The 227,174-nt window shown below is 49.8% G+C and carries 243 protein-coding genes, 2 tRNA genes and 4 pseudogenes (2 of these 249 only partly in view); 162 read left to right on the top strand and 87 right to left on the bottom strand.

Going from position 1 to position 227,174, the window contains the following annotated elements; translation table 11 throughout:
- Positions 1-1,300, bottom strand: partial view of a transcription-repair coupling factor gene (gene mfd, locus AAZR23_RS08490; protein ID WP_434692430.1) — the beginning only. The gene continues 2,141 nt to the left of window position 1, outside the view; only the first 1,300 of its 3,441 coding nucleotides appear in the window; its start codon is at positions 1,298-1,300; its stop codon lies beyond the left edge, outside the window.
- Between the two features lie 239 nt (positions 1,301-1,539).
- Between mfd and lolC the strand changes: the two genes are divergently transcribed.
- The 9 genes from lolC (at position 1,540) to AAZR23_RS08445 (ending at position 11,949) form a co-directional block, all read left to right on the top strand.
- Complete coding sequence (lolC, locus tag AAZR23_RS08485; RefSeq protein ID WP_046894944.1) at positions 1,540-2,742, top strand: lipoprotein-releasing ABC transporter permease subunit LolC; 1,203 nt, start codon at positions 1,540-1,542, stop codon at positions 2,740-2,742.
- The gene (gene lolD / locus AAZR23_RS08480; protein WP_214095856.1) at positions 2,735-3,430 is read left to right on the top strand and encodes a lipoprotein-releasing ABC transporter ATP-binding protein LolD; all 696 of its coding nucleotides are present in this window, start codon (positions 2,735-2,737) and stop codon (positions 3,428-3,430) included. Before lolC ends, lolD begins: the two co-directional genes overlap by 8 nt.
- Positions 3,427-4,674, top strand: coding sequence for a lipoprotein-releasing ABC transporter permease subunit LolE (gene lolE, locus AAZR23_RS08475; RefSeq protein ID WP_434691872.1), 1,248 nt, complete (start codon positions 3,427-3,429; stop codon positions 4,672-4,674). The genes lolD and lolE overlap by 4 nt, the downstream gene beginning before the upstream one ends.
- Positions 4,675-4,788: 114 nt before the next feature.
- On the top strand, positions 4,789-5,637 hold the full coding sequence (cobB, locus tag AAZR23_RS08470) for a Sir2 family NAD+-dependent deacetylase (protein ID WP_052925968.1): 849 nt from the start codon (positions 4,789-4,791) through the stop codon (positions 5,635-5,637).
- Between the two features lie 51 nt (positions 5,638-5,688).
- Positions 5,689-6,921 (top strand): peptidase T, encoded by a 1,233-nt coding sequence (gene pepT, locus AAZR23_RS08465; protein WP_182107949.1) that lies wholly within the window; start codon positions 5,689-5,691, stop codon positions 6,919-6,921.
- Positions 6,922-7,185: 264 nt separating this feature from the next.
- Positions 7,186-7,758 carry a fimbrial protein gene (locus AAZR23_RS08460; protein WP_434691870.1) on the top strand — a complete coding sequence of 191 codons (573 nt, stop codon included), beginning with the start codon at positions 7,186-7,188 and terminating at the stop codon, positions 7,756-7,758.
- A 40-nt stretch (positions 7,759-7,798) separates the two neighbouring features.
- Positions 7,799-8,476 carry a fimbrial biogenesis chaperone gene (locus tag AAZR23_RS08455; protein ID WP_434691867.1) on the top strand — a complete coding sequence of 226 codons (678 nt, stop codon included), beginning with the start codon at positions 7,799-7,801 and terminating at the stop codon, positions 8,474-8,476.
- Positions 8,477-8,483: 7 nt separating this feature from the next.
- Positions 8,484-10,886 carry a fimbria/pilus outer membrane usher protein gene (locus AAZR23_RS08450; RefSeq protein ID WP_434691864.1) on the top strand — a complete coding sequence of 801 codons (2,403 nt, stop codon included), beginning with the start codon at positions 8,484-8,486 and terminating at the stop codon, positions 10,884-10,886.
- Positions 10,887-10,893: 7 nt separating this feature from the next.
- Positions 10,894-11,949 (top strand): fimbrial protein, encoded by a 1,056-nt coding sequence (locus AAZR23_RS08445; RefSeq protein ID WP_434691862.1) that lies wholly within the window; start codon positions 10,894-10,896, stop codon positions 11,947-11,949.
- A 67-nt stretch (positions 11,950-12,016) separates the two neighbouring features.
- On the opposite strand, the gene AAZR23_RS08440 is transcribed toward AAZR23_RS08445, so the two are convergent.
- The 8 genes from AAZR23_RS08440 to rluE form a co-directional block, all read right to left on the bottom strand.
- On the bottom strand, positions 12,017-13,138 hold the full coding sequence (locus tag AAZR23_RS08440) for a cupin domain-containing protein (protein ID WP_218426352.1): 1,122 nt from the start codon (positions 13,136-13,138) through the stop codon (positions 12,017-12,019).
- 111 nt (positions 13,139-13,249) lie between these two features.
- Positions 13,250-14,719, bottom strand: a complete 1,470-nt coding sequence (gene phoQ, locus AAZR23_RS08435) for a two-component system sensor histidine kinase PhoQ (protein ID WP_046894952.1) — start codon at positions 14,717-14,719, stop codon at positions 13,250-13,252.
- A gap of 32 nt (positions 14,720-14,751) precedes the next feature.
- Positions 14,752-15,426 carry a two-component system response regulator PhoP gene (gene phoP, locus AAZR23_RS08430; protein ID WP_046894953.1) on the bottom strand — a complete coding sequence of 225 codons (675 nt, stop codon included), beginning with the start codon at positions 15,424-15,426 and terminating at the stop codon, positions 14,752-14,754.
- A gap of 173 nt (positions 15,427-15,599) precedes the next feature.
- The gene (purB, locus tag AAZR23_RS08425; RefSeq protein ID WP_218454264.1) at positions 15,600-16,967 is read right to left on the bottom strand and encodes an adenylosuccinate lyase; all 1,368 of its coding nucleotides are present in this window, start codon (positions 16,965-16,967) and stop codon (positions 15,600-15,602) included.
- Positions 16,968-16,988: 21 nt separating this feature from the next.
- Positions 16,989-17,618 carry a high frequency lysogenization protein HflD gene (gene hflD, locus AAZR23_RS08420; RefSeq protein ID WP_434691857.1) on the bottom strand — a complete coding sequence of 210 codons (630 nt, stop codon included), beginning with the start codon at positions 17,616-17,618 and terminating at the stop codon, positions 16,989-16,991.
- Between the two features lie 2 nt (positions 17,619-17,620).
- Positions 17,621-18,724 (bottom strand): tRNA 2-thiouridine(34) synthase MnmA, encoded by a 1,104-nt coding sequence (gene mnmA, locus AAZR23_RS08415; protein WP_004238115.1) that lies wholly within the window; start codon positions 18,722-18,724, stop codon positions 17,621-17,623.
- Positions 18,725-18,922: 198 nt separating this feature from the next.
- Entirely contained in the window at positions 18,923-19,390 is a 468-nt protein-coding gene (locus AAZR23_RS08410) for an NUDIX domain-containing protein (RefSeq protein ID WP_046894956.1), read from the bottom strand.
- Positions 19,380-20,021, bottom strand: a complete 642-nt coding sequence (rluE, locus tag AAZR23_RS08405) for a 23S rRNA pseudouridine(2457) synthase RluE (RefSeq protein WP_434691852.1) — start codon at positions 20,019-20,021, stop codon at positions 19,380-19,382. Before rluE ends, AAZR23_RS08410 begins: the two co-directional genes overlap by 11 nt.
- A gap of 144 nt (positions 20,022-20,165) precedes the next feature.
- Between rluE and icd the strand changes: the two genes are divergently transcribed.
- Positions 20,166-21,419: an NADP-dependent isocitrate dehydrogenase gene (gene icd / locus AAZR23_RS08400; protein WP_046894958.1), complete on the top strand. Its 1,254-nt coding sequence runs from the start codon at positions 20,166-20,168 to the stop codon at positions 21,417-21,419.
- Between the two features lie 289 nt (positions 21,420-21,708).
- Here icd and AAZR23_RS08395 read toward each other — a convergent pair whose 3' ends face one another.
- The 3 genes and pseudogenes from AAZR23_RS08395 to AAZR23_RS08385 form a co-directional block, all read right to left on the bottom strand.
- The gene (locus AAZR23_RS08395; RefSeq protein ID WP_434691850.1) at positions 21,709-22,431 is read right to left on the bottom strand and encodes a hypothetical protein; all 723 of its coding nucleotides are present in this window, start codon (positions 22,429-22,431) and stop codon (positions 21,709-21,711) included.
- A 298-nt stretch (positions 22,432-22,729) separates the two neighbouring features.
- A complete protein-coding gene (locus AAZR23_RS08390) occupies positions 22,730-23,608 on the bottom strand; it encodes a hypothetical protein (protein ID WP_434691847.1) in 879 nt (292 codons plus the stop codon).
- 343 nt (positions 23,609-23,951) lie between these two features.
- Positions 23,952-24,549 (bottom strand): annotated as a pseudogene (locus tag AAZR23_RS08385) (tyrosine-type recombinase/integrase); the annotation flags it as partial.
- Between the two features lie 122 nt (positions 24,550-24,671).
- On the opposite strand from AAZR23_RS08385, the gene AAZR23_RS08380 reads away from it, so the two are divergent.
- Positions 24,672-25,028, top strand: a complete 357-nt coding sequence (locus tag AAZR23_RS08380) for an MmcQ/YjbR family DNA-binding protein (protein WP_054425848.1) — start codon at positions 24,672-24,674, stop codon at positions 25,026-25,028.
- Positions 25,029-25,241: 213 nt separating this feature from the next.
- Positions 25,242-25,700: an Hsp20 family protein gene (locus AAZR23_RS08375; protein ID WP_218426296.1), complete on the top strand. Its 459-nt coding sequence runs from the start codon at positions 25,242-25,244 to the stop codon at positions 25,698-25,700.
- Between the two features lie 392 nt (positions 25,701-26,092).
- Here the strand turns inward: AAZR23_RS08375 and AAZR23_RS08370 are convergent, their stop codons facing one another.
- Both AAZR23_RS08370 and AAZR23_RS08365 read right to left on the bottom strand, forming a co-directional pair.
- Entirely contained in the window at positions 26,093-26,299 is a 207-nt protein-coding gene (locus tag AAZR23_RS08370) for a thiamine biosynthesis protein ApbE (protein WP_166708145.1), read from the bottom strand.
- Positions 26,300-26,544: 245 nt separating this feature from the next.
- The gene (locus AAZR23_RS08365; protein ID WP_046893963.1) at positions 26,545-26,925 is read right to left on the bottom strand and encodes a winged helix-turn-helix transcriptional regulator; all 381 of its coding nucleotides are present in this window, start codon (positions 26,923-26,925) and stop codon (positions 26,545-26,547) included.
- Between the two features lie 89 nt (positions 26,926-27,014).
- Between AAZR23_RS08365 and AAZR23_RS08360 the strand changes: the two genes are divergently transcribed.
- From AAZR23_RS08360 to AAZR23_RS08335, 6 genes are all read left to right on the top strand, one after another.
- On the top strand, positions 27,015-27,863 hold the full coding sequence (locus AAZR23_RS08360; protein WP_434691842.1) for an SDR family oxidoreductase: 849 nt from the start codon (positions 27,015-27,017) through the stop codon (positions 27,861-27,863).
- Between the two features lie 417 nt (positions 27,864-28,280).
- Complete coding sequence (locus tag AAZR23_RS08355; RefSeq protein WP_434691840.1) at positions 28,281-28,559, top strand: helix-turn-helix domain-containing protein; 279 nt, start codon at positions 28,281-28,283, stop codon at positions 28,557-28,559.
- A gap of 497 nt (positions 28,560-29,056) precedes the next feature.
- A complete protein-coding gene (locus AAZR23_RS08350) occupies positions 29,057-30,103 on the top strand; it encodes an ABC transporter substrate-binding protein (protein WP_434691839.1) in 1,047 nt (348 codons plus the stop codon).
- Positions 30,103-30,816, top strand: coding sequence for a substrate-binding domain-containing protein (locus AAZR23_RS08345; RefSeq protein WP_434691836.1), 714 nt, complete (start codon positions 30,103-30,105; stop codon positions 30,814-30,816). Before AAZR23_RS08350 ends, AAZR23_RS08345 begins: the two co-directional genes overlap by 1 nt.
- A 102-nt stretch (positions 30,817-30,918) precedes the next feature.
- A complete protein-coding gene (locus tag AAZR23_RS08340) occupies positions 30,919-31,482 on the top strand; it encodes an RBBP9/YdeN family alpha/beta hydrolase (RefSeq protein ID WP_434691833.1) in 564 nt (187 codons plus the stop codon).
- A gap of 34 nt (positions 31,483-31,516) precedes the next feature.
- Positions 31,517-31,975, top strand: a complete 459-nt coding sequence (locus tag AAZR23_RS08335) for an NUDIX hydrolase (RefSeq protein WP_434691831.1) — start codon at positions 31,517-31,519, stop codon at positions 31,973-31,975.
- A 97-nt stretch (positions 31,976-32,072) separates the two neighbouring features.
- Here AAZR23_RS08335 and AAZR23_RS08330 read toward each other — a convergent pair whose 3' ends face one another.
- The gene (locus AAZR23_RS08330) at positions 32,073-32,372 is read right to left on the bottom strand and encodes a hypothetical protein (RefSeq protein WP_434691829.1); all 300 of its coding nucleotides are present in this window, start codon (positions 32,370-32,372) and stop codon (positions 32,073-32,075) included.
- A gap of 283 nt (positions 32,373-32,655) precedes the next feature.
- Between AAZR23_RS08330 and AAZR23_RS08325 the strand changes: the two genes are divergently transcribed.
- The 7 genes from AAZR23_RS08325 to AAZR23_RS08295 all read left to right on the top strand — a co-directional run bounded on the left by AAZR23_RS08325 (position 32,656) and on the right by AAZR23_RS08295 (position 37,236).
- Positions 32,656-32,991, top strand: a complete 336-nt coding sequence (locus AAZR23_RS08325; protein ID WP_072056878.1) for a metalloregulator ArsR/SmtB family transcription factor — start codon at positions 32,656-32,658, stop codon at positions 32,989-32,991.
- Positions 32,992-33,099: 108 nt separating this feature from the next.
- Positions 33,100-34,389 carry an arsenic transporter gene (locus tag AAZR23_RS08320; protein ID WP_434691826.1) on the top strand — a complete coding sequence of 430 codons (1,290 nt, stop codon included), beginning with the start codon at positions 33,100-33,102 and terminating at the stop codon, positions 34,387-34,389.
- Positions 34,390-34,602: 213 nt separating this feature from the next.
- Positions 34,603-34,998, top strand: coding sequence for a hypothetical protein (locus tag AAZR23_RS08315; protein WP_434691824.1), 396 nt, complete (start codon positions 34,603-34,605; stop codon positions 34,996-34,998).
- A gap of 166 nt (positions 34,999-35,164) precedes the next feature.
- Entirely contained in the window at positions 35,165-35,386 is a 222-nt protein-coding gene (locus AAZR23_RS08310; protein WP_046893968.1) for a YdcH family protein, read from the top strand.
- A gap of 70 nt (positions 35,387-35,456) precedes the next feature.
- Positions 35,457-35,945: a GNAT family N-acetyltransferase gene (locus tag AAZR23_RS08305; RefSeq protein ID WP_264997850.1), complete on the top strand. Its 489-nt coding sequence runs from the start codon at positions 35,457-35,459 to the stop codon at positions 35,943-35,945.
- Positions 35,946-36,065: 120 nt separating this feature from the next.
- Positions 36,066-36,257, top strand: coding sequence for a YegP family protein (locus AAZR23_RS08300; RefSeq protein WP_046893969.1), 192 nt, complete (start codon positions 36,066-36,068; stop codon positions 36,255-36,257).
- A gap of 172 nt (positions 36,258-36,429) precedes the next feature.
- Complete coding sequence (locus AAZR23_RS08295; protein WP_434691819.1) at positions 36,430-37,236, top strand: sulfite exporter TauE/SafE family protein; 807 nt, start codon at positions 36,430-36,432, stop codon at positions 37,234-37,236.
- A 362-nt stretch (positions 37,237-37,598) separates the two neighbouring features.
- Here the strand turns inward: AAZR23_RS08295 and AAZR23_RS08290 are convergent, their stop codons facing one another.
- The 3 genes from AAZR23_RS08290 to AAZR23_RS08280 form a co-directional block, all read right to left on the bottom strand.
- The gene (locus AAZR23_RS08290) at positions 37,599-37,817 is read right to left on the bottom strand and encodes a hypothetical protein (protein WP_434691817.1); all 219 of its coding nucleotides are present in this window, start codon (positions 37,815-37,817) and stop codon (positions 37,599-37,601) included.
- Positions 37,818-38,062: 245 nt separating this feature from the next.
- Entirely contained in the window at positions 38,063-38,233 is a 171-nt protein-coding gene (locus tag AAZR23_RS08285) for a hypothetical protein (protein WP_434691815.1), read from the bottom strand.
- A gap of 173 nt (positions 38,234-38,406) precedes the next feature.
- Positions 38,407-38,841, bottom strand: a complete 435-nt coding sequence (locus AAZR23_RS08280) for a hypothetical protein (protein WP_218426285.1) — start codon at positions 38,839-38,841, stop codon at positions 38,407-38,409.
- Between the two features lie 164 nt (positions 38,842-39,005).
- Between AAZR23_RS08280 and AAZR23_RS08275 the strand changes: the two genes are divergently transcribed.
- Both AAZR23_RS08275 and AAZR23_RS08270 read left to right on the top strand, forming a co-directional pair.
- Positions 39,006-40,277 carry a M24 family metallopeptidase gene (locus AAZR23_RS08275; protein ID WP_112549531.1) on the top strand — a complete coding sequence of 424 codons (1,272 nt, stop codon included), beginning with the start codon at positions 39,006-39,008 and terminating at the stop codon, positions 40,275-40,277.
- Between the two features lie 33 nt (positions 40,278-40,310).
- The gene (locus tag AAZR23_RS08270) at positions 40,311-40,973 is read left to right on the top strand and encodes a CerR family C-terminal domain-containing protein (RefSeq protein WP_434691811.1); all 663 of its coding nucleotides are present in this window, start codon (positions 40,311-40,313) and stop codon (positions 40,971-40,973) included.
- 44 nt (positions 40,974-41,017) lie between these two features.
- Here the strand turns inward: AAZR23_RS08270 and nlpA are convergent, their stop codons facing one another.
- Positions 41,018-41,833: a lipoprotein NlpA gene (nlpA, locus tag AAZR23_RS08265; RefSeq protein WP_107678919.1), complete on the bottom strand. Its 816-nt coding sequence runs from the start codon at positions 41,831-41,833 to the stop codon at positions 41,018-41,020.
- A gap of 466 nt (positions 41,834-42,299) precedes the next feature.
- Between nlpA and AAZR23_RS08260 the strand changes: the two genes are divergently transcribed.
- Positions 42,300-42,515, top strand: coding sequence for a hypothetical protein (locus AAZR23_RS08260; RefSeq protein ID WP_247717238.1), 216 nt, complete (start codon positions 42,300-42,302; stop codon positions 42,513-42,515).
- Between the two features lie 41 nt (positions 42,516-42,556).
- Here the strand turns inward: AAZR23_RS08260 and AAZR23_RS08255 are convergent, their stop codons facing one another.
- Positions 42,557-42,904 (bottom strand): hypothetical protein, encoded by a 348-nt coding sequence (locus tag AAZR23_RS08255; protein WP_434691808.1) that lies wholly within the window; start codon positions 42,902-42,904, stop codon positions 42,557-42,559.
- Positions 42,905-43,047: 143 nt separating this feature from the next.
- Positions 43,048-43,755 (bottom strand): LexA family protein, encoded by a 708-nt coding sequence (locus AAZR23_RS08250; protein ID WP_046893976.1) that lies wholly within the window; start codon positions 43,753-43,755, stop codon positions 43,048-43,050.
- Positions 43,756-44,633: 878 nt separating this feature from the next.
- Here AAZR23_RS08250 and AAZR23_RS08245 point away from each other — a divergent pair.
- The 5 genes from AAZR23_RS08245 to lysC (AAZR23_RS08225) are packed head-to-tail and all read left to right on the top strand — an operon-like array spanning position 44,634 to position 45,971.
- The gene (locus AAZR23_RS08245) at positions 44,634-44,825 is read left to right on the top strand and encodes a phage holin family protein (protein ID WP_046893979.1); all 192 of its coding nucleotides are present in this window, start codon (positions 44,634-44,636) and stop codon (positions 44,823-44,825) included.
- Positions 44,818-45,294 carry a lysozyme gene (locus tag AAZR23_RS08240; protein WP_434691805.1) on the top strand — a complete coding sequence of 159 codons (477 nt, stop codon included), beginning with the start codon at positions 44,818-44,820 and terminating at the stop codon, positions 45,292-45,294. Before AAZR23_RS08245 ends, AAZR23_RS08240 begins: the two co-directional genes overlap by 8 nt.
- Positions 45,276-45,434, top strand: a complete 159-nt coding sequence (locus tag AAZR23_RS08235) for a hypothetical protein (protein WP_166708131.1) — start codon at positions 45,276-45,278, stop codon at positions 45,432-45,434. The genes AAZR23_RS08240 and AAZR23_RS08235 overlap by 19 nt, the downstream gene beginning before the upstream one ends.
- The gene (locus AAZR23_RS08230; protein ID WP_434691802.1) at positions 45,431-45,808 is read left to right on the top strand and encodes a hypothetical protein; all 378 of its coding nucleotides are present in this window, start codon (positions 45,431-45,433) and stop codon (positions 45,806-45,808) included. Before AAZR23_RS08235 ends, AAZR23_RS08230 begins: the two co-directional genes overlap by 4 nt.
- Positions 45,771-45,971, top strand: a complete 201-nt coding sequence (gene lysC / locus AAZR23_RS08225; RefSeq protein ID WP_218426283.1) for an Rz1-like lysis system protein LysC — start codon at positions 45,771-45,773, stop codon at positions 45,969-45,971. Before AAZR23_RS08230 ends, lysC (AAZR23_RS08225) begins: the two co-directional genes overlap by 38 nt.
- Before the next feature lie 35 nt (positions 45,972-46,006).
- Here lysC (AAZR23_RS08225) and AAZR23_RS08220 read toward each other — a convergent pair.
- Positions 46,007-46,351, bottom strand: a pseudogene (locus tag AAZR23_RS08220) (hypothetical protein); the annotation flags it as partial.
- Between the two features lie 14 nt (positions 46,352-46,365).
- On the opposite strand from AAZR23_RS08220, the pseudogene AAZR23_RS08215 reads away from it, so the two are divergent.
- Positions 46,366-46,503 (top strand): annotated as a pseudogene (locus AAZR23_RS08215) (hypothetical protein); the annotation flags it as partial.
- A gap of 465 nt (positions 46,504-46,968) precedes the next feature.
- Here AAZR23_RS08215 and AAZR23_RS08210 read toward each other — a convergent pair.
- The 14 genes from AAZR23_RS08210 to AAZR23_RS08145 all read right to left on the bottom strand — a co-directional run bounded on the left by AAZR23_RS08210 (position 46,969) and on the right by AAZR23_RS08145 (position 52,936).
- Positions 46,969-47,157: a helix-turn-helix transcriptional regulator gene (locus tag AAZR23_RS08210; protein ID WP_025155030.1), complete on the bottom strand. Its 189-nt coding sequence runs from the start codon at positions 47,155-47,157 to the stop codon at positions 46,969-46,971.
- A gap of 381 nt (positions 47,158-47,538) precedes the next feature.
- The gene (locus AAZR23_RS08205) at positions 47,539-47,865 is read right to left on the bottom strand and encodes a phage protein NinX family protein (protein ID WP_434691797.1); all 327 of its coding nucleotides are present in this window, start codon (positions 47,863-47,865) and stop codon (positions 47,539-47,541) included.
- Positions 47,849-48,016, bottom strand: coding sequence for a hypothetical protein (locus AAZR23_RS08200; protein WP_434691794.1), 168 nt, complete (start codon positions 48,014-48,016; stop codon positions 47,849-47,851). The genes AAZR23_RS08205 and AAZR23_RS08200 overlap by 17 nt, the downstream gene beginning before the upstream one ends.
- A 163-nt stretch (positions 48,017-48,179) precedes the next feature.
- Positions 48,180-48,533, bottom strand: a complete 354-nt coding sequence (locus tag AAZR23_RS08195) for a hypothetical protein (protein WP_434691791.1) — start codon at positions 48,531-48,533, stop codon at positions 48,180-48,182.
- Positions 48,533-49,045: an ASCH domain-containing protein gene (locus AAZR23_RS08190; protein ID WP_349419458.1), complete on the bottom strand. Its 513-nt coding sequence runs from the start codon at positions 49,043-49,045 to the stop codon at positions 48,533-48,535. Before AAZR23_RS08190 ends, AAZR23_RS08195 begins: the two co-directional genes overlap by 1 nt.
- Before the next feature lie 2 nt (positions 49,046-49,047).
- On the bottom strand, positions 49,048-49,839 hold the full coding sequence (locus AAZR23_RS08185; protein ID WP_434691789.1) for a DNA cytosine methyltransferase: 792 nt from the start codon (positions 49,837-49,839) through the stop codon (positions 49,048-49,050).
- Positions 49,840-49,870: 31 nt separating this feature from the next.
- Positions 49,871-50,116 carry a hypothetical protein gene (locus AAZR23_RS08180; RefSeq protein ID WP_148098342.1) on the bottom strand — a complete coding sequence of 82 codons (246 nt, stop codon included), beginning with the start codon at positions 50,114-50,116 and terminating at the stop codon, positions 49,871-49,873.
- A gap of 42 nt (positions 50,117-50,158) precedes the next feature.
- Positions 50,159-50,419 (bottom strand): hypothetical protein, encoded by a 261-nt coding sequence (locus AAZR23_RS08175; RefSeq protein ID WP_112548101.1) that lies wholly within the window; start codon positions 50,417-50,419, stop codon positions 50,159-50,161.
- A 14-nt stretch (positions 50,420-50,433) separates the two neighbouring features.
- On the bottom strand, positions 50,434-51,030 hold the full coding sequence (locus AAZR23_RS08170) for a lambda exonuclease family protein (protein WP_434691786.1): 597 nt from the start codon (positions 51,028-51,030) through the stop codon (positions 50,434-50,436).
- Positions 51,011-51,748, bottom strand: a complete 738-nt coding sequence (gene bet / locus AAZR23_RS08165; RefSeq protein ID WP_434691783.1) for a phage recombination protein Bet — start codon at positions 51,746-51,748, stop codon at positions 51,011-51,013. Before bet ends, AAZR23_RS08170 begins: the two co-directional genes overlap by 20 nt.
- The gene (locus tag AAZR23_RS08160) at positions 51,745-51,954 is read right to left on the bottom strand and encodes a hypothetical protein (RefSeq protein WP_036412794.1); all 210 of its coding nucleotides are present in this window, start codon (positions 51,952-51,954) and stop codon (positions 51,745-51,747) included. The genes bet and AAZR23_RS08160 overlap by 4 nt, the downstream gene beginning before the upstream one ends.
- The gene (locus tag AAZR23_RS08155; protein WP_350384511.1) at positions 51,951-52,214 is read right to left on the bottom strand and encodes a hypothetical protein; all 264 of its coding nucleotides are present in this window, start codon (positions 52,212-52,214) and stop codon (positions 51,951-51,953) included. Before AAZR23_RS08155 ends, AAZR23_RS08160 begins: the two co-directional genes overlap by 4 nt.
- A 9-nt stretch (positions 52,215-52,223) precedes the next feature.
- Positions 52,224-52,355 carry a hypothetical protein gene (locus AAZR23_RS08150; protein WP_256389734.1) on the bottom strand — a complete coding sequence of 44 codons (132 nt, stop codon included), beginning with the start codon at positions 52,353-52,355 and terminating at the stop codon, positions 52,224-52,226.
- Positions 52,356-52,567: 212 nt separating this feature from the next.
- A complete protein-coding gene (locus tag AAZR23_RS08145) occupies positions 52,568-52,936 on the bottom strand; it encodes a hypothetical protein (RefSeq protein WP_434691779.1) in 369 nt (122 codons plus the stop codon).
- Between the two features lie 130 nt (positions 52,937-53,066).
- On the opposite strand from AAZR23_RS08145, the gene AAZR23_RS08140 reads away from it, so the two are divergent.
- Positions 53,067-53,450, top strand: coding sequence for a hypothetical protein (locus AAZR23_RS08140; RefSeq protein WP_434691776.1), 384 nt, complete (start codon positions 53,067-53,069; stop codon positions 53,448-53,450).
- Positions 53,451-53,666: 216 nt separating this feature from the next.
- On the opposite strand, the gene AAZR23_RS08135 is transcribed toward AAZR23_RS08140, so the two are convergent.
- Together AAZR23_RS08135 and AAZR23_RS08130 are read right to left on the bottom strand one after the other, a co-directional pair.
- The gene (locus tag AAZR23_RS08135; protein ID WP_434691773.1) at positions 53,667-53,951 is read right to left on the bottom strand and encodes a hypothetical protein; all 285 of its coding nucleotides are present in this window, start codon (positions 53,949-53,951) and stop codon (positions 53,667-53,669) included.
- Between the two features lie 465 nt (positions 53,952-54,416).
- Complete coding sequence (locus AAZR23_RS08130; RefSeq protein ID WP_434691771.1) at positions 54,417-55,049, bottom strand: LexA family protein; 633 nt, start codon at positions 55,047-55,049, stop codon at positions 54,417-54,419.
- A 110-nt stretch (positions 55,050-55,159) separates the two neighbouring features.
- Between AAZR23_RS08130 and AAZR23_RS08125 the strand changes: the two genes are divergently transcribed.
- The 39 genes from AAZR23_RS08125 (at position 55,160) to AAZR23_RS07935 (ending at position 76,166) form a co-directional block, all read left to right on the top strand.
- Positions 55,160-55,360 (top strand): helix-turn-helix domain-containing protein, encoded by a 201-nt coding sequence (locus tag AAZR23_RS08125; protein WP_036412780.1) that lies wholly within the window; start codon positions 55,160-55,162, stop codon positions 55,358-55,360.
- 122 nt (positions 55,361-55,482) lie between these two features.
- Entirely contained in the window at positions 55,483-55,809 is a 327-nt protein-coding gene (locus AAZR23_RS08120; RefSeq protein WP_025154244.1) for a hypothetical protein, read from the top strand.
- A 186-nt stretch (positions 55,810-55,995) separates the two neighbouring features.
- Positions 55,996-56,907 (top strand): DNA replication protein, encoded by a 912-nt coding sequence (locus AAZR23_RS08115; protein ID WP_112544323.1) that lies wholly within the window; start codon positions 55,996-55,998, stop codon positions 56,905-56,907.
- On the top strand, positions 56,894-58,291 hold the full coding sequence (locus tag AAZR23_RS08110) for a replicative DNA helicase (protein ID WP_434691767.1): 1,398 nt from the start codon (positions 56,894-56,896) through the stop codon (positions 58,289-58,291). Before AAZR23_RS08115 ends, AAZR23_RS08110 begins: the two co-directional genes overlap by 14 nt.
- 1 nt (position 58,292) lies before the next feature.
- A complete protein-coding gene (locus AAZR23_RS08105) occupies positions 58,293-58,544 on the top strand; it encodes a hypothetical protein (RefSeq protein WP_434691764.1) in 252 nt (83 codons plus the stop codon).
- 12 nt (positions 58,545-58,556) lie between these two features.
- The gene (locus AAZR23_RS08100; protein WP_434691758.1) at positions 58,557-58,775 is read left to right on the top strand and encodes a hypothetical protein; all 219 of its coding nucleotides are present in this window, start codon (positions 58,557-58,559) and stop codon (positions 58,773-58,775) included.
- Positions 58,753-59,016: a hypothetical protein gene (locus tag AAZR23_RS08095; RefSeq protein WP_036423508.1), complete on the top strand. Its 264-nt coding sequence runs from the start codon at positions 58,753-58,755 to the stop codon at positions 59,014-59,016. Before AAZR23_RS08100 ends, AAZR23_RS08095 begins: the two co-directional genes overlap by 23 nt.
- The gene (locus tag AAZR23_RS08090) at positions 59,003-59,209 is read left to right on the top strand and encodes a DUF551 domain-containing protein (RefSeq protein ID WP_434691755.1); all 207 of its coding nucleotides are present in this window, start codon (positions 59,003-59,005) and stop codon (positions 59,207-59,209) included. Before AAZR23_RS08095 ends, AAZR23_RS08090 begins: the two co-directional genes overlap by 14 nt.
- Positions 59,209-59,502 (top strand): hypothetical protein, encoded by a 294-nt coding sequence (locus AAZR23_RS08085; RefSeq protein ID WP_434691753.1) that lies wholly within the window; start codon positions 59,209-59,211, stop codon positions 59,500-59,502. Before AAZR23_RS08090 ends, AAZR23_RS08085 begins: the two co-directional genes overlap by 1 nt.
- Positions 59,499-59,732, top strand: coding sequence for a Lar family restriction alleviation protein (locus tag AAZR23_RS08080; protein WP_434691750.1), 234 nt, complete (start codon positions 59,499-59,501; stop codon positions 59,730-59,732). Before AAZR23_RS08085 ends, AAZR23_RS08080 begins: the two co-directional genes overlap by 4 nt.
- Positions 59,733-60,176 (top strand): YbcN family protein, encoded by a 444-nt coding sequence (locus tag AAZR23_RS08075; RefSeq protein WP_434691747.1) that lies wholly within the window; start codon positions 59,733-59,735, stop codon positions 60,174-60,176.
- Positions 60,173-60,511 (top strand): hypothetical protein, encoded by a 339-nt coding sequence (locus tag AAZR23_RS08070; RefSeq protein ID WP_166707565.1) that lies wholly within the window; start codon positions 60,173-60,175, stop codon positions 60,509-60,511. Before AAZR23_RS08075 ends, AAZR23_RS08070 begins: the two co-directional genes overlap by 4 nt.
- A 92-nt stretch (positions 60,512-60,603) precedes the next feature.
- Positions 60,604-60,771, top strand: a complete 168-nt coding sequence (locus AAZR23_RS08065) for a hypothetical protein (protein WP_214178773.1) — start codon at positions 60,604-60,606, stop codon at positions 60,769-60,771.
- Positions 60,772-60,779: 8 nt separating this feature from the next.
- The gene (locus tag AAZR23_RS08060; RefSeq protein WP_071823277.1) at positions 60,780-61,070 is read left to right on the top strand and encodes a DUF1364 domain-containing protein; all 291 of its coding nucleotides are present in this window, start codon (positions 60,780-60,782) and stop codon (positions 61,068-61,070) included.
- Positions 61,067-61,432, top strand: coding sequence for a crossover junction endodeoxyribonuclease RusA (rusA, locus tag AAZR23_RS08055; protein ID WP_186850219.1), 366 nt, complete (start codon positions 61,067-61,069; stop codon positions 61,430-61,432). Before AAZR23_RS08060 ends, rusA begins: the two co-directional genes overlap by 4 nt.
- A complete protein-coding gene (locus AAZR23_RS08050) occupies positions 61,422-61,622 on the top strand; it encodes a NinH (RefSeq protein WP_434691743.1) in 201 nt (66 codons plus the stop codon). Before rusA ends, AAZR23_RS08050 begins: the two co-directional genes overlap by 11 nt.
- The gene (locus AAZR23_RS08045; protein ID WP_434691740.1) at positions 61,619-62,203 is read left to right on the top strand and encodes a hypothetical protein; all 585 of its coding nucleotides are present in this window, start codon (positions 61,619-61,621) and stop codon (positions 62,201-62,203) included. The genes AAZR23_RS08050 and AAZR23_RS08045 overlap by 4 nt, the downstream gene beginning before the upstream one ends.
- Positions 62,204-62,927: 724 nt before the next feature.
- Positions 62,928-63,003, top strand: a tRNA-Ile gene (locus tag AAZR23_RS08040).
- A gap of 95 nt (positions 63,004-63,098) precedes the next feature.
- Positions 63,099-63,407 (top strand): phage holin family protein, encoded by a 309-nt coding sequence (locus AAZR23_RS08035; protein WP_015422877.1) that lies wholly within the window; start codon positions 63,099-63,101, stop codon positions 63,405-63,407.
- On the top strand, positions 63,404-63,736 hold the full coding sequence (locus tag AAZR23_RS08030; RefSeq protein WP_434691736.1) for a M15 family metallopeptidase: 333 nt from the start codon (positions 63,404-63,406) through the stop codon (positions 63,734-63,736). The genes AAZR23_RS08035 and AAZR23_RS08030 overlap by 4 nt, the downstream gene beginning before the upstream one ends.
- A 1-nt stretch (position 63,737) precedes the next feature.
- Positions 63,738-64,115 carry a hypothetical protein gene (locus AAZR23_RS08025; RefSeq protein WP_434691733.1) on the top strand — a complete coding sequence of 126 codons (378 nt, stop codon included), beginning with the start codon at positions 63,738-63,740 and terminating at the stop codon, positions 64,113-64,115.
- Positions 64,033-64,257 (top strand): Rz1-like lysis system protein LysC, encoded by a 225-nt coding sequence (gene lysC, locus AAZR23_RS08020; protein ID WP_434691730.1) that lies wholly within the window; start codon positions 64,033-64,035, stop codon positions 64,255-64,257. The genes AAZR23_RS08025 and lysC (AAZR23_RS08020) overlap by 83 nt, the downstream gene beginning before the upstream one ends.
- A gap of 337 nt (positions 64,258-64,594) precedes the next feature.
- On the top strand, positions 64,595-64,816 hold the full coding sequence (locus AAZR23_RS08015; protein WP_434691727.1) for a hypothetical protein: 222 nt from the start codon (positions 64,595-64,597) through the stop codon (positions 64,814-64,816).
- 187 nt (positions 64,817-65,003) lie between these two features.
- Positions 65,004-65,531 carry a terminase small subunit gene (locus tag AAZR23_RS08010; RefSeq protein ID WP_434691724.1) on the top strand — a complete coding sequence of 176 codons (528 nt, stop codon included), beginning with the start codon at positions 65,004-65,006 and terminating at the stop codon, positions 65,529-65,531.
- Position 65,532: 1 nt separating this feature from the next.
- Positions 65,533-67,014 (top strand): terminase, encoded by a 1,482-nt coding sequence (locus AAZR23_RS08005; RefSeq protein WP_434691721.1) that lies wholly within the window; start codon positions 65,533-65,535, stop codon positions 67,012-67,014.
- 80 nt (positions 67,015-67,094) lie between these two features.
- The gene (locus AAZR23_RS08000; RefSeq protein WP_434691718.1) at positions 67,095-68,471 is read left to right on the top strand and encodes an anti-CBASS protein Acb1 family protein; all 1,377 of its coding nucleotides are present in this window, start codon (positions 67,095-67,097) and stop codon (positions 68,469-68,471) included.
- Positions 68,425-69,423: a phage minor head protein gene (locus AAZR23_RS07995; RefSeq protein ID WP_434691716.1), complete on the top strand. Its 999-nt coding sequence runs from the start codon at positions 68,425-68,427 to the stop codon at positions 69,421-69,423. The genes AAZR23_RS08000 and AAZR23_RS07995 overlap by 47 nt, the downstream gene beginning before the upstream one ends.
- Positions 69,423-69,674, top strand: coding sequence for a hypothetical protein (locus AAZR23_RS07990; protein WP_434691713.1), 252 nt, complete (start codon positions 69,423-69,425; stop codon positions 69,672-69,674). The genes AAZR23_RS07995 and AAZR23_RS07990 overlap by 1 nt, the downstream gene beginning before the upstream one ends.
- A gap of 17 nt (positions 69,675-69,691) precedes the next feature.
- Positions 69,692-71,092, top strand: a complete 1,401-nt coding sequence (locus AAZR23_RS07985) for a DUF2213 domain-containing protein (RefSeq protein ID WP_434691710.1) — start codon at positions 69,692-69,694, stop codon at positions 71,090-71,092.
- A 6-nt stretch (positions 71,093-71,098) separates the two neighbouring features.
- Complete coding sequence (locus AAZR23_RS07980; protein ID WP_046024086.1) at positions 71,099-71,536, top strand: hypothetical protein; 438 nt, start codon at positions 71,099-71,101, stop codon at positions 71,534-71,536.
- Between the two features lie 10 nt (positions 71,537-71,546).
- Complete coding sequence (locus tag AAZR23_RS07975) at positions 71,547-72,623, top strand: major capsid protein (RefSeq protein WP_434691706.1); 1,077 nt, start codon at positions 71,547-71,549, stop codon at positions 72,621-72,623.
- A 9-nt stretch (positions 72,624-72,632) separates the two neighbouring features.
- Positions 72,633-72,848: a hypothetical protein gene (locus tag AAZR23_RS07970; protein ID WP_434691704.1), complete on the top strand. Its 216-nt coding sequence runs from the start codon at positions 72,633-72,635 to the stop codon at positions 72,846-72,848.
- Positions 72,848-73,219 (top strand): DUF7370 family protein, encoded by a 372-nt coding sequence (locus tag AAZR23_RS07965; protein WP_434691701.1) that lies wholly within the window; start codon positions 72,848-72,850, stop codon positions 73,217-73,219. The genes AAZR23_RS07970 and AAZR23_RS07965 overlap by 1 nt, the downstream gene beginning before the upstream one ends.
- Positions 73,216-73,557: a hypothetical protein gene (locus AAZR23_RS07960; protein WP_434691698.1), complete on the top strand. Its 342-nt coding sequence runs from the start codon at positions 73,216-73,218 to the stop codon at positions 73,555-73,557. The genes AAZR23_RS07965 and AAZR23_RS07960 overlap by 4 nt, the downstream gene beginning before the upstream one ends.
- A gap of 1 nt (position 73,558) precedes the next feature.
- Positions 73,559-73,927, top strand: coding sequence for a hypothetical protein (locus AAZR23_RS07955; RefSeq protein ID WP_101924184.1), 369 nt, complete (start codon positions 73,559-73,561; stop codon positions 73,925-73,927).
- Positions 73,924-74,292, top strand: a complete 369-nt coding sequence (locus tag AAZR23_RS07950; RefSeq protein WP_214232581.1) for a phage tail termination protein — start codon at positions 73,924-73,926, stop codon at positions 74,290-74,292. The genes AAZR23_RS07955 and AAZR23_RS07950 overlap by 4 nt, the downstream gene beginning before the upstream one ends.
- A 64-nt stretch (positions 74,293-74,356) precedes the next feature.
- Positions 74,357-75,112 carry an Ig-like domain-containing protein gene (locus tag AAZR23_RS07945; RefSeq protein ID WP_434691694.1) on the top strand — a complete coding sequence of 252 codons (756 nt, stop codon included), beginning with the start codon at positions 74,357-74,359 and terminating at the stop codon, positions 75,110-75,112.
- A 50-nt stretch (positions 75,113-75,162) separates the two neighbouring features.
- Positions 75,163-75,855: a DUF6246 family protein gene (locus AAZR23_RS07940; protein ID WP_434691692.1), complete on the top strand. Its 693-nt coding sequence runs from the start codon at positions 75,163-75,165 to the stop codon at positions 75,853-75,855.
- 41 nt (positions 75,856-75,896) lie between these two features.
- Entirely contained in the window at positions 75,897-76,166 is a 270-nt protein-coding gene (locus AAZR23_RS07935; protein WP_434691689.1) for a hypothetical protein, read from the top strand.
- Between the two features lie 142 nt (positions 76,167-76,308).
- Here AAZR23_RS07935 and AAZR23_RS07930 read toward each other — a convergent pair.
- Positions 76,309-76,450: pseudogene (locus AAZR23_RS07930) on the bottom strand (Arc family DNA-binding protein); the annotation flags it as partial.
- 122 nt (positions 76,451-76,572) lie between these two features.
- Between AAZR23_RS07930 and AAZR23_RS07925 the strand changes: the two are divergent.
- The 12 genes from AAZR23_RS07925 (at position 76,573) to AAZR23_RS07870 (ending at position 90,078) form a co-directional block, all read left to right on the top strand.
- Entirely contained in the window at positions 76,573-76,743 is a 171-nt protein-coding gene (locus tag AAZR23_RS07925; RefSeq protein ID WP_024473531.1) for an Arc family DNA-binding protein, read from the top strand.
- Complete coding sequence (locus AAZR23_RS07920; RefSeq protein WP_434691686.1) at positions 76,736-77,587, top strand: phage antirepressor KilAC domain-containing protein; 852 nt, start codon at positions 76,736-76,738, stop codon at positions 77,585-77,587. Before AAZR23_RS07925 ends, AAZR23_RS07920 begins: the two co-directional genes overlap by 8 nt.
- Positions 77,584-78,510, top strand: coding sequence for a KilA-N domain-containing protein (locus AAZR23_RS07915; protein ID WP_434691684.1), 927 nt, complete (start codon positions 77,584-77,586; stop codon positions 78,508-78,510). Before AAZR23_RS07920 ends, AAZR23_RS07915 begins: the two co-directional genes overlap by 4 nt.
- Before the next feature lie 78 nt (positions 78,511-78,588).
- The gene (locus AAZR23_RS07910; protein ID WP_434691681.1) at positions 78,589-78,750 is read left to right on the top strand and encodes a hypothetical protein; all 162 of its coding nucleotides are present in this window, start codon (positions 78,589-78,591) and stop codon (positions 78,748-78,750) included.
- 45 nt (positions 78,751-78,795) lie between these two features.
- Positions 78,796-79,353, top strand: coding sequence for a hypothetical protein (locus AAZR23_RS07905; RefSeq protein WP_434691678.1), 558 nt, complete (start codon positions 78,796-78,798; stop codon positions 79,351-79,353).
- Between the two features lie 69 nt (positions 79,354-79,422).
- Positions 79,423-80,157, top strand: a complete 735-nt coding sequence (locus tag AAZR23_RS07900) for a hypothetical protein (protein ID WP_434691676.1) — start codon at positions 79,423-79,425, stop codon at positions 80,155-80,157.
- 61 nt (positions 80,158-80,218) lie between these two features.
- Positions 80,219-83,725 carry a tape measure protein gene (locus tag AAZR23_RS07895; protein WP_434691675.1) on the top strand — a complete coding sequence of 1,169 codons (3,507 nt, stop codon included), beginning with the start codon at positions 80,219-80,221 and terminating at the stop codon, positions 83,723-83,725.
- Positions 83,722-84,198: a hypothetical protein gene (locus tag AAZR23_RS07890; protein ID WP_434691672.1), complete on the top strand. Its 477-nt coding sequence runs from the start codon at positions 83,722-83,724 to the stop codon at positions 84,196-84,198. Before AAZR23_RS07895 ends, AAZR23_RS07890 begins: the two co-directional genes overlap by 4 nt.
- Entirely contained in the window at positions 84,198-84,668 is a 471-nt protein-coding gene (locus AAZR23_RS07885) for a DUF1833 family protein (protein ID WP_096862212.1), read from the top strand. The genes AAZR23_RS07890 and AAZR23_RS07885 overlap by 1 nt, the downstream gene beginning before the upstream one ends.
- Entirely contained in the window at positions 84,665-85,057 is a 393-nt protein-coding gene (locus AAZR23_RS07880; protein WP_434691669.1) for an NlpC/P60 family protein, read from the top strand. Before AAZR23_RS07885 ends, AAZR23_RS07880 begins: the two co-directional genes overlap by 4 nt.
- Positions 85,044-87,515 carry a host specificity factor TipJ family phage tail protein gene (locus AAZR23_RS07875; protein ID WP_434691666.1) on the top strand — a complete coding sequence of 824 codons (2,472 nt, stop codon included), beginning with the start codon at positions 85,044-85,046 and terminating at the stop codon, positions 87,513-87,515. The genes AAZR23_RS07880 and AAZR23_RS07875 overlap by 14 nt, the downstream gene beginning before the upstream one ends.
- 61 nt (positions 87,516-87,576) lie before the next feature.
- Positions 87,577-90,078, top strand: coding sequence for a hypothetical protein (locus AAZR23_RS07870; protein WP_434691663.1), 2,502 nt, complete (start codon positions 87,577-87,579; stop codon positions 90,076-90,078).
- Position 90,079: 1 nt separating this feature from the next.
- On the opposite strand, the gene AAZR23_RS07865 is transcribed toward AAZR23_RS07870, so the two are convergent.
- From AAZR23_RS07865 to dsdC, 4 genes are all read right to left on the bottom strand, one after another.
- Complete coding sequence (locus tag AAZR23_RS07865; protein ID WP_434691660.1) at positions 90,080-90,304, bottom strand: DNA polymerase III subunit theta; 225 nt, start codon at positions 90,302-90,304, stop codon at positions 90,080-90,082.
- 12 nt (positions 90,305-90,316) lie between these two features.
- A complete protein-coding gene (locus AAZR23_RS07860) occupies positions 90,317-91,480 on the bottom strand; it encodes a tyrosine-type recombinase/integrase (RefSeq protein WP_434691659.1) in 1,164 nt (387 codons plus the stop codon).
- 164 nt (positions 91,481-91,644) lie between these two features.
- Positions 91,645-91,719: transfer RNA gene (locus tag AAZR23_RS07855), tRNA-Arg, on the bottom strand.
- A gap of 197 nt (positions 91,720-91,916) precedes the next feature.
- On the bottom strand, positions 91,917-92,876 hold the full coding sequence (gene dsdC / locus AAZR23_RS07850; protein WP_434691656.1) for a DNA-binding transcriptional regulator DsdC: 960 nt from the start codon (positions 92,874-92,876) through the stop codon (positions 91,917-91,919).
- Between the two features lie 218 nt (positions 92,877-93,094).
- Between dsdC and dsdX the strand changes: the two genes are divergently transcribed.
- Together dsdX and AAZR23_RS07840 are read left to right on the top strand one after the other, a co-directional pair.
- Positions 93,095-94,432 carry a D-serine transporter DsdX gene (gene dsdX / locus AAZR23_RS07845; RefSeq protein WP_046893983.1) on the top strand — a complete coding sequence of 446 codons (1,338 nt, stop codon included), beginning with the start codon at positions 93,095-93,097 and terminating at the stop codon, positions 94,430-94,432.
- A gap of 12 nt (positions 94,433-94,444) precedes the next feature.
- Positions 94,445-95,779 carry a D-serine ammonia-lyase gene (locus AAZR23_RS07840; RefSeq protein ID WP_434692428.1) on the top strand — a complete coding sequence of 445 codons (1,335 nt, stop codon included), beginning with the start codon at positions 94,445-94,447 and terminating at the stop codon, positions 95,777-95,779.
- A gap of 65 nt (positions 95,780-95,844) precedes the next feature.
- On the opposite strand, the gene proC is transcribed toward AAZR23_RS07840, so the two are convergent.
- On the bottom strand, positions 95,845-96,654 hold the full coding sequence (gene proC / locus AAZR23_RS07835; RefSeq protein WP_434691653.1) for a pyrroline-5-carboxylate reductase: 810 nt from the start codon (positions 96,652-96,654) through the stop codon (positions 95,845-95,847).
- A gap of 182 nt (positions 96,655-96,836) precedes the next feature.
- Here proC and mlaA point away from each other — a divergent pair, with 182 nt between their 5' ends.
- Positions 96,837-97,595, top strand: a complete 759-nt coding sequence (gene mlaA / locus AAZR23_RS07830; RefSeq protein WP_434691650.1) for a phospholipid-binding lipoprotein MlaA — start codon at positions 96,837-96,839, stop codon at positions 97,593-97,595.
- 84 nt (positions 97,596-97,679) lie between these two features.
- Here mlaA and fadL read toward each other — a convergent pair whose 3' ends face one another.
- A complete protein-coding gene (gene fadL, locus AAZR23_RS07825) occupies positions 97,680-99,005 on the bottom strand; it encodes a long-chain fatty acid transporter FadL (protein ID WP_434691647.1) in 1,326 nt (441 codons plus the stop codon).
- A 338-nt stretch (positions 99,006-99,343) separates the two neighbouring features.
- Between fadL and AAZR23_RS07820 the strand changes: the two genes are divergently transcribed.
- The 4 genes from AAZR23_RS07820 to sixA all read left to right on the top strand — a co-directional run bounded on the left by AAZR23_RS07820 (position 99,344) and on the right by sixA (position 104,016).
- Entirely contained in the window at positions 99,344-99,640 is a 297-nt protein-coding gene (locus tag AAZR23_RS07820; protein ID WP_046893988.1) for a YfcZ/YiiS family protein, read from the top strand.
- A gap of 211 nt (positions 99,641-99,851) precedes the next feature.
- The gene (gene fadI, locus AAZR23_RS07815; RefSeq protein ID WP_166708124.1) at positions 99,852-101,144 is read left to right on the top strand and encodes an acetyl-CoA C-acyltransferase FadI; all 1,293 of its coding nucleotides are present in this window, start codon (positions 99,852-99,854) and stop codon (positions 101,142-101,144) included.
- A 12-nt stretch (positions 101,145-101,156) separates the two neighbouring features.
- Positions 101,157-103,310: a fatty acid oxidation complex subunit alpha FadJ gene (fadJ, locus tag AAZR23_RS07810; RefSeq protein ID WP_434691642.1), complete on the top strand. Its 2,154-nt coding sequence runs from the start codon at positions 101,157-101,159 to the stop codon at positions 103,308-103,310.
- 235 nt (positions 103,311-103,545) lie between these two features.
- Positions 103,546-104,016: a phosphohistidine phosphatase SixA gene (sixA, locus tag AAZR23_RS07805; protein ID WP_046893991.1), complete on the top strand. Its 471-nt coding sequence runs from the start codon at positions 103,546-103,548 to the stop codon at positions 104,014-104,016.
- Here sixA and smrB read toward each other — a convergent pair whose 3' ends face one another.
- Positions 104,017-104,562, bottom strand: coding sequence for an endonuclease SmrB (gene smrB / locus AAZR23_RS07800; protein WP_025154914.1), 546 nt, complete (start codon positions 104,560-104,562; stop codon positions 104,017-104,019).
- 194 nt (positions 104,563-104,756) lie between these two features.
- Here smrB and prmB point away from each other — a divergent pair, with 194 nt between their 5' ends.
- The 7 genes from prmB to AAZR23_RS07765 all read left to right on the top strand — a co-directional run bounded on the left by prmB (position 104,757) and on the right by AAZR23_RS07765 (position 109,781).
- Positions 104,757-105,686, top strand: a complete 930-nt coding sequence (prmB, locus tag AAZR23_RS07795; protein ID WP_046893992.1) for a 50S ribosomal protein L3 N(5)-glutamine methyltransferase — start codon at positions 104,757-104,759, stop codon at positions 105,684-105,686.
- A 79-nt stretch (positions 105,687-105,765) separates the two neighbouring features.
- A complete protein-coding gene (gene aroC, locus AAZR23_RS07790) occupies positions 105,766-106,854 on the top strand; it encodes a chorismate synthase (protein ID WP_371004468.1) in 1,089 nt (362 codons plus the stop codon).
- A gap of 52 nt (positions 106,855-106,906) precedes the next feature.
- Positions 106,907-107,707 (top strand): sulfite exporter TauE/SafE family protein, encoded by an 801-nt coding sequence (locus AAZR23_RS07785; RefSeq protein WP_046893994.1) that lies wholly within the window; start codon positions 106,907-106,909, stop codon positions 107,705-107,707.
- Positions 107,708-107,732: 25 nt separating this feature from the next.
- Positions 107,733-108,284, top strand: coding sequence for an elongation factor P hydroxylase (locus AAZR23_RS07780; RefSeq protein ID WP_046893995.1), 552 nt, complete (start codon positions 107,733-107,735; stop codon positions 108,282-108,284).
- A 36-nt stretch (positions 108,285-108,320) separates the two neighbouring features.
- Positions 108,321-108,602, top strand: a complete 282-nt coding sequence (locus AAZR23_RS07775) for a YfcL family protein (RefSeq protein ID WP_046893996.1) — start codon at positions 108,321-108,323, stop codon at positions 108,600-108,602.
- A complete protein-coding gene (locus AAZR23_RS07770) occupies positions 108,599-109,126 on the top strand; it encodes a GNAT family N-acetyltransferase (protein WP_218426276.1) in 528 nt (175 codons plus the stop codon). Before AAZR23_RS07775 ends, AAZR23_RS07770 begins: the two co-directional genes overlap by 4 nt.
- A gap of 391 nt (positions 109,127-109,517) precedes the next feature.
- Positions 109,518-109,781, top strand: a complete 264-nt coding sequence (locus AAZR23_RS07765; RefSeq protein WP_046893998.1) for a hypothetical protein — start codon at positions 109,518-109,520, stop codon at positions 109,779-109,781.
- Positions 109,782-109,877: 96 nt separating this feature from the next.
- Here the strand turns inward: AAZR23_RS07765 and glsA are convergent, their stop codons facing one another.
- Together glsA and mnmC are read right to left on the bottom strand one after the other, a co-directional pair.
- Positions 109,878-110,915, bottom strand: a complete 1,038-nt coding sequence (gene glsA, locus AAZR23_RS07760; RefSeq protein ID WP_434691635.1) for a glutaminase A — start codon at positions 110,913-110,915, stop codon at positions 109,878-109,880.
- Positions 110,916-111,159: 244 nt separating this feature from the next.
- The gene (gene mnmC / locus AAZR23_RS07755; RefSeq protein ID WP_434691633.1) at positions 111,160-113,187 is read right to left on the bottom strand and encodes a bifunctional tRNA (5-methylaminomethyl-2-thiouridine)(34)-methyltransferase MnmD/FAD-dependent 5-carboxymethylaminomethyl-2-thiouridine(34) oxidoreductase MnmC; all 2,028 of its coding nucleotides are present in this window, start codon (positions 113,185-113,187) and stop codon (positions 111,160-111,162) included.
- A gap of 195 nt (positions 113,188-113,382) precedes the next feature.
- On the opposite strand from mnmC, the gene fabB reads away from it, so the two are divergent.
- Entirely contained in the window at positions 113,383-114,597 is a 1,215-nt protein-coding gene (fabB, locus tag AAZR23_RS07750; protein WP_107678898.1) for a beta-ketoacyl-ACP synthase I, read from the top strand.
- A gap of 118 nt (positions 114,598-114,715) precedes the next feature.
- On the top strand, positions 114,716-114,985 hold the full coding sequence (locus AAZR23_RS07745) for a DUF3811 domain-containing protein (protein WP_045138115.1): 270 nt from the start codon (positions 114,716-114,718) through the stop codon (positions 114,983-114,985).
- Between the two features lie 791 nt (positions 114,986-115,776).
- On the opposite strand, the gene AAZR23_RS07740 is transcribed toward AAZR23_RS07745, so the two are convergent.
- A complete protein-coding gene (locus AAZR23_RS07740) occupies positions 115,777-116,706 on the bottom strand; it encodes a DMT family transporter (protein ID WP_052927022.1) in 930 nt (309 codons plus the stop codon).
- Between the two features lie 101 nt (positions 116,707-116,807).
- Between AAZR23_RS07740 and AAZR23_RS07735 the strand changes: the two genes are divergently transcribed.
- From AAZR23_RS07735 to AAZR23_RS07685, 11 genes are all read left to right on the top strand, one after another.
- On the top strand, positions 116,808-117,584 hold the full coding sequence (locus AAZR23_RS07735; protein ID WP_434691629.1) for an AraC family transcriptional regulator: 777 nt from the start codon (positions 116,808-116,810) through the stop codon (positions 117,582-117,584).
- Positions 117,585-117,729: 145 nt separating this feature from the next.
- On the top strand, positions 117,730-118,860 hold the full coding sequence (pdxB, locus tag AAZR23_RS07730; protein ID WP_166708116.1) for a 4-phosphoerythronate dehydrogenase PdxB: 1,131 nt from the start codon (positions 117,730-117,732) through the stop codon (positions 118,858-118,860).
- Positions 118,861-118,940: 80 nt separating this feature from the next.
- On the top strand, positions 118,941-119,951 hold the full coding sequence (locus AAZR23_RS07725; RefSeq protein ID WP_434691626.1) for an aspartate-semialdehyde dehydrogenase: 1,011 nt from the start codon (positions 118,941-118,943) through the stop codon (positions 119,949-119,951).
- Entirely contained in the window at positions 119,951-120,772 is an 822-nt protein-coding gene (gene truA / locus AAZR23_RS07720) for a tRNA pseudouridine(38-40) synthase TruA (RefSeq protein ID WP_432692763.1), read from the top strand. Before AAZR23_RS07725 ends, truA begins: the two co-directional genes overlap by 1 nt.
- A 45-nt stretch (positions 120,773-120,817) precedes the next feature.
- Positions 120,818-121,489, top strand: a complete 672-nt coding sequence (locus tag AAZR23_RS07715) for a DedA family protein (protein WP_004235117.1) — start codon at positions 120,818-120,820, stop codon at positions 121,487-121,489.
- A gap of 101 nt (positions 121,490-121,590) precedes the next feature.
- On the top strand, positions 121,591-122,541 hold the full coding sequence (gene accD / locus AAZR23_RS07710) for an acetyl-CoA carboxylase, carboxyltransferase subunit beta (RefSeq protein WP_046893328.1): 951 nt from the start codon (positions 121,591-121,593) through the stop codon (positions 122,539-122,541).
- Positions 122,534-123,832: a bifunctional tetrahydrofolate synthase/dihydrofolate synthase gene (folC, locus tag AAZR23_RS07705; protein WP_046893346.1), complete on the top strand. Its 1,299-nt coding sequence runs from the start codon at positions 122,534-122,536 to the stop codon at positions 123,830-123,832. The genes accD and folC overlap by 8 nt, the downstream gene beginning before the upstream one ends.
- Positions 123,822-124,496 carry a cell division protein DedD gene (gene dedD, locus AAZR23_RS07700; RefSeq protein WP_166708112.1) on the top strand — a complete coding sequence of 225 codons (675 nt, stop codon included), beginning with the start codon at positions 123,822-123,824 and terminating at the stop codon, positions 124,494-124,496. The genes folC and dedD overlap by 11 nt, the downstream gene beginning before the upstream one ends.
- Before the next feature lie 179 nt (positions 124,497-124,675).
- Positions 124,676-125,182, top strand: coding sequence for a colicin V production protein (gene cvpA, locus AAZR23_RS07695; protein WP_004235126.1), 507 nt, complete (start codon positions 124,676-124,678; stop codon positions 125,180-125,182).
- A 15-nt stretch (positions 125,183-125,197) separates the two neighbouring features.
- Positions 125,198-126,715 (top strand): amidophosphoribosyltransferase, encoded by a 1,518-nt coding sequence (purF, locus tag AAZR23_RS07690; protein WP_046893326.1) that lies wholly within the window; start codon positions 125,198-125,200, stop codon positions 126,713-126,715.
- 23 nt (positions 126,716-126,738) lie between these two features.
- A complete protein-coding gene (locus AAZR23_RS07685; protein WP_052927029.1) occupies positions 126,739-127,332 on the top strand; it encodes a UbiX family flavin prenyltransferase in 594 nt (197 codons plus the stop codon).
- Between the two features lie 40 nt (positions 127,333-127,372).
- On the opposite strand, the gene AAZR23_RS07680 is transcribed toward AAZR23_RS07685, so the two are convergent.
- Positions 127,373-128,284 (bottom strand): TIGR01777 family oxidoreductase, encoded by a 912-nt coding sequence (locus AAZR23_RS07680; protein WP_046893324.1) that lies wholly within the window; start codon positions 128,282-128,284, stop codon positions 127,373-127,375.
- Positions 128,285-128,543: 259 nt separating this feature from the next.
- On the opposite strand from AAZR23_RS07680, the gene yfcD reads away from it, so the two are divergent.
- The 6 genes from yfcD to AAZR23_RS07650 all read left to right on the top strand — a co-directional run bounded on the left by yfcD (position 128,544) and on the right by AAZR23_RS07650 (position 134,646).
- A complete protein-coding gene (gene yfcD, locus AAZR23_RS07675; protein ID WP_166708110.1) occupies positions 128,544-129,119 on the top strand; it encodes an NUDIX hydrolase YfcD in 576 nt (191 codons plus the stop codon).
- Positions 129,120-129,522: 403 nt separating this feature from the next.
- Positions 129,523-131,604: a M48 family metalloprotease gene (locus tag AAZR23_RS07670; RefSeq protein WP_218426266.1), complete on the top strand. Its 2,082-nt coding sequence runs from the start codon at positions 129,523-129,525 to the stop codon at positions 131,602-131,604.
- 119 nt (positions 131,605-131,723) lie between these two features.
- On the top strand, positions 131,724-132,419 hold the full coding sequence (locus AAZR23_RS07665; protein ID WP_434691619.1) for an RraA family protein: 696 nt from the start codon (positions 131,724-131,726) through the stop codon (positions 132,417-132,419).
- A gap of 19 nt (positions 132,420-132,438) precedes the next feature.
- The gene (locus AAZR23_RS07660) at positions 132,439-132,963 is read left to right on the top strand and encodes a hypothetical protein (RefSeq protein ID WP_218426264.1); all 525 of its coding nucleotides are present in this window, start codon (positions 132,439-132,441) and stop codon (positions 132,961-132,963) included.
- 24 nt (positions 132,964-132,987) lie between these two features.
- A complete protein-coding gene (locus AAZR23_RS07655; protein ID WP_166708107.1) occupies positions 132,988-133,386 on the top strand; it encodes a cupin domain-containing protein in 399 nt (132 codons plus the stop codon).
- 21 nt (positions 133,387-133,407) lie between these two features.
- Positions 133,408-134,646: a 3-deoxy-7-phosphoheptulonate synthase gene (locus AAZR23_RS07650; RefSeq protein ID WP_434691615.1), complete on the top strand. Its 1,239-nt coding sequence runs from the start codon at positions 133,408-133,410 to the stop codon at positions 134,644-134,646.
- Between the two features lie 61 nt (positions 134,647-134,707).
- Here AAZR23_RS07650 and pta read toward each other — a convergent pair whose 3' ends face one another.
- Entirely contained in the window at positions 134,708-136,855 is a 2,148-nt protein-coding gene (gene pta / locus AAZR23_RS07645; RefSeq protein WP_182106726.1) for a phosphate acetyltransferase, read from the bottom strand.
- Positions 136,856-136,927: 72 nt separating this feature from the next.
- A complete protein-coding gene (locus AAZR23_RS07640; protein WP_046893317.1) occupies positions 136,928-138,130 on the bottom strand; it encodes an acetate kinase in 1,203 nt (400 codons plus the stop codon).
- 367 nt (positions 138,131-138,497) lie between these two features.
- Between AAZR23_RS07640 and yfbV the strand changes: the two genes are divergently transcribed.
- The 4 genes from yfbV to AAZR23_RS07620 all read left to right on the top strand — a co-directional run bounded on the left by yfbV (position 138,498) and on the right by AAZR23_RS07620 (position 142,309).
- Entirely contained in the window at positions 138,498-138,953 is a 456-nt protein-coding gene (yfbV, locus tag AAZR23_RS07635) for a terminus macrodomain insulation protein YfbV (RefSeq protein WP_004239859.1), read from the top strand.
- 214 nt (positions 138,954-139,167) lie between these two features.
- Positions 139,168-139,662 (top strand): YfbU family protein, encoded by a 495-nt coding sequence (locus AAZR23_RS07630; RefSeq protein ID WP_046893316.1) that lies wholly within the window; start codon positions 139,168-139,170, stop codon positions 139,660-139,662.
- Between the two features lie 29 nt (positions 139,663-139,691).
- The gene (locus AAZR23_RS07625) at positions 139,692-140,360 is read left to right on the top strand and encodes a sugar phosphatase (protein ID WP_434691610.1); all 669 of its coding nucleotides are present in this window, start codon (positions 139,692-139,694) and stop codon (positions 140,358-140,360) included.
- Positions 140,361-140,479: 119 nt separating this feature from the next.
- Positions 140,480-142,309, top strand: coding sequence for an SLC13 family permease (locus AAZR23_RS07620; RefSeq protein ID WP_349416737.1), 1,830 nt, complete (start codon positions 140,480-140,482; stop codon positions 142,307-142,309).
- On the opposite strand, the gene AAZR23_RS07615 is transcribed toward AAZR23_RS07620, so the two are convergent.
- The 3 genes from AAZR23_RS07615 to AAZR23_RS07605 form a co-directional block, all read right to left on the bottom strand.
- Positions 142,292-142,675, bottom strand: coding sequence for a DUF4440 domain-containing protein (locus AAZR23_RS07615; RefSeq protein WP_166708103.1), 384 nt, complete (start codon positions 142,673-142,675; stop codon positions 142,292-142,294). The two genes, AAZR23_RS07620 and AAZR23_RS07615, sit on opposite strands and share 18 nt — an antisense overlap.
- A gap of 18 nt (positions 142,676-142,693) precedes the next feature.
- Entirely contained in the window at positions 142,694-143,275 is a 582-nt protein-coding gene (yfbR, locus tag AAZR23_RS07610; protein ID WP_004235147.1) for a 5'-deoxynucleotidase, read from the bottom strand.
- A 114-nt stretch (positions 143,276-143,389) separates the two neighbouring features.
- Positions 143,390-144,604, bottom strand: coding sequence for a pyridoxal phosphate-dependent aminotransferase (locus AAZR23_RS07605; protein WP_046893313.1), 1,215 nt, complete (start codon positions 144,602-144,604; stop codon positions 143,390-143,392).
- Between the two features lie 739 nt (positions 144,605-145,343).
- Here AAZR23_RS07605 and hexA point away from each other — a divergent pair.
- The 14 genes from hexA (at position 145,344) to nuoN (ending at position 161,852) form a co-directional block, all read left to right on the top strand.
- A complete protein-coding gene (gene hexA, locus AAZR23_RS07600) occupies positions 145,344-146,255 on the top strand; it encodes a transcriptional regulator HexA (protein WP_046893312.1) in 912 nt (303 codons plus the stop codon).
- 677 nt (positions 146,256-146,932) lie between these two features.
- A complete protein-coding gene (locus AAZR23_RS07595; protein WP_349416734.1) occupies positions 146,933-147,379 on the top strand; it encodes an NADH-quinone oxidoreductase subunit A in 447 nt (148 codons plus the stop codon).
- A gap of 18 nt (positions 147,380-147,397) precedes the next feature.
- Complete coding sequence (locus AAZR23_RS07590; RefSeq protein ID WP_046893310.1) at positions 147,398-148,072, top strand: NuoB/complex I 20 kDa subunit family protein; 675 nt, start codon at positions 147,398-147,400, stop codon at positions 148,070-148,072.
- Between the two features lie 78 nt (positions 148,073-148,150).
- The gene (nuoC, locus tag AAZR23_RS07585) at positions 148,151-149,947 is read left to right on the top strand and encodes an NADH-quinone oxidoreductase subunit C/D (protein ID WP_107678949.1); all 1,797 of its coding nucleotides are present in this window, start codon (positions 148,151-148,153) and stop codon (positions 149,945-149,947) included.
- A 2-nt stretch (positions 149,948-149,949) separates the two neighbouring features.
- Complete coding sequence (gene nuoE, locus AAZR23_RS07580; protein ID WP_434691606.1) at positions 149,950-150,498, top strand: NADH-quinone oxidoreductase subunit NuoE; 549 nt, start codon at positions 149,950-149,952, stop codon at positions 150,496-150,498.
- Positions 150,495-151,847 carry an NADH-quinone oxidoreductase subunit NuoF gene (gene nuoF / locus AAZR23_RS07575; RefSeq protein ID WP_046893309.1) on the top strand — a complete coding sequence of 451 codons (1,353 nt, stop codon included), beginning with the start codon at positions 150,495-150,497 and terminating at the stop codon, positions 151,845-151,847. The genes nuoE and nuoF overlap by 4 nt, the downstream gene beginning before the upstream one ends.
- Positions 151,848-151,897: 50 nt before the next feature.
- Positions 151,898-154,630: an NADH-quinone oxidoreductase subunit NuoG gene (gene nuoG, locus AAZR23_RS07570; protein WP_317419365.1), complete on the top strand. Its 2,733-nt coding sequence runs from the start codon at positions 151,898-151,900 to the stop codon at positions 154,628-154,630.
- Complete coding sequence (gene nuoH / locus AAZR23_RS07565; RefSeq protein ID WP_107678884.1) at positions 154,627-155,604, top strand: NADH-quinone oxidoreductase subunit NuoH; 978 nt, start codon at positions 154,627-154,629, stop codon at positions 155,602-155,604. Before nuoG ends, nuoH begins: the two co-directional genes overlap by 4 nt.
- A gap of 14 nt (positions 155,605-155,618) precedes the next feature.
- Positions 155,619-156,161, top strand: a complete 543-nt coding sequence (gene nuoI / locus AAZR23_RS07560) for an NADH-quinone oxidoreductase subunit NuoI (RefSeq protein WP_046893306.1) — start codon at positions 155,619-155,621, stop codon at positions 156,159-156,161.
- A gap of 13 nt (positions 156,162-156,174) precedes the next feature.
- Positions 156,175-156,711: an NADH-quinone oxidoreductase subunit J gene (gene nuoJ, locus AAZR23_RS07555; RefSeq protein WP_166708101.1), complete on the top strand. Its 537-nt coding sequence runs from the start codon at positions 156,175-156,177 to the stop codon at positions 156,709-156,711.
- Entirely contained in the window at positions 156,708-157,010 is a 303-nt protein-coding gene (nuoK, locus tag AAZR23_RS07550) for an NADH-quinone oxidoreductase subunit NuoK (protein ID WP_004235168.1), read from the top strand. The genes nuoJ and nuoK overlap by 4 nt, the downstream gene beginning before the upstream one ends.
- Complete coding sequence (nuoL, locus tag AAZR23_RS07545; protein WP_182106736.1) at positions 157,007-158,848, top strand: NADH-quinone oxidoreductase subunit L; 1,842 nt, start codon at positions 157,007-157,009, stop codon at positions 158,846-158,848. Before nuoK ends, nuoL begins: the two co-directional genes overlap by 4 nt.
- Positions 158,849-158,867: 19 nt before the next feature.
- A complete protein-coding gene (gene nuoM, locus AAZR23_RS07540; RefSeq protein ID WP_218426257.1) occupies positions 158,868-160,388 on the top strand; it encodes an NADH-quinone oxidoreductase subunit M in 1,521 nt (506 codons plus the stop codon).
- A gap of 6 nt (positions 160,389-160,394) precedes the next feature.
- On the top strand, positions 160,395-161,852 hold the full coding sequence (nuoN, locus tag AAZR23_RS07535) for an NADH-quinone oxidoreductase subunit NuoN (RefSeq protein WP_046893302.1): 1,458 nt from the start codon (positions 160,395-160,397) through the stop codon (positions 161,850-161,852).
- 93 nt (positions 161,853-161,945) lie between these two features.
- Here nuoN and AAZR23_RS07530 read toward each other — a convergent pair whose 3' ends face one another.
- Complete coding sequence (locus tag AAZR23_RS07530; protein WP_434691598.1) at positions 161,946-162,932, bottom strand: alpha-xenorhabdolysin family binary toxin subunit B; 987 nt, start codon at positions 162,930-162,932, stop codon at positions 161,946-161,948.
- Between the two features lie 13 nt (positions 162,933-162,945).
- Positions 162,946-164,145 carry an alpha-xenorhabdolysin family binary toxin subunit A gene (locus AAZR23_RS07525; protein ID WP_434691596.1) on the bottom strand — a complete coding sequence of 400 codons (1,200 nt, stop codon included), beginning with the start codon at positions 164,143-164,145 and terminating at the stop codon, positions 162,946-162,948.
- Positions 164,146-164,329: 184 nt separating this feature from the next.
- Here AAZR23_RS07525 and AAZR23_RS07520 point away from each other — a divergent pair, with 184 nt between their 5' ends.
- The 6 genes from AAZR23_RS07520 (at position 164,330) to menE (ending at position 171,461) form a co-directional block, all read left to right on the top strand.
- Positions 164,330-165,661, top strand: a complete 1,332-nt coding sequence (locus tag AAZR23_RS07520; protein WP_434691594.1) for an isochorismate synthase — start codon at positions 164,330-164,332, stop codon at positions 165,659-165,661.
- 126 nt (positions 165,662-165,787) lie between these two features.
- Entirely contained in the window at positions 165,788-167,458 is a 1,671-nt protein-coding gene (menD, locus tag AAZR23_RS07515) for a 2-succinyl-5-enolpyruvyl-6-hydroxy-3-cyclohexene-1-carboxylic-acid synthase (protein ID WP_218426253.1), read from the top strand.
- Positions 167,455-168,228: a 2-succinyl-6-hydroxy-2,4-cyclohexadiene-1-carboxylate synthase gene (menH, locus tag AAZR23_RS07510; protein ID WP_434691593.1), complete on the top strand. Its 774-nt coding sequence runs from the start codon at positions 167,455-167,457 to the stop codon at positions 168,226-168,228. The genes menD and menH overlap by 4 nt, the downstream gene beginning before the upstream one ends.
- 13 nt (positions 168,229-168,241) lie before the next feature.
- Positions 168,242-169,099: a 1,4-dihydroxy-2-naphthoyl-CoA synthase gene (gene menB, locus AAZR23_RS07505; RefSeq protein WP_434691591.1), complete on the top strand. Its 858-nt coding sequence runs from the start codon at positions 168,242-168,244 to the stop codon at positions 169,097-169,099.
- On the top strand, positions 169,099-170,070 hold the full coding sequence (menC, locus tag AAZR23_RS07500; protein WP_434691589.1) for an o-succinylbenzoate synthase: 972 nt from the start codon (positions 169,099-169,101) through the stop codon (positions 170,068-170,070). The genes menB and menC overlap by 1 nt, the downstream gene beginning before the upstream one ends.
- Entirely contained in the window at positions 170,070-171,461 is a 1,392-nt protein-coding gene (menE, locus tag AAZR23_RS07495; RefSeq protein WP_434691587.1) for an o-succinylbenzoate--CoA ligase, read from the top strand. Before menC ends, menE begins: the two co-directional genes overlap by 1 nt.
- A gap of 61 nt (positions 171,462-171,522) precedes the next feature.
- Here menE and AAZR23_RS07490 read toward each other — a convergent pair whose 3' ends face one another.
- Positions 171,523-172,965, bottom strand: coding sequence for a catalase (locus tag AAZR23_RS07490; RefSeq protein ID WP_046893295.1), 1,443 nt, complete (start codon positions 172,963-172,965; stop codon positions 171,523-171,525).
- A 297-nt stretch (positions 172,966-173,262) separates the two neighbouring features.
- Here AAZR23_RS07490 and AAZR23_RS07485 point away from each other — a divergent pair, with 297 nt between their 5' ends.
- Positions 173,263-173,802, top strand: coding sequence for a YfaZ family outer membrane protein (locus AAZR23_RS07485; RefSeq protein ID WP_046893342.1), 540 nt, complete (start codon positions 173,263-173,265; stop codon positions 173,800-173,802).
- 227 nt (positions 173,803-174,029) lie between these two features.
- Here AAZR23_RS07485 and satP read toward each other — a convergent pair whose 3' ends face one another.
- Positions 174,030-174,599, bottom strand: a complete 570-nt coding sequence (gene satP / locus AAZR23_RS07480) for an acetate uptake transporter (protein ID WP_046893294.1) — start codon at positions 174,597-174,599, stop codon at positions 174,030-174,032.
- A 913-nt stretch (positions 174,600-175,512) separates the two neighbouring features.
- On the opposite strand from satP, the gene AAZR23_RS07475 reads away from it, so the two are divergent.
- A complete protein-coding gene (locus tag AAZR23_RS07475) occupies positions 175,513-175,713 on the top strand; it encodes a hypothetical protein (RefSeq protein WP_004235196.1) in 201 nt (66 codons plus the stop codon).
- A gap of 152 nt (positions 175,714-175,865) precedes the next feature.
- Positions 175,866-176,054, top strand: a complete 189-nt coding sequence (locus AAZR23_RS07470; protein ID WP_166708090.1) for a hypothetical protein — start codon at positions 175,866-175,868, stop codon at positions 176,052-176,054.
- Positions 176,055-176,060: 6 nt separating this feature from the next.
- Here AAZR23_RS07470 and AAZR23_RS07465 read toward each other — a convergent pair whose 3' ends face one another.
- Entirely contained in the window at positions 176,061-176,237 is a 177-nt protein-coding gene (locus tag AAZR23_RS07465) for a GhoT/OrtT family toxin (RefSeq protein WP_071243230.1), read from the bottom strand.
- A gap of 1,070 nt (positions 176,238-177,307) precedes the next feature.
- Between AAZR23_RS07465 and AAZR23_RS07460 the strand changes: the two genes are divergently transcribed.
- From AAZR23_RS07460 to AAZR23_RS07445, 4 genes are all read left to right on the top strand, one after another.
- A complete protein-coding gene (locus tag AAZR23_RS07460) occupies positions 177,308-178,762 on the top strand; it encodes an alanine/glycine:cation symporter family protein (RefSeq protein ID WP_046893292.1) in 1,455 nt (484 codons plus the stop codon).
- A 163-nt stretch (positions 178,763-178,925) separates the two neighbouring features.
- Positions 178,926-179,576: a CatB-related O-acetyltransferase gene (locus tag AAZR23_RS07455; RefSeq protein ID WP_046893291.1), complete on the top strand. Its 651-nt coding sequence runs from the start codon at positions 178,926-178,928 to the stop codon at positions 179,574-179,576.
- Positions 179,577-179,767: 191 nt separating this feature from the next.
- Positions 179,768-180,601: an N-acetylmuramoyl-L-alanine amidase gene (locus AAZR23_RS07450; RefSeq protein ID WP_218426247.1), complete on the top strand. Its 834-nt coding sequence runs from the start codon at positions 179,768-179,770 to the stop codon at positions 180,599-180,601.
- 82 nt (positions 180,602-180,683) lie between these two features.
- Positions 180,684-181,370: an ankyrin repeat domain-containing protein gene (locus AAZR23_RS07445; protein WP_434691583.1), complete on the top strand. Its 687-nt coding sequence runs from the start codon at positions 180,684-180,686 to the stop codon at positions 181,368-181,370.
- 72 nt (positions 181,371-181,442) lie between these two features.
- Here AAZR23_RS07445 and brnQ read toward each other — a convergent pair whose 3' ends face one another.
- The 3 genes from brnQ to AAZR23_RS07430 all read right to left on the bottom strand — a co-directional run bounded on the left by brnQ (position 181,443) and on the right by AAZR23_RS07430 (position 184,247).
- A complete protein-coding gene (gene brnQ / locus AAZR23_RS07440; protein WP_218426245.1) occupies positions 181,443-182,765 on the bottom strand; it encodes a branched-chain amino acid transport system II carrier protein in 1,323 nt (440 codons plus the stop codon).
- Between the two features lie 157 nt (positions 182,766-182,922).
- Positions 182,923-183,729: a sugar-phosphatase gene (yidA, locus tag AAZR23_RS07435; RefSeq protein ID WP_218426244.1), complete on the bottom strand. Its 807-nt coding sequence runs from the start codon at positions 183,727-183,729 to the stop codon at positions 182,923-182,925.
- Between the two features lie 134 nt (positions 183,730-183,863).
- Positions 183,864-184,247 (bottom strand): helix-turn-helix domain-containing protein, encoded by a 384-nt coding sequence (locus AAZR23_RS07430; RefSeq protein WP_046893286.1) that lies wholly within the window; start codon positions 184,245-184,247, stop codon positions 183,864-183,866.
- 206 nt (positions 184,248-184,453) lie between these two features.
- On the opposite strand from AAZR23_RS07430, the gene AAZR23_RS07425 reads away from it, so the two are divergent.
- Together AAZR23_RS07425 and AAZR23_RS07420 are read left to right on the top strand one after the other, a co-directional pair.
- Entirely contained in the window at positions 184,454-184,600 is a 147-nt protein-coding gene (locus AAZR23_RS07425; RefSeq protein ID WP_025154858.1) for a PhoP/PhoQ regulator MgrB, read from the top strand.
- Positions 184,601-184,739: 139 nt separating this feature from the next.
- Positions 184,740-186,140, top strand: coding sequence for an amino acid permease (locus AAZR23_RS07420; RefSeq protein WP_107678867.1), 1,401 nt, complete (start codon positions 184,740-184,742; stop codon positions 186,138-186,140).
- Between the two features lie 62 nt (positions 186,141-186,202).
- On the opposite strand, the gene pagP is transcribed toward AAZR23_RS07420, so the two are convergent.
- Entirely contained in the window at positions 186,203-186,808 is a 606-nt protein-coding gene (gene pagP / locus AAZR23_RS07415) for a lipid IV(A) palmitoyltransferase PagP (RefSeq protein ID WP_046893284.1), read from the bottom strand.
- A gap of 479 nt (positions 186,809-187,287) precedes the next feature.
- On the opposite strand from pagP, the gene cspE reads away from it, so the two are divergent.
- The 3 genes from cspE to rluF all read left to right on the top strand — a co-directional run bounded on the left by cspE (position 187,288) and on the right by rluF (position 189,460).
- Entirely contained in the window at positions 187,288-187,497 is a 210-nt protein-coding gene (gene cspE / locus AAZR23_RS07410; RefSeq protein ID WP_004239901.1) for a transcription antiterminator/RNA stability regulator CspE, read from the top strand.
- A 220-nt stretch (positions 187,498-187,717) separates the two neighbouring features.
- Entirely contained in the window at positions 187,718-188,515 is a 798-nt protein-coding gene (gene thiD / locus AAZR23_RS07405) for a bifunctional hydroxymethylpyrimidine kinase/phosphomethylpyrimidine kinase (protein ID WP_434691579.1), read from the top strand.
- Positions 188,516-188,563: 48 nt separating this feature from the next.
- Positions 188,564-189,460 carry a 23S rRNA pseudouridine(2604) synthase RluF gene (gene rluF, locus AAZR23_RS07400; RefSeq protein ID WP_054425886.1) on the top strand — a complete coding sequence of 299 codons (897 nt, stop codon included), beginning with the start codon at positions 188,564-188,566 and terminating at the stop codon, positions 189,458-189,460.
- A gap of 154 nt (positions 189,461-189,614) precedes the next feature.
- On the opposite strand, the gene fbaB is transcribed toward rluF, so the two are convergent.
- The 3 genes from fbaB to yegQ form a co-directional block, all read right to left on the bottom strand.
- Positions 189,615-190,664, bottom strand: coding sequence for a class I fructose-bisphosphate aldolase (gene fbaB / locus AAZR23_RS07395; protein ID WP_434691577.1), 1,050 nt, complete (start codon positions 190,662-190,664; stop codon positions 189,615-189,617).
- Positions 190,665-190,727: 63 nt separating this feature from the next.
- Positions 190,728-191,621 carry a lipid kinase YegS gene (yegS, locus tag AAZR23_RS07390; RefSeq protein ID WP_230061138.1) on the bottom strand — a complete coding sequence of 298 codons (894 nt, stop codon included), beginning with the start codon at positions 191,619-191,621 and terminating at the stop codon, positions 190,728-190,730.
- A gap of 249 nt (positions 191,622-191,870) precedes the next feature.
- The gene (gene yegQ, locus AAZR23_RS07385) at positions 191,871-193,256 is read right to left on the bottom strand and encodes a tRNA 5-hydroxyuridine modification protein YegQ (protein WP_046893279.1); all 1,386 of its coding nucleotides are present in this window, start codon (positions 193,254-193,256) and stop codon (positions 191,871-191,873) included.
- 218 nt (positions 193,257-193,474) lie between these two features.
- On the opposite strand from yegQ, the gene AAZR23_RS07380 reads away from it, so the two are divergent.
- Positions 193,475-194,236, top strand: coding sequence for a hypothetical protein (locus AAZR23_RS07380; protein ID WP_166708082.1), 762 nt, complete (start codon positions 193,475-193,477; stop codon positions 194,234-194,236).
- Positions 194,237-194,459: 223 nt separating this feature from the next.
- Here the strand turns inward: AAZR23_RS07380 and baeR are convergent, their stop codons facing one another.
- Genes baeR through AAZR23_RS07355 form a run of 5 tightly spaced genes read right to left on the bottom strand, consistent with a single transcriptional unit; the run spans position 194,460 to position 203,998 of the window.
- Positions 194,460-195,179 carry a two-component system response regulator BaeR gene (gene baeR / locus AAZR23_RS07375; RefSeq protein WP_218426242.1) on the bottom strand — a complete coding sequence of 240 codons (720 nt, stop codon included), beginning with the start codon at positions 195,177-195,179 and terminating at the stop codon, positions 194,460-194,462.
- Between the two features lie 14 nt (positions 195,180-195,193).
- Entirely contained in the window at positions 195,194-196,555 is a 1,362-nt protein-coding gene (gene baeS / locus AAZR23_RS07370; RefSeq protein ID WP_218426241.1) for a two-component system sensor histidine kinase BaeS, read from the bottom strand.
- Complete coding sequence (gene mdtC / locus AAZR23_RS07365) at positions 196,552-199,644, bottom strand: multidrug efflux RND transporter permease subunit MdtC (protein WP_434691573.1); 3,093 nt, start codon at positions 199,642-199,644, stop codon at positions 196,552-196,554. The genes baeS and mdtC overlap by 4 nt, the downstream gene beginning before the upstream one ends.
- A complete protein-coding gene (locus AAZR23_RS07360) occupies positions 199,641-202,781 on the bottom strand; it encodes an MdtB/MuxB family multidrug efflux RND transporter permease subunit (RefSeq protein WP_434691571.1) in 3,141 nt (1,046 codons plus the stop codon). Before AAZR23_RS07360 ends, mdtC begins: the two co-directional genes overlap by 4 nt.
- The gene (locus tag AAZR23_RS07355; RefSeq protein ID WP_218426240.1) at positions 202,781-203,998 is read right to left on the bottom strand and encodes an MdtA/MuxA family multidrug efflux RND transporter periplasmic adaptor subunit; all 1,218 of its coding nucleotides are present in this window, start codon (positions 203,996-203,998) and stop codon (positions 202,781-202,783) included. The genes AAZR23_RS07360 and AAZR23_RS07355 overlap by 1 nt, the downstream gene beginning before the upstream one ends.
- A gap of 289 nt (positions 203,999-204,287) precedes the next feature.
- Here AAZR23_RS07355 and AAZR23_RS07350 point away from each other — a divergent pair, with 289 nt between their 5' ends.
- Positions 204,288-204,647, top strand: coding sequence for a hypothetical protein (locus AAZR23_RS07350; RefSeq protein WP_004235239.1), 360 nt, complete (start codon positions 204,288-204,290; stop codon positions 204,645-204,647).
- A gap of 48 nt (positions 204,648-204,695) precedes the next feature.
- On the opposite strand, the gene phoC is transcribed toward AAZR23_RS07350, so the two are convergent.
- Entirely contained in the window at positions 204,696-205,445 is a 750-nt protein-coding gene (phoC, locus tag AAZR23_RS07345; protein ID WP_166708078.1) for an acid phosphatase PhoC, read from the bottom strand.
- 401 nt (positions 205,446-205,846) lie between these two features.
- On the opposite strand from phoC, the gene AAZR23_RS07340 reads away from it, so the two are divergent.
- Positions 205,847-206,269: a DoxX family protein gene (locus tag AAZR23_RS07340; protein ID WP_166708077.1), complete on the top strand. Its 423-nt coding sequence runs from the start codon at positions 205,847-205,849 to the stop codon at positions 206,267-206,269.
- Positions 206,270-206,339: 70 nt separating this feature from the next.
- Here AAZR23_RS07340 and AAZR23_RS07335 read toward each other — a convergent pair whose 3' ends face one another.
- From AAZR23_RS07335 to speG, 5 genes are all read right to left on the bottom strand, one after another.
- The gene (locus AAZR23_RS07335) at positions 206,340-207,689 is read right to left on the bottom strand and encodes an MFS transporter (protein WP_112550355.1); all 1,350 of its coding nucleotides are present in this window, start codon (positions 207,687-207,689) and stop codon (positions 206,340-206,342) included.
- Between the two features lie 671 nt (positions 207,690-208,360).
- Complete coding sequence (gene mgtE / locus AAZR23_RS07330; protein ID WP_434691565.1) at positions 208,361-209,824, bottom strand: magnesium transporter; 1,464 nt, start codon at positions 209,822-209,824, stop codon at positions 208,361-208,363.
- A gap of 57 nt (positions 209,825-209,881) precedes the next feature.
- On the bottom strand, positions 209,882-211,414 hold the full coding sequence (gene ppx / locus AAZR23_RS07325; RefSeq protein ID WP_434691562.1) for an exopolyphosphatase: 1,533 nt from the start codon (positions 211,412-211,414) through the stop codon (positions 209,882-209,884).
- An 11-nt stretch (positions 211,415-211,425) separates the two neighbouring features.
- Complete coding sequence (gene ppk1 / locus AAZR23_RS07320) at positions 211,426-213,498, bottom strand: polyphosphate kinase 1 (protein WP_107678855.1); 2,073 nt, start codon at positions 213,496-213,498, stop codon at positions 211,426-211,428.
- 65 nt (positions 213,499-213,563) lie between these two features.
- Positions 213,564-214,154 carry a spermidine N1-acetyltransferase gene (gene speG, locus AAZR23_RS07315; RefSeq protein WP_046893266.1) on the bottom strand — a complete coding sequence of 197 codons (591 nt, stop codon included), beginning with the start codon at positions 214,152-214,154 and terminating at the stop codon, positions 213,564-213,566.
- 205 nt (positions 214,155-214,359) lie between these two features.
- Here speG and AAZR23_RS07310 point away from each other — a divergent pair, with 205 nt between their 5' ends.
- A complete protein-coding gene (locus AAZR23_RS07310) occupies positions 214,360-214,662 on the top strand; it encodes a helix-hairpin-helix domain-containing protein (RefSeq protein ID WP_166708074.1) in 303 nt (100 codons plus the stop codon).
- Here AAZR23_RS07310 and AAZR23_RS07305 read toward each other — a convergent pair whose 3' ends face one another.
- The 4 genes from AAZR23_RS07305 to purM all read right to left on the bottom strand — a co-directional run bounded on the left by AAZR23_RS07305 (position 214,663) and on the right by purM (position 218,317).
- The gene (locus tag AAZR23_RS07305; protein ID WP_046893264.1) at positions 214,663-215,268 is read right to left on the bottom strand and encodes a DUF4276 family protein; all 606 of its coding nucleotides are present in this window, start codon (positions 215,266-215,268) and stop codon (positions 214,663-214,665) included.
- Positions 215,269-215,271: 3 nt separating this feature from the next.
- Positions 215,272-216,405, bottom strand: a complete 1,134-nt coding sequence (locus AAZR23_RS07300) for an AAA family ATPase (RefSeq protein WP_046893263.1) — start codon at positions 216,403-216,405, stop codon at positions 215,272-215,274.
- Positions 216,406-216,638: 233 nt separating this feature from the next.
- Entirely contained in the window at positions 216,639-217,277 is a 639-nt protein-coding gene (gene purN, locus AAZR23_RS07295; protein ID WP_218426237.1) for a phosphoribosylglycinamide formyltransferase, read from the bottom strand.
- Entirely contained in the window at positions 217,277-218,317 is a 1,041-nt protein-coding gene (gene purM, locus AAZR23_RS07290; protein WP_434691556.1) for a phosphoribosylformylglycinamidine cyclo-ligase, read from the bottom strand. Before purM ends, purN begins: the two co-directional genes overlap by 1 nt.
- Before the next feature lie 253 nt (positions 218,318-218,570).
- Between purM and upp the strand changes: the two genes are divergently transcribed.
- Both upp and uraA read left to right on the top strand, forming a co-directional pair.
- Positions 218,571-219,197 (top strand): uracil phosphoribosyltransferase, encoded by a 627-nt coding sequence (gene upp, locus AAZR23_RS07285; protein WP_434691553.1) that lies wholly within the window; start codon positions 218,571-218,573, stop codon positions 219,195-219,197.
- 68 nt (positions 219,198-219,265) lie between these two features.
- The gene (gene uraA / locus AAZR23_RS07280; RefSeq protein WP_046893260.1) at positions 219,266-220,558 is read left to right on the top strand and encodes a uracil permease; all 1,293 of its coding nucleotides are present in this window, start codon (positions 219,266-219,268) and stop codon (positions 220,556-220,558) included.
- A 44-nt stretch (positions 220,559-220,602) separates the two neighbouring features.
- Here the strand turns inward: uraA and AAZR23_RS07275 are convergent, their stop codons facing one another.
- Together AAZR23_RS07275 and AAZR23_RS07270 are read right to left on the bottom strand one after the other, a co-directional pair.
- The gene (locus AAZR23_RS07275; protein WP_434691550.1) at positions 220,603-221,529 is read right to left on the bottom strand and encodes a filamentous hemagglutinin N-terminal domain-containing protein; all 927 of its coding nucleotides are present in this window, start codon (positions 221,527-221,529) and stop codon (positions 220,603-220,605) included.
- A gap of 383 nt (positions 221,530-221,912) precedes the next feature.
- Positions 221,913-222,434, bottom strand: a complete 522-nt coding sequence (locus AAZR23_RS07270; protein ID WP_434691549.1) for a filamentous hemagglutinin N-terminal domain-containing protein — start codon at positions 222,432-222,434, stop codon at positions 221,913-221,915.
- A 791-nt stretch (positions 222,435-223,225) separates the two neighbouring features.
- Between AAZR23_RS07270 and hda the strand changes: the two genes are divergently transcribed.
- Positions 223,226-223,942 carry a DnaA inactivator Hda gene (hda, locus tag AAZR23_RS07265; protein ID WP_112550905.1) on the top strand — a complete coding sequence of 239 codons (717 nt, stop codon included), beginning with the start codon at positions 223,226-223,228 and terminating at the stop codon, positions 223,940-223,942.
- Between the two features lie 3 nt (positions 223,943-223,945).
- Here hda and AAZR23_RS07260 read toward each other — a convergent pair whose 3' ends face one another.
- The 3 genes from AAZR23_RS07260 to AAZR23_RS07250 all read right to left on the bottom strand — a co-directional run.
- Positions 223,946-224,338: a hypothetical protein gene (locus tag AAZR23_RS07260; protein ID WP_166708066.1), complete on the bottom strand. Its 393-nt coding sequence runs from the start codon at positions 224,336-224,338 to the stop codon at positions 223,946-223,948.
- Entirely contained in the window at positions 224,331-225,662 is a 1,332-nt protein-coding gene (locus AAZR23_RS07255) for a dual specificity protein phosphatase family protein (RefSeq protein ID WP_434691546.1), read from the bottom strand. The genes AAZR23_RS07260 and AAZR23_RS07255 overlap by 8 nt, the downstream gene beginning before the upstream one ends.
- A gap of 68 nt (positions 225,663-225,730) precedes the next feature.
- A protein-coding gene (locus AAZR23_RS07250) for a bifunctional alpha/beta hydrolase/class I SAM-dependent methyltransferase (RefSeq protein ID WP_260249638.1) crosses the window boundary here: on the bottom strand, positions 225,731-227,174 show its 3' portion. It continues 323 nt past the right edge of the window; only the last 1,444 of its 1,767 coding nucleotides appear in the window; its start codon lies beyond the right edge, outside the window; its stop codon occupies positions 225,731-225,733.

Raw genomic sequence — 227,174 nt, 5'->3', positions numbered from 1 at the left:
CAAAACCGTGCTCGGCAGCGCCGATCATGACATAAATACCCGGTACGGTTGCATCCTGCAAACTGCGGATTTCCGCCGGTTTGATTTTGATCCGCGCCAGCAATTCCTGCACGCTTTCGCGGCGACCCTCACTTTCCACCGAGAAAATCACGGCAGCGTCTGTGCTTTCCAGGAAGCGGCGCAGCGGATCAAGCGGGGATTTCAGCTGCGGATTGACTTTCAGATCCGGCAGCGGGGTGTAGCCGAGGTTAGTATTAGCAGCTTTGCGCGGCAGTTTGTCATTATTAAGCTGCACACGCGGCAGCGTTTTCATCTGCTGATTGAGTTCTTCCGGTGTCAGCCACAGTTGTGACGGCGGCAGCAATGGCCGCATCGGGTCGACACCCCGGCTTTCAAAGCGCTGCTGTACATCGCGGCGGAAGCGGTCGGCAGACTCCTGCAAATCCTGGGTAACCAGCAGCGTGTTGTCAGGCAGATAATCAAACAGTGGTACCAGCGGTGCGGTGAAAAACAGCGGCTGCCAGTATTCAATCCCGGCGGGCAGCGTACCTTTGCTGACCTGCTGATAAATATGTTCCGGATCACGGCGCACTTCGAAGATTTCCCGCCACTGACTGCGGAACTGTTCTATGGCATCTTTATCCGTCGGGAACTCATGGGCGGGCAGCAGATTGATCGCGTTCACTTCATCCAGTGTACGCTGGGTATCAACATCAAAGGTGCGCAGGCTGTCGATTTCATCATCAAAGAAATCAATCCGGAACGGCAGTTCGCTGCCCATCGGGAACAGATCCAGTAATGCGCCGCGAATCGCAAACTCGCCGTGCTCCAGCACCTGTTCCACACTGCGGTAACCGCCCTGAACCAGCTCTTCACGCAGCTTATCCCGCGACAGTTTTTCCCCTTTTGCCATCACCAGTGCATGGCTGGTGAGAAATTCAGGCGGACACACTTTTTGCATTAATGTATTGACCGGCAGAATCAGTGCGCCTTTTTCCAGGGTTGGCAGACGGTATAAGGTGGATAACCGGTTGGAGATAATCTCCTGGTGCGGTGAAAAACTGTCATACGGCAGGGTTTCCCAGTCGGCGAGGGTTTCTGCCGGCTGTGCGGTAAACTGGCGGATTTCATCCCGCAACCGCAGGGCATTCTGCATATCGCGGGTGACCAGGATGACGGGGCCGTCGTGTTGTTCAATTATCGACGCGGCTTCCACCGCACAGGCTGCACCGGTCATCTCACCGAGCTGGCGGGTATCTGCGGCACGGGCCGGAAGTTCATAACGTGTTTTCAGCGACATTCGGTTTTCCATCGGGCTGCGTGTTTCTGTCAGGTAACAAGGTTCTGCCATACCGGAGTGGCTTGTCCGGGCAATAAAAGGCCGCCGCGCCGCCGGTTCAGAGGTGGTCTGATACCGGCAACACGCTGACCGTCAATGAAAAAAAACTGCCGCAAACGGGCGGGAGTGGTTCCATTCATCAACCGGAGCCTTTATTATCCCTGAACACTTCGCTTTGGCAACAGGGGCGTTCAGATTTCATGTTTCAGTCTGTCTCATTTTTAATCGGTCTGCGTTACATGCGGGGGCGCGGCACAGATCGCTTTGCCCGTTTCGTATCGCTGCTTTCCGCCATCGGCATCACGCTGGGGGTGACAGCACTTATCACCGTGACATCCGTGATGAACGGTTTTGAACGCTCATTACAGCAGAGTATTCTCAATTTTATGCCGCAGGCAGTGATCACCACCGGAAACGGCGTGCTGGACCCGCAGGTGCATCCGGTATCACAATTAGCCGGGCTGCGCGATGTGGTGAAAACCGCACCTATTGTGACCGGCGACGTGGTATTACAGAGCACCGGCAATGTGGGGATCGCCTCCGTGACAGGGATCGACCCGCAGGGGGATGAGCCGCTGCTGGATTATCTGGTGAATACCCGGCCGTCTGACCTGGCGGCAGGACAATATCATGTGGTGGTCGGCGAGGGCGTGGCGAAACGTATGGGGCTTAAGCGCGGGGATAGTGTCCGTATCCTGGTGCCGAATGTGTCACAGCTGACGCCGATGGGCCGCATCCCGAGCCAGCGTCTGTTTACCGTGGCGGGCTTTTTCTCCTCCGGCAGTGAATCCGATAACACTCAGGTACTGATGAATCAGGAAGATGCGGCGCGTCTGATGCGCTATCCGGCGGGCAGTATCACCGGCTGGCGTCTTTATCTGTCACAGCCGTTGCAGGTGGACAGCCTCAGTCAGCAGACATTGCCGGAAGGGCTGGTCTGGACAGACTGGCGTGTACAGAAAGGCGAGTTTTTCCAGGCGGTGCGCATGGAAAAAAATATGATGGGGCTGCTGCTCAGCCTGATTATTGCCGTGGCCGCATTTAATATCATTACCTCACTGGCATTGCTGGTGATGGAAAAACAGACCGAAGTTGCCATCCTGAAAACGCTGGGTATGACACGCGGTAAAATTATGCTGATCTTTATGATCCAGGGGGCAGGCGCGGGGATTCTCGGCTCAGTGATCGGCGTCCTGCTGGGCACGCTACTCTCTTCACAACTGAATATTCTGATGCCGCTGCTGGGGCTGATCCCGAAAGGAATCGCCCTGCCGACGGTGATTGAGCCGCTGCGCGTGATAACCATCGGCGCGGCAGCCATGCTTATCTCTTTATTATCCACACTCTGGCCTGCGTGGCGGGCGGCAGCGGTACAACCCGCGGAGGCTTTACGTTATGAGTGAGTTATTACTGGCATGTCGTCAGTTATGCAAATCCTATCATGAGGGCACAGTGGAAACTGATGTCCTGAAACAGGTCAATTTTGAACTCCGGCGCGGGGATATGCTGGCGATTGTCGGCAGCTCCGGATCGGGGAAAAGTACACTGCTGCATCTGCTCGGCGGGCTGGATTCCCCGACCTCCGGTGAGGTGATTTTTAACGGCACCGCACTCTCCGCTATGAGCCAGAATGCGCTGTCTGCACTGCGTAATGCGGAAATGGGTTTTATTTACCAGTTTCACCATCTGCTGCCGGATTTTACGGCGGCGGAAAACGTGGCGATGCCGCTGCTGATCGGCGGCATGGCGCGGGATAAAGCTCTGGCACAGGCAGGTGATATGCTGGAACGTGTCGGTGTGGCAGCGCGTGCGCATCATCGTCCGTCTGAACTTTCCGGCGGGGAGCGCCAGCGGGTGGCGATTGCCCGTGCGCTGGTGAACAAGCCGTCGCTGGTGCTGGCGGATGAACCGACCGGTAACCTGGATCAGCGCAATGCGCAAAGTATTTTTGATCTGTTATCTGAACTGAATCAGACACTCGGCACGGCGTTTCTGGTGGTGACTCACGATCTCTCTCTGGCGGCGAAAATGGGGCGTCAGATGGAAATGCGTGACGGTATTCTGAATGCACAGCCGGAGACGGCGCTATGAATGCATTACCGCTGTCATTACTGACTGCGCTGCGTTTCAGCAAAGGGCGGAAACGGGCGGGAATGGTCTCGCTGATTTCCGTGATTTCCACTCTGGGGATCACGCTCGGGGTGGCGGTACTGATTATCGGGCTGAGCGCCATGAACGGCTTTGAGCGCGAGCTGGAGAACCGGGTGCTTTCCGTTGTGCCGCAGGGACAGATTTCCACCGTTGAGCAGCCGTTTGACACCTGGGCGCAGAGCTTGCTGCGGATAAAAAACACCCCCGGCGTGGTCGCGGCCAGCCCGTATATCGAGTTTACCGGACTGGCGGAGAAAGGCAGTAAATTGCAGGCGATGCAGCTGATGGGAGTGGATCCGGCCACTCAGCCGGCGGTCAGCGGGCTGCCGGAGTTTGTCGCGGATAATGCCTGGGCCGGATTTCAGGCCGGGAAAAGTCAGATAATCCTCGGTGACGGCGCGGCAAAATCGCTCGGCGTTGCACCGGGAGAATGGCTCACTATCATGATCCCGAATCATGACAGCACTGAGCGCCTGTTACAGCCGAAACGCATCCGTTTGCAGGTTGCTGGTGTTTTTCGTCTGAGCGGTATGCTGGATCACCGGCTGGCGCTGATCCCGCTGGCGGATGCGCAGCAGTATCTGGATTACGGCGAGGGTGTCACCGGTATCGAAATCCGTACGGATAATGTTTTCAATGCCAATGATATTGTTCTGCGGGCGGCAGAAGCCAGCCGTGAACACGTTTTCTATAAAAGCTGGATCAACGAATACGGTTACATGTACAGCGACATTCAGTTAGTGCGCAGTATTATGTATCTGGCGATGATTCTGGTGATTGGCGTGGCGTGCTTTAATATTGTTTCCACCCTGATTATTGCGGTAAAAGACAAAAGCGGTGATATCGCCATTCTGCGCACGCTGGGGGCAAAAGACAGCCTGATCCGCGCTATTTTCCTCTGGTACGGATTGCTGACCGGTATGGTCGGCTGTATCAGCGGAGCGGTACTGGGCACACTGGCGGCGCTGAATCTGACACCGCTTATCCGGGGCGTTGAGTGGCTTATCGGACATAAACTGCTGTCCGGTGATATCTATTTTATTGATTTTCTGCCGTCGGAACTGCGGCTGACAGATCTGCTGTATGTGGTCTTAACCACCATTGTACTGAGTCTGCTGGCAAGCTGGTATCCGGCGAGACGCGCCTGCCGTCTTGAACCGGCGCGTATTCTGAGCGGGCAGTAAAACCCGCATAAATTGAAAGGATTTTTTGAATCCGAAGTTTTGAAACCGAAGTTTTGAAACCGAAGTGCAGATGCATTACCCTGAACGGAGACAGTGATGAACAAAGGCCGGATGATGCGCAGAACGCACCGATTAAGAAAATTACGCAAACAGCGGCGGATCCTGCGCCAGCGTTTTCACTTACGCTTTTTCTATCGCGACAAATGGATGGCCGGGAAAATGGATCAGTTTAAACCGAAAATTGTTGTGCTGACGGGGGCGGGGATTTCTGCCGAATCCGGTATCCGGACATTCCGTTCGGAAGACGGGCTGTGGGAAGAGCACAACATCGAAGATGTGGCGACACCGGAAGGTTACGCCCGTAATCCGCGTCTGGTGCAGCAGTTTTATAATGATCGCCGCCGTCAGTTACAGTCCCCGGACGTGCAGCCGAACCCGGCACATCTCGCACTGGCGGAGCTGGAACAGGTTCTGGGGGATAACTTCCTGCTGGTTACCCAGAATATTGATAACCTGCATGAACGCGCAGGCAGTCAGCGGATCATTCATATGCACGGCGAACTGCTGAAAATCCGTTGTGCCATGTCCGGCCAGGTTCAGTCGTGTACCGGTGATCTGTCAGCCGATGAGCGTTGTCACTGCTGCCAGTTCCCGTCACCGCTGCGGCCGCATATTGTCTGGTTCGGTGAAATGCCGTTCGGTATGGATGAAATCTATCAGGCGCTGAATGAGGCCGATATTTTTATCGCCATCGGCACTTCCGGGCATGTTTATCCGGCTGCCGGGTTTGTTCATGAGGCACGGTTGTGCGGGGCGCATACTGTCGAGCTTAATCTGGAACCGAGCAAGGTACAGAGTGAGTTTGAGGAGTGTCACTACGGACCTGCCGGACAGGTGGTGCCGGAGTATGTCCGTCAGTTACTGGCGCAGATTAACAACACTAAATCTGATTTGACGCAATAACTCAATTTATGTTTCCCCGATAATAGGAAATCAATGTTATTGGGGGAACACATGGATAAGTTATTAGAGCGCTTTTTCGGTTATGTCTCTTTTGACACGCAGTCGAAGCCATCAGCGAAACTGACGCCGAGCAGCGATGGTCAGTTAAGGCTGGCGCGTGCTCTGGAAAAAGAGCTGAAAACGCTGGGGTTATCAGATGTCTCGCTGGATGACAACGGCTGTGTGATGGCCACACTACCGGCGAATGTTGACTGGCCGGTACCGGTCATTGGTTTTATTTCTCACCTTGATACCTCACCGGATTTCTCCGGGCGTAATGTGAATCCTCAGGTTCTGGAAAATTACCGCGGCGGTGATATCGCCCTGGGTATCGGTGATGAGGTGTTGTCACCGGTGATGTTCCCGGTACTGCATACCATGCTGGGCAAAACCCTGATTATGACCGACGGGAAAACTCTGCTGGGCGCGGATGACAAAGCGGGTATTGCGGAAATTATCACCGCGATGGTCCGTCTGAAAAACAGTGATATTCCGCACGGGGATATCCGTATTGCGTTCACGCCGGATGAAGAAATCGGCCGCGGCGCGCAGTATGTGGATCTGAAAAAATTCGGTGCGCAGTGGGCCTATACCGTTGATGGCGGTGGTGTCGGTGAACTGGAATACGAGAACTTCAATGCGGCGGCGGTGTCCATCCGTATTGAGGGGAATAATGTGCATCCGGGCAGTGCCAAAGGCGTGATGGTGAATGCGCTGTCACTGGCAACCCGCATCCACAGCGAATTACCGCCGGAAGAAACCCCTGAAAATACCGAAGGTTATGAGGGTTTCTATCATCTGCAAAGTATTAAAGGTACTGTCGAACGCGCGGAAATGCACTATATCATCCGTGATTTTGACCGTAACAACTTTGAAAAACGCAAAAGTAATATCATTGCTATTGCGGAAAAAGTCGGTAAAGGCCTGCATCCGGACTGCTATATTGAGCTGACGATTGATGACAGCTATTACAATATGCGCGACCATGTGGTGAAACACCCGCATGTGATTGAACTGGCGAAACAAGCCATGATTGACTGCGATATTGAACCGGATATCAAACCGATCCGCGGCGGTACTGACGGCGCACAGCTCTCTTATCGCGGCCTGCCGTGCCCGAACCTGTTCACCGGCGGTTATAACTTCCACAGTAAACATGAGTTTATTTCACTGGAAGGGATGGAACAGGCTGTTTCTGTGATTATGCGGATTGCAGAATTAACGGCACTGGATATGAAAAAATAAATAATATCAATACCAATTAAATATCAATAAGCCACCTTAATAAAGGTGGCTTTTTTATTAAATAAGTAAATTAATAAATAGAGTAAGATCTCTCCCGGTAGTGTGATGTTTTTTATTCTTCATTATCTTATTTTTGTTTTGTATTTGTTTAACTGTTGCTGATATGGTTTTATACCTGTCAAATCTCAGTGCAATATAATTCTTGTTATATAATTTATGTCATTAAAATTATATATAATTGATATACTTTAAAGGTAATTATTTATGTCTTCGTTGAAAAAAAAATTATTTATTTCTTCTTTATTTTTACTGTCAGTTAATTCATTCGCAAAAGATCCTGTAATTGAAGGTGAGCAAGAACCTCTAGATCTTGTTGAAATTAATGGAAATATTTCATTTAGAGGTAAGATCACAGATTCAAGCTGTGATATCACTCAAAATGATATTGAGGTAGATCTCGGAAGTCATTCCGTACTATTGCTGGAAAATAAAGATGACATGACGCCGGCAGAGAATTTTAATATTGATATAACAAATTGTTCATTATCCATGTCGACCTTAAAAATTAAAATGACCGGCTCTGCGCATAAAGATAATGCCGCACTGTTTGCACTGAATGCAGATGATAGAAGTGCCGGTAATGTCGGTATCGTGATTACCAATATTGCCGGTACCGGTAATCACCCGGTAAACCCTGCTGCCGGTGCTCGCGATATTACGCTGAGAAATGATTCACGTGACTACACACTGACCTACAGCGCAGCCTACCAGGCAACTGGTCAGGCAACCCCGGGGACGGGTAATGCTACCATTAATTACACCGTTTCTTACGAGTAACAGTTGATACCGGCGGCAATCATTATTGCCGCCACGGATAATGTGCACCATGAAAAACTATTTCACTTTTTTTATTCTTATATACTTTGTAATAAGCCAGGCAACCGCAGCGGTCGTCGTTGGCGGAACCCGGTTTATTTATCCGCAGGATAAAAAAATGATCGCTGTTCCTGTTGATAATACCGATAAAAAAACAGCTTACTTAATTCAGGGCTGGGTTGAAAAAGAGGATGGTATAACAAAGAGTAAGGACTTTATTCTCACACCGGCTCTCTTTCAGCTGGATGCGGGGAAAAAAGGTATCCTGCGTGTTATCGTTAAAAACCCCGCTTTTCCGGATGACAGAGAAACATTGCTCTGGCTGAATGTCAGGGGTATTCCGGAAACAGAAGAACACAGGAAAAATAAGCTTCAGGTTGTCATCAATTCAAAGTTTAAATTTTTCTACCGGCCTGAAAGTCTGACTGAACCTGACTATAACAATCTGAGGTATGAGCGAAAAGGTAATAAAATAAATATCATTAATAACACCCCTTTTCACATTACTGTCAGAGATGTTACTGTTAATAATAAAGAACATACCGTTTCAGATATGATTGTCCCGTTTGAATCGCTCACTGTACCGGTAACTGCAATCCATAATAAAGACAAGATCACAATCAGCTATATTTCTGACTTCGGCGGAATTATTTCCAAACCTGTGACGTTTAAAAAATAATAATACTATGCAATTAAGAACACCTTATTTTTTTCTTCTGGTGGCACTTCCGGCTTTTTTTTCCGCAAAGATATCTGCCGCGCCATATTTTAATCCGGCAGCGCTTGGCCTGAACGGCGATGAACCGGTGATGGACCCTGCACAGTTTCAGTATCTGCGTGAACGGCAGTTTCAGGAAGAAGGGCGCTATTTTGTCACCGTCAGGGTTAATCAGCGGACTGTCAGCGGGCAGTGGCTGGAATTCCGGTATCAGCCGCAACAAAAAATGCTGTTGCCGGCGTTAACCCGCAGACAGTGGCTGGTATGGGGATTACGTTCTGATGCATCACCTGCTTTTGCCGCAACAGATCATACTGAACAGATTAAGGATATCGCCGCTCTGGTCAGTGGTGTCACGCTGCATTTTGACGCTGCACAGCAGGTGCTGGATATTACGATTCCGCAGCGGTTTTTTCTGACGGATGAACAGCGGGGGGCTGATGCTGCGTTATGGGAGCCGGGCATCACCGCATTTATGCTTAATTATGATTATCGCTTCTCCCGCAACAGCAGCCGGTTCAGCCACACCACCGGACATACCCTGTCACTGAAAAGTGGTTTCAATGCCGGATTCTGGCGGCTGCGTCATCACAGCAGAGCAGAGCACCGGAACGGAAAAATGACATGGCAGTCAGAGCGTTTACGGATGTACCGCGCTATTGCGCCCTGGCGCAGTGAGTTACAGCTGGGGGACGTGTTCAGTGGTGATGTGCTGTTTGACAGCAGGGTATTCAGGGGGATCAGGCTGACCTCACAAAGCGATATGCATCCGCTGAATCAGCAGGGCTATGCGCCGGTTATCCGTGGTATCGCCGGACAGAGTGCGGAACTGACCATCAGGCAACAGGGTGTCGTTATCCGCCGGGAGTCGCTGCCCGCCGGTGAATTTGTGATTGATGATCTGAATAATGCGTATCAGGGCACGGCGCTGGATATCACGCTGGAGGAAGCGGACGGTACTGTGCAGTATTTTACACAGTACGGAACGTCCGTACCGGTTATGCAGCGGGAAGGTCAGCTGAAATATACTCTGGATGCCGGAAAGCACAACCGGTACAGGAATAGCAACAAAAAATTGTTTATGCAGGGTACTGCGGCGTACGGCATCAATTCCTTTTTGACATTATATGGTGGTGGTTATGCGGCATCTCATGCCCTGAGCAGCGGGGTCGGGGCGGGGCTGAATATGGGCGCGGCCGGCGGGATTTCCGCCGATATTCTGATGCGGCATACAGAGGCAAAACAGAATCCCCGCTACCGGATCAATTACCAGACTTTTTTTCCGCTGACCGGAACACTGCTTAATACCGGCGCAGCAAGTGAACAACACTCACGGCAATGGCAGACCCGGCTGGTACAGCCGTTACCGGGAGACAACGGTGCGGTATCGTCAGGATATAATTATAACCGCACGGGGCACAGCGGGCGCGGAGACCGGACACTGATAAGCAGGGATGCCGGCTACTTCAGCCATATCGGCCGGGTGCATTACGGTGTGAATGCTCAGTACCGTACCGGTGGTCATTACCGTAAAGCCGATAAACGGGTGTCTGTTTCATTGTCAGTACCACTGGATTTTGCCGGTCAGCAGGCCCGCAGTCACTTTCATTATCACCATCAGGCAGGAAAATCATCTTTTCAGTCATCAGCAAATGGCCTGACGGGGGATGAACAACGTCTCGGGTATTCAGTCACTCACCGGTATCAGCAGCAGGATGCTGTTCACCATAAGAGTGCGGAATTGCGCTGGCGGCATGACCTGGCCGATATCCGCGGCAGTATCAATCACAGCCGTGATCACAACATGCTGAGCGGGAATGTTCAGGGCGGGCTGATCATTCACGAAAAAGGCATCACCTTGTCACGACCGCTCGGGGAAACCAACGGTCTGGCAGATACCGGCACTGCCGCCGGAGTCCGTATAGCATCACGGGCAGCCGCGCGGACTGACCGTACGGGGTTCAGTGTCATTCCTCATCTGAGTCATTACCATCAGAATATTATCCGTATCGATCCGGAAACGTTGCCGGATAATGCCGATGCGGATAATCCGGTCGTGCAGGTGATCCCGTCTAAAGGTGCGGTGGTGCCTGTCCGTTTTGCGGTGAACAGCGGCTTTCGTGCAATTTTCGCGCTGCGGACCCCCGGGGGCGTGGTGCCGTTTGCGGCACGGATACAGGTGAAAAAAACAGATGGCAGCACCGTCAGCGGCATTACCGGTGAAGACGGGGAGGTGTATCTCAGCGGATTACCGGTGCAGGGGCGTTTACAGGCGGTCTGGGGAAAAGGAATGCACAGGCAGTGTGAAGCAGATTTTACTATTCCGCCGGAGCAGCAGGGACTGATAACTCTCCCGCTGATATGCCGGTAAAGGAGCAATGATGTTTTTTCAGTTCAGAATACTATGTGGTGCCGGTTTCTTTTTCTGGCTGACAGCAGGGGGAGTTTTATCTGCTTCAGCCGGGGAAACCTGTGTACTGATAACACCGGAGGCGACTATTCATATACCCGGCAACGTTATCAACGCGGCGGATAATATCCCTGTCGGCGGACAGATCGGAGAAACCATTTTCTCTGACAGTATTGATGCCTATCAGTGCCGGATTGAACCGGGTAAAACGATTGAATTTGTGCTGGTGGGCGGTATACCGGGTAATAAAATACAGCACGCCTCAGGGCAAACAATCTATGAACTTCCCGGTGGTATTGGTTACAGCCTGGGAGCGGTGGCGGAGCATCCGGAATGTATGAAGTCGTCACATTATGTGGATGGCCGTGACTCACCGGACAACAACAGTGCCAATAAACGGTTGTGTACGATCCGCAGCGGGATGAAGCCGTCTCAGTCATACCGGGTGCGGGTTATGGTCACTCTTTATAAGCTGAAACCGCAAATAACGGCACATCATCCCGGCGGCTATCTGGGGCAGCTCTCAATGCGTGTTGACGGACAGTGGCCGTGGGAAAGGTATCATATTGTTGAATCCAGGTTACATCTGGGCGAATTTACGGTCAGGCAACATTCCTGCGATCTTGATCCGCAGACGGAAACCGATGTGGATTTAGGTATCGTATCGCGGACAGATTTCAGCGGTAAAGGCTCTGTTGCCCCGGGGAGTGTCCGCAATCTGACGATCGCACTGCAATGCAGCAAACTGATACGGGCGGACATTCGCCTGACCGGCAATGTATTTGCCGCGAAAAACAGCCCGGGAACACTGAAGCTGACGCGGCAAAAAGGCAGTGCAGCCGGTGTGGGGGTCAGGCTGCTGCACAATGGCAGACCGGTTACGTTCGGGGAATCGCTTTTATTTGATGAGATTACTGCTGAGCGGGCAGAGCTCCGGTTACAGGCTGCGTTTGTGCAGACACGGGATATTATTGAGCCGGGAACGGCAGAAACTATCCTGAATTACACTATCCGCTATCAGTAAAAAAATGCCACGTGCGTGATATCACGTGGCGTTTTTATCTGAACGGTGAACAGGGTTTTATTGCTGATTAATCATCAAAATACCAGTAACCGCTATTGATCAGGACAGTCAGCAGCGTCACAAATTCCGGATCGCTGATAGCATCCCCCAGCATAGCAGCAGTCACTTCATCATACTGACAGAGTACGTCTGCGGCTTCAATATGCGGGGTTTTCAGGGCTTCGCCGTTAACGAAACAAGTATCACCAACACGCAGTACACGCAGACCATTCAGGCGGAACAGGGATTCGCCCTGAGACAGCAGTTCCTGAATTTCATCCGGGCTGTATGACGGCTCCGGCGGTGCCAGATCCAGCTCATGGCGGGACTGAGAGATAAACTCACCGAACCACTGGCGGAACACATCCGGCTGGTCGAGTAAATCCTGCATCATACCGTGCAGCTTGGTCAGTTCACCCTGCTGAATTAATGCCGGATTATCGCGGAACGCCAGATCCGGATCACTGTAGCGGTAACTGCCCAGCTCATTGGCAATGATATAATCGGCAAAGCCGCTGAACAGTTCACGGGCATTCGGTGCACGGAAACCGACGGAATAGTTCAGTGATTCCTCAATGGCATAGCCTTCATGCGGGAATCCGGGCGGAATATAGAGGATATCGCCCGGTACCATTTCTTCATCAATGATAGCGTCAAACGGATCGACCTGTAACAGATCCGGATGCGGCGCGTGCTGTTTCATCGGGATTTTTTCCCCGACACGCCAGCGGCGGCGCCCCTGACCCTGGATAATAAATACATCATACTGATCCAGATGCGGACCCACACCGCCGCCCGGGACAGAATAAGAGATCATCAGGTCATCCATACGCCAGTCAGACAGGCAGCGGAACGGCTTCATCAGTGCGGCAGACGGGAAATGCCAGTGATCAACGGCCTGAACCAGGATAGACCAGTCTTTCTCTCCCAGCCCGTCAAATTCCTGAAATGGTCCGTGGCGCACATCCCACTTCCCGTTGAAGCGGGTAACCATACGGCTGTCGATTTCATTTTCCATCGCCAGTCCCGCCAGTTCATCCGGGGAAATCGTATCGCGGAAATTGCGGAAACCACCTTTGATCAGTAACGGACGTTTTTGCCAGTGGCTTTCCATAAAGGTCTGCCAGTCTAAATTCAGTTCATAATCCATGTAGTCGTCCTCAATAAACGCCGTGATCAGGCAGATGAAGGGAGTATAACGGAAAAAGACACGTTTTATTCATGCCTGTACTGATAAATTACGTGCCCGGCAGACTGATTATCAGTCCGTATTTTCGTCGTGAACCGCCTGGCGGCGGAAAGTCACGGTAATACGGGCGCCGCCCAGCGGACTGTCGGTGACAACCGCACCGCCGTCATACTGCTCCAGAATATCGGTGACAATCGCCAGGCCCAGCCCCTGCCCCGGGCGCAGAGTATCAACACGCTGCCCGCGGCTGAAAATCAGTTCCCGTTTCTCTTCCGGCACACCCGGACCATCATCATCGACGATCAGAATAACGGCATCATGCTGCCACTGTGCTGTCACCTCGACAAACTCCAGACAGTATTTGCAGGCATTTTCCATGATATTACCCATGACTTCCATAAAGTCATTCTGTTGTCCCAGCCAGGTAATATCCGGCGGAATATCAACAGTAATATCCACCCCTTTGCGCTGATACACTTTACTGAGCGCGCTGGCGAGGCTGTCAATCAGGGCGGGTACGGAAGAAATATCCCGCATCAGCACGGTATTATCACCGCCGATGCTGGCACGGTGCAGATAATATCCGACCTGCTGGGAAATCCGTCCTATTTGTTCGAGCATGACCGGCTCGGCGGTTTCAATTGTCATGTCTTTGCCGCTGCGCAGTGAACGCAGGGTGCTTTGCAGCACCGCCAGCGGGGTTTTCAGGCTGTGGGTCAGATCAGAAAGTGTCCGCTGATACCGGGTGTAGCGTTCCCGTTCGCTGTGCAGCAACAGATTCAGGTTACGCACCAGTCCGCGCAGTTCGCTGGGTGGTGTTTCATCCAGATCTTCCCGCTCACCTTTTTCGAGGGCGCTGATCTGCCCGCTGAGCGCATTAATCGGCCGCAGGCTCCAGTGTGCCGCCAGCCAAATCAGCGGTGTGAGCAGAAACAGGTTGGCCAGTACCACATAGCCGAACCACTCCCAGACACGGAACGTTTTTTGCAGATTCTGCGGGATGGTATCAACCACGACAATCGTCAGCGGGGGCAGGGTATCTGTTTTGCCGTAACGGCTGACCGATACGGAGTGGATCATCCGGCCATCATGATCATCATCGAGGTCATTAATCCGGATATCTTCCGTGGCAAAAAGCGGGGTATTAACCAGCAGCGATTTGGTGGCATCCAGCGAGGTATTCAGATCATACAATCCCTCTTTGGTCAGCCATTTGGCCGGAATCACTTTTTCCAGTGCATCGATATGATACTGCCGCCATAGCAGATTCTGATTGTCATCATAAATCAGTACCACAGACGGGGCATTGAGCGAGAAATTCGGCGGAAAACGGATATTGAGTTTTCCGTTATCCCACTGTGACAGGCTGTAAAACAGATTACTCTGGCTGCGCAGCATGGTGTAGGTGGTTTTATCAAAACTGACCAGATAACCGACCAGCGCCACCGCACCGTAAGAGAGGGTCATCGCGAGGATCACAGCAAATGTTGCCAGTAAAAACCGGGTCCGCAGAGAAAAAGGGCGCGTTTTCCGCCTGGTCATGCGCAATACCTCAGTGGTTGAAGTGGCGTCTGTTACTTCCCTGCATCAAAGCGGTAGCCCTGTCCGCGGACAGTGATAATGGCATCAATATCGGTAAATGCCTGAATTTTTTTGCGCAGACGTCCCATCAGCACATCAATGGTATGACTTTCACGCAGTTCGGCATCGGGATAGAGCTGGCGCATCAGGGAATCTTTACTGACAACTTTACCATTATTGCGCATCAGTGTTTCAATAATCGTGTATTCAAATGCAGTCAGTTTGACGGTATTACCGTCAACCAGGAATTCTTTGCGGGAAAGATCGATAACAAAAATACCCAGTTCCAGTGTCTGGGAGGCAAGGCCGCTGTTACGGCGCATCAGTGCCTGCATGCGTGCGACAATCTCTTCCAGCTGGAAAGGTTTGGTAACATAATCATCTGCCCCGGCATTCAGTGCGGCGACTTTTTCCTGCCAGCTTTCACGGGCGGTCAGTACCATAATCGGAATTTTGACCTGCTGCTGACGCCAGCGGGCGATCATTACCATACCGTCCTCACCGGGCAGACCGAGGTCAACTACCGCGATATCCGGCTGACTTTCCTGAAGAAAATAATCTGCTTCTTTTGAATCTTCGGCCGCATCAACCTGGTGGCCGAGGTCGCGGATCTGAACCGTCAGATGGTGACGGAGTAAGTTGTTATCTTCCACGATGAGTACACGCATACACAATTCCTTACAAAGACAGATATCCGAACAAATAACGATGTGAATTGTAACAGTTTACATGAAGGCGGGGGAACTTGTACGTCAAATAATACGTCAGATATGCGTTTAATCATAAAAAAAGAGGCAGATATTCTCTGCCTCTGTGTTATTGATTATTCGTGTGTTAATTATTACAACTCATCTGCCAGACGGACAGCATCACCGAGATAATTTTCCGGGGTCAGGGTTTTCAGCCGGGCTTTTTCTGCGTCAGGCAGATCCAGTCCGTCGATAAACACCTGCATCGCCTGAGCATCAACACGCTTGCCGCGGGTCAGCTCTTTGAGTTTTTCATACGGTTTTTCGATACCGTAGCGGCGCATTACTGTCTGAATCGGCTCCGCCAGCACTTCCCAGTTCTGATCCAGCTCGTCACGCAGATGTTTTTCGTTTACTTCCAGCTTGCTCAGACCTTTTTGCGTGGACTGATAAGCAATCAGCGAGTAACCGATCCCGACACCCAGGTTACGCAGTACGGTGGAGTCTGTCAGGTCACGCTGCCAGCGGGATACCGGCAGTTTGGTTGCCAGGTGACCGAGCACCGCATTTGCCAGACCCAGGTTGCCTTCTGAGTTTTCAAAATCAATCGGATTGACTTTGTGCGGCATGGTGGATGAACCGATTTCACCGGCGATCGTTTTCTGTTTAAAGTGATTCAGGGCAATGTAACCCCAGATATCACGGTCGAAATCGATCAGGATCGTGTTAAAACGCGCCACGCAGTCAAAGAACTCAGCAATATAATCATGCGGCTCAATTTGTGTGGTGTACGGGTTCCACTGAATACCCAGCGAGGTCACAAAATCGCCGCTGAATTTATGCCAGTCAATATCCGGGTAAGCCGATAAGTGAGCATTGTAGTTACCGACAGCCCCGTTGATTTTGCCGAGGATCTCTGTCTGCTGTAACTGGCGGTACTGACGCTCCATCCGGTAGGCCACGTTGGCAAACTCTTTACCGACGGTACTTGGTGTGGCTGGTTGTCCGTGAGTACGGGACAGCAGCGGCAGGTCGCGGTAATCCGCCGCCATTGCGCGGACAGTATCAATCATCTGACGCCATGCCGGCAGCAGCACGGTTTCGCGGGCGGTGCTGAGCATCAGTGCGTGAGAGAGGTTATTGATATCTTCGGATGTGCAGGCGAAATGGATAAATTCAGACACTGCGTGCAGTGCAGGCACGGCTGCGGCTTTCTCTTTGAGGAAATACTCCACCGCTTTCACATCATGGTTGGTGGTGCGCTCAATTTCTTTGATCCGCATTGCGTCGTTTTCGCTGAAATTCGCGACAATTGCATCCAGGTAAGCGATTGCGTCGTTATCAAAAGCCGGAACTTCAGGGATGTCTGCACACGCGGCCAGTTTTTGTAACCAACGCACTTCGACCTGTACACGGAATTTCAGTAAGCCGTACTCACTGAAAATATCGCGCAGCGCGCGTGTTTTGTCACCATAACGGCCATCGACAGGGGAAACGGCGGTAAGTGAGGATAATTCCATTGGTTGCAACTCCCGGTAATTTTAGTGTTGAGCGAGAAGATATTTGGCTGTGTCCACCAGACGTGAACGGGAAAACAGCAGCTGTAAACGGTTGCCGCCGACCTGACGCCAGAGCACAGCGCTGCGGATACCACTCAGTAACAGCGAGCGGACTTTAGCCTGAATAAGGGTATTACGCAGGATCTCCGGTGAACCGGTCACCTGGATGCGCGGGCCGAGGCTGCTGATGTTGTCCACATAGATACCGGCGATGGTATTAAGCATCGCTTCCTGCGACAAACCGAAATGGTCGCGCTGGTGTTCAAGATTATCAATACGGCGGCCGAGTTCGTCCATCGCCCCCGGCGCTTTATACAGGCGGCGCTCCAGCAGCATCACTCCCAGCATATAGCGGGTCAGCTCGGCATTCAGCCCCTGAGTGCCGGTCATATTAAACATCCCGGCGAATACGGACAGGCCGGTATGCAGATTCTGTATATTGTCGCCGTAGACATTGAGGACGGAAGACGGATTATTATTGATGACGCTGTTGATCATCACATCAACCGCGTCATTGTCAGTCTGACCTTCATGCGCCAGTTGCTGTACCAGGCGCGCGGCCTGGCAGATACCGCCCAGGGCGAGGGTTATGTCTTCATAATTTTTAGCCATAATCACTCCGTAATACGCGCTTCAATGACGCCGCCGCCCAGGCAGACTTCATCCTGATAAAAAACAGCGGACTGACCCGGGGTGACCGCAGCAACCGGGTTATCAAACCGGACACTGATTTTGTCATCACCAAGCGGGGTGACAGTACAGGGGATATCTTCCTGACGGTAACGGGTTTTCACCACACAGCGCATTGGCTGTGTCAGCGGCTCCCGTGATACCCAGTCCAGCTGCTGCGCAATAAGCCCGGCAGACATCAGACGCGGGTGTTCGTGACCCTGCGCAACAATCAGAATATTATTTTCAACATCTTTGTCGACAACATACCACGGCTCGTCAGATCCTTCACGGGTTCCGCCGATTTTCAGCCCTTTGCGCTGGCCGAGGGTATGATACATCAGCCCGTCATGCTGACCGATCTCCTGACCATCAACGGTCATAATCGGGCCGGGTTTAGCCGGCAGGTAACGGGCGAGGAAGTCACGGAACTTGCGCTCACCGATAAAACAGATCCCGGTGGAATCTTTTTTCTTCGCGGTGATAAGCCCTAATTGTTCCGCAATACGGCGGACTTCCGGTTTTTCCAGCTCCCCGACCGGGAACAGGCTCTGCGCCACCTGGTCGTGACTCAGTGTATACAGGAAGTAGCTCTGATCTTTGTTGCTGTCCAGGCCGCGCAGTAACTGCGTGGTACCGTTAATATCGCGGCGGCGCACATAATGGCCGGTGGCGATATAATCGGCCCCGAGATCTTCTGCGGCATATTCCAGGAACGCTTTGAATTTGATTTCTTTATTGCACAGAATATCCGGGTTCGGTGTGCGTCCCGCTTTATATTCTTCCAGGAAATGCTCAAACACATTATCCCAGTATTCTGCCGCGAAGTTGATCGTCAGCAGTTCAATACCGAGTTTATCACATACCGCCTGTGCATCCGCCAGGTCAGCGGCGGCGGAACAGTACTCGGTATCATCATCCTCTTCCCAGTTCTTCATAAACAGCCCGGTCACCTGATAACCCTGCTGTTGCAGTAAATAGGCTGAGACGGAGGAATCCACACCGCCGGACATTCCGACGATGACTTTTTTCTGGCTGTTATCTGACATGGCTGATCTCGCGGCGATTCGGTCTGCCCCGCAAACAGGTTATGCGAAGAAGAACCGGGGAAAAAAACAAGCGCCGTACTTTACCATGATACGTACAGCGGCGCATCACTCAGGTGCGGGATCGGCACTTTTTTCGCAAAGTATTTTCCGTAAAGAATTTTCCGCAGTCTGTTCCCCGCTATGTATTACGGCGCGGTATTACGGTGCGACCGGTTCCCCGAATGCGTCGCCGAATGTTCCCAGCAGAGACAGCGGTTGCGGCTCAGCGGCAAACCAGGCAAACATACTCTCTTTGACCAGCGGGGAGCGCAGTATCGTGCTGTGAATAATGTCATCGGCACTGACCCAGTGGCAGCAATCAATATCGCTGTCCTGCGGGCGCGTCTCACATTCATCGTCCAGCAGCACGCGGAACAGAAAACGGATAAACGGTGTGCCGTCCGGCGCAACCCACTGATGAATTTTCAGCAGTGCATCGGGGGTGGCACGGATACCGGTCTCCTCATACAGTTCGCGCTCTGCGGCGGCAATCAGGGATTCTCCGGCTTCCAGATGCCCGGCGGGCTGATTCCAGGTCGCTTTACCGTTAACCGTCTCTTCCACCACCAGAAATTTCTCACCGGCGCTGACCAGGCAGGCCACGGTAATATGGGGCTTAAATGTCATTAATACTTCTCCAGTCACCGGGTTTCAGTGCGTCCAGGGTATAGTCACCGACCTGCCAGCGGATAAGGCGCAGAGTCGGATGTCCGATATGTGCGGTCATTCGTCGTACCTGGCGGTTACGGCCTTCTCTGAGTGTCAGTTTCAGCCAGGTAACGGGGATGGATTTACGCTCACGGATAGGCGGATTACGCGGCCACAGCCATTCAGGCTCAGTAACAATCTCCGCCCCTGCCGGGCGGGTCGGGCCATCATTCAGAGTGATACCGTTACGTAACTGATTCAGCGCATCCTCATCCGGGATCCCTTCCACCTGAGCGTAATACACTTTCTCTGCTTTATGATCAGGCTGTGTCAGCCGGGCCTGCAACACGCCGTCATTCGTCAGGATTAATAAACCTTCGCTGTCGCGATCCAGACGACCGGCGGCATAAATATCTTTGATCGGAATATAGTCCTTCAGCGTATTCTGCCCGGGTTCACCGGTAAATTGCGGCAGTACATCAAACGGCTTGTTAAACAAAACCATTTTACGCGGACCGCGCTGACGGGCAGGCTTATTCAGATGGCGCTGTGCCGCCGGGTGTGAATGTTTTTTTTCGGTCGTACGGATTCGGGGAGTTTTGACAGCCATGATATCTTTTTTATAAAAAATGAGACTTACATTATAGCTTAAAACAGTTAGGATTTGCGTGATGCAATTATTCAAGTAGTATTGACAGGACCATTACAAAAAATTAACAAAGCATTGCGCTTACATAACATTAAGGAGAGGTTGATGGAAAGCAAAGTAGTTGTTCCGGCGAAAGGCGCTAAAATCACCATTGACGCACAAGGCAAATTAATCGTTCCGGACAATCCGGTTATCCCGTTTATTGAAGGGGACGGAATCGGAGCTGATGTAACGCCTGTAATGATTAAAGTTGTTGATGCTGCTGTAAAAAAAGCCTACGGCGGTAAGCGTGAAATCTCCTGGATGGAAATCTACACCGGTGAGAAATCCACTAAACTGTATGGCAGTGATGTCTGGCTGCCGGATGAAACCCTCGATTATATCCGTGACTACCGCGTGGCTATCAAAGGCCCTCTGACCACCCCGGTCGGCGGCGGTATCCGCTCCCTGAACGTGGCACTGCGCCAGATCCTCGATTTGTATGTTTGTCTGCGTCCGGTACGTTACTATGCCGGCACCCCGAGCCCGGTAAAACAACCTGAACTGACTGATATGGTGATTTTCCGTGAAAACGCGGAAGACATCTATGCCGGTATCGAGTGGAAAGCCGGTTCTGCGGAAGCTGATAAAGTGATTAAATTCCTGCAGGACGAAATGGGCGTAACCAAGATCCGCTTCCCGCAGGATTGCGGTATCGGTATCAAACCGTGCTCTGAAGAAGGAACAAAACGTCTGGTTCGCGCAGCGATTAACTACGCGATTGATAACGACCGTGATTCCGTCACCCTGGTTCATAAAGGCAACATTATGAAGTTCACCGAAGGTGCCTTCAAAGACTGGGGATACGAACTGGCACGTGAAGAGTTCGGCGGTGAATTACTGGACGGCGGCCCGTGGTTAAGCCTGAAAAACCCTAAAACCGGCAAACAGATCATTATCAAGGATGTGATTGCGGATGCATTCCTGCAACAAATCCTGCTGCGTCCGGCAGAATATGATGTTATCGCCTGTATGAACCTCAACGGCGACTATATTTCTGACGCCCTGGCAGCACAGGTCGGCGGTATCGGTATCGCACCGGGTGCCAACATCGGTGATGAATGCGCATTGTTCGAAGCTACCCACGGCACCGCACCAAAATACGCCGGCCAGGACAAAGTCAACCCGGGCTCAGAAATCCTCTCTGCCGAGATGATGCTGCGCCACATGGGCTGGTTTGAAGCCGCTGACTTAATCGTTAAAGGAATGGAAGGGGCAATCGCTGCCAAGACCGTCACTTACGATTTCGAACGTCTGATGGAAGGCGCTAAGCTCCTGAAATGCTCAGAGTTTGGTGACGCAATCATCAAACACATGTAATTAAGTTTACAGTGAAATAGTTAACGGGAACTTATTAGTTCCCGTTTTTTATTGTTCAGTCTGAAACGGTTATCAAAAAGTTTGCAAAATGATTTAGCAAAACGGTGTGAAATTTGTACAGATTGTGGGTGGTTTGAGGTTTAGATGTGCGGGTAAGGAGAGGGTCGCTTTGAGCTGGGAGTGGACATTCATCTGGTATACAAAAATAATATCGCTTAAGTCATCGGTGCTGCTACTTTAATCACTAGTTATCTCTCCCTATGTGACCTTTTATTCTAGATTAGGCGTTTCACTTCAACACCCCCCATGCTTTGAGTAACCAGTCCATCAATGAAGCCTCGTCGCTAAAAGATTTATAATTACTGTCCTTTCTGCCTCCACGCGGGCCAAACGTAGCGAGACTTACTGAAAACCCATCGCTGGTTTCCGATTTACTGATCCACATATGCAGGGTATCACCGTAGTTATAGCTATAATGTGCATCGCCATACTTGCTGCTCTGGGTGGGCTCTTGGTAGTTCCAGCGCCCTTTAAACTGCTCATTCTGTGCAGCCAAATCATCAGACAGGCGTCGAGTGGCCTTTGCTTTCGGGTGGTGAACCAGATCCGCAGTGCCACTTTTCATTTTGCGGATTTGATCAGCAATAGACCCGTTCGATACAGCAGATTCTTCCTGCTGTGGCTCTGCGTCTCTCCGCGCCGCTGCAATACTATTTTCGGATAATAACAGCTCTAGGGCTGCAATCTTCTCGCCGCGAGCCTTATGAGCGCGTACAACCGAGTTATAGCGGTCTACCATACCGTTGTAATCTGTTTTGAGAGTGGAAAGCTCACGACGTAACTCTGCTAGCAACTCGCTGCTGGCGGAGTCGCTCTTTATTTGCAGTAGGCTGGCTGGGTTTACGCCCTGCTCTTGCATCGCACCGGCCAGCATTTTTAATGCCTGCGCGGCTTCATTGGCGCTGGAGTTGTTAAACGCCACTTGCATGAACTTGTTCAATTTGGCATTCATGGTTTTATCTCCCATTAATCCAAAGGGTTGCGTAGCTGATATTGTGCACGAATTAAGATAGAGAAATATACATTAACTTAACAGCCAGAGGTAGCGGTAATTGCCATATCTGCACCTGGCACGAAGTGAACAAACTGACTGGGGTTAATGTCCGCTGTGAGCGAGAAACCATCGTTATCGTTAATTTAGAGAACCTGAGAGATTTAACATTTCACCAGTTATCAGCTCGAGCTTTATTTAGATTGTTACTTATTTTCAATCAACGCAATTTATCTTAAAATAATAAATAAAGTTATTTTTATGCTTTAGGGTGAGCTATATTCAAAAGTAATTTATTCTGGGGGAAATATACAGAATAGCCGGTGTTAGATATAATTAGTCTCGCATCTATATCATCGCATTCAGAATACCCCGAACTTAGTAATCCTTTCTTTAGCTCTTCAGGTGGCGAATCAAGAATCTCACCAATGCTATTAATATAATTTCTGGTTTTTATTACCTTCAATGTTGTTGATAAATTATATCCACTAGACATACTTCCCCCACCTGTTGGCATATACACCGTACCATCTGCTACAGTAAAACAGGAATTAGCATTGACTTCGCGTAAGGAAATTCGTTGTGCAGGCGTTATAGTTTCAGATGTCTTTATACCGTTAGAGACTTTGTAGCCTGATATTAATTGTGGCCAGTTATCATGAATTATTTGTAATATTGTTTGTTCTGCCCAATCGTTGTGCTTATAAATATTTATTGCATAAAAATCTTGTTCTGTAACAAATGCAAATAACAGAGGTCCTGTTCTTTCTATGAATCCTCCGCTCATATTAACTCCTAAATGAAAGTGGTGAATTCCCCATTCATTTAACATTTTATCCTGATAATCTAAATTGTTTATCCCTTTACTTAGATATGGAGTGAGGTTGTCTCCATTTGCAATACTTTTTTTTAATTTATTCCAGCCATCAAGCATATCCGGAGGGCAATTAAATACGAATGACTCATATATAGTACGAGGTTTAGAGATTATATTTCTCTCTTCAAAATAAATTACCTTAAATGATAAGTCTTCTTCTGAAAGTGAGTTTATGGCTGTATCATCAAATCCGTATTTATTTTTCAAGACATCTCTTAATAATTCATGCCAATCATGAATCAAATCATAGTTAATTTTCACAAAAACTCCTTTGAAATTATAATTCAATCCAAATTTGCAATTAATAAAATTAACATTTAATCTGTTTGAATTCAATTTATTTTTTTGAAAAATAAGATGTTTGGTATAAATCTTATGATTTTGAACATCCACTTTTTAGGACATATTGGATTTTTAAGTACTTCAAATTTGACTCAGAAACATCATTTAATGGATAGGTGAGAACTATAACTAACAGTTATTCGCAACTACCAATATTGTTTTTTGCTACCATGATTATCTATAACAACGTCCGCTCCTGGCACAAACCGGATATGTAGCCTAGAAGACAGATATACAAGTTTAACTATGTGAAAATAAAACTTTATACCAACACTCTTATCCAATCTTTGCCACGATCATCATGATATTTATCGGTTTGTTGTTGGTTTTTATGACCCAGCAGGTTTTTGGTATTAATTCCCTGTTCCCGGTATAAACGCTCTGACAATGACCGCATTTCATGAAATGTTGCAGGAGTGCCTTCACCCCAATCGATATCGGTTTTATCCCTGGCTTTTTTAAAGTTGGTGGTCAGAGTATTTGCGGAGACCTGTCCGCCGGGTTGCGACTGTGATGTGTTTCGTGTGTAGTGGACTAAATATTTACTGACATACAGATCACGGCATACGGCAATCACATCCCGCAGGCTGATATTGAGTGCCTGACACCGGAGGGAGAGGGGGATAGTAAGCCGCGTTCCGGTTTTTTGCCGGATAACATACAGATGGTCATCCCATATATCACGGAATTTCATTTCTGAAATATCTCCGGGGCGCTGTCCGGTAACAACAGCCAGTAACATAGCGTTCCCGGGTTACCTTTCGCCGTGGTTGCTTTGTCGCTAGAGCAGGGTTATATCCCGGCGGAACTTCACCGGCATGTTGTGATTCTTTGAATAGATCGATCAATACCGAACGGACATTCAAACACGCAATCACGGGGTTTTTATACGTGCTGTTCATCAATTTCCTTATTAACAACTTGCCCGGATGTCATATCAGGCGTTAACTATAGCGATTGATGGTTTGCTTAAGGTACCGGTATGAAAAAGAATGATCTGATTGATTATATTCAGCATAACTACGGCACACCCCCTGATTATCCGTGGATTAAATATCCGGATTATGCCGTATTCAGGCACCGGGGGAATTCCAGGTGGTTTGCTCTTATTATGTCAGTATCTGCTGATAAAATAGGTGCCGGAGACGCAAAGACGATGGCGGATATTATTAATGTTAAGGTCGCGCCCGAACTGGTGGGTTCTCTCCGCTTAAAGGAGGGCGTCTATCCTGCGTATCATATGAACAAAGAACATTGGGTTACAATAATACTGGATGACAAGTTTAACAGCGGGGAATTGAAATCACTGATTGATGATAGTTACAGACTGACGCAATAAGCGTTATATGTGTATCACATTATTTATAAGCTAACATCCCGTATTTACGGGATTTTTTTGTTATACATCTCATTCCGTAAAGAAGTGTAAACTATATATTGAAAATTCAGACACTATCCTTATATAGATAACGTACCCGGATAAGAGTAATTACCGGATAAGAAAAGCAGTGGTATATAATCAATAGTAAATTGAAATACTGAAGGAGGAATTATGCAGAACATTAGTTCTTTTTCATTATTTCCGGCATTATCTGACAGCTTGCTGTCAACGCGTTTTGATCAGATGGATCGTTTATTCAGCCAGCTTACGGGCAACAGACCAATAACCTCAGAACATCCGTACAATCTGAAGCAATTAAATGATGCGCGATATCAGCTGACGGTTAGTGTTCCCGGCTACAGGGAAGATGAGCTTGAGGTATCACTGAAAGGAGGCAAGCTCAGTATTCAGGGCAAACAGCCTGCTGAAGTGGTTAATGAATCAGAGAAATGGGTACATCAGGGGATAGTAAAAAGCCAGTTTTCATTAGAATTTAACCTTGGTAAGAATGTTAAAATCCAAAATGCAGAGTTATCCTGCGGATTATTGACATTGGATATAGAGTATGAAATTCCGGAAGAAGAAAAACCACAGTTAATCGCTATTGAAAATAAAGATACCAAGGCTTAATTTTTGATTCTGTTTACCCTGTGGAAACTGTCAGACCGGCGGGTTCCGCAGGGCTTGAAAATGACAATATTGATACGATATATATAGTGCGCTGTTGTTAATAGTATTTATGTGGATTAAAGGTATATATAACAACAGTGCAAGCCTCACTTCGGTGAGGCTTTGAGATTGCTGACAAAGCAGGATAAAACGTGGTTTTTCCTGCTTTGTGTTATCAGCCGAAAATCAATAAATTGATTTTCCTGGTTTATTTTTACAACCTCTGTTGGTCGTCGCCAACCCCTGCGGGTTTGTCAACGGCCTGAAGCCTCACTTCGGTGAGGCTTTTTTATTATCAGATTATCTGTTTTTAGTGATGTGATAATTTTGTTTTTATATGCAGGGTAAACAAGTCAAATAGCTTTGCTTATTGATTTTTCGACAGCTCTGCACTCAGGGCTGATTCCATCGACCTGATCTATTTTCCCGGGCTGGTTCCCTTCCGGTGTATCCATTTTAATAACGCATACATTTTGTTCCGGCTGGTGCCTGGTTTTTGGTGAACAGCCCGCTACCAGGAAAAAGGAGACGACAAATAATAATGCCTTGGTTTTGTGCATATAAACAGTCCTGTATTGCAAAGTGTCAGTGCTTAATGCTATCAGAGTAACAGCATGAAATAAAAAATATTTTATACATTCTGACTCATTTTAACGCCTTTAAAACATATCACCCGGTTACGGTATTTTCCTGTTAATTATCCGGCGGCGGATAATTAACAGAAAAGCGAGTACTGAAAGACATTCAGCGGATGCAAAGCAGCCGGAATAATGCCTGACGACCGGAGCATCAGCAGCGTAAATCACTATACTGTTTTGCTTTCCTTTTGCGCCAGTATGTCCGGAAGATTTATTTCTATCCAGTCTGCCAGCATGGCGACTTTTTCACTTATCTGTTCACCGGAACCGGTCAGGGTATACTCGACGTGGGGCGGTAATACCGGATATGACACGCGATTAATAAAGCCATCCTGTTCCAGCGCCTGTAACGACTGAGCTAACATTTTCTCACTTATTCCGCCGATCTTGCGTCGTAAGTCGCTGAAACGGTGTGTCCCGTCACGAAGGGAAATTAAAATCAGTATCCCCCAGCGGCTTGTTACATGTTTAAGAATTTCCCGGGAAGGGCACTGCGCGGCAAATAAATTACCGTCGCGTAACTGTTGGGATAATGTTGAAACTGCCACGTTACACTTACCTTTTTGTATGTACTTACTTTAAGTAAGTCTAGGTGTTATGTTAACGAAACACAAGTGATACATTAAGGAGCTATCTTATGATTGCGATTACCGGTGCGACAGGCCTCCTGGGCCAGCATGTTATTGAAAATCTTCTGCAAACAGTCCCGGCAGGCCAGATTGTGGCGATTGTCCGTAATCCGGCAAAAGGTGCATCCCTGAGCCGGAAAGGCATTTCTGTACGTCAGGCTGATTACAATGATGAAGCATCATTAATCAGGGCGTTACAGGGGATTGAGAAACTGCTTCTGATTTCCTCCAGCGAAATCGGGCAGCGTGTCACGCAGCATCGTAATGTGATTAATGCTGCAAAATCAGCCAATGTGAAATTTATTGCCTATACCAGTTTGTTACATGCCGATACCTCTCCGCTGGGTTTGCATACTGAGCATGTGGAAACAGAAAAAATGCTGGCTGATTCCGGTATCCTGTATACCCTTTTGCGCAATGGCTGGTATACGGAAAATTATCTGGCCAGTGTGCCTGCTGCGCTTGAGCATGGTGTCTTTATTGGCGCGGCCGGAGACGGAAAAATCGCTTCCGCAGCCAGAGCTGATTATGCGGCGGCTGCAGCCCGTGTTATCAGTGAAGACGGGCATGAGGGTAAGGTGTATGAGCTTGCCGGAGATGAGGCGTGGACACTAAGCCACCTGGCGAAAGAACTGACTGAACAGAGCGGAAAGAATGTTGTGTATCAGAACTTGAGTCAGGCTGATTTTGTTGCTGCACTGAAAAATGCGGGCTTACCAGATGAGCTGTCTGAAATGCTTGCTGACTCTGATGTTGGTGCGTCCGGAGGAGGATTGTTCGATGATAGTCATACTCTGAGCAAACTTATCGGGCGGCCAACAATAACACTTGCTGAAAGCATCAAAAGTATTCTGTAACTTCTCTTCCGGCAGAGTTTCTGCAGGCGCAGAGTACGGTATTTGCTGGTGGTAAATAAACACGATACCGGATGGCTATTATTAAAGCAGATACAGCTGAAAGAAAAAAATAGCCCGGCTATTGCCGGGCAAATTAATAATGGAAGGGATACTTATGACTTCTGCAACCGAATATACCTGCCGAAAGTTAAACGAAATATAAACAAGTATAATTACCTGGCATCAGATTTGTAATTAAGTCTAATGTGGCTGATTCATCTTTTTATTGGTCATTAAATTATAATTTTGGATTTTTTGCGATAAATATCTTTCATTGGTAAATGATTATTCTGATTTGTCGATTTTTTGTCGATGGTTTTGTTTGTCAGTCAGCATATTATGCTTTACCCTTAATATATGTTTATCAGGGGGTTCATAATGAAAGATATTAATTTTATTGTAGGGCAGAACATCCGCGACTTAAGACACCGTAACGGCTTGACTACTAAGATGTTAGCCAAAATGTTGGGAGTATCACAACAACAGTTGTCAAGGTATGAACGGGGTGTTAATAAAATAGATGTCAGTGTTGTATTTAAGATAATAAATATATTTCACGTATCCTATGAATATCTGTTTCCTGAAACTGAAACTGAGAATGATTATACTGAATCAATAAAAAGCTCCTTTGTCTATATGGAGCCTTTGGCAATCTGATAATACAGAAGGTATAGTCACAATGTTATTTATTACTAAAAATAATGAGTATCATTCTTATTAAAATATAAGCAAAGCTATCTATGACTATTCTCTTCGTGATGATGGTGCTGTGACAGTTATCAGCCGGGGCCGGGATACGAATAACAACAAATAGAAAGAGAGTACCGGAAAGGTCAGTTTTGTTAACTCTGCCGATACAAAAGCGTTGCAGATATCTTTCTCCGGATCTTTCTGTGGTGGTTATAATCTTATTAAGCTTGATGATAACTATCAGTATTCATTATAACCCGCTTCGGCGGGTTTTTATCGGGAAAATCTGTGCTGTCACGTATCACCCGCGTCTGCCGCAAATGTGGCTGCACAAAGATTATCACTGACCGTAGTGAGTACTGCACAGAAGATAGTATCTTTGCATGCCAATCCCCCCCGGAAACAGTTGACCCATAAAACCAACCGATATATAACAAAATATATATCGATTCCGGTGGGTAATAATGATGAAAAAGTATCTGATTGGTTTTATTGCTGTCGTTTTTTCATTTTCGGGCCAGGCGGCGAGAGAGTTTACAGATCAGCTGGGGCGCAAGGTTATTATTGATGCTCATGTTGAGCGGGTAGCTGTTCTTCAGCATCAGACACTGAATTTACTGGTTCAGCTGGATGCGACGGACAAAATTGTGGGCGTGATGGGAAACTGGCGTGAGCAGCTTGGTCAAAATTATGAACGGCTGGTACCTGAATTAGTGAAAGTGCCCAGTGTTGGTGATCTGAAAAGTGTCAATCTTGAAAGTCTGGTACAGCTGAAACCGCAGGTGGTTTTTGTCACTAATTATGCACCACAGGAAATGATCGATAAAATCACGCAGGTCGGTATTCCGGTTGTCGCCATTTCACTGCAGAAAGACAACAGCAGCCACGCCAAAAATAATGTGAATCCTGAGCTTGATAATGAAGAGCAAGTCTACAATGACGGGCTGAAGGAAGGAATTACTCTGATTGGTGATATTGTTAATAAGCCGGATAATGCAAAAGAGCTGATTAAACAAACCTTTGACAGCAGAAATATAGTAATCCAACGTCTGAAAGATATTCCTGAAAATCAGCGTGTTCGTGCTTATATGGCAAATCCGGATTTAACCACTTACGGTTCAGGAAAATATACCGGTTTAATGATGCAGCATGCCGGCGCAATGAATGTCGCCGCCGCGACCATTAAAGGGTATAAACAGGTTTCTCTCGAGCAGGTTATCAGCTGGAACCCCGAAGTTATTTTTGTTCAGGATCGCTATCCTGGTGTTGTTGACGAAATTAATAATGATCCCCGCTGGCTGGTTATTGATGCAGTGAAAAATAAACGTGTCTATTTAATGCCGGAATATGCCAAAGCCTGGGGATATCCGATGCCGGAAGCGATGGCAATCGGTGAATTATGGATGGCTGCTAAATTGTATCCGCAGAAATTTGCCGATATTGATGTGGATGCGAAGGTGAATAACTGGTATCAGAAATTCTATCGTACTCACTATCAGGGTAGTCATTAATGCATATTATGGCGGCCGGCAGTCTGCGGGGAGTACTGACTGCTATTTTGGCCCGTTATTCCGGTAATAAAATACCACCGGTAACCTGTGATTTTGGTCCGGCCGGTTTATTGCGGAAAAAAATTGAATCCGGGGTAAAGTGCGATCTGTTTTTGTCTGCGGATCGGACACATCCGGAAGCATTACTCCGGAATAAGGTAGCATTCAGGGTTGAGCCTTTTATTGTCAATTACTTAGGAATTACTACCACCACTGAATTAGCCGGACAGTATCCTGACTGGCAGCAATTACTTCGTGCACCGGATTTAATTATCGGTACTTCCACGCCGGTTGATGACCCCTGCGGCGATTATGTGGTGCAGCTTTATTCTGAACTCAGTAAAACCGATCCGGAACTGGCGAAGAATATCCGTAATCGTACACGACATCTGGCGGGCGGAAAAAATTCTCCGGTGATGCCTGCGGGACAAATGGCATCTCAGTGGCTGATTCATTCTCATCAGGCAGATATATTTATTGGTTACCGGCACTATCAGAAAAAAGCGTCAGAACTTCCCGGGCTGGCGACAATAGCTATTCCGGAGGCGCATAATATCAAAGCAATATATTGTATGGCTTTAATATCACCGGTAGCACAGACCTTTGCTGATTATCTGTTACAGACTGAATCACAACAGATTTTTATTGAAAATGGTTTTATGTCTCTTAGCTGAAGAAACTAAAAAAGCGGCTAAAAATATGACAGAAAATGTTATAGTAAAACAGCCGGATAAAACCAATATGTTGAGAATTCAACCTGAAGACCGGGGCTGAGAGTGAAAGGAAAAAACGTTATTATTGTTCACGGTTATACTGCATCACCGGCAGATAACTGGTTTCCGTGGTTAAAAAAAGAGCTGGAATTGCTTGGTGCCACCGTTACTGTTCCTGCGATGCCGGAACCGCATTCTCCCGATCCGCAAAAATGGCAGCAATGCCTTATCAGCAACAATATAACAGCGGATGAAAATACGATTTTTGTCGGGCACAGTCTTGGGTGTATTACTGTATTGCGATATATCGCTGAACATATTCCTGAAAGGACAAAACTGGGTGGCTATATTTTAGTCTCCGGTTTTGATTGCAGTCAGGAGACACTACCTGAGCTGGATGCTCATGTTCAGTATCTTCTGAATTATACTAAACTGACTGATATTTCCGGTAAACGAATATCAGTCATATCGTCTGACGATTGGGTGGTCAGCCCGCAGGCATCTGTAATGCTGGCGGAGTCGTTGCAGACTCAGGTTATTATTGAAAACAACGCCGGACATTTTCTGGACAGGGAAGGGTATACGGAGTTTCCGGCGCTGCTTAATATATTCAGAACTGTTTTTTGATCCGGAAAGAATACAGAGTGGTTTGGTACAAATAATGAAAATAAGGCCTTCAGCAAGATTTTTCATCTTAAACAAACAAAATGAAATATTATTATTTCATTTCCGGTTTAACAGCGGTGCTCTGTCAGGTGAATCATACTGGGCGACGCCGGGCGGGGGGCTTGAACCGGGTGAAACCTATGAACAGGCTGCATGCAGGGAGCTCAGGGAGGAAACCGGGATTATCCGCGATAAACTTGGTGCTGTGGCAGCGGAAAACACATTTCCGATGCTTTTGCCAAATGGCGAAACAGTGATGGCAGAGGAGCGATTTTATCTGGTCAATGTCAGTGATGAAGAACTGAATTTTTCTGACTGGACTACGCAGGAAAAAGAGGTAATAAATGACCACAAGTGGTGGGCGTTAAGTGAGCTTACGAAAACAGAGCAACAGATTTTTCCCGTTGAAATTATTGTGCGGATTTTAAGCGAATACACCTCTGGTGAGAAATAAAAATAATGATAAAAGAAATCCGCCGACAGATGGCGGATTTCCTTCTTGTACACAGAAAAACCCCGGCTATGCCGGGGGATATTTATTGATTTTAACGTCAGTCAATGACTTTTATTTTTAAAGGGCGGAATTTGCTGTAACACCATAATCCGATGAAAATCATTGTTCCGAAAATAGCAGTAAATACACCAATAAAAGCCACCCCGATAAGCAGGGAAGCCGGCAGAGCCGCGATACCTGTGATTAACTCACCATTTACCAGAACAGTACCGTAGCCAAACGCCCCCATAATGCCTGAAAGCAGTGAAATAAATATCATCGGAATGCTTAGCCCTATCAGGATCAGTTTGTATATTACGGATGCATTTACCTGCTTTTCGTTCACTGAGGTGCTCATTATATTTCCTGACGTAATATGAATTGGTAAGTTCTGATGTTAAGGCTATCTGTCGCCATCACAAAACAACGCTCCTGATTAGGGATAACATGATCTTAGCGTATATACGACAGTTCTGTCACTATTCTGGTGGCTGAGTGCAGTCAGGCAGAGTGGCCGGTGATGAGGAAATAATATAAGCCTGCACAGATCTATGTTATGGATGGTTTTCTCATTATATATGTTTTGACGTATGTGTTTATTCGGGAGTATATTAGTCCGCAGTAATCATACAGGAGCGGATATGGAATCGTTACAACTGTTTAAAATATTAAGTGACCGGACAAGGCTGGATATCATATTGCTGCTCAAAGCATCAGGTGAACTGTGTGTTTGTGATATTTACACCGCGTTAAACCTGTCCCAGCCGAAAACTTCACGACATCTTGCTATGCTCAGGGAATCAGGATTATTGCTCGATTCCAGGCACGGGAAATGGGTTCATTACCGGTTATCACCCGCTTTGTTGCCTTGGGTCAGAAATATTATCGATGTTGCGTTCAGTACAGAAAAAAACAGGGTGTCACACCTTTTGAAAGTAATAACCGATAAAACGTCATCCGGATGTTGTTCCGGCTGATTTTTTTAAATTAACATATGTGTTTTTTCATATGTGTTTGTTGCGGTGAAAAATGTTTTTCCTGTATTTGGTGTTTACGGTACGGATAGTTCCCTGAAAGAGGTTTTTATGTTTATTGCGGCATTAATATTTATTCTGACCATTGCATTTGTTATCTGGCAGCCCAAAGGACTGAGCATAGGCTGGAGTGCGGCTGCCGGTGCATTGGCTGCATTATTATCCGGGGTGATAACCGTTCAGGATATCCCGGCTGTCTGGAATATCGTCTGGAATGCAACGGGCACATTTGTTGCTGTTATTATTATCAGTCTTATTCTGGATGAAAGCGGATTTTTTGAATGGGCAGCGCTTCATGTGGCAAAGTGGGGCGGGGGAAAAGGTAAATTATTATTCAGTTATATTATCCTGCTCGGTGCATGTGTTGCGGCCTTATTTGCTAATGACGGGGCGGCTCTGATATTAACGCCTGTCGTTATTGCTATGTTACTGGCTCTGGGGTTCAGTAAGGGCACAACGCTGGCCTTTGTGATGGCTGCGGGATTTATTGCCGATACTGCAAGTTTACCGCTGATAGTGTCAAATCTGGTGAATATTGTCTCCGCTGATTTCTTTAAGATCGGATTTACGGAATATGCGTCGGTCATGGTGCCGGTGGATATTGCCGCTATTATTGCAACACTTGTTATGCTGCACTGGTTCTTTCGCCGGGATATTCCAAAACACTACGATACGTCAAAACTGAATACCCCCGCATCGGCGATCAAAGATATGAAAACATTTAAAGCGGGATGGTTTGTTCTGGTTTTACTGCTTACCGGTTTTTTTGTTCTCGAACCGCTTGGTATTCCGGTTAGTGTTATTGCGGCGATTGGAGCATTCGTTTTATGGTTGGTGGCATCATATGGAAAAATGATTAATACCCGGAAAGTATTGCGCGGTGCTCCGTGGCAAATCGTTATTTTCTCACTGGGTATGTACCTTGTTGTATATGGCCTGAAAAATGCGGGGCTCACTGATTACCTGTCAGAAATATTTAATTATCTTGCAGACAAGGGTATATGGGCTGCAACACTCGGAACGGGTTATATCATCGCTTTTTTATCTTCTGTGATGAACAATATGCCAACCGTTCTTGTCGGTGCATTATCGGTTGAAGGCAGTAATGTGACAGGTCTTGTTCAGGAAGCGATGATATACGCGAATGTTATCGGTGCAGATTTGGGACCTAAAATTACCCCGATCGGGAGCCTGGCAACATTATTGTGGCTGCATGTTCTGTCTCAGAAAAATATGGCGGTTACATGGGGGTATTACTTTAAAACAGGCGTTATTATGACCATTCCTGTTTTAACGGTGACCTTAGTGGCTCTGGTCATCAGGTTGTCTTTACTGAATTAATGCAAATTATTTTCATAAGACAATCAGCTGCAAGAGAAACTAAATATAGTAGTTTCTTTTATTAATGTAAAAAATGACGGGGAAATTGATTTTATATTTTACTTAGTCTCAGGTGGTATTATCAGTTAATAACGGTGTGTTATTTTTCACTGCATTTACATATAAAATAATCTTATGTAATAATGCCGGGGTCAATTATCAGGAATTAACCTTATGCATTATGTAGTTATATCTCATCTGTCATTATGTCTGCTTGTTGGTTGTGCTGAGGCAGGAAATAAAAGTCACTCTGAACTAACGATAGCCACCAAAAAAACACCCGATAATCGTATAAATAATACCACCGGTAAGCCGGGCTATATGCTTGCCGGTCGTTCGAAATTCGAGCAGGATGCAGAAAAAAGCCAAAATAAACAGAATGAAATTTTTAAAGCCGGACTAAAAGAAAGCAAAAACACCGGTATCGATAGTGATTTTTCTTATAAACCCAATGAGTTTCCTTCCTATACTTATGGCCAGTATGCGGCGCCGGAGTTTGTCTGGAATAGTGAAAAGCAGACTTACGAAGTAAAACCATCAGCACGTATGACCTTCACAATAAGACCCTGATTTACTGCCGGTTGTGCCGGAGCTGAATCTTCGTGAGGGCAGGCAGCGAAAAACGGATACGGCATTAAACCGCAAACCAATGTCAAATTTTCAGCGTCTGATCTTTGATTTGCAGGCGGAAATCGCAGATGATGATTATATAGTCACTGACAGGAGGTAAATTGTTATGTTTCCGGAATACCGTGATTTAATTTCCCATCTTCGCCAGAATAACCTTGAGTTCCGCACGCTGTTTGATAAACACAATCAACTCGATCATGAAATAGCCCGGCTGGAAAAATCAGACAGAAGTGGCTACAGTGAGGAAGTGGTGGAACTGAAAAAACAAAAATTACGCCTGAAAGAAGAGATCCACCAGCTTCTGAAAAATCCGCCGGAAGATGACTGAATTTCCCTTATATGCCATCGGTTTATCCGGTGGCTTTTTGTTTCAGGCTGAATAATACGGGGGAAAGAGGATGATTCATTACCGGCAGATGGAAAATACAGACTGCGGAAAGGTTGCTGCATTATTACAGGAAAACGCACAGTCACGGCAGGGGGGATTATCGGGAGAATACCCGCTGAAAAAAGTCGAAACGATGTTTGCGCATGCACTGACAGTGATTATTGCTCAGGACGATGACGTGATTGCAGGTGTGGTATTCAGCTTCCCGGTGCAGTCCGCACAAATATCCCCGGTGACCGCACTGATCTCACAGCAATTTGGTGAACTGCTGGAAAATAACTGGTTTTATGGCCCGGTCTGTATCGCAAAGGATTATCGCGGACAGGGGATTTTATCGGCATTATATAAACAGGTGTGCGCGGAAAACAGCGGAAAGCCGGTTGCATTTATTAATCAGGATAATGAGCGCTCTGTTCGTGCGCATCTGAAATCCGGCATGAGAGAAGCAGGGCATTTTATCTGTAATGAGACCCCGTATTTACTGATGATTGGCCGCTGAATATCATCGGGAATTATCTTTTATGGTTTTTATTTCCTGTTTTTACGTATCAGTGACTATACTGAAATCGTCATTATGATTTGCCGTATTAACATGATTTTTCAACCTGAGGAGCTTGTTATGGGGTATTACGAGTTAAAAAAATCGACCAAAGATGTATCACAGCCGTACTATTTTGTCCTGAAAGCCGGTAACCATGAAATTATCGCCACCAGCGAGATGTATGCATCAAAGCAGGGGGCGCTGAATGGTATTGCCTCCGTGCAGAAAAATGGTCCTTCTGAAGAGATTAAAGACCTGACCGGTAAATAAAATAAGCAGCAGAATTAATAAGGCTCCTGAACACATCAGTGAGCCTTTTCTTTTTTACGACGCTGAAGCCATCCTGGCTGAAATACAATACCGGTTGTCCTGCATGCAAAAGCGAACTCCCCGCGGGCTGTTTATAGTAAAGGCAACGATTATGTTAAGCGGGGCTGTTTCTGTGTTTCTACTCTTATTTGCGTGTGGCTGTCTTGTCGGGTCAACAACCGTGTTATTCGGTTTCGGCGGCGGATTCTTTATTGTTCCTCTGCTTTATGCGCTGTTAACGGCGACTGCTGACAGTCATACCGCTGCCGCCGCCATGCATATTGCCGTGGCCACGTCTACCGGCGTGATGATATTCAGCTCATCAATGGCGACACTTCGTCAGCATCGCGCAGGAATGATTAACTGGCCGCAGGTACGTCCGCTGGCAGGTTACATTGCCGCCGGTGCCGTCGCAGGCGCGCTGATGGCGATCGCAGTTCAGGGGGCGTGGGTCAGATGGATTTTTATTGCTTACCTTGCCATTACTATTCTGGACAGCATTTTCCGCCCCGGATTTATGACTCAGTCAGCTTCTCATTTGCGGGAAATGCCGGCGGGTGCCACTGCGGCAGCCGGTACTGTCATTGGTGTTGTGGCAGCCTTTCTGGGTGTGGGGGGCAGTGTTATGACGGTACCGCTGATGCGCCGCCGTGGTGCGGAAATGGCACAGGCGACCGCCATGGCAAACCCGTTATCTTTGCCGATGGCACTGACCGGTACACTGACTTATATTCTTCTGGCCCGCAATGAAACATCGGAATTCGGCAGCGGATTTGCCGGTTATGTGGATATTCAGGCCTTTGTTTTACTGATTGCCGGCTCCTGGCTGGGGCAAAAACTCTGTGCTCCGCTGATTGGTCGTATCCCGGACCGATTCTATGCCAAATCTTATCTGGCTCTGCTGATATTTGTACTTCTGGTTATGATCATTGTGCAGTAAACCGGATATCTCCGCCGAAAAATAATGATATGAAGCGAAACGGTATCTTATATATTACCATCCGATTTTGTGATCTATCAGCTTTACTTATGTCTTTGGATGTCTTTAAATATCTTCGGGTTCTTTGTTTGTCAGATACTAAGCAAGGTTTACAGGAGACTCGATCATGTCACCAATGACGAAAAGTACGATGGTATACCCTACTGGTTTCTTCACCTGCATCGCGCTCATTATCTTTGTTATTGCGTTAGCAGTTTGATGACGGGTAATTAAGACGAAAGGAAAACCTCCCGTATGACGGGAGGTTTTTTACGGTCTCGGTATAGCGCCGGTTTAATCCGCGGATAACACCGTTATCATAATCAGATTGCGCTCTGTTTTTCCTCTTTAACTTTTTTTGCTTTTTTTCCTTTCTCATTTTTTACTTTTGCATCGTGTTTTACGGTTTTAGCATGACTGTCCGCTTTAGTGGCGGTAATACCTGAATGTGCCGCAGAAACTGCCGGTGCGGATGTCGATGCCATTGCACCGAAAGAGAATAAACCGGCCAGCGTTGCAACAATAAGAGCTGAATGTTTCATTATGATATCCTCAGGATTACGGGAGTATTTATACCTGCTCAGCGGGTATGGATGAAACATATTCCTGTTTTTTTCGCCGCACAACGGGATATACATAAACAGTGGCAATATTTTCAAATCCCCGGAAAACTGACAAATACTGATATTTCACTATAGTTTGTGTTTATAAAAAATTACTTATTAATCATCTGGTTATGTTGATATTTTTTGTAGGGTAAACGAATCATCAACAAAAAATAAATTTATTATTTGTCCGCATTCAGTTTTTTTTGTAATTCAGTTGTCAGCCGGATCAGGTGCATCTTGTCTTTTTCTGAAAGGTATGTTGTGTATTTATCCGTAAAGCGATTAATACGCTCCATTCCTTTGATGATCTTTTCAGCTGCTTTATCTATATCGTGTTGATTTGTATTCATTGTCTTTTCCTTTTCAATAGCGGTGTTATTACTATTATCAGAAAAAATAGTAATTAATAGCTTAAATTGAATTAATCCGGTTCATCATAAATAATTAAGGGAATCTTCATTTTCTTTTTTCCGGAGAGGATTATCGTGAAAGGTTAAATAAGAAAATCCGCTCCGGAATACGATCAGGAGGCGTTTTTTTCTTCATCCGTCAGCTTAAATTTACCGGACATCACATCGAATACCAGTTGATCAGGTTGCATATCGGGATGGTCACATACATAGGCTTTCACTGCCCCTGTTCTTTTCGGGGCAATAAAACCGGCCAGTTCCCGGAAAATACGTTTTTCCACATTGCATAATCCGCCTTCGCGCATTTCCATCGGGTGAACGAGTACCGCGTAGCGGGGACTGAATATTTTTTTCCACAGCGGCAGCGGGGAGGTCAGGCGTGAAACCGTCTTTTGCAGTGTTTTGGCGGCAGAGAGCATATCCCCGACCAGCAACCGGTTTGTGGTAAAGGGTGTTTCCGGTATCCCCGTCATTTCACGGTGCGTTCTGACATCACGGACGACAATTTTGTCCTGATAGAGCAGGATATAAAGGTAAAAGATATTCATAAGTCACTTTCCGGGCTGATATTGTTATCAGATCAATTTTAAATCTGCTGATAAAACAATCCATTACTTTTTTCTCAGGTGTTGATCCGGATCTTGTCATTGACGGATTTCAGATCATTCACTACGATATTAATTCATTCAAATGAATTAAATATAGGTGAATTATGAAAACGATTAATACTGCAATACCGGCCGGTTTCTCTTTACAGGAGCGGGATCGCCGCTGGAATCTGGCGCGCGACATCATGCGCCGGCGCAATCTGGATGTTCTGATTGTTTACGGTGACCGGGAATCGGCTGCACCGGCCCCGTTTTGTGTGGATCACTATTTTACGAATGATCGTCTTGGCTCTGTGGTGATTTTTTATCAGGATAATGACCCGGTTGTCGTGACATTTGCGCCGATGATGATTGCTGACCATATGCAGGCCGCAATGCGCGGGGATAATCAGTGGTTGTCGCCGTCACAGATTATGGTCGGCAAAACCGGGCGTAATATCGGTGCGCTGCTCAGGGAAATGAATGTCCCGGCGGCGGCACAAATCGGCGTGATCGGGCTGGAGCCGTATCCGCCGTTCTATTTTGATGGTGCAATGCCGTTTAATACCCTGACCGGGATTAAAGAAGCGTACCCGCAGGCGGCGATCGTGCCGGTCTATCGTGACTTTTTTGTCCGCGCATCAGTGAAAAGTGAAGAAGAACTTGCTCATATCCGTCATGCTGCGGCGATTGGTGAAGCCATGAGTGAAGCGATGCGGGTGACTGCTGTACCGGGAAACAGCGAGGCGGATATTGCGGCGGCAGTGACCGCCACCTGTTTATCCGCGGGTGGTTTTACCGCTGAGATTCTGATGGGATCCGGTCCGGAATATATCGGCTGGGGTCAGCCGGCCTGGCAGTACCGTTCACAGAAACCAAGAGAGATTGTGTCAGGTGATATTGTATTGTCCGAAATTTTTGCACTGTACGGAATGTATGAAACCCAGCATCAGGCTGCCGTTGCGGTCGGAAAAATCCATCCGCAGCTGGAAAAAGCAGCTCTGGTCGCCAGAGAGTGTTATGACATTGGGGTGTCATATCTGAAAGAGGGTGTGACATTCGGGGAAGTGGTGGATGAAATGGAAAAACCATTGCTGGCTTCCGGCGGCTGGCATGTGCATCCGCTCATTCACAGCATCAATCCGTATGGCCCGATCGGCTTCGGTACTGCGCCGGGTATTGAGTCTCTGCCGCTGGTATCCCGTTACCGTAAAGTGGAACGTTTGCCGAATCCCGGACGGGAGCTGGTGCTGAAAGCGGGAATGAGTTTTGCATTTGAACCTAACTGTGCCTTTGGCTATCATCTGTGTAACCTTGGCGGCACGGTGATTGTCGGGAAAAACGGCGGAATTGAGCTTAATGATAATTCCACCCGGCTGATGCGTGCTGATCTCTGATTATACCGGTGAATGCCGCAGATGACGGATAAGATGAATAAACATGCGCTCTCCTCAGAGCAGACCAAAGAGAAACTGATACAGGCGGGCGTCCGCCTGTTTGCCCTGAGCGGCGTCAGCGGTGTCCGGACCCGGCAGCTGGCGGAGGAGGCGGGTGTGAATCAGTCGGCTATTCCTTATCATATGGGGGGAAAGTCGGGTGTATATGCGGCGGTGATCCGTAAAATCACGGATGATCTGGCGGCAGTCACGGATGTGAGCGGGATTGATGCCGCCACGGCAGCATTGATGGTACAGGCGCATCCCGGTAAAACAGCACTGAAAACGGTTCTGACCAGTATGGTTACCGGGCTGTGCAGAGCACTGCTGTCGCCGGAGCGTGCGCTGTATGCCACACTGATTTTACGGGAACAGCTGGAGCAGACTGAAAATTATAATGTAATTTATCAGTCTTTTATCGAACCATTTCATGAACAGCTCACCCGTCTGGTACGGCTTGCGGATGTACAGGCAGATACCAAAACAGCGATTATCAGGGCACATGCACTGATAGGACAGATTCTGGGATTTGTGGTGGCGCAGAAAGCCTATCTTCGCCGCAGTGAAGAAAAATCAGTCAGTGAGGATTCACTGACAGCCATTACCGGACAGATTGTGCTGCTTTCATGCCGTGCACTGGGACTGGATCAGGAGTGAGAAATCGTGCCGGACGGTGTCCGGCACTCTTAAGTTTGCTGTCATTACCAGCCGGGAACAGCCCCGCCGTTAAACAGGGTTTCAGCGGCCTTTGCTACTTCCGGTGACTGATAAGCTTTGATAAATTTCTGCACATTCTCTGCGTCTTTATTATCCTCACGCGTGACAATAATATTGACGTACGGCGATTCTTTATCTTCGATAAACACACTGTCTTTTACCGGAGATAAACCGGTCTGCTGAAGATAGGTGGTGCTGATAATCGCCACAGTCACTTTCGGATCTTTAATCACCCTTGGTAACTGGGCACCTTCCAGCTCCATGATATTCAGTTGCAGCGGATTTTCGGTAATATCAAGCGCGGTAGGTAACAAACCGGTACCGGACTTTAATTTAATCAGCTTCTCTTTTTCCATTAATAATAATGCGCGACCCAGGTTTGTCGGGTCATTCGGCATAGCGATAGTATCGCCGGTTTTTAATTCACTGATATTGCTGATTTTATCGGAATAACCGGCCATCGGAAATACAAAGGTATTCCCCACTGCGACCAGATTATAGCCCCGTGCATTATTGTCCTGAGCCAGGAACGGACGATGCTGGAAAACGTTGGCATCGAGGTCACCGTTGGCTGTCGGATCATTCGGTAACAGGGAGCCGCTGAAGCCGACCAGTTCGACATCCAGTCCGTATTTTTCTCTGGCCACTTTTTTGGCAACCTCTGCCACATCCTGCTCGGCGCCATTAATCACACCGACTTTAATTTTTGTCATGTCAGTTGTGCCCTTATCACAACCCGACAGTAAAAATCCCAGCGCTAAAACAGCACCGGAAAAAAACAGAGAAAATTGTTTTTTCATTATGTTCACCATTCTGTTTACTGAAAGTATGTCTCAGTAAATAGCGGCAAAATGAAAGAAAGGTCAACGGGGAGGGTGATGCAAAAATTTCATCTTGACAGAAATAAAAAAAAGCCCGCAATCCGCGGGCATAATCACAACATTTCTTCAGGGTACTCTCTACTTGGATGAACTTACTATACCGGAGCGGATGTGTAGTAGTGTCCGGCTTTTTAAAGTCTGGTTAATGTATTATCGGGATTTGTCAGTGAATGATGACAAAATGTGACAAAGGACACGTTAATATTTGAAAGTTATTATGATGAGAAAAAAAGAATATAGCACACCGGAAAAAGGTTGCTGTATTGATCAAATACGCAGTTACTGACCTGTTCCGGAAAATATATTCCGTTATACTCATTTCGGAAGCCTGCACAATGATAAGTAATGCATATTGTTATTTATCAATGATAAATGGAGAAATAATATGCCAAATAAAATCTTTTCACCAAAATATAATCCTGTTGAGCGGGTGGCTTTTGATATGGCACTGGCTCTTGCATCAAAAATGGAAGCAGTTAATACACCTGCACAATTAATGGACGAGATTGCGGCACTGTATCCGGAATGCTACAAAGTTGCTGATAATCAACGTAAGCGGGAGTATCTCGGATCACATGTAAAACTGCATTCGGTCGGATAATGTGATAAACGCCGGAGGCCCCGGCGTTTATCTGTCACTGTTCATACTTTCGCAGTAACGCCGTATCCGGACTTTGGTTTTGACGGATAGCGGCTGGCGGAATACAGCGATGTGCTTGTCAGGCAGCAACTGCCGGCAGAATTCACAGTATAAGTGCGGCGAACTGAGAGCGCTTTTGTGACTCTGTTCATTGGCTGCCTGTTCAGCGATAAAACAGGTTCTTCCTGAATGCGCTCTCCGTTAATGTGCTCTCCGTTAATGTGCTGTCCGTTAATATGTTCCCCGCTGAGGGCGGCTTTCAGCTCTTTGTTAAGCTGGTACTCTGCCTGTAATTGCTGTCTGCGGGCAGACCGGCGGGCTCTGGCGCAATGATATCCGCGGCAACTCATTTCTGTCTCCTTACCTTTCTGAACATCAATACTAATAAAAATACTATTAGTATTATTCAGGCATGATACCTGTCACTGCAAAATAACTACCATAAGTATTATATTTACCCGGAAAATGCCCTCTGCCGGGAGGGTGAAGATAATTACAGCTTCATCATCATCTGAACGGCAACACCGATAATTTTGCAGTCACCGTTGACTTTCATCGCGGGCCACGTCGGGTTAAGTCCTTTCAGATACCAGTTGCCACCGTCGATAACCAGTTTTTTGAATGTGGCTTCGTTAGAATCTGTCAGTTTTGCGACGACCAGGCTGCCGTTTTCAGAATCTTTGCCGGTATCAATAAGGATCAGCGAGCCGTCAGGTACGCTTTTACCGGTCGGGGCTGTCATGGAATCCCCTTCGACCCTCAGCCAGAATGCAGCACCCTGAACATGGGTTTCCGATTCATACCATTCATCGATTTGATCCAGGCAGTAGGCTTCATTTGCTTCATTCCAGGCACCCGCCTGTACCCAGCTGATCACCGGGTATCGGGGGGAGGGCTTGTAAGGCCGCAAGCCGGAAATATTGCTGTCAATAGCAGCGCTCAGCGCCTGTGCCTCAGTGGCGAGAGACGGGCTGAAATCTGAAATCGGGACATTAAGTTGTGCGGAAAAAACACTGGCTGTTTGTAAATTCAATGCGTTACGGCCGTTAAGATAGTGACCGACGGCGCCCTGGCTGATATTCAGTATGTCAGCAATGCTCTGCTGGGTGATACCCAGCTCTTTTTTCTTTGACTCATACAAAGCTTTCAGTCTTCGGCAGTCTGCCAGCTGTTCTGTCGTCAGTTGTCGTTTTTCATTCATACTATAGTAATACCAAAAATCAGATTTTTGTCAATACTAAAGATATTGACATATTTAATAGTTATGGTATTATTGCATCCATCAACAGATGATGTTGTACCGCTCTTTAACAGTCTGCGCTGAAAAATGCGCACAAACCCGGGAAGCATACCGTTGTGTATTTCCGGGGCAGGTATGCGAAACGCATCGCCATCAAACATGAGTCCCGCAAACGGGATTATTGCCGGAATTATCCGGCAACATTTATATTCAATCAATTTATTTAAATTTCCCTGACAATTATTTATATTTTATAACTATCGGTATAGTGCTGTTTAATACAGTGCGCTGCTGATTATTTATAGGGTAGTATTACGGAGGATGTCCTAATGACTGAGGAAAAATTTAAAATATATACCGATATTATCCGGGCCTGCCGGGACTATGAATATTTTACTAATAGCGATGCTGCGAAATATACCGGAACATCTGAAATTTTTATCCGGACATATACTACAATTTTACATAAAATAGGCAGTCTGGTAAAAGTGGGAATGGTTAAACAGGGCCGGCATTATATTCCGCAATATGCTGTGGCACAGGACGCTGTCACGCGCCTGTACCGCTACGTTCGTGAAATCAGAGGTGAGCCTGAGCCGAATCCGGTAATGAAATGTCCGTCAAAAGGAATGAAGAGAATTAAATTTTGCGGGAAAACTGTCAGTAAAGCCTATATCTCTCCGGGATTCGGACGTTCTGCGATTACGGATATTGATTCCCGGTTAAAGGCCGTCAGAAATAAAGAACCGGAAACAACGGTGCATTAATTTTTATATTTAATCCATTATCTGAATTTACCTTTCAATAATATTTACGGAACACTCTGCAAGCGAGTGTATATGAGCATGTCAGATAAATATTCCGGGCCCGCAGCATATACCTGGGGGCTTATTACTTCTGTTCTGGGAGTGTTATCGCTGGATCAGTGGGCAGTCCTTATCGGAATTGTCTGTACCATTGGTACATTTTTTATCAATTGGTATTACCGGCGGAAAGAGTATCAGATAAAAGCCGGAGAACATCATGAATAATAATCTGAGCAAAAAAGCAGCTGCCGCCGCTGCAGGCGGTGCTGTTGCCGCTGCCCTGGTACTGATCACGGCCTATGAGGGGGTGGAATATAAACCTTACCGTGATGTGGCCGGAGTACTGACAGTCTGTTACGGGCATACCGGCGGTGATATTCAGACGGGAAAAATTTATACGGCTGATGAGTGCCGGGCGCTGCTGCACCGTGACCTTGAGAAAATCCGCCGTGCTGTTGATCCGATGATTAAAGTCCCGGTTGACGATACAACCAGAGCTGCCATCTATTCTTTCGTGTATAACACCGGCCCCGGTGCATTCTCGCGTTCCGCGATGCTGCGTAAACTCAATGCCGGTGATATCGCCGGTGCGTGTGACGAAATGAAGCGCTGGACATTTGCGGGCGGTAAGCAGTGGCAGGGGCTGATTAACCGGCGCGAAACGGAGAATGCGGTATGTCGTGCAACCCTGTAGTGCTGATTATTGCCGCCATCATCTTACTGACAACCTGTCTGCTGGCAGGTTGTTATCTGTATTCACTTCCGGATTACTGCCGGCCTCTGCCGGGACATCCGCAGGCAGAAGTCATTCATTATCAGTGTGAAACATCATGAATATCCTGACAAAAATAGTGTCCGGTATCTGCATTGTGATATTGACCGGCCTGTTGCTGACCCTGCATCTGTACGGTGGCCTGAAAGACAACTACCGGGTACTAAAGGATAAATATGACCAGCAGCTGGCGGTCAATCATCTGACGCGGACAGCATTTATGGCCGGACACCGTATTGCACTCAGTAATATCCGGGTAAAGCAGGCGGAGGAAGCGGAACACATCAATGTTAAGACAATTATCAAAACAGAACTTAAAGAGAGTGAATGCGCTGCTGCTCCTGTTCCTGATGGTGTCACTGGCGGGTTGCAGCAATACGAAAGAGATATTCGTACCCGTGCCGTCAGTACCAGTTCCGGCTCATCTTCTCGCTGACTGCCCGCTGCCGGTTATCCCGGATGAACTGACTTACGGTGGCGCGATCCTGCTGCTGACCGATGCCATGAAATCAATTGCAGGCTGCAATCACGATAAGCAGGCAATACGTGAGTTTGAATATATGCGGGCGTCCGGAGCGGATTATAAGGTATCTCAATAATACTGTATATTTAAACAGTTCAATATTGAACAATGTTATTTGAGGATTAAAAAATGACAGAAGTAAAAAAGGGAACGTGTTGTGAGAATGGTCAGACAGTTATCAAGGTAATTGTTAACAACCGCTGTAAATGCGGATGTGAGTGTGAATGTCCGGAGCCGGAAAAACCGAAACCGACGTGTCCGCCGGAGCCGACATGTCCGCCGGTAACACCAACGTGTACATGTCCACCGATCACAACTCCGAAGGTAACAACTCCGTGGATAACAACACCGGAAGTGACAACTCCGGAAATGACAACCCCGGTGGTAACAACACCGGAAGTGACAACACCGGAAGTGACAACACCGGAAGTGACAACACCGGAAGTGACAACACCGGAAGTGACAACACCGGAAGTGACAACCCCGGAAGTGACAACCCCGGCAGTGACAACACCAGAAGTAACAACTCCGATGTTAACAACACCATGCTTTACATTTCCACCTTGATTCAGTTGCTTATACGAAGAAAACAACGCCTCGCTAAATAGCGGGGCTTTTTTATGAATAACCCACAAGGTTAGACAGCTCTTCTTTGACCGGAGGTGATCCGCTGGTAAAACCGGCCTATCTTGTCTGCAGGGAACAGTCCGGTTGTGACTCAATATATTTCACTAACGCATTCGCCGGATGATTAAAAATACTTGCAGAACCTTACTGAAAGTCGAACCTGAGAAATCCTGTTATGAGCCGATGACATGGGTTCGCTCCTGCCCGTCTTTTTGGTACCGGAAACGTCAGATTTTTCCGCCATCTTTTGAGATGAAAATAAACAGCCTGCTACCAGCTGATAATCGGTATGATTTTTCAAGGGAGATTGGTAACGGAGGGTAATGCGAGGTTACTCGGTCTTGGTGTCCCCTGCAAACACCGAACACGCTCGCATTATATTGGAATTGTTAGTAATTTTATGTTGTTGTGCAGGGGGTGCCCGCAAAGATGCCCACAAAGACATTTTAACGGCATGAAAAAGAGTTTTTCCACTTACGGTAATCACCCATTTTCCAGCGCGACCTTTCACCGATTTTTATCGGCTTTGGCAGGTTGCCTTTATTGATCTGGCTGTAGAAATATTTAGAAGTGAAGCCAGCATCTCGCGTCATGAACTTCATGTCAATTAAAGAATCATCGTTAATGTTATCCATCCTTAATCTCCTTCTGTAACGTACGCACGTAATACCCGAGCACTCTCTTTGCCGGAAAGCGCAGGTGATTAAGTGGTTTAAATTTCGGTGTGTATTTGTCGAGTATTGCGGTGTGTTGTTCGTCTGATGTGTACTTCATTAATTCCTTCAGGCATTCCCTTGCTATTCGTCTGCGTCCGTTCTCTGCTTCCTGTGGTGTCATTGGTCACCTACGCTGAGTAAATTACCTTTCTGAAATAGAGCCTGATGAGCGACAGTGCAGTTTTTAATTTATTTCCTTCATGCTCAGTAATGAAGTGGCGTTCACATTTTTCACAGGTATAGCCGTAATAAAATCGCTCACTTTCATTAAGACGCTTATTGCATATTTCGCATCGGTGGCTATTTTTCATTCTCCGCATCCTTTATCATCAGGAAACAAATCATAGCGGCGCGATATAAGTTTTCATGCTCAATTACACCGGCTGCACCATGACAGCATATCCATCCCCCTGAGCTTTTAATCATTGATATTCCATTCTCAATAATAATCGGCATTGCGTCCGCCGGGTTGTTGCATGGGTCGAAAAAGAATTGGCTTTTCGGTTTGTCAAACTCGTACCTCCTATTCTTATCTATGAATATATCAGTTGCTACTTCATACGCACCAAGCGCAATAGCCACAGCCTTATTAATCTCAAAGTCTGATTTGTCACGATATTTGTTCATTGGCTAACTCCATCTCCAGTTCGTCTTCTTGGTACCATCCTTCGCTGCCATTCAGTTTTCTTACTAAATATTCCCGGTTGCATCTCACTACGATATGCCCAAAAAAACCATTCGGTATCATTTTCACTTTATCGCCAACCTTAAATTTCATCTCACCACCTCCGCACACACTAATTCAACATTCCGCACAGTCATCATCTGCACTGCGCGGCTCTCACATTCTTCGAGCGTATAAATATCATCGGTAACAGGCACAGCAGAGCCGTGCATTACCAGTGGTAATACAAATCCGACTATTTCATGTGTGAATAGAGTTACTCTTCGTTATTTAATTCCAGTATCTTTTCGTTTAATGCGAAAATTCTACCAGTATCAACGCCGTAGCCTAATTTTTCTAAAAACTCACAGGCATTCTCTCCGGCGGACATAAATAAATGATCGAGTCCAGCATATTGGTCGAATACAGAAATTAAATGACCAATGGCTTCGTTACGCTCCTTTTTTAGCCTGTCGATATCCAAACTTTCCCGCGATGCCTGCCATCCCTCCCACATGATTTGAATCATGTCATATTTATACTTTTCCTTGCCCCAATTATCTTTTTTCTTGTCAACTGATAGCCCGCGCTTTATTGCCATTGCTTCAAACTGCTGTCGTGATATATCCATCACCCCTCCTGAATCTGCTTAAATTCGATCACCCAGCACCACAGGTTTTTACACCAGGCCTCTACACCATAAATTGAACGCCATATCTCGCTATATGCGGATTTTGCATTCTGATGTGGCTGATTGCCTCCTGGCGCATAAAAGCCTCTCAGCCAGTTGCCTTCATTACCATAGCGGCCAGTAACAACGCCTTCCGCTATTGCATCTTCTTCGCTGATATCTTGCACCCGCTGTAACCAGACATCGACAATCTCAATTTCACCTTTGATATTGCCGTCCTTGTCTGCGAACGGGATTTTTTTATCAACCAGACCATACGGAAAGTTTCGCTCTAAACTGTGACCCGGTGCGACAGTAACGCACTTGATGCCTTTGCTCCAACCCGCGCCAAAGACCCCATAGAAGTTTCCGTTCAATACAGGCTGAGGCTTCATCAGTCGCCGCGTCTGCGTCTTCCTGCCGTCAATAACAGCTGCTAACATTTCGTCGCTGAACTTTATTCTGTCTTTCATATTCATTCCTCTGTTATCAGCATGTAAGCCCTTATGAACTCTTCCGCGACCGGCGCGACGATGGCATTTCCGTAGGCGCGGAGTTTTCCCACTCGACCGGTAGGCTCATCAGTTCTCTTGCCAAAGTCAGATGGCAGCATTCTAGGGTTTTTATCTGCTCCCGTGACGGCCTGCCATTCATCCCAAATATGTGCAGCCACAGCTGTCGATACAGTGTGTCGTTCCGCATCCTCCCGTCTTTCCGGAAGAATGACTGACTCACATCTCCGCAGTCTTTCCCGCCCCTGGTTGTCGGAGTCGGCCACCCAGAACAATCGTTGTCTGATATGTGGCGCACCGAAGCCCGCAGCGCATAAATCGACCGCGCCGACGGCGTAGTTCGTTGCTTCCAAGTCAGCTTGTACAAGGTCGAGCCATCCGAGGCCGTCTTTGCTTGCAACCTGTTCACCAAAGATAACGCCAGGCTTGCACTCGCTGATGAGGTGGAAGAATGCCGGCCATAAGTGCCGCTCGTCAGCAAACCCATTTCCTTTGCCTGCCGCGCTGAAAGGCTGGCACGGACAGCTTCCTGTCCATACTGGTTTATCATCCGGCCATCCTGCACGGCGCAGGGCAAGTGACCACACTCCGACACCGGCGAAGAAGTGGCACTGTGTGAATCCGCGTAAGTCATCTGGTGTGACATCTTCAATACTCCTTTCGTCCACTACACCCGGTGCTATATGACCGGCAGCAATGAGATTCCGTAACCACTGAGCAGCGAACGGTTCGATTTCGTTATAGTAAGCAGTCATTGTTATTTCCTCAGCATCCCTGCATTACGCTTCATCCTGAAACCATTTGCTTTTTAATCAGATAGGTCAGATATCTCACCGCTCTGCGATAAAATTCAGGCCTGTCTTCTGATATGTAATATCCTGGATACCCAGTATCGGATTCGGGCTTTTCAAACGGGTATTTCATGAATATCCTCGCCTTTACCTCAGCCTTTATCGCAGCATCCTTGCTGAAATACCGGCGGTTCCTGGTAGGGGCGAAGTAAACCCGTACATTCATTTCCTGTATGCACATGATTGCTTCCTCTGGCTTACGCTTCATCCTGAAACGGTGGGGTTATGCACCAAGACTTTTAGCCAGTGCGACAGCCTTTTCCAGATTGCCGCGCGTGACCTTTTTCTTGTGCTGAATTTTATTTGTGGTGGGATAAAACAGAACCTTTCCGGCTGGTGTTGAAAAATGAATTGTTCCGCTTCCGTCCTGTGTAAACGGAATATCAATCCCTGATAACTTCCCTGTATTTTCTTTTAATCGCTGCTGCTTCCGTTCTTTGGCATCTTCACGCATTGCGCGGAATATATCGCCCATATCGCCCATAATTTAGTCCATATTTATTTGGTTAAAAACTCGATTTCTTCCCTGAGTTCTTTCGTGAATTCGCGAATTTCCGTTTCTATTTCACTGGCAAGACCTTCATCAAAAACAATCCGCGTTTTGAAATAGGCGAGATTTTCCGGAAGCCGGTTGTCATAGCTGACGAAATCACACCACCTGCGTCCGGTGCACATCATCTGACCGTGCATCTGAAGGATGTATTCACGCTTTGGCTTTCCGGTTTTTATGGTCTCAATATGAGTTGCTGTGTTCAGGCACTTGATTTCGATTAATCCGTCATCGTTTACAAGGCCGTCAGGGCTGGCGCCGAAAAGCTTAATGGCGGGGTGCAGAATAAAGCCAGTTTCCGTTACCGTGGCGTCGAATTCGTTGAGGCAGTACATTTCCCTTGCTATCGCCTCAAGCTCGTTACCGCGCTCCATGCTTGCTGATTTAAAGGACTCTTCCTTTTGCCCTGTCAGCGTTTCACAAACCAGCTGAGCCATATAATTCTTCCTTGTCGCTCCGCCGCCTTTCGCCATTACTTTTGCAATATTGCTTGCCGTGACTTTCCCTAGCCTGGCCGCAAACCACTCATCCGTTCTCTGCTCCATCTGTCACCTCAGTGTATTCGGCATCAATGGCGATACTGTTTTTGATTCTCTCTTTATCTGCTGACCCGATGATCGTCCTTTCTTCTGGGGTAAGCTCTGTCCATAGCTGCTTAAATGCTTCCACTCCGTTTTTTGCAGCATCTTCACAGCGCGCGATGAGCTCAGGCCGGTTTTCATGACTCTCCTGTCCGTTGATAACCCCAGCCGGTGTATTTTCTGTGATGCGCTCTGCTTCGTCCTGGTCGTAAATTCCAGCAAACCCAAATGCCAGACGTGCACATTGAATCATGGCTTTATGCCTCAGCATGCGCTTAGGGTGAGATTTCCACGGCTGGGTTCCACGATTACATTCACTCATGTATTCCGTTACCGATGTCGGGTGATTCCGGTCTTTGCGGTAAATTTTGCATGTGCACGATTCGTCATCCATTTCGAATTCCATGCCGTCAAAATTTTTGTTGCCGTTGATGATCCGCGCCCATCCGTCAACGCCGACAACAGGAACAATTCCCGTCCTATCAGGGAAGGCGTAAATCTCTTTTGTCCAAGGATTCAGGTTGTACTGATTAGCGACAATGAGAAGCGCAAGAAACTGCTGGTCTGTGGCCTCAGCCTTGAATGCCGTAGACCGCAGCGTGTTAATCAGGTCTTTCTCGTCGATTGCCAGATCAAGCTTTTGTGCGAGAGAGCCAGCCATCGACACCAGTGAGTTACTCATGAAAAGAATCTCCTTTTTATTTGTTTGCACAGCGAGTTAAAAAGCGCGTCCTGCGCATCGTCACTGAATTTGTCTAAAATTGACTGATCCACACCAAAGAAAACATCCGATGTTATCTGCCGAACTTCCGTGTCCACGGCATCCTGCCATGCTGCATGTTCCAGCCGCCGCTCTTCCTGAGCATCCTGTGCTGCGTATGCGTTCATGCTGCCTCCTTGCGCATCTTCTCTGCTATCCGTGCGAAGAAAGAACTTCCTTGTCCGGCCTTGATTAACTCGTCCGTGAAATCGTCCATGTATTCGTTGTTAATCATAAATTCGACCAGTTCGTTCATGCTCCATGCTGACGAACCGAGGAGCTGACTCAGGCTTCCGGTAATGTGGTCGAACCCTTCATGCGTTGTTACTTTCCGGCCAAGCACCGTCCGTGATGATGTTTGCCCTCCGGATATTTCCAGTCTCTGCATAAATCCCCCTCATCTGGCGAACAACAGAACAACCGTCAGCGCCAGAAATGTAATTAACACCGGCTTTAAGCCTGATTTTTTACGTGCGAAACTCTCACTACAAAGCTTGTAGCGATGCTCCTGCTGTTTAAGCATGTTCATGTTGTTTACCTGCTGATATCCCGAGGTGGGATAGGGTGATATAGTTGTTATATTGGATTAACTAAAAAGGAATTGTGATTATGCATGTTGCTATGTTCCTACTTATGACAGCTGGTGTGCCGTTTGATTTATTCACCATGCCGGTGCTGTTAACCCTTGTTTCTTTCCTTGCGTAGGTCATTCATGTGTTTGTGTGAAAGAGAGCAGGGCGGCTATTTCTCCCTTGCTCTGAGCATTGCGTCTGCCATGCGGTAAGCTGTTTTTGCGATGTCGTCATCAAGCCCTGCCAAGGATGTTAAAACTGGCGCCGCGGCTGTGGTGATTATTCCCTGCATGGCTTTTGCTGCAAAGTAATCGCGCAGCGTTGCATCATTAACTGTCAATGGCTGTACGTCTGGCTCATCATCAAAGCGATAGAGCAGGTCATAATCACCTTTATCGTCAAATGATGTGTACCGATAACCCCACCGGTGACCCGCATATTCAAACGCACTGTTACTGCGTGAGCCGTCTGGAAAACGTGCTTTGAGGTAATCACCATGTTCCGGTGAGTTTTTATAAACTTTAATCGTATGTTCCACACTTCCTCCTATGCACTTTCCTGTGCTACGTGATGTCCGAATAGTTATCCCCGCTGCGGGGTGTTAACTTGTTACCTGGTGTTGAAATATTGATATACTCCACCTAACTTAAATAAGCGGATTAATAATTATGAAATTACTTGTCGCTGTAGTTATCTTGTTCTCTGCATCTGTCATGGCCGCGAATCAATGCAAGCCTGATGATGTTTGCTTAACCTTCAAAACAAACAAAGATGAGCTTCCTATAGCATGTAAAAATATAGAGTCAGCGAAAATTAGTTTATTCAGTACATATTTTGAAAACAATAAATCATTAGCTATTGTGCTTAAAGAAGATGCTGGTCTGGGTGAATTTTCTGCTAAAAATATTAACCAATTAGCGGAGTTATACATCAGGGGTGTAAAGTACAATCAGGCTGTTTTTAGTACCCGACTAGGTAATTCACTCCAATTTAGCGTGAAGGATGCCCCTGATTTTCAGTCAATAGATAGCCTAATTAAGTGTGTGAATTAGCGAATGGGCTGTGATTAGTTGCCGGATTAACCGCTCCGGCGGGCGGGTGCTCTCACATACATGAGAACCGGGCCGATCGTCCTAATTTAGATTCTCCAATTACATTTATTCACTACATAAATCCTCCGATGCTGACGGTGCTTTATTAATTCCTGACGCGACCGATTTAGCGCCTGTAAACGTTGGTACATAAAAATATCTGCGCTCACACAACCGCTATGCCCTTGCCGTAATGCCACCATCCTGCATAATCGGCTTGCGGTTCATTCTCAGCTGCTTGCGTGGCGCTTTCGGCGTATCTTTCAGCCCGATAATCAGCTCTGCAAACACATCTGTTTCGTCTGCCTGCCGGCCGAAAACTGAATCAAAAATCTCCTCCACTGAGCGGCTTTTAGGCTTCGCTGCATACTCCGCACGCTTTCTGTCCCAGAACGCCATTTGCTTTGCTAACCGGCGGTTCTTCGCGTTGTCTTTCTTTGGAATAACAGTAATTGTTGCCATATTGCCTCCTGAGTAATTTTTGGTGATTGGTGGCCGGTGCTGACCTCCGGCAGGACTTACTGATTTTCTCGGCCTCTATCAAGTCCACGCTACCAGCGTGATTCGTGTATATCGCCTTACTGATATGCCTACTTCATCTTGCCCCTACTGGTCGATTACCTACGCCTGATGCGGGCATCATTCTCCATCTACTCACAAGATTGCAGCGCATCAGCCTGCGCATTCACCAATCCCAAAAACCACTCAGTGGTGATCTGACACTTATTCAGATCAGGTTCCCGATTGTAAAAGAGCTAAGTCCGTTTTATCTTTGGCTCCGTGCCGTTGATGATTAAAAGATACAGATAAAACTGTATTTGGTCAACAGGTAAAACTGTATTTTTATCGATAAAACTGTAATCGGGTGATTTTTATTGAAATTTAGATACAAAAAAACCCGCCGGAGCGGGTTGGTTTAAATGCGTGTTACCTTTTTCTTCGGTAAATTCTGTGCTCTACCATTGTGCCGATTATTCGGAGGTTGATTTTCTCGCTATCGAGCACTGGATAGTCGTCATTGAGTGGGACTAACTCGTAGTGCTGTTCGCCATTAATCATGACATGGGTAGGCCTGTATTTCTTGAATGTTGCCTCTTGTTCACCATTGCATGCTACAACAAACTCACCTGGGTGCGGCTCTATCTCAGGGTCGATAATCACTACATCGCCGGTTTTAAAATCAGGCTCCATTGAATCACCTTCAATACGAAGGGCGAACGCATTATAAGATAAGTCCTGATCGGTAAGGACATACTCAAAAGACCCGTCGTAATCGCTGATCGGTATGCTTTCCGCCAAGTTTCCCGCCTGTACGTAACTAATTAGAGGTATCTTCCGTGTATTTACCTCACTGATCGGCTGAATATTGTCTCCTGTCATCAGCCACCCAGGATCGCACTGTAATGCAGCGCCAATCGCAATTATATTACGAGGTTTAACGGTCTTACCATCTTCAATAGACGCCCACGACTGCTGTTTAATTCCTGCTTTTTCTGCCGCCTCTGTTTGTGTCATTTCGAGCGCAAGGCGACGACTTTTTACTCTGCTGGCAAGACTCATTTTTCCACCCCCCCTGTAATAAAGGGATTTTCACAATAAAAACTGTATTTGACAAACAGGTGTATCTGTTATTAAATACAGATAAAACTGTATAAAGGAGATAAGAAAGTATGGAAACCATCTCTCAACGTGTAAAAGCTCGGCGTTGTGAGTTGAATCTGACTCAGTCTCAACTCGCTGAGCTTGTTGGCATTAAGCAGCAATCTATCCAGGCGATTGAGTCTGGTTCAACTAAGCGCCCACGGTTTATTTTTGAATTATCAAAAGCCCTGAAATGTAGCGCGGCGTGGCTGCAACAAGGCAAAAAATAAAATCACCACCGCTCTTTACACAATTTAGCCCGTTCCGGATATGTGCTGGAACATTTTTCAACACAGCAACACCTCACAGGAAGTGAGCGAATAACTGTATCTCAATAAGGACATTATGAATTATGGAAAATGCAAATCCACGCAAATCGTTTAACCGGTTTGTGTCAAATCATCTGATGGCAACAGCTCATCAGGCACTGAGAAGCACCACACAGACAGTGGTTGCAAAACTGCTCGGTGTACACGATTCAACAGTCTTACGCAGAACAGAAAAGTTACCGGAGATATGCGAGACATTGGCCGCAGCCGGTATCACAGATTTTGTTTTGCCAGGCGAGAAGAAAATCAGCGAGGAAGAGTACCGGTTTCTGTGGAAGCAGATCGGCGAGCTCTCTCTGATGAGAACAAAAGAAAACGCCCCGGCTGTTGGAGCAGCAGAGGCGCATTAGTAAATCACACACTGGAGTAATTATACATGAAACAACGGTTTAATTACAGCGCTGTGCACAAAAACAACGCACGTGACCGATTTAACCGAACAGTCACTGAACAGGGAATTAAGTGTATTCGCCAGATGTTTGAGGAGGCGAAAGTAAGAACGGAACACAGGGAAGAATTGCTGGGAGGTAAGCGGCATGGGTAACGTGTCATATGCACTACAGAAGCGCGTAGAGCAGCCTGTTAAATCAGGCAAGGGGTTTGCCTTTATGCACAGACAAATTGTTGACTGTGACTTTTACAGGAAGGATTCAGAGGCAGTGCACTTGTGGCTTCACCTGATCATGACTGCAAGCAGTAAGCCGGAAGTGGTGGAAACTGATATCGGCATGATTTCAATCGGACGTGGCCAGATGATGAGAAGCCGCCCGGTGCTGACAAAAGAAACCGGTATTTCTGATAATAAAATCCGGTCACTTTTACGCAGTTTTGTGACAAAAGGCATGATCAGTATCGATGCCAAAAGCAAAAAAATCAGCATCATTACCGTGCTGAAATACGACGAATATCAGGGGCAAAATTGTCCGGAGAATGTCCGGAAGTTGTCCGATGCAAAACCAGTAACAGCAACGCCTGAGCGGGTAGAGTGTCCGACGATTGTCCAAGAGTTGTCCTTATACAATAATATAAATAATATAACTACATCTAACGATGTAGTTGGTGGACTTTCTGACGAAAGCCACGATGACCAGTCAGCAGAAATCAAATCTAAAAAATCACCACCGGTTCCCTACCAAGCCATCATCGACGCATACCATGAGATCCTTCCTGAAATGGCAAGAATCCAGGTTGTTCGAGGAACGCGGAAAAATAAAATCCGTTCGTTCTGGCAGAAATGCAACAGCGAGTACATGAAATCACACAACAGACCGTTCACACTGGAAAACTGGCGCGGATATCTGGGGTATATCTCGCAGCACTGCCGCTGGATGACCGAAGTCAGACCTAACGGAAAAGGCGGCTTCTGGAGAGCCAAAAATCTCGATTACCTGATCACCGATGAGTGTTACACCGCCGTCAAGGAGGACAGAGCCAATGACCGGAAATAATTTTAACCAGGTTCCGCAAAGCCTAGAGGCCGAGCAAAGTGTTATCGGCGCATTGCTGCTAGACCCGCAGGGCGACCGCAGCCAGATGGTGTTATCCAGACTTCTGCCGGAAATGTTTTACCAGGCATCACACAGGCTGATTTACGCAACAATCAGTGAGTTAAACCGAACCAATAAGCCGGTCGACCTGATCACGGTGACTTCAGCACTGGAAGGAGCTGGTCAGTTAACACTGGCAGGCGGATTCTCATACGTCGCTGAGATCAACCACAGGACACCAAGCGCAGCCAATATCGTGGCATATGCCAATACGGTTCGCGATAAGGCTGTAGAGCGGCAGGCAATCGAGAAGGCCGGAGAAATACAGCGGCTGTTTACCGAAGCCAGTGTTCTCAGCCTGGCCGAAAAAATCGATATGGCTCAGACGATACTGTCCGATGTGGTGGAGAACAGCAAAACCGGACGACAGTCAGGGCTGACGAATATTTCTGCTGTGCTGGATGAGTGGGTTATCGAGGTTGAGGAGAGATTCAAAGATCCCGATGCTAACCGCGGCCTGAAGACTGGCATTGCGCCACTTGATGCCATGCTTGCGCCGAAGTTCATTGTTCGCGGATCCCTATTCGTTGTTGGTGCGCGTCCGAAGATGGGTAAAACCACAGTTCTTACCGAAATGGCCAAAAACGTTTCAGATTCCGGATTGCCGGTCGCGTTGTTCTCGATGGAAATGACCAACAAGCAACTGGCCGAACGGATGATTAGCCAGAAATCTGGAATAAGTTCCAATGCCCTGTATGACAGCGGTGATGAGTACGAGTGGGGGCTTATCAGCAAGGCAATGGGTGAGTTAAGTGAGCGCCCTAACATCTGGCTGGATGATACTCCGGGAATGACGCTGGCACACATTCAGGCCGAGTGTCGGAAACTGAAACGCAAAACAGGAAAAATCGGGTTTATCGGCGTTGACTACCTGACGCTGATGAAGGCAGGCAAGGCAGACCGGAACGATATCGCATACGGAGAAATCACGAAGGGTCTGAAGCAGCTGGCAAAAGAACTCGATACCACCGTTGTCCTGCTTACTCAGCTTAACCGCAAACTGGAAGACAGGGCAGACAAGCGGCCTATGCCAAGTGACAGCCGCGACACCGGCCAAATCGAACAGGACTGCGATTACTGGCTGGGTATCTACAAAGATTCAGTTTACAACGACAACGCTGACAAAACTCTCACAGAGCTGATTGTGCGCCTTAACCGACACGGTAAAGCGGGAACGGCATACGTCGAGCAGAAAGGCCTGTGCATGTTTGATATCGATCAGACTCAGGCTATGGTCAGAGCCGAACCACCGGCGCGGCATAACCCAAGACAGAAGGACTTTTGATATGAGCGGATACGCTTTGCTTCAGGAATGTTATTTCACTGATGCAGACAAACACGCCTGGATGGATGCCATGAGTTATTTACTGGATAACTACAGTGAGTTTCCGGCAGACATGGATGTGAATATTCAGCGAAAGGCTGAGTTTAAAAACTTCCGGTTCGTGAAGTCTCCGGATGGCGTGGTTCTGTTTGCAAACTGCATGGTGCCGGGCATTACGGCAGATGATTTTAATCAGTTCAGAGCGATTAACTGAGGACTTTTGATTATGGAACCAACGGATTTTGAAAAGTGGTGTGCGGGTGAGCTTGGCTATACGCCGGAGTGGATCATGATGCAGCGGAAAATAAATTTTTTCGGCGACCATGAATACAAACATGGTGAGATTGCGAAAAGATACCGCGCCTACATGGCCGGAGTTCGCAGCAGACTGCCGTACCAGACGCCGCCAAAAGGAGATGAAGATGAAGGGCACGACGCTGACTGATTTAAATAAGGCGTACAGCAAGCAAGGGCGCTATATCGCAGCTCGTTACATCCGGGCTCAGAGCTATTTTTTCAAAGGCAAAACGGATTCAGTATTTTTTGAATGTCATTGCGCAGCAGAAAAGCACCAGCCGAGAGGACGGGCATACCAGCGGATAATCTCACTTGAGAATGCGGCAAACACCAGACGCTTTGCTGAACTACAGCGCATGATAAAGGAGACCACCAATGGAATGGATTAAGTGCTCGGAAAGGATGCCGGAAGATGGAGTTGTAGTTTTAACTGAATGTGGCGGTCATTTAAATGTTGGTGTCGGGAATCGTTCTGGTGACAACTGCCCATACATCACATCCGCAATCAACAACAGAGAGCTAACAGTTACTCACTGGATTGATTTTGATGACATCCCACTGCCACAACCACCGGAGGAGTGATGAAAAATACAATCCCACCAATGACTGACCCAGATGGGAAAAACTGGCCGCAACCACCAACAGATAACATCCTGATTGATGACCACCACGCATTGATGACCCAGAGTGATTTTAACCAACTTATTGATTACTCACACTCAGTGCCGTCTGGCGTTTACCCTGGGAAAATGTGGAAGACAACAGCGCAAGGTGGCAGGAAATTTCTCTGGTGGTTTGGTGAGTTGCCAGGTCACGACGACATATGCACCAATAACAGGCGTGAAATCCTGATAGTGGAGGATAGACTGAAATGACAGAGAAAACACAGGAACTTAAGCCGTGTCCGTTTTGCTATGGTGGGGAAACAGATATTCGCGAAAATTCTCACTGGACAGGAATGCGCTCTGTTGTCACCAGCGTGACAATTTATCACTGGTGCACACCAAGGGATGTATTCAGGTTAACGAGAAACACGAGAGAGGAAGCAATCGCCGCCTGGAACCGCAGAGCACCACAATGTGAGAAGGAAGAGACAGGAGGCTAAATGGAAGCAGAATTTCTCTTCCACGAAACAACCAAAGATGCAGCCTGGCAACACCTCAAAGAAGCACTCGCAACAAACAAACCCCACCGAGTAATCATCAAGCCCTGGAAATCTACCCGCTCACTATCTCAGAACGCCACGTTTCATATGTGGTGCGGCGAGATAAGCAGGTATCTGTGTGACAACGACTCTAAATTCACGCCTGAGACAGTCAAGGAAATGCTTAAACATACATTCCTAGGCTACGAGGTCACTGAAATGATAGACGCCACTACGCAGCATACAGAGCGCGTAAGGACTATGAGAAAAACATCAAAGTTAGACACAGGGGAAATGTTCCACTTCATGGGGCAGGTTGAGCGCTGGGCTACAGGCATCGGTTGTTTTGTGACGATACCCGAGAATTCGGAATATATGAAACTCAAAAGGGAGCAGGACGCATGAAAAGAACCTATATCAAAACCGCCGAGCAGAAACAGGATGTATGCCTGCGGCTAGTCCGGAATCTTCGGCAGCTGGACAGCTTCACTATGAAGATGGCTTCATTGTCTGCTGAGTTAAATATCGTGATGGCGACAACGTTCGTCAAAATGATGGAAGACATCGGCAGTGTCCACGTGAGCCACAAACGCGGAAAGCAGGTCTATTACGTTTTTGATGATTATGCCGTATCAAAAATTAAGGCTCACTTCAGCAGCTTTCCCGATAAAAAGCGCAAGAAGGTGAAAGCGTCGGTGTCTGATCGGGAGGCCCGCCGTGGAATGCCAACTGTGCAGTAAAGAACTGGCCGACGATGAAGTTTATGTGTGCGACCAGTGCGCCAGTGAATGTCCGCATCTGGAAGTAGTCGGGAAGATAAAAGGAGATGGTGATGCCGAGAGGAAAGAGTAAGTACAAGCATAAACACAAATATCCGAAAGGTGAAAATAATACCGGCGGATCGCATAAACGGGACGGCATTGAACAGGCGACACGATATATCCCGTTCGTATTGTGCTGGGTGCTGTTCGTTCTGGCTATCGGCATCAGTTTATCGTGAGGTGAAATGTGGCAAATCTACGAAAAGAAGCGCGCGGCAGAGAATGCCAGATCCGAATTCCGGGCGTATGTAACGGCAATTCTGAAACGGTGGTGCTGGCTCATTATCGGATGCCGGGATTGTGCGGTACCGGAATTAAGTCACCGGACATTTTTGGCGCGTGGGCGTGCAGTGCGTGTCATGACGAAACAGATCGACGCACACGACTCACAGACGCTGAGTATGCAAAACAGTGTCACCTTGAGGGCGTTATCCGGACTCAGGCGCAGCTGCTGGCAGAGGGGAAAATATCGGCATGAACCAATATCACCTTAAGTTGCCGTACCCGCCATCGCTCAACACGTACTGGCGACATGCCAGAGGTCGGCACTACATAGCAGAGAAAGGAACCAGATACCGGCAGCACATCACAGAGTTAATCAGACAGCAAAACCTCGATATCAGCACCACATCCCGCATCAGAATCAGTATCACAGCAAATCCCCCGGACAAGCGACAGAGAGACCTCGATAACCTGCCAAAGGCTGTTTTCGATTCGCTCACTCACGCCGGTTTCTGGAAGGACGACAGCCAGATTGATGATATGCGGATCAGGCGTGGTGAAAGGGTAAGTGGCGGGTCACTGGATGTCACGATATGGGAGATAGGGGATGAAACCTGAAATCACATCGATACCGGAAATGCTGGTTAAGCACCATGGAAATATGACCGCACTGGCGAGCGAGCTGGGAATAAACCGGCATACAGTCAGGAAGTTTCACCGCGATACCCGGTGTGAAATGCACGTTATCTACAACGGTGTACTGATGACCAAATCCAAGATGAAAGGCAATCAGGGGAAAGGGAAATGAAAAGAGGTTCATTCAGAGATTTGTCATTCTTCAGGACTGAAAAGCAACTCAGGGATAAGTGGGGCGGATCAGTAGGGAAGATAAAGAAATCGGACAGACCGCAGGCAAGATACCTTCTCACTTTATGGGGAATGCACTACCGCGGGGATGAAGCGCCAGGGGATTGCGGAATAAACATTATCGGAAAGCTGATGTCGCGTGACGAGTGGGATGATGAAACTGCCACCCTGATTCGCGTGACCATTGGTAACTGCAAAAAGCAGGGATATTCTGGCAACGAACTACTGGAAAAGGTAAAGGAAATTATCTCACCAAACAAATCAACGCTCGGCGCACTTCGACTCGCCAAAGAAAAAGATGACGCCGATGCCGTTGAATCCTGTATCAACAAAGCTTTCCCGCTAAATAATCCGCTTCGTGATGTGGTCATTAAACGATATAAGAACTGCAAAAGCCCGCAAAATGTTCTCGAATCATTAGCCAGAGAGATGGGGATAGATATGGACTCAGCAAAGCGCAGGGTCAGATGGGCTGATACCATCATTGAAGATGTGATTTATTCCACAGTTATCGGTAATTAGTAGAATTATTTACCTGTGATTATAATTAATAGGAGAAAACTATTATACTTTGCGCCTAAAAGCTGTATAGTTTGTGATATGCTCAGGCAGTTAAAAGCAGGAGCAGGTAACAGGGTAAAAAGGGCGGCTCCTGTTATCGATACCGCCTAGTTCGTCACTTCGCCGCAGGGCTGGGACTCGAACCGCATCGGCTGAGAGGTCGAATGACACTACGGAAAGACGTGTAGCCTTGATGGGTAAGGCGTCATGAGAATCTGGGGAGCGTCAGATTTAAACCATCCTTGAACCGCTCAACAATTAATGGCCTCGCTTCGGCGGGGCTTTTTCATATCTGCAACTTGTAAGAGTTACTTACAGGTTCAACTCTCCGGAATTTCCGGATAGTTCATATTTTCGGTTATTCCGAACAACTGAATACTTGCTGCAAGGCTCTGGTAGCGCAGGGCAGTCCGGCTGAACTAAATCAGCCTCTCTTTTCAGGCACAAAAAAAAGCCGGTTTGGGAATAACCGGCATAAAGAATAAACGACATTATTTTCATATAAATTCAGGTTTTTGTTACTTTTCGATTATAACCTGAAAATACGCATTTATCCGTAATAAGCTTGAAAAACGATTAAACATGCGAATGTGTCTTTTATAGACTTATCTATCAGATATTTATTGTGTGAATTAAAAGTAATACATATTACAAAGGTCGCCCTGTGCGGCCTTTTTTCATATACGCCCCAGTAGCTCAACGGTAGAGCGCTCGGCTCATAACCGATGGGTTGCCGGTTCGAGTCCGGTCTCGGGGCACCAATACGCCGCCACAGAATCCTGAACAAACAAACGTAATCAGCGCAGAGATACTGTGCGCGGCACCCTATTAACTAAATCCTCCGGAAGGGGGCGGTATGGCAAAGATGGATGACAAAGACCTGAAAGTCACCGGTACAGCATGGGGTGTCATATTTGCCATATCCCTTTACGGTGGCTTAGCCCGGTACATTATTGACAACAAACGCAACGGCTACCGCTGGAGCTGGCTGGGGGCAATCATGCAGATGATGGTTTCCGGGTTCTCCGGCCTGATGGGTGGGCTGCTTTCTGTGGAACTCAACGCTTCGTTTTATTACACGGTATTTGCTGCCGGTATGTGTGGCGCTATGGGCTCCTTTGCACTGGACTTCTTTTGGTCAAAATTCTCAGGCGGTAAAAAATGACATTAGGCGAAAAACAACGCAAATTCACCCGCATGATTGCGGACTTAATTATCTTCGCGTACGACAACGGCTATGAGCTGACATTCTCAGAGGCATACCGAACACCGGAGCAGGCCGCGTTAAATGCCGAATCCGGCGCCGGAATTAAAAACAGCCTGCATACCCAGCGGCTGGCGGTTGATTTCAACCTGTTCAAGGATGGCAAATACCTGACAGCGTCAAGTGACCATAAATTACTCGGTGAATATTGGGAATCCATCGGTGGTACTTGGGGCGGGCGGTTCAATGACGGGAATCATTACTCGTTAGAGCACAACGGGGTTAAGTGATATGAGCACCGCAACAAAGATATGGCTCGGAGTTTGCGGAACACTGGCTGTCAGCCTGCTGCTTATCCTGCATCTGTATGGTGGTCTGAAAGATAACCACCAGGCACTGAAAGATAAGCACTCTGCATTGACAGCGGTAAATAACATCACCCTATCTGCTGTCGCTATCAATCAGCGTGTGGCTCTCGACAACATCAAAGCCAAACAGACCGAGGGTACAGAGCATGTCAAAGTTAAGACAGTTATCAAAACAGTATTTAAGGGCAGTGAATGCGCTGTTACTCCTGTTCCCGCTGATGCTGTCAGTGAGTTGCACAGATACGCGACCGGAATTAATACCCGCACCGGTGATACCGATTCCGCCACAACTGACCGCTGATTGTGAGCAGGTAGAGATACCGGATGATCTGACGTTCGGCGGCACGGTTGAGTTACTGGCTGATGCAATGAAGTACATTGCCAACTGCAATCACGATAAGCGGGCAATACGGGAAATAGAAGCGGAGAGGGTGAAAAAATAGCCCCTAGTGTCGAGGCTGGAAAGGATGGTGTAGGTATTTATTATTGTCTTCTGTCGGGTTAATCCTAACTGATATATAAATCGCATTCAATATGCAACTTATAAAGTATTTGTAAATTAACAGTGCCTCGCTAAATAGCGGGGCTTTTTTACGAATAACCCCGACAAGGTTAGATAGCTCTTCTCTGATAGGAGGTGATCACTATCTTGACATGCCGGAACAGACGGAAGTGACCAAAGTAACGTAGTGATGCGTGATGATGGTTGCGAACTTATGGAGCGGAAACACTTTTCTGTTTGTAGTAATATCAGGGAAACCATAATACAAGGAGTTAGCAATGAAACAATTTAATGACGAAGTGTATGGCATTCTTAACGCAGCAGAAGCTCACGGCATGGTTGGCTCCTCTATTACTGCAAATAAAATATTGGCCGCAGCCAAAAAGTATTATCAGTCCGGTAGCGAGTCAGACAAAAAAGAAATTGAGGAGAAGCTAATCGCTCTAGGTAAAGAGCCCGGCATTGGCCTCCCTGTGAATTACATGCAATTCGTTAAGTAACAGATGTCAATTTTAGGAACCCGCCGCGCGCGGGTTTTTTATTATCTGCATTTTATAAAACTCTGCAAACGTCGCTTACGAGTGGCGTTGATAGAGATTTATATAGGTGCGGCAGGGTGGCTGTTTCAAGAATCACCGGCCAAATACAAAACGAACCAGTTTATTGTTCTGATTAACAGGAAAAGATATGGCGCTCACAGATAAACAGGAAATGTTTTGTCGTGAGTACCTCGTAGATTTGAACGCTACACAAGCGGCTATTCGTGCGGGGTACAGCGATAAAACCGCACGTTCCCAAGCTAACCGCATGTTGACAAATGTTGACATTGAAAAACGAATTCAGGAATTGATGAATGCCCGCAGTGAGCGATTAGAGATAACGGCTGATTATGTTCTTAATCGACTTGTCGAAATAGACCAAATGGATGTACTGGATATCCTCCACGATGACGGAGGTATTAAGCCTATCCACGAATGGCCTAAAGTTTGGCGCACATCATTAAGCGGCATGGACTTAGCGGAAATGTTTGAGTCTAAAGATGGTGAGCGTGATTTGGTCGGCATTATGAAAAAAATCAAATGGCCTGACAAGGTGAAGAACCTTGAATTACTCGGCAAGCACATATCTGTCCAGGCATTCCGTGAGCAGGTTAAAAACGAGCATGATGTTGTCGGTACTCTCTCTGACCTGATGGACGAACTATCGAGCAAATAACATGAAGCCAGAGCATTTAGCGTTACTGCGTAATAAGCAATGGCGTCTGAATAATCTGTACTGGATCACCGACAAAGAAGGTCGCCCGGTTCGCTTTAAAATGACGCCTGAGCAAAGTGAGTATTTCGAAGGCATCCACAACCGCAACATCATCCTGAAAGCCCGTCAGCTTGGATTCACGACTGAGGTTTGCATCATCCAGCTTGATGCGGCCATATTTGAATCGGCTAAGTGCGCACTGATAGCTCACACCCTACCGGACGCAAAACGCCTGTTCCGGGAGAAAATAAAATACGCGTATGAGCGCCTGCCGGACGAAATCAAAGCAGCCAACCCCGCAAGTAATGATTCTGCCGGTGAACTGGTATTCAGCAAAGGTGGATCAGTGACCGTGTCCGTTTCGTTTCGTGGCGGCACGCTGCGCTATCTGCACGTATCGGAGTTCGGGAAGATATGTGCCAAGCAACCAGAGAAAGCCCGTGAGATTGTCACAGGGGCGTTTGAGGCGGTATCAACGGAATGCTTCACGACGATTGAGAGCACGGCAGAAGGGCGGGCAGGTTATTTCTTTGACTACTGTCAGTTGGCAGAAAAAGCACTGATGCAGGGCAAAGCACTATCTCCGCTGGACTGGAAGTTTTTCTTCTTTTCCTGGTGGAAGAATCCGCAGTACGCAATCGACCCTGTTGAGCAGTTACCGCAGCGCCTGACAGACTATTTCGATGAGCTGTCAGGCAAGTACGGAATCACACTCACCGACCGGCAGAAAGCCTGGTATTACGCCAAAGAGAAAACACTCGGCGACGATATGAAGCGGGAATACCCGTCGATACCGTCAGAGGCATTTCAGCAGTCTGTGGATGGTGCGTATTACGCCAAGCAATTCCGCTGGCTGTACGAGAATAAACGCATTGGCGAAATCCCTGATAACTCACACCTGCCGGTGCATACGTACTGGGATATCGGCGTGGGTGACTCCACTTCAATCTGGTTTGTGCGTGAAGTCGGTGAAGAATTTCACATTGTCGATCACTACTCAAACAGTGGTGAAGGTCTGCGGCATTACATGAAAGTGCTGAAAGACAAAGGCTATGACTATGCCAGCCACAACGGACCGCATGATATCGATAACCGCGAGTTTGGTTCAGACGCGAAATCACGCCGGGAACTGGCGCGGGAAGGGTACGAAATTGACGGACAGATTTATTCAATACGTTTCGAAGTGGTGCCGAAACTGTCAGTTGATGAGGGCATTGAAGCAGTACGCGAAATTCTGCCGCTCTGTGTATTCGATGAGAACAAGTGTGGCGAAGGTATCACCCACCTTGAGGCGTACCGGAAAGAATGGGATGGCAAACGCGGGTGCTGGAAAGATAAACCACTTCACGACTACACATCACACGACGCTGACGGATTCCGTTATTTCGCAGTTAGTCGCCGTAATAAGAAATCTCACTCCGGCATGCTGATTCGTAAACGTTAATGAGGGCAACAATGGAAGTAAACAGAGACAGGCTGTCATTGGCGGTGAATAACGCTATCAGCGCGGTAGCAAGAGCCAGAATGACATACGCAACCGGCGGCATCGGAACCGGAAACACTAAGCGTCCGCGCATCTGGCGTGAGTTTGGTTATCCGGAAGTGCTGACGTTTAATGACTTTTACAACGCCTATGACCGTAACGCTTTGGGCGGTGCAGCGGTGGACCGGTATATTTCCGGCTGCTGGATTGATGTTCCTGAAATATTCGAAGGTGACGAAGAAGCAGACCAGGACGGTTCTACTGACTGGGATAACAAGCTGAACAAGCTGCTTAAATCACACTGGGAGCAGATCAAAGAGGCCGACAAACGCAATCTGGTTGGCCGGTATTCAGGTCTGATTATTCAGTTGCGTGATGGTCGCAAATGGGATGAACCTGTAGACAGAGCTGTGGTTTCCCGCCTGAAAGACAAGGCCATTATCCGCATGATCCCCGCGTGGGAAGAGCAGCTTGATGTGAGACGCTGGAACGAAGACCAAGCCAGCGAGGACTACGGCTATCCGGCACTTTACTCATTTACAGAGTTGCATGTCGGCAAGGAGTCAGACGGCTCTCCAGGGCGAATTATTGATATCCACCCTGACCGCTTAATCATTCTTGCTGAAGGGGCGGCGGACGGAAAATTAACATCCGGCACCCCGTTGCTGCGGAAAGGCTACAACAAGCTTCTTGATGCCGAAAAGGTATCAGGCGGCAGCGCGGAAGGGTTCCTGAAAAACGCCAGTCGTCAGCTAAACTATGCATTCAGCAAAGAAACAGACTTTCAACGCCTGGCTGAAGCATTAGGTACCAATATGGATGGTCTGGCCGATGCGCTTGATGAGCAGGTTCGCAGACTAAACGAGAGCATTGACGCCTCTGTGATGATGCAGGAAGGGACGGCAAGTGTCCTGTCTGTTGCTCCGGCTGATCCAGAACCAACATGGCGAACCGCGCTGGCGGAATTCGCCGCCTCAATCAATATGCCGGTTAAGGTGCTGATTGGTCAGATTACCGGTGAACGGGCATCAACAGAGGACATGAAGGATTGGGCGAGAACGTGCATGTCGCGGCGTACAGGATTTTTGAAATCAGTGATTGAGTCAGTGGTGTCACGACTCTGGACACTCGGCGTTATTGAGCAAAGAGAAGAGATTACCGTCAGCTGGTCTGATTTACTGGCACCGAGTAAGGCTGAGAAAATCGACTCGATGAACAAAGCCGCCGATATCGCTGTTAAAACGCAACAGGCATTCGGTCATTCAGTATTCCAGGAGAACGAAATCAGGGCGCTGGGGGAATATCCGACCCTGACCGAGTTTGAAAGTACTGATCCACCGGAAACCGGCCCCAAAGGAGACCCGTTAACTGATGATAAAGAACCAGAGAACAGGGTCGCCGATAATACCGAGAAATAAGGCAGACCCGACACAGTCAGGAAAGCCCGTCAGAAAGATGTACCGCGACATTGAAAACCGGTACCACGGACTGAAAAAAGCACTCCGCCAACTGTTTGACCTTTCATTCACCGGCAGAGAACGAAATCAGAACTCACTCTACAGCTATATCCTCGCTAAAAACGCACAGAACGAACCGGATTCGCTTATCAGGATTAACGCCGGTGTTTATTCGTATGATCTTGCTGAGCGGCCTGATGAGTACGCGCGGTTCCTTGAGCGACTGCAATCTATTCTGGATGAGTATCTGCTCGAGGGCGGCAATGAAAATCTGTGGGCGTTCAGTCATGTCGCAGCGGAGTATGACCGCGGCACACTGAATGCGTATACCAACCTGTCGTTACAGTCAGAGGTGTATGCATCACAGACCACGCTCACTTACCTGATGTCGCAGCCTGCGTATCAGAACCAGATAGCCGCCGCGTTTATCTCAACGTTCAGCGACTGGAAAGGCATTTCTGATGCCGCACGTGCCGACCTGTCTAACATCATCGGTACATCGATAGCCAGGGGTGTCAATCCGAGAGAAACAGCCAGAATCGTTAGTCAGCGGCTGGATGTCTCAATGAGCAATGCAAAGCGCATAGCTCAGACAGAGCAGGTAGGCGCGTTACGCCGTGCAAACTGGAATGAAACCACATGGGCGAGTGAGCGGCTCGGTTTACGTACCGGCCTGCTGTGGTTATCTGCACTGAAACCAACCACACGCAGTTGGCATGCAGCACGACACGGCAGGGTGTTCACTGTCGAAGAGGTCGAAGCGTTCTATGCCGACGGCGGCAACCGGTTTAACTGCTATTGCGCGACACAGCCTGTATTACTGAATGACGACGGGACGATTTACAACAAAGGCATTACTGACCGGCTGACAGCAGAACGGAAAGCCTGGTCAGACGATGAGGAGGGTAATTAATGGCGCAGTTAATCAATAAGCCAGTTATTAACGGGCTGACGCCGGTTAGCCATAACGGAAAGATTGTTGCGTGTACCGCTGACGGGCGGGTGATTGGCGGATTAATTAGTTGCAGCGTTGATAGCTGCAATCGCGAATTGGTCACAATGACAATCACTGTTGAAGTGGTTGATCGTGACGGAGGCTTGGTTATTGGCGGCTTGCGTGGTGACGAAAAGCAACAAATTGAGAGTGATTTCCACAACAAGTAACTTCAAGAGGCCACTACATGAAGCTTTCGGGTATTCATGTTAAATCGCTGGCTATCAATTCCTCCACTATCTCAACTGAAATCATCGACGGTGACGAGCATATCGTCATTCGCGGCGTTGTGCCTGTTGTTGATGATGTTGTGATGAACGGGGGGCTATATCCGGCCGGCGAAATTAACAAAAGCTTTCAGTCGATGGAGGGGAAACAGTGCCCGTATGGACACCCAAAAATCGGCACAGATTACGTATCGGCTGACACGCCGAGAGCAGTAAACCAGTTTCACATCGGCGCATGGGCTGAGAATGTCCGCAAAGATGGTGAAAGAGTCGTCATGGACGTGAAGGTCAACCGACGTTTCGCGGATGCCACAGAGAAAGGCAAGGAGTTCCTAGCCCGTGTGGATGACATCATTGCCGGTAACAGCAAAGACCCGATCCACGTCTCCACCGGATTGCTGCTACAGCGTGAGCAGAACAAAGGCAAGTTAAAGGGTAAGCCCTATACATGGGTCGCCAGAAACATGCACTTTGACCACATCGCCATTCTTCCGGCGAGTGAGCCGGGAGCAGCCACGCCGGAGGACGGTGTCGGGATGTTCGTCAACGAGGACGGGCAGAAATGCGATATCGAAAATGTCAGCCTGGTTGATGCGGCAAACTGCACTGAATCCGGCATCTTCAACAAAGCGAAGTTCTTCTTCACCAACGGCTCAAATTTCTCTTTCGAGGAGATCTATAAAGCACTGCGCGATGCCCTGAGAGAACAATCATCAGGTGACGACTGGCCTTACCCGGAAATGGTCTGGCCCGACAAATTCATTTACTACAAAACCGGCAAAACCTACCAGCAAAAATACCTCATTGACGACAACGGCGAAGCTGATTTTGTCGGTGAGCCCATTGAAGTTGTGCGCAAGCCAACAGAGTACGAAGTAAAAACCAATAAGGAAAACGACCCGATGAAACAACTCATCACAAACGCGCTGAAGGCAAAAGGCATCGACACAGACGGAAAATCCGATGCTGAGCTGATGGATGCGTACAACCAGATGATCGCCAATGAATCAAAAGGCGAAGAAACGCCGGAAGAGAAGGCGGCGCGTGAGAAAAAAGAGCAGGAAGAAAAGGCTGCAAAAGACAAAGCAACTAACGGAGATATGCAGGCCATGATCACCGCTGCGGTAAACGCTGCCGTCGCCCCGCTTAAGGAGCAGTTAAACGCAAACGCTGATAAAGAAAAATCAGCCATGCGTGAAGCAGTGAAAGCCAAATTCGGCTTCACAGAAACAGCCGTGAATGCGCTGGACGGTGACCCGCTGAAAGAACTGTACGCACAGTGTGCGCCGGTTCAGGGGCTGAATGGTTCATTCCATTCTCAGCAGAACTCTTCCACCTCAGTATCAGAAATGCCGGAGTAAAACGAAATGGCGAACAAAACAAAACGTGTGATTCATGCAGGCGGAATCTTTCCTAACCCGCTGTTAAATCGTGAAGGTGAGGCGTTAGCAGACATTAAGCCCGGCACGGTAGGCTTTTTCGATGGTGGCAAGTTCAAAGCCTCAGTAGATGGTAAAGAGTCGGCAATCCTGTACGTGGCAAACATGGATTATCTGCGCTGCAAAGGTGTAGATGATGACCTGAAAGCTGGTGATTGGGTGGTGGCAATCCAGCCATTGCAGGGATTATTCCTGAACGTCCGCGCTGCTGCCGGTACGTACAAAAAAGGCCAGCCGGTGATTGTTGCCAACGGCCAGATTACAGCGGCCACCGCTGCGGAAGGTGAAGTTGTATTCGCCTATGTCGAAGAAGATTCAGCACTGACCGCTAAGGCGGGTGAGCTGGTTCGCGTTGTGTTCAAGTAAGGAGAACCGAATGTTTTATTTTTCAACCAAAAAAGCGACCGAAACCGGCAACCTTGAAGCAAATACGGCGCAGTTTGGCGAACTGCAGATTGCCCGTGATGCATCCTCGCAGGCTGTTGCTGAGTTCATTATCCGCGCCAATTCACGCGGTAACGGCGCAATCAGAGTTGATGCCGCTAACGCAGTTGATGACATCCGCCGCCTGTATAAAGCATACGACCAGACTGTTCTGTCCGAGTTTCAGCCGAATACCGAGTTTACCCTGCTGAATGACCTGATGGGGCTTTCTCGCTCCGTGCGTCTGGAAGAATCCGTGTATGAATATGCCCGTAAAGGCAGTGGTGGCGTGGCTCATACGTCAATGTCCGGCCAGATTGGTGCGTTGCTTGATGCCGGTGCATTCACCTTTGACGGTACGATGGTGCCTATTCACGATACTGGCTTTAAATTCGGTTTCCGTGACCCAATCTTCGCGAAAGGTTCCGCGCTGGCCTCTTTGTCCGATGCACAGTCTGATTCTGTTGATACTGTCCGCCGCAAGTATGTTGATTTTATCTGGAACGGGTTCCGTGATTCCGAAGGTAATTTCATCAAGTTTGACGGTAAATCATGGAAAGGTCTTCGTGCTGATGAGCGCGTAGCCCAGGTAACACTGACGGTGAACTTTGCCACCGAGCAGGACGGCAAGGTGATCCGCGCAGAAATCATCAAACTGCGTGATGTGCTGAAACTGCAAAACCTGCAATACGGTGAGCAGACCTGGTATGTGTCAGGTGAAATCCTGTCGAATTGGGAAAGCGTATATTTCGACGTTAACCAGACCCGCACCATCCTGGACGAAGTGAAGAAAATCACCGGCATCAAAGACATCAAAGAAGATTACGAGCTGAAAGGCAATGAAATGCTGATCGTGCCGCTGGGTGCCGGTGTTATCGCTCCGATTGTCGGTCAGGCGTTCGGTACTGTTGCTGACCCGCGCCAGTTCTATAACTCAGATTACGTATGGCGCACATGGGGCGCTGCCGGTCTGATGGTTAAGCAGGACATCAGCGGCCACTTCTCGGTTGTTCACGCGAAAGGCGCATAAGGGGGATTTATGGCACTGGTAAAAGTAGTTTCAAATAACTTCTTCGCCGGTGCCGGTTTCCAGCCTGTGGAAGCCGGTAGCCAACTGACAATGTCAGATGAAAGCGCGAAAGAATGGGAAAAGGCCGGTCTGGTTGAGATTATCGCGTCGGGTGATATTGAAGTAGCATCGCCTGGTAACGATGATTCAGAACAGCCAAAGGCAAAACAGAACGGTAAAAAATAATGCAGATAACTCTTGATGACGTAAAGCCGATGACTGCGGAACTCGGGTTTACATTGCCTGATTCTGTGCTATCGCTGTTACTGAGTCAGGTTAATGCAAAGTCCGGATGTCTCGAAGCCAACTACGACGAAACCACGCAGAAATTGTTGCTGATTTACACCGTTGTGCGGCTGGCATCGCTATCTGGCGCACGAAAGATATCATCACAGAGCGCTCCTAACGGGGCGTCCCGTTCCTTCGCATATGATTCTGCAGGTACTGATTATCTGCTGAACCAAATCCGTGCATGGGACAGTGCCGGATGTCTCTCTGATTTGCCGTTGTCGAGCAAAACGGTTGGCTTCTTCGGTGTGGTCGGGGGGTACCAATGAGTTCAGTTGCAAATTGGGCGTATACCTCATGGGCCACACTGTGGCGGCTTGCCGGGAAGGACAGATACGGTAAGCCCGAATTTTCGGAACCTGTCCATTTTCTGTGTGGCTATGGTAGCGAGCTTAAGGGCGGAAAGATTGATATCGGCTCTGAAATCACTATCAAACTGGTGTTCTGGACTGAGTACGCTGATGCGAAGAAAGGTGATTTTATCGCTATCGGAAGGCACTCAGGTGAGCCGGTATCTGCTGGTGCTGACGAAATCAAATTCATCAAACGCGATGAGGATGCATTCGAGCACATAGCGGATGATTACACCCTGATAACGGCGGTGTGATATGGCGGCAAAAATCAGAGGTATCGCAGAGGTCAGCGCCAATATCAATGCACTGGTCGGCAATATCACAGGGCGCAAAGTTACACGCGCAATACAGGCAGCAATGCTGATTGGTGGCGCTCAGGCCACGCTGTTCACGCCTATCGACACATCAACGCTTATCAACTCTCAGTTCCGTGAAATCACAGTGAACGGCACCCGCGTTACCGGCCGCGTTGGGTATTCTGCCAACTATGCGGTATTTGTCCACGACCCGAAAGTTAAGCAGACATTCCGGCGCGCCACTGCGCGAAAAGAGTTCCTCACGCTGGGATTTGAAGAGAGTCGCGATGAGATTGAAGCGGTCATGCATCAGGAGATGCGCATATGATACACGAAGCGTTTGAGCGTTATCTGAACCGCGTCGGCCTGCTGGATGATTTCACTGTTCAGTACCTGACATGGACGGAAGAACCAGAGTCGCGCACACAGCAATATGCTGTTATTCAGCCTGACGGCGGCAGCGGTAGATTTGCTGACCTTGGCGCTGACGACAATGTAATGCTGATTCTGGTATCCGCACAGAACGATCCGGAGCCGGTATTAACCAGGGCGAAAGATATTCTCAGTTTCGTGGCCGAGTTTCCGGATGATTGCGAACTCAACTCAGTTTACAACCTTGGCGGTATGCCGAAGCCAGTACCGACAGAAGAAGGCCGGTTCATCATGCAGTTGGCCTTCCGCTGCACATCCTGAACAAACACACTTCAAACAGGTCGCTTATGCGGCCTTTTTTATTTGCAAATAAAGAGGTTACAACATGGCACAATGCCCTGATGATAAAGGCCTGGTGATGGGTAATGCGGGAATTCTCCGCATCGCGCCCGGCTGCCCTGGTACGGTTCCTGAACAGTCCGTGTTTCTGCGTCTCGGCGCACTGACCAGTAAAGGGCTGGATTACGGTACTGAAACGGTTACTTCCAAAGCAGACGACACAAAAGGGTTGACCGAGGCTATCGTGACCGGTCTGGATTTAACCATTAAGTTTGATGGTGAGCTGAAGCGCAAAGGTGCTGATGGCTCCACGTCTGCTTTTGATATCGCCAAAGAAATCCTTGCTGAAGTCAAGGCCAGCCGTCAGCCGTCATATTGGGTGCAGCTCGACATGAAAGGCGATGGTAGTGATGTGATTCAGGGTTACATGAACTTCACATCATGGTCGATGGAGTTCCCGACCAAAGAGATCGCCACGTATTCCGGTGAACTGAAAGTCGCAGACGCTGACAGCTTTGAGTGGCTGCAGGAAGAAATCGTGGTGCAGAGCATCACCGCCAACCCAGCGACACTGACAGTGAAATCCGGTGAAACTGCAACATTCACGGTCGGATTTACTCCGGTTGATGCGACAAACAAAAATTACGAGGTGGTCAGCGATAAGCCTAATTTTGCCACCGTCAGTAAATTGCTGAATGTCGTCACTGTTACCGGTGTTGCTGCCGGCACCGCGAATATCACTGCCACATCAGAAGATGGCAGCAAAACGGCGAAATGTGTCGTTACAGTCACTGCGGCCTAAATATTACAAAGGGTGTCTCCGGGTGCCCTTGATAATGTTCAGGAGGATATATGACACCGCGTTTAGAATACGGCGAGATGGTGATATCCACTGCCGAAAATGATTATCTGTTCCGCCCGTCACTGGATGCAATGACGCGAATCGGGTCGCCAAAAGAGATAGTGAGCACGTTTACACGATTAAATGGTGCAGAGGTACAGCAAATTATTGCGTCTGCTGTTGACGCTTACGGGGTTGTTCCTGAATGGCTGATAACACTGTTAAATAAGCCGGTGTACGGGCGCAGCGTTCTGTCATCAGCAATGGACGTAATGCAGGCATGTTGTGACGATGACTGTTCTGAGGTTATCGGTGAATGGCGGGTTGGCAAATCCGGCATGGTGTACAGGCATGGCGCTATGCATTACCGCGATATTATCCTGCTGGCGCGCGAGCTAATGACCCACGGCATTATCGGTAAAGCCAAGGTGCGCAAACTACAGCGCAACGAAGGTAAAGACGAATACTCCGACGAGTTCCACGCCGTCGATTACATCAGTGCCGCCCGTGTACATTTCAGCATCACCCGCAGCGAAGCGGAACAACTTACAATGACCGAGTTCGTGATGATGCTGAAAGCGAAATATCCGGACGAGAAAGGCTTCACGAAAGATGAGTATGAGGCCATCACCAAAGCCGACGATGCCCGTAACGATGATCTGATTAAGGGCAAGCGCCGGTTGGTGAGCAGGAAGAGGGCGTGATGAGGCCCCGGAAGGGGCTTTTTACTATGCAGAGGTAAGCAATGAACCAATTAGACATCTACTTAAATCGTGGTGATGTGAAAGACCATCATCAGAAAAAACAACGTTTTAAGCTTGTATACATTGACGAGGTTGTTCATGGCTCATTTCTGATAACCGAGTTCTGCAATGGTGAAGTGAGGCATTACACACAGAAATCAGGTGAACAGCCGGTGCTAAATAACACGCAGCCATACAGTAAAGATGACTCCCTGCACCCATCGTTAGCTGAACACATTCATGCGTTAGCTGTTGGCAATCAGCCTCGATAAAACAGAAAATTCGTTTATTTTTTGTCCTTATCTCCACTGATTTTTACCGTATATTCCTTTATCAGAAAATCCTTGAAGGTTTTCATAATGCCGTCAATGTCTTTTACTGCGTACGCCGGTAGGTCACCTTTGCGGCTATCAATGTGATCTTGAAGTATTTGGACTATCTCAGAGTTCATTGAACGTCCGTTTTCTTCGGCAATTCTTGCTATCTCTTCTCTCATGCCTGCTGGCATACGAACGTTAAACCTGTCCATCTCTTGACTCGGGAATTTCTTAGTCATGGCGCACCTCGTAATTTTAATGAATTAATGATAGCACCAACTTGACATCCAGATAAATGATGATAAATTGGTTCTAGTACCAAATTGGTTTTGGTGCTAAATTGGTCTAAAGGAGATGATACATGAGTAATGAACTACATGAACAGACAAGAAGCAGCCGGTTCACACTGAACCTCCCAGAGCGTATGCGTGCTGAGCTTGAGGAAAAAGCGAAGATGGATTTTTTGTCACTTAACTCCGCAATTATTATGCGGCTGGCTAAGAGCCTGAGAGAGGAGAGAGCTGATGCCTAATAAAAACAAAACCCCAATGGCTGCAACCATCGGGGCTTCGAACACGAATGAGTTAACCAACGAACAGAAGGTAAACACAATGAATACTTTAGCAGTTACCAACCAGAATGTCACCATGTCAAGCCGTGAGATCGCAAAACTCACCGGAAAGCAGCACAACCATATTTGTCGCGATATCCGTACTATTCTGGTTGCGTTACTCGGCGGGAAAGATGCGGACTATACCCGTAATCCAGATTTGGGTTACTTTACAAATCAGCATGTTATGTGCAATCAGTATGATGATAGCAACCCCAATGCGTGGGAATATCACATTACTCGCCGCTATACTGAGATCCTGATTACTGGCTACGATATCAAACGCCGCACCGCTGTCATTGACCGTATGTTCGAGCTGGAATCCGAAAAGCGTCGCGCAACCCCGATTTTGCCAGGCGCAAAAGAACTGGCTCTGATGGTTATTCAGGCAGAGGAAGAAAAAGAGCGCCTCTTGCTGGAAAACCAAGGGTTGGAATCCCAAGTTGAAGAAATGAAGCCTGATGTTGAAGCCCTGACACGCATTGCTAAATCCCAAGGCTCTATGTGCGTGACCGACGCCGCCAAACAGTTACAGGTTAAGCCGAAGTCTCTTTTTGACACCATGAGCCAGCTCAAATGGATTTACCGCCGCCTTGGTACTCCGTGGATTGGTTACCAGGACAAAATCCAGCAGGGGCTTATTGAGCACAAAGTAACGGTGATCACTAAACCGGATGGTGAGGATAAATCTATTCCGCAGGTTCGCGTCACTCCGAAAGGGCTTTCTAAACTGGCAAAACTGTTAACTCAGGGGGCGGCGGCATGAATAACAAACTGACTATTTCAAACATGCCCATTAAGCAGGATACTGCTGGGCGATATTCTCTCAATGATCTGCATAAAGCATCAGGTAACAAAGAGAAAGATAAGCCTGCAAACTGGCTTCGTTCTGAAAAAACTATTGAATTAATTGATGAAATTTTAATTGCTCAAAATCGAGAAGTTAAAGATCCAGCACAAAATCAAGCACCTGTGATGTCGAAAAGTGGTCGCTACGGTGGCACATACGCCTGCAAAGAACTCGTTTACTCTTACGCCATGTGGATCAGCGCAGCATTCTCCCTGAAAGTGATCCGTGCATATGACGCTCTGGTTTCATCAGTAATGCAGAAGAAGCCAAACTTCCGGCAGTCCACAGCGAAAGAACTCACCCCGTTACGCCAGACAGCCGAGCGTCTTATCGCACACGGTGTCGGTAATATCTACCCGGACATCTGGAAGCACGTTCACGCTGAGTTTGGTGTGCAGCACATCAACGAATTGCTGCCGGAGCAAATCCCGCTGGCGATATCGTATCTGGATGCACTCGAAGGTGAGTACATTCCGAAGCAGCAAGAGATTACTGTACAGCATGATTTTAATTTTCCGCTTTCCTGGTGGAATCAATACAAGGTGGCGCTTAAAGCGCGCGGGATTGACGGATTTAGTCACAAAGAGCCGTGCTTTTTCCCGTACAGATTGTTATATGGCGATATCTGCGAATCACCGTCAGCAATCAGTAACCTGCTATCAGCATTAACAGAGGCCGGTTATGACGTAAGTGCTGCACGGTTAGAGCACAGGGCGCATCGTCATTATGCGGAAAGATCTCTCCAGTCATTAAGGAAGCTCAATGATGTCGTTTCTCCTTTCATTGATGGCGGCCTGAGAATGCAGATAAGCGCACCAATCCCAGCCGATTGGCGCTAGCCCCCACAGGCCACGGACGGCCTTGTAATTCAGATCACACGCCGCCTCTTAACTGAGGCTTTTTTCATTGGAGGCAATATGGAAGGTGATAAATCACATCAACGCAGGCTATCAGATCACATTGCTGAGAAAATGAAGCGACAGGTGTCAGAAAGTGCGCCAGAACATAATCGTGACATTCATATTGATTATTGTGTGCCAGATCGATTTATTAACAAAGATAATGGAAAAGCAAAATAACACATGCATTAATATCTGATTGCCTATTTTGCATGAGGATAAATTGTGATTTCTGATGATTTTAAAAACAAATGTGTAGCACCTGTCGCCAGACACGAAGCCGGACACTGGTTAGCAGCTTATCTTTTCGGCTGGGAGCCAAAGGGTATTGCAATCAAGGTTCCGGAGGAGGAAGACAAGCATTACAGTTATGCAATGACTAGCCACCGCGTCAAGATAGGCTCGCTTGATGAGGTCAGAGATTATGCAAGAAAGAGAGTTATCATCCTGTATAGCGGGATGTACGCATCCTCTTTTAATGGTCGAACATTTGACATGAATAAGATACAACGGGAGATTGAACCATCCGGCGCATCTTACTCTGATTTCTGGAAGGCTGAGGAGATTTATTTCTTTTACTACAACACACTGAGCAACCCCAAAAGCTGGAATGATGAATTTCTGCCAATAATTAGAGAAACGGAAAAAATAATCTCTGATAACAATAAATTTTTGAACGCTGTATCTTCAATCATATGCACGATGGCAGGTGATGTAGGACAGACAATCGAGTTAAGTTATGCGGATCTGGAAGCAATATATAAAGAGTCCATGTCTGCATAGTGCTTGTTTTGCTTTTCTTTTCGCTACTCGGTGCTAGCATAAAGAAAACTAATTATTGAGGGTGGGGATGTGAAGAAGGTATTGATTGCAGCTGTGTGCTGCCTGATGTCTGCTGGGGTCATGGCTGGTGATAAACTGAGTAACAAAGAAATAAAATGGTTGCAATCTACAGATCAAGCGAAAACGCTAGCGTGTGATAAGTTTTCAAATGAAGCATATAGCAAGCTACCACCAAAACCAATCATCATATCTAAATCAGTGTTTGATAATAAATCTATTTTTGATAACAGCGTAAGAGTGTGCGGTGTAGCAAAAGTTGACAATGGTAAATCATACTCGATGTCAATTGCAGAAGAAATTGTAATAGACGGGGTAAAAGTTAGCGTACACCATGTTGATGGCTCAGGAAGAGTGGGGAATGGTGGATATGGAGATAGTGAATCATGGGGCTTTGGTTGTAAAAAAGAGATGATGCATGACAATGTCATTTGTTATATAAGCAATGGAGACCTTTACATATATAGGGACAAAATTGGACATACTATTGTGGTAGGAAAAAATCACTTTCCAAACTCAGCCACTCTTTTAAGGGTGAATAAAGACAGCCCTGTTAAATCTGGTGATAAGGGGATGTTCGACCGTAATTTATCGGAGTCGCTAATAAAAAAAATATCTTCAATAGATTCAATTTCAACGAGATATGTCGAATGGCCGTATGAACGAAATATAGATAAAAAAATCAATATGGAGAATTATGACATAGCAATAAATATTCTGGAGAAGATTTTCAGCAATCACAATTAACAACATTTTCAATAAATAACCCTGCCAACCGGCGGGGTTTTTCATTTTAAGGAGCCGGTAAATGGCACAAGTAGGCGAAATCGTATATCAGGTGCAGATGGATGTTGCGCAGTTGCTGACATCTCAGCGTCAGTTAGATCAGCGACTGCGAAGTATGGAAGGCGGATTTGACCGCGCCACGCGTTCAGTTAACGATACTGAAAATGCCATGTTCTCGCTATCAAAGGCCGCTGCTCTGGTTACGTCCGCGCTTTCAGCCGGTGCGATTATTCATGCTGTCGATGAGTGGGGGCAGATGGCGGCGCGGATCAAGATGGCACTCAACTCCGTTGAAGGTGATGTAGAGCGTTACTCAGAAATTCAGAAGCGTTTTCTGGAAGTCAGTAACCGAAATGGTAAGGCTATCGAGACAGTGCAGGGGTTGTACGCTGGTTCTGCAACCTCAATGAAAGAGCTTGGTTACAACACCACGCAGACCGTTGATTACATCGAATCTCTGTCTTCAGCATTCACCGCTAACGCGACCGGCGCACAGCAGACTGAATCCGCAATGGCCTCCCTTAACCGCGCAATGGTGGTCGGTACGCTGAAAGGGAATGACTGGCACGCAGTGCTTAATGCGACGCCGTCAGTGGTGAACGATATCGCTAAAGAAATATCACGTATGCGAGGCGGGATAAAAGTCACTGAGAATGACGTTAAAAAAATGGCAATGGAAGGCGGTATCTCCATGCAGATATTTGCCAACGCCATGATTGCCGCACGCAAAGAAAACAATGCCCTTGCCGATTCAATGGATAACACCGTGGCGGACGGATTTACCAAACTTACCAACTCGGCGAAAGCGTATTACGGTGAATTAAACCAGGCATACGGTGTAACACGGACAATGTCGGCAGCATTCGCTGATATCACCGCGAACTTTGACACCTTTGCAAACATTGCCAATGTGGTTGCTCTTGTTATTGGTGCGCGGCTTGTCGGTGCATTCTCCGCTTCCATTAAAACAAAAATACTTGATGCGGCAGCTTCCGTGAAACAGGCCCAAGCATACGCTGTTACCGCCAAAGATGCTGAGTATGCAGCCACAGCGGAAAGAAGAAAAGCATTTGCGGACAAAGAATCCACTGCTTCTGCGGTTGCTTTGGCTCAAGCAGAATATAACGTTGCAAAAGGAAGTTCGGCAGAGGGGCTTGCTCTTGATAATTTGAATGCCAAGAAGACCATAGCTCGCAATGCATCACTGTTATACACACAAGCTTTAAAAGCGGAAGCCGCAGCGGCGGAGGCAGCGGCGATTGCCGCTCGCAATGCATCAGGGGTTCTCGGTGTTCTTCGTGGCGGGTTGGCATTAATCGGTGGACCGATGGGTGCAGCTATGTTGGCCGGTGCCGCGATCATGTATTTCAGTGAAAGCTCAAAGCAGGCGAAACAGGATGCATCTGATTTTGCCGATTCGCTGGGTGAATTAAGCGGAAAGCTGAAAGAGCTTACGTTTGATGCCCTGAACGGTGCGATCGGTAAAACAACGGAAAATATTGAGGTTCAGGAAGATGCAGTAAAAGACCTGAAAGATGAAATTGCAGACCTGAATTCTGAGTACGACAATGCAACAAGAAAGAATTTCAGTGTGGCCGGTGCTGAGAAAGACAGGGAAAAAATCCTCAACAAAATAAAAATTAAAACAGCAGAGCTTGAGGTCGCCACGAATAAGCTGAATGACATGCAAAACTTTCTTGCTCAGGCTACAGCGGAGGTGAATGCAAGGGTCGGAGAATCAGAAAAAATCTTTGGCGGTGCAACAGATGGCGCTGGCAAGCTTGGAAATATGGTTCAGTGGCTTGCCGGCCAAATGAAGGATGCCGCCAATGAACAGGCAAACCTGAATGCTGAATTATCAAATAGTAACTTCAGATCAGAGGAAGGCGAAAAGTACATTAAGCAACTGAAAGAGCAAAATGAACTTCTTGCCATCACAGATAAACGCGAGAGAGCAATAGCCGCCGAAAAACAGAGGCAGTTAAAGGCCGGGACTCTTGCTGACTCCAAGCAAATGGAGGAGGCGCTGAAACTTGCCGGTACTTATCACGATTTGTCAGAAGCAGACAAAAAGAGAACCAGTGACGGTAAAAAATCAGCAAGTGCAGCGGCCAGCGCAGCAGCAAAAGAAGCCACAGAGGCCGAAAAACTCAAACAGAAGATAACCGATCTGGCAAACGCGACCAAAGTTGCAGAGTTGGAAACTAAAGGTCTTTCCCGAGAGGCAGCTGTTCTTGAGGCTGTTCAAAAACTCGGTAAAAAAGCAACGGCAGCTCAGATAGCCGAAATAACTGAGCTTGCTGGTAAAGAATACGATCTCACACAGAAGATAAAAGACCGCAAAGAAGCCTTTGAGCAGAATCCGCAGGCAAAAGCCGATCAGGATATGAAACTGGCCAGCGAGCAACTTGAGCGACAACTGAAAGGTAATTTGGTTACCGAAGAGCAATATCAGCAACGCAGGGCGGCGATACACGCTGAGTATTCGCGCAAAATATCGGAAGAAACATCAAATGGTCAGGTGAATATTGTCGCTGAGAATCGGGCGAAAATTGACCCAATTCAGGCACTGGCTAACGAAAATGCTCAGAAGCTGGCTCTGATGGAGTCGTACTATCAGGCAGAGCAGGCGTTGCTGAAGCAGTCGCAGCAGGACGGGCAAATCAGCCATGACCAGTATATCGCAGCCAAACAAGCCACGGACGCACAGTATCTGGCGCTGAAAACTGCACAGGATAAACAGTATCAGGAGCAGCAGCTTGCGGCTCAGTGGGAGTTGTTAAGCCAGCAAAGTCTCGGCTATGACATGCTAACATCCGCAGTTGATTCTCTCTCCGGGAATGCGTCCAACGCTATCACCGGCCTTATCACACAAACCATGAGCTGGAGTGACGCTGCGCGGTCGCTGGGTAATACAATGCTTAACAGCGTGGTTAACTCTATCGTTCAGGTCGGCGTGGAGATGGCTAAAAACTTCATCCTCGGCCAGACATTGGGCGTTGCTACTCAGGCGGCGAACGCATCAGCAGCTGTTGCCGGTGGTGCTGCGGCTTTGGCTGCGTGGACTCCAGCAGCTATCGCGGCATCTATCGCAACGATGGGAGCGGCATCCGCGAGTGGTCTCGGTGCGTATACTGCGGCACAGGCGACCGGCGCAGCAACCAGTATCGGAATGAAGGCACTGACGATTGCCGGTGCGCGTAAAGATGGTGGTCCGGTATCTGCCGGTGAAATGTACCGGGTTGGTGAGGGTGGCAAGCCGGAGATATTCAAAGCATCAAACGGCAACCAGTACATGATCCCCGGCGATAACGGTAAAGTCATCAGCAACCGTGATATCGGTGGCGGTCAGGTGCCGGTGACGGTGAATATCAACGACTATTCATCCGGAGGCAGCAGGATTGATGCTCAGGCCAGACAGGACAGCAACGGCATGACCATAGATGTGTTTATCGCGGACATGGACAACAAAGGGCCGATGCATAGCGCCATCACACGAAACACAACAGCATATGCGAGGGTGAGATGATTATCGACTATCCTGACTGGCTTCCTCTGGCACAGAAGTCAGACAAAAACATGACCATCGACACCGGTTACATGACAGATCAGCCACAGGTCGGCGCGCCGATATTCCAGAAACTGACTGATGACCTGAAAGCGGTCTGGAATGTTACCTGGATATTCACGCTGGCGCAGGAGCGGGCATTTGCTCAGTGGCTGCGCCATCCCGATTATCTGGATAACTGCAACAGGTGGTTCCGGATGAAAATTGATATCGGCGGCAGCGGATTGCAGGAGCAGGAATTACATTTCTTGCCATATCCTGTGCAGACCAGCGTTAACGGCGCATCAGTTACATGGACCGGTCAGGTTATCTGCAAAAACCTGCATAACGACGATGATGAATTCGGTGATGTGATTATCGAGTTCCCGCCGCCGTTCGGCAGCTGGCTGGATGTCATTGTCACTGAAACACTGTCACGGTGTAAGGAGGGATAATGCCGACATTGCGTGAGTTCCGCGCACAACGACCAAACCGCATCCTGTACGAAACACTCCAACTATCACACCCATCGTTCGGCGACATTTACCTGATCACTCACCAGATTTTCCCGAAGACACTCGGCGGGATTGAATACCTGCCGTGCAACTTTGAGATGTCTGAGAGTCAGCAAAGTAAAACGCCGATCATCGACGCAAGCGTAAAATTCAGCCGTGTAGCGCATGAGTTTAAGCAGAAGCTGAAAGCATGGCGGTCGTATTCACGGATGGTGCCGGTCGAGGTGACTTACCGGCTGTTTGATGAAGCGGACAAAGGTACGGCAATCGTGCGCTGGAAGCTGTTTGCAAAGGATGTATCACTGGACGCGGAAGCGGTATCAATGACACTTTCGATGACTAATCCGCTGAACAAGAATGTCGGCCGCATTTATGAGCCGCAGGAATGGCCGGGGCTGGAGGCAGTATGACGACAGATGAATTTACAGACAGGGTGATCGGGGTACCGTGGGTTAACCGGGCATGTTCGTTTACTGCGTGTGACTGCTGGGGGCTGGTGACGCTCTATTACCGGCATGTTATCGGTGCTGAAATTCATCACGACAGCGGTTATGAATCAGACAGTGATTTTGTGACCTGTTATCAAAATGAGGTAAATTTCTGGAAGGCGGAAGATCACCCGATAAGTGGCGGGATATTTGTGGCCTATGACGGTTCGATGCCTGTTCATGTCGGCATTGTGCTCGGCGGGATGGTTCTGCACAGCCGTGGTGATAACGGACACGTCCGTCTGGACAGATTGCTGACCATTCAGCGGATTTACAGCAAAGTGGAGTTTATGACTTATGCCGGTAATTGAAATTCAGCGCCTGCCGGGAACACCTAAAGAGAGAGTCGAAGTAAAATCCGGCTCTCTTTTTTTTGACTGGCTGAAAGAGCAGAGTATCAGCAGCGACGTTGTGATCATGGTCAATGGTGTGCAGCTGGCTGATGGTGACAGCCTTGATTTTGTTGTCACTGAATTGCATCACATTCAGGTATTTGACCAGCCGAAAGGCGGAGCCATCGGAGACCTGTTAAGCCCGATATTCAAACTGGTGTCGAAGGTATTTTCTTTTCTGGCGCCGAAAACGCCGTCATTCACATCCGCAGACGCGAACGTTAAAGACAGTCCGAATAACCGGCTCACAGGACAGACTAACGTCGCCAGAACATACCAGGCTCGTCCGGAAATTCACGGACAGGTAAGGGCATACCCTGATCTGATTCAGCAGTCACTGTTTGAGTACATCGACAATAAGAAGAAGGTCACAGAGTGGATGAATTTCGGTATCGGGAAATTTGATATCGAAAACGTGAAATACTCAGAATCCGAATTAACCGCACTGGACGGCGCTAGTTATCAGATATTTCAGCCCGGTGAAAATATCCCTGAGATATTTGAGGGGTTTGAATTTCACGATGTTGATGGTCAGGAAGTGCCGGGGCCGAATGAAAGTGATGAAATACCGCAGTATCAGGCATCGGCGAATGAGGTCATATCCGGTGAGATAAAGGGCGGCGAGGCGATGATTAAAATCGCCAGGCAAGATGAGTTCGATTACTTCTATGACATTATCAAACCGCGCTCAGTATCAATGACCGTAAATGTATCGTATGACACACCAACCGGTAACGTGACAAAAGACATTAAAGTGGATGCTTATCTGGCTGAGGCGAAAAAAACAGACGATGGGTCAATCGTGCTGCCGAAAAAGTATTACGAGTTCTTTTTCACCAACCTTTCCGGTGGTGACCTGGCGACACTGCCGCCGAATGCTGTCGTTAATACCACGAAATTCATTCTGTATGACAACCAGTTTCTGACCGTCGGTCCGTTCTTTTCTCCTATGGAGGGCGGTGAATTATGGGTGCATCTGAATGCGCAACTCGGGGAGGGGAATTGGGCGACGGCGCGTATTGAGTTTTGGAAAGTGGACGATAATAACGATGAAATTTCCGGTACCAGAGAATCATATAATCGTGGGTTCCCGGAAGTATCAAAAACAAAAACCTATTATAAGACTGAGAAATTCACGCCGCGAGGTGGTTATGGACGATATGCATTCCAGCTGACCAGGCTTGAAAACAGCAACGATAGCAGCATTCTCAAGCTTGAAAAAGCGCACATTATCCGCCGCAGGCTCAATGAGAAACATCCTGACGATACCATTGTCCGTGTGACCGTAAGGGCGACAGAGAACCCGACAAGCTCGCGCGAGCGCAAATATAACGCTCTGGTGACACGGCATGTGATCAGCTATGACATGACCAGCCGCAAAGTGGATTACACTGAACGGCCGTCGCGCTCATTTGCTGATGCTGTGACGCATACATGGATGGTTACCGGCAAGCAACCGGAGAACACTATCGACTTGCACGGGCTGTATGAGATTTACGCCGAACTACCTGACAAACGACTCGGGTACTTCGATTACACGTTTGATGATGAAGATGTATCTCTCGGCCAGCGTATTGAGACAATCTGCAACGTGGCGCGGGTGACGGCATTCTTTGATAACGGTGTACTGACATTTTCCCGTGAGGAAGAACGGAAATATCCGGCGGCGGTGTTTAACCGGTCAAATATCACCGGCAATAACTTCCGCATCTCATACGATATGTCTCTGCCGGGCGGGAATGACGGTGTTGAGGTTGAATACGTTAATCCGCGTACCAACAAAAAAACCTATCTGAAGTACCGTATCGAAAATGGCGCAGTGGTGAAGGGTGCAGCAAAAAGTCCGAACAAAATCACCCTGCACGGGTGCCGTAACGAATATCAGGCCACTGACCGCGCATTGCTGGAAATGGATAGACTGATAAGCCAGCGGACAAGCATCAGCCTGCAAACGCTGGCAGACGGTGATTATGTTTACCCCGGAGATATGGTGCTGGTGGCTGACAGCTACGACAGTAACCAGCAGGGCGGACACATCACCGGCAGAAACGGAAATGTGTTCAGCACCAGTGAGCGCATTGAGTTTTCCGGCGAAATGGTGGTGAGAATCACCGATCACCTCGGAAACTCATCCGGAGAATATCCGGCGCAGGTACGGACCGATACGGATAAGGGATTTATTTCCGATATCCCTGACATTCAGCTCAATATCTATGACGGTCACAATGTTCAGTCGCCGTCACGGTACATCATATCAACCGTCACTGAAATGGATGCCATGCGCTGGGTAGTCTCTGACAAGAAACCAGACGCAGACGGCACGTTTTCTATCACCGCAAGCGAGTACTTCGCACCGAAAGCAGACTATAACGTCTGACATAAAATTCAAACCAACAAGCCAGCCATCGTGCTGGCTTTTTTATTGGAAGAAAAGGCACATGGCTACTATCCCTACTCAAAATGCGGTACCAAGCGAAGCAGCTCGCGACCTGAAATTTAACTCAGGAAAAATTGACGAGTTCGTGACATCAAAAGCGCTGGAATATTTTGATCGCTTTGGTGAAAGCCACCTGACCATAGAAGGCATGCGCTGGATGGTCGAGCGGGTTATTGAAACCTTTAAGGTGGATATGAACGAAGCGATCATTGCCGCTGGATATATCCCTATGGATAGCTTCCAGCAGGGCGCGGAAATAACAAAGCGTAATGAGATTCTGCGCGATGAAACCACCGGTGAATATTACCGCTGGGATGGTGATTTACCAAAATCAGTTCCGGCAGGGTCGATACCTGAGTCTGTCGGTGGAGTTGGTGCAGGAAAATGGGTTGGGGTTGGTGATGCCAGTCTGCGATCGGAGATTAACAAAGGAAGATTTAAATATTCAGATGCCGAGTCTGTCTACTACGTTCCTGGATTCGTATTTGATGATACTACCGATAACCGTGATGTTGCATTTTCATACCCTGGCAAGATTTACATTCCTGATGGGGTGACCATCCGGGTTAACTTTCTTCCTTCTGACGATGTGCGAAAATTCGTCGGTGAAGGGAAGTTGATAGTGAAAAATCAGTGGTACGGAAATGATATTATTTTTGATATCGGCCAGGCGACAAATGGTAACAAAAAGTCATTTTCAGGTGCGCTGTATCAGGAGATTCGCGATCAGTCACTCACGACAATCGGCATCGTTGGTGATTCTATTACTGATGGGGCGTGGGGAAAACAAGACTGGAGCTCACCGGCGACAGACGGAACGGCCGCGCGTAATCTTAAATCACCAGTGAATTACAATCACTCTGATAATGGTGGGTCTCATTCATGGGCTGCGCACTGGATGATGCTGCTTAATACGGTGCAGTCACGTTACGGCACGACTCCGATATTCCAGGTGTATAACGCATCGCTGTCAGGGGCTAAATTGTCTGACGGCTGGGGTTACCGAAATTTTGATTACGGATTTTTTGGTAATGAAGCCTATGGCAGTAAACCACCTGAGCTTTGCCTGCTTGCCATGGGCTGGAATGATGCATTTACTGATATTGATACTTACCGTGATCAGATAGATATGTTTGTGCGGAAGGCGTGGGGCTATGGCTGTGCTGTGGCGATTGTTACCGTAAATGACAATGACCCTAACCGGATCGGATTTGAACGAGCCACCAAGAAAGAAATGTGCGGCAGACTCGGTATTGAATACTATGACCTCGGTGAAACTCTGACGGAAAACAGTAATATAAACATGTACAGTCAGAAACTGTACTACGTCAAAGGTGACAAAACATGGGATGATGTTCACCCGCAGGAGCTGGGTCAAATGAGCATGGGCAATGCGATGTTTATGCAGACTCTCGGTGAGAAGTATGTAAGGCATGTGAAGCCGGGTGATGTTATGAACAGTGTGGCGGTAGACCGATACTGGAGTGCGATCACTTATCCGTCAGGGTTGTCTCTTAAGCCAAAATATTCTTCTGTTGGCGGGACTCCGGTGCTGGAAAAAATAAAGTACCTTCCAAGCGTGACAAGCCCAAAAGAAAACGTGACATTTACCACGCTTGTTTACTGTGAGAATGACGGTACGTCTCTCGTGGTTCTGGAACCATGGAATGCGCATACACAGGCCATGGTCGATGCCACTCACATTACAGTTGAAAGCCCTGTCGGAATAACACTGCCTTCATCAGGGGCACACAAAGACAGGAATGACCTAATTAACAGTTTTACCCGCGTGTTATTTGGTTACGCCGCATCGCAATATTTTGGTAAGGAAAGAACGCTCAGTACGTATTGCGGGCAAATGAGAAAAGGACTCAATAAAATAACAATCACATACGGCGGACGCCCTGAACAGGCGTTTTATCCGTGTCTGAAATTTGGTAACGTGCACAGCGACGGGGTGTCAATACCCAATGTGCGTTTGTCAGCAGTTGGAAGTATGACAAAGCCGACATTACTAATGACCAGGTCTCAAAATATTAGTGATGAAATAATTACTGATATTATGAGTGGTGACAGATTGTCATCTGTTCCAAATTCATATCTCTATCCAGGCAGTGTCATTGGAAAATTCAGGTCTGCCAGCGGAATGAAAAAGAACTGCTACGCCGCTCTTAATTATGACCCCTTGCTAAATACTGGTGTACTTGTTGGATGCGCTTCTGATGGAAGGCTGGCAATAGGAACATGGAATAAAGGCGAGCCAACAGACTGGCTGTTTTTATCCGGTTCTACAGATTTTGAGTCAAAACCTTTTGTAGTTTGGATTTATTCATCCGTATCGAATAGCAAGTATTCATTTATGGTTAAAACAGATGATGGCAGGATTAATTCAGCTGCTTTTTACTCATCCGTGGAAACATCGGGATATGTTGGCGTGTTCAACCGAGGAGCCGGTGATTCCATTGTCGAGTTTGATTTTGAATTAATCACCACAAAGGTGTGATTTACTCCTTCTCATACTCAAACCCGCGCGGAAACCTTTTCCCGATCTCCCTGTAGTGCTCCAGTCTCTCTCTGAAGTACGGGCGTAAATGCTCGGGCTGCTGTTTTTCTGTTTCGTACAGATCATACGGCAGTCCGAGTCTTTCTTTGTACGCGATACCGGATGCGGCTAAATCGGCATTAATTTTGTCTTTTTCGTCTTGGGGGAGGTTAGCGATATTGTGCATGTTGGTTACCTGTTACTTTGAGATTTCATCAATATAGTCAGCGAACCACTGCATCATATTTCTGCGCTGATCAAGGTATTCGGCATGGTTATAGATGCCGCGTATTGCGTTACGGTCAACGTGAGCAAGCTGGCGCTCTATCAGGTCACGGTCAAATCCGTTTTCATTAAGTATAGTGCTGAACTGGTGCCGGAATCCGTGACCGCTTGCTATTCCGTCAAAACCTATTTGCCGGATCACCAGTAATACAGCATTTTCACTTATTGGCTTTCTTTTATCATTTCTTCCGGGGAAAACAAGGTCTGACATTCCTGATGTCATAGGCTTGATTTGCTCCATCAGCGCGAATACCTGATTTGACATCGGTACGACATGTGGCTTTCTGCTTTTCATCACTTCGGAAGATATGGTGATCACCTTGTTTTCAAAATCGACGTCTGACCATTGCATAGACCGGAGTTCTTTGGTTCTCAGCGCCGTGTATTGCAAAACCTGTGTGGCTATCTTGCTGATGGTACTGCCGGAGAAAGTCGATAGCGCTTTGTTAAAGGCGGGTATCTGTTCTTTGGTGAGGAATGGGTAGTGCTTTTTCCGGTACCCGCGTTCGGCATCAACTAGGTCTGGCGCAGGGTTGTATTTAGATCGCCCTGTTATAACCGCATACCGGAATACCTCCCCGCAGCGACGGCGGGCTTTGCTCGCTCTTTCCATTGCGCCACGGCTCTCGAAGTGGCGTATCACGTCTACAACACGTAGTGGATCCATTGATGCAATGTCTTCTCCGCCGATAATCGGCAAGACATCATCATTAAACATGGATAACATTTCTTTTCTGTAACCGGCAGACCAGACCTCTTTTTTAAACTCGTACCACTCACGGAAAACGCGTTCAAAAGTTATGATGCTTTCTTCTTGTGATGCTTCTTTCTTTGTTTCCAGCGATCCGCCGGTGGCAAGGATTGATTTTGCTGAGGCGTGAAGCTTACGGGCTTCTATTAATGACATTTCCGGATACGAGCCGATGACATGAGTTTGCTCTTTACCGTCTTTGCGATACCGGAAACGCCAGATTTTCCCGCCACCTTTTGAGATAAAAAGAAATAGACCGCCGCTATCTGACAATCGATATGACTTTTCTTTCGGCTTGGCCGCTTCTATCTGTTTTATTGTCAGCATGTGGGCACCTTTGGTTTGATTCTGTTTTGATGCCCACAAATATGCCCGCAAAATTATGGTTCAGTCAAGTAACGTGCGGTTATGTCTGGTAACAGTGAATTCGGTGAAGTGCTGATTTTTCAAGGGAGATTGGTAACGGAGGGTAATGCGAGGTTATTCGGTCTTGGTGTCCCCTGCAGGAATCGAACCTGCAATTAGCCCTTAGGAGGGGCTTGTTATATCCATTTAACTAAGAGGACATGATGCCCGGCTGTATAGCCGGATTTACGGCGGGTCATATGTTACCGCTCAACCCCGTATTCTATCAAGTCTTTATTTCCGCTTTGTTTTTTCCGGTTTCCGGTTACTGGTGTATTTTTTGCCGGATACATCTGTTCAGGGTGTACAGATTATGTACATTCTTTGCGGAATGCCGGGGAACGGACGGTTCTCCCGGCTATCTTTTGGTAACCTGTTGTTTTAGCCACTGAATAAAAATATCTGCTTTCGGGTTACGCTTGTCGCCGAGCATCGCAAAATAATATCGCTGCCGGCATGTCAGTGAAATGTCCCCGAAAGGCATCACCAGCATTTTGCTCCTAATACGTTTTTCTACCAGTTGCTTACGTCCCATCGCGACACCGGCATGATTCATCGCGGCCACAATTGCCAGGTCTGAACGATCAAAACAGAGATTACGCCGGTGAGGGAATAAATCAGGCTGATAGTGTTCACTCCATGCTTTCCATTCGTCGTAATCGGAGTTACTGCTCCATGCCTGGCGGTCATGTAATAACATGCAGTTCCTGAGCTGATGAAGATTGTTATGCAGATCATAACGCTCTGCATATTCGGGGCTGCATACCGGCACAATGGATTCTGACATCAAATCTTCGCAATAGAGATTCGGTCTTGACATATCATCGTAATAAATTGCGATATCAATACCATAGCCGCGAAAATTAACCTCGTCATTACCTGTTAACAGGTTCAGCTGAATAGCGGGGTACTGCTCTGTAAAATCCGCTATGCCCGGAATCAGCCAGCATTGTGCGAGTGACGGGCGGGAATAAACGGTTAATTCACCGGAGATTTCCTGAGTCTTGATATCAATAATTTCCTGGTTGATATCATCCAGGTTTTTTCGTAAGGCCCAGTATATACGCTCACCATCTGACGTGAGTTCAATACGGCGGTGAAAACGTTCAAATAACCGGAAGCCCAGTTCGCTTTCAAGCATATTGATGCGGTGACTGACCGCACCGGGTGTCAGCGCCAGTTCCTGTGCTGCCAGTGCAAATGAGCTGTGCCGTGCCGCAGCTTCAAACGTATGCAGGCGTGATAACTGATGACTCGATACCCGTTTGTTTCGCCGCAGGAATCCTGATGGTTCATACGGATTCATATTCGATGTCATATCATCTCTCTTTTTTATTATGCGGACGTATTTTTCATAAAGAATACCGCGCTTAAGATGAATTGATATGATGCAATTCACGAAAAAATTACTTAATTTGACGAATATCACGCATTTGGATTAACTGAGCTAACCCAACGCCCCGCTTTCATCGTTTGTCACCCCTGAATATTTATTATCCAATAAAACCACAACAACAATACAGTCAGGGGTAGGATATGGACTCTACAATGTGGATGATCGGTACGCTGGTTTTCAGTATCTTGCTGATCATTATTTCAATTATTAAATTTAAGTTTCACCCGTTTTTAGCACTGCTGCTCACCAGCTTTTTTGTCGGGATCGCCATGAAAATGAATCCGCTGGAGATGGTCAGTGCCATCGAAGACGGGATTGGCGGGACACTCGGATTTTTGGCGGCGATTATCGGACTGGGAACGATACTCGGAAAGATGATGGAAATATCCGGCGCTGCCGAGCGAATCGGGATTACGCTGGAAAAATGCCGCTGGTTAAGCCCCGATGTCACCATGATCCTTATCGGTCTTATCTGTGGTATCACGCTGTTTGTCGAGGTCGGGGTTGTATTGCTTATCCCGCTGGCGTTTTCGATCGCCAAAAAAACAAATACGTCATTATTAAAACTGGCGATTCCGTTATGCACCGCGCTGATGGCCGTGCACTGTATTATTCCGCCGCACCCGGCGGCGTTGTTTGTCACGAATGAACTCGGTGCGGATATCGGAACGGTGATTGTGGCCGGGTTAGCTGTGGGGTTGGTTGCATCGCTGATTGGCGGGCCGTTGTTCCTGAAATTCCTTGGCGATCGTTTACCGTTCAAGGTCGTACCGGCTGCGTTTGCTGACCTGAAGGTACGTGAAGAAAAAGACTTACCGTCATTAGGTGCATCGTTATTTACGGTTCTGCTGCCGATTGTGCTCATGCTGGTTAAAACAACCGCAGATCTGAACATGAGTAAAGATAATCCGTTACTCACCTTTTTACAGTTTATCGGTAATCCGATAACCGCCATGTTTATCGCTGCGTTTGCCGCTTATTACATGCTGGGTATCCGCCGCAATATGGGAATGAGCGTTCTGCTCAGTAAGACGGAAGAGAGCTTTAGCTCGATTGCAAATATCTTATTAATCATCGGGGCCGGTGGTGCATTCAACGGCATCCTGAAAGGCAGCGGACTGAGTGATTCTCTGGCACTGGTGTTGTCCGGTATCGATATGCACCCGATTTTACTGGCCTGGCTGGTGGCTATTATTCTTCATGCCGCAGTCGGCTCTGCCACTGTCGCCATGATGGGCGCAACCGCGATTGTGGCTCCGCTGATGCCGCTGTATCCCCATATCAGCCCTGAAATTATGACCCTGGCTATCGGCTCCGGGGCAATCGGCTGCACCATCGTGACCGATTCCTTATTCTGGCTGGTGAAACAATATTGTAATGCCACGCTGGCTGAAACATTCCGTTATTACAGTGTTGCCACGCTGATTGCGTCAGTTGTCGCGCTGGCAGGTACCTTTGCACTTTCATTTGTGATTTAAAAGAGACTAATGATGACTCAGATTAATATTGAAAAGCTTATTGCTGATTACCCTTTGGTACAGGAACTGATTGATTTAAAACCGGTTACATGGTTTAACCCTGATGTGACCACCACAGAGGCCGGTTTACCGTACGTGGGATTGACGCTCGACGATGTAAAAGATGCGGAAGCCCGCTTAAACCGCTTTGCACCGTATCTGATGAAAGCATTTCCTGAAACGCAGGCTATGAAAGGCATTATTGAGTCTGACACAGTCGCGATTCCTGATATGCAGGCCGCTCTTGAGGCGCGTTATCAGACACCGGTAGCCGGAAAAATGTTTCTTAAGAAAGACAGCCATCTGCCGATTTCCGGCTCGATAAAAGCGCGCGGCGGTATCTATGAAGTGCTTACCCATGCGGAAAAATTAGCGCTGGAAGCAGGGTTACTGTCAACCGGTGATGATTATGCGGTGTTATTCTCCGAAAAATTCCGGCAGTTTTTCAGTCAATATCGTATTGCCGTCGGGTCAACGGGTAACTTAGGGATGTCCATCGGTATTATGAGTGCAAAACTTGGCTTCAGTGTCAGTGTGCACATGTCTGCCGATGCCAGACAATGGAAAAAAGATAAATTACGTTCTCATGGTGTGAATGTTGTTGAATATGAACAGGATTACAGCATTGCGGTGGAGCAGGGGCGCAAAGAGGCAGAAAAAGATCCATCCTGTTTCTTTATCGATGATGAAAACTCCGTCACGCTCTTTTTAGGTTATGCGGTTGCGGGTCTGCGGCTGAAAAAACAATTTGCTGAAAAGGGAATGACAGTCGATGAACAGCATCCGCTGTTTGTGTATTTACCCTGCGGTGTCGGCGGAGGCCCCGGCGGTGTTGCGTTCGGGTTAAAACTGGCATTTGGTGATGCGGTGCATTGCCTGTTTGCTGAACCGACACACTCGCCGTGCATGCTGCTCGGGGTGCATACCGGTCTTCATGATGCAATCTCGGTTCAGGAAATCGGCATTGACAATATTACCGCTGCTGATGGCCTCGCGGTCGGCCGGGCATCAGGATTTGTCGGCCGGGCAATGGAACGGCTGCTCGACGGGTATTATACGATTGACGACGCAGAAATGTATAACCTGTTGGGGTTACTTGATCAGACCGAAGCGATCAGGCTGGAGCCTTCTGCTTTAGCGGGTATGCCGGGGTGTGTGCATGTGACCCGGAATGAAGCGTATTTACAGGCTAACGCGCTGACACCGGAAGTGATGGCAAATGCCACGCATCTGGTCTGGGCCACCGGCGGCGGAATGGTTCCTGAGGACGAAATGGAGAAATACTTATCTCAGGCCAAAAGCAACTGATAACGTGGTGATAGTCTGAACAGACCGGAACCGGTGCTATAAATGCCGGTTCCGGTATCCGGTGATTATTTCCGGCTCATTTCCTGTGATTTTTCGATCGCGCTGCGGACACCGGCGATAACGGACTGACGCAGACCGGTTTCCTCCAGTTTTATCACCGCTTCAATCGTGGTACCGCCGGGAGAGCAGACCATATCTTTCAGTTCACCCGGATGTTTACCGGTTTCCAGCACCATTTTGGCAGATCCCATCACGGTTTGTGCCGCAAACTCATAGGCCTGTTTGCGCGGCATACCACCTGCCACTGCCGCATCGGCCATCGCTTCAATAAACATAAAAACATAAGCGGGAGCGGAGCCGCTGACGCCGATCACGGCATCAATCAGTGATTCGGGAACCCGTTCGGCACGGCCGAAACTGCGGCACAGCGACATAACCAGCTCAGTTTCTTCATCAGACAGAAAAGCATTGACGGTGACTGATGTCATACCTGCATTGACCAGAGCGGGGGTGTTCGGCATCAGGCGGACAACTTTGGCCTGTGACGGCAGAGCAGCTTCCAGGGTTTCCAGTGTGACACCGGCGGCCATCGAAACAATAAGGGTATTCTGTTTCAGGCAGGGCGAAATATCCCGTAATACGCCGGGTACGGCATACGGTTTTACACCTATAAAAATAATATCGGATTGTTCCGCTACACGCTGAGCGTGCGATTCACCATGAACACCGAATTCCTGAGCCACACGGTCAGTACTGGCCGGGCTGTGGTTATGCACAAAAACAGTATCAGGGCTGATAATTTTTCCTGAAATCAGGCCATTAAGGATTGCTTTTCCCATATTTCCGCAACCAATAAATCCGATTTTTTTATTCATGATGGCTCCTGTATTGCCTGTAAAGACTGACCGGAAGAGCAGGATACCACTCTGCGCCGCCGGGGTAACCCGGTAATTTAGGCATGATTTACATACACAAATATACAAAATCCGGGTAATATTGACCTATTATAGATACGTGAAAGTGTAAAATTTGCTCACGTTTTGGCATGGAGAATCATATGAAGTATCAGGTTAGTGGCCTGACACTTGCTGCGGTGCTGCTGATTGGCGGGTGCGCAAGTTCGGATCAGACATCGGGAACGCGCAGTGATCCGCTTGAAGGGTTTAACCGCACAATGTTCGATTTTAACTATAATGTGCTGGATCCTTATGTGCTCAGACCTGTTGCGATGGCGTGGCGTGATTATGTGCCGGAACCGGCACGAAACGGTACCATCAACTTCCTCGGCAATCTCGAAGAACCGGCCAGTATGGTCAACAATTTTCTGCGCGGTGATTTTTATCAGGGATTCAAGCATTTTAACCGCTTTTTCCTGAATACAGTCTTCGGACTGGGCGGCTTGATTGATGTTGCGTCGATGGCGAACCCTGAGCTGGCAAAAACAGAACCTGCCCGTTTTGGTAATACCTTAGGAAACTACGGCGTCGGGTACGGGCCTTATGTGGTTATCCCTGGCTATGGCGGCTGGACTCCGCGTGTGGATGGTGGTGACTGGCTGGATACCACGTATCCGATGCTGAGTTATCTGACTATCTGGATGGGGGTCGGTAAATGGGCTATCGAAGGTATTGATAACCGTGCACAGGCACTGGATGCGGAAGGTGTGCTGCATAATTCCAGCGATCCGTATCTGATGATGCGTGAAGCCTATTTCCAGCGTAACGATTTCCTGGCGTCAGGCGGAGAACTGAAGGTACAGGAAAACCCGAACGCGGCAGCGATTGCGGATGATTTGGATTCTATCGACAGCGAATAATGTGCCGGTACAGATACAGATACAGATAAAGAAAAAGTTCTGGTCAGTGACCAGAACTTTTTTTATGTACGCAACCGGGAAAAATCAGAAGCTGTAGTTAAAGTTAACGCCGTATAACCAGGCTTTACCGGAGGAGCTGAATTCGTAATTAGGTAATTTAGCTGCGACTGGACCTAATTCTTTCTTCTGTTCATCACTGAGCAGAGATTCTGAAATATTAACTTTGCGTCCGTGCATATAGGCAACACCGACATCAACCGAGGTATCTTTGTTGAAAGCGTAGGTTGAACCCAGGCTGAACCAGATACGATCCTGATCTGGGATAGAGATGGAACGGTTATTCGCCGGTACAGGACTGTCATCAAAGGCAATACCGCCACGGAAAGTCCAGTTATCGTCATGATAGTAGGTGGTACCTAATGCGACACGGTAGGCATTACTAAAACCTTCATGCTTTGTAAATAATGCTTTTCCGCCCGGGTTATCTTTAGGTACTGCTCTCAGCTCTTTAAATTCACTCCAGCCGGTATAGGCCAAGGTATAGTGTACGGCCCATTTTGGTGCAACACGGTGATAAGCAGAAAATTCCCATATGTCAGGGAGGTTAAGATCAAGTTTTCCTTTTCCGCTCGAACCAATTAATGGTAGGTCATTCGTATAGTCGCCATCCTTAAATTTCACTTTCACTTTTGAGCGATATGTCAAGCTGAGACGATTATCCTTGTCCAGCTCATATAGCATACCGGCATTCCAGCCGTAGCCCCAGCCATCACCTTTCAGGGTTGATGCATTTGTATTTGCCGGCAGGGCAGGGAAATGCGGATTAATGAGTGGCGCCATCGGGCCAAGTTCACCGATATGACGGGAAATCTCGGCATCAGCATAAACTGCATTTAGACCCAGGCCGAAACTGAAATTGTCATTCAGACGATAAGCACCAGCCATATTAAAATTAACAGTCTTCAGGTCTGTTTTTCCGCCAATCAGGCCGGCTGCATAGTCATCTTTAAATTCTGTTGCCAGACCAAAGTTTGAGGTAGCAGATGCACCAAAAAACCATTTTTCATTGATTGGAGTAATAAAATGCAGGTTCGGGACAACTGCGCTTGGTGCAATATCTTTGGCATCAGTGCTGTTGCCGGTCAGCGGGGATTTTCCGCTGATATCTACTGACGGGTTGATCAGGATCGCACCGGCGGACATGGACGGACGATCAAATAATGTCATTGCTGCCGGGTTGCGGCTGCCGACACTGGCATCATCTGCCACGGCACCTTCCCCTGAAAACGCACGTCCGAGTGCAGACGTGGAATATTCATTTAATTGAAAACCCGCAGCAAAAGCGTGTGTTGCTGTTAATGAAACTGCCACTGCCAATGCTGAACGAGTGAACAGGTTTTTCTGGTTCATGACCAAAACCCTCTTGTTTATTTTGTTTATGTACTACTTTGGTAGTCAGAAGTAGCGCTGGATTGTATGTTTGCTTGTGGATATGACAAATCAGACCAGTTGAGAGAGTATAGAATCAGAACACTTAAATGTTATTTTTTTGTACTGAAATAAGCGGATTGAGATGCAAAAATGCGATTTAGATTACAATATTTTAACATTTATGGTTTTTTTAAGGCCGAAAAGTGGCTTTAGCCCGAGTAGATCAAACATTAGATTGAATTATTATGGTTTACTTTGATAAATGGTATGATTCAGTACTAATACTGCAGGCTATTTTTAACTAACGGGAGACTGAAATGGCTGACGAAAAAAAACTGTGCAGCGCAGAAGAAACCTCAGCATGCTGCTGTGTGGATGTAGGCACTATTATTGATAACGAAAGCTGCACCTCTTCTTTCGAGCGCGTATTTGCATCTAAAGCCGATGCTGAGCAGATGATGGCAACACTGACTGCCAAAGCAAATGCAGCTGCATCTGAACCATGCAAAATCCACAGCGAATATAAAGAAACGGCTGACGGCGTTGAGCTGAAAGCGGATTTCACTTTCAGCTGCCAGGCTGAAACATTGATCTTTGAACTGGGTCTGCGTTAATTCATCAGAATAATACGCAAACTGAATTCAGGCCTCCGGTAAATACGGGGGCCTTTTTTATTACCTTCTGCTATACAAAAAGTTTATTTCCCTGAGCAACCTCGCACTTTTCAGTTATTCACATTGCGTGAATGCAACATGATGTTAACAATATCATCAGGTCAGACCACCGGCGGTTCGTGATAACCTCTCATCATGTAAGGATGAACGAATGAAGCAGGCACAGGCAGAGCGTATTGCAATTGTTGACGGATTACGGACACCGTTTGCCCGTCAGTCCACGGTATACCGTGATATTCCTGCGGTTGAACTGGGCCGGGCTGTGGTGCAGGAACTTCTTTTCCGTCAGTCATTTCCGGCAGAACTGGTTGATCTTGTCGTTTTCGGTCAGGTGATACAAATGCCTGCCGCACCCAATATCGCCCGCGAAATTGTTCTCAGTGCCGGATTGCCGGTGACAACGGATGCGTACTCGGTGACCCGTGCCTGCGCCACCAGTTTTCAGGCGATTGCCAATGCGGCGCAGGCAATACAATGCGGGCAGAGTCAGATTGCGGTGGCGGGCGGGGCGGACTCGGCGTCTGTCCTGCCGATTGGCGTGTCACGTAAACTGGCAGGGGTATTACTGGATCTCAGTAAAGCCCGGTCAGTCTCTCAGAAGCTCCGGTTACTGGCGGCTCTGCGGCCGCGGGACCTCCTGCCTGTGGCTCCGGCGGTGGCTGAATATTCCACTGGTCTGCGTATGGGCGATACTGCTGAGCAGATGGCGAAGCGTTACCATATCAGCCGTGAAGCGCAGGATGCGTTTGCGCATCAGTCACATCTGGCTGCCACACAGGCGTGGACATCCGGTGTGCTGCGCGATGAAGTGATGATCGCCCGTTTTCCGCCGTTCAGTCAGGTCTGTGAAGAAGACAATACATTACGGAAAAATTCGCTGGCCGGCAGTTATGCCCAACTGAAACCGGCATTTGATAAACGCCACGGCACAGTCACCGCAGCAAACAGCACGCCACTGACAGACGGTGCGGCCGCTGTGCTGATGATGACAGAAACCAGAGCCCGGGAACTCGGGCTGACCCCGCTGGGGTTTCTGCGCAGCTATGCATTTACGGGCAATACCGTTCAGGAAGATATGCTGCTGGGACCATCTTATGCCGCACCGGAAGCTCTCTATCGTGCCGGGCTGACATTATCTGACCTGACGCTGATTGATATGCATGAAGCCTTTGCCGCTCAGGTTCTGACTAACCTGCATTGCTTTGCCAGCGGGGACTTTGCCCGTGAAAAACTTAACCGGACATCGGCAATTGGTGAAGTGGACCCGGCGCGGTTTAATGTGCTCGGCGGATCGATTGCTTACGGACACCCTTTTGCGGCAACCGGTGCCCGGATGGTGACACAGACACTGCGGGAACTGAAGCGGCGGGGTGGCGGTTTTGCAATGACTACGGCTTGCGCCGCGGGCGGTCTTGGTGTGGCGATGATCTGGGAAACGGAATAAGACGGGAGACTGATGATGACACAGCATGATGAAACACCTTCTGCTTTCCGCCTGACAGTGCGTCCGGATCACACCGGCGTTATCACCATTGATGTCCCCGGTGAGAAAGTAAATACCCTGAAGGCTGAATTCGCTGAACAGTTCGAAGCGGTGCTGCGGGATGCCCGCAAAATTCCGGGACTGCGGGCGATGGTGATTATCTCCGGCAAGCCGGATACCTTTATTGCCGGGGCGGATATTCATATGATTGCCGGGTGTACTGAGGCTTCACAGGCTCAGGCGCTTTCTGAATCCGGGCAACGGTTATTTAATCTGATTGAAAATTATCCGCTGCCGGTTGTTGCCGCTATTCACGGCAGTTGTCTCGGAGGCGGGCTGGAACTGGCTATGGCCTGCCGCAGTCGTGTTGTCTCCGACAGCGATAAAACCCGGCTCGGTCTGCCGGAAGTTCAGCTGGGGCTGTTGCCCGGTTCCGGCGGTACACAGCGTCTTCCTGCACTGATCGGGCTGACGGCGGCTCTGGATATGATGCTGACCGGGCGGCAGTTGCGGGCAAAACAAGCCGTTAAAATACGGCTGGCCGATGATATTGTACCGCCGGAAATTTTACTGGAAACAGCGGTTGCCCGCGCATTGTCGGCAAATCCGGCACAGCGTGCTCCGGTGCCGTTCCGGCAAAAAATAATGAAAATGAAAGGGATACGGGATATCCTTTTCCGTATAATCCGCAAACAGGTTCGCCGCCGTACCCGCGGGCACTATCCGGCGGCTGAGCAAATTATTGATGTGGTACAGTGCGGACAGGAAAAAGGGCGGGATGCCGGGTTTAACGCCGAGGCGGCTGCATTTGGTAAACTGGCGGTCACACCGGTATCCGGCGCACTCCGCCATCTCTTTTTTGCCTCAACAGCGCTGAAAAAAGATATAGCGGATGGCGTAAAACCAGCAGAATTACACCATGTGGCAGTGCTGGGTGGCGGGCTGATGGGCGCCGGAATAGCCGCAATCACCTGCCAGCGTGCCGGGTTGCCGGTCAGAATTAAAGATGTTTCACAGGAGGGAGTCAGTAAAGCACTGGCCTTTTTCTGGCAGCATCTGAGCAGGCAGGTGAAACGCAGACGTCTTTCCCCGCGTGAGCGGACACAACTGATGCACGGAATGACCGGCACCACGGATTACAGAGGATTTCACCGTATTGATTTTGTGGCGGAAGCGGTTTTTGAATCCCTGTCACTCAAACAGCAAATGATCGCGGAAACAGAAGCCGTGACACCTCCGGATACTATTTTTGCCTCGAATACCTCGTCACTGCCCATTCGTGATATTGCCGCAAAGGCGTCACGACCTGAGAAAATCATCGGACTGCACTATTTCAGCCCGGCCGAAAAAATGCCGCTGGCGGAAATTATTCCTCATGAGGGCACCGATGCGGTAACACTGGCGACCACATTGCAACTGGCGCGAAAACAGGGAAAAACAGCGATTGTGGTCGGTGATAAAGCAGGATTTTATGTCAACCGCATCCTGGCGCCGTATATTACGGAAGCTCTGCATTGTCTGGTTGAAGGTGAACCGGCAGAAAAAATCGACAAGGCTCTGACAGGTTTCGGCTTTCCGTTAGGGCCGGTAGCACTGCTGGATGAAGTGGGGATCGATGTCGGCACCAAAATTATGCCGGTACTGGAGACCGCATTTGGTGAGCGGTTTGCACTGCCGCCGCAGCTGGATGCCCTTTTCCGCGATAACCGTCTGGGGAAGAAAAACAAACGCGGTTTTTATGATTACACACCAGTACCGTGGTGGAAACGCTGTGGCCGGAAGACACCGCGTAAAGCTGACAAACAGATCTATCCGCTGCTGGGTATTACCGTGCGGGAACGCCTGACACCACAGGAAATCACAGAGCGCTGCCTGATGATGATGCTCAATGAAGCCGTGAGGGCACTGGATGAACAGGTTATCCGTTCCCCGGCAGACGGCGATATCGGCGCGGTCTTCGGTATCGGTTTTCCGCCGTTCCTTGGCGGGCCGTTTTACTATATGGACAGCCTGTCCGCCGCCGTTATGACAGAAAAACTGACAGCACTGGCTGCCCGTTACGGTGATCGTTTCATGCCGTGTGAGGCGTTACAGCAACGTGCAGCGGATAAGCGCCGGTTTTACTGAGAAATTACGGTGAGACGGCAGTGAATTGTTTTATTTTTCTGAACAGGTTCTGAACAAAATTCAGGTTTATCTCTGTGCTGAATCATTTTAATTATGATTAATTTGAGGCAGAATGCCTCTCATCTCCCCTGACGGGGACGCAGAAATAACGATAATTTTAAACAGATCATTCTTTGATGTGATACGGCCCGAGGATTCAGATATGACCGTATCCGTCCTGTTCAGACGGTGACATATGCAAGTATTTATTATGCGACATGGCGATGCTGCTTTGCAGGCTGCCAGTGATTCAGTACGACCCCTTACCGGTAAAGGGATAACCGATTCCCGCAGCATGGCAAAATGGCTTGCCGGGCAGGATATCCTGACAGATACCGTTCTGGTCAGTCCGTATCTGCGGGCAGAGCAGACACTGACCGAAATTCGTGATGATCTCAATTTACCGGCGCAGGAAGAGGTAATGCCGGGACTGACTCCTTCAGGAAATGCGGAAAGCGTGGCGGATTATATCCGCTATCTGGCGGAGGAAGGACGCAAAGGGGTGCTGGTGGTATCGCATCTGCCGCTGGTCGGTTACCTGGTGGCGGCATTGTGTCCGCAGGAGACGGCACCGATGTTTGCAACATCCTCTGTTGCCTGTATCGAGCTGGATAATAACGGACGCGGCACACTGCTCTGGCACCGCGGTCCCGGACAGACTGACTGATTACTCGCGCCGGGCGGTTTCAGCAATTTCAATCAGCAGCAGTAATGCCGCAGTACCGCCCCATTCCTTGGGCGCCTGGTGAAAGGCAATCACATCCGGGTGTTGTGCCAGCCATAATGGTGTTTGTTGCTTCAGGACATGTTTGCCGTGCCCGTGCATAATACAGACACAATAGGTGTTTTCACGGCGGGCCGCGGCTATCAGTGCACCAATTTCCTGTTTGGCCTGAAGCTGGGTCAGTCCGTGCAGATCCAAAAACAGTTCCGGCACGTAATCTCCGCGCCGCAGTTTTTTCAGTTCATACGGGCTGGCATTTTCCCGCAGATAACGCGCAGGGCCGTCCATATCCAGGTTCGGACGGTATTCATCAGAGAAATAAAAACTGGCATCAACCTGGTCCTGCAACAGCCGTTCCGGCGCAATTTTTGTCACACCGGCCCGTGATTTCGGGTGCACCACAATATCCTGTCTGATTTTACGCGTCCCGCTGATGGCCTCTTTAAACAGATTCAGGTCATCATCAGTCAGGGGTGTCTTCTTTTTCATAACATCTCATCACTGATTATTTTCCATAGTGTAACCGATTTTTTTAAGGATGTTGACGCTATACTGCCGGTCACAACTGACAAAAACTGCCGGAAAATTGCCGTGCATTTCACAAGATATGCTGATTTAGCAGCGACTTCATGGCAAACTACGCTATCAGATATTTTCTTTTGTTTTACCCCGCCGGAGGCACTTTGGATAAAATTTACGTTGATGAAGCCGTCAGTGAGCTTCACACGCTGCAGGATATACTGCGCTGGGCAATGAGCCGTTTTAATGCCGCGAACATCTACTATGGCCACGGCACAGATAATGCCTGGGATGAAGCCCTCCAGCTGGTACTGCCGACACTGTTTCTGCCTCTGGATTTACCCGCTGAGCTGTATCAGTCACGACTGACTTCCTCAGAGCGTCACCGCATTGTTGAACGTGTGCTGCGCCGGATCACCGAGCGTGTGCCGGTGCCGTATCTGACCAACCGGTCCTGGTTCTGCGGTCACGAATTTTATGTTGATGAGCGCGTGCTGATCCCGCGTTCGCCGATTGGTGAGCTGATTAATAATCACTTTGCCGGTTTACTGGATTCCGAACCGGAAGCAATTCTGGATCTGTGTACCGGCAGCGGCTGTATCGCAATTGCCTGCGCTTATGAGTTCCCGGACGCAGAAGTCGATGCGGCAGACATTTCCGCCGATGTGCTGGAAGTCACAGAAATGAACATTGAAAATCACGGGTTATCTCATCGTGTCGTTCCGATGCGTTCAGATTTGTTTAACGATCTGCCGGCAGTGAAGTATGACCTGATTGTCACCAATCCGCCGTATGTCGATGCGGAAGACATGAGTGATTTACCGGATGAATTCCGCGTTGAGCCTGAACTGGCGCTGGCTGCAGGCAGTGATGGTCTGAAACTGGTTCGCCGTATTCTCGCAAATGCCCCGGATTATATGTCAGAAGATGCGGTGCTGATTTGTGAAGTCGGTAACAGTCAGGTACATCTGATGGCCGAATTCCCGGAAGTGCCGTTTATCTGGCTGTCGTTTGAAAACGGGGGTGACGGTGTCTTTATGTTAACTCGTGATCAATTAGCAGAACATCATGACGCTTTTAAACTTTTCAAATAACCGTTCCTCATGTAGGAATAGAAGCATAAAAACAGGTTAAAACCATTCACTTGCACACAATCAGAGACAGGAAAACACGATGGCCGGAAACAGTATCGGCGAACTTTTTCGCGTAACCACCTTTGGTGAATCACATGGCCCGGCGCTGGGTTGTATTGTTGACGGCGTCCCGCCGGGACTGGCGCTGACAGAAGCTGATATGCAGATTGATCTCGATCGCCGCCGTCCGGGCACATCGCGCTATACCACACAGCGTCGTGAGCCGGATCAGGTCAGAATTCTGTCAGGGGTATTTGAAGGAAAAACCACCGGAACCAGTATCGGACTGCTGATTGAAAATACCGATCAGCGCTCACAGGATTACGGTGCCATCAAAGATCTCTTCCGGCCGGGACATGCGGATTACACGTATGAGCAGAAGTACGGCTTTCGTGATTACCGCGGCGGCGGTCGCTCATCAGCCCGTGAAACGGCAATGCGCGTGGCGGCGGGGGCTATCGCTAAAAAGTATCTGCACGAAAAATTCGGTGTGACAGTCCGTGCCTGCCTGACTCAGATGGGGGATATTACATGTGATATCCGCGACTGGGCTCTGGCAGAGCAAAATCCGTTTTTCTGTCCTGATGAACGTCAGCTGGAGGCGCTGGATGAATTACTGCGCGGCCTGAAAAAAGAAGGGGATTCCATCGGTGCGAAAGTCACGGTTGTGGCGGAAAACGTCCCGGCGGGTCTGGGTGAACCGGTCTTTGATCGTCTTGATGCAGATCTGGCGCATGCGCTGATGAGTATCAATGCGGTAAAAGGTGTTGAAATCGGAGACGGCTTCGGCGTGGTTAACCTCAAAGGCAGCGAAAACCGGGATGAAATCTATCAGACCGGTTTTACCAGCAATCACGCGGGCGGCATTCTCGGCGGCATCAGCAGCGGCCAGCCAATCATCGCACATATTGCCCTGAAACCGACATCGTCGATTACCGTTCCCGGTAATACGCTGAACCGGCAGGGCGAAGAGGTGGCTATGATCACCAAAGGGCGTCATGACCCCTGTGTCGGGATACGTGCTGTGCCGATTGCCGAAGCGATGACAGCGATAGTGCTGCTCGATCACCTTCTGCGTCACCGCGGACAATGTGCGGATGTCACACCGCCGTTACCGGCCTGGTCATGATTTAAACTGGCGTCCCGGGTATTGTGCCCGGGGTTTTATTGGCAGGTAAAAAATGGAATGGTTTCAGTTCGGTGTTGAAATCTATGTATTGCTGTTCTTTGTTGCTCTGATTGCCGGATTTATTGATGCAATCGCCGGCGGAGGCGGGTTACTGACAATCCCGGCATTGCTGGCGGTCGGCGTACCGCCGGTGCAGGCTCTGGCGACCAACAAATTGCAGGCGGTCGGCGGCTCTTTCTCTGCCAGTTTCTATTTTGTCCGGCGCAAAGCGGTGGATCTTGCCGGGCAGCGGGTTCCGATAGTGATGACGCTGATTGGCGCGGTTATCGGCTCCGGGCTGGTGCAGTTTGTGAATCCGGAATTTCTCCGTCAGTTGCTGCCGCTGCTGGTTATTGCCATCGGTCTCTATTTCCTGCTGACGCCGTCCATTGGTGCTGCGGATCAGAAACAGCGCCTGATGCCGTTTGCCTTTGGCTGTACCGCCGGTATCGGGATCGGTTTTTATGACGGCGTTTTCGGCCCGGGGGCAGGCTCTTTCTACGCGCTGGCGTATGTGACACTGGCCGGTTTTAACCTGGCGAAAGCCACAGCACACGCCAAAGTCCTCAATTTTGCATCCAACGTCGGGTCACTCTCATTCTTTATTTTCAGCGGTCACGTTATCTGGCTGATGGGCTTTGCTATGCTGGGCGGACAACTTATCGGTGCACGCCTCGGTGCCCGTATGGTGCTGAGCCGCGGACAAAAACTGATCCGCCCGATGCTGGTAACTGTCTCTTTCCTGATGAGCATCAAACTGCTTTATGACAATCACGGTGATACTATCAGTACGTGGCTGTCTCAGCTTTCTTAATTTTTATTAGTGGTTTATATAATCAATGAGTACACATCAATATCAGCAACTGATTGAAATTTTTGATAACGAATTTCTCGCTGATTTCAATACCCGCCTGATTAAAGGCGACGATGAGCCGATTTATCTGCCCGCAGATGATGAAGCGCCTTATAACCGTATCGTGTTTGCTCACGGCTTTTATGCCAGTGCGATCCATGAAATATCGCACTGGTGTATAGCCGGGAAAGAGCGCAGAAAGCTGGTGGATTTTGGTTACTGGTACTGCCCGGACGGGCGGGACGCACAAACGCAGTCAGAATTTGAGGTCGTGGAAATAAAACCGCAGGCACTGGACTGGTTATTTTGTCAGGCTGCCGGTTATCCGTTTAACGTCAGTTGTGACAATCTTGACGGCGATTTCGAGCCTGATCGCGTCAAATTCCGGCGTATTGTTCACGGGCAGGTGATGGAATATCTGGCGCAGAACTCAATACCCCCTCGTGCAGCAAGGTTTATTAATGCCCTGCAATCGTTTTACAATACGCCGCCGCTGACTGCGGACCAATTTCCATGGCCGGAAGATCCGTTTGCCTGACAAACGATTCCGGTGACTGAACTTTAAGGAACAAACATGCTTGCGGATTATGAAACGCGTATCCTCGCCCAGATTGATGACATGGTTGAACATGCCACAGACGATGAACTGTTTGCGGGTGGCTATCTGCAGGGGCATCTGACCCTCGCGGTGGCAGAACTGGAACAGTCGGGTGATCACTCCGTTGAGGCACTTCACAACCGGGTGGAGGAGAGTATCCGTCAGGCAATCAGCGCCGGAGAGCTGACACCGCCGGATCAGGTGCTGGTGCTGGAAACCTGGAAACGCCTGCTGAAAAGCGCGCAGGAGCAGGAATGACAGATAAAGCGCAATACCGCATCCGCCAGGCCCGTCCGGCGGACGCCGCATTGTTACCGGATGTGGAATCGTCTGCCGGCGCGTTATTTGCAACTGCCCCGGGGTATGAGTGGATAGCCCGCAGCGAAGGCCATTCCGAAACGGCATTCCGCAATTTTATCGCCAACGGTAATGCGTGGGTGGCGGCGGACAATCAGGATCAACCGGCCGGGTTTGTGCTTGTTTCCAATCTCGGTACCGGACTGCATATTGATGAGCTTTCTGTCTCTGCGGCGCATCAGCGTCAGGGGCTGGGACGACAGCTGATTGAGCGGGTGAAGAGTGTGGCACTGGCACGCGGTTGTGCGGCAGTAACACTGACCACATTCCGTGATGTGGTATGGAATCGTCCTTATTATGAACATCTTGGTTTTGAAGTATGCGATGTTTCCCGTGCTCCGGCACTGGAAGCGATTATGCTGAAAGAAGCAGAATACGGACTGCAGTTCTGTGATCGTTGTGCCATGATTTACCGGTTTTTCTAAAAAAGTTAAATATCGCACGTAAAAAGAAAAGGTCGCTCCGGTATGCGGCCTTTTTTATTTATGGCGGATTAAGAAACTGATTATTAAGTTATTAACAGATAATAATAAAAGATCTTGAGATTGTGACATTAATGGCGAAAATAGTGCCGCTTTTGTCTGTCTCCGGTATGTATTTCATCATCTTTATATAGATTTTTCTGTTTAACAGAATGATTTTAAATAATGTTTCTGATATCTGAATGGTGATTTTTTCTGAGGCAGTTGTTTCTTTTTGTTGCGTCAACGTCAACAACTACGCAGAGATGTTGAGTAAATAGCAATAACTATTAACTTGCTATTAACATTTGTTGTGTCAGAATGTGTCTGTCCCCATAAAACACAGGTATTGATTATGTTTGAATTACAACCGAAAAACACAGCACAACAGGCTGTGACTATTTACACCAAGATAGCGGTTGCTGCGGTGGTATTGCTGGCACTGTTATTTTCTTTCTGGTTTAAACTTGACGGAATGAGCGTTATTGAAAGAGCAGTCCCTTCCATCGGTATGATTTTATTTACCGGATTAATAATTTTTAATGCTAAACGGGAATTAGATTCGCTGTACCGTTCAGAGGATAAATGTGCGAAAAATGCAGTTGCTCTGAACGCCTGACAGAAACGGTATCGCGTGACGCGGACTGATAAATATAAAGCAGAGACGATCATGGATCATCAGCAGTAATGCTGATGATCCTTTTTTTATGCAAAATTATTTGTACAAATCAGCCCCGGTTTCCTGAGCAATATAACCGATAGCCGCCTGTGCCCTGACACTGTTACCTGCTTTATCCAGCGGCGGGGAATAGACCGCGACGGCGTATTTACCCGGAACCACAGCCAGAATTCCGCCGCCGACACCACTTTTCGCCGGGATGCCGACCTGATATAACCAGGTGCCGGAACCGTCATACAGCCCGGCAATAGCCATCTCTGCCAGAACTTTGCCGGTGTTTTCCGCGCTCAGCAACTGTTTGCCGTTGTACGGGGATTTGCCCTGATTGGCCAGCACCGCACCCATTTTGGCGAGATCAACGGTGGTGGCATCCACTGAACACTGGCGGGTATAGAGATCAACCGCTTCATCCGGATTACCGTATAACATGCCGTAGGACTGCATCAGCCGCGCCAGTGCCTGGTTGTGCTGATTGGTTTCTGATTCAGAGCGGTACACTTCGTCATTCACCGTCAGTTTGGTATCGGCGAACGCTTCCATGTTTTCCATAATCTGCTGCCAGCGGTCATCCGGGTTTTTGGCTTTGATCAGGCTGACGGCACTGATAGCCCCGGCATTGACCAGCGGGTTCTGCGGGCGATCCGGACGCAGTTCAATCGCCAGTCCGGAGTTAAACGGCAGTCCGGTGGCGTTAGCACCCAGTTTTTCCAGTACAACTTCTGATCCCTGCTGATTCATTACCAGCGCGAGGGTAAAGACTTTTGACAGCGACTCAAGAGGAAACAGCGCGTCTTTATCCCCGGCGCTGTAGATTTTTCCGTCTACCGTGGCAATAACAACGGCGTAATTATCGGGGCTGTATTTGGCGAGTGCCGGGATGTAATCCGCCACATCACCGGCTTTTTCGGTTTTGTATTTCTGATACGCCTGCTCAACGATCGTATCGTACTGAATAGCATTGCTTTGAATAACATTGCTGTGAATAGCATTATCGGGAATATTATTGTTCTTTGCGTAAGCAGAGGTGACACAAAACAGCGAAAAGGTTAAGGCAATAACTATTTTATTCTTCATAATCTTCTCCGGTTAGTATTTCCGGATGAAGCGTATAAGTGCACTGACTTTTCTGTAAATTGATCATTGGGCAAGAGAAATTGCCGCTGACAGGTGAACTGCACCGGTTTTCGTGAGAAAGCACACAAAATGACCCAGGTTTGTGGCAGTGATCAATAAAGTCCGGCGATGATATTTTGCGTTATCGCCGGAAAAATTATCAATAATGTGACGGGGACCGGCTCTGTGGCCGGTCAGGTGCGGATTATGACTTTTGCGACAGCGGGCGGCCTTTCAGCAATTTTCGGACATGGAAACGGGCGGGATGAATGGCGGCCAGTGTTTCATCATCCAGGGGAAGCGCTTCATCAAAAATCTGTGCCGCGAGTACCTCAGCGGCCAGCGGGGCGGTGCATAATCCCCGTGAACCGAGTGCCGCCAGCAAAAACAGCTGTGGCTGATGCGGCACACTGCATACGGAGTCAGGTGCGGATTTTTGTTCATCCAGATGTGCATAACATACTGTTATTTTTTCAAAATCAGGAACATTCCCGGCCAGCGGCAGGTGATCGCGCAGTGAGCAGCGGATCCCCTGACGGGACGCTCCGGCGCTGATATCCACCGTCTGCGGCCAGCTGACATCCGGCAGTGACGTAAGCAGCCGCTGTTTATTAGCCGTTTGTTCCTCTTCGCGATATTCCGTTCCGGTATCATTACGCTGGTGGCTGGCACCGATGCAGTGCAGGCCGTCAGCCGGATTCACCGGGGTCAGATAACCCTCATAACACAACACTTTTTTCAGCCCGGCAATGGCGGGAACAGACGGGATATGGCTGACCTGGCCGCGCACCGGTGTGACCGGAAGCGGAGCAGTCTGCGGGAACTGACTGATACAATGGCCGTTGGCCAGTATCACCACATCGGCCTCTGTCGTGCTGTTATCAGCAAAACGAAGCTGCCAGCCCTGTCCGGCGGGGATCAATTCTTTTACTTCACAGCCGAAATGCAGGTGAAGCCCCTCTTTTTGTGCCAGCGCTGCGGTATTGCGTACCAGTTCCTGCGGGCAGAGCCAGCCGCCCTGCGGATAATGCAGGCCGTCAAAATTCACATCTGTTCCGGCAAGTGCAGAAAGCTGTTCCCGTGACAAGCGCTGCACCATCTCATCCGGCCATGTGACAGATGAAATATTATTGATTTTTTTACTGCTTTTTTCGTGATACATCAGCTGAATCACACCGCACCAGTCATGGTCATATTTCACACCCTGAGCTGACAGCGCATCATATGTACGGCGGGCAAACGGGAAAGCGGCGGTAAAAAAACGTTCAGGCGGATCATCCCGGCCGGTCAGCAGCGGATAAAGTGCGCCCTGGCGGTTACCGGAGGCATTAAGTGCCAGTGCGTTATCCGCACAATATAAGGAAACCTCCGCACCACGGCGGAGCAGGGCGAGGGACGTGAGAACCCCGGCGATCCCGCCGCCGATGACGGCTATCTTCTGCCGCGCGGCGGCCGGGTGGCGATCAAACCACGGCGTTGCAGATGATACTGCTTCACGGGGATTCACCCCGGCAAGGCATTCACGTTTATGGGCAAACCCTTTGCGGCGCTCAACGCTGAACCCGGCCTGCTGCAAACCACGGCGCACGAATCCGGCAGCGGTAAAGGTGGCAAAGGTGCCGCCGGGACGGGAAAAACGGATCATCAGATCAAACAGAGACTGCTGCCACATATCCGGGTTTTTGGACGGAGCAAAACCGTCGAGAAACCAGGCGTCAATTTTGTTATCCAGCGCGTGAGTAAGAGAAGGAAGCAGCTCGTTGACATCCCCCAGCCATAAATCGAGCGTAATTTCTCCGCCGGACAGCTGAATACGATGGCAACCCGGCAATGGCTGCGGCCACTGAGCGCACAGTTGTAAGGAGAAATCAGCGAACTCCGGCCAGTGCCGGTGGGCGGCCTGTAAATCGGCCACCGTCAGCGGGAATTTTTCAAAACTGATAAAGTGCAGACGCTTCAGCGGATGCCCGGGATGGGCGGTACGGAACGCCAGGAAACTCTGCCACAGCGTGAGAAAATTAAGCCCTGTACCGAACCCGGTTTCGGCCACGGTACAGACCGGGGTGGTCATCTGTGCAAACCTGTCCGGAAAACCGTTTCCGTTAATAAACACATAGCGGGTTTCCGCCAGTCCGTCGTCGTTCGAAAAATAGACGTCATCAAAATGTTGCGAAACAGGTGTACCCTGTTCATTCCAGGTTAAATGTGCAGTTTCAATTGCGGTTTTTTTCACGTTACGGCCTGAGGATTCTGTTCGGTTTTTCCTGATTTTACTCCGCTTTGCGCTGTACTGCCATGCCGGATGTGACACAGGACAATATCGGTATGTAAAGATGCGAAAAAACGTCTGATCGGACTTGTTCAGCTTACATGTGTAAGCTAAAGTAACGCTAAAATCCCGTACTACTTAAAATGACAGAGGTATTGAATGAAGCGTGCAGTAATCACTGGTCTGGGGATTATCTCAAGTATCGGTAATAACCGGGAGGAAGTACTGGCTTCTTTGAGAGAAGGTCGTTCCGGGATCACATTCTCAGAAGAATTTAAAGAGATCGGGATGCGCAGCCAGGTTTGGGGTAATGTCAAACTGGATACTGCGGGTCTTATTGATCGTAAAACTGTCCGTTTCATGAGTGATGCATCTATCTATGCGTATCTTTCCATGGAGCAGGCTATTGCAGACTCCGGTCTGACAGAAGAGCAGGTATCTCACTATCGTACCGGTGTGGTTGCCGGTTCCGGCGGCGGCTCCCCGCGCACCCAGGCTATCGCGGCTGACGGCATGCGTGCCAAAGGTCTGCGTGGTGTCGGTCCTTATCTGGTACCGCGTGCAATGGCATCCGGTGTGTCTGCAAACCTGGCAACACCATTTAAAATCAAAGGTGTGAACTACTCTATCAGTTCTGCCTGCTCCACGTCCGCACACTGTATCGGCCACGCGGTGGAACTGATCCAGCTGGGTAAACAGGATGTGGTGTTTGCCGGCGGCGGTGAAGAACTGTGCTGGGAAATGAGCTGCGAATTTGACGCGATGGGCGCACTGTCCACTAAATATAACGAAACACCGGACAAAGCATCCCGTACTTATGATCAGGGCCGTGACGGCTTCGTGATCGCAGGCGGCGGCGGTATGGTCGTGGTGGAAGAGCTGGAGCACGCGCTGGCACGCGGCGCACATATCTACGCGGAAGTGGTCGGCTACGGCGCGACCTCTGACGGCGCGGACATGGTTGCCCCGTCCGGTGAAGGTGCGGCCCGCTGCATGCAGATGGCAATGCACGGCCTGGATACACCGGTTGATTACATCAACACCCACGGTACATCCACACCGGTTGGTGACACCAAAGAGCTGGAAGCGATCCGCGAAGTATTCGGTGATCACACGCCGGCACTGTCAGCAACCAAAGCGATGACCGGTCACTCACTGGGTGCGGCAGGTGTTCACGAGGCTATCTACAGCCTGCTGATGCTGGAGCACGGCTTTATCGCGCCGAGCATCAACGTGGAAGAACTCGACGAGAAAGCGGAAGGCATGGCGATTATCACCGAACCGACCGAACGTGAACTGACCACCGTGATGTCCAACAGCTTCGGTTTCGGCGGTACTAACGCCACACTGGTAATGCGCAAATATCAGAACTGATTTTATTCTGATTATCAAATAAATGCCCCGGTTTAATCACCGGGGCATTTTCTTTTGCGGTAAAGTCTGTCAGGGTATAACAGTGCTGTTTATCCTTTTACTGTCACAGGGGTAATAAATGAAAAAACTGACTATCGCAGAGATGACTGAGCCGCAAAAAATCCGTGTCCGTACCCGGCTGGCTCAGGAACAAAAGAAACTGGGGCGTCCGCTGACCAATGCGGAGCAGAATAAAGTCAAAGATCAGATTATCACTGAGATTTCCAAAGAAGTTGATGCCGCTGCCGCTAAAGTCAGAGCGCAGAAAAAAAAGGATAAAATCAAACCCGGCAGCGGAACAGAAACATATAGCTGGTCAGCGAAAACGCATACGCGGGGATTGCGCTGAGCCTTTCTGATAATTTTTATCTGTTTTAATTACAATAACCGCCACCCGGCGGTTTTTATGTCCCGCCTTGTTGTCTTATTTTATAAGATACAGACCTGATTAATTTTAGTTTTAATAAACAACATATTCCTGAATTACAGTGAAATTTATTTTGGGGGATTTAATTTATAAAAACAGAGGTTGCCTATTTCTGTGGTAGCCTTTTTATAAGAATAGTAATAATAAAAATTATTATTATAGGCAATGATAGTAAAAATACAGAACAACCATAAATGGCTAATAAACCAGTTTTTCCCGGTGTATCAATGAAAAAACCACTTTTCCAGAATTGTGGTGTCGTGAATTTAAGGAAAAAGTATTCAGTTATCCATTTTGCAACAGGATAAAAAATAAATCCAAATATGGATAAGAGCAAAAAGATCAGTCTGTATTTAAAATTATCGTTCCAGCAATAGTAAAAGAAAACAGAAGTATAAAACCATCCCCAGCACATATTTTGAATATAATATTTTTTAGTCACTGTATGGTATTCCGTCGTTTGGTGTGCCATTGACAGGACTTTAACATGGTCATATATGATAATAAGAATCAATACTGATACTGTTTTGTCACTTTGTGACAGAGGTGAAAAACTACAAAGATGCCCGAAAATAGCGTAATACAAATAAGGCATTGATAAAGTTATTAAAACAGGGATAACAACAAAAGAAAGTTATATGATTCATCAATGAGTTAATGCTTTTCATTTTTGTTGATTATCCCTGAATACCGGGCCCTGATTTTGTTTTTATCTATTCCCCGGCTTCACACCGCTGCGGCTGCGGTTTCTTGCTTTTGCGGCGGATAATCTGTGTCAGCGGCGTGCGCAGACGCTGCGCCATAATGACCCCGATCAGTACCACACCGCCGCCGATAATATGGTAGCTGTGCAGCTCTTCTTTCAGGAAGACAGCGGCGATAATGGCGGTCAGTACCGGCGCCAGGTTCATAAAGATAGAGGCAGCGTTCGCACCCAGACGGGTTACGCCCAGTATCCACAGCAGCGGTGCAAAGATAGAAGCCGCAATCCCCGCATACAGTACCAGCCCGATATTATCGCGGTTCAGTGCCACATCACCGGCGCTGAGGAAAACCGGGATCAGCAGCAGCACGCCAAAGACAATCTGCATATACAGGGAGTGAATGCTTGAAAGCGGGATCGCCCAGCGTTTGGTCAGTACGCCGTAGAAAGCATAAGCCAGACCGGCGATAAACATCAGCATTTCACCCTGTCCCAGTCCCTGATGCAGTAAATCTGCCGGATGTCCTTTACTGATAAGCCAGGTCAGGCCGCTCAGGGAGAGGATTGTTCCCAGCACAATACCGATGGTCGGCGCGATACGCAGCACCGGAATACTTAACACCACAGTCAGCAGCGGGATCAGCGAGGTGATAATCCCCATAAAGGTCGCACTGACGGTATACGCCGCGTAATACGCCAGGCTCTGATACAGCCCCATGCCGAGAAAACCGAGGACAAACAGTTTCCACGCATGTTGTTTGATCACCGCGCGCTGCTGCCAGACCGGTATGATCAGGAACGGCGTCATCACGGCGAGTGCCAGTGCCCAGCGGTAAAAGGAAATCGCGCCGGGGGCGATGGCACCGGCGGCCAGTTTATTCACCACGGCGTTCACAGACCAGATTAATACAGCCCCGAGGGGTAAAAGCAGGTTTTTCATTCTTAAACTCATTTTCATTATCAGGCAGGTGATGTAGTGTAGTCTGTCTTAATTATTCTATATAACGATATCCAGCCAATTTATAGAGAGGATCTGACAAGATGGCCCGTAAGTCAGATATTTCATCACTGGGCGTGAAAGATCCGGTGACATTAATCTGCCGTCACGAACAGTTTTATTCGGAAACGGAGTTTGCCCTTCATCATCATCCCTTTGGCCAGCTGTTGTATGTCGCCAGCGGTGTGATGGAAATGACCGTTGAGGGGCAGCGATATCTGGCCCCGGCCGGGTTTTGTATCTGGATCCCGCCGGGAACGGAACATGCCAGTTATAACAAAGCCTGCGCCTCTTTCAAAATTATTGATATTTCACCGCAGTGGGCACCGCAGTTACCGCAGATGGCATGTGTGATAGAACTGACGCCGGTCTTCAGCGCTGTGATGCAGGACTTGTTCAGCCGTGAAGTCCGTGAGCCGGAAACAGAGGCAGACAGGCGGCTGTCATTGGTGCTGACTGATCAGCTTATGTTGTCGCGCTGCCAGCCGACTTATCTGCCGGTCACGGATGATAAGCTGCTGGCACCGGTGCTCAGTGCACTTGAGAGCGACCCGTCTGATAATACCTCGCTGGCGGAGTGGGCGGTGCGGCGTTTTACCTCGGAGCGGACATTGTCACGGCGCTGTCAGCAGAAACTGGGAATGTCATTCAGCGAATGGCGTCAGCGCCTGCGTTTTCTGCGGGCGGTGGCGTTATTACAGGAAGGCCGCAGCGTGCAGAATGTCGCGCTGGATGTGGGTTACAGCTCATCCTCTGCCTTTATTGCGATGTTCTCTCAACTGGCGGGGGTGACCCCGGAACGTTTCCGTCATCAGCCTTAATTGCTTTCTTTAGCAACAATCGGTGTTCCGGGCGTAGGTTTTATCCCGCAGAAGTGGCAAAATAGCGGCCATCCGTTTCAATTCCGGTTGTGCCGCCGTACCGACAGGTCTCCGCCGGCCGCCGGCAGATATGAAGGTGAAGCCCGTGAAAATCGTTGTAGATGAGAATATGCCTTACGCCGAAACCCTGTTTTCCCGTCTCGGGGATGTGGTGGCGGTGCCGGGACGTCCGTTACCGGCCGGGGTACTGGATGATGCTGACGCGCTGATGGTGCGTTCTGTCACGAAAGTGAATGCGCAACTGCTGGAAAATACCCCGGTGAAATTCACTGGTACCGCAACGGCCGGTTTTGACCATGTGGATAAAGCCTGGCTGGCAGAGCAGGGGATCGGTTTTTCTTCCGCACCGGGCTGCAACGCGATTGCAGTGGTGGAATATGTGTTTTCCGCCCTGATGCTGCTGGCGGAGCGTGACAGCTTTCAGCTGACGGATAAAACTGTCGGGATTATCGGTGCCGGGAATGTCGGCGGCCGTCTGGCAAAACGTCTGGAAGCGCTGGGTGTCAATATTCTTATCTGTGACCCGCCGCGTGCGGATAACGGTGATGCCGGTGAATTTTATGATATCGATACGCTGGTGGCACAGGCTGATATCCTGACATTCCATACCCCGCTGAATAAATCCGGGCCGTACACCACGCTGCATCTGATGGATGAAACCCGTCTTACTGCGATGAAAGACAACGGTATTCTGATTAACGCCAGCCGTGGTGCGGTGGTGGATAATCAGGCGCTGTTGTCGGTCCTGGCAGGCGGCAAGCCGCTGAGTGTGGTGCTGGATGTGTGGGAGCCGGAGCCTGATCTGTCGCAGGAACTGCTCTCGCTGGCAGATATCGGTACGCCGCATATTGCCGGTTATACTCTTGAAGGCAAGGCGCGCGGTACCACGCAGGTATTTGAGGCGTTCGCGGATTTCACCGGGCAGCCGCAGCAGGTTGCACTGGCAGAACTGTTACCGGCACCGGAATTCGGCTGTATTACGCTGTCAGGTAAAGTAACGCAAAGTATTCTCAAACGTTTAATGCATCTGGTTTATGATGTCCGTCGTGATGATGCGGCGTTACGTGCAGTCGCCGGGGTGCCGGGGGAGTTTGATAAACTGCGTAAGTTTTATCCTGATCGCCGTGAGTGGTCATCACTGACTGTTATTTGTGATGATGCGCAGAGTGCGGCACTGTTGTCTGATCTGGGTTTCACGGCAGAGTACCGCGCATAACATTATTTATTCATTATTTTTCATCATTTTTTCTGACTGTGCCGCACTGATGCGGTGCAGTTTTTGTTCCGGAGATAACTATGTCAGAAGGCTGGAATATTGCCGTATTGGGTGCGACCGGTGCAGTCGGCCGCGCGGTGGTGTCATTACTGGAAGAGCGTGAATTTCCGGTGGGAGAGTTACATTTACTGGCCGGAGAGCGCAGCGCGGGAGAATCGGTGCGCATGAACGGTAAAAGCTATCTGGTCACTGACGCCCGTGATTTTGACTGGTCACAGGTTCAGCTGGCCTTTTTCATGGCCGGCGCAGAAGCCACGGAGGCTTATTATGAAGCCGCCACGGACAGCGGATGCATTGTGATTGACAGCAGCGGTCTGTTTGCGCTGGAACCGGATGTGCCGCTGGTGGTACCGTCGGTGAACCCGCAGGCACTGAGCGAATACCGCAACCGTAACCTGATTGCGCTGGCAGACAGCACCGTCAGCCAGTTACTGACCGCTATCCGTCCGCTGGTGGAAAGCGCCGGGTTATCCCGCATCAATCTGACCAACCTGTTTTCCGTATCCCGTTTCGGGAAACGTGCGGTGGAAGAACTGGCCGGTGAGTGTGCCAAACTCCTCAACGGCATCCCGCCGGAAGCCGGTCGTTTCAGTAAACAGCTGGCGTTTAACCTGCTGCCGCTGCTGACCGATGAGCAGGGCAGTGTGTCAGAAGAGCGCCGTATCGCGGAAGAAACCCGCAAAGTGTTACAGGATGCCGGTCTGCCGATCAGCGTGAGCTGTGTGCAGTCCCCGGTGTTCTACGGTAACGCGCAAATTGTGCAGCTGGAAACGCTGCGCCCGCTCGGCAGTGAAGAAGCGCGCGATGAACTGGAGCGGGCAGAGGATATTCAGCTTTCTGAAGAGCAGGAATTCCCGACTCAGGTCACGGATGCGTCCGGTAACCATCTGCTGAATATTGGTTGTCTGCGAAATGATTACGGCATCCCGGAAATCCTGCATTTCTGGTCGGTGGCCGATAACGTGCAGTTCGGCGGCGCACTGATGGCGGTCGAAATTGCCGAGCGTCTGACGCAGGAGCAGTTTTACTGATGTCAGAGGTGATTTTACCGGCGGATGAGGGTAAAACCACGGTCGCGCTGGGCATTGAATATGACGGCAGCCGCTATTACGGCTGGCAGCGTCAGTCAGAAGTTGCGAGTGTGCAGGGCTGTCTGGAAAAAGCGCTGTCAAAAGTGGCCGCAGAGCCGGTATCGGTTTTCTGTGCGGGCCGGACAGATGCCGGAGTTCATGCTACCGGCCAGGTGGTGCATTTTCACACCGCAGCTGTCCGCAAAGATGCGGCCTGGACGATGGGGGTGAATACTCATCTGCCGTCTGATATCGCGGTGCGCTGGGTCAAAACGGTGCCGGAAAGTTTTCATGCCCGGTTCAGTGCCACGGCGCGGCGTTACCGGTATGTGATTTTTAATCACCGTTTTCGTCCGGCTATTTTAAGTAAAGGCGTAACGCACTTTCATTATCCGCTGGATGAAAAGCGGATGCATGAAGCGGCACAGAGCCTGCTCGGGGAGAATGACTTTTCTTCTTTCCGCGCGTCGCAGTGCCAGTCCAGAAGTCCGTGGCGTAATGTGATGCATGTGAATGTCACCCGTCAGGGACAGTATGTGATTGTGGATATCAAAGCGAACGCGTTTGTGCATCATATGGTGCGCAATATTACCGGTGCTCTGCTGGAGATCGGCTGCGGTAATCTGCCGGTCAGCCGGATGGCGGAACTGCTGGCACTGAAAGATCGCACTCAGGCACCGGCAACAGCACCGGCGGAAGGGTTGTATCTGGTTTCGGTGGATTATCCGGAAGAATTTGCCCTGCCGTCACCGGCGATGGGGCCGCTTTTCCTGGCAGATTAATTTATTGGCCGGATAAGCAGAAGGCTGCGTCCGGCGGGGTGAAATATGGAATACATTAAATTTCTGATCGATTTTATTCTGCACATTGATTTGCATATGCAGGAGATGGTGGCGCAGTACGGAATCTGGGTTTATGCGATTTTATTCCTGATCCTGTTTTGTGAAACCGGGCTTGTGGTCACGCCGTTCCTGCCGGGTGATTCTCTGCTGTTTGTGGCGGGGACACTGGCGGCACTGCCGACCAACGACCTGAATATTCATATCATGGTGCTGCTGATGATTACGGCGGCAATTATCGGTGACGCAGTTAACTATACGATCGGCCACTTTTTCGGGGAGCGGCTTTTCCGCAATCCGGACTCGAAAATTTTCCGTCAGAGCTATCTGCGCAAGACCCATGCGTTCTTTGAAACTCATGGTGGTAAAGCGATTATTCTGGCGCGATTTGTTCCGATCGTGCGGACATTTGCCCCGTTTGTTGCCGGTATGAGTAAGATGTCCTACCGCCACTTTGCGATGTTTAACGTTATCGGCGCGATTGTATGGGTGGTATTATTTGCCTATGCAGGGTATATCTTCGGGGAAACGAAGATTGTGCAGGAAAACTTGAAATTACTTATCGTGGCGATTATTTTCATCTCCATATTGCCCGGTATTATCGAGGTATGGCGTCACCGCCGTGCGGCGAAAAAAGCACAGAAACGTGATGACGCCTGAGTGGTTTGAGCAGTTTTTTATCCACAGTGCATAAGCAATGTGGTTTAATGGCAGATAATAATTACACTGGCTGAGCCAGATTTCAGACGGAAAGGTCATTAATGAGCTGGATTGAAAAAATTCTGAATAAGACCCCAATGAACCAGACACGCAAGGCGAGCATTCCTGAAGGTGTCTGGACGAAGTGTGACAGTTGTGGTCAGGTACTGTACCGCCAGGAGGTGGAACGTAATCTTGAGGTGTGTCCGAAGTGTGACCATCACATGCGGATCCCTGCACGCGCGCGCCTGATGGCGTTTCTGGATGAAGGCAGCACCACGGAACTGGGTACTGATCTGGAACCGAAAGACGTCCTGAAATTCCGTGATTCCAAAAAATACAAAGACCGTCTGGTCTCCGCACAGAAAACAACCGGGGAAAAAGAAGCCCTGATTGCGATGAAAGGCACCCTGAAAACCATGCCGGTTGTTGCGGCAGCGTTTGAATTTGCCTTTATCGGCGGTTCAATGTCCTCGGTGGTCGGCGCACGGTTTGTCCGCGCGGCGGAACAGGCGCTGGAAGATAACTGCCCGCTGGTCTGCTTTTCCGCAAGCGGCGGCGCACGTATGCAGGAAGCGCTGATGTCGCTGATGCAGATGGCCAAAACCAGTGCGGCACTGGCCAAAATGCAGGAGCGCGGTCTGCCGTATATCTCTGTGCTGACTGACCCGACCATGGGCGGCGTTTCCGCAAGTCTGGCAATGCTGGGTGATATCAATATCGCCGAGCCGAAAGCCCTGATCGGTTTTGCCGGTCCGCGCGTTATCGAACAGACTGTCCGTGAAAAATTACCGCCGGGATTCCAGCGCAGTGAGTTCCTGATAGAAAAAGGGGCGATCGATATGATTGTCCGCCGTCCGGAAATGCGTGATACCGTCGCGGAAATTCTGTCAAAACTGACTAACTATCAGTTCCCGCAGGAAGATGAAATCATTGAAATCCTGACTGCGGATGAACCTGATACCGACTTATCTTCCGAAACAGAGACTGATGTCAAAAAACACGATGTCTGATAAGCGAGAAAGACCAACAGCCGCGTCATCAATGATGACGTGGCTTTCTTATCTGGGTGATCTGCATACGCAGGTTATTGATATGGGACTGGAACGTGTCGGTGCGGTGGCGGATATCATGAATCTGCGCTATCCCGCCCCGAAAGTCATTACGGTTTCAGGGACTAACGGCAAAGGCACCACCTGCCACACACTCGAATCCATCCTGCTGGCAGCAGGGTTACGGGTGGGTGTGTACAGTTCCCCGCATCTGGTGAATTACACCGAACGGGTGCGGATTCAGGGACAAAACCCGCCGGAAGCTGATTTCTGCCGTGTCTTTGCGGATATTGACACGCAGCGCGGTGATATCACACTCACCTATTTTGAAGCGGGTACACTGGCGGCATTGCAGTTGTTCCGCGAAGCCAATCTTGATGTGGTGATTCTGGAAGTCGGCCTTGGCGGGCGTCTGGATGCCACCAATATTGTCGATTCTCATATTACGGCGATCACCAGTATCGCACTGGATCACACCGACTGGCTCGGCGCTGACCGCGAGCATATCGCCCGCGAAAAAGCCGGGATTTTCCGTCCGCACTGCGTGGCGGTAATCGGTGAACCGGATGCGCCTTATACCATTGCTGACGTGGCAAACAAGCTGGAAACCTCACTGTTCTGCCGTGCTGATGACTGGTCTTATACCGAGCAGGGTGACCACTGGACGTGGCAGTGTGAGGATGAAACCCTCGAAAATCTGCCGCTGCCGAATGTGCCGCTGGCGAACGCCGCGACGGCACTTGCGGTGATCCACAATCTGCGTCAGGTGAAAGACAAAACCGGCCGCGCCATCACCCGTGAGGCGATTGATACCGGGCTGCGTCAGGCACAACTGCCGGGCCGCTTCCAGATTGTCTCACAAAAACCGCTGACGGTGCTGGATGTGGCGCATAACCCGCATGCCGCCGGTTATCTGGTGTCAAAACTGGCACAGTTGCCGCGCACTGCGCAGAGCCGCGTCCGTGCGGTGATCGGTATGCTGGGTGATAAAGATATCAAAGGCACCCTGGCGGTGCTGAGTGAGCAGGTGACGGATTGGTATGTCGCGCCGCTGACAGAACTGCGCGGTGCCCCGGCTGAACAGCTGGCAGAGCACCTGACCGCCCCGCAGCAGTTTGCGGATGTGGAAAGCGCATGGGAACAGGCGCGCCGTGATGCTTCCCCGGACGATATTGTGGTGGTGTGCGGATCATTCCACACAGTGGCGCATGTCATGGACGTTTTAGCGAAGGAAGGTGCGGGTGGCCAGTAAATTTCAGAATCGCTTAGTCGGAACTATTATCCTGGTGGCGGTGGGTGTGATTGTCCTGCCGGTGCTGCTGGACGGCGATAAGAAATATAACGAAGACCAGTTCGCAGCCATCCCGCTTATCCCGAAAGAGGGTGAGCAGGATGAGATTGATGCGGTAAATCCGATCAATCAGACTATGCCGACAATGCCCTCAGAAGGGGCATCCAGTGCCATGATTACCGAAGCGGCACAAACCGGGACACAAGTCCCGGCAGAAGAATTGCCGGGCGGCAGTACAACCTCCAACGTACCGCCGGGAGCCGATCCGCTGCCGCCGGTAGTGATCCCGGATAAACAGCCGCCGAAACCGGAACCTAAGCCAGAACCAAAACCTGAGCCGAAACCGGAACCAAAACCCGGGCCGAAGCCGGAACCAAAACCGGAAAAAGCCCCTCAGGGACAGGCTTATGTTGTGCAGCTGGGGGCATTATCTAATGCCCGCAAGGTTGAGGAGATTGTGGCCACGCTGCGGTTGTCCGGTTATCAGGTTTACACGGTGCCGCGCGGCAAACTGACGCTGATTATGGTCGGGCCGTCAGCCTCACAGGCAGAGCTGAAGTCCTCGCTGGGGGAACTGAGGCAGCTGACCGGGCTGGATGGCAGGGTACAGGCTTATAAACCGTAGCGAATTTAAGGTATTAGCAGTATCCGTTAATAAAATCAGTTAACTCTTTGCGGCGATTATAATTTTTTATTTCGCCGCAATTTATTTTCGGACAGAGCAAAAATCCGTTACGCAAACGTTTTCGTTTTCTGTTAGAATGCGCCCGTCACTGATGCCGGGGCATCAATTTGGATAGTGATATGGTTTGGATTGATTACGCAATTATTGCAATTATTGCTTTCTCGGCATTAGTCAGCCTGGTTCGTGGTTTCGTTCGTGAAGCCTTATCGTTAGTGACCTGGGTCTGTGCGTTTTATGTGGCCAGTGAGTTTTTCCCGCTGCTGGCGGACTATTTTACGCGCTTCGATGACCCGCTGGTCCGCAACGGAATCGCTATCGCGATTTTATTTGTTGCGACACTGATTGTCGGCTCGGTGATTAACCATGTTATCGGTTCACTGGTTCAGCGGACAGGCTTATCAGGCACAGATCGTGTTCTCGGGGTTTGTTTTGGTGCTCTGCGCGGGGTGCTGATCGTGGCGGCGATTTTGTTCTTCCTCGACAGCTTCACGCAGATGAGTCAGAGCAGCGACTGGCAGCAGTCACAACTCATTCCCCAATTCAGTCATGTTATCAGGTGGTTCTTTGACTACCTCCAGAATGCGTCAAGTTTCCTGCCGGAGAATTTTCCTTCTCCGCCCGGCTGATGAGGAAAAAACTACATGTGTGGTATTGTTGGTATCGTTGGTTTTACGCAAGTCAATCAATCAATTTATGACGCGCTCACGGTGTTACAACACCGGGGCCAGGATGCAGCCGGTATCGCAACCATTGACAGTAACAATGGTTTCCGGCTCCGTAAAGCCAACGGACTGGTGAAAGATGTTTTCGAAACCCGCCATATGCTGCGTTTGCAGGGTACACTCGGGATTGGCCATGTCCGTTACCCGACCGCAGGCAGCTCCAGTGCATCGGAAGCACAGCCTTTTTATGTTAATTCACCTTTCGGTATCACCCTGGCGCATAACGGCAACCTGACCAATGCACACACGCTGAAGCAGCAGCTGTTTGAAACGGCCCGCCGCCATGTCAATACCACCTCTGATTCTGAAATCCTGCTCAACGTGCTGGCGTATGAGCTGGATCGCTTCGATGCTCACCCGCTGGAGCCGGATAATATTTTTGCCGCCGTCAGTGCGATGCACAGTAAAATCCGCGGCGCGTATGCCTGTGTGGCACTGATTATCGGTCACGGTCTGCTGGCGTTCCGTGACCCGAACGGTATCCGTCCGCTGGTGCTCGGTAAACGCGCCCTGAATGACGGCCGCGAAGAGTATATGGTGGCCTCTGAAAGTGTTGCTCTGGATACCCTCGGTTTTGAATATCTGCGCGATGTGGCACCGGGTGAAGCGGTGTATATCACCGAAACCGGGCAGCTCTATACCCGTCAGTGCGCGGCAAATCCGTCACTGACGCCGTGCCTGTTTGAATTTGTCTATTTCGCCCGTCCGGATTCCGTTATCGATAAAGTCTCTGTCTACAATGCCCGCCTGCGTATGGGGCAGAAGCTGGGGGCCAAAATTGCCCGTGAGTGGGAAGACCTGGATATCGATGTGGTGATCCCGATTCCGGAAACCTCAATGGACAGCGCGCTGGAAATCGCTCATATGCTGAATAAGCCGTACCGCCAGGGGTTTGTGAAAAACCGCTATGTGGGACGTACTTTTATCATGCCGGGTCAGCAGGAGCGGAAAAAATCAGTCCGCCGCAAACTCAACGCCAACCGTACCGAATTTAAAGGAAAAAATGTGTTGCTGGTGGATGACTCCATCGTGCGCGGCACCACCTCAGAACAGATTGTGGAACTGGCACGTGAAGCCGGCGCGAAGAAGGTCTATTTTGCCTCTGCGGCACCGGAAGTGCGTTTCCCGAATGTCTACGGTATCGACATGCCGAATGCCAACGAGTTAATCGCGCACGGCCGTGAATCCGATGAAATCTGCCGTCTGATTGGCGCGGACGCGCTGATTTTCCAGGATCTGAGTGACCTTATTGATGCTGTGCGTGAAGAGAACCCGGATATCCGTGGTCTTGAGGCATCTGTCTTTGATGGTATCTATGTCACCAAAGATATCGACCAGGATTACCTCGATTATGTGGAAAACCTGCGCAGAGATGATGAATTAAAGTTGCGGGATCATAACGAAATTGAGAACCTTGAGATATATAATGAGGGTTAATCTCTTTTTTGTCGGGTGATGTTATGAAAAAACTGATTGTGGGGCTGACCGGCGCAAGTGGTGCAGTTTATGGTGTGCGTCTGCTGGAGGTCCTGCAAACGGTGCCGGAGGTGGAAACCCACCTGATTGTCAGTCAGGCGGCACGGCAGACACTGGCGCTGGAAACGGCGTACAGTCTGCGTGACGTGCAGGCTCTGGCGGATGTGGTGCATGATGAGCGCGATATCGCTGCGAGTATCTCCTCCGGCTCTGTCAGAACACTGGGGATGGTTATTCTGCCGTGTTCGGTGAAAACCCTGTCGGGGATTGTGCACAGTTACACGGACACTCTGGTGACCCGGGCGGCAGATGTGGTGCTCAAGGAAGGACGTAAGCTGGTGCTGGGGGTTCGTGAAACACCGCTGCATCTCGGACATCTGCGGCTGATGACACAGGCGGCTGAAATCGGCGCGGTCATTATGCCGCCGATGCCTGCATTTTATCATCAGCCGGAAACCGTGCAGGATATTATCGACCAGACGGTCAACCGCGTGCTTGATCAGTTTGATATTGAATTACCGGAAGATTTATTTGCCCGCTGGAGCGGGGCGAAAAATCCCCGTTCCGCACAGCCGTAACCTGCAATCCCGGCCGTTTTATCACCGGCCGGGATCTGCATTAATAGTCCGCCGGGCTATCCAGTAAATCCCGCAGAGCGTCTTCCAGATTAATAAACTGACAGCCGAATCCGGCGTCTTCCAGCCGTTTCGGCAGTGCATTTTGTCCGCCCAGTACCAGTACCGCAGCTTCTCCCATCAGTGCTTTAACCACAAATGACGGAACACGCAGCAGATGCGGACGGTGCAGGATCTGCGCCAGTACGGCAGCAAACTGTTCATTATGGGACGGATAGGGGGCAGTCATATTGAACGGGCCGTTCTGTGCCGGATCATCGAGCAGAAACAGAATGGCGCTGACCATATCACGGATGTGGATCCACGGCATATACTGACGGCCGTTGCCGGCAGGGCCGCCAAGACCGGCGCGGTATACCGGCAGCAGTTTCGCCAGCGCGCCGCCTTCCGGTGACAGCACAATTCCGGTGCGCAGCAGACAGACCCGGGTTTTCTCACTTTGTGCTTTCATCGCCAGAGCTTCCCAGCGGTCGCATAAGGTGTGGGTGAATTCCGGATGCGGCTCGTCGTCTTCCGTTACCACCGTTTGCCCCTGATCACCATACCAGCCCACGGCAGAGCCGGAGAGAAACACCGCAGGTGGCGTCTCACTGGCATTGATCAGTTCACTAAGCCGTTCGGTTATCTGCCAGCGGCTTTCACATAACCGCTTTTTCTGCTCTTCACTCCAGCGTTTATCTGCGATAGGCTCACCGGCAAGATTAATGACCGCATCAATATCATTAAGATGTGTTATTTCATTGAGTGAGCTGAGATTTTCTGCAGCTGAGCAAAAACGGGAATAGACTTTCTGCGGTGAGCGGCTCAGAACCACCACCTGATATTTCCGGGCAATCAGTGCCTGTACCAGCGGGGTGCCGATAAGCCCGGTACCGCCTGTGACCAGAATACGCATAGTTGCTCCTTCTGCCGGTAGGTTTCACTGACTATAGCAGTTTTTGCGGCCGGGGGATGTGATCGGCAAGAAAGAAAAACAATCATAGAACCGCTATCAATTCTTGATATACTGCTTTAACGACCATAATGGCACACTATCATTATTAGTTTGGTATATAAAAGCAGTATAAAACAGGGCCTGCGGATTGCCGGCGTGTGTCATTGAAAAAAACAGAAGCAGCATCTGTAATGCTGATAAAAAAAGAAAAGGTTAGAGGATGGAACAAGAAAGCGCTATCGAGTGGGTGGACGTGGTCGATGAGAATAATGATGTCATCGGTCAGGCGACACGCGAGCAGATGCGGGCGGAAAACCTGCGTCACCGGGCTACCTACATTGTTGTGCATGACGGCATGGGAAAAATTCTTGTTCAGCGCCGGACTGAGCACAAAGATTTCTGCCCGGGTCTGCTGGATGCCACAGCAGGTGGTGTGGTGCAGCAGGGTGAACTGATGCTTGATTCTGCCCGGCGCGAAGCGGAGGAAGAACTCGGGATTGCCGGTGTGCCGTTTGCCGAGCACGGCCTGTTTTATTATGAAGAGCCCATCTGCCGTGTCTGGGGCGGGTTATTCAGCTGTGTGACACACGGCCCGTTCGCGCTTCAGGAAAGTGAAGTATCAGAAGTGACCTGGCTGACGCCGGCGGAAATCACGGCCCGCTGTGACGAATTTACCGCAGACTCACTGAAAGCGCTTTCACTCTGGCTGACGCGCAATAATCAGAATTATACCCCGGCAGAGCCGCAAAAGGCGGCGGTAATATCTGAAACTGAAATGAGCAGTGACAGCGAATAAAAAAGAATAAAAACCGGAAAAGCCTGCAATATGCAGGCTTTTTTATATTTAAAATACGGTAAAATAAAAGGCTGGCAGTAAATATATCGAAAAAAAAGAATATTACCAGATGCTTTTTAAATATAATTTATGTTATTCCTGCTATTGAATATCAGCATTTTTCCGCAAAATATTATTGCAAATATAAACAATAATCTCATAATATTTATCAGCTATAGTTTTTATATTCTCTCGTAAATCATCTGTTTATATATCAATGGTGAATTTAATTAACGCATTGAAAAATAGTATATTTTATATTCTTACATAATCAGGTTGTTAACAGGGATATAAATAATAACGACCGGTAATAGGAATTATCCGGAAGTGGCCGGGAAAATAAAATACAAACCAAAAGAGAATAATGATGAAAAATAAATTAGCAGGATGGCTGTTGTTATTACCACTGCTTCTCACCGCATGGGGTGCATTTCAGTATTGGCGGATCAGTGATGAATATCAGGCTTACCAATATGTCATGGCTGATAAAGCGGAACTTCAGCGTCTGATTGCAGAAGACCCTGATACACAAATTACCTACGATGACGGGGAAACGGTTTCTGCCGGTCAGCATCTGGGCATGATTAACCGTGAGCTGAGTAAATACAGCAGCGAAATTGCCATGATCCTGGCCCGGGCTGTGGTCAGTAAGGGGACTATCGTCACCGGGATTTTATCCCTGCTGTTTGGCGCCGGGGCAATTTATCTCTGCATCAGCAGCGGCCGGGCTGCCCGCCGCTCCCGCGATGCTCTGCTGAAAGTCTTTGCCCGCTGCCGTAAACTGCTGCCGTTTATTCTGACCGGACAGATGACACTGGTCGGTCTGAGTATTATTTGTGTGATGGCTTATGAAGCTTTGTGGTTTGCCGGTAATTTCGTGATGAGAGGCGGTGGTGCGAAAATCATGATCTTTATTCTGATCAGTATTGTGCTGATCATCTGGTATATCATCAAGGGTCTGTTTAAGCTGCGCAAGAGTTTCGCTATGTTCCGCAGTGAGCCGTCTGATGTGACCGGGCATGCTGTCAGCCGTGAGGAAGCGCCGGGGCTGTGGCAGTGGGTGGATGAGATTGCTGCCAGAGTCGGCACAACACCGCCGGATCATATTATTGCGGGTATGACGGAATGCTTCTATGTGACATCCCACAGCATTAATCTGAATGAAAATCAGCTGATTGAAGGGAAAACGCTGTACTTCCCGCTGCTTTATTCCGCGCTGCTCAACCGGGAAGAAGCCAGTGCGGTTATCGGTCACGAGCTGGGGCATTTTACCGGTGAAGATACCACGTACAGTCTGAACTTTGCGCCGATCTATGCCGGGATGAGCCACAGTATTTCGCTGGTGGCGAATGAGGTGCAGGATTATTACAGTAAAGTGATTATGAGCCCGTCCGTGTATCTCGGGATCTTCTTCCTCGAACAGTTTGATTTTGCGGTCAGCCACTGGAGCCGTATCCGCGAACTGGAAGCGGATAAAGCCGGGGCATCGGTCAGTTCACCGGCAGCAGTATCCTCATCACTGTTGCGTATTTCTGCGGTCAGTGACGTGATTTCTGAAACACTGGGTGAGCTGTATGAAGGCACTCTGAAAACGGATGATCTGCTGCCGGTGGTAATGGCACGCCTGCGTGAGCGTGGTGTACCGGAGGCCGGGCAGTTCCTGAATGAGGCAACCAGTCACCCGAGCGACAGCCATCCGCAAACCCGTACCCGTATTGAAGCGCTGTCTCAGGATATCAGCGATGATCTGCTGGCCGCCGCTTCCCGTGAAGTGCAGTCAGATGATTACGCCAATATTGCGGATCTGTTCACGGATGCCAAAGCCATTTCGATGTCACTGACTGCGTCACTTTCCGGCATGGTCGCTGAGTACACCACACAGCGGACAGCAGCACTGGAAACCATGCTGCATGAATCCGATGCTGCAGATGAAGTGATTATCACTGAGCAGCGGAAAGTATTCCGGATGATGTTTATTTTTGGTCTGGTGGTTGTGGCCGGGATGGGAATTGCCACTGTGAAACTCGGTGCGGAAAACCTGGTAAAATCCGGCACGGTTCACGGTTTCTGGCTGTTGCTGTTGTTTTGGGGCGTTGCCTTTCTGTACCGCAAAAAAGGGAAAACGCCACTGTTTGCTTTCCGCCATGGTCAGCTGGTCAGTGATAAACTGACACAGGCATATCCGCTGCATTACATTGTCGACTATGACATCACAGAAGCCTCCGGTGTGGCGATACTTACTTTGCATGTGGCGGATGGTGCACCGGCCCCGGTCCCGGCTGTAAAAAGCCGTTTATTTAAATATGATGCCAAAAAGCGGAAATTGATTATTCTGCTGGCCGGTATCCGTATCTGGCAGGGGAAATCATTATCTTTGCAGGATTTATCAAATCTGGTACACAGTCAGTTGCAGATAGCACACGTAAAACATGAATTACGGCAGTAATTATTTTTTTCTGAAACAGACAGAACCGCCGCAAGGCGGTTTTTTTTTAAGATGACTGAATAATTAATAGCAATTACAACTGACTCTTTTTTTATTATCGTGTATTCCGGAGGTAAGGAATGCATAAGATAAATACAGCATTAACAGACAATATTAAGTCCCTTAAAATAAGCACATCAACATTTGTTGATATTATGGACGGACTTAAAACCGGCAGTGTATTAAGTCATCAGTTACAATCACAGAATCTGACGGATTATTATCTTGCCGGACAGGCTTATACTGTACAATGGAAAATTGTCCGCAAGAGTAATCATATTCTTGAACCGTTTCCGTCAACCTGGGAACAGGTGAAAGATTTTTTAGTGCCTGAATTATACGCTGCGGAAAACCTGATTTATGTTGCCGGCAGCGGAGAATGCATCTGTGATGCGGCATTAGCGGGCGGGATGAGTTGTACCTATTTTGAAAAGCTGGGTTTCAGCGGCGTGATAACCGGAGGTGCCGTCAGGGATGGTCAGGATCTTAACACACTTTCCATACCGGTTATTGCCACGAATTTAACGCCGACAGATACCCAGGGCGCATATTATGTATCTGAAACCGGCGGCAGTTGCCGGATAGAGCAGGTAACAATTCACACCGGTGATCTGATTATTGCGGATATTAATGGTGTGGTGGTAATACCTTACCATGATATTGATACTGTAATCAGTAAAGCGATTGAAATAACAGAAATTGAAAATAACATGCTGGAGAAAATACGGCGCGGAGAACGGTTGCCGGATTTAATCAGTATCACAGGAAGAATATAAATTCAGAAGGAAATAAAAATTGTTAACTATTCATACACTCGGTCCGAACGGAACGAACTGCGAAAAAGCAGCGCATCACTGGCTGAGTGAAAATAATATTAAAGGCAATGTGAAGTTATATCCGACATTGGAGTCAGCCACTGAATGTGTCAGGCAGGATAAGGATGGTGTTCTGCTCGGCTGTATTGTATACCCCGATTTACATAATATCGTTTTCCGGAACTTAACCTGGCTGGAATTAAAAGCCTGTTTTGTGCTGGACACACACAATATGTTATTTGCCTCACGTCATACTGATTATAACGATATCCGCCATGTGGGATCACATCCGGCACCACAGCACTTATTTGCTGAGCTGCCGCTGCTGAATAAAGAGGTACGGAAAACCTTATTTACCTCCAACAGTGAGTCCGGTGTGCAGTGTGCTCACGGCGCGGTGGATGGCTGCATTACCACACTCACCACAGCACAAAAATACCATCTGCATATCCTGCATGACTTTGGCCCTGTACCGATGGGCTTTTCTATTCATGCCCCTAAATAATCGGTTAACACTCAGGAGTGTATTATGAGTTTAATTCCCGGAAATGAACTGCTTTCCTATGATATGGATTTAACCCGCAAAGAGGGAGAAGAAAGCAAGATACAGGCTAAATTTATCCACGGTACCGCATTTACCATGACGTTCTGGTCATTTAAGCCGGGAGCCGTGATCCCGGAGCATCAGCATGAACACGAAACCCTGACAACCGTGCTGTCAGGCTCTCTGCGGCTGACCGTGGACGGCAAAACTGTGATCCTGAAAGCCGGTGATTCCGGACTGGTACCGTCCTGGGCGGTTCATGATGCGGAAGTACTCGAAGAGTCCGAGGTTATCGATGTGTATACCCCGGTGCGGGAAGATTATGTCGCACGTCAGGAGGGGCGGCTTGAAACTTATCTCGCCACCTCACAGGAACGAAAATAACAGGGATTCAGGGAGCAGAGTGTGAAAAAACAACAGGACGGGCACCCGCTGTGGTTGCCTTCCTTATGGATACATTTCCCGGCATTGCAGCAGCCGGAATATCCGGAACCGTCAGCGGTCAGCTATGTGGTGCAGCAGTTGCAGACGGCACCGCCGCTGGTTACCACCGCAGAAATTATCTCTCTGAGACAGGCGCTGGCGAAAGTCAGCGCGGGGCAGGGAATTGTACTGCAGTGCGGGGATTGTGCGGAATCCTTTGCCGGTTGCCGGGAGGATGTGCTGACAAACTGGACTGATACTGTCAGCACGATGTCGGGAATTATCAGTGACGGATTTTCTTTGCCGGTTCTGAAAATAGGGCGGATTGCAGGGCAGTATGCCAAACCGCGCAGCAGTCCGGATGAAACCCGCAACAGCGTGACGCTGCCGAGTTACCGCGGGGATATCATCAACGGCCACGGGTTTACTGCCGCTGCGCGTATCCCGGCACCGGAACGGATGCTGAATGCGTATTATCGTGCGGCAGTGACACTGAATGCCCTGCACGGCAGTGAACGGGAAGCAGAGGAGGCTGACCCGTTATTCGCACCGTTTTATGTCAGCCACGAAGCGCTGTTGCTGAACTATGACAGCGCATTGACCCGTATCAGCCCGGCAGACAACCTGTGGTACAACTGTGCGGCGCATACCGTCTGGCTGGGGGATCGCACCAGTGAACCTTCTCAGGCGCATGTACAGTATCTGCGGGGTATTGAAAATCCGATCGGTATCAAATGCGGGCCGTCAATGACCGGCGAAAAACTGGCACAGCTGCTGGAGTTACTGGACCCGGGCAATCAGCCGGGCAAAATTATGCTGATTATCCGGATGGGCGCTGACCAGATTACGGAAAAACTGCCGCCGCTTATCCGGGAAGTTTCAGCGCGGAAAACCCCGGTTATCTGGCTGACAGATCCGATGCACGGTAATACCCGCAGTACTGCTGAGGGTCTGAAAACCCGTGATTTTCCGGTGATCTGTGAGGAGATAAGATTGTTTGTGCAGCTTATCAGAGAGGCCGGTCTGTATCCCGGTGGTCTGCATCTGGAAATGACAGGGCAGGCGGTGACTGAATGTACCGGCGGGCCGCAGGCGCTGACCGATAAGGATATCGGGCAGTGTTATGAGTCGCTCTGTGATCCGCGGCTGAACCGGGAGCAGTCAGTTGCCCTGGCGCGGGTGGCAGCAGGATACCGGCAGAGTGATAAACAGGAAGGATAAAAAAATCCCGGCGGGGAAACCCGGCCGGGATTATTGTCTGTGGCTTTTCAGTCAGCAGAACTTATTTTTTCTTCGCTTCATCCTGCGCTGCCTGAATAGCAGTCAGTGCGATGGTGTACGCGATATCGTCAACTAACGCACCACGGGACAGGTCGTTAACCGGCTTGCGCATACCCTGCAGCATTGGTCCGATAGAGACCAGGTCTGCTGAACGCTGAACCGCTTTGTAAGTGGTGTTACCGGTGTTCAGGTCAGGGAAGATGAAGACGTTTGCTTTACCTGCAACCGGAGAGTCCGGTGCTTTGGTTTTCGCAACGTCAGCCATCACGGCGGCGTCGTACTGTAACGGACCGTCGATGCACAGATCAGGACGTTTTTCTTTGGCGATACGGGTCGCTTCGCGGACTTTCTCAACATCGTCACCCTGGCCGGAAGTCCCGGTAGAGTAAGAGATCATCGCAACGCGCGGGTCAATACCGAATGCTTTCACAGAGTCAGCAGACTGAATAGCGATTTCTGCCAGCTGTTCAGGGTTCGGATCCGGGTTAATTGCGCAGTCACCGTAGACCAGAACTTCTTCAGGCATCAGCATGAAGAACACGGAAGATACCAGTGAGCTGCCCGGTGCGGTTTTGATTAACTGTAACGGCGGACGAATGGTATTTGCGGTGGTGTGAACAGCACCGGAAACCAGACCGTCAACTTTATCCTGCTCCAGCATCATCGTACCCAGTACGACGTTGTCCTGTAACTGCTCGCGGGCAACGACTTCGGTCATGCCTTTGTTTTTACGCAGTTCAACCAGACGCGGTACATACAGCTCACGGATGTCAGCCGGGTTAACCAGTTCGATACCGGTACCCAGAGTCACGCCCTGTGCAGCTGCAACGCGGCGGATTTCTTCCGGATCGCCTAACAGCACGCAGGTCGCCAGACCACGTTCAGCACAGATAGCTGCTGCTTTGATCGTACGCGGCTCATCACCTTCAGGCAGAACAACGCGTTTTTTCGCTTTGCGTGCCAGTTCGGTTAACAGGTAACGGAATGCCGGTGGTGACAGACGGTTAGGACGCTCAGAATCAGCAACCAGAGAATCGATCCATTTGGTATCGATGTGGCTTGCAACGTAGTTCTGAACCAGTTCGATGCGCTCACGGTCATCAGCAGGGACTTCCAGGCTGAAGCTTTGCAGGTTCAGCGAGGTCTGCCAGGTGTTGGTGTTCACAGTGAAAATCGGCAGGCCGGTTTCGAACGCACGTTCGCATAGTTTGGCAATGCTGTCATCGATCGGATAACCGCCGGTCAGCAGGATCGCACCGATTTCCACGCCGTTCATCGCTGCCAGGCAGGCAGAAACCAGCACGTCAGGACGATCAGCGGAAGTTACCAGCAGAGAACCCGGACGGAAGTGCTCCAGCATGTTAGGAATGCTGCGTGCACAGAATGTCACAGATTTGATGCGGCGGGTTTTGATGTCGCCTTCGTTGATGATTTTTGCGCCCAGGTGGTTCGCCATGTCGACTGCACGGGTGGCAATCAGTTCGAAATTCCACGGTACACTGCCGACAACCGGCAGAGGCAGGGATTGCAGATCATCCGTGCTCAGGTGAGCGATAGTGGCTTTGGATGAATCATCAAAGATTTCAGACAGGTCAGGACGGGTACGGCCCTGCTCATCAACCGGCGCGTTAACTTTGTTAACGATAACGCCGGCGATGTTGGTGTTCTTGTGACCACCGAATTCGTTGCGGATCAGTTCCAGACGCTCTTTGATTTCCGCTGCGCTGTCATTGCCCGGTGCTGTCACGAACACGATTTCCGCACCCAGAGTCTGGGCGATATCGTAGTTCAGGGACTGTGCATGCGGGTAGTTGCGGGTTGGTACCAGACCTTCAATCAGGATCACTTCCGCACCCTGAGTGTGCTCGTGGTAACGCGCAACGATTTCTTCCATCAGAATATCTTTCTGATTGGTGGTCAGCATGGTTTCCACATAATCCATATCCAGCGGCTCTGCCATTTTCAGGGAAGAGTGAGCGCGTAAGATTTGGGTGGTCTGATCTTCAATACCTGCACGGCGCGGCTGTGCAACCGGTTTGAAGAAGCTCAGGCTGACGCCTTTCTGTTCCATTGAGCGGACAACCCCGAGGCTGACGCTGCTTAAGCCGACACTGGTGCCGGTAGGAATGAGGATAATAGTACGGGACACATGAACCTCTTATTTTTTCACAATTCGGTGTTCAAAATAAATCCGCCGGCAATGGCCGGCGGAGAGCAAAGATTATGCAGTCAGACGCGCTGCATCCTGTGCGATGACTAATTCTTCGTTAGTCGGGATCACCAGGGCAATGCTGCTGTCATCAGTGGTGATTTTGCCTGCGTTACCGAAACGGGCAGCCAGGTTACGTTCGTGGTCCAGTTTGAAGCCCAGCAGAGCCAGTTTCTCCAGAGTGTGTTCACGAACCATTGCTGCGTTTTCACCGATACCGCCGGTGAAGATGATAGCGTCCAGACGGCCTTCCATCAGTGTCGCGTAACCACCGACGTATTTCGCCAGACGGTGGCAGAATACATTCATTGCACGGGTCGCGTCAGCTTGTTTACCGTAGTTTTCTTCAACATAACGGCAGTCGCTGGTGACTTCGGTCAGACCCTGCAGGCCGGATTCTTTGGTCAGCATTTTGTTGATTTCTTCAACGCTCATGCCCATTGAATCATGCAGGTGGAAAATGATAGCCGGGTCGATATCACCGGAACGGGTACCCATGACCAGACCTTCCAGCGGAGTCAGACCCATAGAGGTGTCGACGCACTCGCCGTTAACGATAGCTGCAACAGAACCACCGTTACCTAAGTGGCAGGTGATCACGTTCAGTTCTTCAACCGGTTTGTTCAGCATTTTAGCGGCTTCACGGCTGACGAAATAGTGGCTTGTACCGTGGAAACCATAGCGGCGGATACCGTGGTCTTTGTACAGGCTGTACGGCAGGGCATACAGGTAAGCTTCTTCAGGCATAGTCTGATGGAAAGCGGTATCGAAAACACCGACGTTTTTATCAGCCAGGTGAGGGAAGGCTTTCAGTGCTTCTTCCACGCCTAACAGGTTAGCCGGGTTGTGCAGTGGTGCGAATGCTGAGCACTCTTCCATTGCTTTAACAACTTCGTCAGTGACGATAACAGAGTGAGCGAATTTCTCACCGCCGTGAACCAGACGGTGGCCGATGCAGCCGATCTGTGCTGACAGCTCAGGTTTGTCGCCCATGATATCTTTCACGATGAAACGCAGAGCTTCGCTGTGAGCAGCGCCCGCGCCTAACTGTGCTTCGTGTTTAGCACCATCCATTTTCCACTTGATACGTGCTTCCGGCAGGTTAAAGCATTCTGCCAGACCCGTCAGATATTCATCACCAGTTGTAGGGTCAATGATCGCAAATTTCAGTGAAGAACTACCGCAGTTAAGTACCAGTACCAGCTTACTTGACATGGAATTACCTATAATCTTGTTGTGGATAAGTCTTATGTGTTAAGACAGTGGTTAAAACGTAATCTAACTAAGCGTAGCGCAATATTTCAGCGCCGTTCATGATTAACATCATGCAATTTTTATATTGAACGATAAATCATCGCTGCAATCTGTTGTCTGAGGCGTGATGGCGTAAAAACACACATTTTGCCCTTGAAAAAGGCCGCATCAGACAAAATAATTAACTCAGGATTATTTCACCGTGATTAAACGGGCGTAGCATACCCGCAGATGACAGCAATTTCAAAATATACTTAATCCTACAAAAATATTTTGACTGAATGTAGCCATATTTTAATTATTATGTTTTTTATTGATTGAGGTCATAATGCCTGATAACACACCGGCAAAACCGGGTCTGTTCCGCGCACTGCGTCTCGGCAAACGTTACGCCGCCACCTGGCCGGCCGTGAAGCAGCTCGCCCCGGTTTTCCCGGAGAATCGTGTCATAAAATCCACGCAGTTCGGTATCCGTTTTATGCCGCCGTTGTCGGTGTTTACCCTGACATGGCAGATAGCGCTCGGCGGGGCGTTAGGGCCTGCTGTTGCCACCGCACTGTTTGCCTGCTCGCTGCCTTTGCAGGGGCTGTGGTGGCTGGGCCGCCGCGCCGCAACACCATTACCGGCCGGGCTGCTCAGCTGGTTTTATGAAATCCGCGCAAAGTTTGCCGAAGCCGGTATTGCGATTGCGCCGGTCGAAGGCACACCCGATTATATGGCACTGGCGGAGTTACTGAAACGCGCTTTTAAGCAACTGGACAACTCTTTCCTGGATGACCTGTAAGTGCCGCTGTTTTCCGCCCGTTTCCGCGGGCGGTATAACCGCTTCCTTTATTAATCGATTCAGCTTGTGTAACTCCCTGTTTTTCCTCTCCGTAAAATTACCCGGTCGAAATCCCCCGCTGAGATCAAAAAAGGTGTGTATTTCACTATCTTATAGATTTGAGTAATGCGATGATTCTGACCATACCCCGGATTACTTTTTCAGGAGATACACCATGGAAATGACCAATGCACAACGCCTTATCCTTTCTAACCAGTATAAAATGATGGCTATGCTGGACCCGGATAACGCCGAGCGCTACCGCCGCCAGCAGACGATTATTGAGCGCGGCTTCGGACTGCAGATGCGCGAACTGGATCGCGATTTCGGTGAACTGCCGGAAGAAATCTGCCGTCGTGTGATTGATATGATGGAAATGTACCACGCACTGCGTATCTCCTTCGACAACCTGAAAGAAGCAAAAGATATCGATCAGCGCCGTATCCACTTCTTAGGTTTTGATGCGGCAACAGAAGCACGTTATTTAAGTTATGTGCGTTTTCTGGTAAATACGGAAGGACGTTACACTCACTTTGACAGCGGCAGCCACGGTTTTAACTCCCAGACACCAATGTGGGATAAATATGTCCGTATGCTCGGTGCATGGCATAACTGTCCGCGCCAGTACCACCTGAGTGAAGTGGAAATTAATCAGATCCTTAACGCATAATATTCCGGTATCCGCACGGCGAGGCACGCATGACACTGACTGCAAAAGGCTTTTTGTTTGATCTGGACGGCACACTGGCCGATTCTCTGCATGTGGTGGAGCGTGCCTGGCTGGCATTTGCCCGTCGTACCGGAGCGGATGAGGATGAAGTTAAGCATTTTATTCACGGCAAACCGGCGGTTGAGTCCATCCGCCATTTTCTGCCGGATGCGGATGAGAGTGAAATCGCCGCGCAGCTGGCGTGGGTGACAGAGCAGGAGATCAGGGAGAGTGATCAGGTCACAGACCTGCCCGGTGCGCAGGCACTGCTGGCGCGTCTGGTTTCCCTTGAAATTCCGTGGGCGATTGTCACTTCCGGTTCTGTGGCGATAGCCCGTCCGCGTCACAGTGCGGCGAATCTGCCGGAGCCGGATGCCTGGGTGACAGCCGATAATATCACCCGCGGTAAACCGGACCCGCAACCCTACCTGCTGGGTGCGGAAAAGCTCGGGCTGTCACCCCGTGACTGTTTTGTGTTTGAGGATGCCACCGCCGGTCTGCTCTCCGGGCTGGATGCCGGTTGTCAGGTAATTGCCGTACATGTCCCGGCCGGAACACCGCGCACGGATGAACTGGCGATGCGGGTGGATTCACTGACAGAAATAGAGATTCAGAAAGCGGCGGACGGCACGGTGACGCTGACCCGTCGTCCCGGCTGACCGCCGGTAAACATGCGGTACAGTACCCGGTCAGACGATGAGGAAACCGGGACTGTGCGTTAACAGAAAACGATGAGACAGGATGTTCGCTGTCCGGGCATTGACGAAAGAGGACGTTGGTGAATACGGAACTCGTGTGGGTGCTGACCCTGCTGTTTATCGCCATTGTTTTATTTACCACCAACAAGGTCCGGATGGATGTTGTGGCGTTGCTGGTGATCACCGCCTTCGTACTCAGCGGTACGCTTACCGTTAATGAAGCCGTTGCCGGTTTCAGTGATCCCAATATTCTGCTGATTGCCGCCCTGTTTGTTATCGGGGAGGGGCTGGTGCGTACCGGGGTTGCCTATCAGATGGGTGACTGGCTGGTGCGGGTGGCCGGCTCCGGCGAAACCCGTCTGCTGGTGTTCCTGATGGTCAGTGTTGCCGGGCTCGGCGCATTTATGAGCTCGACCGGCGTGGTGGCTATCTTTATCCCTGTTGTGCTCAGTGTCTCTGCACGTATGAAAATCCCGCCTTCACGGCTGATGATGCCGCTCGGCTTTGCCGGGCTTATCAGCGGTATGATGACGCTGGTGGCAACACCGCCGAACATGGTGGTGAACAGCGTCCTGGAAATGGAAGGCATCAAAGGCTTTCATTTCTTCTCGGTTACCCCTATCGGATTACTGATCCTGCTGGCCGGTGTCGGCTATATGCTGATTGCCCGCCGCTGGCTGGGCAGCAAACAGCCGGAGAAAGCAGGGGACAATGTACAGCGTACCTTTCGTGACCTGATCCGCGACTACAAACTGAGCGGCCGTGCGCGGCGTCTTGCTGTCCGTAACGGCTCGCCGCTGATTGGCAAAACGCTCGACGAACTGCACCTGCGTACCCGTTACGGTGCCAATGTGGTGGGGATTGAGCGCTGGCGTCGTTTCCGGCGGGTGATGGTCGGTGCAACCGGCGGTATGGAATTGCGTGACCGTGATGTGCTGCTGATTGATATGTCGGCCAGTGATATGGATCTGCGTGAATTTTGTGCCGAACAGATGCTGGAGCCGATGATCCTGCGCGGCGAATATTTCTCAGAACACTCCCGCAACGTGGGGATGGCTGAAGTCTCCCTGAATCCTGAAAGTGAACTTATCGGCAAAAGCCTGCGGGATATCGGTTTCCGTACCCGTTACGGCCTGAATGTGCTGGGGTTGCGGCGGGGCGGCTCTGCCCTTGACGGCAATATTGTGGATGAGCCGCTGCAACTCGGGGATATTCTGCTGGTGGTCGGCGACTGGAAAATTATCCGCGTGCTGGCGACCAAACGGCGTCACTTTATTGTGCTGAATCTGGCAGCGGAAGCGGAAGCTGTGGTGCCGGCAGCATCTCAGGCACCGCATGCCCTGTTTTGTCTGGCGCTGATGGTGGCGATGATGGTCACCAATGAAATCCCGAATTTTATTGCGGCACTGATTGCCTGCCTGCTGATGGGGAAATTCCGCTGTATCGATATGGAAAGTGCGTACCGCTCAATTCACTGGCCGAGCATCATTCTGATTGTGGGGATGATGCCGTTTGCGCTGGCGTTACAGAAAACCGGCGGTATCACGCTGATTGTCAGCGGGCTGATGGATGTCGCAGGTGATCTGGGGCCGCATGTCATGCTGACAGCGCTGTTTGTGCTGTGCGCCACGATTGGCCTGTTTATCTCGAATACCGCAACCGCCGTTCTGATGGCACCGATTGCTATCCAGGCCGCGTATGAAATGCAGGTATCGCCGCTGCCGTTTGCGATGGTGGTGGGGGTGGCGGCGTCGGCGGCCTTTATGACGCCGGTGTCATCACCGGTCAATACGCTGGTGCTCGGGCCGGGAAATTACACCTTCGGGGATTTCGTCAAAATCGGCGTGCCGTTTACGCTGGTGGTGATGGCAATCAGTATCGCGGTGATCCCGTTACTCTTCCCGTTCTGACGGCGTGCCCTGATGAAAACGCAGTTGCCAGATATCCGGGGCGGTTTCTGTCCACAGGGATGAGCGGTTCGTTTCTCTGATACAGCGGCCTCCGGCCAGCTGAAAGCTGCGGTAGGTTATTAACACACAATTGCCGCTGATTTGTGAACAGCGATAATCACCGGAATAGATGTGCTGTGCATGCTGTACCGGTGATAACAGGTCATTCAGTGTGTCGTCTTTGTCAGCGGATACACCTGAGCGGCAAAATTCAAAGAATGCCGGATGCAGCAGGACTGAGAGCGTCTGATAATCCCCTCTGTACCACGGACGGTGCAACCGTTTCTCCTGACGAATCAGTTTTCTGAATAATTCTGTTTCATGCATAAACAAGTATCCCGTTCGTTACTGACTGATCTCATCCAGTGACAGACTGAAGCCGGGAATAAACACGTCGCGGAAATAATCCATTTCCGGGCTGCGGCGTTCTTCCAGGGTTTTTTCCAGCCGGGCTTTCGCCAGATGAAACTCGGTATTGCCTGCACCAATCTCTTCCAGACACTTGAGATAAGCACACAGGGCATCTGCCTGTTTGACGATTGCTGCATCTTCCGGTGAATGCGCGTCTTCATCAATCAGCGGGGCAAAATCTGCCTGTAATTCTTCGGGGATCATGGCAATCAGTTTCTTTTGTGCCATCCGTTCGATTTTTTTGTATTCATGCGCAATCTGCGGATTGTAATACTTGATAGGCGTCGGCAGGTCACCGGTGATCACTTCGCTGGCATCATGGTACATCGCCAGCAGGGCGATTTTTTCCGGGTTGAGTGTACCGCCGAATTTGCGGTTTTTAATCACGGCCAGCGCATGTGCCACAAACGCCACCTGGAGACTGTGCTCAGAGACGTTTTCCTGAATCACATTGCGCATCAGCGGCCAGCGGGTGATCAGTTTCAGACGGGAAAGGTGGGCAAAAAAGTAACTCATAGACAACATTCCTGACAGCAATCTGTTGATAATAAGAGCGGATATTCTGCGGTGTTCCGGGCGGGATGTAAATAAAAACGGCTTCCCGGGGGAAGCCGCTGACAGCAGAAACGATTACTGACGGTAGTGGGAGAGGAAACGCCCGAAGCGGTTAATTGCCATCTCCAGATCGTCCTCACGCGGCAGTGTCACGATACGGAAATGGTTCGGTTCCGGCCAGTTAAAGGCAGTACCCTGTACCAGCAGCACTTTTTCCTGTAACAGCAGGTCGAGGATCATTTTCTGGTCATCGTGAATATTAAAGCGTTTGGCATCAAATTTCGGGAACATATAGAGTGCGCCCATCGGTTTGACACACGAGCAGCCCGGTATCTGGTTAATCAGTTCCCAGGCTTTGTTGCGCTGTTCATACAGACGGCCGCCGGGATGAATAAACTCGTTGATGCTCTGATAACCGCCGATAGCGGTCTGGATAGCATGCTGCATCGGCACGTTGGCGCACAGACGCATAGACGCAAGCATTTCCAGCCCTTCGATATACCCTTTGGCGTGTTTCTTCGGTCCGTTCAGCACCATCCAGCCCTGACGGAAACCGGCGATACGGTAGGTTTTTGACAGGCCGTTAAAAGTCACGGTCAGCAGATCCGGTGCCATTGCCGCAATTGAGTGGTGGACAGCATCGTCATACAGAATTTTGTCGTAGATTTCGTCAGCAAAGATGATCAGATCATTCTGACGGGCGATTTCGACGATCTCCTGTAACAGGTCTTTACTGTAGACAGCACCGGTCGGGTTGTTCGGGTTAATCACCACAATACCGCGGGTGCGCGGAGTGATTTTCTTTTTGATGTCTTCGATATCCGGCATCCAGCCCTGTTCTTCGTCACACATATAGTGCACGGCAGTACCGCCGGAAAGAGAGACAGCACCTGTCCATAACGGATAATCCGGTGCCGGCACCAGCATTTCATCCCCGTTATTCAGCAGTGCCTGCATGGACTGCACAATCAGTTCAGAAACACCGTTACCGATATAGACATCTTCCACGGTCATATCGCGCATGCCGCGTTCCTGATAGAACTGGACAATGGCTTTACGGGCAGAATAGAGGCCTTTTGAATCGCTGTAACCCTGGGAGCTTGGTAAATTACGGATAACATCAACCAGAATTTCGTCCGGGGCATCAAAACCAAACGGCGCCGGGTTACCGATATTCAGTTTGAGAACTTTCTGGCCTTCCTCTTCGAGACGTTTAGCCTCTTTGAGCACCGGCCCGCGAATGTCGTAACAGACATTATCGAGTTTGTTGGATTTCTTTATTATATTCATCTGTTCAGGACCTTAGCGCGTTAATCTTGGATTTAATCAGGCAAAACCCGTTATAACCCACTGTACTCTTACCGTCAGGGCTTTTGAAGCCGGTAAACGTCTTTTGGTGAAAAACAACAGAATTTGTTTTGGAAAGGATCGGGAGTGCCGGTTAATTATTGATATGTCGGAGTATTATTCTTGTTTTTGCGCTTAATGCGGATGTTGTGACTGGTGTGTGGGTGGTTACGGAGTTTTGTAAAGTTATCTATCGGAAGATCATAATTAGTAAAGTAATACAGTGTTTTTACTAAATGGTCAGCAGTTGTTGAAATTGTATAATCTTTTCTTATATATTAACCTATGATGCTGGTAATTATTAGTAGTATAACTAATGAGATTTCACGGCATGATCTGGTTTTAAGAGTATTTGACCTTAAATTTGCAGAATAATCAGATTTATCTTGCAGCAGGACGAATTCGCAGCATGCATTTTTATAAGTTACAAATTGTCTTGTTTCGCAATGTTTGGAAAACAATGCTGTAAGTTACGAAAAATTTGTGTGTTTGTATAGCAGGCCTGCTGTTTTACCATGCTGCATTACATAATGGAGTTACTCACAGTTACGTATTTTTGTTAGTGTTAGTTATGTTTTACTCTACCCTGATATATAGGGTAATGTCTTAGTTGGCTAAGCTATTTTTCATGCCAATAAACACCAGGTAGTTATTAAAAATCAAAATTAGTGAAGAAAAAACAATGATAAATTCAAACCGTCCAGTGTTAAATTTGGATCTCGACCTGCTGCGGACATTTGTGGCAGTCGCAGATCTGAACACCTTCGCGGCGGCAGCAGCGGCAGTATGCCGTACTCAGTCTGCCGTCAGTCAGCAAATGCAGCGTCTCGAGCAACTCGTCGGGCGCGAACTGTTTGCGCGCCATGGCCGTAACAAGTTACTGACCGATCACGGGTTACAACTGTTAGGTTATGCCCGTCAAATCCTGCGTGCAAATGATGATGCCACCGCATCACTGGCATACAACGATGCAGAAGGGGAGTTACGCATCGGGGCATCCGATGATTCCGTTGACTCACTGCTGCCTTTCTTACTCAACCGTATTGCTTCGGTATACCCGCGTATGGCCGTTGATGTCCGCATCAAACGCAGCCAGTACATTGAAGGTATGCTGGATAACCATGAAATTGATCTGGCGCTGACCACCGCGCGGATCGCTCATCACCCGCGTACTGCCCTGCGTACCGCACCGGTATTGTGGCACTGTGCGCCTGATTTCCAGTTACAGCCGAATGAGCCGATTCCGCTGGTGGTGATGGATGAAACTAACCCGTTCCGCCATCTCGCGGCGGAAACACTGGATGAGGCAGGGGTACCGTGGCGTGTTGCTTATGAAGCCGCATCACTTTCTGCTGTCCGTGCAGCCGTGAATGCTGAAGTCGGGATCACCGCCCGTCCGCTGGAAATGCAGAATGCCGACCTGCGCATTCTGAGTGTCAGCGAAGGGCTGCCGCGCCTGCCGGAAATTCAGTACTGGTTATACCGTAACAGTGACGAGCAGAGCGAGTCAGTGCTGACAGTGTACCAGGCTATTGAAAACAAAAAGACACCGTATACCGTCACACCGGCGGACGATGATAAAGCAGCAGAGTAATGCTGTGATAATCTGACGCGGAACAGACATAATTTGTGACAGTCAGACACACCGCCGGGGGATAATTTCCCCCGGCTTTTTTGTATCCTCTCCCCCCGTACGGAAATCTCATATAAATGTTAACAGCATCACGCCGTGTTCAGGTTTTTGATGTTGTTTTAAGCGCCGTATCGCAGTTTTGTTTACTTGTTTGTTACAATGTTAACAAAACACATGTTCTGTGATTGCCAAAATTAACAGCGCTCATTACATTGCAATAAAACTTTGTTAAAAACCTGACTATATTTATCAGGTTTTTATAAATGGTTATGAATTAATCATTTGTTAAATAATTTTCAGCCAAACTGTGATTGAGATCATAAATATTGACCCTGTTTACCGATGGAAAGACAGGTTTTTCCTGAGATAATGGGTTAGTAAAAGCGATGTATCCGTTAATATAATAAAGTTAATTTTCAATTTGGTTACTTACTGACACGTTTTAGCGATAAAGTCGCACGACGGGTTAATCTTAAGTTGATAGTTTGTAACAAAATCTGGAAGAGCGGGGAACAATCCGGGTGACCGGCTTTCTCATCACGATAAGTGTTGTATCCGCCATTAAGTTGTTCCTCTCGTGTGTCGCTGTGGTGCTGTATGCAGGTACGGCAGGCAACACCACCTTTAATGAGTAAGCAATGAGTATGTCAACAGCCACTGAAGTTCTGGCCCATAACTGGGCATTTGCCATCTATCTTTTAGGTGCTCTCGGGTTATGTGCATTTATGTTGCTGGGCGCCCGTTATCTCGGGGGCCGTGCAAAAGCACGCGCCAAACATCTCCCTTACGAATCAGGTATTGACCCGGTCGGCAGCGCACGTCTGCGGATGTCTGCGAAGTTCTACCTGGTTGCCATGTTTTTCGTGATTTTCGATGTTGAAGCCTTATACCTGTTTGCCTGGTCTGTTTCGGTCAGAGAAACAGGCTGGATAGGGTTCACCGAAGCCGCAATCTTTATTCTGGTGTTATTGGCAGGGCTTTTCTATCTGGCACGTATCGGCGCGCTGGACTGGACACCTGTACGTTCACGCCGCGAGGTGAAACACCCGAGCGTTGTGAACAAAATCAATAACAATCAACCGTAGTCAATAGTGAGGCACAAGATGGATTATACGCTCACCCGCATCGATCCAAACGGTGAGAATGACCGTTATCCCCTGCAAAAACAAGAGGTTGTCAGTGACCCGCTTGAGCAGCACGTTCACCGCAGCGTGTATATGGGGAAACTCGAACATGCATTACACGATATGGTTAACTGGGGCCGTAAAAACTCCCTGTGGCCGTTTAACTTCGGTCTTTCCTGCTGTTACGTAGAGATGGTGACCTCCTTCACGGCAGTACATGACGTCGCCCGTTTTGGTGCGGAAGTACTGCGTGCCTCGCCGCGACAGGCGGACTTTATGGTTGTGGCCGGAACCTGCTTTACCAAAATGGCTCCGGTTATTCAGCGTCTGTATGACCAGATGCTGGAACCGAAATGGGTTATCTCCATGGGCGCCTGTGCCAACTCCGGCGGTATGTATGATATTTACTCCGTAGTACAGGGTGTCGATAAATTCATTCCGGTGGATGTGTATATCCCGGGCTGCCCGCCGCGTCCTGAAGCTTATATGCAGGCGCTGATGCTGTTACAGGAATCTATCGGAAAAGAGCGCCGCCCGCTGTCGTGGGTGGTGGGTGATCAGGGTGTTTACCGCGCCAATATGCAGTCAGAAAAAGAACGAAAACGCGGTGAACGGATTGCAGTAACAAACCTGCGCTCCCCGGACGAAATTTAAGGCTTTCGGGCCACCGGGCGCAATATTTGCAATGTGTTGCGTCCATTGAACCCTGAACAACTGTTGTGGTGAAGAATGATGACAGAAAGTAATACGCAGACCGCACAGCGTCCCGCGTGGCAGACTCATGATTACCTGGATGATCCGGTTATTGAGGAACTGCGCCGCAAGTTCGGTCCTGACGCATTTACGGTTCAGCCGACACGTACCGGGATGCCGGTCGTCTGGGTGAAGCGTGAGCAGCTTCCGGAAGTACTGTTTTATCTTAAATCGCTGCCGAAACCGTATGTGATGCTGTTCGATCTGCACGGGACGGATGAGCGCCAGCGCACCCATCGCGAAGGTCTGCCGGCGGCGGACTATTCCGTGTTTTATCACCTGATTTCCATTGAGCGTAACCGCGACATCATGCTCAAAGTGGCGCTGAGTGAAAATGACCTGCATGTGCCGACGGTGATCTCCGCGTTCCCGAACGCGAACTGGTATGAGCGCGAAACCTGGGAAATGTTCGGCATTATTATCGACGGACACCCGAATCTGCGCCGCATTATGATGCCGCCGACCTGGGAAGGGCATCCGCTGCGTAAAGATTATCCGGCGCGGGCAACGGAATTTGATCCGTTTGTTCTGACCAAACAGAAAGAAGATCTGGAAATGGAGGCGCTGACCTTCAAACCGGAAGAGTGGGGCATGAAACGCGGCAATGAGAACGAGGACTTTATGTTCCTGAACCTCGGCCCGAACCACCCGTCTTCCCACGGTGCATTCCGTATCATCTTGCAGCTCGACGGTGAAGAGATTGTCGACTGCGTGCCGGATATCGGTTATCACCATCGCGGTGCGGAAAAAATGGGTGAGCGTCAGTCATGGCACAGCTACATTCCGTATACCGACCGTATTGAATACCTCGGCGGCTGCGTCAATGAAATGCCGTATGTGCTGGCGGTGGAAAAACTGGCGGGGATTGAGGTTCCGGCACGTGTGGATGTGATCCGCGTGATGCTGTCAGAACTGTTCCGCATTAACAGTCACTTGCTGTATATCAGTACGTTCATTCAGGATACCGGAGCGATGACGCCGGTCTTCTTTGCCTTTACCGACCGCCAGAAGATTTATGATGTGGTGGAAGCCATCACCGGTTTCCGTATGCATCCGGCCTGGTTCCGTATCGGTGGTGTGGCGCACGATCTGCCGAAAGGCTGGGATCGCCTGCTGCGCGATTTCCTCGACTGGATGCCGAAACGCCTGGAATCCTATGTCACTGCCGCACTGAAAAACTCTATTCTCAAAGGCCGTTCTGTCGGCGTGGCGGCATACAACGCGAAAGAAGCGCTCGACTGGGGCGTAACCGGTGCCGGTTTACGTGCGACCGGGATTGACTTTGACGTGCGTAAATGGCGTCCGTACTCCGGTTATGAGAATTTTGATTTTGAAGTGCCTGTTGCCGCCAACGGCGACTGTTATGACCGTGTGATGCTGAAAGTAGAAGAAGTGCGCCAGAGTCTGCGCATTCTGGAACAGTGCCTGAAAAACATGCCGGAAGGGCCGTTCAAAGCGGATCACCCGCTGACCACGCCGCCGCCGAAAGAGCGCACCTTACAGCACATTGAAACCATGATTAACCATTTCCTCCAGGTGTCATGGGGTCCGGTGATGCCGGCTCAGGAATCATTCCAGATGATTGAGGCGACAAAAGGAATTAACAGCTATTACCTGACCAGTGACGGCAGCACCATGAGTTACCGTACCCGAATCCGTACACCAAGTTATGCCCATCTGCAGCAGATCCCGTCAGTGATCAGCGGCAGTCTGGTGTCTGACCTGATTGTGTACCTCGGAAGTATCGATTTCGTTATGTCGGATGTGGATCGCTGATTATGCAAGAACTGAACCCTGAAGCAAAAAAAGCACTGCAAGGCGCAGTGAATGCGGCGCAGCCAGCCGGAAAACAACCTGATTTTGTGCTGAGTGACGAAGAGCGCACCGAAATCGAAGCGGAAAAACATCATTATGAAGATCCGCGTGCCGCCTCTATCGAAGCGCTGAAAATTGTCCAGAAACACCGTGGCTGGGTGGAAGACGGCGCGATTTACGCCATCAGCGATGTGCTGGGTATCCCGGCAAGTGACGTGGAAGGTGTGGCGACATTCTACAGCCAGATCTACCGTCAGCCGGTCGGCCGTCATGTGATCCGTTACTGTGACAGCGTGGTGTGCCATATCACCGGTTATCAGGGGATCAAGGCCGCACTTGAGCGCAAACTGAATATTCAGCCGGGACAGACAACCGCCGACGGCCGCTTTACGCTGCTGCCGACCTGTTGCCTCGGAAACTGTGACAAAGGGCCGACCATGATGGTTGATGAAGATACCCACAGTCACGTGACGCCTGAAGCCATTGAAACGTTACTGGAGCAGTATCCATGACAGTGAAAACGGTTTGCCGTACTGCGGAAACCCATCCTCTCACCTGGCGGTTGCGCGACGACCATCAGCCGGTGTGGCTGGATGAATACCGCAGTAAAAACGGTTATGCGGGGGCGGAACGCGCCCTGAAAGGCATGGCACCGGATGAAATCACCGGTCTCGTCAAAGACGCGGGTCTGAAGGGCCGCGGCGGTGCGGGGTTCTCCACGGGTCTGAAGTGGAGCCTGATGCCGAAAGACGAGAGCATGAATATCCGTTACCTGCTGTGTAACGCCGATGAAATGGAACCGGGCACCTACAAAGACCGGCTCCTGATGGAACAACTGCCGCACCTGCTGGTGGAAGGGATGCTGATCAGTGCCTTTGCCCTGAAAGCATACCGGGGCTATATCTTCCTGCGCGGCGAGTACATTGAGGCAGCGAAACACCTGCGTCACGCCATTGAAGAAGCGAAAGCCGCCGGTCTGCTGGGGAAAAACATCCTCGGCAGCGGGTTTGATTTCGAGCTGTTTGTGCACACCGGTGCCGGGCGTTATATCTGCGGGGAAGAAACCGCACTGATTAACTCCCTGGAAGGCCGCCGCGCCAATCCGCGCTCCAAACCGCCGTTCCCGGCCAGTTCCGGGGTATGGGGAAAACCGACCTGTGTCAACAACGTCGAAACCCTGTGTAACGTGCCGGCGATTCTGGCGCACGGCAAAGAGTGGTACATCGGTCTGAGTGAAGGCAAAAGCACCGATGCCGGGACCAAGCTGATGGGCTTTTCCGGCCGGGTGAAAAATCCGGGTGTCTGGGAACTGCCGTTCGGCACCACTGCCCGCGAGATCCTGGAGGATTACGCCGGGGGCATGCGTGACGGACTGACCTTAAAAGCCTGGCAGCCGGGCGGTGCGGGAACGGACTTCCTGACACAGGATCACCTTGATTTGCCAATGGATTTCGAACATATCGGCAAAGCAGGCAGCCGTCTGGGAACGGCGCTGGCGATGGCGGTGGATAATGAAATCAACATGGTGTCACTGACCCGTAACCTCGAAGAATTTTTTGCCCGCGAATCCTGCGGCTGGTGTACACCGTGCCGTGACGGACTGCCGTGGAGCGTGAAAATTCTGCGCGCAATAGAAAAAGGGGAAGGCCAGCCGGGAGACATTGAGACATTAGAGCAATTATGTCGTTTCCTCGGACCGGGTAAAACCTTCTGCGCACACGCGCCGGGCGCGGTAGAGCCGTTACAGAGTGCGATCAAATATTTCCGTGATGAGTTTGAAGCGGGGATCGTACAGCCGGTTTACGGCAACGTGCAGACCATTGCCGGGATACAGCCGAACCTGCTGAAGCAGCGCTGGTGATCCCTTACGGATTTTTCGTTTAACGCCTGCATAGCAGGCCTTTTGGAAGCATGCTGACTATGGCTACAATACATGTAGACGGCAAAGAATATGAAGTCGACGGGGCGGATAACCTGCTGCATGCCTGTCTTTCGCTCGGACTTGATATTCCCTATTTTTGCTGGCATCCGGCGCTGGGAAGCGTCGGCGCTTGCCGCCAGTGTGCGGTAAAGCAATATCAGAATGCCGATGACACCCGTGGTCGTCTGGTAATGTCATGTATGACACCGGCACAGGACGGCACCTTTATCTCGATTGATGATGAAGAAGCCAGACAGTTCCGGGAAAGTGTGGTGGAGTGGCTGATGACCAACCACCCGCACGATTGTCCTGTCTGTGAAGAGGGCGGTAACTGCCATCTTCAGGATATGACCGTCATGACCGGGCATTCAGTGCGCAAATACCGCTTCACAAAACGTACTCATCAGAATCAGGAGCTGGGGCCGTTTGTTGCACATGAAATGAACCGCTGTATCGCCTGTTACCGTTGTGTCCGTTACTACAAAGATTATGCGGACGGTACGGATTTCGGGGTTTACGGCGCACACGATAACGTGTACTTCGGGCGTCCGGAAAGCGGCACACTGGAAAGCGAATTCTCCGGTAACCTGGTGGAAATCTGCCCGACCGGGGTCTTTACCGATAAAACGCACTCTGAACGTTATAACCGCAAATGGGATATGCAGTTTGCACCGAGCGTCTGCCAGCAGTGCAGCGTCGGCTGTAACATCAGCCCGGGCGAGCGTTACGGCGAACTGCGCCGTATCGAAAACCGTTATAACGGTACTATCAACCATTACTTCCTCTGCGATAAAGGCCGCTTCGGTTACGGTTATGTCAACCGTGATGACCGTCCGCGTCAGCCGCAGCAGCGTCGTGGTGATGACTGGCTCACCATCAATGCGGAGCAGGCGGAACGTGCCGCGGCAGACATGCTGTATCACGCGAAACGCACCATCGGTATCGGTTCGCCGCGTGCCAGCGTGGAAAGCAACTTTGCACTGCGTGAACTGGTCGGGGCGGAAAACTTCTTCAGCGGCCTGTCCGCCGGTGAACAGCACCGTCTGGAAATGATGCTGGAAATCTTACAGCAGGGCGGTATCTATACCCCGTCACTGCGTGAGATGGAAAACTATGATGCCGTGCTGGTGCTGGGTGAAGATCTGACCCAGACCGCTGCCCGCGTGGCACTCTCTGTCCGTCAGGCCGTGAAGGGCAAAGCCCGCGAAATGGCCGCCGCACAGAAAGTGGCGGACTGGCAGATTGCCGCTATCCAGAATATCGGCCAGCGTGCGAAATACCCGCTGTTTGTCACGGCGGCAGATACCACCCGTCTGGCGGATGTGGCCGCGCTGCACTACAACGCACCTGTGGATGATCAGGCGCGTCTGGGTTTTGCGGTCGCCAATATCATTGATAATACGGCACCGGCAGTGACGGATTTACCGGCTGATGTGAAAGCACAGGCGGAAATGATTGCACAGGCACTGAGTGGTGCGAAAAAACCGCTGATTATCAGCGGCAGCAATCCCGGCAGTGATGCATTGATTCAGGCAGCGGCAAACGTAGCCTGGGCACTGAAAGATAAAGGCATTGACGCCGGACTGACCTTTGTCGGTGCGGAAGCCAACAGCTTTGGTGCCGCGATGACGGAAGCACAGCCGCTGGATAAAGCACTGGCTCTGCTGGCAGACGGCAGCGCGGATACCGTGGTGGTGATGGAAAACGACCTTTACCGCCATGCGGATAAAGCCGCCGTTGACCGCGCGCTGGCGGCCGCCGCGAATGTGATTGTGCTGGATCATCAGCGCACTGACATCATGGATAAAGCCTCACTGATCCTCTCCGCCAGCAGTTTTGCGGAAAGTGACGGTACGCTCATCAACCACGAAGGCCGTGCGCAGCGCTTCTTCCAGGTCTATGAGCCATCTTTCTATGACAAATCCATCATTATGCATGAAAGCTGGCGCTGGCTGACCGCGCTGTACAACGACCTGAATGAAAATACCCGTGACTGGTCACAGCTGGATCATGTGATTGATGCCTGCATTGAACAAATGCCGCACCTGGCCGGTATCAAAGATGCAGCACCGGATGCCTCATTCCGTATCCGCGGACAGAAACTGGCCCGTGAGCCGCACCGTTACAGCGGGCGTACTGCGATGCTGGCCAATGTCAGTGTTCATGAGCAGCGCCAGCCGCAGGATAAAGACACGGCGTTTGCCTTCTCGATGGAAGGGAACAACAGCCCGACAGCACCGCGTCAGCAAATTCCGTTTGCCTGGGCGCCGGGCTGGAACTCACCGCAGGCATGGAACAAATTCCAGGCGGAAGTGGGCGGTCATCTGCGTTTCGGTGATCCGGGTGTGCGTCTGTTCAGCGAAAAAGACGGCGGTATGGATTACTTCAGCACCATCCCGGCGGCATTTGCGCCGCAGCAGAATGTCTGGACGGTTGCGCCGTATTATCACCTGTTCGGCAGTGAAGAGTTATCACAGCGCTCACCGGTGATTCAGGAGCGTATGACGGAAAGCTATGTGATGCTGAATGCTCAGGATGCACAGCAGCTGAATGTGGCGGAAGGTCAGATTCTGTCGGTACAACTGACTGACAGCGCGCTGACACTGCCGGTACGTATCAGCACACAGCTGGCCGCCGGACAAATCGGTCTGCCGCTGGGGATGCCGGGTATTTCACCGGTACTGGCGGGTGCGTCGGTTAATCTGCAGGAGGTGGCACAATGAGCAGCTGGTTTACACCTGAATTAATCGATGTGCTGATTAATATTCTCAAAGCCATTGTGATCCTGCTGGTGGTCGTGACCTGCGGTGCCTTTATGAGCTTCGGGGAACGCCGCCTGCTGGGGCTGTTCCAGAACCGTTACGGGCCGAACCGTGTGGGCTGGGGCGGGTCGCTCCAGCTGGTCGCGGACATGATCAAAATGTTCTTTAAAGAGGACTGGACACCGAAATTCGCTGACCGCTTTATCTTCACTCTGGCACCGATGGTGGCATTTACCTCGCTGTTGCTGGCCTTTGCGATTGTGCCGGTCAGCCCTGACTGGGTGGTGGCGGATCTCAATATCGGGATTCTGTTCTTCCTGATGCTGGCGGGCCTGGCCGTGTATGCCGTGCTGTTCGCGGGCTGGTCGAGTAACAACAAATACTCGCTGCTCGGGGCGATGCGTGCGTCGGCTCAGACGGTCAGTTATGAAGTGTTCCTTGGTCTGTCGGTTCTCGGTGTGGTGGCGCAGGCGGGGTCGTTTAACCTGCTGGATATCGTCAACTCCCAGAGCACGGTATGGAACGTCATTCCGCAGATTTTAGGCTTTATCACTTTTGCGATTGCGGGCGTGGCCGTATGTCACCGTCACCCGTTTGACCAGCCGGAAGCCGAACAGGAACTGGCGGACGGTTATCACATTGAATATTCGGGGATGAAGTTCGGTCTGTTCTTCGTCGGGGAATATATCGGTATTGTGACAGTTTCCGCCCTGATTGTGACGCTGTTCTTCGGGGGCTGGCACGGACCTTTCCTGCCGCCGTTTGTCTGGTTCGCGTTAAAAACCGCTTTCTTTATGATGATGTTTATCCTGATCCGTGCGTCGCTGCCGCGTCCGCGTTATGACCAGGTGATGTCATTCGGCTGGAAAGTGTGTCTGCCGCTGACACTGATAAACCTGCTGGTGACAGCAGCCGTGATCCTGATAGCTCAATAAGGGGTGATTGAACCATGACATTGAAAGAGTTAGTGGTTGGTTTCGCCACCCAGGTACGCAGTATTTGGATGATAGGGCTTCATGCCTTCCATAAACGCGAAACCCAGATGTACCCGGAAGAGCCGGTTTACCTGCCGCCGCGCTACCGCGGCCGGATTGTGCTGACGCGCGACCCGGACGGTGAGGAGCGCTGTGTTGCCTGTAACCTGTGCGCCGCGGTCTGTCCGGTCGGCTGTATCTCTCTGCAAAAGGCAGAACAGGAAGACGGCCGCTGGTATCCGGAATTTTTCCGCATCAACTTCTCACGCTGCATTTTCTGCGGATTATGCGAAGAAGCCTGCCCGACCACCGCAATCCAGTTAACGCCGGATTTCGAACTGGGTGAGTTTAAGCGCCAGGATCTGGTGTATGAAAAAGAAGATTTATTAATCTCCGGTCCGGGTAAATATCCTGACTATAACTTCTATCACAAAACCGGGATGGCGGTTGCGGGCAAAGCCAAAGGCGAAGCCGACAACGAAGCCAAGCCGATTGATGTGAAAAGTCTGCTGCCATAAGGGGAGAATAACGATGGAAATTACCTTTTATGTTGCCGGACTGATCGCCATTCTGGCCACGCTGTGTGTGATCACACAGACCAACCCGGTGCATGCGCTGCTGTATCTGATCACCTCGCTGCTGGCACTCTCTGCGGTCTTCTTTGCCCTCGGTGCGTATTTCGCCGGTGCTCTGGAGATTATCGTCTACGCGGGTGCCATCATGGTGCTGTTCGTGTTTGTGGTGATGATGCTCAACCTCGGGCGGGCGGTTGCTGACCAGGAACGCAAATGGTTGTCCCCGTCCGTCTGGATGGGGCCGGGCCTGCTCTCGGCGGTTCTGCTCGGCGTGATGATCTACGGTATCCGCTCACTGAGTGATAACGGTATCGCCGGTGACGTTGTCACTGCAAAACAGGTGGGTATCAGTCTGTTCGGCCCGTATGTTCTGGTGGTCGAGCTGGCCTCCTTCCTGCTGCTGGCAGGTCTGGTGGTGGCATACCACATCGGGCGTGACGAAAAAGCGGGCGGCGATCTTGTCAGTCAGCGCAACTCGGAGGAAAAAGCATGATCCCTCTGCACCACGGATTAATTCTCGCGGCTGTGCTCTTCATCCTCGGTTTCACCTGTCTGGTGATCCGCCGCAATCTGCTGTTTATGCTGATTGGCCTGGAAGTGATGATCAACGCGGCGGCTCTGGCGTTTGTCGTCGGCGGCAGTTACTGGAACCAGCCGGACGGACAGGTAATGTATATCCTGGCCATCAGTCTGGCGGCGGCTGAAGCGAGTATCGGGCTGGCACTGTTGCTGCAATTGCATCGTCAGCGTCAGGATCTGGATATTGATAAAGTCAGTGAGATGCGCGGATGAACTTACTCTTTTTAACCATTTTGCTGCCGCTGATTGGCTTTCTGTTATTAGCCTTTTCACGCGGCCGCTGGTCAGAAAATGTGTCAGCCACCATCGGCACCGGGTCGGTGGGACTGGCGGCACTCACGGCGCTGTGGGCGGGGATGGATTTCTTCGCTAACGGCGGCGGGGTGTATCAGCAGACACTGTGGACATGGATGGATACCGCTTCCTTCTCCATCCCGGTCACCCTGGTACTGGACGGCCTGTCGCTGACCATGCTGGGTGTGGTCACCGGGGTTGGCTTCCTGATCCACATGTATGCCTCCTGGTATATGCGCGGTGAGGAGGGGTATTCCCGCTTCTTCGCTTATACCAACCTGTTTATCGCCAGTATGGTGATTCTGGTACTGGCCGATAACATGCTGCTGATGTATCTCGGCTGGGAAGGGGTGGGGCTGTGCAGTTATCTGCTGATCGGCTTCTATTACACCAATCCGGCCAACGGTGCGGCGGCGATGAAAGCCTTTATCGTGACCCGTATCGGTGATGTGTTCCTGGCGATCGGTATGTTTATTCTGTGGGATAAACTGGGCACGCTGAGCTTCCGTGAACTGGCGGTTCTGGCTCCGCAGCATATCGCAGCGGGCTCCGACCTGATTTTCTGGGCGACACTGATGATCCTCGGCGGTGCGGTTGGTAAATCCGCGCAGTTACCACTCCAGACCTGGCTTGCGGATGCCATGGCCGGTCCGACACCGGTTTCGGCACTGATCCACGCCGCGACCATGGTAACCGCGGGTGTGTATCTGATTGCCCGTACCCACGAGCTGTTCCTGTTATCACCGGAAGTGCTGCATTTAGTCGGCGTGGTCGGTGCTGTCACCCTGGTGATGGCCGGTTTTGCCGCACTGGTGCAGACGGATATCAAACGTGTTCTCGCGTACTCCACCATGAGCCAGATTGGTTATATGTTCCTGGCGCTCGGTGTGCAGGCGTGGGATGCGGCGATTTTCCACCTGATGACCCATGCATTCTTCAAAGCCCTGTTATTCCTGGCCTCCGGCTCAGTGATCCTGGCCTGTCACCACGAGCAGAACATCTTTAAGATGGGCGGACTGCGGAAAAAAATTCCGTTTGTCTATCTCTGCTTCCTGGTCGGCGGTGCCGCACTGGCCGCACTGCCGCTTATCACCGCCGGTTTCTACAGTAAAGATGAAATCCTGTGGGGTGCCGTGGTTCAGGGGCAGAATCCGCTGTTTATCGCCGGTCTGGTCGGTGCCTTTATGACATCCCTCTATACCTTCCGGATGATTTTCATCGTGTTCCACGGCAAAGAGCATACACAGGCGCATGCGGTGAAAGGCTTTACCCATACTTTCCCGTTACTGGTGCTGATGGTGCTGTCCACCGCAGCCGGTGCCTTTATCCCGCAGCCGCTGCACGGCGTGTTCCCGGCGGAAACCCTGACCGGTTCTGCTGACGGCAAACTGACCACCGAAATTATCTCCGGTGTGGTTGCTGTGGCGGGGATTGTGCTGGCTGCAATGCTCTGGCTGGGACGCCGCACGCTGGTGACAGCGATCGCGAACTCCGCGCCGGGACGCTTCTTCTCGGCCTGGTGGTTCCGCGCATGGGGCTTTGATGACCTGTATGATGCGATTTTTGTTAAGCCGTTTAAAGCGGTGGGCTGGTTACTGCAAAGTGATCCGCTGAACAGCCTGATGAATCTGCCTGCGCTGTTTGCCCGCTGGAGTAACAAAGGACTGAGCCTGAGTGAAAACGGACAGGTCCGCTGGTATATCGCCTCTATGGGGCTGGGTGCAGTGCTGGTTCTCGCTCTGCTGTTTTTGGTTTAAATAAGGGACACATTGCGCCATGCTATTACCCTGGCTGATTTTACTTCCCTTCATCGGCGGCCTGCTGTGCTGGCAGGCTGAGCGCTTCGGCACAAAGCTGCCGCGCTGGATCGCGCTGCTGGCGATGGGGATTACGTTATTCCTTTCTCTGTATCTGTGGATGCAGGGGAATTACAGCTTAGTTAACCCGAAAGGTCTTCCGGACTGGCAGGAGCAGTATTTCCTGGAGTGGATACCGCGTTTCGGCATTAATATTCATCTGGCTCTGGATGGCCTGTCACTGCTGATGGTGGTGCTGACCGCACTGCTCGGCCTGCTGGCTATCCTCTGTTCCTGGGGTGAAAACCAGCCGTATCAGGGCTTCTTCCATCTTAACCTGCTGTGGATACTCGGCGGTGTGATGGGCGTGTTCCTGGCGATGGATCTTTTCCTGTTCTTCTTCTTCTGGGAAATGATGCTGGTGCCGATGTACTTCCTGATCGCACTCTGGGGACACAGCGGCTCTGACGGCAAAACCCGTATCGGGGCGGCAACCAAGTTCTTCATCTACACCCAGGCGAGTGGTCTGGTGATGCTGATTGCCATTATGGCACTGGCGATTGTTCACCAGAACGCCACCGGTCAGTGGAGCTTCGCGTATGAAGATCTGCTGAATACACCGATGAGCTATGGTGTGCAGTATATGCTGATGCTGGGCTTCTTTATCGCGTTCGCGGTCAAGATGCCGGTGGTGCCGCTGCACGGCTGGCTGCCGGATGCCCACAGTCAGGCACCGACAGCCGGTTCTGTCGACCTGGCGGGGATTCTGCTGAAAACCGCTGCTTATGGTCTGCTGCGTTTCAGTCTGCCGCTGTTCCCGGAAGCCTCTGCGGACTTCACACCAATCGCGATGTGGCTGGGTGTCGCCGGTATCTTCTACGGCGCGTGGATGGCCTTTAAACAGACGGATATCAAGCGTCTTATCGCCTACACCAGTGTCTCGCATATGGGTTTTGTGCTGATTGCGATTTACTCGGCAAGTATGCTGGCGTATCAGGGCGCGGTGATGCAGATGATCGCACACGGTCTGTCTGCGGCAGGTCTGTTTATTCTGTGCGGTCAGTTATATGAGCGCCTCGGTACCCGTGATATGCGACAGATGGGCGGTCTGTGGAAACGGATTAAGTTCCTGCCTGCGCTGTCACTGTTCTTTGCGGTGGCGACGCTCGGGATGCCGGGCACCGGTAACTTCGTCGGTGAGTTCATGATCCTGTTCGGCAGCTTCGGCAGCTACACCCTGATCACTGTGATTTCCTCGGCAGGTCTGGTGTTTGCCTCCGTCTACGCGCTGTGGATGATGCAGCAGGCGTATTACGGCGCACCGAAGTCTGAAGAGCCTATCGCGGGCATGAATCTGCGTGAATTTTCCATCGTGATGCTGCTGGTGGTCTTACTGGTGATTCTGGGTGTTTACCCGCAGCCGGTGCTGGATACCTCGTCAGCGGCGATGGCAAATATTCAGCAGTGGTACACTGCTTCAATTTCAAATACAGGGTTGTAACGCGCCATGACAATAACTCCTCAACAACTGATCGCACTCTCACCACTGCTGATTATCGGGTTGACAGTGGTGGTTGTGATGCTGTCCATTGCGTGGCGACGCGATCACTTTATTAATGCCACACTGACCGTCATTGGTCTGAACCTTGCGCTGCTGTCTCTGTACTTTGTCGGACAGCAGCAGCCGATGGATGTGACACCGCTGGTGCATATCGACGGCTACAGCATGTTTTACACCGGGCTTATCCTGATTTCGTCACTGGCCACCACGACCTTTGCCTATTCGTGGCTGGAGACCTATCCGGATAACAAAGAAGAGTTCTATCTGCTGGTACTGATTGCCACGCTCGGCGGCATCCTGCTGTCGGGGGCGGATCACCTGGCGTCCTTCTTTATCGGGATTGAACTGCTGACACTGCCGCTGTTCGGGCTGATCGGTTATGCCTTCCGTCAGAAACGCTCACTGGAAGCATCCATCAAATATATGCTGATGTCAGCGGCGGCCTCGTCTTTCCTGCTGTTCGGGATGGCGCTGCTGTACGCGGAATCCGGTGACTTATCATTTGAAGGATTAGGCCGCAGTCTGGCGGACAGTCAGATTCATCAGCCGCTGGTACTGACCGGACTGGGCATGATGATTGTCGGTATCGGCTTTAAACTGTCACTGTTTCCGTTCCAGTTATGGACACCGGATGTGTATCAGGGAGCACCGGCACCGGTTTCCACTTTCCTGGCGACGGCCAGCAAGATCGGGATTTTTGCCGCGGTGCTGCGCCTGCTGGTACTGGCACCGATGGCGGATTCCGGAACATTGCAGACCGTTCTGACGGTGATTGCGATTGCCTCTATCCTGTTCGGCAACCTGATGGCGATCACCCAGAACAGCATCAAACGGATGCTGGGGTATTCGTCTATTGCTCACCTCGGGTATCTGCTGGTAGCCTTTATCGCGGTGAATGATCCGAAACTGGCGGAAGAGACTGCCGGAATCTATCTGGCCGGTTATCTGTTTGCCAGCCTCGGTGCGTTCGGTGTGGTCAGTCTGATGTCCAGCCCGTACACCGGACCGGATGCGGACTCCCTGCATGCTTATCGTGGTCTGTTCTGGCGTAAACCGGTGCTGGCAGCGGTAATGACAGTGATGATGCTGTCACTGGCCGGGATACCGATGACATTCGGTTTTATCGGTAAGTTCTATGTGGTGGCAACCGCCGTGAATGCAGAACTGTGGTGGCTGACGGCGGCGGTGGTACTCGGCAGTGCAATCGGTCTGTACTACTATCTGCGTATGATGATCAGTCTGTATATCCGCGGTTCGGAATCACCGGCGCGTATGGCGCCGTCCAACTGGGCGATGAGTGCAGGCGGTATTGTGGTACTGCTCTCCGCGATTATCGTGTTTGTGCTCGGTGTCTGGCCGCAGCCGTTTATCACACTGACCGGATACGCGGTACTGAGTTACTGATCATCGTTGTGAGCAGGGTTCTGAACACTGTTCTGAACACTGTTCTGAACACTGTTCTGACAGAAAAGCCGGGCTGCAGTCAGCCCGGTTTTTTTATGCCATACCGATAAATGCCGAAAAATAGCGGCGGTGCGCCAGAATAACCGTATCCAGGCCGGGCAGCGGGGTACTCTGACTGAAATAAGGCTCATACTGCCGGACATTTTGCAGCCAGAATAACAGCACCGCACTGATCAGGTTGTTAAACTTTCTCAGTTTTGGCAGCAATGCCAGCGCATTATTGATTTCCTGCATATGATCCTGTGATTGTTTCAGGTCTTTTTTCAGATTACGGATAAGTTTACTGAGGTCATAGATCCGCTGGCTGAGTGTTGTCCGGGTTTCCACCAGCTGAACATAACTCAGACCTTCGGTTAATGAGCTAATAACTGCTGAAATAACCCGCTGCAATTCATCCATAATAAACCGCTCTGATGAGGATAGTTCGACATCTTTCAGCTGCTCGGCGGTTGGCAGTGTGGTTGTACCGAAGATAGATTGTAATCCGCGCTGATGAATAATCTCTTCAGACTGAATAATGACGGCCAGTTTCTCTTCCCAATAGAGTTTATCGCTGCTGAATTTATCAATATCCGGCAGTGCATTGCTGATTGCTTTGTCCAGACAGGACTGATGATGGAATAACCCGTCCTGCAGCAGCGGAATAGCGGCGGAATCAAATTCAGTATTAAACAGGGTATTGATACGGTTCACTGAGTGATAAATCATATTTATCTGGCAGGTTAAGAAATCATAAATTTGTTTCTCATGAGGAAGTACCTGAATATTTATACCTGCATCAGGAGAAAGTGTGCTGAATAAATTTTCCAGGTCAAAATTATGAAGCTGAGAATAGATAACGGCAGATTCAGCGGAAATCATGCCCAGAATTCTGTTTTGCCATTTTTTTATATCACGGATCTGAAAATGCAAATCTGCTGCGGGCAGGGATAATGTTTCCGCGTTATTGCTGATATCATGACTTCCGGCTCTCATCTGTGCCAGGGTAATATGTTCAGGGTTAATGTCAGAATGTGTCATATTTATTTCCTTATCATGCGGCCAGATTTGCGGTATCAAAAATAGCAATGAGTTCTTTTGCATAACCACGGACCCGCTGCCAGGGGAGGGTGATTTTTTTCAGCTGCAATGAAAACTGTAAAAGGCTGTATGCATCATTTATCTGCATAAAGGTATTCAGCGATTCACTGATTTCAGTCAGCATGACCTGCCACATAAAATCCAGATGGTCGAGCGCAACATGCGCATCAGCAAAATAACCGTCCAGCGTATTGAGTTCTTTATCCAGTTTAATAATCAGTTTTTGTATGTTTTGCTGAGTGATAATTTGTTCTTCCAGCTCCGCCACCTCCTCAATCATTTTATTTTTCCGCCGTCTGACCTGTTCGGCACGGTAGCCGAAAATACCCCCGGTGATGAGAAGCCCGATGATCCCGCCGACAAGGCCGGAGAAGGAGAGCTTAACGAACTGATTGTATTCCCGCTTCAGGATCTCAATCTCATCTCTTCTGACTCTGATTTCTGCCTGCAATTCAGACGTGGCACCGCTGTTCTGATTTTTTAACAGTACTTTTTGCTTCCGTTTTACTTCATAAATCAGCGACGGAATCTCATTGCCGGAATCATCAAGGCCCCCGATAAGTTCCAGCCGGAATCGTGCGATAATATTTTTTACCCGTTGTGTTTTTTTTCTTTCCTCAGCAATATCATCCCGCATGGTGGTTAATATTTTTGTCAGTTCACCGGAAATAACCTGATCCTGCCTTTTGTAAATAATGTTTTTCAGATTTTCCGGCGGCGTGTCCTGCATGACGATTTTTGCCTGATTAATGATCGGCATTTCGTTTATCGCATTCAGAATATAATTTCCGGTTGTCGTGATACCGGCACCGGCAATTTCAAGATCAATCGCCTGTTGCTTGGTCATGGATTCAACATGTTCCCAGCTCAGTGCATGCTGATGAATATGGGAAAACAAACGCTGAATATTATGCGGCTCAAATCCCGGCAGTTCAGTATCGCGGTAGCCGATAAACTCAATAACATCTTCCGTTTCTTTGGGTAGTGTCATTCCGTAATTAATATAACGCTTGATATGAACCAAATCATTATGTGTAAAGATACCCGCGGGCCGGAAAGTATCTTCATCTTCATTCAGAAGTAATTTTAATGTGGCAGTACCTATTTCATCAGTTGTAATAATCCGGTCAGCCGGCATGGTTTGTGTATGCATAAATATCTCCCTGTCATGAGATACATAACCCGGTGGTTAATGGGGCCGAAAAAGTATCGGTTTCAGCATTAATTGCTTAAAATGCACAGTAGTGACAAGGATAAAAAAGAAGGGTGGTTTTAATAATTTTTATCTCACCGTATAATCACGATGACCCGCGCATTTTGCATATCCGGAGCAAGCAGTGACTCTTTTTTCTGATTTTATTTCTCAGGTCTGTACTGAAATAACGCATAACAAAAATAAACCCGATGGTATTTATCAGTATGCGGTGACATTACCGCCGTCACTGGCGGATGCATTACCGCAGTCAGCCCTGACCGGCTGGCTGAGTGCACAAACCTGCCGGCCGCAGTTTTACTGGCAGCACCGCGACGGAACGGAAACCGCGGCAGTGTGCGGGGAAGTGTGCCGTTTTACCCATATCAGCGATGCCCAGGCACTGCTGGATACCTTACCGGCAGACAGCCAAATCAGGATCTGGGGGCTGAACAGCTGGCAGTTTGATACACCGGCCCCGGCGCGGGGCACCGGCGGCAGTTATCTGTTTGTTCCCCGTGCAGAGTTGCGTCGAACCGGCAGCGGGACACAATTTCTGGTGAATATTGACGGCAGCTGCCCGCCGGAAGAAACACTGACATTTCTGCGCTCGCTGGTCTGGCAGGTAACCCCTCCTGTGCTGAACAGCACGGTTATCAGTGCCCGCCACTCTCCGGATGAAGCCGGATGGACACAACTGGTCACGGATGCGGTGACGGCCATCAGCGGCGGACAGATGGAAAAAGTGGTCACCGCCCGCAAAACCTCGCTGGCACTGTCTGCGCCAGTCTCACCGGCGGCCTTTATGCAGGCCAGCTGTGACTGTAATCACCACTGTTATCACTATATGCTGGTCACCGGCCCGGACAGTGCGTTTGTGGCCTCACCGCCGGAACGGCTCTATTTCAGGGCAGGTGAGCAGTTATATACTGAGGCACTGGCGGGAACCGTGGCCAATTACCCGGAAGATGAACGTGCGGCAGAAGCCGCACAGTGGCTTCTTTCTGATAAAAAGAATGTGCATGAAAACAGTGTGGTGGTTGATGATATTTGTCAGCGCCTGAAAGGCGCGGTCAGCACACTGGATGTGAGTGCTGCGGCGGTTATCCGTCTGCGCAAAGTTCAGCATCTTTACCGTGTTATTTCTGCCACGTTATATGCCCCCCGTGACAGCGATTGTTTACAGCGGCTTCAGCCGACTGCCGCCGTTGCCGGTCTGCCACGCAGTGCCGCGATGACATTTTTACGGGATAACGAACCGTTTGACCGCGACTGGTATGCAGGCAGCGGTGGTTATTGCAGCCCGTCCCGCAGTGAATTTGCGGTTTCTCTGCGCTGTGCGAAAATCAGCGGCAGCCGGGTGGATTTATATGCCGGCGCGGGCATTGTTGCCGGTTCTGATCCGCAGGCGGAGTGGAGCGAAATTGAAAATAAAGCAGCAGGTCTGAGAACATTGCTGGAGAGCGAGACACACTGATCGTGCCATTTTCTGCTTGCCGGGGCAGAAATCATGAAATAATCCACCGGTTTATTGAACTACATTAAAGTATTTCCTGAGTCAGTCCGTAGACTACGGAAAACTACAGGTCAGGAAAGGTGAGCTATGTCAAACAGTGCATTGAACCGTCGCTGGGCGGAGGTGATTTTGGAGGCGCTCAGCCGTCACGGGCTGCGTCATATCTGTATCGCACCGGGTTCCCGGTCAACACCCCTGACACTGGCCGCCGCCGCCAATGACAAATTTGTCTGCCACACCCATTTTGATGAGCGCGGACTTGCGCATCTGGCGCTGGGGCTGGCGAAAAGCACCCGGCTGCCGGTGGCGGTGATTGTCACCTCCGGCACGGCTGTGGCAAACCTGTATCCGGCACTGATTGAAGCCGGACTGACCGGTGAGCGTCTTGTTTTCCTGACGGCGGATCGTCCGCCGGAACTGATAGACTGCGGCGCTAACCAGGCTATCCGCCAGCCCGGTATTTTTTCATCCCATCCGTTTGCTTCGCTGGCACTGCCGCGTCCGGTATTTGATATCCCGGCATCCTGGCTGGTTTCCTCTCTCGATGACATTATGAACCGTCTGCATCACGGTGCGGCGCATATCAATTGTCCGTTTGCCGAACCGCTGTATGACGATGACGGACAAACCGGCAAAGACTGGCAGGCACAGCTCGGTAACTGGTGGCAGAGTGATAAGCCCTGGTTACAGCAGACCCGCTGTACCTCAGTGATCAGTGTGGATGACTGGTTTTTCTGGCGGCAGAAAAAAGGGGTGATTATCGCCGGGCGCATGCAGGCCGCGGAAGGAAAACAGTTACGTCAGTGGGCGGAATGCCTCGGCTGGCCGCTGATCAGTGATGTGCTTTCCCAGACAGGACAGTTGTTGCCGCATGCGGATCTCTGGCTGGCATCCCCGCGCTACCGTGAAGTTCTGGCACAGGCGGATGTGGTTATCCAGTTCGGATCAAGCCTGACCGGTAAACGGCTGTTGCAGTGGCAAGCCGCCTGCACCCCGCCGGAATACTGGATTGTGGATACCATCCCGGGACGGCTGGACCCGGCAAATCACCGGGGCCGCAAATTTGAATGCAGTGTCAGTGAATGGCTGGATGACCATCCGGCTCAGATGCGCACACCGTGGGCACCGCAGCTGACGGAATGGACACAGACACTGAACACACAGGTGACAGAAACCCTGGGTGACGGCTGGGGTGAGGCGCAGATTGCCTGCCGCCTGCCGGAACTGCTGCCGCCGCAGGGGGTATTATTTGCCGGTAACAGCCTGATTGTCCGTCTGATTGATGCCTTTGCTCAGCTGCCGTGCGGCTATCCGGTGTACAGTAACCGGGGCGCGAGCGGTATCGACGGGCTGATTTCCACGGCTGCCGGTGTTCAGCGCGGCAGTGCCAAACCGGCACTCGCTGTCGTCGGGGATATCTCCGCGCTGTATGATCTCAACAGCCTGGCGCTGCTGCGTTATACCTCCGGGCCGTTTGTGCTGCTGATCGTCAATAACAACGGCGGACAGATTTTCTCCATGCTGCCGACACCCGAACAGGAGCGTCAGCGCTTCTACTGTATGCCGCAGTCGGTCAGTTTTGCCGGTGCCGCACAGATGTTCGGCCTCAGCTACAGTGCCCCGCAGGACTGGCCGTCACTGAAAGCGGCGGTCAGCAAAGCCTGGTCACAGCACTCTGCCACGGTTATTGAAGTGGTGACAAACGGCGATGAGGGGGCAAAATACCTTCAGCAACTGGTACGTGAGGCCGCACAATGACGGTTCTGGCGGCACAGCGCTGTAACGCTGACCGTCCCGGCCCGTGGCTGGTCTGGCTGCACGGTCTGTGGGGCAATAAAGAAGAGTGGCTTCCGGCGGCAGAGGCGGCCGGACATTATCCCTCATTACTGATTGATTTACCGGGCCACGGCGGCTCGCAATCCATCCGCGCAAAAACCTTTCCGCATGTCACTCAGCTGATCACCGCTACCCTTGCTGAACATCAGATTCAGGACTACTGGCTGATTGGCTACTCGCTCGGCGGGCGTCTGGCGATGTATCATGCCGCATACGGCAACCCGGACGGATTGCGCGGACTGATCATTGAAGCCGGGAATCCCGGACTTGCCTCACTGGACGAGCGCAATGCCCGGCTGCTGCACGATAACCGGCAGGCACAACAGTTACGTGAACGCCCGCTGGCGTCGTTCCTGTATGACTGGTATCGTCAGGGTGTTTTTGCTGATCTCAATGAGGTTCAGCGGCAGCAGCGGGTGGAACAGCATCTGCATCATAACGCCTTTGCGGTTGCGGATATGCTGTCGGACACCTCCCTCGGGCACCAGCCGCAACTGGCGGAAAAACTGCACGCCCTGAATCTGCCGCTGCTCTATCTCTGCGGTGAACAGGACAGCAAATTCCGCGCCATCGCAGAGGCACACCATTTTCCGTTACGGACTATCCGATATGCCGGGCATAACACCCATCAGGCTAATCCCGCCGCGTTTGCGGAGGCAGTCCGGACATTTTTATCATTACATTCTGTTTAAGGAACTCACCGCTATGATGTATCCGAGCGAAGAAAAGCTCTCTGCCCCGGTTGAATGGGTCGACTGTACCGGCGATTATCAGGATATTCTGTTTCATAAATCAAAAGACGGTATCGCCAAAATCACCATTAACCGTCCGCAGGTGCGCAACGCGTTCCGTCCGTTAACGGTGAAAGAGATGATCAGCGCACTGGCGAATGCTCGTTATGATGACGGCATCGGCACCATTATTTTTACCGGTCAGGGCGAAAAAGCGTTCTGTGCGGGCGGTGACCAGAAGATCCGCGGTGACTACGGCGGCTACCGTGACGACAGCGGCACTCATCATCTGAATGTCCTCGATTTACAGCGCGATATCCGCACCTGTCCGAAGCCGGTTGTGGCCATGGTTGCCGGCTACGCTATCGGCGGCGGTCATGTGCTGCACATGATCTGTGACCTGACCATTGCGGCGGATAATGCGGTATTCGGTCAGACCGGGCCGAAAGTCGGTTCGTTTGACGGCGGCTGGGGTGCCTCTTATATGGCGCGGATTGTCGGCCAGAAAAAAGCCCGTGAAATCTGGTTCCTGTGCCGTCAGTACAATGCACAGGAAGCGCTGGATATGGGACTGGTCAATACCGTCGTGCATTATGCCGATCTGGAAAAAGAAACCGTGCGCTGGTGTCGTGAGATGCTGGAAAACAGCCCGATGGCGCTGCGCTGCCTGAAAGCGGCACTCAATGCGGATTGTGACGGTCAGTCCGGTTTACAGGAGCTGGCGGGTAATGCCACCATGCTGTTCTACATGACCGAAGAAGGTCAGGAAGGGCGTAACGCATTCAACGAAAAACGCTCACCGGATTTCTCTAAATTCAAACGTAACCCGTAATGCGCCACGCCACACTGTACAGCTTCAGCCTGCCGATGGAGGCAGGCGTTATTCTGCGTAATCAGCGCCTGAAAACCCGCGACGGACTGCTGGTCTGTCTGCGGGAGGATGGTCGTGAAGGATGGGGGGAAATCTCCCCGCTGCCGGAATTCAGCCATGAAACGCTTGCAGAGGCACAGCAGGCGGCAGAGCAGTGGATTGCTGCCTGGTGTCAGGGCGGCATACCGGCGGAAAGCCCGCTGCCGTCAGCAGCGTTCGGCCTGAGTTGTGCGCTCGCCGAGCTGGACGGCACACTGCCGCAGCTTCTCAACACCCGTAAAGCACCACTCTGTACCGGTGACCCGGATGATTTGATCCTTGCTCTCGATGCCATGGACGGTGAGAAAATTGCCAAAGTGAAAGTCGGGCTGTATGAGGCGGTCCGGGACGGGATGGTGGTGAACCTGCTGCTGGAGGCGGTGCCGGATCTGCGTCTGCGTCTGGACGCCAACCGCAGCTGGACCCGCGCCAAAGCGGACGGTTTTGCAAAATATGTGGCACCGGAACACCGTGCCCGGATCGATTTCCTGGAAGAGCCGTGCAAAACACCGGAAGAATCACTTCGTTATGCACAGGATACCGGGATTGCGATCGCCTGGGATGAATCTGTCCGTGAGCCGGGATTTACGGTAAAAGCAGAGCCCGGCGTGGCCGCGATTGTTATCAAACCCACACTGACAGGCAGTATCGCCCGCTGTCGTGAACTGGTTACGGCGGCACACCGGGAAGGATTGCAGGCAGTGATCAGCTCTTCGCTGGAGAGCAGCTTTGGCCTGACACAACTGGCCCGTCTTGCGGGGCACCTGACCCCGGATACCCTGCCGGGGCTGGACACGCTCTCCCTGATGCAATCACAACTGATCCGGCCGTGGCCGGGCAGCACACTGGCACTGATAACCGCAGATCAACTCACTCAGACAGGACAATGGTAATGACGGCTGCACAATGGCCGTGGGTTGCACATGCGCAGCAGACGCCGGATAAAACGGCGCTGCGCTGTGCGGACTCATCGCTGACATGGACAGAACTGACGAACCGGATCGATGCCCGTGCCGCCGGTTTTTATCAGCAGGGATTGCGGGAAAGTAACTGCGTGGTGCTGCGCGGCAAAAACAGCACAGAACTGGTCATCGACTTTCTGGCATTGCTGCGCTGCGGGGCGGTGACTCTGACACTCAATCCTGCGCTGCCGCGTGAGTTGCAGGCAGAATTGGTCACGTCACTGGATGCGGATTTTTTGTGTGACCTGAGTGACGGCACAGTGGTACTACCGCTGAAAACCCTTGATCCGTGCCTGAACGGTGCGCAGGCACCGGAAGTGATCCCGCATCCGAAACGGCTGGCAACACTGATACTGACATCCGGCTCCACCGGATTGCCGAAAGCGATCGCCCATCGTCCGGTGGCGCATTTCGCGGCGGCGCAGGGCGTGGTATCACTGCTGAATTATCAGGCGGGTGACAGCTGGCTGTTATCGCTGCCGCTGTATCATGTCTCCGGACAGGGGATTCTCTGGCGCTGGCTGTTACAGGGCGGGGAAATGGTGGTACGGGCAGACGGTGAAACACTGGAAGAATCACTGCGCGGATGTACTCACGCGTCCCTGGTACCGACACAACTCTGGCGTCTGCTGCAATCACCTGAAACCCTGCCGCCGCTGCGTGATGTTCTGCTCGGCGGAGCGGCTATCCCCGTTGCGCTGACGGAAGCTGCGGAAGCCAGGGGTATCCGCTGCTGGTGCGGTTACGGCATGACAGAATTTGCCTCAACAGTCTGTGCCAAACGGGCGGACGGCAAACCGGGTGTCGGAAATCCGCTGTCCGGCAAAGATATCCGCACGGATGAACAGCAGCAGATCCTGATCAAAGGTGACAGTTTTGCCGCCGGTGTCTGGCTGAACGGTGCACTGCATACACTGCTTTCTTACGACGGCTGGTATCCGACCGGTGACAAAGGTCATATGGAGGAAGGGGAACTGGTGATCGACGGACGGCTGGATAATCTTTTCTGCTGCGGCGGCGAGAACGTACAGCCGGAAGTGACAGAAAAACAGCTGATGCATTATCCGCTGATCACGGAATGTCTGGTGGTGCCCGTCAGCAGTGACGAGTTCGGTGCTGTCCCGGTGTATCTCATCCGTGATTATGATGACTGGACAGCGGAACAACGGCAGCATTTCAGTGAGTGGTGTCAGGCGGAACTGCCTGCGTTTATGCGTCCGGCGGCCTGTTATGCATTACCGGAAACGGATGCGGGCAGCGGCATAAAACGTACCCGCGCACCGCTGATTCAGATGGCGCAGGATCGTTTTCATATCCGCTGAATTCATATAAAAAAACCGCTGCGGTCACTGACGGCAGCGGTTTTGTCATGTTATCACACGATTATTTTTTCAGTTTCGCGATGGCCGCTTCCACACCGGCACCGTATTCCGGATGCACCTGTTTAAACAGTGCTATCTGGCGGGCCTGTGTTTCTTCGGCGGCCTGAACCAGCTCACCGGCGATACGGGCAAACATGCGCTGATGCTCGGCATCACTGAGCAGTTCATACAGTGCGCGCGGCTGGCTGAAGTAATCCGTGTCTTCACGGTGATTCCAGTGGTCGGCGGCACCGTCGACAGACAGCGGCGGCTCGCTGAAATCAGGCTGTTCCTGAAAAAGACCGGCGCTGTTCGGCTCGTAAGTTTCAGTATTACCGCTGTTGCCGTCGATACGCATTGCACCGTCACGGTGATAATTATGGAACGGACAGCGTGGTTTATTCACCGGGATCTGATGGTGGTTAACGCCTAAACGGTAGCGGTGAGCATCGCCGTAGGAGAACAGACGCCCCTGCAACATTTTGTCCGGAGAGAATCCAATACCGGGAACGACGTTGGCCGGGCTGAATGCCGCCTGTTCCACATCGGAGAAATAGTTTTCCGGGTTACGGTTCAGCTCGAAATAACCGACATCCATCAGCGGATAATCCGCATGCGGCCACACTTTGGTCAGATCAAACGGGTTGTACGGAACTTTTGCTGCTTCAGCTTCCGGCATCACCTGAATTTGCAGGTTCCAGCGCGGATAATCCCCTTTTTCAATCGCATTGAACAGGTCACGCTGTGAACTTTCACGATCTTTCCCGATTAACTGTTCTGCCTCATCATCCATCAGGTTGGCAATACCCTGCTGGCAGCGGAAGTGGAATTTTACCCAGAAACGCTCATTGTTGCCGCTGATAAAGCTGTAAGTATGGCTGCCGAAACCGTGCATATTGCGGTAGCTCTGCGGCAGACCACGGTCACTGACATCAATCGTCAGCTGGTGGAGGGATTCAGGCAGGTGAGAAAAGAAATCCCACTTATATGCCATATTGCGCAGGTTAGTGCGCGGGTCACGTTTTACAACGTGGTTCAGATCCGGGAATTTCAGCGGGTCGCGCAGGTAGAACACCGGGGTGTTGTTACCCACCATATCCCAGTTACCTTCCTCGGTATAAAATTTCAGGGCAAAACCGCGGATATCCCGCTCCGCATCTGCCGCACCGCGCTCACCGGCAACGGTGGAGAAACGGGCAAACATGTCGGTTTTTTTGCCGACCTGAGAGAAAATTTTTGCACGGGTATAACGGGTAATATCATGGGTAACTGTAAATGTACCGAATGCACCGGAGCCTTTGGCGTGCATACGGCGCTCAGGGATTACTTCACGGTCAAAATGTGCCAGTTTTTCCAGGAACCAGACATCCTGTAGCAGCATCGGACCGCGTTTTCCGGCAGTCATGACATTATTGTTATCAACGACGGGTGCGCCCGCGGCCGTTGTTAATCCTTTCTTCTTCATCACATATCTCCAGTCGGTAAAGGAAAAAAACGCTGATCTGCAGAATTTGGCGCGATGTGCAAAATCAGCATGTTAAGTCATAAGCTGTATTGTGCATTGTTGTTTTTATCTGAATGTATGACTTGGTATAAAATATAGCACTGTCATAAAAAGAATGCGTCGATTTGATGAATTGGTGTGACCTATTGATTGTGTATATAGATAACTTTACATAAAAATCAGAATATTAACTTTCAAATGGTGACAGTTTCGGGGAAAATGCCGAAAACCCTGTCTTATTTTAAGTGGTGGCAAAAAATGAAAAAATATAAAGCAGCTGTGGCTGCAACACTGATGCTCGCGGCGGGCGCGGCAAATGCAATCTCAATGGATGTTCAGGCCGGTAAAAAATATACTGATATTAATATCGGTGTCGGCGACCCGTACTCCGGACTGTCATTTGACGGTAACTGGGCACGCAGTGATCACCAGGGGCAGTTAGGCGGCGCACGTGCTAAATTTGCATTCCCGCTGGGGCCGGTTTCCGCCAGTGTCGGCGGTAAAGCGATTTATCTCGACCCGGAAGTGGGTAAAAAAGGAATGGCTGTCGCACCGGGTGTTGGTGTGGCATGGAGCATTCTGCCGTCAGTCCGCGTTTACGGTGAATTTTACGGCGCACCGTCAGGTCTGACATCCGGTAATGATTCTTATAAAGAAGCCGATGTGGGCGCAAACTGGACAGTATTTGCACCACTGAATGTTAAAGCGGGCTATCGTAAGATTGAAGTTGAATCTAACAGCGGCCATGAAAACCGCATTGCAGACGGCGCTTATCTGGGCGCGGGTCTGAGTTTCTGATCCCCTTGTTGCAGACAACAAAAAACCCGTTCTGTGAACGGGTTTCAGGCCGTTGACAAACCCGCAGGGGTTGGCGACGACCGACAGAGGTTGTAAAAATAAACCAGGAAAATCAATTTATTGATTTTCGGCTGATAACACAAAGCAGGAAAAACCGCGTTTTATCCTGCTTTGTCAGCAATCTCAACCCGTTCAGTGAACGGGTTTTTTTATATAAAAAACTGTTATCAGGCGTGACGCCCGCCGACAGGTAAAATCGTCCGGCCATACTGCTCATTCAGTACTTCAGCCATTGCCAGATAAAATGCGGTTGCACCACATAAAATACCTTCATAACCGGCAATTTTCAGTAATGCGGCATTACCGGTAGCATTACCGATAACGAGCAGGGCAAATAAAATCACCAGCAGGAAGAAAACCGCACGCAGCGCGAGGTTTGCTTTCAGAGTGGCAAGAAACATAAAGAATGAGAAAATACCCCACAGTGCCAGATAAACAGCCAGGAACTCATGGCTGGTTGCCTCGCCGAATCCCATTGACGGCATTAACAGTATGCCGACCAGACTTATCCAGAAAAAGCCGTACGAAGTAAAGGCTGTCGCACCAAAAGTATTTCCTTTCTTATATTCGAAAATACCGGCGATGACCTGCGCAATACCACCGTAGAAAATCCCCATGCTCAGAATAACAGAAGCCATCGGGAAGAATCCGGCGTTGTGGACATTCAGCAGGATAGTCGTCATACCAAATCCCAGTAAGCCCAGCGGGCCTGGATTCGCAATACGGTCAGAGCTCATAGAACCTCAATCAGATAAATAAAAGAGAGACACACTATTCAAAGGCGCGGATGATAAGGGGAAATGTACAGAAATACAACTATAAAAAACTGATTTTTGCAGGGTAAATGTTAAATATTAATATATTGTAAAACAAGATGTCTTGTTTACGACAGATTTGTTTAAAATTATGGCAGTTGAGGGAAGATCTGCGGTCAGGATAAAGAATCTTTTTACCGGTAATATGCGTATTCTTATTATGATTAGGCAAAATTACGATGATATGTTTTATAATCTTATATAAATGGAATAGAAGAATGACGAATAATTTTATGGCGTTATTTGTCTGTTGCTGATATTAATAAAAATATAGTTAACCATAATGAAGAAATTACCTATTAAAAGAGTATAGTATATCGGTTAATACTTATATCCTTATATTGTGTAAATACCCTTATTTCCACATAAAGAGTAAAGGAATAATGTGAATCACTGTCTGTTTAATCGGTATTGATATTTTATGTGATTATAATAATCCATAAATGAGTATGGTGAAGTGATTTAATATATTTTATTACCGGGTAAAAAAGGGTGTTATTTATGCAGGTAAAAATTTATAAATTTATGTATTTTAATAGCGAAAAAGCACAAGTCGCATGATATAGTATTAACCCATAAGAAACAAAAAGTTAACAATTCGCAAGGGTAATAATGCGAATTTATCATAACTTATTGATACTAAACGTTTTTGTTTTTTCCTGAAAATATTCTCCGGAATAATATGTTTTTCTTTGAACATTAAACGCAATGTGACGATAATAAATCACAGGGAATTTTAGACAATTCTTACCGGGGTGCAGTCAACAGCAATGCCGGGATGCCATACGCAAAGACAGAACGGCAGTAGTTATATTAAAAATAAATAGGCATAAATATGATTTCAGAACGAGTTAGCGACGCATATGTTTATGGCGAAATTTGCCAGGCAATCGGCAGAGCCGCTGTCCTTTTATGCAAAAGCGGTGAGCCTGTCACCAAAGAAGCCATTCAGGTGATGCTGGAAATATATTGGGAACAGCAGAACGATGATTTTATGAATGTCATCTATGAAAAAGCTATCAATGCACTGGATTGATGGTTACCAGCCCTGATTCTGAATAAAGGAGAACTCAGCCGCATAATCTCTCCCTTTTTGTGGTTGCGGTTCTCTTTTATAATGTCCGCATAATAATTATCTTCCGGGAGTATCAGGTTTCACATACGTTCTCTTTCTCAGCAGAGGTATGTATGAAATCACCACAATCCGGTTCGTTCCGTGTTTTCCTTACCCGCCGTATCCGCCGTCGTATTTGTCAGCGCGGTTATGCACTGGCGCCTGAAATAAATGTACTGTGGCAGCAGCACGGCAGTTCTCTGACATGGGGGCGGCTGATATTTTTGTGTCTTGTGGTGACTGCGGGAATAGTATGGCTCTGAACGCAGTCAGAACAGCGAGAATAAAATCACCACCGGCAGTGACATCGGCCAGGTGAGTGCTATCAGCAGGCAACTGAGCAGGCGGAAAAACGGATTCGGATCTTTTGTCAGAAAAAAAGTCAGAATGAATGAAAAAAGACCACCTGTCGCGTAGATAGTCAGTAAAATTTGTGCAGAGGACATAACGGTTACATTAGTTAAACTGATGCGGCTAGTGTACCTTACCCGCGGCGATAAATCATGACGGATCTGCTGCCGGCACCGGAATTTCTGCGATTTTCCGTGCCGGCAGCTGTGTTTTTTTACCCGGCGGATAAGAAAATGCTCCCGGAAGGGAGCAAAAAGAAAGAAAAAATAACGAAGAAATGCACGATTATCTGTTCTGATAATAATGATTAATAACAAAATTACCACACTGTTATTCCTGCCTTTATGCTAAATATCAGGCGGGATCACATTTTCACAGATTGCAATCAGACAGGGCAGACAAAAAAATTGCCGGTCAGCTGACCGGCAAAAAAATATTAAGAGCAATGTATACAATCCGGTATATAACAGATTATATAACGCTATGTTAGCGGAAACCGGTCAGCTGCGAAAGCTTTTTTTCACCGGAGTGTGTCGCAGAGCAAAGTTTGGCGCGGAATCAGGCTCTGCCTGCGATGGGCAGCAGTATCTGACCGGCGGGAGGCTGCGGCAGAGGGTCGCTCCCGGTTATTAAATACGTTATTTTATTACGGGTAACCGGAATGTTTATATTGCATTTAACCGTTTTTATTATTTATTTTTATTTCCAGGATGATGAACATTATTCTTTTTCGTTAATTTAACCAGTAATTAATGAATAAATTTTATTTTTTATTCAATCATGTGTTTTAATTTATGGCGGGATAATAAAATGTGGTGGTAAATTGAAAGTATAAATAAACTAATAGGAGATAAAGTAACGACTATCATAAGTAATTGTAGTTAAAGTGATTTTTTGTTTATTTTTGATAGTTGATTATTGAAGTAATCGTTCGGATTAATCGTTGTATTAATGCGAAAAATTAACGTTAATTAATAGAGTGAAAAAAAAAGGAATAAAAAAATATACAGAGAAATATTTCTTATGGTAAAGTCGGGCTGATTCTTAATAAGAGGTGTCTTTTTTTTAAACAATTACCGTCAGATATGACAATACGGATATTACCTGTCATTCGTTAAGGGGCTTGTTCGCCGCAAATCAGCACAGCAATATAAGAGGTATAACTTTGACCGATATAATTAATACATTAAACGGACTACTCTGGAACCACCTGCTCATCTATTTATTACTGGGTATCGGACTGTACTTCACATTTCGTACCGGATTTATCCAATTCCGTCACTTCGGACACATGTTCAGCGTGCTAAAGCACAGTAAGAAATCGGATAAATCCGGCATTTCCCCGTTTCAGGCACTGTGTACAAGTCTGGCTGCACGGGTGGGGACCGGGAACCTGACCGGGGTGGCGATCGCCCTGACCGCGGGTGGTCCCGGCGCTATCTTCTGGATGTGGGTTGTCGCGCTGATCGGTATGGCGACATCCTTTATTGAAAGTACGCTTGCCCAGCTTTATAAAACCCGTGACGATCAGGGGAATTATCGCGGTGGTCCGGCGTATTATATGGAACGCGGACTGAAAGCCCGCTGGATGGGCGTGCTGTTCTCAATCTTCCTGATTATCGCATTCGGACTGGTCTTTAATGCCGTTCAGGCAAACTCGATTGCTCAGGCGTCCAAAATGGCCTTTGGCGCGGATGCCGGTTATGTCGGTGCCGGTCTGGTGGTTATCTGTGGTGTGATCATTTTCGGCGGCCTGCGCTCCATTGCCCGGGTGGCAGAGCTGGTAGTACCGGTGATGGCGGTTGCGTATCTCATTCTCGCCTTCTGGGTGATGGGGCATTATGCAGAACGCCTGCCGGAAATTTTTATGCTGATTATCAAAAGTGCTTTCGGATTACAGGAGGCGGTTTCCGGTGCTGTCGGTTATGGTGTGGCACAGGCCATGATTAACGGCGTACAGCGTGGTTTGTTCTCGAATGAGGCAGGCATGGGCTCCGCCCCGAACGCTGCAGCGTCTGCGGCACCATTTCCGCCGCATCCTGTTTCTCAGGGGTATGTGCAGATGCTGGGGGTCTTTATGGACACACTGGTTATCTGCAGCGCTACCGCGATGATTATTCTCTCCTCCGGTGTGCTGGATAATCCGCCGGGCGATATCAACGGTATCGAGATCACGCAACTGGCGCTGAGTTCGGTTGTCGGCAGCTGGGGTTCTGTCTTTGTGGCCGTGGCTATCTTCTTCTTTGCGTTTACCTCCATTATTGCCAATTACGCCTATGCGGAAAGCAATATGGTGTTCCTCGAGCACAAACACACCAAAGGGCTGTTTGTCCTGCGCCTGGCTTCACTGGGTATGGTGATGTTCGGGGCATTATCAGAAATGCCGCTGGTCTGGAAAATGGCTGATTTCTCGATGGGACTGATGGCGGTGACAAACCTGATTGCTATCCTGTTGTTGTCCGGCGTTGCATTTAAGCTGGCGAAAGATTATAACCAACAGCGCAAAACGGGAAAATTACCGCAGTTTGATATCAACCTTTATCCTGAAATTCGTAAACAGGTTGAAGACGGCATCTGGGAAGAAACACCGGAACCGCTGGTTGAACAAAAGGTTAACTGACGACGACACCCGCTTTTGCGGGTGTTTTTCTGTATGGGAGAGAATAATGGATAATCCCCGGCTGAAACGGGCGAGGATAACCCGGTGTGATGTGCTTTGAACGCGGGTACATCACCACAGAGCAGCGTTCTGTGGTAACTATTCATCAATAATGAGATTTACCATGAAACAAAAACATTGGTCCGTTTGTGAACGGTTGCATGAAACGGTCACAAATCCGAATATTCATATCAAAGGCACTCACAGCTATTACAGCGACTGCTGGGATAAAGGGTTTGAAGCCTCCGTTGTCCGTTATTTACAGGGCGATGAAATAAGCCGTGACTGGCAGCTCAGCTGGAAAGTCGATGAGTTGTATATCGGGGATTATGTCTGTATCGGTGCAGAAGCCGTGATCCTGATGGGCGGTAATCATACACACCGCCATGACTGGTTCAGCCTGTATCCGTTTCCGGATATTATTGATGAGGCTTATATCGGCAAAGGGGATACCCGGATTGGTGACGGTGCCTGGATAGGCATGCGGGCGATGATTATGCCTGGCGTGACTATTGGTGAGGGCGCGGTGATTGCGGCAAACAGTGTGGTTGTCCGCGATGTGCCGCCATATGCGATTGCCGGCGGTAATCCGGCTGCCGTTATCCGCAGCCGGTTTGATGAAAACACTGTCACGGAATTACTGTCGCTGTCCCTCTATGACTGGCCGCAGGCGAAGTTTGATGCGCTGAGACCGCTGATTTGCTCCGCAGATCTGGCCGGGCTGAAAGCGGCATCAGAACAGTATGACAGGGCACAAAACAGCACTCAGCCGTAAATAGATGATTGAATACCCGCCGCGGCGGGTATTTTTTATCGTGCGTTTTCAGAGCATAGCACTACCGCAATGAAGTCGTCATAATATACTGCTGTGACATAATGTTCGTTATGAATAATACGGTCGTGATATTTCCCGGAAAGGGGCTGTACCGGCACAGTGCCGGATAAAATTGTACAGGATAAAGAAAGATGTGGCGTAGCGTGTGTCTGGTGTGTGCACTGATACTGACAGGATGCAGTAATCAGAGCCGGTATATTGATCATGGTGAATTTATTGTCGATCAGCGGAATATCAAAGAGCCGTGGTTATCCAAACCGAATAATTATCTGGTTTTTCATTATACCGCGCTGAATGATGAGGCATCGCTGCGGGTGCTGACCGCCGGCGGGGTGAGTGTTCAGTATCTGGTGCCGACAATACCGGCGGTGCGTGACGGTAAGCCGGTGGTATTGCAGCTGGTGCCGGAAGGCAGTGAAGCGTGGCATGCCGGAAAGAGTTACTGGCGCGGTGAAAGCAGCCTGAATAAAAGCTCAGTCGGCGTGGAGATTGTTAATCCCGGTACAGTGAAAATGTCTGTCGGGCAGCGCTGGGTGCCGTATCAGACAGCCCAGATAGACCTGATTGTAAAACTGGCACAGGATGTGATCGCGCGGCATAACATTGCACCGCAAAATGTGGTGGGACACAGTGATATTGCACCGCAGCGTAAACTGGACCCGGGGCCGATGTTCCCGTGGGAATATCTGGCGAAACGCGGGATCGGCGCCTGGCCGGACGCGTCTGATGTAAAACATTTTCTCGGAAACCGGCACCCGTCGGATAAAATCAATGCCGGAGAGTTACAGCAGGCACTGAAAAAATATGGCTATGAAATCACCGTAACCGGCAAAATGGATGGTAAAACCCGCAATGTTATCAAAGCATTCCAGATGCATTTCCGCTCTCATAAAGTAAACGGTGAGGCGGACGCGGAAACACTGGCTCTGGTGAAAGCCCTTCTGAAAAAATACGGCGCACAATAACCCTGTTATCTGTCAGGTGAAAAATCATGCTGTTTTGTTATGGTATGAGTATTCACAGGATCAGCACAACAGGAGTGGCAGAATGAAAAAACGCATTCTGAGTGCCGGCAGGCTGATCGGGCTATCCGGTATTATTTTTTTCTCACTGATAACAATGGCAACAGGTATGACAAAAACAGACCGGCCTGATCTGGTTACCGCAGCGGAAAAGGGTGATCTTAATACGGTTCAGCAGTTAATCAGACAGGGCGGCGATATTGAGCAGCGTGATAACCGCCTGCGCACACCGCTGATGGCAGCAGTACACGGTAACCGCACCGAGGTGGCCCGCTATCTGATAGAACAGGGTGCTGATGTGAATGCCGCAGATGCTATTATGGACACGCCGTATTTATATGCCGGTGCACGCGGATCACAGGATATTCTGGAAATGACACTCAGTCACGGGGCCGATCTGAAAAGCACGAACCGTTATGGCGGTACTGCGCTGATCCCCGCATCAGAGCGCGGTCATGTCAAAACAGTGAAGACACTGATTGATGCAGGAGTGAATGTTAATCATGTTAATAATCTTGGCTGGACCGCGCTGATTGAAGCGATCATTCTCGGTGACGGCAGTCAGAAATATGCGGATATTGTCACGTTGCTGATTGAGGGCGGTGCAGATGTTAATCTGCCGGATGCTGCCGGAGATTCACCACTGACTCTGGCAAAACGTCATGGCTACCGTAATCTGGCCGCTATTCTGGAACGGGCAGCGGCACACTAAACAGTAACGTAATAAATAACGGCATAATAAATAACGAAAAAAAAGCCCGGTCAGCGAACCGGGCTTTTTATATCATGCGGCCGTATCCGGCTGCATTTTTGCCGGTTTCATATTGCCGGCAACGAAAGAGATGATAAAGGCAATCACGCCCGGCAGTAACCAGCCGATCCCTTCCTTAAACAGCGGCATCCGGTGTAACACATCCAGGACGTTCTCACTGAGCAGGCCGATATTATTCAGTGTGTCGAAAGCACTCATCACAACCAGTACCGCGACAGTGAAACCGTAGGTAAAGCGCGGATTACGCATTTTACGGCGGGCAAACTGCAGAAAGACCAGTGCAACGGTGGTCGGGTAGATCAGCAGCAGTACCGGGATGGTGACGCGCAGCAGAGTATCGAGGCCGAAGGTGGACACGATGGTGGTCAGCAGTGTGGATACCACCACCCAGAAGCGGTAATCCAGGCGGCGGTTGAATGTCGCGAAGAAATCCGCACAGGCACTGGTTACACCGACAAAGGTGGTCATACTGGCGAGCAGCACAATGCCGCACATCAGCCAGGTGCCGAGCGCGCCGTAAAGGACATCGACATAGCGGGAGAAAATCTGTCCGCCGTTGGTGGCGGTTTGTGACACCATGTCACTGGTTGCGCCCAGATAGAACAGGCAGATGTAGAGTGCAGCCAGCAGGCCGACAGCAATCAGCCCGGCTTTGATGGTAATGATCACCACTTCCTGCGGCGAGGTGATCCCGCGTGATGCCAGTGCACGGGCAACAATGCCGCCGAAGGCCATTGCGGACAGCACATCCATGGTCTGATAACCATCAACAATGCCGGAGAAGAAGGCAAAATCCACATACTGATTGATCGGTTCATTGATCGGGGAAAGTGGCGTGCGCACCACAGCGATCCCCACTGCGACCAGGAGAAACAGCAGTGCCGGGGTCATGAACTTACCGATAGCACTGATCATCGTTCCCTGTTTGAGCATAAAGAACATGGAAACGAAGTTAAAGACAAAGGCAAAAATCAGATGGCTGGCCGTGCTTTTCTCAACCAGACCGAGCGGCAGAAAACCCAGCTCATACGCGGTATTGGTCACACGCGGCATGGCGAAAGTCGAACCGAGGATCAGATAGAGTGCCACCCAGAATGTCACTGAAACCCAGCGCGGCAAGTCAACTGACAACCGCTCACCACGGCCTTTGGCCGCAACGGTAATCAGGGTGATAAACGGCAGAACCACACCGGTGACGATAAATCCGAGGGAGGCACTGAACCAGTCAGTCCCTGAGTGATAGCCCGCCATCGGCGGAAAAATTATGTTGCCCGCACCCAGGAAAAGTGCAAAAACCATCATCCCGAGAACGAGCATGTCTTTTGTTGAAAACATAAAACAACCTGTACATGTTAAAATTAAATACTGTGATTTAGTTATTTTTTAAATGAAACAGTTAAAATAGTAACAAAATGCAGGTTGATTGAAAGACTCAAAAGAGTAAACGGGACAAATTCATTAATTAGGGGAATTTGAAAAAATATAATCCCGGTCACACAAACTTTTCTATGGCAGCAGCCACACCATCTTCATCATTAGAGGTCGTCACAAATCCGGCTTTTTGCTTAATGTGGTCAGCCGCATTGCCCATGGCAACACCCACACCAGCGTACTCCAGCATAGAAATATCATTGTTCTGATCGCCGATACACATGACTTTGTCCGGTGTCAGCCCCAGTTTTTCGGTAATTAGCGCCACGGCCCGGCCTTTGGTGGCACTTTTTGCAGAAATCTCCACAAAATGCGGTGCTGTCCGCAGAATATTGTAACTGTCAAACGAAACCTGCGGGATATAACCGGCTGCTTCATTCAGACGTACAGGGTTATCAACCATCATAAATTTGCTGAACTGCATTTCGCTGTCCATTTCCGCCAGCGGGCAGTAGTGCAGTGGTGTCCGAGTCAGGTAAGCATCCATCAGGGTGTAGTGGCTGATATCGCGGTTGGTGGTAAACATCTCACCATTACTCAGTACATGGAAATGGACGTTTATATCGCGGGCCAGTGCCTCAAAATAGCGGTAATCCTCAAAATCCATCAGTGTTTCAATCACCGGTTCGCCGGTTTCAGCGTCGTGAATAACCGCGCCGTTATTGCTGATGCAGTAATGATCTGCTTTATCCAGCCCGAGTTCCCTCAGATAGGGCAGAATGCCGTTAAACGGGCGGCCGGATGTCAGGATGATATGCAGACCTTTTTCTTTTGCGCGGGTAACAGCAGCACTGACTGCGGGGGTAATCTGATGGTGAGCATTAAGCAGGGTGCCATCGAGGTCAATGGCGATAAGTTTTACAGACATGCTGGCTCCTGAAACAGCGGAATGCACCACTGATTGTACTGCGGCAGGGATTTGCCCTGCCGATCTGAATGCTGAATATGATAGTTGAAATCATATGGCTAAATATAGTTCTGTTATTAATTGTTTAAGTTGCCTTAGTTACAGTCATGACTGAAATGCCACGGCTCTTTGATATCCAGGGTGATATCAGGATTCTGGCGGTAGTCGTAGGGGGTGATGTTATATTCTTTGCGAAACATATAGGTAAAATGAGATTGCGACCCGAAACCGAAATCAAGGGCAATATCAAAGATAGTCTGTTCACTCTGGCGCAGGGCGTTAACAGCACCGGCCAGACGACGCTGGCGAATGTACTTGCCGAGAGAGATGCCGGCAACTTCTTTGAAGATCTTCTGCATATGCCAGAGCGAGTACCCGGAATAGGCAGCCAGTTCTTCGAGGTGGATAACACGACCCGTGTGGTTTTCTATCCATTTACTAAGAGCGCACACAAGTGCGACGTGATTATCTTGCGGCATGACGATTTCGACTCAGTTTCAGGGTTTTCCAAGTATACAAGTTTATTTCATTATGACAAAACAGGGTGTTATCTGTTTATGCGCTTCCTGCTGATGAAATGAATTTTTTTGTGAAACAGCACCCTCTATCCGCTAAAGTATGTGCCGGTACCCGAATGTAACGAACTCTTTTAAACAGGTATAAATCAGATGAAAATAGGCAAAACATGAAAAAAATCATAATTATCCTGCTGCTGATTGTCGCCGGTGTGTTTTTTTATATCGCGGCCCTCGATAAGTATTGTGATCAGCGCGAGGATTTTATGCTGGGAATCTGTGAGATTACGAAATTTATTCCGTCAGACAAGGGCTGAGTTTTGCCTTTTCCCTCTGATTATCTTGTTGCTAACGGTATTCAAGGCAGCAAAATGATGTTTTAATAACGGCCTTAAACTTTTCAGGATGCAGCGATGCACAACGCAGAATAATAATATAGCCGTTACAGAGGATATAATGTCAGAAGTACAGCAGGAGCAGACGCTCAAGCGCGGTTTAAAAAACAGACACATACAGCTTATCGCATTGGGTGGTGCTGTGGGGACGGGGCTGTTTCTGGGAACAGCAACAACGATTCAGATGGCGGGGCCTTCTGTCCTGCTCGGCTATGCAGTTGCCGGGTTTATTGCATTTCTGATCATGCGCCAGCTTGGCGAAATGGTGGCGGAAGAGCCGGTTACCGGGTCATTCAGCCACTTTGCGCATAAATACTGGTGTGGTTTTGCCGGTTTCTTATCCGGCTGGAACTACTGGGCGATGTTTGTTCTGGTCGGTATGGCCGAACTGACCGCAGTCGGTGAGTATATTAAATTCTGGTGGGACGTCCCGACCTGGATTTCTGCCGCTGTTTTCTTTGTGCTGATAAACCTGATAAACCTGGTGAATGTTAAGGTTTACGGGGAAACTGAATTCTGGTTTGCCATGATCAAAGTGGTGGCCATTCTCGGTATGATTGCCTTTGGTGCTTATCTGCTGATCAGCGGTAGCGGCGGCCCGCAGGCGTCAGTCAGTAACCTCTGGGAGTTCGGCGGGTTTATGCCGCACGGCTGGGGTGGCCTGATCTTCGCGATGGCAATCATCATGTTCTCCTTCGGCGGCCTTGAACTGGTCGGTCTGGCGGCAGCAGAAGCGGAAAACCCGCGCTACAGTATTCCGAAAGCCATTAATCAGGTGGTTTATCGTATCCTGATTTTCTATATCGGCTCTATTACCGTTATCCTCTCACTCTATCCGTGGACAAAAATTGTCGAGAACGTCAGCCCGTTTGTGCTGATCTTCCGTGAAATCGGCCATACCTTTGGTGCGGCGGATTCGTTACAGGGGAATATCAATCTGTGGATTGCCCATGTGCTGAACGTGGTGGTACTGACCGCTGCACTCTCTGTATACAACAGCGGTGTTTACAGTAACAGCCGGATGCTCTACAGCCTGGCACGTCAGGGAAATGCGCCTTCATTCCTGCAACGTATCAGCCCGCGTGGTGTACCGGTTAACTCGATTATTCTGTCCGGCCTGGTCACCTCTGCGGGGATACTGATCAACTACCTCCTGCCGAAAGAGGCGTTCTCCCTGCTGATGTCGCTGGTAGTCACCACACTGGTGATTAACTGGATTATGATTTGTATCTCTAACCTGAAATTCCGTCAGGCGAAGATGAAAGAGGGCGTGGAGCCGTTCTTTAAGGCGCTGTGGTATCCGTGGGGCAACTATATCTGTCTTGCATTCCTGGCCTTTATCCTGGTGCTGATTGCGCTGATGGACGGTTTGCGGATTTCTGTGATCCTCCTGCCGTTCTGGATTGCTTTCCTGTGGCTGACATATCGTTATTATGAGCGCCGCCGTGCAGCGAAAGCCTAATCATTCTTTCAGACAATAAAAAAACCGGGGAAAATCCCCGGTTTTTTTATGTTCAGCAAGACTTAAAACTGCCAGCGGGCCCACATAAACAGGACGTTACCGTTATTGTAGGTACCGGGAATATAGGTCGCCTGAATCGCCAGACGGTTATATTCCACGGAAGCCAGCGGCAGCGGTACCGGGATCGGAATATAGTGATAATCATCCCGCGCGGTCACACCAATCGTAAAGCCGACACCGGCTTTGAAGCCATCCTGCCCCTGCGGCATCCACATCTTCTGGAATCCGTAACCGACGATAGGTTCCCATTTGTTGTGTGAATCCTTAAATGCCATGGCGTACAGACTGTGCCAGTCGTTATCCTCATCATAGTAGGATTTGCCGAACCCGGCTCCCCACGGCTTTTCATTGTAGGTATCGGTTTTTTCTTTGTCGTAGGTCAGACGGTTATGCCAGGTCCAGAACGGGACATAGAGATCGTACTGGTCTGATTGCCAGACATTGGTGACATTGCGTTTAAATGTGCCCCAGAGTCCTTCTGAAGTTGCCGCATCATTGGTGACGCTGTCATTTTTTTGTGTGTCCTGTTCCTGCGCTGCTGCGGGCTGTGAAACCATCAGCAGGGAGGTAAGCGTCAGGGCGCCGGCCGTGCTTAAAGAAAGCTTCATGAATAACTCCTGGTGTGACGATAATCATTTATCCTAAAACGATTATTCTGCTCATAACAAAGAATTCGAATTAATAGATAACAATTATAATAACATAGATTTCATATTGTTTTTATACTGCTGATACGGCTTAAATCTAAACAAAATATCAATGAAGAGTGGTAATAAGCAGATTCTTAGTATGGAAATAATGAAGCAAGACAGCTTATCGTTCTTGCAGGAAAAGAACAAAGTTGTAATTTCTTTATATGTTTAAACACAAGCGGTTATCAATTTTGCGTATAAATTTATCGGAACATGTTATTAATATTTCTAAATATGTGCACCAGATCTTCCCGCTGAAAAAATCGCTTGATTTCCGACCTGTCCTATGTGATAACTCAAATGGGTAAACGAGGTACGCTTCTGTTTTTTAAGCAGTAACGACTAGTTTGTATATCGCCGGTTATCGGCAAATTTGTAGGATAGGAATTTTATCAATGGCTAAACTTAAAGGCACTGTTAAGTGGTTTAACGAATCAAAAGGTTTTGGTTTCATCACTCCAGCTGATGGCAGCAAAGACGTGTTCGTTCACTTCTCTGCAATCATGACCGATGGTTTCAAAACACTTGCTGAAGGCCAACAAGTTGAATTTGAAGTGCAGGATGGTCCTAAAGGCCCAGCTGCTGCCAACGTCACTAAAGCATAATTATCTCCGGCAGCACTGCCTCTGATAGTTGGTTTTACCAGCGTGGTTAACGCGACAGCCTGATAGCCGTTTAATAACGAGTGTATATCACTGACGCAAATTCAGACCCTGTGCCCTTGCGGGCATGGGGTTTTTTATTGCCTGTTCTGCGGTGGTTTCCTGTCACCGGATGCGTATAATTCACTATACAGAGCGCCACAGCAAAACAGGAGATATCAGGGTGAGAATCAACGCATTAACCATTGCAGGAACCGACCCGAGCGGCGGTGCGGGTATTCAGGCGGATTTAAAAACCTTTTCCGCACTGGGCGTTTACGGCACCACGGTGATGACAGCGCTGGTGGCACAAAATACCTGCGGCGTGAACTCAGTCCATTCTGTTCCGCCTGAGTTTATCGGGGCACAACTGGATGCGGTACTGACGGATGTCAAAATTGACAGTGCCAAGATTGGCATGTTGTCTGACGGCGGCGTGATCCGCATCGTGGCTGAGAAACTGTGTCAGTACCCGGTGCCGTATGTGGTACTGGATACGGTGATGCTGGCGAAAAGCGGTGATCCGCTGCTGAAAGCTGATGCGGTTGATTTATTGATCTCTGAACTATTACCCCACGTTTCGATTATCACTCCCAATCTTCCCGAAGCGGCCGCGTTGCTGAAAACAGCAGTTGCCACAGATGAAAAAATGATGCAGCAGCAGGGCGAGGCGCTTATGGCTGCCGGGGCAAACGCGGTACTGCTGAAAGGCGGTCATCTGGATAACGCCGAAAGCCCTGACTGGCTGTTTCTGCCGGAAGGCCGTCACCGCTTTACCTCTGTCCGTATCCCGACCAAAAACAGTCACGGCACCGGCTGCACATTATCGGCGGCAATGGCAGCACTGCGGCCGCAGTGTGCGGACTGGGCGGAAACCACAGAGGCCGCAAAACAGTATCTGCACGGAGCACTGGCTGCGGCAGATAGTCTCGAAGTAGGGCACGGACATGGTCCGGTTCACCATTTTTATCAGTGGTGGTGATATCGCACGGTAATTCGTGTATATTGCGCGCTTTTCAGGGGGGAAGATATGGAAACGGGTTCATCTGTGCGTCTTAATAAATACATCAGCGAAAGCGGCATCTGCTCCCGCCGGGATGCAGACCGCTATATTGAGCAGGGATTAGTCCTGATCAACGGCAAACGTGCGGCTATCGGCTCACAAGTGGTGCCGGGGGATGTGGTTAAAGTCAACGGTCAGCTGATTGAAGCGCGGGAGCAGGATGACCTGGTTCTGATTGCCCTCAATAAACCGGTGGGTATTGTCAGTACCACCGATGAGGGTGAGAAAGACAATATTGTTGATTTCGTCAATCACAGCACCCGTATCTTCCCTATCGGCCGCCTAGATAAAGACTCTCAGGGGTTGATTTTCCTGACCAACCACGGCGATCTGGTGAATAAAATTCTGCGTGCCGGAAATGACCACCAGAAAGAGTATGTGGTAACGGTCAATAAACCAGTCACGGATGATTTTATCCGTGGTATGGCGGCAGGTGTGCCGATCCTCGGTACGGTAACCAAAAAATGCAAAGTGAAGCAGGAAGCGCCGTTTGTTTTCCGCATCACACTGGTTCAGGGTCTGAACCGTCAGATCCGCCGGATGTGTGAACATTTCGGCTATGAAGTGACGAAACTCGAGCGCGTCCGTATCATGAATATCAGCCTGACCGGGATTCCGGTGGGCGAATGGCGTGATTTAACGGATGATGAGCTGGTTGAGCTCTTTGATGCGATTGAAAAATCCTCATCCGAAGATAAAAAAGCCAAAAAACCGGCCGCGAAACCGCAGAAGCGCGATAACAAAATCAAGGTTGCTCCGCCGGTTTATCCGGGGTCAGACAAACAGCAGAAGAAGAAAGAGAGCAGCAGCGATAATAACCGCCAGCGCTTTGCGCAGGCAGGGCGGAAGAAGAAGAAACGCTGATAAAACGGAGCCCGGCTCCGCGGACAACGGGCAAAACGAAAAGTCGCTGTAAATACATCCATGTAAGCTCAGGCGCGTCATCCATGGCGCGCATGCTTTTCGTTCGCCTGCCCGTTACCACGAATCCCTCAGAATCCGCAGAATGGGTTTGTTATCAGGCAATCGTCACTTTCTTATCGAGATACACATCCTGCACTGCATTAATCAGTGCCACCCCGTCTTTCATCGATTTCTTAAAGGCTTTACGGCCGAGGATCAGCCCCATACCGCCGGCACGTTTGTTGATTACTGCAGTACGGACGGCATCAGTGAGGTCATTATTACCGGATGCACCGCCGGAGTTAATCAGCCCCGCACGGCCCATATAGCAGTTCGCCAGCTGATAACGGACCAGATCAATCGGGTTATCGGTGGTCAGTGTGCTGTAAACGCGTTCATCAGTATGGCTGAAACCGATAGCTTTAAAGCCGCCGTTGTTCTCTGCCATCTTCTGTTTGACGATATCCGCGCCGATTGTCGCCGCAAGGTGGTTTGCCTGGCCGGTTAAATCGGCACTGGCATGATAATCCACGCCATCTTTTTTGAATGCCGGGTTACGCAGGTAAGCCCACAATACCGTGACCATTCCCAGTTCATGCGCACGTTCAAAAGCTGCTGAGATTTCCTCAATCTGACGGCGGGATTCCGGTGAACCGAAATAAATTGTCGCCCCGACAGCCACTGCACCCATTTCAAACGCCTGCTCAACACTGGCGTACAGTGTCTGATCATACTGCGCAGGCAGGCTGAGGGTTTCATTGTGGTTGATTTTGACGAGGAACGGGATGCGGTGTGCATAACGGCGGGCAACAGAAGCCAGTACGCCGTAAGTGGATGCCACACAGTTACAGCCCGCTTCGATAGCCAGCTCAACAATATTTTTCGGATCAAAATAGAGCGGATTGGCCGCAAAAGAGGCCGCGGCAGAGTGTTCTACGCCCTGATCCACCGGCAGGATGGAAAGATAACCGGTTCCCGCCAGACGACCGTGATTAAACAGCGACTGCATAGAGCGCAGCACGGTATTCGGCCGGTTATTGTCAATCATCACGCGGGTGACAAAGTCATCGCCCGGCAGATAGAGATTGTCTTTGGGAATAGTGGTGCAGGTGTGTTCAAGAAGAGATGATGCATCATTGCCTAACAACTTAACGATATCAGTCATGGTATGTAAACTCCGATTCCTGTAGCGTGTTATAAAATTGTCACGGATTGTCGTGGATTGTGTTTAAGATAACAACCCGCAGTGTGGCGGTAACCGGCACTGGATCGCTTCAGGCAGCACGGAAAAGGTGAATTGCTGACCAGTCAGCGGTTCGCCATCGAGATTAAACACCATCTCATGTGCCGCGCTGATGGTGATCCGTCTGCTGCTTTTCATAATGACGCCTTCCGCTTCACCGTCATTAAACAGGCTGTTCCAGAGTGAACGCGGCCAGTTGCGTTCCGGCAGGATACTCAGGTTCAGCAGCCCGTCATTGATCCGCGCATCCGGGCACAGCTTGTGTCCGCCGCCCGCCTGGCAGCCGTTGCCGACACCAATCACCAGTGCGTCATCCTGCCAGTGGAAATCATCACAGCTGATGGTGCAGTGATCGGCTTTCAGTAAATCGCTGCGGGTCAGTCCGTGGAGAAAATAAGCGGCGCCGCCGAAGGTGCTTTTCAGCGCTTCCGGGGTATCGGTGGTGATTTTCGGGCCGAACCCGCCGGTGGCCATATTGATGAAATAGTGAGATTCATTGATGCAGCCGATATCGATAGCGATGGAACTGCCTTTAGCGGCCAGAAGCAGGGCTTTGGTTTTATCTGCCGGAATACCCGCCGCAGCGGCAAAATCATTAGCGGTGCCGAGCGGCAGAATGCCGAGAACAGGACGCTCCTCAGCCGGATATGACATCAGTGCGCTGCATACGGCATTAATTGTGCCGTCGCCCCCCGCGGCAATCACGGTTGCTGCGTTCAGGTGGTGCGCTTCGCGGACAAAGCGCGGAATATCCTCCGCTTCCCATGTTACCCGCACCTGAATATCTTCACCGCTGTCCCGCAGGCAGCTGACAGCCTGACGAATACCATCATCACCGGCACGTTTTCCGTTAAGAATCACTATATGCGTTTCCGCCATATTACTCTCCGTGTTCAGATTTCGTCTTTTAAAGATAACAAACACGGACGGATTCTGCCGGGAAAAAAAGGGCGGAGAAAAAGGGAAGGGCACAAAAAAGAAAAGGTTGGCTCAAGGGAGATTGAGCCAACCAAGGAGGTGGTTCCTGGTATTACATGTTGCGTTTTAGTTCTTTATTTTCCTGTCCGATATTACGAAACAACGGAAGTGATTGTTGTGATCGGATTCGAAAATTCGGAATTTTCCCTGTTACAGAGCCGCAGCGTCGGTAAATTCCGGCATATGCGGATTACGGGTGCTGGTACCCTGTAAGTTACGGATCAGCAATGCAAATTCCAGGTTCACATCATCCGGTACCGGCAGATAAACAATATGACCGTTACCCGGTGCGACATCCGTGGCTTCCCCTTTGCGGTTATTCATGGCATCGAGGGTAAAGCTGATATTACCGTTTGGCGTCATCAGTTCCAGGCTGTCACCGACAGAGAATTTGTTTTTGACATCCACTTCGGCCAGGCCGTTCACGCGGTTGCCGGTAAACTCGCCGACAAACTGCTGGGAATCAGAAACAGAATAGCCGTACTCATAAGTCTGATAAGAATCATGGGTATGACGGCGCAGGAACCCTTCGGTATAACCGCGGTGTGCCAGGCCTTCCAGCGTGGTCAGCAGTGACGGATCAAACGGTTTTCCGGCAACGGCATCATCAATAGCACGACGGTAAACCTGTGCGGTGCGCGCGCAGTAATAGAAGGATTTGGTACGGCCTTCGATTTTCAGGGAGTGAACACCCATCTTCGTCAGGTTTTCGACATGTTCGATAGCCCGCAGATCTTTGGAGTTCATAATATACGTGCCGTGCTCATCTTCGAACGCGGTCATATATTCACCCGGGCGCTGTGCTTCCTCAATCAGGAATACTTTATCAGTCGGTGCGCCAACGCCGAGAGTCGGCTCAATATTTTTCACCGGGATAGGTTCCTGCTTGTGAACAATATTGCCGATCACATCTTCTTTGCCTTCTTCCACTTTATATTCCCAGCGGCAGGCATTGGTGCAGGTTCCCTGGTTAGGGTCGCGTTTGTTAATATAACCGGAAAGCAGGCAGCGGCCGGAGTAGGCCATGCACAGTGCGCCGTGGACAAATACTTCCAGCTCCATATCAGGCACATTTTTGCGGATATCAGCGATTTCATCGAGGGACAGTTCACGGGACAGGATAACCCGGGTCAGACCCATCTGACGCCAGAATTTCACGGTTGCCCAGTTCACGGCGTTGGCCTGAACGGATAAATGAATATCCATCTGCGGGAAATGTTCGCGCACCATCATGATCAGACCGGGATCGGACATAATCAGGGCGTCCGGACCCATGGCAATCACCGGCTCCAGGTCACGGATAAAGGTTTTCAGTTTGGCGTTATGCGGGGCGATATTCACCACGACATAGAATCTTTTACCCAGTTCGTGGGCTTCCTGAATGCCTTTGGCGAGGTTTTCGTGGTTAAATTCGTTGTTACGGACACGCAGGCTGTAACGCGGCTGTCCGGCATAAACCGCATCCGCACCGTAGGCGAACGCATAGCGCATATTCTTCAGCGAGCCTGCCGGAGAGAGTAATTCGGGTGTAAACATAATGTATTCCGATCTGAGTTCAAGTCAGAACCTTCCCCTGCGGGGGAGGCGTAATCAAGGCGATGGATTCTAGCGCGTCATCCGCCCGGTATCAAATGAATTACTGAAAATGGCATGAATATCGGATAACGATTTGATATAGTTTCGTTAAATTCAGTGACGCGGCGGAAAATCTCCGCTGCGTTATCATTTACTATAGTCTGTTACAGCGTGGATACATGGAAAAACGTCATATTGCAGTCTGGATTGGTCTGGTTCTTAACCTGATTTTCCTGGGGATTATTGCTTATATTCCGTCGGCACTTGAGCCGTACCGGGATCAGCTGGATTATCAGACACAACAACTGATCGAAGTCTTACCGTACGTGAAAATTCTGATGACCGGCGGGATCGCGGCACAGCTTATCAGTCTGGCATCTCTGCGTAACCAGCCGAAATTGGGTCTGATTTTCGCTATGATCGGCGGTATTATTTTTGTTCCGCTGGGCTTTATCTTTATCGTCGGTTATCTCTACGACTATAACCGCGTGGTCTACAGTTCACTGAAAAGTGTCCCGAAACTGGCGCAGTTACCGTTTGAGGTTCTGCTGAAATTCAATAAACAGCGTCAGGTCAGCATGGCTGCGATGTATGCGGTGCTCGGTGTGGTGCTGCTGGTTATCGGTATGGACTTCGGCGGTATCATGGTTGCGGTGGGGATTGTGCTGATGATTAACGCGCGGCGTATCCAGTATTATCCGATGCTGGCGATTGTCGGTGATAATCTTCTGTTTACCCCGGGGCAGTATGCGGTCTGTTATGAAGCACCGCTGAGTGCATTCACCGTGATAACAGACAACCGTTCTGCACTGAAACTGCATATCAGAACCGCTGAACTGGATCGGACATTCCGTATTGCAAAAGCGGATTTATTGCAGGATGAGCAAAATACGCTCGATAAAATCCTGGCGCGGCTGAAGCGTCCGTCAGTTATTCAGTAACCAGAAAAACAATAAACGGCGGATATTCCGCCGTTTCAGGCCGTTGACAAACCCGCAGGGATTGGCGACGACTGACAGAGGTTGTAAAAATAAACCAGGAAAATCAATTTATTGATTTTCGGCTGATAACACAAAGCAGGAAAAACCACGTTTTATCCTGCATTGTCAGCAATCTCAAACGGCGGATATTCCGCCGTTTTTTATCTCTGTCAGATAACCGCCGTCAGAGAATGGTGGCGGCGATAATCTCAGCGGGGCCGCCTTCCCAGCGGTAGCCTAATCCGTACACCGAATGAATAAAATCACGGTCACTTTCCAGCTGTCCGAGCTTGCGGCGCAGATTTTTGATGTGGCTGTCGATGGTGCGGTCGGTCACCACGCGGTAATCATCGTACAGATTATCCAGTAACTGGTTACGGGACAGCACAGTGCCCGGGTGTGACACCATCGTGCGCAGCAGGCGGAATTCGACCTGAGTGAGATCCAGACTCTGGGTCCCGAAACGCACCTGATAATTTACTTCATCAATAACCAGGGTGTCAGATTTATCTTCTGACGTTTCGTGACTGCGCTGACAGCGGCGCAGAATGGTTTTGATCCGCGCCACAACCTCACGCGGGCTGTAAGGCTTGCAGACATAATCATCGGCACCGATTTCCAGTCCCAGCAGGCGGTCAATCTCTTCCGTTTTCGCCGTCACCATCATGACGGGCACATCGCTGAACTGACGGATCTCTCGGCAGAGTGTCAGGCCGTCTTTCTCCGGCAGCATCAGATCCAGCAAAATCAGATCCGGATGATGTGCCTTAACCCAGTCTGTCACTTCACCGCCGCGTGCCAGCCAGTGTGTACGGTAATGTGCGGCGTGCAGATAATCTGTCAGTAACTGAGCCAGTTTCGGCTCATCTTCCACAATAAGAATCAGTTCGGCATGTTGTTCCATGCGGTAAACTCCTGTCAGTCAGGGCGGGGCAGAGTCAGCGTAATCGTCACGCCGCCGAGCGGGGATGCGGATGCACTGATCTGCCCGTGATGCGCTTCCGCTATTTTATCACAGATCGCAAGGCCGAGCCCGGAGCCGCCGCTGGCTCGGTTGCGGGAGGATTCACTGCGGTAGAAGCGTTCAAAAATCTGTGAGAACTGTTCTTCAGTCAGCCCCGGTGCACTGTCTGACCAATCGATCCGGATCTGTGTTTCATCCTGCTGTCCGCGTACCATAATCTGTCCGCCGCTGTCGGTATAACGCAGGCTGTTTTCCAGCAGATTATGGAACAGCTGGCCGAGCCGCGCGTCATCGCCGAAAATCATCAGCGTGTCCGGCAGTTCAGTGGTTACGGTGAGATTTTTTTCCTGCAACCGGTGACGGAAAACGCCGATGGAACGGCTGATCACATCGCTCAGGTTACATAACTCTTTACGGTAAGAGAGTGACCCGCTGTCGGATAATGAGAGCTGATGCAGGTCACTGACCAGTTTTGTCAGTGTCTGAACTTCCGCCAGCAGAGATGCGAGAGTTTCCGGTGTCGGCTGGCGTATTCCGTCCTGAAGGGCTTCCAGTTCGCCCTGCAATACGGCCAGCGGGGTACGCAGTTCGTGTGACACATCCGCCATATAGTCGCGGCGCATCAGTTCATTTTTCTCCAGCGCGGAGGCGAGCTGATTAAAATCATTCGCCAGTTGTGCAATTTCATCCTTACCGTGAACCGGTACACGGCTGCTGAAATTGCCCGCTGCCAGCTGATGTGTGCCTTCCGCCAGCCGTTTGACGGGCCGCAGAAAGCCGCGTGTCAGCAGCCAGGTCACCACAAGGGTGACCAGCAGCACCAGCGCCGACACTATCCAGCTGGTACGCGCCTGCTGATGTGAAAAGCTCTGATCGGCAGCGCGGTTGATATTATCATCTGCCGGCATCACCACCCAGCCGACAATATCGCCGTTATATCTGACCGGTTTGCGGTAGAGTTCACCCTGCGGTACCGGACCGTGTCCGAACAGACGCTGATCATCTTCACCCAGCAGCCAGAAACGCATTTTCCAGCCGCGCTCCATATGCTGCATATGACGGTCGGTATCCAGCGCCCGCAGTGCCTGCATAAATCCGCGCTGATTATTACGCAGAAAATACCAGCTGCCGTAATCGGCATATTGTTCAGCGACAACATCAGCGATCAGTTCTGTCCGGTCTTCGGCAGAGCGCTGGAGATAGCCGAGAAAGCCCTGCTCAAAACTGAAGCGGATAGCCAGATGCATGGTCAGTACCACCAGCATGCAGGTGGCAAAAATGGCGAGAAACAGTTTGTGACCAATACCGGTTTTCATGTATTTCCCTCCGTGTTCAGAACAGGCTGTCCGGTTGATTCTCCGGTTTTTTTGCGGCGCAGCCGGTCAAAAAACAGGTAAATAACAGGGGTGGTATACAATGTCAGGATCTGGCTGACCAGCAACCCGCCGACCACCGTGATGCCGAGCGGCTGACGCAGTTCCGCCCCGTCACCGCTGCCGAGTGCCAGTGGCAGTGCACCGAACAGGGCAGCCAGTGTGGTCATCAGGATCGGGCGGAAACGCAGAAGGCAGGCCTGAAAAATCGCATCCCGCGCATTTTGTCCGCCGCGCTGGGCAGCAATGGCGAAGTCCACCATGATAATGGCGTTTTTCTTCACAATCCCGATCAGCAGCATGATACCTATCAGGGCAATCAGGCTGAACGGTGTATCAAAAAACTTCAGCGCAAGCAGTGCGCCGACGCCCGCGGAGGGCAGGGTGGATAAGATAGTCAGCGGATGAATAAAGCTTTCATACAGCATACCGAGCACCAGATACACGGTAATAACAGCGGCGATAATCAGCAGTACCTGGGATTGTAATGTCTCCTGAAATAACTGTGCGGTTCCGGCAAACGAACCGCGCACCCCGGACGGCACACCCAGCTCCACCATGGTACGTTCGACCGCAGTTACCGCATCTGACAGAGAATACCCCGGCGCCACGTCAAAGCCGATTGTTGACGCCGCCGACAGCCCCTGATGGTTAACACTCAGCGGCGCATTCGCCGGGCGCCATTGTGCAAAATACGCCAGCGGAACCGGTTGTCCCTCTTTATTGATCACAAACATCTTATCCAGCGCACTGACATCCTGCGTATATTGCGGCGCAACTTCCATCACCACTTTGTACTGATTCAGCGGTTCATAAATCGTGGAGATCTGCCGCTGACCGAAGGCGTTATTGAGCAGGTTATTGGCATCATTTACGCTGATCCCGAGCTGTGCCATCACATCACGGTCATAAGTCAGTGCCATCTCCGCGCCTTTGTCTTCTTTATCCGAGTTAACATCGGCCAGCTGCGGCAGTTCACCGAGTGCCTTGCGGATTTTAGGCTCCCATTCGCGCAGCAGGGATAAATCATCCGCCAGCAGGGAATACTGATAACTGGAGTTGGACTGACGGCCGCCCGCCCGCACATCCTGCACCGGGATCAGAAACAGATTGGCACCCGGTTCATCCGCGAGGGTCACACGCAGCCGGTTTATCACATCCTGGGCGCTGTCTGTCCGCTCATCCAGCGGATTGAGGGAGATAAACATAAACCCGCTGTTCACCCGGCCGCCGCCGGTAAAACCGGTGACGCTGGCGACATCTTTATCACTGTGAATACGCTGCATAAAGGTGCGCATTTTCTGCTCCATCGACTGGAACGAAATGCTCTGGTCAGCGCGGACAAAGCCCAGCAGGCGCCCGGTATCCTGATCCGGGAAAAAGGTTTTTGGTACGGAGATATAGAGCCAGACCGCCAGGGCAATGGTGCCGGTGAAAATCAGCAGCACCCAGCGGCTGTGTGCCAGTACTACGGTCAGGCTGCGTCCGTACCATTGCTGAATACGGAACAGTATCCTGCCCGCGCCGCGTTTGCGCTCACGTGCCGGAGCCGCGCGGTTTTTCAGCAGATAGGCGCAGAGCATCGGGGTGAGTGTCAGGGAGATCACCAGCGAGATAGCAATAGCCGTGGTCAGCGTGATGGCGAACTCGCGGAACAACCGCCCGACAAGGCCATCCATCAGCAGCAGCGGGATAAACACCGCCACCAGGGAAATACTCATCGAAAGCACGGTGAAACCGACTTCGCTGACCCCTTTGAGCGCCGCTTCTTTGGGTTTCAGTCCGTTTTCAATATGACGGGCGATATTCTCCAGCACCACAATGGCATCATCTACCACAAAACCGGTGGCGACGGTCAGCGCCATCAGTGACAGGTTATTGAGGCTGAACCCGCACAGATACATGGCGCTGAAAGTACCGATAAGGGAAACAGGCACGGCCAGCGCAGGGATAATGGTGGCGCGGCCGGAGCGCAGAAACAGGAAGACCACCAGAATCACCAGCCCTACCGCAATGGTCAGGGCGCGCTCCACTTCGGTCAGTGAGGCACGGATGGTCGGTGTGCGATCCTGCGCGACCTGCATATCCACGCTGGCGGGAATGGCATCCTGTAATACCGGCAGCTGTTCACGGATACGGGCTACGGTGGCGATGATATTGGCACCGGCTTCACGGCGGATCACCAGCAGAATAGCAGGCTTGCCGTTGCTCATCCCGGCCGCGCGGACGTTCTGTACCGAGTCTTTCACTGTGGCGACATCGGCCAGGCGTACTGCCGCGCCGTCATTGTAATGCACAATCAGAGGACGATAATCATCCGCGGTTTTCAGTTCGCTGTTACTGCCAATTTGCCAGCGGCGCTCATTGTCAGATACGGAGCCCTGCGGGCGCAGCACGTTGGCATCAGCAATCGCCTTGCGTACGCTGTCGAGGGAAACACCCTGGTTAAACAGCTGTGACGGATTAAGCTCCACCCGCACGGCAGGCAGTGAACCGCCGCCGACAGAAACTTCGCTTACGCCCTCAATCTGCGACAGGCGCTGTGCCAGCCGGGTGGAGGCGATATCATAGAGTTTACCGGTATCGAGCGTGTCTGATGTCAGCGTCAGGATCATAATCGGCGCATCGGACGGGTTGGATTTATAGTAACGCGGCCGCGACGGCATCCCGGACGGCAGCAGGTTTTGCGCGGCATTCAGTGCCGCCTGCACATCGCGGGCGGCGCCGTTGATATCACGGTTAAGCTCAAATTCCAGGGTGATACTGGTGCTGCCGAGCGAACTGGATGATGTCATTTCTGACACCCCGGCTATCTGCCCGAGTGAGCGTTCCAGCGGCGTGGCGACAGACGATGCCATGGTTTCCGGCGATGCGCCCGGCAGTGACGCCGAAATATTGATCACCGGATAATCCACCTGCGGCAGCGGTGCCACCGGCAGAAACAGGAAGCTTATTGCCCCGCACAGCGTGATGGCGAGGCTTATCAGCGTCGTGGCCACCGGACGGGCGATAAACAGGGCGAACAGCCTCATGATGAGGCTCCTGTGTTGTCGCTTTCCGGGGTAAACCGGGCGTGATCGCGCCAGTGTGACAGGCGGTCAAACAGCAGGTAAATCACCGGGGTGGTAAAGAGGGTCAGGATCTGGCTCATAATCAGCCCGCCGACCATACAGACCCCCAGCGGCTGGCGCAGTTCGGCACCGACCCCGGTACTGAGCATCAGCGGCACTGCACCGAACAATGCAGCCATGGTGGTCATCAGGATCGGACGGAAACGCAGGAGACAGGCCTGATAGATCGCATCATACGGTGACAGTCCCTGTTCGCGTTCTGCGGCGAGGGCGAAGTCAATCATCATAATGGCGTTTTTCTTCACTATACCTATCAGCAGAATAATACCGATAATCGCGATGACATCCAGCTCATTGCCCGCCATGATCAGCGCCAGCAGCGCACCGACCCCGGCAGTGGGCAGGGTGGAGAGGATGGTAATCGGGTGAATAAAACTCTCATACAGAATACCGAGCACAATGTACATTGCCACTACGGCGGCGAGGATCAGCCACAATGTGCCGGAGAGGGCATTTTCAAAGGCGAGGGTCGCGCCCTGGAATTGGGTGGTGATATCTTTCGGCAGACCGATACGCTGCTCTGCTGATTTCACCGCGTTCACCGCCGCTTCCAGTGAACCACCCGCCGGGATATTAAAGGAGAAAGTGGCGGACGGGAACTGAGCCAGATGGTTAATGGCCAGCGGCCCGAAGCGCTGCGAAACAGTGGCAAACGCTGATAACGGCACGGAATTGCCGTCTTTGTTGGTCAGACGGATACTGTTGAGGGCGTCCGCACCCGGTGTCAGCGCGGTATTATTCTCCAGCACTACCCGGTACTGGCTGGCCTGGGTATAAATCGTGGAGATCAGCCGCTGACCAAACGCATTGTACAGCGCGTTATCAATATTGGTCATGGTCAGCCCCAGTCGTGAGGCTGTGTCGCGGTCAATATCGATATAAGCCACCAGTCCTTTGTTCTGCCAGTCATTACCGGTATCGGTCAGGGCATCGCTGCTCTCTAATTCTGTCATCAGACGCGGCACCCACAGATCCAGCTCCTCAAGGGAGTTCGCCTGTAAGGTGAACTGATATTGGGTGCGGGAAGTCTGGGTATCGATAGTCAGATCCTGGGACGGCTGAAGATACAGCTTCACGCCGGGCAGGGTATCTGCTTTTTCCTGTAACCGCGTGATGATAGCTTCCGCACGGTCAGCCCGCTCAGACAGTGGTTTCAGCGTGATTTGCAGACGTCCGGTGTTCAGAGTGGCGTTGCTGCCGTCGATACCGGCAAACGCTGCGATATTCGCCACCGCCGGGTCATCTGCCAGCAGACGGCTGACTGCCTGCTGTTTCTCACTCATTGCCTGGAACGATACCGATTGCGGCGCTTCCAGCGTACCCTGGATAAGCCCGTTATCCTGAATCGGGAAAAAGCCTTTCGGAATAAACAGATAAAGAATAACGGTGATCGCCATAGTGCTGAATGCAACGCCGAGCGTCAGCCACTGATGGCGTAATACCCATGTCAGCCAGCGGCCGTAACCGGCAATTACCCGCTCAAAAAAGCGTTCGGTGGCGAGGTTGAAGCGGTTATGGCGCTGTGCGGATTCCGGTTTCAGGAACCGGGCGCACATCATTGGTGTCAGCGTCAGGGATACCACGCCGGAAATCAGGATTGCCACGGCGAGGGTGATGGCAAATTCGCGGAACAGGCGGCCGACAATATCCCCCATAAATAACAGGGGAATCAACACGGCGATCAGCGAGAAGGTCAGCGAGATAATGGTAAAACCAATCTCACCGGCACCTTTCAGGGCAGCGGTCAGCGGTTTGTCACCTTTTTCCAGATAGCGGGCGATATTCTCCACTACCACAATCGCATCATCCACCACAAAGCCGGTGGCGATAGTCAGCGCCATCAGCGTCAGGTTATTGACGGAAAAGCCGCAGAAATACATCACCGCAAACGTACCGACCAGCGAGAGCGGCACTGCCACCCCCGGGATCAGCGTCGCGGCCATATTGCGCAGGAACAGGTACATCACCATGATCACCAGCGCGATTGCTAAGAACAATTCAAACTGCACATCTTTGACCGAGGCGCGGATAGCATCTGTCCGGTCAGTCAGAACCGTCACCGTCACGGATTCCGGCAGGGTCTCCACCAGTTCCGGGATCAGGGCGCGGATGGTATCGGTGGTGGCAATCACGTTCGCGCCGGGCTGGCGCTGCACATTAATCACGATGGCCTGTTTATCATTGACCCAGGCACCTAATTGCGTATTTTCCGGCCCCTCCTGAACAGTTGCCACATCGCGCAGGCGAATCGGAGCGTTATTTTTGTAGCTGACAATCAGGTTCTGATAATCTTCCGCCGATTTCATCTGGTCGTTGGCGGACAGTGTTACAGAGCGTGCCGGGCCGTCGAGGCTCCCTTTGGCGGAGTTGACGTTGGCGTTATTAATCGCGGTACGGATAGTTTCGCTGTCCAGCCCGTAAGCGGCGACAGCATTGGCATTCAGCTGAACCCGTACAGCAGGGCGCTGACCGCCCGCCAGTGTCACCAGCCCGACCCCCTCAACCTGTGAGATTTTCTGGGCGATGCGGTTCTCCACCATATCCTGTAACCGTGTCATCGGCATGGCATCGGAGGTGACGGCAAGGGTCAGTACCGGCGGATCGGCCGGGTTCACTTTGCTGTAAATCGGCGGATAAGGCAGATCATTCGGCAGCAGGTTGGTTGCTGCATTGATGGACGCCTGCACTTCCTGCACCGCCACATCCAGCGGCAGAGAAAGCTGGAACATCAGGGTGATCACCGAAGCGCCGCCCGAGCTTTGCGATGACATCTGTTTCAGGCCGGACATCTGCCCGAACTGGCGCTCAAGCGGTGCGGTCACGGCAGAGGTCATCACATCCGGGCTGGCACCGGGATAGAGTGTCACCACGCGGATAGTCGGGTAATCCACTTCCGGCAGCGAAGAGACCGGCAGCATGCGGTAACCGACAATCCCTGCCAGCAGGATCGCCAGCATAAACAGGCTGGTGGCAACCGGACGCAGGATAAACAGGCGGGACGGTCCGCCGGCACGGGTTTCAGGGTTGTTTCCGGACATCAGGCCTTATCTCCGGCTGCGGCTTTTTTCTGACCGGAGACCACTTCCACCTGTGCGCCGTCGGTCAGACGGTCAATCCCGTCGGTTACCAGGGTATCACCGGTGCTGACGCCGCTTTTGATCACCACGCGCTCCGGCGTCTGTAATTCCACATCCACAATCTGTTTGCGGACTTTATTGTCTGCCTCCAGAAGCCAGACATAATTACCTTCTGTTCCCATCTGCAATGCGGCATTCGGGATCACCACGGCATTCTCCAGCTGGCCGACCTGCAACAGCACATTGACAAACTGATTCGGGAACAGCAGGTCGTCATCATTGGTAAACCGCGCTTTGGCTTTTACCGTACCGGTGGCTGCATCGATCTGGTTATCCAGTGTCAGCAGTTTGCCTTGCGCCAGCCGGATGCTGTTATCTTTGCTCAGTGCGGTGACCGCAAGATCCGGCAGGGTGCGCTGCGCCATACGGATCAGCGGGATATCATTCTCCGGGACGGTAAACAGCACATCGGCAGGTGCTGTCTGGTTGATCACCACCAGCGGCATAGCGGTTCCGGCAGTAATAAAATTACCGGTATCCACCTGACGCAGCCCCATTTTTCCGCTGATAGGCGCGGTGATACGGCTGTAGGTCAGTTGCAGCTTCGCGCTGTCGATAGCGGCCTGATCCACCTTAATACCGGCTTCTGCCGATTTAACCAGCGCCTGCTGGGTATCGAGTTCCTGCTGTGAAATCACATGGGTGGCGGCGAGTTTCTGATAGCGGCTCAGGTCACGGCGGGCATTGGCGAGCGTGGCCTGATCTTTGGCTAATTGTCCCTGCGCCTGCGCCAGCTGGATCTCAAACGGACGCGGATCAATAGTGAACAGCAGATCACCGGCATTCACTTTTTGCCCTTCCTCAAAATGAATCTGCATCAGCTGGCCTTCCACGCGGCTGGTAACGGTGACGGAGTTGGCGGCCTGAACGGTACCGAGTGCAGATAATGTCCGCGGAATAGTCTCAGAAACAGCTTTCGCCACCTGTACCGGTGCCAGCGGCGGGCGGCCCGGACGGTTGCTGTTTTTACCTGCGGATGCGCCCGGTTTACCGGCAGCCGGCGGAGTGGCCGGTGCCGCAGAGTTAAAGTAATGATAGGTGCCGTAACCGGCTGCGCCCAGAAGGAGAACGGCAATCGTAATGCCTGTGCGTTTCTTTCTCTTTTGTACATTATTCATTATCGGATTACTCATCATTCCTTTTTACCCGGCGCTGCGCCGGGGTACGCGTAAGGGCACAAAACAGCCTGAATTATGATGGTGATAGTGTACCGGTAAATCTGATCGTAAAAATGGAAGAATTGTGAAAATAACGTTGATACAGGTAAATATACGTGGTTTCAGCAGTGGTCGCTGTTTATGTCAGTCACTTTATCATCCCTTAAGGAAATATTACCGGCACGGTTTACTCAGTTTATGATGTACAGTAACATTACGCATTCTTAACAAGCTGATAATACGCACTATAATGATGAAAAACAGACTTATTCTTGTCTCTGCACTGCTGCTGTCCGGCTGTTCTTCTGTCTGGGTGGAAGTCCCGGGCGGCTCAGAATATACACGGGCAGAAGCAAATGCATTTTGTGAACCGGAATCACATAAGCTCTACCCGGTCAAAAATGAAGTTGCACAGCGCAGTGTCATGCGGGATGTGGAAAAACGCTGCAAAAAGGATGATGACTGCGGTAACAGCAAAACCTATAAAGAGCAGACACCGGTAACGGAAAGTTACGTGATGGATGTGAATGAAGACAGCCGGAACCGTTATTTCTACAGCTGTATGAAAACAAAAGGCTGGGATCGGGAAGACCGCTGGATGTGGGAATAACAGAGATTTCAGGGCAGCTATTGCACTGCCCTGACAAAAAATCACCGATTATTTCTGTGATTTTTGCGCAAATTCTTGTTTGGCTTTCGCTAACTGCGCCTGAAATGCCGGGTCGGAATGCAATGTCGCGACAGCAGCTGATCCGACAATCCGCGCGGCATCCACGTCACTCTGCCAGTGATAGCCGCAAATGACACGGCTCTGTCCGAGCTGATAACCCCGTTCCAGAATCGCATCCTGATTTGCCGGATTCACTTCTGCCAGCACTAATGCCGTTGCCCAGCCGATAGAGGTATGACCGGACGGGTAAGATCCGTTAGTGGAGAGTTTTTTCTGATCTTTGGTATTACAGGTTTCTGTGCCGTAAAACGCAAACGGCCGGATACGCATGTAATGCTCTTTGGCGGAGCGGGTAGCGAGATCACCGGCATCCTCAATCATATTAGTCAGCAGTTTATACAGCTCCGGAGAATCCTTTTCCGTTATCGGATAACCGAACGCTCCTGAAAATGCGGTTGCTACCCCGCCCGCTGCCAGATCAGCATCTGCCTGTGCCTGTTTTCCGCGTTCGGTATTGCGCAGCATACGGCCTTTTTCATACATCGCCTGGTCATTTAAGAACAGAATACTGCCGACTTCCGGCGGCGGCGGCAGCAGCTTCAGGCTGTCGATAGCCTGTTCATTTTTCAGATAATATAAATCCGGCTTGGTGGTGGCATCGTTGCCCGCCGGGATCGCAGCCAGTGCGGAAAGGGAAAACAGTGAGAACAGGCAACCGGCGATAATATTCTTCTTCATGACATCTCCTTATCAGATACAACAGTATTACTCAGAAACCTGTTTGCCAGTGTAGGGCGGAGATATGCAAATTGATGTTAACTCTTTCAAAAAAGTGTGACAAAACAGACGGAAGACAGGTAAGTATTTTTGATGATGATTTTCAGATAATTTGATGAAAACAGCACGATTTTTGTTAACGAACTGATAAATAAGACCGAGTTGATATCATTGAAAAAGATAACACACAGATATTATAAGAGAATATAAAGGATCAGAGTTTGTTTCTGTCATCATATTATTAACAATTAAAATGAATGAAATTTTCCGGTTTTCACCATCAATGAATGTTGCTGCTACCGCTTTGCGTATCACTGCGTATACTCACAATGAGTAAGATTCTCATTCAACGGGGGGATATTATGACAGGGGTAATCAACAGGCTGTTATCACACGACGATGCCGGGAAATTATTACTGCGGCTGGCAGTCGGCGGATTAATGTTGTTTCACGGTATCGGTAAATTACTCACCGGTGCAGCGGGGATAAAAGGGTTACTGGCCTCGTTCGGGTTACCGGAATTTATCGCTTACGGGACTTATTTCGGGGAAATCGTCGCACCGGTCTTTATTATTCTCGGTATTCTGACACGGCCGTCCGCGCTGCTGGTTTCTTTCACCATGGTAGTTGCCTGGCTGATGATCGGCGTGAGCAAAACGTTTGTGCTTGACCCGACAGGGGCATGGGCGATTGAAAGCCTGATGTACTTCTTTATCAGTGGTATTGCACTGGCCTTTATCGGTCCGGGGAAATATTCAGTGATGAAGAATCCGGCCTGGCGCTGATTCAGAAGACACCGAAGACAGAAAGAAAAAGGGCGGATAATGATCCGCCCTTATCGTTTTACCGGTTTCGTTATGACTGCTGTGCCGCGACAGTTTTTATATTCTGCGTTTTACGCGCTGTCCAGCCTTTGTGAGCCAGCGGTAAAAAGCCGATAAGAATCGCCAGTACTGACACGCCCGCCACATAATACGCCGGTGCCATTGCACTTTTCTGTAACCAGGCGCCGGTCAGCATCGGGGTTAAGCCGCCGAATACCGCGTAAGCCATGTTGTAGGCAAAGGACAAGCCGGAGAAACGAATTGCCGGCGGAAATGCCCGGGTACTGATAATTGGCGTAGTGGCAATCGCACCGACAAAGAAGCCCATCACTGCATAGTTAATCACCAGTGATGCCGCCGCGATATCCGGTGACAGTGCGCTGTAGAAGTGGAACGCGGTGATCGCTAATCCGCCCCAGGACAATGCCAGTGTCACACGGCTGCCGATCTTATCTTCCAGCCAGCCCCAGAAAATACAGCCGAGGGTTAATGTCAGCGTTGCGACACAGTTTGCCTGCAACGACAGCGTGCGATCAATACCGTACATCTTTTCCACCACAACAGACGGGGTCATCAGGATGATTACTACAATAGCGGTAGATAATGACCAGGTCAGCCCTGCGGTAACAAAACAGGCCATTTTGTGGTTTTTCAGGACGGTTTTCACCGGCATTTCTTCGGACAATGTCCGTTTGGCGGCCATTTCTTTAAAAATCGGTGTTTCCTGCAAAAAGCGGCGCAGATAAACAGAAATCAGGCCGAATACACCACCGAGGATAAACGGAATACGCCATGCCCATGCAGTCACTTCCGCCGCAGTATAAGAAGCCTGAACCGCGATAGCGACCAGCGAGCCGAGCAGGATACCGCCGGTAATCCCGGAGGTCAGCGTACCGACACCCAGCCCGTAGCGCTGTTCCGGTGTGTGCTCCGCGATAAATACCCATGCACCCGGCATCTCACCGCCGATAGCCGCACCCTGTAAAATCCGCATCAGCAGTAACAGGACAGGTGCTGCCACACCGATGCTTTCATAGGTCGGCAGCATACCGATGACCAGCGTCGGAACGGCCATCAGGAAGATACTCAGGGTAAACATGCGCTTGCGGCCGATAATATCGCCGAAGTGCGCCATAATAATCCCGCCGAGCGGGCGCGCCAGGTAACCGGCGGCAAAAATTCCCAGTGTTTTCATCTGGGCGATAAACTCATTATCACCCGGGAAAAACAAGTGGGTTAGTGTACCGGTAAAAAACACAAATATGACAAAATCATAGAATTCAAGCGTGCCGCCGAGGGAAGATAATCCCAGTGTTTTATAATCGTTTTTATTTAATGGCCTTGCCTGAGGCTGACTTAATGGCGATGTATCGGTTGTCATAAGTATGTCCTTTTATTTACTCATTTATTCAATGACGGGGGTCGTGTCATTTTTTTTCTCATTTGTATTTCCCAAAAGAGAGGTAGCGGCAACACTATCCCGGTTATCTCAACGATAGCCGGAAATAAAAAAACAGGAATTGTCTGTTACCGGAGGGTATGCTTTGTTATAGCAAGAAGTTCCGTATATTGTAAACAGTACCGGCAAAAACAAGATGTATATTCTTGTTGTATGTTTTAAGTTGGAATATTGAACTAAATATGATTTGTGTCACGGATGATAACGTTAAGGAATCAGGAATGACAGCATATTATGAAAACCGGGAGAGATAATCAGCGGAATAATTGAGGTTTCGGCCCTTATTATTATTTACCCGAAATACTGGTTTATAAAACAGGATTAATGATCTTATATGAATAAGGCTTATCAATATTCTCATGAGTGAATAGCGGTAAATAAATATAAATAAGTGTGAGCAGCATGATGATTATTTCAAAGTAATAGCCGGGAATTGATCATATTCACCGGATATTGTCAGTCCGGCATCATAATCCACTGTGTTGTGGTGACGGCGAAGATACGGGAATACAGCGGAAAGAGACAAAAACGGCCACGGAGAGCTGAAGTAACACTTCTCTTTCCGTGGCCGCAGCCGGTTATCTGAGCAAAAATCAGACCAGGAACAGGGTGGCAAGACCTAAAAAGATGAAAAATCCGCCGGTATCGGTGATCGCGGTGATCATCACGCTGGCACCGAGTGCCGGGTCGCGGCCGAGCTTCATCATTGTCAGCGGGATCAGCACACCCATCATGGCGGCCATCAGCAGGTTAAGCACCATGGCCAGTGTCATCACCGCCCCCATGGCAATATCGCCGTAGAGCAGATACGTGACCACCCCCATAATCCCGCCCCAGACGACGCCGTTGATAAGGGCGACGCCCAGTTCACGCAGCATCAGGAAAGAGAAACTGCCGTGCTGGATTTGGTGCAGAGCCAGTGCACGGACAATCATCGTGATGGTCTGGTTACCGGTATTACCGCCGATACCGGCGACAATCGGCATCAGGGTGGCAAGTGCGACCAGCTGCGAGATAGTGTCCTCAAACACACCAACCACACGGGAGGCCACAAAGGCTGTACAGAGGTTAATTGCCAGCCACGCCCAGCGGTTTTTTACCGCCTGGCCGACAGGCGCAAACACATCCTCTTCAGGGCTTAACCCCCCCATACGACGGATGTTTTCCTCGCTTTCTTCGTTGAGGTTATCAACGATATCCTCAACGGTCAGACGTCCGAGCAGCCGCCCGTTATTATCGACGACGGCGGCGGAGATTAAGTCATAACGTTCGAACGCGCCGGAGGCATCTTCGCCTTTTTCATCCGGCAGGAAGGTGACCGGGCTGGTTTTCATCACATCAGAAACCAGTTTATCCGGTGACTGGGTCAGAATAGTGGTCAGCGGCAACTCGCCCTGCAAAATATTATTGCTGTCGATAACAAAGATTTTATCCGTGGCTTCCGGAATATTACTGCGGTAGCGCAGAAAACGCTGAACCGTTTTCAGCGGGACATTGCCGCGTACGGTGACAAACTCAAAGTCCATCATCTGCCCGATACTGTCCGCCGGATACTGAAGAACCGTACGGATGCGGTTGCGCAGACTTGGTTCCAGATAGGTCAGCAGGCGGCGCATGGTATCGCGCGGCAAGTGCTCGGCGATATAGGCCTGCTCATCCACATGCAGGGTGGCGACGGCGCGCAGCAGCTCTTTGTCTGACATATCTTTAATCAGACTGTCCCACACGGAAACAGAGGCTTCCACCAGCACTTCCCCGCGCTGATGGTTATCAATCAGGTGCCAGAGCGCAAGACGCTCATCATAGGGCAGGGCTTCCAGCATATCCGCAAGGTCAGCGGCGTGGAGATCTGTCAGCAGATTTTTGACTAATTTTGATTTTGAATGCAGCTCATCATCACTGAGCCTGGCATGTTCATCGGCGGTGCCCAGAATGGTTTCCACAAACTGTGAGTCGTTGAGGAACAGGGGCAAAACCTGCTGACGAATGTGTGCCAGCCGCTGGGAATGCGGATTGACCGGTGATGAGTTATCAATGGAGAAACTGTGTTCAGACATGATTTTCCTTTACACATAAAACTTTAAACAAATAAGACTGGCCGGGGATTCTCCCTGTTAGACGTCTTCTTCTTTTATACCGAGGTGCCAGCCGGGCACATCATCCCAGTAAGCCTGCTCTTTTTCCAGATCAAGCTGCATTAATGTATTGATAGTCAGATAGTGGCGCGGAAAAAACAGTGTCCAGTGTCCTTCATTAGTTTCCAGACGCAATGTTGCACGTTTGGTGGTGGACTGGCGCTGATTATTCAGTAATACCGCGAGACGCAGGATCTGTATCAGAGGGATGACCTGTTTACGTTTAAACAGTGTGAACTTCGGGATATCGTCACTTTTTACCGCCTTGCGGTGATAACGCACCAGCGTGGCAAGCAGAAGCTGCTGCTCCTGAGTGAATCCCGGTAAATTGGTATTCTGCAGAATATAGGCCGAATGGCGGTGCAGGCCTGACAGGTTGATACTCAGCCCGACTTCGTGCAGCCAGACCGCCCAGACAAGAATCGCTTCCTGCTGCGGATCAACCAGGGACGGATTCTGCTCCGCCCATTGCCGGTACAGGTTTTTCATGGTGGTCAGGACACGCAGTACCTGGGCGTTATCCACATTGTAATGTTCCACCAGACTTTGTGCGGTGCGCTGGCGGATGTCCTGATGACGGAAACGGCCTTCCATCTCATACAGTACCCCTTCGCGCAGGGCACCGGCAGACAGACGCAGTTCCGTAATTTCCAGTGCGTCAAACAGACCGCATAAAATCGCCAGACCCGGCACAAACACTTTTTTGCGATCGTCAGACAGGCCCGGTAAATTCAGGGCATCAAACCGCTTATAACGCAGTACCTGTTTGACCAGCATTTCCAGACGGACAGGGGTGATAATACCGTCCCGCTCACCCAGTTCACGCAGGATCTCACAAGCCACCTTAATCGTACCGGAGGCGCCGAGACATACATCCCAGCCCTGCACACGGAACGCAATGGCCAGGTTTTCCAGTTTGGAAACCGCCATCAGGCGGGCGCGGTTGAAACTGGCTTCGGTAATTTTGCCGTCCGGAAAAAACTGGCGGCTGAAACTGACACACCCCATACGGCGGCTTTCAATTAAAATCGGCTCAAAACGTTCGCCGATCACCAGCTCCGTCGAGCCGCCGCCGATATCTATCACCAGTTTGCGGCCTTTTTCCGGCTGTGTGTGTTCAACGCCCATAAAAATCAGGCGTGCTTCCTCGTGACCGGAAATAATTTCAATCGGGTAGGGGATCACCGCCGCAGCACGTTCGACAAACTCGTGCGCGTTGACTGCCTCACGCAGACTGTGCGTCCCGACAATCGTGACCTGCGCGGCGGGAAAGCCCTGAAGACGTTCGGCAAACAGCGCCAGACAGGCCAGCCCGCGCGCCATGGCTTCTTCACTCAGTTCATTCTGATCATTTAAACCTTCAGCCAGATACACCCGCTGCTTCAGGCGGCTGAGAACCTGGAGTGCACCGTTGACAATACGGGCAATTACCATATGAAAGCTGTTTGACCCGAGGTCGATGGCTGCAATTTCCAGCGGACGATCTTTTTCAGTGATCAGTGATAATGGCATGAACGGGCCTTTTAGTTATCCGGTTGTTCCAGGGAACGAATATAGTCATAAACCGCCATCTGCGAGCGGACTTTCCGCTTGTTGCCGCGCGGCACATAATGGTTGGACATCTCTTTATCGAGATAACGTGCCTTCTCATTATCACTGAACTGAATATCCAGAATATCGAGCACCCGGCGGCGCAGTACCGGGTCGAGCAGGCGCACAGCCACTTCAATCCGGTAATCGATATTGCGGGTCATCCAGTCAGCAGAGGAGAGATAGACTTTTTCATCCCCTTTGTTGGTGAATACATACACCCTGTCATGCTCCAGGAAACGGTCAACGATACTGGTCACCTGGATATTCTCACTGTACGGCACCTGCCCCGGTACCAGCGCGCACATGCCGCGCACCAGCAGACGGATTTTTACCCCGGCTTCGGAGGCATCATACAGACGCTCACTCAGTTGCTTATCTACCAGATTATTGATTTTCAGCGTGATTCCGGCGTCATAACCGGCCAGTGCATTGGCAATTTCATCATCAATCAGCTGATTCAGCATCGCCCGTGAATTCTGCGGGGACACCATCAGGTTATCAAACGTGACCGGCCGGTACGGGTTTTCAATAAAGTTGAACACACGCCGGACTTCATTGGTGATCTCTTCATTGGCGGTCAGCAGTGAATAGTCCGTGTAGATACGCGCGGTTTTTTCGTTAAAGTTACCGGTGCCGATATGGGCGTAACGGCGGATCACATCCCCGTCTTCCAGCCGCGAGATAATAAACAGCTTGGCGTGGATTTTCAGCCCCGGCGCGGAGAAAATAACATGTACACCAGCTGCCGTCAGGTGCCGTGCCCAGTGAATATTCGCTTCTTCATCAAAACGCGCCTGTAACTCCACCACCACGGTCACTTTTTTGCCGTTGTGCGCCGCGTGGATCATGGAATCGATAATGCGGGAATCCTTGGCGACACGGTAGATATTCATCTTGATGGAAATTACGCTCGGGTCAAAAGAGGCCTGACGCAGCAGCTCCAGCACATGTTCAAATGTGTGATACGGATAATAGAGCAGCACATCCCGCTCACGGATAGCATCAAACCCGTTACGGTGATGATCAAACCAGACATGACGCAGACGCGGCAGAGGCTTGTTTAATAAATTCTTATTACCTTCATTCGGGAAGCGGATGAAGTCTTTAAAGTTATGGTAGCGTCCGCCTGCAATCACGGAGTCATCATTGGTCAGACCGAGTTTCTCACGCAGCAGTGTCACCATTTCATCCGGCATATCGCGCTGATAAACAAAGCGCACCGGCTCGGCGGTCAGACGCTGTTTCAGCGTGGAAGACATCATCTCCAGCATCCCGGATTCCATCTCGGTGGCGAGGTCATACTCCGCATCACGCGTCATTTTCATGGAATAGGCATTGAGGGCATCGAAATCAAAAAAGCCCTTGAAGATTTCATCCAGACAGTAGCGCAGGATATTGTCGATAAGGATCATCGACTGGCGGCGGCGGCCGTTTTCTGTCGGCAGATTGACAAAGCGCGGCACTTTATCGGACGGAATTTCCAGCAGCGCATAGCGGGTCTCACGACCGGATTTGACAATCTCCACCACCAGATAGGTGTAATCATCTTTGAGGAATTCGACCAGATCGGTGCTGGTCTGGATCATAATCGGCGTGATGTGCTGGCGCAGATGCTGGCGGAAATACTGACGCAGCCAGATTTGCTGTTTCGGCGAAATCTGACGTTCGTTGATCAGGAAAATCTGATTACGGGCCATTTCCAGCAGCAGGTCGTTATACAGGGTATCAAATGCCTGATCCTGTTTTGCCACTTTGTTTTCAATTTTACGCAGCAGATGACGACCGCTGGCTCCGGAACCGCGTTGTTCCTCATTAATCAGGATGCGGCGTTTAACATCCGCGTAGCGGACTTTGTAAAACTCATCCAGGTTATTTGAGTAAATGCCCAGAAAACGCATACGCTCGATCAGCGGGTTGCGTTTGTCGGCGGCCTCCTGAAGAACCCGTTCGTTGAACGACAGCCAACTGAGTTCTTTTTCCATATAGAGCCTATCTTGGGACATTGTTACTCCGGAACGGGTTACGCTGAATCTGGGTTGAACACAGTGTACAGTTTACTAAAAAAACATTACAGGTTCTGCTTTACGCGGGCATTTTTTTCAACGTAGCTTTCTGCATCCGCTGATTTATTTTTCATCACCAGATATTCCGGCTGAAAAATACACATACGGATCGCGGTGCGGTATTCTCCGTTGACGAAAAACTCATCAATTAACTGACCTTCGGTATGGAAGCCGAGCTTTTTATAAATATGAATCGCTTTTTCATTCTCCACATCCACAATCAGATACAGTTTATATAAGTTGAGAACAGAAAACGCATAATCCATGGCAAGACGGGCAGCGCGCGAGGCAAATCCGTGTCCCTGATGTGCAGGGGCGATAATGATCTGAAATTCAGCGCGGCGGTGCACATGATTGATTTCCACCAGTTCCACCAGCCCGACTTTGGTGCCGTCGCTTTCGACAATAAAACGGCGCTCTGATTGATCGTGAATATGTTTGTCGTATAAATCACTTAATTCAATGAAAGCTTCATACGGCTCCTCAAACCAATAACGCATAATGCTGGCGTTATTATCCATCTGATGAACAAACGCTAAATCTTCACGCTCAAGCGGGCGCAGTTTTACAGGCGGAACAGCAGTGCCACCGGACATAAATCACCTCAGTATTGATTGTATTTTCTTGTTCAGTGTAACACATAACAGAAACGGAATTATCCGGGGATCGGCTTTTCCGCGTCATTACAGGGGCGGGCGTGTAAAATTATGACAATTACCTGTTATTTGAGTACCGGCCTCTGCTGACTGATGATAAAGTATGTGACAATACGCAGATGACTAATAAATACCGGATATTCCCATGAACCCGACAAAAGTGTGCCGCACCCGTCTTAATGCGCTTACCGACCTGCCGAATATCGGTGAGGCGATGGCGGAAGATCTGCGTCTGCTGGGATATGAAACACCGCAGGATATTACCGGTTCAGATCCGGTCATTATGTATGAAATGCTCTGCGCGGTAACCGGTGTCCGTCAGGATCCCTGTGTCATTGATGTATTCTGGTCAGTCACTGATTTTCTGGCCGGAAAACCGGCACAGCCGTGGTGGAATTATACCGGTCAGCGCAAAGCGTATCTTAATGATATGGCAAAACTGCGGTAGTTATGAATTAACCTGGCTGATAATACGGTTAATCGTCATAAGCGCAGTACACAGGCTGGGTGAATGCGCTTTCGCTCTGTCAATATCCCAGCTTTCCTGAACAAAACGGGTCAGAAGCGTATTGTAAGACAGCCCGACTTTTGAGGCTGCCCCTTTTTTGGGCGGAATACCTTTGCGTATATCCGCATTTTTGGACAGCTTCGCCAGGTTTATTATTTTCTCTTTGGGATCAAGTAAATCATCCGGTGACCGGCAGATTTTGTCACCTGAAATATTCAGAAACGTACTCAGCCCTTCGCGATCAGCTAAAATCCAGCTTTCGATTTCCCGTACCGGAATAATAATGTCCAGGCTTTTGCTTTTATTTTTTATCTCTTTTTCTATTGAGGATCGGAATTTGTTAATATCGGTTTGTAAATCTGAATCAAAAACAACCAGTACATTATGAAGGTAAGATAATTCATTGAATTTATGAATGTTATTTTTCAGATAACCACAGCCTTGCTTCCCTAATTTAAATGGGATATCGATGCCGCTGACAGAAGAGAGTATTTTGACCATAACTTCTTCTGTTAAAATATCTTCTGTCGCGATCGAAATTTTCATTCATTATATCTCTGACATTTTTCTGATATTGGCAGGTACTGTCAGCGGTAACATAATTTCTGCGGCAGTTAATCCTGCGCGCATTGCGGCGAGTTCGTCATCATCCGGAGAGCGTGCAGTCGTACCGTTCTCAGAGGGCAGAAGCAGGATAATATCATTGCCGTCTATATTGTTGCTTAACAGCGAAACACTGTGCGTGCTGATAAGGATCTGTTTTTGATTCCTGGCTCCTTTCAGCGTATTTTCAATTACTTCAGGGATATACCGGACAATTTCATTATTCAGAGAAAGTTCCGGTTCTTCCAGCAGGAGCAATTGTCTTTTTTCAAGAAGAGACCACATCAAACCAATCAGTCTCAGTGTACCATCGGAAAACTGGTCTTCTTTCTGCCATCCGGCATTAGGGCGCCAGTGATCGTAACGGGCTTCGAGATGCGGTTGACCGGAACTGTCACGCTCAAAGCGGAGTTCTTTAAATTGCGGCACAGCAATAGATAAACCGGCCTGAATTTTTTTCAGCCACGAATCCCGGGTTTTGGCATTCGTATTAGCCAGACGATCTAAAAATCCCTGACCAAAAGGATCATCTTCAATTTTGGTGATACCGATTTCTTTGGCAAACTTAAGTAACTGAGGAACAATATGCAGATATGTGACAGATGCGAAAAACTGAGCGACAGGCCGGAATGGCTGATTAGCTAAAATTTGTTCCAGATGCGTTTGTGTCAGCTGTATCTCATCAGATTGATCATTGGAGTTCGGCCGGGACAATATAGACTCATTATTAAGAGTGACATTTTCACTGGTAATATGAATCAATTGTTTTCCTTTACCGGATGCTTTGAATTTTAATTCATACACCCATTCATTATTATCGTCTGATAAATTCAGAATAATAGCTACTTCAGTATCATTACGTGCCTGAAGGCAACGTAATTTGGTGATACCGCCCCGGTCGTTAACCGCTTTCTGTAAGCCGCCGCCATCCTTGCAAAGGTCACTCATAAAACGAAAAACATCCAGGAAGTTAGATTTACCCACGGCGTTAGGACCGATGATATATACCCGATCATTCATATTGATATCGATATTCCGGAAGTTTTTCCAGTTTTTCAGACGGACTCGGGTAATTTTCATGGTCATACCTTCAGGGTTATGTCATTCAGATAACAGCAATTATTGCAGTCTGAATTAAATTTTGTCAAACAAGAGTATTGTTACCTGTTGGTAGCAACAACATAGCACTATGCTGCCGGATTATCGGGGATGGAAGATAAAGTTGTGAGCATTATTCCAACAAAAAAAGAAATTACGGGAATAAAAGAGAATAAGTATAGATAAATGGCCCGCATGTCAGCGGGGCATTTATTTTATGAATGGAAACCGTCCGGCGACAGCAACTGCTCATCCAGATACACACCATCTTCCTGCAACAGTAAACGCCCCTGCACATACCAGTTAACGACCTGCGGATAAATGCGGTGTTCTTCCTGCTGTATCCGTGCGGTGAGGGTTTCTTCGGTATCGCCGGGCTGAACCGCAATGCGTGCCTGCAAAATGACCGGCCCGCCGTCCAGCTCTTCCGTCACGAAATGGACAGAAGTACCGTGTTCAGCGTCCCCGTTTTCCAGGACTTTGCGGTGCGTGTGCAGACCCGGATATTTCGGCAGCAGAGAGGGGTGGATATTCAGCATTCTGCCGTGATAGTGACGGACAAAAGCTGGTGTCAGAATCCGCATATATCCGGCGAGAATAATGACATCAGGGCGGTATTCATCAATCTGATCCTGTAGTGCGGCATCGAAATCATCCCGTGAAGGGAAATCCGCCTGGCGGAGTGACTGAGCGGGAATTCCGGCATTCTGAGCCCGGATTAACCCGTAAGCGTCTGCTTTGTTACTGAATACTGCGACAATCTCTGCATTGAGACTGTGTGAATTGCAGGCGTCAATTAACGCCTGCAAATTACTGCCGCTGCCGGAAATCAGCACAACAAGGCGTTTCTTCATCAGCGGATGATAACCTGCGGCTCATCTTCGCGGCACACCGCGATATCACCAATCAGCCATGCGTTCTCACCGGCTTCAGTCAGCAGGGCGAGTGCAGCCGGTACAGCAGAGGCAGGCAGGGCGATCACCATACCGACACCACAGTTAAAGGTACGGTACATTTCATAATCATCCACATTGCCGGCCTGTTGCAGCCAGTTAAAGACGGATGGCCACTGCCAGGATGCGGCATCAATCCGCGCCTGAGTACAGGCCGGTAACACACGCGGGATATTCTCCCAGAAACCGCCGCCGGTCAGGTGCGCAATCGCGTGGACATCGGTATTTTCAATCAGTTGCAGTACGGATTTGACATAGATTTTGGTCGGTGCCAGCAGATGGTCTGCCAGGGATTTGCCGTCAAGCTCTGTTGTCGCAGGGTCAGTCTTGCTGACTTCCAGGATTTTGCGGATCAGGGAATAGCCGTTGGAGTGCGGGCCGCTGGATGCCAGCGCGATCAGCACATCACCGGCACGGACCTTGCTGCCGTCAATAATTTCTGATTTTTCCGCCACACCGACACAGAACCCGGCCACGTCATAATCATTACCGTGATACATGCCCGGCATTTCAGCGGTTTCACCGCCGACCAGCGCACAACCCGCCTGCTTACAGCCTTCGGCAATACCGGTAACCACGCGGGCGGCGGTGTCGACATCCAGTTTACCGGTCGCGTAATAGTCGAGGAAGAAGAGGGGCTCAGCACCGGCGACCACCAGGTCGTTCACGCACATAGCAACGAGGTCGATACCGATAGTGTCATGGCGTGCCAGATCCATGGCCAGGCGCAGCTTGGTGCCGACGCCGTCAGTGCCGGAAACCAGCACCGGCTCTTTATATTTCTGCGGTACCGCACACAGCGCACCGAAACCACCCAGTCCGCCCATCACTTCAGGACGGCGTGTCTCTTTGACAACATGCTTAATACGGGAAACTAAGGCATTACCGGCATCAATATCAACACCGGCATCTTTGTAACTCAGGGAAGTTTTGTCAGTCACTGCGGCCCCCAACGGCGATTGCAAGTAAGTGGGTGAATCGAAAACGCGGCTATTCTAACAGGCCACGCAAACGTTTGCGAGAGGATTTACGCCGGATTTTGTCAAAATGCGTCAGTTCACACTTATTCATGTAACGAACATGAAACGCGTGATAATTGACTATAATCAACAAATCAAGGGTGGCGCAACAGCAGAAAAGCGGTATAATCTCGCGATTTTTTTGTCCGCCAGGGCTTACACAGTAGGAGAACCCATGAAAGTCACCGAGGTAAAACACCCGCTCGTTAAACACAAACTTGGCCTGATGCGAGATCATGATATAAGCACAAAACGCTTTCGTGAACTGGCCTCAGAAGTCGGTAGCCTGCTGACCTATGAAGCAACTTCAGACTTAGAAACTGAGAAAGTGACAATTGACGGCTGGTGTGGTCCGGTCGAAATTGAACAAATCAAGGGTAAAAAGATTACCGTCGTACCTATCCTGCGTGCGGGTATCGGTATGATGAACGGTGTGCTGGAAAGTATCCCGAGTGCCCGTATCAGTGTTGTCGGTGTTTACCGTGATGAAGAGACACTGGAGCCGGTACCGTACTTCCAGAAATTAGCCTCTAATATTGAAGAACGCATGGCGCTGGTGGTTGACCCGATGCTGGCAACCGGCGGTTCGATGATCGCCACTATCGATCTGCTGGAAAAAGCAGGCTGCACCGCGATTAAAATCCTCGTACTGGTTGCTGCACCGGAAGGTCTGAAAGCACTGGAAAAAGCCCATCCGGATGTTGAGCTGTACACGGCATCCGTCGACGATCATCTCAACGAGCACGGTTACATTGTGCCGGGCCTGGGTGATGCGGGCGATAAGATATTTGGTACGAAATAAGTTAATGAGCCGACTTGATAGTCGGCTTTTTTTTGGCATATCCCTGAGTAATCATTAAGAGGTTTAAGATGACGCGCCGCGTTATTGAAGTCGATGAACGCCCACCACTGCTGGTCACCATTCCGTTAAGTTTACAGCACCTGTTTGCGATGTTTGGTGCAACGGTTCTGGTGCCGATTCTGTTTCAGGTAAACCCGGCCACGATCCTGTTATTTAACGGTATCGGGACGCTGCTGTATCTGTTTATCTGTAAAGGAAAAATCCCGGCATACCTGGGCTCCAGCTTTGCTTTTATTTCACCGGTGCTGATTTTACTGCCGCTCGGGTATGAGCTTGCCCTCGGCGGGTTTATCATCTGCGGGCTGCTATTTATGCTGGTGGCGGGGATTGTCAAAATCGCCGGACGCGGCTGGATCAATGTGTTGTTCCCGCCTGCGGCGATGGGCGCAATTGTTGCGGTCATCGGTCTTGAGCTGGCCGGTACTGCTGCCGGTATGGCCGGGCTGAAATTTGAAAACGGCGCAACGCCGGACAGCACCACGCTGATTATCTCCCTGACCACTCTCGGGGTAACGATTCTCGGTTCTGTGGTGTTCCGCGGCTTCCTGGCGATTATCCCGATCCTTATCGGGGTACTGACCGGTTATGCGCTGGCCTTCTTTATGGGCGCGGTGGATTTAACCCCGGTGAGTGAAGCGCCGTGGTTTGCGCTGCCGACTTTCTATACACCGCGTTTTGAGTGGTTTGCTATTCTGACCATCTTACCGGCCGCGCTGGTGGTTATTGCCGAGCACGTTGGTCATCTGGTTGTGACGGCGAATATCGTCAAACGTGACCTGATGAAAGATCCCGGTCTGCACCGCTCTATGTTTGCCAACGGCTTCTCGACGGTACTGTCCGGCTTCTTCGGCTCCACACCTAATACCACGTACGGTGAAAATATCGGCGTGATGGCGATTACCAAAGTGTACAGCTCCTGGGTTATCGGCGGGGCGGCGATACTGGCGATTCTGCTCTCCTGCGTCGGTAAACTGGCCGCTGCGATTGCCGCTGTGCCGGTTCCGGTGATGGGCGGGGTATCACTGCTGCTGTACGGGGTTATCGGTGCATCCGGTATCCGTGTGCTGATTGATTCCAAAGTGGATTATAACAAGCCGCAAAACCTGATTCTGACCGCAGTTATCCTGATTATCGGGGTCAGCGGGGCGACTATTCATATCGGCGCGGCTGAACTGAAAGGTATGGCACTGGCAACGGTTGTCGGGATTGGTCTGGCACTGGTGTTCCGTCTGGTGAATATTATCCGCCCGGAAGAGCGGGTGGTGGATGTCAATCTGGATGAAGTGAAGAAAGATAACTGATACTTTACCGGAGAAGTACAAAGTACTTCTCCGGTGTTATTGTGCTATTCAATAGTGACTGTTTTAAATCCTGTATCGAAAATGCTATCCCCGTCAATGTCCCGGAACACATCACTGTTATTGTATTGTGTATTGTTTTTTCCGTTGAAATGCATATTTCCCCGGTAGGCTATTTTCCCGGTACCTCCGGTAATCGTTCCCGTATTTTCTATTGTCACATCATTTGTTCTGAACTCAAGGTCACCGGTTATTTTCCCGAAGTTTTTGAATTTTACACCGGTGAGTTCAGCACTTAGTAAACCGGCATGTATTTCAGTATCTTTGTTAATCGTGATTTTAGGTGCGCCGGGATATTTATCATAGGTATCTGAGATTGTCTCAATATGAAGGTTGTTTGCATATAATTTACTTTTATCCATATTGATATTACTGCTGATTAATGTTGTGTTATCAAAGTTACCACGACGCTTTGCGCCGGATATATTCAGTTCACCGCCATTATGCTCTATCTGTCCGGGCCAGATATCATCCCAGTCATCAACAGGGCTTTTCATCCGGCCCGTAATAAGATGGTTATATATCGTGCCTGATATCTTAAATTTATTGCTTATGGTAATTCCGTTAGGATTAATAATAAAAAGATTAGCCTTATTATGGGTGACTCTGATATCACCTTCCAGGCGGGAAATATCATCAGAAACAACCTCGGTAATGATATAGCGGGCATTGATTTTATTATTTATTTTTAAACCATTGAGGCCAACATTGAACTGTTCAAAAGTGACATGGGATTCACGGTCGTCACCTTTTTGTTTCAGTATCAGTTCGGGTTTTTTATCACCGGCAATAATTTCAGCTGCCTGGTTTTTGATTTTTATTACATGGCCTGAAGGGTAAGTATATACTGAGCCTGCAGTTGTATCACAAGTAAAAATCAGAGCGGATAGTAATAGTGCTTTTTTATTGATCATTATTTATACCATTTTATGAAAAAGAGAGTGAAAATAATATGATTTTTATTTTAAATTTAATTAGAGATATATGGTATGTGGTTTTTTATAAAAATTATATTTTGTCTATTTCCGGAGAATTTAGTATTTATATTGTTGATTTTTGATCCGCTATTTACGGTGATTTTTCCATTATTTATAATATCCGAGTATGATAACTTAGCATCTATTTTCCCGCTGATTATTCCATTGTTTTCAAACTTAGTCTCCAGTATTCTGATATTAATGTCATCGGCTTCTATCTTTGATTGTTTGTCAATCGTTATTTTAGCCCTTGACAGTGTGTTATTTATATAGTTGTAAATATTATTGATAGAAATTTCATCAGCAATTATATGGCTTTTTTAGATTTCAATATTGGGACTATTAAGAATTAATTTTTTTGCGATTTTTTTTGTTGTATTTTTAATTACTAATTTATTTTCACGGGCAAATCCCCCGATAATGCGATACGGAGTAAGCATTTTTCCTCCGACAACCAAATTCGCAGAGGTAGTATTTATGAAATGACAACCGGAGTTACACACAATGCCGTTTGGATTGACCAATGTGAATTTAGCTTTTTTCCCTTCAATGCGGATCTCACCATTCAGTTCAGAGGCAGACTGAGAAACTACTTCATTAATAATCGTATCAGCCCCGATGTGGTTATTGAAAGTCAAACCTTCGCTGCCGACATTAAATTTATCATATTTAATGTGCGATAAGTTTGAATTTTCTTTTTCTGAAATAGTAACTACACTCTTATTTTCGTGATGGCTGAGTTTCGCAGTATTATTCACAATACTTATGTCTGTCGTATTTGCCAGAGCAAGTGATAATGGTGATAAAACTAAAATTGAAAGTAATAGTCCATTCTTTTTCATGATATTTCCTTATGTTGAATTGAGCGTATTTTTTACCACAAACAGACGAGTTGTTGTAATTAAATAATTGGAATATAAACCATATGGTTATTATTTTAAATTTAATGGTTTTTTATTCTTGTGATGTATACATTCTTTAAATTCATCATTATCTGTCACATAATTAATATCTATTTTGATGTCGTTATTAGGCATTTACTCAGGGAGCATGCTGTGATTTTTTTTGGCAGGAATGTTGCGGGAATAAACAGCCAGTCCGGGAAGGTAAGTATCTTTGTTATTTTCTGATTTTGAGTTTCTGCATTGTTAAATAACAGATCGGAATGTGTTAATGAAGTGGGTGTTAATGAATTAAGAATGTTTTATCTTTAATCTGATACTTCAGTCAGCAGCGTTGTTATTTTTTGTGGTACTTCTGTCAGTAATAAAATTTTTATTAAATCCAATATTAACATGGCTGCAAGCAATGCCATTATTAATTAATGTACTGTTTACAGCGCTTGGATTTCCTGATGATTTTTTGAACGATGTCTCCATTACAGACATCCTTGTATAATATTTGTGTATTATGCGGATATTAGTTTATCAGCCCCGGGGTCAGATAAAATATCAGTAATCATTTGAATCACGCAGGTGAGGGTGTTTTATGTAATCATCTGCATTTTGAATTATAAGTTGTGAAACGTTACAAAAAAGAATTGTTGCAATTATCTGCATCCGGTGAGGTTTTGCCGGGAACGGGTTCATTTAGCCGGTGAATTTATGTTAAACTAGTCATGTTTGTTCACCCGTTGGCCGAGGTAACTCTGAACACGCCATCACAACTGTCACTACCGCTCTCTCTTCCTGATGATGAGACTTTCAACAGTTTCTACGCGGGGGAAAATGCATCGTTGTTATCCGCTATTCAGACGGCGATCAATCAGCCGCACGGCAGCTATCTCTATTTCTGGTCCCGCGACGGGGGCGGCAAAAGCCACCTGTTACATGCCGCCTGTGCGGAAGTCTCTTCCAAAGACAGGGCGGTAGGGTATGTCCCGCTGGATAAACGCGCCTGGTTTGTGCCGGATGTACTGGAGGGGATGGAGCATCTGTCGCTGGTCTGCATTGATAATGTGCAGTGCATTGCCGGTGATGAAGAGTGGGAAATGGCGCTGTTTAATCTCTATAACCGGATTCTTGAAACCGGCAGAACCTGCCTGCTGATCACCGGTGACCGGCCGCCGCGGCAGATCCCGCTGCAATTACCCGATCTGGCTTCCCGGCTGGACTGGGGGCAGATTTACAAACTGCATCCGCTCAGTGATGACGAAAAAATTCAGGCACTGCAGTTGCGGGCAAAGCTGCGCGGCTTTGAACTGCCGGAAGATGTCGGGCGCTTTATTTTAAAACGCCTCGACCGTCAGATGCGCACACTGTTTGATATGCTGGACAGGCTCGATCACGCGTCAATTGTCGCGCAGCGCAAGCTGACGATCCCGTTTGTCAAAGATATCCTGCGGTTATGATTGTCAGTTAAGTAACGCGATGATGGTGACTCCCCACTGAAGTACCATGCAGAGTGAGCCTTGCTGGAACAGCCGCTTTGTGCCGCGCCAGCGTTGCGAATAGTCAGTATGATGTGCTCTGCCCGGAAACAGCGTGGTCAGTGATTCATCAAAAACACCGGTATCGTCAGATTGGGCAAGGCGGCGGAACAGATGGTGATCCAGCCACAGACGGAAGATAAAATACGCGCTGCACAGCAAAAACAAAATTCCTGCCGCCATCGGATACTCACCGGAAAACCCCGAAATATAAAGTAAAAACTGTGTCAGAAAGGCCAGTAACGACAATGCAGCCAGGAAACGCCAGCCTGCGGTAAAAATGATAATAATCTGTTCATCATGAGGTCTGTTATTCATTGTTTTTTCCGTAACGCGCTGCCCAGCGGGTCAGGGCGGCAATTGTCTGTTCCCGCAGAACAATCTGCGGCCGGGCCTGTCTGACCGCGGCCAGTGCCTGTTCCACATTGTCTGCCAGTCCGGCGCGTATCAGCCACGCGACCACGACCGTGGTACTGCGGGTGTAACCCAGTTTGCAGTGTACATAAACCTGGCCGGAGCGTGCCAGGCGGCTGAGATTATTCACTGCGGATTCGATCTGTTCCTCTGTCAGCGGAAACAGATCCGGCTGCGGCTGACAGTGATAAGCCAGCCCGGCAGTATAGCGGCTGCGGGGAAACTCTCCGGTCATATCCAGTACGGCGGATGCGGCCAGTGGTGCCGCCGGATAACCCCCCAGCGCAATATGCTCATTCACTATACTGGTGTGGCGGCACTGTTTTGCATACCAGTAATAACTGATCTGCGCCGCAAGCCGGTAAGGGAGCAGCAGGAGTGCCGCAGACAGTGAAATCCGTCCGGCACTGTCTTTCTGAAATACCGATGCTCCGGCACCGAGATAACCTGCTGTGATACATAAAAATGTCAGCGCAGGCCACAACAGCCACCAGCCCTGACCACCGATAACCACAGCTGCTATGACCAATACCAGTGAAATAATGGCGTACCGCCCGGCCAGCTGATAACCCCGGCGGATACGGTGCGGTGACCACTGCCAGCGTGTGCGGATAGGAAGAAGATAACTTATCACCACACCGGCGGCGGCACCGGTGATCACATCAATAAAATGGTGCTGCCAGGTTGTCAGCACAGATATTAAGATCAGAATTGACCACAGATGCAGGAACCAGTGCCACTTCTGCGGTGTGTGAGCGCGGAAACGCAGCCACAGCAGCCACAGCAGAATAATATGCAGCGAGGGAGCCTGGTTAAACGGCAGATCAAACATCTCAAGCTGATCAAACATCCATCCGGCGGTCCCGTCCGTTTGCGGGCGGGGAAAACTGAATTTCAGCGGGAACAGCAGAAATCCGGCACAGGCCACCAGTGACGCGGCCACCAGCCGAAGCCCGTGGATACACTGTTCGCGCAGAGAAGTGCAGATAAACAGGGATAATCCGTAGAAGAGATCGATGCTCCAGTACGGAATAATCGTCCACGGCAGAAACGGAATGTGTGTTTCCCAGCCGAAAGCAAAAGAAGGCACTGACGGCAGCGAAGCCGTATAAGTATTGACCTGCCCGTAGGTCAGAAAGAAGAAAGGTGCCAGAAACAGCAGCCAGAGCAGAGCAAATCCCCACCGCTTACGGCGGGAGGCAGGCAGCGGCAGTGCGGCATCAGCCATAGTTTTTCATTCCCTGTAAAACAGAAGATGCGCGGCAGGGCGCATCTTCATAAGTAGTATGACAACAATCAGCGGCGTCTGGCGACTGAGACACTGAAAATACCCCAGTTATCAATCAGCTGATCCAGTTTTTCAAACCCGGCTTCATCGACCAGTGCATCCATTTCCCCTTGGCTGCGGCAGCGCATGACCCAGGCTTTGCCGCCCTGGTGGCTCGGCAGTACGCGGGCTATCATCTCAACCTGCGGGTGCCACGGCTGGCAGGTGTAAACAAGATAACCTCCGCTTTCAATGGCCTGCGCCAGCCCGGCGAGGGAATCACGCAGCAGATGGTTTTCGGGGAACAGTTCATATAATCCGCTTACCACACCGAGGGTCGGTTTTGGTGTGACCGCCGCTAAATCCGCAGTATCAAAGGCATTACCCTCTTCAAAACGGATTTTGTTTTCCAGAAAACGTTCTTTGATTTGCAAACGTCCCTGTTCCACGTTGATCGTACTGTAATCGCGCATCAGAACAGATTCTATCCGGCTGTAATCATTAATCGCATCAAAGAGATAACGGCCTTGTCCGGCAGCGATATCCATAATCCGTACCGGCTGCCCGGCGTCCTGTAATGCCCGGATGGTGCGGCGCAGAATTTTCTCAATATTCACTTTGCGCTGGCGGATCCCCTGCCAGCCGATGCTGTTAAGATACTGACGGTCAACTATCCGGCCAAAGATCCCTTTACCCTGTGCCTGATTTCGGTAGACATAATCCAGTGTGGAGCCGGAATCGAACCCTTTGTCATAACCGATACTGACCCCTTCCGAGGCTTTGCCGAGAGTGGACATCGCTTTACTGAGCAGTTTATAGCCGATATTTTTCGGGCAGTACTCCGGCAGCGGCGCCTGTAATTCACGATAAGCATCCGCTCCGGCGCTGCATACATCTTCAAACCGGTAGTCGTGCTGGTAGCGCGGCTGTTCGAACAGCGTGGTGATAAAACGGCGGATTTCTGCCAGCGGAATGTGGCGATCTTTTTCGCCCAGGGTATCGTGATAGAACCCCGGCAGAATGTGTTTTTCTTTATACGGGGTGTTGAGCCGCGCATAGAACTGATCTTGCGGCTTTCTGTGTACCACATGGTCACTGCCGGAGATAAACAGCTGTGTCGGTACGGTGATTGCGGCAGCATCCGCCACCAGTCTGTCAGCCGTCTTGTAGAGTTCCAGCAGGATATTGACGGCAATCGGCCGGGTGATTAAAGGATCGCGCTCAAAGGAGGCGATGCGCACCGGGTCGTGGGTCAGGAATTTGGCTTTGACATAAGAGTTAACATAAAACAACCCGCGTATTTTCTGCATCAGCGCCAGCCCGCTGCGGGCAAACGGCACATAAAGTTTGACTTTAAAAGCCGGTGAGGCCAGAACCAGCCCACGGATTTTCGGTGCAAAATCATGCACCCAGCCGCTCAGTGTGACTGCGCCGACACTTTGTCCGAGCACAACCATGTTTTCGACCGGAATT

Origin of the sequence: Morganella sp. Je.2.23, from assembly GCF_051129855.1 — a bacterium.
In the GTDB taxonomy this organism is placed as follows: Bacteria; Pseudomonadota; Gammaproteobacteria; order Enterobacterales; family Enterobacteriaceae; genus Morganella; species Morganella sibonii.
The sequence above is the reverse complement of the archived record's forward strand: the minus strand, read 5'-3'. Positions and strand labels throughout refer to the sequence as shown.

Excerpts from the sequence above, each read along its gene's own strand:
- lolC (WP_046894944.1), top strand. The coding sequence starts at position 1,540 with ATGTTTCAGTCTGTCTCATTTTTAATCGGTCTGCGTTACATGCGGGGG.
- lolD (WP_214095856.1), top strand. The coding sequence starts at position 2,735 with ATGAGTGAGTTATTACTGGCATGTCGTCAGTTATGCAAATCCTATCAT.
- lolE (WP_434691872.1), top strand. The coding sequence starts at position 3,427 with ATGAATGCATTACCGCTGTCATTACTGACTGCGCTGCGTTTCAGCAAA.
- cobB (WP_052925968.1), top strand. The coding sequence starts at position 4,789 with ATGCGCAGAACGCACCGATTAAGAAAATTACGCAAACAGCGGCGGATC.
- pepT (WP_182107949.1), top strand. The coding sequence starts at position 5,689 with ATGGATAAGTTATTAGAGCGCTTTTTCGGTTATGTCTCTTTTGACACG.
- AAZR23_RS08460 (WP_434691870.1), top strand. The coding sequence starts at position 7,186 with ATGTCTTCGTTGAAAAAAAAATTATTTATTTCTTCTTTATTTTTACTG.
- AAZR23_RS08455 (WP_434691867.1), top strand. The coding sequence starts at position 7,799 with ATGTGCACCATGAAAAACTATTTCACTTTTTTTATTCTTATATACTTT.
- AAZR23_RS08450 (WP_434691864.1), top strand. The coding sequence starts at position 8,484 with ATGCAATTAAGAACACCTTATTTTTTTCTTCTGGTGGCACTTCCGGCT.
- AAZR23_RS08445 (WP_434691862.1), top strand. The coding sequence starts at position 10,894 with ATGATGTTTTTTCAGTTCAGAATACTATGTGGTGCCGGTTTCTTTTTC.
- AAZR23_RS08440 (WP_218426352.1), bottom strand. The coding sequence starts at position 13,138 with ATGGATTATGAACTGAATTTAGACTGGCAGACCTTTATGGAAAGCCAC.
- phoQ (WP_046894952.1), bottom strand. The coding sequence starts at position 14,719 with ATGACCAGGCGGAAAACGCGCCCTTTTTCTCTGCGGACCCGGTTTTTA.
- phoP (WP_046894953.1), bottom strand. The coding sequence starts at position 15,426 with ATGCGTGTACTCATCGTGGAAGATAACAACTTACTCCGTCACCATCTG.
- purB (WP_218454264.1), bottom strand. The coding sequence starts at position 16,967 with ATGGAATTATCCTCACTTACCGCCGTTTCCCCTGTCGATGGCCGTTAT.
- hflD (WP_434691857.1), bottom strand. The coding sequence starts at position 17,618 with ATGGCTAAAAATTATGAAGACATAACCCTCGCCCTGGGCGGTATCTGC.
- mnmA (WP_004238115.1), bottom strand. The coding sequence starts at position 18,724 with ATGTCAGATAACAGCCAGAAAAAAGTCATCGTCGGAATGTCCGGCGGT.
- AAZR23_RS08410 (WP_046894956.1), bottom strand. The coding sequence starts at position 19,390 with ATGACATTTAAGCCCCATATTACCGTGGCCTGCCTGGTCAGCGCCGGT.
- rluE (WP_434691852.1), bottom strand. The coding sequence starts at position 20,021 with ATGGCTGTCAAAACTCCCCGAATCCGTACGACCGAAAAAAAACATTCA.
- icd (WP_046894958.1), top strand. The coding sequence starts at position 20,166 with ATGGAAAGCAAAGTAGTTGTTCCGGCGAAAGGCGCTAAAATCACCATT.
- AAZR23_RS08395 (WP_434691850.1), bottom strand. The coding sequence starts at position 22,431 with ATGAATGCCAAATTGAACAAGTTCATGCAAGTGGCGTTTAACAACTCC.
- AAZR23_RS08380 (WP_054425848.1), top strand. The coding sequence starts at position 24,672 with ATGAAAAAGAATGATCTGATTGATTATATTCAGCATAACTACGGCACA.
- AAZR23_RS08375 (WP_218426296.1), top strand. The coding sequence starts at position 25,242 with ATGCAGAACATTAGTTCTTTTTCATTATTTCCGGCATTATCTGACAGC.
- AAZR23_RS08370 (WP_166708145.1), bottom strand. The coding sequence starts at position 26,299 with ATGCACAAAACCAAGGCATTATTATTTGTCGTCTCCTTTTTCCTGGTA.
- AAZR23_RS08360 (WP_434691842.1), top strand. The coding sequence starts at position 27,015 with ATGATTGCGATTACCGGTGCGACAGGCCTCCTGGGCCAGCATGTTATT.
- AAZR23_RS08355 (WP_434691840.1), top strand. The coding sequence starts at position 28,281 with ATGAAAGATATTAATTTTATTGTAGGGCAGAACATCCGCGACTTAAGA.
- AAZR23_RS08350 (WP_434691839.1), top strand. The coding sequence starts at position 29,057 with ATGATGAAAAAGTATCTGATTGGTTTTATTGCTGTCGTTTTTTCATTT.
- AAZR23_RS08345 (WP_434691836.1), top strand. The coding sequence starts at position 30,103 with ATGCATATTATGGCGGCCGGCAGTCTGCGGGGAGTACTGACTGCTATT.
- AAZR23_RS08335 (WP_434691831.1), top strand. The coding sequence starts at position 31,517 with ATGAAAATAAGGCCTTCAGCAAGATTTTTCATCTTAAACAAACAAAAT.
- AAZR23_RS08330 (WP_434691829.1), bottom strand. The coding sequence starts at position 32,372 with ATGAGCACCTCAGTGAACGAAAAGCAGGTAAATGCATCCGTAATATAC.
- AAZR23_RS08325 (WP_072056878.1), top strand. The coding sequence starts at position 32,656 with ATGGAATCGTTACAACTGTTTAAAATATTAAGTGACCGGACAAGGCTG.
- AAZR23_RS08320 (WP_434691826.1), top strand. The coding sequence starts at position 33,100 with ATGTTTATTGCGGCATTAATATTTATTCTGACCATTGCATTTGTTATC.
- AAZR23_RS08315 (WP_434691824.1), top strand. The coding sequence starts at position 34,603 with ATGCATTATGTAGTTATATCTCATCTGTCATTATGTCTGCTTGTTGGT.
- AAZR23_RS08310 (WP_046893968.1), top strand. The coding sequence starts at position 35,165 with ATGTTTCCGGAATACCGTGATTTAATTTCCCATCTTCGCCAGAATAAC.
- AAZR23_RS08305 (WP_264997850.1), top strand. The coding sequence starts at position 35,457 with ATGATTCATTACCGGCAGATGGAAAATACAGACTGCGGAAAGGTTGCT.
- AAZR23_RS08300 (WP_046893969.1), top strand. The coding sequence starts at position 36,066 with ATGGGGTATTACGAGTTAAAAAAATCGACCAAAGATGTATCACAGCCG.
- AAZR23_RS08290 (WP_434691817.1), bottom strand. The coding sequence starts at position 37,817 with ATGAAACATTCAGCTCTTATTGTTGCAACGCTGGCCGGTTTATTCTCT.
- AAZR23_RS08285 (WP_434691815.1), bottom strand. The coding sequence starts at position 38,233 with ATGAATACAAATCAACACGATATAGATAAAGCAGCTGAAAAGATCATC.
- AAZR23_RS08280 (WP_218426285.1), bottom strand. The coding sequence starts at position 38,841 with ATGAATATCTTTTACCTTTATATCCTGCTCTATCAGGACAAAATTGTC.
- AAZR23_RS08275 (WP_112549531.1), top strand. The coding sequence starts at position 39,006 with ATGAAAACGATTAATACTGCAATACCGGCCGGTTTCTCTTTACAGGAG.
- AAZR23_RS08270 (WP_434691811.1), top strand. The coding sequence starts at position 40,311 with ATGAATAAACATGCGCTCTCCTCAGAGCAGACCAAAGAGAAACTGATA.
- nlpA (WP_107678919.1), bottom strand. The coding sequence starts at position 41,833 with ATGAAAAAACAATTTTCTCTGTTTTTTTCCGGTGCTGTTTTAGCGCTG.
- AAZR23_RS08260 (WP_247717238.1), top strand. The coding sequence starts at position 42,300 with ATGCCAAATAAAATCTTTTCACCAAAATATAATCCTGTTGAGCGGGTG.
- AAZR23_RS08255 (WP_434691808.1), bottom strand. The coding sequence starts at position 42,904 with ATGAGTTGCCGCGGATATCATTGCGCCAGAGCCCGCCGGTCTGCCCGC.
- AAZR23_RS08250 (WP_046893976.1), bottom strand. The coding sequence starts at position 43,755 with ATGAATGAAAAACGACAACTGACGACAGAACAGCTGGCAGACTGCCGA.
- AAZR23_RS08245 (WP_046893979.1), top strand. The coding sequence starts at position 44,634 with ATGAGCATGTCAGATAAATATTCCGGGCCCGCAGCATATACCTGGGGG.
- AAZR23_RS08240 (WP_434691805.1), top strand. The coding sequence starts at position 44,818 with ATGAATAATAATCTGAGCAAAAAAGCAGCTGCCGCCGCTGCAGGCGGT.
- AAZR23_RS08235 (WP_166708131.1), top strand. The coding sequence starts at position 45,276 with ATGTCGTGCAACCCTGTAGTGCTGATTATTGCCGCCATCATCTTACTG.
- AAZR23_RS08230 (WP_434691802.1), top strand. The coding sequence starts at position 45,431 with ATGAATATCCTGACAAAAATAGTGTCCGGTATCTGCATTGTGATATTG.
- AAZR23_RS08210 (WP_025155030.1), bottom strand. The coding sequence starts at position 47,157 with ATGGATAACATTAACGATGATTCTTTAATTGACATGAAGTTCATGACG.
- AAZR23_RS08205 (WP_434691797.1), bottom strand. The coding sequence starts at position 47,865 with ATGAACAAATATCGTGACAAATCAGACTTTGAGATTAATAAGGCTGTG.
- AAZR23_RS08200 (WP_434691794.1), bottom strand. The coding sequence starts at position 48,016 with ATGAAATTTAAGGTTGGCGATAAAGTGAAAATGATACCGAATGGTTTT.
- AAZR23_RS08195 (WP_434691791.1), bottom strand. The coding sequence starts at position 48,533 with ATGGATATATCACGACAGCAGTTTGAAGCAATGGCAATAAAGCGCGGG.
- AAZR23_RS08190 (WP_349419458.1), bottom strand. The coding sequence starts at position 49,045 with ATGAAAGACAGAATAAAGTTCAGCGACGAAATGTTAGCAGCTGTTATT.
- AAZR23_RS08185 (WP_434691789.1), bottom strand. The coding sequence starts at position 49,839 with ATGACTGCTTACTATAACGAAATCGAACCGTTCGCTGCTCAGTGGTTA.
- AAZR23_RS08180 (WP_148098342.1), bottom strand. The coding sequence starts at position 50,116 with ATGTGCATACAGGAAATGAATGTACGGGTTTACTTCGCCCCTACCAGG.
- AAZR23_RS08175 (WP_112548101.1), bottom strand. The coding sequence starts at position 50,419 with ATGGGCGATATGGGCGATATATTCCGCGCAATGCGTGAAGATGCCAAA.
- AAZR23_RS08170 (WP_434691786.1), bottom strand. The coding sequence starts at position 51,030 with ATGGAGCAGAGAACGGATGAGTGGTTTGCGGCCAGGCTAGGGAAAGTC.
- bet (WP_434691783.1), bottom strand. The coding sequence starts at position 51,748 with ATGAGTAACTCACTGGTGTCGATGGCTGGCTCTCTCGCACAAAAGCTT.
- AAZR23_RS08160 (WP_036412794.1), bottom strand. The coding sequence starts at position 51,954 with ATGAACGCATACGCAGCACAGGATGCTCAGGAAGAGCGGCGGCTGGAA.
- AAZR23_RS08155 (WP_350384511.1), bottom strand. The coding sequence starts at position 52,214 with ATGCAGAGACTGGAAATATCCGGAGGGCAAACATCATCACGGACGGTG.
- AAZR23_RS08150 (WP_256389734.1), bottom strand. The coding sequence starts at position 52,355 with ATGAACATGCTTAAACAGCAGGAGCATCGCTACAAGCTTTGTAGTGAG.
- AAZR23_RS08140 (WP_434691776.1), top strand. The coding sequence starts at position 53,067 with ATGAAATTACTTGTCGCTGTAGTTATCTTGTTCTCTGCATCTGTCATG.
- AAZR23_RS08135 (WP_434691773.1), bottom strand. The coding sequence starts at position 53,951 with ATGGCAACAATTACTGTTATTCCAAAGAAAGACAACGCGAAGAACCGC.
- AAZR23_RS08130 (WP_434691771.1), bottom strand. The coding sequence starts at position 55,049 with ATGAGTCTTGCCAGCAGAGTAAAAAGTCGTCGCCTTGCGCTCGAAATG.
- AAZR23_RS08125 (WP_036412780.1), top strand. The coding sequence starts at position 55,160 with ATGGAAACCATCTCTCAACGTGTAAAAGCTCGGCGTTGTGAGTTGAAT.
- AAZR23_RS08120 (WP_025154244.1), top strand. The coding sequence starts at position 55,483 with ATGGAAAATGCAAATCCACGCAAATCGTTTAACCGGTTTGTGTCAAAT.
- AAZR23_RS08115 (WP_112544323.1), top strand. The coding sequence starts at position 55,996 with ATGGGTAACGTGTCATATGCACTACAGAAGCGCGTAGAGCAGCCTGTT.
- AAZR23_RS08110 (WP_434691767.1), top strand. The coding sequence starts at position 56,894 with ATGACCGGAAATAATTTTAACCAGGTTCCGCAAAGCCTAGAGGCCGAG.
- AAZR23_RS08105 (WP_434691764.1), top strand. The coding sequence starts at position 58,293 with ATGAGCGGATACGCTTTGCTTCAGGAATGTTATTTCACTGATGCAGAC.
- AAZR23_RS08100 (WP_434691758.1), top strand. The coding sequence starts at position 58,557 with ATGGAACCAACGGATTTTGAAAAGTGGTGTGCGGGTGAGCTTGGCTAT.
- AAZR23_RS08095 (WP_036423508.1), top strand. The coding sequence starts at position 58,753 with ATGAAGGGCACGACGCTGACTGATTTAAATAAGGCGTACAGCAAGCAA.
- AAZR23_RS08090 (WP_434691755.1), top strand. The coding sequence starts at position 59,003 with ATGGAATGGATTAAGTGCTCGGAAAGGATGCCGGAAGATGGAGTTGTA.
- AAZR23_RS08085 (WP_434691753.1), top strand. The coding sequence starts at position 59,209 with ATGAAAAATACAATCCCACCAATGACTGACCCAGATGGGAAAAACTGG.
- AAZR23_RS08080 (WP_434691750.1), top strand. The coding sequence starts at position 59,499 with ATGACAGAGAAAACACAGGAACTTAAGCCGTGTCCGTTTTGCTATGGT.
- AAZR23_RS08075 (WP_434691747.1), top strand. The coding sequence starts at position 59,733 with ATGGAAGCAGAATTTCTCTTCCACGAAACAACCAAAGATGCAGCCTGG.
- AAZR23_RS08070 (WP_166707565.1), top strand. The coding sequence starts at position 60,173 with ATGAAAAGAACCTATATCAAAACCGCCGAGCAGAAACAGGATGTATGC.
- AAZR23_RS08065 (WP_214178773.1), top strand. The coding sequence starts at position 60,604 with ATGCCGAGAGGAAAGAGTAAGTACAAGCATAAACACAAATATCCGAAA.
- rusA (WP_186850219.1), top strand. The coding sequence starts at position 61,067 with ATGAACCAATATCACCTTAAGTTGCCGTACCCGCCATCGCTCAACACG.
- AAZR23_RS08050 (WP_434691743.1), top strand. The coding sequence starts at position 61,422 with ATGAAACCTGAAATCACATCGATACCGGAAATGCTGGTTAAGCACCAT.
- AAZR23_RS08045 (WP_434691740.1), top strand. The coding sequence starts at position 61,619 with ATGAAAAGAGGTTCATTCAGAGATTTGTCATTCTTCAGGACTGAAAAG.
- AAZR23_RS08035 (WP_015422877.1), top strand. The coding sequence starts at position 63,099 with ATGGCAAAGATGGATGACAAAGACCTGAAAGTCACCGGTACAGCATGG.
- AAZR23_RS08030 (WP_434691736.1), top strand. The coding sequence starts at position 63,404 with ATGACATTAGGCGAAAAACAACGCAAATTCACCCGCATGATTGCGGAC.
- AAZR23_RS08025 (WP_434691733.1), top strand. The coding sequence starts at position 63,738 with ATGAGCACCGCAACAAAGATATGGCTCGGAGTTTGCGGAACACTGGCT.
- lysC (WP_434691730.1), top strand. The coding sequence starts at position 64,033 with ATGCTGTCAGTGAGTTGCACAGATACGCGACCGGAATTAATACCCGCA.
- AAZR23_RS08015 (WP_434691727.1), top strand. The coding sequence starts at position 64,595 with ATGAAACAATTTAATGACGAAGTGTATGGCATTCTTAACGCAGCAGAA.
- AAZR23_RS08010 (WP_434691724.1), top strand. The coding sequence starts at position 65,004 with ATGGCGCTCACAGATAAACAGGAAATGTTTTGTCGTGAGTACCTCGTA.
- AAZR23_RS08005 (WP_434691721.1), top strand. The coding sequence starts at position 65,533 with ATGAAGCCAGAGCATTTAGCGTTACTGCGTAATAAGCAATGGCGTCTG.
- AAZR23_RS08000 (WP_434691718.1), top strand. The coding sequence starts at position 67,095 with ATGACATACGCAACCGGCGGCATCGGAACCGGAAACACTAAGCGTCCG.
- AAZR23_RS07995 (WP_434691716.1), top strand. The coding sequence starts at position 68,425 with ATGATAAAGAACCAGAGAACAGGGTCGCCGATAATACCGAGAAATAAG.
- AAZR23_RS07990 (WP_434691713.1), top strand. The coding sequence starts at position 69,423 with ATGGCGCAGTTAATCAATAAGCCAGTTATTAACGGGCTGACGCCGGTT.
- AAZR23_RS07985 (WP_434691710.1), top strand. The coding sequence starts at position 69,692 with ATGAAGCTTTCGGGTATTCATGTTAAATCGCTGGCTATCAATTCCTCC.
- AAZR23_RS07980 (WP_046024086.1), top strand. The coding sequence starts at position 71,099 with ATGGCGAACAAAACAAAACGTGTGATTCATGCAGGCGGAATCTTTCCT.
- AAZR23_RS07975 (WP_434691706.1), top strand. The coding sequence starts at position 71,547 with ATGTTTTATTTTTCAACCAAAAAAGCGACCGAAACCGGCAACCTTGAA.
- AAZR23_RS07970 (WP_434691704.1), top strand. The coding sequence starts at position 72,633 with ATGGCACTGGTAAAAGTAGTTTCAAATAACTTCTTCGCCGGTGCCGGT.
- AAZR23_RS07965 (WP_434691701.1), top strand. The coding sequence starts at position 72,848 with ATGCAGATAACTCTTGATGACGTAAAGCCGATGACTGCGGAACTCGGG.
- AAZR23_RS07960 (WP_434691698.1), top strand. The coding sequence starts at position 73,216 with ATGAGTTCAGTTGCAAATTGGGCGTATACCTCATGGGCCACACTGTGG.
- AAZR23_RS07955 (WP_101924184.1), top strand. The coding sequence starts at position 73,559 with ATGGCGGCAAAAATCAGAGGTATCGCAGAGGTCAGCGCCAATATCAAT.
- AAZR23_RS07950 (WP_214232581.1), top strand. The coding sequence starts at position 73,924 with ATGATACACGAAGCGTTTGAGCGTTATCTGAACCGCGTCGGCCTGCTG.
- AAZR23_RS07945 (WP_434691694.1), top strand. The coding sequence starts at position 74,357 with ATGGCACAATGCCCTGATGATAAAGGCCTGGTGATGGGTAATGCGGGA.
- AAZR23_RS07940 (WP_434691692.1), top strand. The coding sequence starts at position 75,163 with ATGACACCGCGTTTAGAATACGGCGAGATGGTGATATCCACTGCCGAA.
- AAZR23_RS07935 (WP_434691689.1), top strand. The coding sequence starts at position 75,897 with ATGAACCAATTAGACATCTACTTAAATCGTGGTGATGTGAAAGACCAT.
- AAZR23_RS07925 (WP_024473531.1), top strand. The coding sequence starts at position 76,573 with ATGAGTAATGAACTACATGAACAGACAAGAAGCAGCCGGTTCACACTG.
- AAZR23_RS07920 (WP_434691686.1), top strand. The coding sequence starts at position 76,736 with ATGCCTAATAAAAACAAAACCCCAATGGCTGCAACCATCGGGGCTTCG.
- AAZR23_RS07915 (WP_434691684.1), top strand. The coding sequence starts at position 77,584 with ATGAATAACAAACTGACTATTTCAAACATGCCCATTAAGCAGGATACT.
- AAZR23_RS07910 (WP_434691681.1), top strand. The coding sequence starts at position 78,589 with ATGGAAGGTGATAAATCACATCAACGCAGGCTATCAGATCACATTGCT.
- AAZR23_RS07895 (WP_434691675.1), top strand. The coding sequence starts at position 80,219 with ATGGCACAAGTAGGCGAAATCGTATATCAGGTGCAGATGGATGTTGCG.
- AAZR23_RS07890 (WP_434691672.1), top strand. The coding sequence starts at position 83,722 with ATGATTATCGACTATCCTGACTGGCTTCCTCTGGCACAGAAGTCAGAC.
- AAZR23_RS07885 (WP_096862212.1), top strand. The coding sequence starts at position 84,198 with ATGCCGACATTGCGTGAGTTCCGCGCACAACGACCAAACCGCATCCTG.
- AAZR23_RS07880 (WP_434691669.1), top strand. The coding sequence starts at position 84,665 with ATGACGACAGATGAATTTACAGACAGGGTGATCGGGGTACCGTGGGTT.
- AAZR23_RS07875 (WP_434691666.1), top strand. The coding sequence starts at position 85,044 with ATGCCGGTAATTGAAATTCAGCGCCTGCCGGGAACACCTAAAGAGAGA.
- AAZR23_RS07870 (WP_434691663.1), top strand. The coding sequence starts at position 87,577 with ATGGCTACTATCCCTACTCAAAATGCGGTACCAAGCGAAGCAGCTCGC.
- AAZR23_RS07865 (WP_434691660.1), bottom strand. The coding sequence starts at position 90,304 with ATGCACAATATCGCTAACCTCCCCCAAGACGAAAAAGACAAAATTAAT.
- AAZR23_RS07860 (WP_434691659.1), bottom strand. The coding sequence starts at position 91,480 with ATGCTGACAATAAAACAGATAGAAGCGGCCAAGCCGAAAGAAAAGTCA.
- dsdC (WP_434691656.1), bottom strand. The coding sequence starts at position 92,876 with ATGACATCGAATATGAATCCGTATGAACCATCAGGATTCCTGCGGCGA.
- dsdX (WP_046893983.1), top strand. The coding sequence starts at position 93,095 with ATGGACTCTACAATGTGGATGATCGGTACGCTGGTTTTCAGTATCTTG.
- AAZR23_RS07840 (WP_434692428.1), top strand. The coding sequence starts at position 94,445 with ATGACTCAGATTAATATTGAAAAGCTTATTGCTGATTACCCTTTGGTA.
- proC (WP_434691653.1), bottom strand. The coding sequence starts at position 96,654 with ATGAATAAAAAAATCGGATTTATTGGTTGCGGAAATATGGGAAAAGCA.
- mlaA (WP_434691650.1), top strand. The coding sequence starts at position 96,837 with ATGAAGTATCAGGTTAGTGGCCTGACACTTGCTGCGGTGCTGCTGATT.
- fadL (WP_434691647.1), bottom strand. The coding sequence starts at position 99,005 with ATGAACCAGAAAAACCTGTTCACTCGTTCAGCATTGGCAGTGGCAGTT.
- AAZR23_RS07820 (WP_046893988.1), top strand. The coding sequence starts at position 99,344 with ATGGCTGACGAAAAAAAACTGTGCAGCGCAGAAGAAACCTCAGCATGC.
- fadI (WP_166708124.1), top strand. The coding sequence starts at position 99,852 with ATGAAGCAGGCACAGGCAGAGCGTATTGCAATTGTTGACGGATTACGG.
- fadJ (WP_434691642.1), top strand. The coding sequence starts at position 101,157 with ATGATGACACAGCATGATGAAACACCTTCTGCTTTCCGCCTGACAGTG.
- sixA (WP_046893991.1), top strand. The coding sequence starts at position 103,546 with ATGCAAGTATTTATTATGCGACATGGCGATGCTGCTTTGCAGGCTGCC.
- smrB (WP_025154914.1), bottom strand. The coding sequence starts at position 104,562 with ATGAAAAAGAAGACACCCCTGACTGATGATGACCTGAATCTGTTTAAA.
- aroC (WP_371004468.1), top strand. The coding sequence starts at position 105,766 with ATGGCCGGAAACAGTATCGGCGAACTTTTTCGCGTAACCACCTTTGGT.
- AAZR23_RS07785 (WP_046893994.1), top strand. The coding sequence starts at position 106,907 with ATGGAATGGTTTCAGTTCGGTGTTGAAATCTATGTATTGCTGTTCTTT.
- AAZR23_RS07780 (WP_046893995.1), top strand. The coding sequence starts at position 107,733 with ATGAGTACACATCAATATCAGCAACTGATTGAAATTTTTGATAACGAA.
- AAZR23_RS07775 (WP_046893996.1), top strand. The coding sequence starts at position 108,321 with ATGCTTGCGGATTATGAAACGCGTATCCTCGCCCAGATTGATGACATG.
- AAZR23_RS07770 (WP_218426276.1), top strand. The coding sequence starts at position 108,599 with ATGACAGATAAAGCGCAATACCGCATCCGCCAGGCCCGTCCGGCGGAC.
- AAZR23_RS07765 (WP_046893998.1), top strand. The coding sequence starts at position 109,518 with ATGTTTGAATTACAACCGAAAAACACAGCACAACAGGCTGTGACTATT.
- glsA (WP_434691635.1), bottom strand. The coding sequence starts at position 110,915 with ATGAAGAATAAAATAGTTATTGCCTTAACCTTTTCGCTGTTTTGTGTC.
- fabB (WP_107678898.1), top strand. The coding sequence starts at position 113,383 with ATGAAGCGTGCAGTAATCACTGGTCTGGGGATTATCTCAAGTATCGGT.
- AAZR23_RS07745 (WP_045138115.1), top strand. The coding sequence starts at position 114,716 with ATGAAAAAACTGACTATCGCAGAGATGACTGAGCCGCAAAAAATCCGT.
- AAZR23_RS07740 (WP_052927022.1), bottom strand. The coding sequence starts at position 116,706 with ATGAAAAACCTGCTTTTACCCCTCGGGGCTGTATTAATCTGGTCTGTG.
- AAZR23_RS07735 (WP_434691629.1), top strand. The coding sequence starts at position 116,808 with ATGGCCCGTAAGTCAGATATTTCATCACTGGGCGTGAAAGATCCGGTG.
- AAZR23_RS07725 (WP_434691626.1), top strand. The coding sequence starts at position 118,941 with ATGTCAGAAGGCTGGAATATTGCCGTATTGGGTGCGACCGGTGCAGTC.
- truA (WP_432692763.1), top strand. The coding sequence starts at position 119,951 with ATGTCAGAGGTGATTTTACCGGCGGATGAGGGTAAAACCACGGTCGCG.
- AAZR23_RS07715 (WP_004235117.1), top strand. The coding sequence starts at position 120,818 with ATGGAATACATTAAATTTCTGATCGATTTTATTCTGCACATTGATTTG.
- accD (WP_046893328.1), top strand. The coding sequence starts at position 121,591 with ATGAGCTGGATTGAAAAAATTCTGAATAAGACCCCAATGAACCAGACA.
- folC (WP_046893346.1), top strand. The coding sequence starts at position 122,534 with ATGTCTGATAAGCGAGAAAGACCAACAGCCGCGTCATCAATGATGACG.
- cvpA (WP_004235126.1), top strand. The coding sequence starts at position 124,676 with ATGGTTTGGATTGATTACGCAATTATTGCAATTATTGCTTTCTCGGCA.
- purF (WP_046893326.1), top strand. The coding sequence starts at position 125,198 with ATGTGTGGTATTGTTGGTATCGTTGGTTTTACGCAAGTCAATCAATCA.
- AAZR23_RS07685 (WP_052927029.1), top strand. The coding sequence starts at position 126,739 with ATGAAAAAACTGATTGTGGGGCTGACCGGCGCAAGTGGTGCAGTTTAT.
- AAZR23_RS07680 (WP_046893324.1), bottom strand. The coding sequence starts at position 128,284 with ATGCGTATTCTGGTCACAGGCGGTACCGGGCTTATCGGCACCCCGCTG.
- yfcD (WP_166708110.1), top strand. The coding sequence starts at position 128,544 with ATGGAACAAGAAAGCGCTATCGAGTGGGTGGACGTGGTCGATGAGAAT.
- AAZR23_RS07670 (WP_218426266.1), top strand. The coding sequence starts at position 129,523 with ATGATGAAAAATAAATTAGCAGGATGGCTGTTGTTATTACCACTGCTT.
- AAZR23_RS07665 (WP_434691619.1), top strand. The coding sequence starts at position 131,724 with ATGCATAAGATAAATACAGCATTAACAGACAATATTAAGTCCCTTAAA.
- AAZR23_RS07655 (WP_166708107.1), top strand. The coding sequence starts at position 132,988 with ATGAGTTTAATTCCCGGAAATGAACTGCTTTCCTATGATATGGATTTA.
- AAZR23_RS07640 (WP_046893317.1), bottom strand. The coding sequence starts at position 138,130 with ATGTCAAGTAAGCTGGTACTGGTACTTAACTGCGGTAGTTCTTCACTG.
- yfbV (WP_004239859.1), top strand. The coding sequence starts at position 138,498 with ATGCCTGATAACACACCGGCAAAACCGGGTCTGTTCCGCGCACTGCGT.
- AAZR23_RS07630 (WP_046893316.1), top strand. The coding sequence starts at position 139,168 with ATGGAAATGACCAATGCACAACGCCTTATCCTTTCTAACCAGTATAAA.
- AAZR23_RS07625 (WP_434691610.1), top strand. The coding sequence starts at position 139,692 with ATGACACTGACTGCAAAAGGCTTTTTGTTTGATCTGGACGGCACACTG.
- AAZR23_RS07615 (WP_166708103.1), bottom strand. The coding sequence starts at position 142,675 with ATGCATGAAACAGAATTATTCAGAAAACTGATTCGTCAGGAGAAACGG.
- yfbR (WP_004235147.1), bottom strand. The coding sequence starts at position 143,275 with ATGAGTTACTTTTTTGCCCACCTTTCCCGTCTGAAACTGATCACCCGC.
- AAZR23_RS07605 (WP_046893313.1), bottom strand. The coding sequence starts at position 144,604 with ATGAATATAATAAAGAAATCCAACAAACTCGATAATGTCTGTTACGAC.
- hexA (WP_046893312.1), top strand. The coding sequence starts at position 145,344 with ATGATAAATTCAAACCGTCCAGTGTTAAATTTGGATCTCGACCTGCTG.
- AAZR23_RS07595 (WP_349416734.1), top strand. The coding sequence starts at position 146,933 with ATGAGTATGTCAACAGCCACTGAAGTTCTGGCCCATAACTGGGCATTT.
- AAZR23_RS07590 (WP_046893310.1), top strand. The coding sequence starts at position 147,398 with ATGGATTATACGCTCACCCGCATCGATCCAAACGGTGAGAATGACCGT.
- nuoC (WP_107678949.1), top strand. The coding sequence starts at position 148,151 with ATGACAGAAAGTAATACGCAGACCGCACAGCGTCCCGCGTGGCAGACT.
- nuoE (WP_434691606.1), top strand. The coding sequence starts at position 149,950 with ATGCAAGAACTGAACCCTGAAGCAAAAAAAGCACTGCAAGGCGCAGTG.
- nuoF (WP_046893309.1), top strand. The coding sequence starts at position 150,495 with ATGACAGTGAAAACGGTTTGCCGTACTGCGGAAACCCATCCTCTCACC.
- nuoG (WP_317419365.1), top strand. The coding sequence starts at position 151,898 with ATGCTGACTATGGCTACAATACATGTAGACGGCAAAGAATATGAAGTC.
- nuoH (WP_107678884.1), top strand. The coding sequence starts at position 154,627 with ATGAGCAGCTGGTTTACACCTGAATTAATCGATGTGCTGATTAATATT.
- nuoI (WP_046893306.1), top strand. The coding sequence starts at position 155,619 with ATGACATTGAAAGAGTTAGTGGTTGGTTTCGCCACCCAGGTACGCAGT.
- nuoJ (WP_166708101.1), top strand. The coding sequence starts at position 156,175 with ATGGAAATTACCTTTTATGTTGCCGGACTGATCGCCATTCTGGCCACG.
- nuoK (WP_004235168.1), top strand. The coding sequence starts at position 156,708 with ATGATCCCTCTGCACCACGGATTAATTCTCGCGGCTGTGCTCTTCATC.
- nuoL (WP_182106736.1), top strand. The coding sequence starts at position 157,007 with ATGAACTTACTCTTTTTAACCATTTTGCTGCCGCTGATTGGCTTTCTG.
- nuoM (WP_218426257.1), top strand. The coding sequence starts at position 158,868 with ATGCTATTACCCTGGCTGATTTTACTTCCCTTCATCGGCGGCCTGCTG.
- nuoN (WP_046893302.1), top strand. The coding sequence starts at position 160,395 with ATGACAATAACTCCTCAACAACTGATCGCACTCTCACCACTGCTGATT.
- AAZR23_RS07530 (WP_434691598.1), bottom strand. The coding sequence starts at position 162,932 with ATGACACATTCTGACATTAACCCTGAACATATTACCCTGGCACAGATG.
- AAZR23_RS07525 (WP_434691596.1), bottom strand. The coding sequence starts at position 164,145 with ATGCATACACAAACCATGCCGGCTGACCGGATTATTACAACTGATGAA.
- menD (WP_218426253.1), top strand. The coding sequence starts at position 165,788 with ATGTCAAACAGTGCATTGAACCGTCGCTGGGCGGAGGTGATTTTGGAG.
- menH (WP_434691593.1), top strand. The coding sequence starts at position 167,455 with ATGACGGTTCTGGCGGCACAGCGCTGTAACGCTGACCGTCCCGGCCCG.
- menB (WP_434691591.1), top strand. The coding sequence starts at position 168,242 with ATGATGTATCCGAGCGAAGAAAAGCTCTCTGCCCCGGTTGAATGGGTC.
- menC (WP_434691589.1), top strand. The coding sequence starts at position 169,099 with ATGCGCCACGCCACACTGTACAGCTTCAGCCTGCCGATGGAGGCAGGC.
- menE (WP_434691587.1), top strand. The coding sequence starts at position 170,070 with ATGACGGCTGCACAATGGCCGTGGGTTGCACATGCGCAGCAGACGCCG.
- AAZR23_RS07490 (WP_046893295.1), bottom strand. The coding sequence starts at position 172,965 with ATGAAGAAGAAAGGATTAACAACGGCCGCGGGCGCACCCGTCGTTGAT.
- AAZR23_RS07485 (WP_046893342.1), top strand. The coding sequence starts at position 173,263 with ATGAAAAAATATAAAGCAGCTGTGGCTGCAACACTGATGCTCGCGGCG.
- satP (WP_046893294.1), bottom strand. The coding sequence starts at position 174,599 with ATGAGCTCTGACCGTATTGCGAATCCAGGCCCGCTGGGCTTACTGGGA.
- AAZR23_RS07475 (WP_004235196.1), top strand. The coding sequence starts at position 175,513 with ATGATTTCAGAACGAGTTAGCGACGCATATGTTTATGGCGAAATTTGC.
- AAZR23_RS07470 (WP_166708090.1), top strand. The coding sequence starts at position 175,866 with ATGAAATCACCACAATCCGGTTCGTTCCGTGTTTTCCTTACCCGCCGT.
- AAZR23_RS07465 (WP_071243230.1), bottom strand. The coding sequence starts at position 176,237 with ATGTCCTCTGCACAAATTTTACTGACTATCTACGCGACAGGTGGTCTT.
- AAZR23_RS07455 (WP_046893291.1), top strand. The coding sequence starts at position 178,926 with ATGAAACAAAAACATTGGTCCGTTTGTGAACGGTTGCATGAAACGGTC.
- AAZR23_RS07450 (WP_218426247.1), top strand. The coding sequence starts at position 179,768 with ATGTGGCGTAGCGTGTGTCTGGTGTGTGCACTGATACTGACAGGATGC.
- AAZR23_RS07445 (WP_434691583.1), top strand. The coding sequence starts at position 180,684 with ATGAAAAAACGCATTCTGAGTGCCGGCAGGCTGATCGGGCTATCCGGT.
- brnQ (WP_218426245.1), bottom strand. The coding sequence starts at position 182,765 with ATGTTTTCAACAAAAGACATGCTCGTTCTCGGGATGATGGTTTTTGCA.
- yidA (WP_218426244.1), bottom strand. The coding sequence starts at position 183,729 with ATGTCTGTAAAACTTATCGCCATTGACCTCGATGGCACCCTGCTTAAT.
- AAZR23_RS07430 (WP_046893286.1), bottom strand. The coding sequence starts at position 184,247 with ATGCCGCAAGATAATCACGTCGCACTTGTGTGCGCTCTTAGTAAATGG.
- AAZR23_RS07425 (WP_025154858.1), top strand. The coding sequence starts at position 184,454 with ATGAAAAAAATCATAATTATCCTGCTGCTGATTGTCGCCGGTGTGTTT.
- AAZR23_RS07420 (WP_107678867.1), top strand. The coding sequence starts at position 184,740 with ATGTCAGAAGTACAGCAGGAGCAGACGCTCAAGCGCGGTTTAAAAAAC.
- pagP (WP_046893284.1), bottom strand. The coding sequence starts at position 186,808 with ATGAAGCTTTCTTTAAGCACGGCCGGCGCCCTGACGCTTACCTCCCTG.
- cspE (WP_004239901.1), top strand. The coding sequence starts at position 187,288 with ATGGCTAAACTTAAAGGCACTGTTAAGTGGTTTAACGAATCAAAAGGT.
- rluF (WP_054425886.1), top strand. The coding sequence starts at position 188,564 with ATGGAAACGGGTTCATCTGTGCGTCTTAATAAATACATCAGCGAAAGC.
- fbaB (WP_434691577.1), bottom strand. The coding sequence starts at position 190,664 with ATGACTGATATCGTTAAGTTGTTAGGCAATGATGCATCATCTCTTCTT.
- yegS (WP_230061138.1), bottom strand. The coding sequence starts at position 191,621 with ATGGCGGAAACGCATATAGTGATTCTTAACGGAAAACGTGCCGGTGAT.
- yegQ (WP_046893279.1), bottom strand. The coding sequence starts at position 193,256 with ATGTTTACACCCGAATTACTCTCTCCGGCAGGCTCGCTGAAGAATATG.
- AAZR23_RS07380 (WP_166708082.1), top strand. The coding sequence starts at position 193,475 with ATGGAAAAACGTCATATTGCAGTCTGGATTGGTCTGGTTCTTAACCTG.
- baeR (WP_218426242.1), bottom strand. The coding sequence starts at position 195,179 with ATGGAACAACATGCCGAACTGATTCTTATTGTGGAAGATGAGCCGAAA.
- baeS (WP_218426241.1), bottom strand. The coding sequence starts at position 196,555 with ATGAAAACCGGTATTGGTCACAAACTGTTTCTCGCCATTTTTGCCACC.
- mdtC (WP_434691573.1), bottom strand. The coding sequence starts at position 199,644 with ATGAGGCTGTTCGCCCTGTTTATCGCCCGTCCGGTGGCCACGACGCTG.
- AAZR23_RS07360 (WP_434691571.1), bottom strand. The coding sequence starts at position 202,781 with ATGTCCGGAAACAACCCTGAAACCCGTGCCGGCGGACCGTCCCGCCTG.
- AAZR23_RS07355 (WP_218426240.1), bottom strand. The coding sequence starts at position 203,998 with ATGAATAATGTACAAAAGAGAAAGAAACGCACAGGCATTACGATTGCC.
- AAZR23_RS07350 (WP_004235239.1), top strand. The coding sequence starts at position 204,288 with ATGATGAAAAACAGACTTATTCTTGTCTCTGCACTGCTGCTGTCCGGC.
- phoC (WP_166708078.1), bottom strand. The coding sequence starts at position 205,445 with ATGAAGAAGAATATTATCGCCGGTTGCCTGTTCTCACTGTTTTCCCTT.
- AAZR23_RS07340 (WP_166708077.1), top strand. The coding sequence starts at position 205,847 with ATGACAGGGGTAATCAACAGGCTGTTATCACACGACGATGCCGGGAAA.
- AAZR23_RS07335 (WP_112550355.1), bottom strand. The coding sequence starts at position 207,689 with ATGACAACCGATACATCGCCATTAAGTCAGCCTCAGGCAAGGCCATTA.
- mgtE (WP_434691565.1), bottom strand. The coding sequence starts at position 209,824 with ATGTCTGAACACAGTTTCTCCATTGATAACTCATCACCGGTCAATCCG.
- ppx (WP_434691562.1), bottom strand. The coding sequence starts at position 211,414 with ATGCCATTATCACTGATCACTGAAAAAGATCGTCCGCTGGAAATTGCA.
- ppk1 (WP_107678855.1), bottom strand. The coding sequence starts at position 213,498 with ATGTCCCAAGATAGGCTCTATATGGAAAAAGAACTCAGTTGGCTGTCG.
- speG (WP_046893266.1), bottom strand. The coding sequence starts at position 214,154 with ATGTCCGGTGGCACTGCTGTTCCGCCTGTAAAACTGCGCCCGCTTGAG.
- AAZR23_RS07310 (WP_166708074.1), top strand. The coding sequence starts at position 214,360 with ATGAACCCGACAAAAGTGTGCCGCACCCGTCTTAATGCGCTTACCGAC.
- AAZR23_RS07305 (WP_046893264.1), bottom strand. The coding sequence starts at position 215,268 with ATGAAAATTTCGATCGCGACAGAAGATATTTTAACAGAAGAAGTTATG.
- AAZR23_RS07300 (WP_046893263.1), bottom strand. The coding sequence starts at position 216,405 with ATGAAAATTACCCGAGTCCGTCTGAAAAACTGGAAAAACTTCCGGAAT.
- purN (WP_218426237.1), bottom strand. The coding sequence starts at position 217,277 with ATGAAGAAACGCCTTGTTGTGCTGATTTCCGGCAGCGGCAGTAATTTG.
- upp (WP_434691553.1), top strand. The coding sequence starts at position 218,571 with ATGAAAGTCACCGAGGTAAAACACCCGCTCGTTAAACACAAACTTGGC.
- uraA (WP_046893260.1), top strand. The coding sequence starts at position 219,266 with ATGACGCGCCGCGTTATTGAAGTCGATGAACGCCCACCACTGCTGGTC.
- AAZR23_RS07275 (WP_434691550.1), bottom strand. The coding sequence starts at position 221,529 with ATGATCAATAAAAAAGCACTATTACTATCCGCTCTGATTTTTACTTGT.
- AAZR23_RS07270 (WP_434691549.1), bottom strand. The coding sequence starts at position 222,434 with ATGAAAAAGAATGGACTATTACTTTCAATTTTAGTTTTATCACCATTA.
- AAZR23_RS07260 (WP_166708066.1), bottom strand. The coding sequence starts at position 224,338 with ATGAATAACAGACCTCATGATGAACAGATTATTATCATTTTTACCGCA.
- AAZR23_RS07255 (WP_434691546.1), bottom strand. The coding sequence starts at position 225,662 with ATGGCTGATGCCGCACTGCCGCTGCCTGCCTCCCGCCGTAAGCGGTGG.